This window comes from Isoptericola sp. F-RaC21 (assembly GCF_038593535.1).
Classification (GTDB): domain Bacteria; phylum Actinomycetota; class Actinomycetes; order Actinomycetales; family Cellulomonadaceae; genus Isoptericola.
Genome location: NZ_JBCFYX010000001.1, coordinates 567,021 through 793,441 on the forward strand (window position 1 = coordinate 567,021; position 226,421 = coordinate 793,441).

General features: G+C 74.9%; 209 protein-coding genes, 6 tRNA genes and 3 riboswitches (1 of these 218 only partly in view). Of the genes, 127 read left to right on the plus strand and 88 right to left on the minus strand.

The window, feature by feature from the left end; translation table 11 throughout:
- Positions 1–5: 5 nt before the first annotated feature.
- Together AAG589_RS02605 and AAG589_RS02610 are read right to left on the minus strand one after the other, a co-directional pair.
- Positions 6–365 (minus strand): hypothetical protein, encoded by a 360-nt coding sequence (locus AAG589_RS02605; RefSeq protein WP_430565681.1) that lies wholly within the window; start codon positions 363–365, stop codon positions 6–8.
- A gap of 108 nt (positions 366–473) precedes the next feature.
- Positions 474–689, minus strand: a complete 216-nt coding sequence (locus AAG589_RS02610; RefSeq protein WP_430565682.1) for a DUF7455 domain-containing protein — start codon at positions 687–689, stop codon at positions 474–476.
- Between the two features lie 136 nt (positions 690–825).
- Between AAG589_RS02610 and AAG589_RS02615 the strand changes: the two genes are divergently transcribed.
- The 4 genes from AAG589_RS02615 (at position 826) to AAG589_RS02630 (ending at position 4,480) form a co-directional block, all read left to right on the plus strand.
- Positions 826–2,952: a DNA gyrase/topoisomerase IV subunit B gene (locus AAG589_RS02615; protein WP_430565683.1), complete on the plus strand. Its 2,127-nt coding sequence runs from the start codon at positions 826–828 to the stop codon at positions 2,950–2,952.
- Positions 2,953–3,034: 82 nt separating this feature from the next.
- Positions 3,035–3,466: a DUF4430 domain-containing protein gene (locus AAG589_RS02620; protein ID WP_430565684.1), complete on the plus strand. Its 432-nt coding sequence runs from the start codon at positions 3,035–3,037 to the stop codon at positions 3,464–3,466.
- Complete coding sequence (locus AAG589_RS02625; protein WP_430565685.1) at positions 3,463–4,074, plus strand: DUF6580 family putative transport protein; 612 nt, start codon at positions 3,463–3,465, stop codon at positions 4,072–4,074. The genes AAG589_RS02620 and AAG589_RS02625 overlap by 4 nt, the downstream gene beginning before the upstream one ends.
- Before the next feature lie 43 nt (positions 4,075–4,117).
- On the plus strand, positions 4,118–4,480 hold the full coding sequence (locus AAG589_RS02630; protein WP_430565686.1) for a DUF2200 domain-containing protein: 363 nt from the start codon (positions 4,118–4,120) through the stop codon (positions 4,478–4,480).
- 9 nt (positions 4,481–4,489) lie between these two features.
- Here AAG589_RS02630 and AAG589_RS02635 read toward each other — a convergent pair whose 3' ends face one another.
- Together AAG589_RS02635 and metH are read right to left on the minus strand one after the other, a co-directional pair.
- Entirely contained in the window at positions 4,490–4,951 is a 462-nt protein-coding gene (locus AAG589_RS02635; RefSeq protein WP_430565687.1) for a hypothetical protein, read from the minus strand.
- A gap of 206 nt (positions 4,952–5,157) precedes the next feature.
- Positions 5,158–8,742: a methionine synthase gene (metH, locus tag AAG589_RS02640; protein ID WP_430565688.1), complete on the minus strand. Its 3,585-nt coding sequence runs from the start codon at positions 8,740–8,742 to the stop codon at positions 5,158–5,160.
- A 69-nt stretch (positions 8,743–8,811) separates the two neighbouring features.
- Here metH and AAG589_RS02645 point away from each other — a divergent pair, with 69 nt between their 5' ends.
- Together AAG589_RS02645 and AAG589_RS02650 are read left to right on the plus strand one after the other, a co-directional pair.
- Positions 8,812–9,936, plus strand: coding sequence for a GNAT family N-acetyltransferase (locus tag AAG589_RS02645; protein WP_430565689.1), 1,125 nt, complete (start codon positions 8,812–8,814; stop codon positions 9,934–9,936).
- A 73-nt stretch (positions 9,937–10,009) separates the two neighbouring features.
- Positions 10,010–10,714, plus strand: coding sequence for a lysoplasmalogenase (locus AAG589_RS02650; RefSeq protein WP_430565690.1), 705 nt, complete (start codon positions 10,010–10,012; stop codon positions 10,712–10,714).
- A 5-nt stretch (positions 10,715–10,719) separates the two neighbouring features.
- Here the strand turns inward: AAG589_RS02650 and AAG589_RS02655 are convergent, their stop codons facing one another.
- From AAG589_RS02655 to AAG589_RS02670, 4 genes are read right to left on the minus strand one after another with little or no spacing between them, the layout of a single operon-like run.
- Positions 10,720–11,025 (minus strand): winged helix-turn-helix domain-containing protein, encoded by a 306-nt coding sequence (locus AAG589_RS02655; protein ID WP_430565691.1) that lies wholly within the window; start codon positions 11,023–11,025, stop codon positions 10,720–10,722.
- A complete protein-coding gene (locus AAG589_RS02660; RefSeq protein ID WP_430565692.1) occupies positions 11,022–11,495 on the minus strand; it encodes a hypothetical protein in 474 nt (157 codons plus the stop codon). The genes AAG589_RS02655 and AAG589_RS02660 overlap by 4 nt, the downstream gene beginning before the upstream one ends.
- Positions 11,492–11,983, minus strand: coding sequence for a hypothetical protein (locus tag AAG589_RS02665; RefSeq protein ID WP_430565693.1), 492 nt, complete (start codon positions 11,981–11,983; stop codon positions 11,492–11,494). The genes AAG589_RS02660 and AAG589_RS02665 overlap by 4 nt, the downstream gene beginning before the upstream one ends.
- A 26-nt stretch (positions 11,984–12,009) precedes the next feature.
- Positions 12,010–12,462, minus strand: a complete 453-nt coding sequence (locus AAG589_RS02670) for a GNAT family N-acetyltransferase (RefSeq protein WP_430565694.1) — start codon at positions 12,460–12,462, stop codon at positions 12,010–12,012.
- 51 nt (positions 12,463–12,513) lie between these two features.
- Here AAG589_RS02670 and AAG589_RS02675 point away from each other — a divergent pair, with 51 nt between their 5' ends.
- Positions 12,514–13,221 carry an alpha/beta fold hydrolase gene (locus AAG589_RS02675; protein WP_430565695.1) on the plus strand — a complete coding sequence of 236 codons (708 nt, stop codon included), beginning with the start codon at positions 12,514–12,516 and terminating at the stop codon, positions 13,219–13,221.
- 9 nt (positions 13,222–13,230) lie between these two features.
- On the opposite strand, the gene AAG589_RS02680 is transcribed toward AAG589_RS02675, so the two are convergent.
- Entirely contained in the window at positions 13,231–15,714 is a 2,484-nt protein-coding gene (locus AAG589_RS02680; RefSeq protein WP_430565696.1) for a DNA gyrase/topoisomerase IV subunit A, read from the minus strand.
- A 142-nt stretch (positions 15,715–15,856) separates the two neighbouring features.
- Between AAG589_RS02680 and AAG589_RS02685 the strand changes: the two genes are divergently transcribed.
- From AAG589_RS02685 to AAG589_RS02705, 5 genes are all read left to right on the plus strand, one after another.
- Positions 15,857–18,679, plus strand: a complete 2,823-nt coding sequence (locus tag AAG589_RS02685) for a GNAT family N-acetyltransferase (protein WP_430565697.1) — start codon at positions 15,857–15,859, stop codon at positions 18,677–18,679.
- Between the two features lie 76 nt (positions 18,680–18,755).
- The gene (locus tag AAG589_RS02690; protein ID WP_430565698.1) at positions 18,756–19,355 is read left to right on the plus strand and encodes a DUF5998 family protein; all 600 of its coding nucleotides are present in this window, start codon (positions 18,756–18,758) and stop codon (positions 19,353–19,355) included.
- Positions 19,352–20,569, plus strand: a complete 1,218-nt coding sequence (locus tag AAG589_RS02695; protein ID WP_430565699.1) for an alkaline phosphatase family protein — start codon at positions 19,352–19,354, stop codon at positions 20,567–20,569. The genes AAG589_RS02690 and AAG589_RS02695 overlap by 4 nt, the downstream gene beginning before the upstream one ends.
- A gap of 61 nt (positions 20,570–20,630) precedes the next feature.
- Entirely contained in the window at positions 20,631–21,245 is a 615-nt protein-coding gene (locus AAG589_RS02700; RefSeq protein ID WP_430565700.1) for a DinB family protein, read from the plus strand.
- A 47-nt stretch (positions 21,246–21,292) separates the two neighbouring features.
- Positions 21,293–21,967: a thymidine kinase gene (locus AAG589_RS02705; protein WP_430565701.1), complete on the plus strand. Its 675-nt coding sequence runs from the start codon at positions 21,293–21,295 to the stop codon at positions 21,965–21,967.
- Positions 21,968–22,028: 61 nt separating this feature from the next.
- On the opposite strand, the gene sepH is transcribed toward AAG589_RS02705, so the two are convergent.
- A complete protein-coding gene (gene sepH, locus AAG589_RS02710; RefSeq protein WP_430565702.1) occupies positions 22,029–23,222 on the minus strand; it encodes a septation protein SepH in 1,194 nt (397 codons plus the stop codon).
- Positions 23,223–23,388: 166 nt separating this feature from the next.
- Here sepH and AAG589_RS02715 point away from each other — a divergent pair, with 166 nt between their 5' ends.
- The 3 genes from AAG589_RS02715 to AAG589_RS02725 all read left to right on the plus strand — a co-directional run bounded on the left by AAG589_RS02715 (position 23,389) and on the right by AAG589_RS02725 (position 25,493).
- Entirely contained in the window at positions 23,389–24,051 is a 663-nt protein-coding gene (locus AAG589_RS02715; protein ID WP_430565703.1) for a trimeric intracellular cation channel family protein, read from the plus strand.
- Positions 24,052–24,054: 3 nt separating this feature from the next.
- Positions 24,055–24,930: an inositol monophosphatase family protein gene (locus tag AAG589_RS02720; protein ID WP_430565704.1), complete on the plus strand. Its 876-nt coding sequence runs from the start codon at positions 24,055–24,057 to the stop codon at positions 24,928–24,930.
- Positions 24,931–25,193: 263 nt separating this feature from the next.
- Positions 25,194–25,493 carry a DUF4193 domain-containing protein gene (locus AAG589_RS02725; protein ID WP_429729811.1) on the plus strand — a complete coding sequence of 100 codons (300 nt, stop codon included), beginning with the start codon at positions 25,194–25,196 and terminating at the stop codon, positions 25,491–25,493.
- A 108-nt stretch (positions 25,494–25,601) separates the two neighbouring features.
- Here AAG589_RS02725 and AAG589_RS02730 read toward each other — a convergent pair whose 3' ends face one another.
- On the minus strand, positions 25,602–26,072 hold the full coding sequence (locus AAG589_RS02730) for a DUF3093 domain-containing protein (RefSeq protein ID WP_430565705.1): 471 nt from the start codon (positions 26,070–26,072) through the stop codon (positions 25,602–25,604).
- Between the two features lie 87 nt (positions 26,073–26,159).
- On the opposite strand from AAG589_RS02730, the gene dut reads away from it, so the two are divergent.
- The 4 genes from dut (at position 26,160) to AAG589_RS02750 (ending at position 28,792) form a co-directional block, all read left to right on the plus strand.
- On the plus strand, positions 26,160–26,642 hold the full coding sequence (gene dut, locus AAG589_RS02735) for a dUTP diphosphatase (RefSeq protein WP_430565706.1): 483 nt from the start codon (positions 26,160–26,162) through the stop codon (positions 26,640–26,642).
- A 107-nt stretch (positions 26,643–26,749) separates the two neighbouring features.
- The gene (locus AAG589_RS02740; RefSeq protein ID WP_430565707.1) at positions 26,750–27,517 is read left to right on the plus strand and encodes a DUF3710 domain-containing protein; all 768 of its coding nucleotides are present in this window, start codon (positions 26,750–26,752) and stop codon (positions 27,515–27,517) included.
- Positions 27,518–27,563: 46 nt separating this feature from the next.
- Positions 27,564–27,932, plus strand: a complete 369-nt coding sequence (locus AAG589_RS02745) for an OB-fold nucleic acid binding domain-containing protein (RefSeq protein WP_430565708.1) — start codon at positions 27,564–27,566, stop codon at positions 27,930–27,932.
- Between the two features lie 65 nt (positions 27,933–27,997).
- A complete protein-coding gene (locus AAG589_RS02750; protein WP_430565709.1) occupies positions 27,998–28,792 on the plus strand; it encodes a DUF3159 domain-containing protein in 795 nt (264 codons plus the stop codon).
- Between the two features lie 7 nt (positions 28,793–28,799).
- On the opposite strand, the gene AAG589_RS02755 is transcribed toward AAG589_RS02750, so the two are convergent.
- The gene (locus AAG589_RS02755) at positions 28,800–29,591 is read right to left on the minus strand and encodes a potassium channel family protein (protein ID WP_430565710.1); all 792 of its coding nucleotides are present in this window, start codon (positions 29,589–29,591) and stop codon (positions 28,800–28,802) included.
- Complete coding sequence (locus AAG589_RS02760; RefSeq protein WP_430566215.1) at positions 29,591–30,244, minus strand: potassium channel family protein; 654 nt, start codon at positions 30,242–30,244, stop codon at positions 29,591–29,593. The genes AAG589_RS02755 and AAG589_RS02760 overlap by 1 nt, the downstream gene beginning before the upstream one ends.
- Before the next feature lie 115 nt (positions 30,245–30,359).
- Between AAG589_RS02760 and AAG589_RS02765 the strand changes: the two genes are divergently transcribed.
- Together AAG589_RS02765 and AAG589_RS02770 are read left to right on the plus strand one after the other, a co-directional pair.
- The gene (locus AAG589_RS02765; protein ID WP_430565711.1) at positions 30,360–32,354 is read left to right on the plus strand and encodes an APC family permease; all 1,995 of its coding nucleotides are present in this window, start codon (positions 30,360–30,362) and stop codon (positions 32,352–32,354) included.
- 41 nt (positions 32,355–32,395) lie between these two features.
- A complete protein-coding gene (locus AAG589_RS02770) occupies positions 32,396–33,697 on the plus strand; it encodes a class I SAM-dependent RNA methyltransferase (protein ID WP_430565712.1) in 1,302 nt (433 codons plus the stop codon).
- 22 nt (positions 33,698–33,719) lie between these two features.
- Here the strand turns inward: AAG589_RS02770 and AAG589_RS02775 are convergent, their stop codons facing one another.
- Positions 33,720–34,391, minus strand: a complete 672-nt coding sequence (locus AAG589_RS02775; protein WP_430565713.1) for a DUF5701 family protein — start codon at positions 34,389–34,391, stop codon at positions 33,720–33,722.
- 253 nt (positions 34,392–34,644) lie between these two features.
- Here AAG589_RS02775 and acnA point away from each other — a divergent pair, with 253 nt between their 5' ends.
- Positions 34,645–37,410, plus strand: coding sequence for an aconitate hydratase AcnA (gene acnA / locus AAG589_RS02780; protein ID WP_430565714.1), 2,766 nt, complete (start codon positions 34,645–34,647; stop codon positions 37,408–37,410).
- A 76-nt stretch (positions 37,411–37,486) separates the two neighbouring features.
- Here acnA and AAG589_RS02785 read toward each other — a convergent pair whose 3' ends face one another.
- Positions 37,487–38,242, minus strand: a complete 756-nt coding sequence (locus AAG589_RS02785; RefSeq protein ID WP_430565715.1) for an SDR family oxidoreductase — start codon at positions 38,240–38,242, stop codon at positions 37,487–37,489.
- Between the two features lie 45 nt (positions 38,243–38,287).
- The gene (locus tag AAG589_RS02790) at positions 38,288–39,157 is read right to left on the minus strand and encodes an alpha/beta fold hydrolase (protein WP_430565716.1); all 870 of its coding nucleotides are present in this window, start codon (positions 39,155–39,157) and stop codon (positions 38,288–38,290) included.
- 84 nt (positions 39,158–39,241) lie between these two features.
- Between AAG589_RS02790 and AAG589_RS02795 the strand changes: the two genes are divergently transcribed.
- The gene (locus AAG589_RS02795; RefSeq protein WP_430565717.1) at positions 39,242–39,892 is read left to right on the plus strand and encodes a TetR/AcrR family transcriptional regulator; all 651 of its coding nucleotides are present in this window, start codon (positions 39,242–39,244) and stop codon (positions 39,890–39,892) included.
- Positions 39,893–39,895: 3 nt separating this feature from the next.
- On the opposite strand, the gene AAG589_RS02800 is transcribed toward AAG589_RS02795, so the two are convergent.
- From AAG589_RS02800 to guaB1, 4 genes are all read right to left on the minus strand, one after another.
- Positions 39,896–40,354, minus strand: a complete 459-nt coding sequence (locus tag AAG589_RS02800) for a DUF1801 domain-containing protein (RefSeq protein ID WP_430565718.1) — start codon at positions 40,352–40,354, stop codon at positions 39,896–39,898.
- 47 nt (positions 40,355–40,401) lie between these two features.
- Positions 40,402–41,349 carry a phosphotransferase gene (locus AAG589_RS02805; RefSeq protein ID WP_430565719.1) on the minus strand — a complete coding sequence of 316 codons (948 nt, stop codon included), beginning with the start codon at positions 41,347–41,349 and terminating at the stop codon, positions 40,402–40,404.
- Positions 41,350–41,442: 93 nt separating this feature from the next.
- Complete coding sequence (locus AAG589_RS02810) at positions 41,443–42,159, minus strand: NUDIX hydrolase (RefSeq protein ID WP_430565720.1); 717 nt, start codon at positions 42,157–42,159, stop codon at positions 41,443–41,445.
- A gap of 8 nt (positions 42,160–42,167) precedes the next feature.
- Positions 42,168–43,616: a GMP reductase gene (gene guaB1, locus AAG589_RS02815; protein ID WP_430565721.1), complete on the minus strand. Its 1,449-nt coding sequence runs from the start codon at positions 43,614–43,616 to the stop codon at positions 42,168–42,170.
- Positions 43,617–43,800: 184 nt separating this feature from the next.
- Here guaB1 and dxs point away from each other — a divergent pair, with 184 nt between their 5' ends.
- The 6 genes from dxs (at position 43,801) to AAG589_RS02845 (ending at position 51,152) form a co-directional block, all read left to right on the plus strand.
- Positions 43,801–45,693 (plus strand): 1-deoxy-D-xylulose-5-phosphate synthase, encoded by a 1,893-nt coding sequence (gene dxs, locus AAG589_RS02820; protein WP_430565722.1) that lies wholly within the window; start codon positions 43,801–43,803, stop codon positions 45,691–45,693.
- 76 nt (positions 45,694–45,769) lie between these two features.
- A complete protein-coding gene (locus tag AAG589_RS02825) occupies positions 45,770–46,588 on the plus strand; it encodes an HAD family hydrolase (RefSeq protein ID WP_430565723.1) in 819 nt (272 codons plus the stop codon).
- The gene (gene pflB, locus AAG589_RS02830) at positions 46,585–48,840 is read left to right on the plus strand and encodes a formate C-acetyltransferase (protein WP_430565724.1); all 2,256 of its coding nucleotides are present in this window, start codon (positions 46,585–46,587) and stop codon (positions 48,838–48,840) included. The genes AAG589_RS02825 and pflB overlap by 4 nt, the downstream gene beginning before the upstream one ends.
- 2 nt (positions 48,841–48,842) lie before the next feature.
- A complete protein-coding gene (pflA, locus tag AAG589_RS02835; protein ID WP_430565725.1) occupies positions 48,843–49,712 on the plus strand; it encodes a pyruvate formate-lyase-activating protein in 870 nt (289 codons plus the stop codon).
- Positions 49,713–49,773: 61 nt separating this feature from the next.
- On the plus strand, positions 49,774–50,337 hold the full coding sequence (locus AAG589_RS02840; protein WP_430565726.1) for a hypothetical protein: 564 nt from the start codon (positions 49,774–49,776) through the stop codon (positions 50,335–50,337).
- Positions 50,338–50,384: 47 nt separating this feature from the next.
- Positions 50,385–51,152, plus strand: coding sequence for a PIG-L deacetylase family protein (locus AAG589_RS02845; RefSeq protein WP_430565727.1), 768 nt, complete (start codon positions 50,385–50,387; stop codon positions 51,150–51,152).
- 30 nt (positions 51,153–51,182) lie between these two features.
- Here the strand turns inward: AAG589_RS02845 and AAG589_RS02850 are convergent, their stop codons facing one another.
- Positions 51,183–52,295, minus strand: a complete 1,113-nt coding sequence (locus AAG589_RS02850; protein ID WP_430565728.1) for a carboxylate-amine ligase — start codon at positions 52,293–52,295, stop codon at positions 51,183–51,185.
- Positions 52,296–52,421: 126 nt separating this feature from the next.
- Here AAG589_RS02850 and AAG589_RS02855 point away from each other — a divergent pair, with 126 nt between their 5' ends.
- Complete coding sequence (locus tag AAG589_RS02855) at positions 52,422–53,807, plus strand: pyridoxal phosphate-dependent decarboxylase family protein (protein WP_430565729.1); 1,386 nt, start codon at positions 52,422–52,424, stop codon at positions 53,805–53,807.
- 83 nt (positions 53,808–53,890) lie between these two features.
- Here AAG589_RS02855 and AAG589_RS02860 read toward each other — a convergent pair whose 3' ends face one another.
- From AAG589_RS02860 to AAG589_RS02875, 4 genes are all read right to left on the minus strand, one after another.
- A complete protein-coding gene (locus AAG589_RS02860) occupies positions 53,891–56,035 on the minus strand; it encodes a 3-hydroxyacyl-CoA dehydrogenase NAD-binding domain-containing protein (protein WP_430565730.1) in 2,145 nt (714 codons plus the stop codon).
- Between the two features lie 5 nt (positions 56,036–56,040).
- The gene (locus AAG589_RS02865; RefSeq protein ID WP_430565731.1) at positions 56,041–57,306 is read right to left on the minus strand and encodes a thiolase family protein; all 1,266 of its coding nucleotides are present in this window, start codon (positions 57,304–57,306) and stop codon (positions 56,041–56,043) included.
- Between the two features lie 155 nt (positions 57,307–57,461).
- The gene (locus AAG589_RS02870; protein WP_430565732.1) at positions 57,462–58,691 is read right to left on the minus strand and encodes a ribonuclease D; all 1,230 of its coding nucleotides are present in this window, start codon (positions 58,689–58,691) and stop codon (positions 57,462–57,464) included.
- Entirely contained in the window at positions 58,688–59,287 is a 600-nt protein-coding gene (locus AAG589_RS02875; protein ID WP_430565733.1) for a DUF3000 domain-containing protein, read from the minus strand. Before AAG589_RS02875 ends, AAG589_RS02870 begins: the two co-directional genes overlap by 4 nt.
- Positions 59,288–59,548: 261 nt before the next feature.
- On the opposite strand from AAG589_RS02875, the gene gndA reads away from it, so the two are divergent.
- The 4 genes from gndA to AAG589_RS02895 are packed head-to-tail and all read left to right on the plus strand — an operon-like array spanning position 59,549 to position 64,414.
- Positions 59,549–60,985: an NADP-dependent phosphogluconate dehydrogenase gene (gene gndA, locus AAG589_RS02880; protein ID WP_430565734.1), complete on the plus strand. Its 1,437-nt coding sequence runs from the start codon at positions 59,549–59,551 to the stop codon at positions 60,983–60,985.
- Positions 60,982–62,355 (plus strand): carboxylate--amine ligase, encoded by a 1,374-nt coding sequence (locus AAG589_RS02885; protein WP_430565735.1) that lies wholly within the window; start codon positions 60,982–60,984, stop codon positions 62,353–62,355. Before gndA ends, AAG589_RS02885 begins: the two co-directional genes overlap by 4 nt.
- The gene (locus AAG589_RS02890; RefSeq protein ID WP_430565736.1) at positions 62,352–63,674 is read left to right on the plus strand and encodes a carboxylate--amine ligase; all 1,323 of its coding nucleotides are present in this window, start codon (positions 62,352–62,354) and stop codon (positions 63,672–63,674) included. Before AAG589_RS02885 ends, AAG589_RS02890 begins: the two co-directional genes overlap by 4 nt.
- Complete coding sequence (locus AAG589_RS02895; protein ID WP_430565737.1) at positions 63,671–64,414, plus strand: aspartate/glutamate racemase family protein; 744 nt, start codon at positions 63,671–63,673, stop codon at positions 64,412–64,414. The genes AAG589_RS02890 and AAG589_RS02895 overlap by 4 nt, the downstream gene beginning before the upstream one ends.
- Positions 64,415–64,556: 142 nt before the next feature.
- Here AAG589_RS02895 and AAG589_RS02900 read toward each other — a convergent pair whose 3' ends face one another.
- Positions 64,557–65,054: a hypothetical protein gene (locus tag AAG589_RS02900; protein ID WP_430565738.1), complete on the minus strand. Its 498-nt coding sequence runs from the start codon at positions 65,052–65,054 to the stop codon at positions 64,557–64,559.
- Between the two features lie 98 nt (positions 65,055–65,152).
- Positions 65,153–65,953, minus strand: coding sequence for a dihydrofolate reductase family protein (locus tag AAG589_RS02905; protein ID WP_430565739.1), 801 nt, complete (start codon positions 65,951–65,953; stop codon positions 65,153–65,155).
- Between the two features lie 119 nt (positions 65,954–66,072).
- Between AAG589_RS02905 and zapE the strand changes: the two genes are divergently transcribed.
- Positions 66,073–67,098, plus strand: a complete 1,026-nt coding sequence (gene zapE, locus AAG589_RS02910; protein WP_430566216.1) for a cell division protein ZapE — start codon at positions 66,073–66,075, stop codon at positions 67,096–67,098.
- A gap of 31 nt (positions 67,099–67,129) precedes the next feature.
- On the opposite strand, the gene AAG589_RS02915 is transcribed toward zapE, so the two are convergent.
- Positions 67,130–68,653: a hypothetical protein gene (locus AAG589_RS02915; RefSeq protein WP_430565740.1), complete on the minus strand. Its 1,524-nt coding sequence runs from the start codon at positions 68,651–68,653 to the stop codon at positions 67,130–67,132.
- Positions 68,654–68,981: 328 nt separating this feature from the next.
- On the opposite strand from AAG589_RS02915, the gene AAG589_RS02920 reads away from it, so the two are divergent.
- Positions 68,982–69,215: a hypothetical protein gene (locus AAG589_RS02920; RefSeq protein ID WP_430565741.1), complete on the plus strand. Its 234-nt coding sequence runs from the start codon at positions 68,982–68,984 to the stop codon at positions 69,213–69,215.
- A gap of 17 nt (positions 69,216–69,232) precedes the next feature.
- On the opposite strand, the gene AAG589_RS02925 is transcribed toward AAG589_RS02920, so the two are convergent.
- From AAG589_RS02925 to AAG589_RS02955, 7 genes are all read right to left on the minus strand, one after another.
- Complete coding sequence (locus AAG589_RS02925) at positions 69,233–69,478, minus strand: hypothetical protein (RefSeq protein WP_430566217.1); 246 nt, start codon at positions 69,476–69,478, stop codon at positions 69,233–69,235.
- A gap of 76 nt (positions 69,479–69,554) precedes the next feature.
- Entirely contained in the window at positions 69,555–69,881 is a 327-nt protein-coding gene (locus tag AAG589_RS02930) for a DUF2277 domain-containing protein (RefSeq protein WP_430565742.1), read from the minus strand.
- Between the two features lie 110 nt (positions 69,882–69,991).
- Positions 69,992–70,066, minus strand: a tRNA-Val gene (locus tag AAG589_RS02935).
- 42 nt (positions 70,067–70,108) lie between these two features.
- Positions 70,109–70,181: transfer RNA gene (locus AAG589_RS02940), tRNA-Gly, on the minus strand.
- A gap of 203 nt (positions 70,182–70,384) precedes the next feature.
- Positions 70,385–70,459 (minus strand) — tRNA-Val (locus AAG589_RS02945).
- 8 nt (positions 70,460–70,467) lie between these two features.
- Positions 70,468–70,538, minus strand: a tRNA-Cys gene (locus AAG589_RS02950).
- A 54-nt stretch (positions 70,539–70,592) separates the two neighbouring features.
- Positions 70,593–70,665 (minus strand) — tRNA-Gly (locus AAG589_RS02955).
- A 139-nt stretch (positions 70,666–70,804) separates the two neighbouring features.
- On the opposite strand from AAG589_RS02955, the gene AAG589_RS02960 reads away from it, so the two are divergent.
- Positions 70,805–71,929, plus strand: a complete 1,125-nt coding sequence (locus AAG589_RS02960) for a chorismate-binding protein (protein ID WP_430565743.1) — start codon at positions 70,805–70,807, stop codon at positions 71,927–71,929.
- 29 nt (positions 71,930–71,958) lie between these two features.
- Positions 71,959–72,561, plus strand: coding sequence for a dihydrofolate reductase family protein (locus tag AAG589_RS02965; RefSeq protein WP_430565744.1), 603 nt, complete (start codon positions 71,959–71,961; stop codon positions 72,559–72,561).
- Between the two features lie 5 nt (positions 72,562–72,566).
- Here the strand turns inward: AAG589_RS02965 and AAG589_RS02970 are convergent, their stop codons facing one another.
- Positions 72,567–74,114 (minus strand): multicopper oxidase family protein, encoded by a 1,548-nt coding sequence (locus AAG589_RS02970; protein WP_430565745.1) that lies wholly within the window; start codon positions 74,112–74,114, stop codon positions 72,567–72,569.
- 12 nt (positions 74,115–74,126) lie between these two features.
- Entirely contained in the window at positions 74,127–74,630 is a 504-nt protein-coding gene (locus AAG589_RS02975; RefSeq protein ID WP_430565746.1) for a hypothetical protein, read from the minus strand.
- 159 nt (positions 74,631–74,789) lie between these two features.
- Between AAG589_RS02975 and AAG589_RS02980 the strand changes: the two genes are divergently transcribed.
- Both AAG589_RS02980 and AAG589_RS02985 read left to right on the plus strand, forming a co-directional pair.
- A complete protein-coding gene (locus tag AAG589_RS02980) occupies positions 74,790–75,656 on the plus strand; it encodes an aminotransferase class IV (protein WP_430565747.1) in 867 nt (288 codons plus the stop codon).
- Positions 75,657–75,715: 59 nt separating this feature from the next.
- Positions 75,716–75,787 (plus strand) — tRNA-Val (locus AAG589_RS02985).
- A gap of 455 nt (positions 75,788–76,242) precedes the next feature.
- On the opposite strand, the gene AAG589_RS02990 is transcribed toward AAG589_RS02985, so the two are convergent.
- The 3 genes from AAG589_RS02990 to AAG589_RS03000 are packed head-to-tail and all read right to left on the minus strand — an operon-like array spanning position 76,243 to position 78,541.
- Positions 76,243–77,100, minus strand: a complete 858-nt coding sequence (locus AAG589_RS02990; protein ID WP_430565748.1) for an aldo/keto reductase — start codon at positions 77,098–77,100, stop codon at positions 76,243–76,245.
- The gene (locus AAG589_RS02995) at positions 77,097–77,531 is read right to left on the minus strand and encodes a cupin domain-containing protein (protein WP_430565749.1); all 435 of its coding nucleotides are present in this window, start codon (positions 77,529–77,531) and stop codon (positions 77,097–77,099) included. Before AAG589_RS02995 ends, AAG589_RS02990 begins: the two co-directional genes overlap by 4 nt.
- 26 nt (positions 77,532–77,557) lie before the next feature.
- Positions 77,558–78,541 (minus strand): aldo/keto reductase, encoded by a 984-nt coding sequence (locus tag AAG589_RS03000; RefSeq protein ID WP_430565750.1) that lies wholly within the window; start codon positions 78,539–78,541, stop codon positions 77,558–77,560.
- Between the two features lie 329 nt (positions 78,542–78,870).
- Here AAG589_RS03000 and AAG589_RS03005 point away from each other — a divergent pair, with 329 nt between their 5' ends.
- The 3 genes from AAG589_RS03005 to AAG589_RS03015 all read left to right on the plus strand — a co-directional run bounded on the left by AAG589_RS03005 (position 78,871) and on the right by AAG589_RS03015 (position 80,394).
- A complete protein-coding gene (locus AAG589_RS03005; protein ID WP_430565751.1) occupies positions 78,871–79,035 on the plus strand; it encodes a hypothetical protein in 165 nt (54 codons plus the stop codon).
- A 7-nt stretch (positions 79,036–79,042) separates the two neighbouring features.
- Positions 79,043–79,408, plus strand: a complete 366-nt coding sequence (locus AAG589_RS03010) for a cyclophilin-like fold protein (RefSeq protein ID WP_430565752.1) — start codon at positions 79,043–79,045, stop codon at positions 79,406–79,408.
- A 248-nt stretch (positions 79,409–79,656) separates the two neighbouring features.
- Entirely contained in the window at positions 79,657–80,394 is a 738-nt protein-coding gene (locus AAG589_RS03015; RefSeq protein ID WP_430565753.1) for an SDR family NAD(P)-dependent oxidoreductase, read from the plus strand.
- 37 nt (positions 80,395–80,431) lie between these two features.
- Here AAG589_RS03015 and AAG589_RS03020 read toward each other — a convergent pair whose 3' ends face one another.
- From AAG589_RS03020 to AAG589_RS03050, 7 genes are all read right to left on the minus strand, one after another.
- On the minus strand, positions 80,432–81,709 hold the full coding sequence (locus AAG589_RS03020) for an MFS transporter (RefSeq protein WP_430565754.1): 1,278 nt from the start codon (positions 81,707–81,709) through the stop codon (positions 80,432–80,434).
- Positions 81,710–81,832: 123 nt separating this feature from the next.
- Positions 81,833–83,095: a DUF3500 domain-containing protein gene (locus AAG589_RS03025; RefSeq protein ID WP_430565755.1), complete on the minus strand. Its 1,263-nt coding sequence runs from the start codon at positions 83,093–83,095 to the stop codon at positions 81,833–81,835.
- Positions 83,085–84,680: a carboxyl transferase domain-containing protein gene (locus AAG589_RS03030; protein WP_430565756.1), complete on the minus strand. Its 1,596-nt coding sequence runs from the start codon at positions 84,678–84,680 to the stop codon at positions 83,085–83,087. The genes AAG589_RS03025 and AAG589_RS03030 overlap by 11 nt, the downstream gene beginning before the upstream one ends.
- Positions 84,677–85,984 carry a CaiB/BaiF CoA transferase family protein gene (locus AAG589_RS03035; RefSeq protein WP_430565757.1) on the minus strand — a complete coding sequence of 436 codons (1,308 nt, stop codon included), beginning with the start codon at positions 85,982–85,984 and terminating at the stop codon, positions 84,677–84,679. The genes AAG589_RS03030 and AAG589_RS03035 overlap by 4 nt, the downstream gene beginning before the upstream one ends.
- The gene (locus tag AAG589_RS03040) at positions 85,981–86,880 is read right to left on the minus strand and encodes a fumarylacetoacetate hydrolase family protein (RefSeq protein WP_430565758.1); all 900 of its coding nucleotides are present in this window, start codon (positions 86,878–86,880) and stop codon (positions 85,981–85,983) included. The genes AAG589_RS03035 and AAG589_RS03040 overlap by 4 nt, the downstream gene beginning before the upstream one ends.
- A complete protein-coding gene (locus tag AAG589_RS03045) occupies positions 86,877–88,586 on the minus strand; it encodes an FAD-dependent monooxygenase (RefSeq protein ID WP_430565759.1) in 1,710 nt (569 codons plus the stop codon). Before AAG589_RS03045 ends, AAG589_RS03040 begins: the two co-directional genes overlap by 4 nt.
- A 32-nt stretch (positions 88,587–88,618) precedes the next feature.
- Complete coding sequence (locus AAG589_RS03050; protein ID WP_430565760.1) at positions 88,619–89,944, minus strand: MFS transporter; 1,326 nt, start codon at positions 89,942–89,944, stop codon at positions 88,619–88,621.
- A 179-nt stretch (positions 89,945–90,123) separates the two neighbouring features.
- On the opposite strand from AAG589_RS03050, the gene AAG589_RS03055 reads away from it, so the two are divergent.
- Entirely contained in the window at positions 90,124–90,960 is an 837-nt protein-coding gene (locus AAG589_RS03055; protein ID WP_430565761.1) for an IclR family transcriptional regulator, read from the plus strand.
- Here AAG589_RS03055 and AAG589_RS03060 read toward each other — a convergent pair.
- Entirely contained in the window at positions 90,881–91,864 is a 984-nt protein-coding gene (locus AAG589_RS03060) for a LysR family transcriptional regulator (RefSeq protein ID WP_430565762.1), read from the minus strand. The genes AAG589_RS03055 and AAG589_RS03060 overlap by 80 nt on opposite strands.
- Before the next feature lie 166 nt (positions 91,865–92,030).
- Here AAG589_RS03060 and AAG589_RS03065 point away from each other — a divergent pair, with 166 nt between their 5' ends.
- Together AAG589_RS03065 and AAG589_RS03070 are read left to right on the plus strand one after the other, a co-directional pair.
- Positions 92,031–92,615: a quercetin 2,3-dioxygenase gene (locus tag AAG589_RS03065; RefSeq protein ID WP_430565763.1), complete on the plus strand. Its 585-nt coding sequence runs from the start codon at positions 92,031–92,033 to the stop codon at positions 92,613–92,615.
- 2 nt (positions 92,616–92,617) lie between these two features.
- Entirely contained in the window at positions 92,618–93,412 is a 795-nt protein-coding gene (locus tag AAG589_RS03070; RefSeq protein WP_430565764.1) for an alpha/beta hydrolase, read from the plus strand.
- Positions 93,413–93,468: 56 nt separating this feature from the next.
- Here AAG589_RS03070 and AAG589_RS03075 read toward each other — a convergent pair whose 3' ends face one another.
- The 4 genes from AAG589_RS03075 to zwf are packed head-to-tail and all read right to left on the minus strand — an operon-like array spanning position 93,469 to position 99,672.
- Positions 93,469–94,749 carry an NAD(P)/FAD-dependent oxidoreductase gene (locus AAG589_RS03075; protein WP_430565765.1) on the minus strand — a complete coding sequence of 427 codons (1,281 nt, stop codon included), beginning with the start codon at positions 94,747–94,749 and terminating at the stop codon, positions 93,469–93,471.
- Between the two features lie 13 nt (positions 94,750–94,762).
- The gene (locus AAG589_RS03080) at positions 94,763–96,322 is read right to left on the minus strand and encodes a GMC family oxidoreductase (protein WP_430565766.1); all 1,560 of its coding nucleotides are present in this window, start codon (positions 96,320–96,322) and stop codon (positions 94,763–94,765) included.
- Between the two features lie 30 nt (positions 96,323–96,352).
- Positions 96,353–98,215, minus strand: a complete 1,863-nt coding sequence (locus AAG589_RS03085) for a glycoside hydrolase family 15 protein (protein ID WP_430565767.1) — start codon at positions 98,213–98,215, stop codon at positions 96,353–96,355.
- Entirely contained in the window at positions 98,212–99,672 is a 1,461-nt protein-coding gene (gene zwf, locus AAG589_RS03090; RefSeq protein WP_430565768.1) for a glucose-6-phosphate dehydrogenase, read from the minus strand. Before zwf ends, AAG589_RS03085 begins: the two co-directional genes overlap by 4 nt.
- 180 nt (positions 99,673–99,852) lie before the next feature.
- Between zwf and AAG589_RS03095 the strand changes: the two genes are divergently transcribed.
- The 7 genes from AAG589_RS03095 (at position 99,853) to AAG589_RS03125 (ending at position 107,771) form a co-directional block, all read left to right on the plus strand.
- Positions 99,853–101,244, plus strand: coding sequence for a cytochrome ubiquinol oxidase subunit I (locus AAG589_RS03095; RefSeq protein ID WP_430565769.1), 1,392 nt, complete (start codon positions 99,853–99,855; stop codon positions 101,242–101,244).
- 36 nt (positions 101,245–101,280) lie between these two features.
- Positions 101,281–102,294, plus strand: a complete 1,014-nt coding sequence (gene cydB, locus AAG589_RS03100) for a cytochrome d ubiquinol oxidase subunit II (RefSeq protein WP_430565770.1) — start codon at positions 101,281–101,283, stop codon at positions 102,292–102,294.
- A 64-nt stretch (positions 102,295–102,358) separates the two neighbouring features.
- Positions 102,359–104,236: a glycoside hydrolase family 15 protein gene (locus AAG589_RS03105; protein ID WP_430565771.1), complete on the plus strand. Its 1,878-nt coding sequence runs from the start codon at positions 102,359–102,361 to the stop codon at positions 104,234–104,236.
- A 17-nt stretch (positions 104,237–104,253) separates the two neighbouring features.
- Complete coding sequence (locus tag AAG589_RS03110; RefSeq protein WP_430565772.1) at positions 104,254–105,573, plus strand: DUF2254 family protein; 1,320 nt, start codon at positions 104,254–104,256, stop codon at positions 105,571–105,573.
- A 103-nt stretch (positions 105,574–105,676) separates the two neighbouring features.
- A complete protein-coding gene (locus AAG589_RS03115) occupies positions 105,677–106,879 on the plus strand; it encodes a cation:proton antiporter (protein WP_430565773.1) in 1,203 nt (400 codons plus the stop codon).
- A gap of 125 nt (positions 106,880–107,004) precedes the next feature.
- Entirely contained in the window at positions 107,005–107,466 is a 462-nt protein-coding gene (locus tag AAG589_RS03120; RefSeq protein ID WP_430565774.1) for a DUF7144 family membrane protein, read from the plus strand.
- An 83-nt stretch (positions 107,467–107,549) separates the two neighbouring features.
- Positions 107,550–107,771 carry a hypothetical protein gene (locus tag AAG589_RS03125; protein WP_430565775.1) on the plus strand — a complete coding sequence of 74 codons (222 nt, stop codon included), beginning with the start codon at positions 107,550–107,552 and terminating at the stop codon, positions 107,769–107,771.
- On the opposite strand, the gene AAG589_RS03130 is transcribed toward AAG589_RS03125, so the two are convergent.
- Positions 107,759–110,452: a LuxR C-terminal-related transcriptional regulator gene (locus AAG589_RS03130; protein WP_430565776.1), complete on the minus strand. Its 2,694-nt coding sequence runs from the start codon at positions 110,450–110,452 to the stop codon at positions 107,759–107,761. The two genes, AAG589_RS03125 and AAG589_RS03130, sit on opposite strands and share 13 nt — an antisense overlap.
- Positions 110,453–110,707: 255 nt before the next feature.
- Here AAG589_RS03130 and AAG589_RS03135 point away from each other — a divergent pair, with 255 nt between their 5' ends.
- On the plus strand, positions 110,708–111,739 hold the full coding sequence (locus tag AAG589_RS03135) for a LacI family DNA-binding transcriptional regulator (RefSeq protein ID WP_430565777.1): 1,032 nt from the start codon (positions 110,708–110,710) through the stop codon (positions 111,737–111,739).
- Positions 111,740–111,757: 18 nt separating this feature from the next.
- Here AAG589_RS03135 and AAG589_RS03140 read toward each other — a convergent pair whose 3' ends face one another.
- A complete protein-coding gene (locus AAG589_RS03140; protein WP_430565778.1) occupies positions 111,758–112,192 on the minus strand; it encodes an MmcQ/YjbR family DNA-binding protein in 435 nt (144 codons plus the stop codon).
- A gap of 6 nt (positions 112,193–112,198) precedes the next feature.
- Positions 112,199–113,017 carry a GTP pyrophosphokinase gene (locus tag AAG589_RS03145; protein ID WP_446719667.1) on the minus strand — a complete coding sequence of 273 codons (819 nt, stop codon included), beginning with the start codon at positions 113,015–113,017 and terminating at the stop codon, positions 112,199–112,201.
- 178 nt (positions 113,018–113,195) lie between these two features.
- Positions 113,196–113,309, plus strand: a riboswitch (SAM riboswitch).
- 362 nt (positions 113,310–113,671) lie between these two features.
- On the opposite strand from AAG589_RS03145, the gene AAG589_RS03150 reads away from it, so the two are divergent.
- The 20 genes from AAG589_RS03150 to AAG589_RS03245 all read left to right on the plus strand — a co-directional run bounded on the left by AAG589_RS03150 (position 113,672) and on the right by AAG589_RS03245 (position 134,497).
- Positions 113,672–114,931, plus strand: coding sequence for an LLM class flavin-dependent oxidoreductase (locus AAG589_RS03150; protein WP_430565779.1), 1,260 nt, complete (start codon positions 113,672–113,674; stop codon positions 114,929–114,931).
- Positions 114,932–115,031: 100 nt separating this feature from the next.
- Positions 115,032–115,922, plus strand: a complete 891-nt coding sequence (locus AAG589_RS03155; RefSeq protein WP_430565780.1) for a DUF1684 domain-containing protein — start codon at positions 115,032–115,034, stop codon at positions 115,920–115,922.
- On the plus strand, positions 115,919–116,995 hold the full coding sequence (locus AAG589_RS03160) for an amino acid ABC transporter permease (RefSeq protein WP_430565781.1): 1,077 nt from the start codon (positions 115,919–115,921) through the stop codon (positions 116,993–116,995). The genes AAG589_RS03155 and AAG589_RS03160 overlap by 4 nt, the downstream gene beginning before the upstream one ends.
- A complete protein-coding gene (locus AAG589_RS03165; RefSeq protein WP_430565782.1) occupies positions 116,992–117,825 on the plus strand; it encodes an amino acid ABC transporter ATP-binding protein in 834 nt (277 codons plus the stop codon). The genes AAG589_RS03160 and AAG589_RS03165 overlap by 4 nt, the downstream gene beginning before the upstream one ends.
- A gap of 65 nt (positions 117,826–117,890) precedes the next feature.
- On the plus strand, positions 117,891–118,919 hold the full coding sequence (locus tag AAG589_RS03170) for an ABC transporter substrate-binding protein (protein ID WP_430565783.1): 1,029 nt from the start codon (positions 117,891–117,893) through the stop codon (positions 118,917–118,919).
- A 51-nt stretch (positions 118,920–118,970) separates the two neighbouring features.
- Positions 118,971–119,924 (plus strand): nitroreductase family protein, encoded by a 954-nt coding sequence (locus AAG589_RS03175; protein ID WP_430565784.1) that lies wholly within the window; start codon positions 118,971–118,973, stop codon positions 119,922–119,924.
- Between the two features lie 62 nt (positions 119,925–119,986).
- Entirely contained in the window at positions 119,987–121,183 is a 1,197-nt protein-coding gene (locus AAG589_RS03180) for an LLM class flavin-dependent oxidoreductase (protein ID WP_430565785.1), read from the plus strand.
- Positions 121,184–121,255: 72 nt separating this feature from the next.
- Complete coding sequence (locus tag AAG589_RS03185) at positions 121,256–121,660, plus strand: rhodanese-like domain-containing protein (RefSeq protein ID WP_430565786.1); 405 nt, start codon at positions 121,256–121,258, stop codon at positions 121,658–121,660.
- A 56-nt stretch (positions 121,661–121,716) separates the two neighbouring features.
- The gene (locus AAG589_RS03190; RefSeq protein ID WP_430565787.1) at positions 121,717–122,853 is read left to right on the plus strand and encodes an LLM class flavin-dependent oxidoreductase; all 1,137 of its coding nucleotides are present in this window, start codon (positions 121,717–121,719) and stop codon (positions 122,851–122,853) included.
- Positions 122,853–124,013: an LLM class flavin-dependent oxidoreductase gene (locus AAG589_RS03195; protein WP_430565788.1), complete on the plus strand. Its 1,161-nt coding sequence runs from the start codon at positions 122,853–122,855 to the stop codon at positions 124,011–124,013. The genes AAG589_RS03190 and AAG589_RS03195 overlap by 1 nt, the downstream gene beginning before the upstream one ends.
- 111 nt (positions 124,014–124,124) lie before the next feature.
- Complete coding sequence (locus AAG589_RS03200) at positions 124,125–124,562, plus strand: TlpA family protein disulfide reductase (protein WP_430565789.1); 438 nt, start codon at positions 124,125–124,127, stop codon at positions 124,560–124,562.
- A 69-nt stretch (positions 124,563–124,631) separates the two neighbouring features.
- Entirely contained in the window at positions 124,632–125,093 is a 462-nt protein-coding gene (locus AAG589_RS03205) for a DUF4395 domain-containing protein (RefSeq protein WP_430565790.1), read from the plus strand.
- Positions 125,094–125,242: 149 nt separating this feature from the next.
- Positions 125,243–125,356: riboswitch (SAM riboswitch) on the plus strand.
- A gap of 74 nt (positions 125,357–125,430) precedes the next feature.
- Entirely contained in the window at positions 125,431–127,092 is a 1,662-nt protein-coding gene (locus AAG589_RS03210) for an ABC transporter substrate-binding protein (RefSeq protein ID WP_430565791.1), read from the plus strand.
- A gap of 1 nt (position 127,093) precedes the next feature.
- Positions 127,094–128,089 (plus strand): ABC transporter permease, encoded by a 996-nt coding sequence (locus AAG589_RS03215; RefSeq protein WP_430565792.1) that lies wholly within the window; start codon positions 127,094–127,096, stop codon positions 128,087–128,089.
- Positions 128,086–128,997 (plus strand): ABC transporter permease, encoded by a 912-nt coding sequence (locus AAG589_RS03220; RefSeq protein WP_430565793.1) that lies wholly within the window; start codon positions 128,086–128,088, stop codon positions 128,995–128,997. The genes AAG589_RS03215 and AAG589_RS03220 overlap by 4 nt, the downstream gene beginning before the upstream one ends.
- Complete coding sequence (locus AAG589_RS03225) at positions 128,994–130,730, plus strand: ABC transporter ATP-binding protein (protein ID WP_430565794.1); 1,737 nt, start codon at positions 128,994–128,996, stop codon at positions 130,728–130,730. The genes AAG589_RS03220 and AAG589_RS03225 overlap by 4 nt, the downstream gene beginning before the upstream one ends.
- Complete coding sequence (locus AAG589_RS03230) at positions 130,727–132,103, plus strand: M20/M25/M40 family metallo-hydrolase (protein WP_430565795.1); 1,377 nt, start codon at positions 130,727–130,729, stop codon at positions 132,101–132,103. Before AAG589_RS03225 ends, AAG589_RS03230 begins: the two co-directional genes overlap by 4 nt.
- Positions 132,104–132,152: 49 nt before the next feature.
- Positions 132,153–132,671, plus strand: a complete 519-nt coding sequence (locus AAG589_RS03235; RefSeq protein ID WP_430565796.1) for a gamma carbonic anhydrase family protein — start codon at positions 132,153–132,155, stop codon at positions 132,669–132,671.
- Between the two features lie 42 nt (positions 132,672–132,713).
- Complete coding sequence (locus tag AAG589_RS03240) at positions 132,714–133,397, plus strand: hypothetical protein (RefSeq protein ID WP_430565797.1); 684 nt, start codon at positions 132,714–132,716, stop codon at positions 133,395–133,397.
- A gap of 95 nt (positions 133,398–133,492) precedes the next feature.
- Positions 133,493–134,497: an aldo/keto reductase gene (locus AAG589_RS03245; protein ID WP_430565798.1), complete on the plus strand. Its 1,005-nt coding sequence runs from the start codon at positions 133,493–133,495 to the stop codon at positions 134,495–134,497.
- 58 nt (positions 134,498–134,555) lie between these two features.
- Here AAG589_RS03245 and AAG589_RS03250 read toward each other — a convergent pair whose 3' ends face one another.
- From AAG589_RS03250 to AAG589_RS03305, 12 genes are all read right to left on the minus strand, one after another.
- On the minus strand, positions 134,556–135,263 hold the full coding sequence (locus AAG589_RS03250; RefSeq protein ID WP_430565799.1) for a GNAT family N-acetyltransferase: 708 nt from the start codon (positions 135,261–135,263) through the stop codon (positions 134,556–134,558).
- Positions 135,264–135,362: 99 nt separating this feature from the next.
- Positions 135,363–137,633 carry a zinc-dependent metalloprotease gene (locus AAG589_RS03255; RefSeq protein WP_430565800.1) on the minus strand — a complete coding sequence of 757 codons (2,271 nt, stop codon included), beginning with the start codon at positions 137,631–137,633 and terminating at the stop codon, positions 135,363–135,365.
- Positions 137,630–139,258 carry an ABC transporter substrate-binding protein gene (locus AAG589_RS03260; RefSeq protein ID WP_430565801.1) on the minus strand — a complete coding sequence of 543 codons (1,629 nt, stop codon included), beginning with the start codon at positions 139,256–139,258 and terminating at the stop codon, positions 137,630–137,632. The genes AAG589_RS03255 and AAG589_RS03260 overlap by 4 nt, the downstream gene beginning before the upstream one ends.
- Before the next feature lie 52 nt (positions 139,259–139,310).
- A complete protein-coding gene (locus AAG589_RS03265) occupies positions 139,311–140,339 on the minus strand; it encodes a ketopantoate reductase family protein (protein ID WP_430565802.1) in 1,029 nt (342 codons plus the stop codon).
- On the minus strand, positions 140,336–141,223 hold the full coding sequence (locus tag AAG589_RS03270; RefSeq protein WP_430565803.1) for an SDR family NAD(P)-dependent oxidoreductase: 888 nt from the start codon (positions 141,221–141,223) through the stop codon (positions 140,336–140,338). Before AAG589_RS03270 ends, AAG589_RS03265 begins: the two co-directional genes overlap by 4 nt.
- Complete coding sequence (locus tag AAG589_RS03275) at positions 141,220–142,224, minus strand: polysaccharide deacetylase family protein (RefSeq protein WP_430565804.1); 1,005 nt, start codon at positions 142,222–142,224, stop codon at positions 141,220–141,222. Before AAG589_RS03275 ends, AAG589_RS03270 begins: the two co-directional genes overlap by 4 nt.
- Positions 142,221–143,879 carry an ABC transporter substrate-binding protein gene (locus AAG589_RS03280; RefSeq protein WP_430565805.1) on the minus strand — a complete coding sequence of 553 codons (1,659 nt, stop codon included), beginning with the start codon at positions 143,877–143,879 and terminating at the stop codon, positions 142,221–142,223. The genes AAG589_RS03275 and AAG589_RS03280 overlap by 4 nt, the downstream gene beginning before the upstream one ends.
- Before the next feature lie 88 nt (positions 143,880–143,967).
- Positions 143,968–145,362: an LLM class flavin-dependent oxidoreductase gene (locus AAG589_RS03285; RefSeq protein ID WP_430565806.1), complete on the minus strand. Its 1,395-nt coding sequence runs from the start codon at positions 145,360–145,362 to the stop codon at positions 143,968–143,970.
- Between the two features lie 9 nt (positions 145,363–145,371).
- Entirely contained in the window at positions 145,372–146,541 is a 1,170-nt protein-coding gene (locus tag AAG589_RS03290) for a nitrilotriacetate monooxygenase (RefSeq protein ID WP_430565807.1), read from the minus strand.
- 17 nt (positions 146,542–146,558) lie between these two features.
- Positions 146,559–147,092, minus strand: a complete 534-nt coding sequence (locus tag AAG589_RS03295; protein WP_446719680.1) for a flavin reductase family protein — start codon at positions 147,090–147,092, stop codon at positions 146,559–146,561.
- Between the two features lie 26 nt (positions 147,093–147,118).
- Positions 147,119–147,694, minus strand: a complete 576-nt coding sequence (locus AAG589_RS03300; RefSeq protein ID WP_430565809.1) for an NADPH-dependent FMN reductase — start codon at positions 147,692–147,694, stop codon at positions 147,119–147,121.
- A gap of 55 nt (positions 147,695–147,749) precedes the next feature.
- Positions 147,750–147,850: riboswitch (SAM riboswitch) on the minus strand.
- A 172-nt stretch (positions 147,851–148,022) separates the two neighbouring features.
- Complete coding sequence (locus AAG589_RS03305; protein ID WP_430565810.1) at positions 148,023–148,568, minus strand: DoxX family membrane protein; 546 nt, start codon at positions 148,566–148,568, stop codon at positions 148,023–148,025.
- 128 nt (positions 148,569–148,696) lie between these two features.
- Between AAG589_RS03305 and AAG589_RS03310 the strand changes: the two genes are divergently transcribed.
- Together AAG589_RS03310 and AAG589_RS03315 are read left to right on the plus strand one after the other, a co-directional pair.
- Positions 148,697–149,116, plus strand: a complete 420-nt coding sequence (locus AAG589_RS03310) for a MazG nucleotide pyrophosphohydrolase domain-containing protein (protein WP_430565811.1) — start codon at positions 148,697–148,699, stop codon at positions 149,114–149,116.
- A 57-nt stretch (positions 149,117–149,173) separates the two neighbouring features.
- On the plus strand, positions 149,174–150,268 hold the full coding sequence (locus AAG589_RS03315) for a DNA polymerase IV (protein WP_430565812.1): 1,095 nt from the start codon (positions 149,174–149,176) through the stop codon (positions 150,266–150,268).
- A gap of 17 nt (positions 150,269–150,285) precedes the next feature.
- Here the strand turns inward: AAG589_RS03315 and AAG589_RS03320 are convergent, their stop codons facing one another.
- The 3 genes from AAG589_RS03320 to AAG589_RS03330 all read right to left on the minus strand — a co-directional run bounded on the left by AAG589_RS03320 (position 150,286) and on the right by AAG589_RS03330 (position 155,165).
- The gene (locus AAG589_RS03320; RefSeq protein WP_430565813.1) at positions 150,286–151,770 is read right to left on the minus strand and encodes a family 43 glycosylhydrolase; all 1,485 of its coding nucleotides are present in this window, start codon (positions 151,768–151,770) and stop codon (positions 150,286–150,288) included.
- Positions 151,771–151,917: 147 nt separating this feature from the next.
- Complete coding sequence (locus AAG589_RS03325; protein ID WP_430565814.1) at positions 151,918–152,946, minus strand: hydroxyacid dehydrogenase; 1,029 nt, start codon at positions 152,944–152,946, stop codon at positions 151,918–151,920.
- The gene (locus AAG589_RS03330; RefSeq protein ID WP_430565815.1) at positions 152,943–155,165 is read right to left on the minus strand and encodes a DUF2264 domain-containing protein; all 2,223 of its coding nucleotides are present in this window, start codon (positions 155,163–155,165) and stop codon (positions 152,943–152,945) included. The genes AAG589_RS03325 and AAG589_RS03330 overlap by 4 nt, the downstream gene beginning before the upstream one ends.
- Positions 155,166–155,282: 117 nt before the next feature.
- Here AAG589_RS03330 and AAG589_RS03335 point away from each other — a divergent pair, with 117 nt between their 5' ends.
- Positions 155,283–156,365, plus strand: a complete 1,083-nt coding sequence (locus AAG589_RS03335) for a LacI family DNA-binding transcriptional regulator (protein WP_430565816.1) — start codon at positions 155,283–155,285, stop codon at positions 156,363–156,365.
- A 73-nt stretch (positions 156,366–156,438) separates the two neighbouring features.
- Here AAG589_RS03335 and AAG589_RS03340 read toward each other — a convergent pair whose 3' ends face one another.
- Entirely contained in the window at positions 156,439–157,152 is a 714-nt protein-coding gene (locus tag AAG589_RS03340; protein ID WP_430565817.1) for a hypothetical protein, read from the minus strand.
- A 226-nt stretch (positions 157,153–157,378) separates the two neighbouring features.
- Here AAG589_RS03340 and AAG589_RS03345 point away from each other — a divergent pair, with 226 nt between their 5' ends.
- The 3 genes from AAG589_RS03345 to AAG589_RS03355 are packed head-to-tail and all read left to right on the plus strand — an operon-like array spanning position 157,379 to position 159,530.
- A complete protein-coding gene (locus AAG589_RS03345) occupies positions 157,379–157,801 on the plus strand; it encodes a DUF6325 family protein (RefSeq protein WP_430565818.1) in 423 nt (140 codons plus the stop codon).
- Between the two features lies 1 nt (position 157,802).
- Positions 157,803–158,153, plus strand: a complete 351-nt coding sequence (locus AAG589_RS03350; protein ID WP_430565819.1) for an SHOCT domain-containing protein — start codon at positions 157,803–157,805, stop codon at positions 158,151–158,153.
- 54 nt (positions 158,154–158,207) lie between these two features.
- On the plus strand, positions 158,208–159,530 hold the full coding sequence (locus AAG589_RS03355) for a chloride channel protein (protein ID WP_430565820.1): 1,323 nt from the start codon (positions 158,208–158,210) through the stop codon (positions 159,528–159,530).
- Positions 159,531–159,572: 42 nt separating this feature from the next.
- On the opposite strand, the gene AAG589_RS03360 is transcribed toward AAG589_RS03355, so the two are convergent.
- From AAG589_RS03360 to AAG589_RS03370, 3 genes are all read right to left on the minus strand, one after another.
- Positions 159,573–160,652, minus strand: a complete 1,080-nt coding sequence (locus AAG589_RS03360; protein ID WP_430565821.1) for a mycothiol transferase — start codon at positions 160,650–160,652, stop codon at positions 159,573–159,575.
- Between the two features lie 56 nt (positions 160,653–160,708).
- The gene (locus AAG589_RS03365; protein ID WP_430565822.1) at positions 160,709–161,491 is read right to left on the minus strand and encodes a uracil-DNA glycosylase; all 783 of its coding nucleotides are present in this window, start codon (positions 161,489–161,491) and stop codon (positions 160,709–160,711) included.
- Positions 161,492–161,622: 131 nt separating this feature from the next.
- Positions 161,623–162,120, minus strand: a complete 498-nt coding sequence (locus AAG589_RS03370) for an aromatic ring-opening dioxygenase LigA (RefSeq protein WP_430565823.1) — start codon at positions 162,118–162,120, stop codon at positions 161,623–161,625.
- A 268-nt stretch (positions 162,121–162,388) separates the two neighbouring features.
- Between AAG589_RS03370 and AAG589_RS03375 the strand changes: the two genes are divergently transcribed.
- The 26 genes from AAG589_RS03375 to AAG589_RS03500 all read left to right on the plus strand — a co-directional run bounded on the left by AAG589_RS03375 (position 162,389) and on the right by AAG589_RS03500 (position 189,035).
- A complete protein-coding gene (locus tag AAG589_RS03375) occupies positions 162,389–162,592 on the plus strand; it encodes an Rv0909 family putative TA system antitoxin (RefSeq protein WP_430565824.1) in 204 nt (67 codons plus the stop codon).
- A 201-nt stretch (positions 162,593–162,793) separates the two neighbouring features.
- The gene (gene thrS / locus AAG589_RS03380; protein ID WP_430566219.1) at positions 162,794–164,788 is read left to right on the plus strand and encodes a threonine--tRNA ligase; all 1,995 of its coding nucleotides are present in this window, start codon (positions 162,794–162,796) and stop codon (positions 164,786–164,788) included.
- Between the two features lie 10 nt (positions 164,789–164,798).
- Positions 164,799–165,410 carry an HIT family protein gene (locus AAG589_RS03385; RefSeq protein ID WP_430565825.1) on the plus strand — a complete coding sequence of 204 codons (612 nt, stop codon included), beginning with the start codon at positions 164,799–164,801 and terminating at the stop codon, positions 165,408–165,410.
- Complete coding sequence (gene pgsA, locus AAG589_RS03390) at positions 165,410–166,066, plus strand: phosphatidylinositol phosphate synthase (protein ID WP_430565826.1); 657 nt, start codon at positions 165,410–165,412, stop codon at positions 166,064–166,066. The genes AAG589_RS03385 and pgsA overlap by 1 nt, the downstream gene beginning before the upstream one ends.
- Complete coding sequence (locus tag AAG589_RS03395; protein ID WP_430565827.1) at positions 166,066–167,028, plus strand: phosphatidylinositol mannoside acyltransferase; 963 nt, start codon at positions 166,066–166,068, stop codon at positions 167,026–167,028. The genes pgsA and AAG589_RS03395 overlap by 1 nt, the downstream gene beginning before the upstream one ends.
- 50 nt (positions 167,029–167,078) lie before the next feature.
- Entirely contained in the window at positions 167,079–168,284 is a 1,206-nt protein-coding gene (locus AAG589_RS03400; protein WP_430566220.1) for a glycosyltransferase family 4 protein, read from the plus strand.
- Positions 168,281–168,868, plus strand: coding sequence for a hypothetical protein (locus tag AAG589_RS03405; RefSeq protein WP_430565828.1), 588 nt, complete (start codon positions 168,281–168,283; stop codon positions 168,866–168,868). The genes AAG589_RS03400 and AAG589_RS03405 overlap by 4 nt, the downstream gene beginning before the upstream one ends.
- 69 nt (positions 168,869–168,937) lie before the next feature.
- Entirely contained in the window at positions 168,938–169,858 is a 921-nt protein-coding gene (gene pdxS / locus AAG589_RS03410; protein ID WP_430565829.1) for a pyridoxal 5'-phosphate synthase lyase subunit PdxS, read from the plus strand.
- Positions 169,859–169,950: 92 nt separating this feature from the next.
- On the plus strand, positions 169,951–172,500 hold the full coding sequence (gene hrpB / locus AAG589_RS03415) for an ATP-dependent helicase HrpB (RefSeq protein WP_430565830.1): 2,550 nt from the start codon (positions 169,951–169,953) through the stop codon (positions 172,498–172,500).
- Between the two features lie 135 nt (positions 172,501–172,635).
- On the plus strand, positions 172,636–173,211 hold the full coding sequence (locus tag AAG589_RS03420; RefSeq protein WP_430565831.1) for an NUDIX hydrolase: 576 nt from the start codon (positions 172,636–172,638) through the stop codon (positions 173,209–173,211).
- A gap of 49 nt (positions 173,212–173,260) precedes the next feature.
- On the plus strand, positions 173,261–173,860 hold the full coding sequence (locus AAG589_RS03425) for an alternate-type signal peptide domain-containing protein (RefSeq protein WP_430565832.1): 600 nt from the start codon (positions 173,261–173,263) through the stop codon (positions 173,858–173,860).
- A gap of 11 nt (positions 173,861–173,871) precedes the next feature.
- Complete coding sequence (locus AAG589_RS03430) at positions 173,872–174,567, plus strand: signal peptidase I (RefSeq protein WP_430565833.1); 696 nt, start codon at positions 173,872–173,874, stop codon at positions 174,565–174,567.
- Entirely contained in the window at positions 174,564–175,265 is a 702-nt protein-coding gene (locus AAG589_RS03435; RefSeq protein ID WP_430565834.1) for a hypothetical protein, read from the plus strand. Before AAG589_RS03430 ends, AAG589_RS03435 begins: the two co-directional genes overlap by 4 nt.
- Positions 175,258–176,145, plus strand: a complete 888-nt coding sequence (locus AAG589_RS03440) for a hypothetical protein (RefSeq protein WP_430565835.1) — start codon at positions 175,258–175,260, stop codon at positions 176,143–176,145. The genes AAG589_RS03435 and AAG589_RS03440 overlap by 8 nt, the downstream gene beginning before the upstream one ends.
- A gap of 43 nt (positions 176,146–176,188) precedes the next feature.
- Positions 176,189–176,833 (plus strand): pyridoxal 5'-phosphate synthase glutaminase subunit PdxT, encoded by a 645-nt coding sequence (gene pdxT, locus AAG589_RS03445; RefSeq protein WP_430565836.1) that lies wholly within the window; start codon positions 176,189–176,191, stop codon positions 176,831–176,833.
- A 7-nt stretch (positions 176,834–176,840) separates the two neighbouring features.
- Positions 176,841–177,599, plus strand: coding sequence for a YebC/PmpR family DNA-binding transcriptional regulator (locus tag AAG589_RS03450; RefSeq protein WP_430565837.1), 759 nt, complete (start codon positions 176,841–176,843; stop codon positions 177,597–177,599).
- 123 nt (positions 177,600–177,722) lie between these two features.
- A complete protein-coding gene (gene ruvC, locus AAG589_RS03455; protein ID WP_430565838.1) occupies positions 177,723–178,313 on the plus strand; it encodes a crossover junction endodeoxyribonuclease RuvC in 591 nt (196 codons plus the stop codon).
- A 141-nt stretch (positions 178,314–178,454) separates the two neighbouring features.
- The gene (ruvA, locus tag AAG589_RS03460; protein ID WP_430566221.1) at positions 178,455–179,081 is read left to right on the plus strand and encodes a Holliday junction branch migration protein RuvA; all 627 of its coding nucleotides are present in this window, start codon (positions 178,455–178,457) and stop codon (positions 179,079–179,081) included.
- Positions 179,074–180,168 carry a Holliday junction branch migration DNA helicase RuvB gene (gene ruvB / locus AAG589_RS03465; RefSeq protein ID WP_430565839.1) on the plus strand — a complete coding sequence of 365 codons (1,095 nt, stop codon included), beginning with the start codon at positions 179,074–179,076 and terminating at the stop codon, positions 180,166–180,168. The genes ruvA and ruvB overlap by 8 nt, the downstream gene beginning before the upstream one ends.
- Positions 180,169–180,335: 167 nt before the next feature.
- Positions 180,336–180,776, plus strand: a complete 441-nt coding sequence (gene yajC / locus AAG589_RS03470) for a preprotein translocase subunit YajC (protein WP_430565840.1) — start codon at positions 180,336–180,338, stop codon at positions 180,774–180,776.
- Positions 180,777–180,916: 140 nt separating this feature from the next.
- Positions 180,917–183,043: a protein translocase subunit SecD gene (gene secD / locus AAG589_RS03475; RefSeq protein WP_430565841.1), complete on the plus strand. Its 2,127-nt coding sequence runs from the start codon at positions 180,917–180,919 to the stop codon at positions 183,041–183,043.
- On the plus strand, positions 183,043–184,140 hold the full coding sequence (gene secF, locus AAG589_RS03480; protein ID WP_430565842.1) for a protein translocase subunit SecF: 1,098 nt from the start codon (positions 183,043–183,045) through the stop codon (positions 184,138–184,140). The genes secD and secF overlap by 1 nt, the downstream gene beginning before the upstream one ends.
- 76 nt (positions 184,141–184,216) lie before the next feature.
- Complete coding sequence (locus AAG589_RS03485) at positions 184,217–184,792, plus strand: adenine phosphoribosyltransferase (protein ID WP_430566222.1); 576 nt, start codon at positions 184,217–184,219, stop codon at positions 184,790–184,792.
- A 53-nt stretch (positions 184,793–184,845) separates the two neighbouring features.
- Positions 184,846–187,197, plus strand: a complete 2,352-nt coding sequence (locus AAG589_RS03490) for a RelA/SpoT family protein (protein WP_430565843.1) — start codon at positions 184,846–184,848, stop codon at positions 187,195–187,197.
- A gap of 64 nt (positions 187,198–187,261) precedes the next feature.
- Positions 187,262–188,428 carry an ATP-dependent DNA ligase gene (locus AAG589_RS03495; RefSeq protein ID WP_430565844.1) on the plus strand — a complete coding sequence of 389 codons (1,167 nt, stop codon included), beginning with the start codon at positions 187,262–187,264 and terminating at the stop codon, positions 188,426–188,428.
- Positions 188,429–188,504: 76 nt separating this feature from the next.
- Positions 188,505–189,035 (plus strand): dihydrofolate reductase family protein, encoded by a 531-nt coding sequence (locus AAG589_RS03500; protein WP_430565845.1) that lies wholly within the window; start codon positions 188,505–188,507, stop codon positions 189,033–189,035.
- A gap of 9 nt (positions 189,036–189,044) precedes the next feature.
- Here the strand turns inward: AAG589_RS03500 and AAG589_RS03505 are convergent, their stop codons facing one another.
- Genes AAG589_RS03505 through AAG589_RS03520 form a run of 4 tightly spaced genes read right to left on the minus strand, consistent with a single transcriptional unit; the run spans position 189,045 to position 193,465 of the window.
- Entirely contained in the window at positions 189,045–190,133 is a 1,089-nt protein-coding gene (locus AAG589_RS03505) for a DNA polymerase domain-containing protein (RefSeq protein WP_430565846.1), read from the minus strand.
- A gap of 10 nt (positions 190,134–190,143) precedes the next feature.
- Positions 190,144–190,830: a hypothetical protein gene (locus AAG589_RS03510; RefSeq protein ID WP_430565847.1), complete on the minus strand. Its 687-nt coding sequence runs from the start codon at positions 190,828–190,830 to the stop codon at positions 190,144–190,146.
- 53 nt (positions 190,831–190,883) lie between these two features.
- Positions 190,884–192,683 (minus strand): DUF349 domain-containing protein, encoded by a 1,800-nt coding sequence (locus AAG589_RS03515; protein ID WP_430565848.1) that lies wholly within the window; start codon positions 192,681–192,683, stop codon positions 190,884–190,886.
- Entirely contained in the window at positions 192,680–193,465 is a 786-nt protein-coding gene (locus AAG589_RS03520) for a peptidylprolyl isomerase (RefSeq protein WP_430565849.1), read from the minus strand. The genes AAG589_RS03515 and AAG589_RS03520 overlap by 4 nt, the downstream gene beginning before the upstream one ends.
- A 140-nt stretch (positions 193,466–193,605) precedes the next feature.
- Here AAG589_RS03520 and AAG589_RS03525 point away from each other — a divergent pair, with 140 nt between their 5' ends.
- The 3 genes from AAG589_RS03525 (at position 193,606) to AAG589_RS03535 (ending at position 197,037) form a co-directional block, all read left to right on the plus strand.
- Positions 193,606–194,370, plus strand: a complete 765-nt coding sequence (locus AAG589_RS03525; protein WP_430565850.1) for an MBL fold metallo-hydrolase — start codon at positions 193,606–193,608, stop codon at positions 194,368–194,370.
- A gap of 64 nt (positions 194,371–194,434) precedes the next feature.
- The gene (gene hisS, locus AAG589_RS03530; RefSeq protein WP_430565851.1) at positions 194,435–195,871 is read left to right on the plus strand and encodes a histidine--tRNA ligase; all 1,437 of its coding nucleotides are present in this window, start codon (positions 194,435–194,437) and stop codon (positions 195,869–195,871) included.
- A 35-nt stretch (positions 195,872–195,906) separates the two neighbouring features.
- Positions 195,907–197,037 (plus strand): hypothetical protein, encoded by a 1,131-nt coding sequence (locus AAG589_RS03535; protein ID WP_430565852.1) that lies wholly within the window; start codon positions 195,907–195,909, stop codon positions 197,035–197,037.
- A 16-nt stretch (positions 197,038–197,053) separates the two neighbouring features.
- On the opposite strand, the gene AAG589_RS03540 is transcribed toward AAG589_RS03535, so the two are convergent.
- The gene (locus AAG589_RS03540; RefSeq protein WP_430565853.1) at positions 197,054–197,437 is read right to left on the minus strand and encodes a VOC family protein; all 384 of its coding nucleotides are present in this window, start codon (positions 197,435–197,437) and stop codon (positions 197,054–197,056) included.
- Positions 197,438–197,629: 192 nt separating this feature from the next.
- On the opposite strand from AAG589_RS03540, the gene AAG589_RS03545 reads away from it, so the two are divergent.
- From AAG589_RS03545 to AAG589_RS03555, 3 genes are all read left to right on the plus strand, one after another.
- A complete protein-coding gene (locus tag AAG589_RS03545) occupies positions 197,630–198,244 on the plus strand; it encodes a hypothetical protein (protein ID WP_430565854.1) in 615 nt (204 codons plus the stop codon).
- A 70-nt stretch (positions 198,245–198,314) separates the two neighbouring features.
- On the plus strand, positions 198,315–199,385 hold the full coding sequence (locus AAG589_RS03550) for a hypothetical protein (protein ID WP_430565855.1): 1,071 nt from the start codon (positions 198,315–198,317) through the stop codon (positions 199,383–199,385).
- Positions 199,386–199,432: 47 nt separating this feature from the next.
- Positions 199,433–201,607, plus strand: a complete 2,175-nt coding sequence (locus tag AAG589_RS03555) for an intein-containing Rv2578c family radical SAM protein (RefSeq protein WP_430565856.1) — start codon at positions 199,433–199,435, stop codon at positions 201,605–201,607.
- A 24-nt stretch (positions 201,608–201,631) separates the two neighbouring features.
- On the opposite strand, the gene AAG589_RS03560 is transcribed toward AAG589_RS03555, so the two are convergent.
- Complete coding sequence (locus AAG589_RS03560) at positions 201,632–201,991, minus strand: DoxX family protein (protein ID WP_430565857.1); 360 nt, start codon at positions 201,989–201,991, stop codon at positions 201,632–201,634.
- Between the two features lie 53 nt (positions 201,992–202,044).
- Positions 202,045–202,518 carry a PPOX class F420-dependent oxidoreductase gene (locus AAG589_RS03565; RefSeq protein WP_430565858.1) on the minus strand — a complete coding sequence of 158 codons (474 nt, stop codon included), beginning with the start codon at positions 202,516–202,518 and terminating at the stop codon, positions 202,045–202,047.
- Positions 202,519–202,635: 117 nt separating this feature from the next.
- On the opposite strand from AAG589_RS03565, the gene aspS reads away from it, so the two are divergent.
- Together aspS and AAG589_RS03575 are read left to right on the plus strand one after the other, a co-directional pair.
- Complete coding sequence (gene aspS / locus AAG589_RS03570) at positions 202,636–204,423, plus strand: aspartate--tRNA ligase (RefSeq protein ID WP_430565859.1); 1,788 nt, start codon at positions 202,636–202,638, stop codon at positions 204,421–204,423.
- Complete coding sequence (locus tag AAG589_RS03575) at positions 204,420–205,280, plus strand: GNAT family N-acetyltransferase (protein WP_430565860.1); 861 nt, start codon at positions 204,420–204,422, stop codon at positions 205,278–205,280. Before aspS ends, AAG589_RS03575 begins: the two co-directional genes overlap by 4 nt.
- Before the next feature lie 78 nt (positions 205,281–205,358).
- On the opposite strand, the gene AAG589_RS03580 is transcribed toward AAG589_RS03575, so the two are convergent.
- Positions 205,359–206,819 carry an FAD-dependent monooxygenase gene (locus tag AAG589_RS03580; protein WP_430565861.1) on the minus strand — a complete coding sequence of 487 codons (1,461 nt, stop codon included), beginning with the start codon at positions 206,817–206,819 and terminating at the stop codon, positions 205,359–205,361.
- A gap of 87 nt (positions 206,820–206,906) precedes the next feature.
- Between AAG589_RS03580 and AAG589_RS03585 the strand changes: the two genes are divergently transcribed.
- Positions 206,907–208,295 (plus strand): replication-associated recombination protein A, encoded by a 1,389-nt coding sequence (locus tag AAG589_RS03585; RefSeq protein ID WP_430565862.1) that lies wholly within the window; start codon positions 206,907–206,909, stop codon positions 208,293–208,295.
- Positions 208,296–208,314: 19 nt separating this feature from the next.
- Here the strand turns inward: AAG589_RS03585 and AAG589_RS03590 are convergent, their stop codons facing one another.
- Positions 208,315–208,758 carry a globin domain-containing protein gene (locus tag AAG589_RS03590; protein WP_430565863.1) on the minus strand — a complete coding sequence of 148 codons (444 nt, stop codon included), beginning with the start codon at positions 208,756–208,758 and terminating at the stop codon, positions 208,315–208,317.
- A gap of 307 nt (positions 208,759–209,065) precedes the next feature.
- On the opposite strand from AAG589_RS03590, the gene rpsD reads away from it, so the two are divergent.
- The 10 genes from rpsD to aroB all read left to right on the plus strand — a co-directional run bounded on the left by rpsD (position 209,066) and on the right by aroB (position 219,044).
- Positions 209,066–209,692 (plus strand): 30S ribosomal protein S4, encoded by a 627-nt coding sequence (gene rpsD / locus AAG589_RS03595; RefSeq protein WP_429729429.1) that lies wholly within the window; start codon positions 209,066–209,068, stop codon positions 209,690–209,692.
- Positions 209,693–209,826: 134 nt separating this feature from the next.
- Entirely contained in the window at positions 209,827–210,207 is a 381-nt protein-coding gene (locus AAG589_RS03600; RefSeq protein ID WP_430565864.1) for a DUF948 domain-containing protein, read from the plus strand.
- Positions 210,207–210,611, plus strand: a complete 405-nt coding sequence (locus AAG589_RS03605; RefSeq protein ID WP_430565865.1) for a hypothetical protein — start codon at positions 210,207–210,209, stop codon at positions 210,609–210,611. Before AAG589_RS03600 ends, AAG589_RS03605 begins: the two co-directional genes overlap by 1 nt.
- Before the next feature lie 103 nt (positions 210,612–210,714).
- Complete coding sequence (alaS, locus tag AAG589_RS03610) at positions 210,715–213,414, plus strand: alanine--tRNA ligase (RefSeq protein ID WP_430565866.1); 2,700 nt, start codon at positions 210,715–210,717, stop codon at positions 213,412–213,414.
- The gene (ruvX, locus tag AAG589_RS03615) at positions 213,411–213,971 is read left to right on the plus strand and encodes a Holliday junction resolvase RuvX (RefSeq protein ID WP_430565867.1); all 561 of its coding nucleotides are present in this window, start codon (positions 213,411–213,413) and stop codon (positions 213,969–213,971) included. The genes alaS and ruvX overlap by 4 nt, the downstream gene beginning before the upstream one ends.
- 66 nt (positions 213,972–214,037) lie before the next feature.
- Positions 214,038–215,189, plus strand: coding sequence for an endolytic transglycosylase MltG (mltG, locus tag AAG589_RS03620; RefSeq protein ID WP_430565868.1), 1,152 nt, complete (start codon positions 214,038–214,040; stop codon positions 215,187–215,189).
- Between the two features lies 1 nt (position 215,190).
- Complete coding sequence (locus AAG589_RS03625; protein WP_430565869.1) at positions 215,191–216,072, plus strand: shikimate dehydrogenase; 882 nt, start codon at positions 215,191–215,193, stop codon at positions 216,070–216,072.
- A gap of 43 nt (positions 216,073–216,115) precedes the next feature.
- Positions 216,116–217,333 (plus strand): chorismate synthase, encoded by a 1,218-nt coding sequence (gene aroC / locus AAG589_RS03630; RefSeq protein WP_430565870.1) that lies wholly within the window; start codon positions 216,116–216,118, stop codon positions 217,331–217,333.
- Positions 217,330–217,905, plus strand: a complete 576-nt coding sequence (locus AAG589_RS03635) for a shikimate kinase (protein ID WP_430565871.1) — start codon at positions 217,330–217,332, stop codon at positions 217,903–217,905. Before aroC ends, AAG589_RS03635 begins: the two co-directional genes overlap by 4 nt.
- Positions 217,902–219,044, plus strand: coding sequence for a 3-dehydroquinate synthase (aroB, locus tag AAG589_RS03640; protein WP_430565872.1), 1,143 nt, complete (start codon positions 217,902–217,904; stop codon positions 219,042–219,044). Before AAG589_RS03635 ends, aroB begins: the two co-directional genes overlap by 4 nt.
- A gap of 138 nt (positions 219,045–219,182) precedes the next feature.
- On the opposite strand, the gene AAG589_RS03645 is transcribed toward aroB, so the two are convergent.
- Positions 219,183–219,995, minus strand: coding sequence for a glycerophosphodiester phosphodiesterase family protein (locus AAG589_RS03645; RefSeq protein WP_430565873.1), 813 nt, complete (start codon positions 219,993–219,995; stop codon positions 219,183–219,185).
- Positions 219,992–221,104: an alpha/beta hydrolase gene (locus tag AAG589_RS03650; protein WP_430565874.1), complete on the minus strand. Its 1,113-nt coding sequence runs from the start codon at positions 221,102–221,104 to the stop codon at positions 219,992–219,994. Before AAG589_RS03650 ends, AAG589_RS03645 begins: the two co-directional genes overlap by 4 nt.
- A 118-nt stretch (positions 221,105–221,222) precedes the next feature.
- On the opposite strand from AAG589_RS03650, the gene AAG589_RS03655 reads away from it, so the two are divergent.
- Positions 221,223–222,644 (plus strand): MFS transporter, encoded by a 1,422-nt coding sequence (locus AAG589_RS03655; RefSeq protein ID WP_430565875.1) that lies wholly within the window; start codon positions 221,223–221,225, stop codon positions 222,642–222,644.
- On the opposite strand, the gene sigJ is transcribed toward AAG589_RS03655, so the two are convergent.
- Positions 222,577–223,662 carry an RNA polymerase sigma factor SigJ gene (sigJ, locus tag AAG589_RS03660; RefSeq protein WP_430565876.1) on the minus strand — a complete coding sequence of 362 codons (1,086 nt, stop codon included), beginning with the start codon at positions 223,660–223,662 and terminating at the stop codon, positions 222,577–222,579. The genes AAG589_RS03655 and sigJ overlap by 68 nt on opposite strands.
- An 86-nt stretch (positions 223,663–223,748) precedes the next feature.
- Here sigJ and AAG589_RS03665 point away from each other — a divergent pair, with 86 nt between their 5' ends.
- Positions 223,749–224,102 carry an iron chaperone gene (locus AAG589_RS03665; RefSeq protein WP_430565877.1) on the plus strand — a complete coding sequence of 118 codons (354 nt, stop codon included), beginning with the start codon at positions 223,749–223,751 and terminating at the stop codon, positions 224,100–224,102.
- 34 nt (positions 224,103–224,136) lie between these two features.
- Here the strand turns inward: AAG589_RS03665 and AAG589_RS03670 are convergent, their stop codons facing one another.
- Together AAG589_RS03670 and AAG589_RS03675 are read right to left on the minus strand one after the other, a co-directional pair.
- On the minus strand, positions 224,137–225,552 hold the full coding sequence (locus AAG589_RS03670; protein WP_430565878.1) for an FAD-binding oxidoreductase: 1,416 nt from the start codon (positions 225,550–225,552) through the stop codon (positions 224,137–224,139).
- A gap of 43 nt (positions 225,553–225,595) precedes the next feature.
- Positions 225,596–226,421 carry the 3' portion of an MFS transporter gene (locus tag AAG589_RS03675; RefSeq protein WP_430565879.1) on the minus strand. Its footprint extends 536 nt past the window's final position, so 826 of the gene's 1,362 nt are visible here — the last part of the coding sequence; the start codon falls outside the window, past its right edge — the gene reads right to left on this strand; it ends in the stop codon at positions 225,596–225,598.

Sequence of the window (226,421 nt, forward strand, 5' to 3'; positions counted from 1 at the left end):
GTCCGCTACGTCCCCGTGCCGAAGTCGTGGCCCGGGAACCGGGCGCCGTCGAGCGCTGCCTGGAACGCGGCGGTCCAGCGCTGCCACTGGGCGACCGGCAGCCGGCCGGAGACCTGCAGCCCGGACGGCTCGACCGACGCGACGAGCCACCCGTCGGGGTCGTCCTCCGGGCCGAACCATGCGCCCGAGCCGAGGCCGGCGTCCCCGCCCGGCAGCGCGCGGTAGATCTGGTCGAGGCGCCGCCACTGCCCGGGCGTCAGGTCGGCACGCACCGCGTAGACGCGGTCCACGTCGATCACGGTCTCGACGTCGCCGCCCGGCCACCCGGCGGGGACCTCGTCCCCGTTGTCGTAGAACTGGACCATGCCGAGGTCATCCTCCTCGTGCGCGCCTGCCGGGCGGGCGCGCTGCCGTGGACGCACGAGAGCCCCGCACCGAGGTGCGGGGCTCTCGTGTCCGTCTGTCGTCGCGGGTCAGTGCGTCCCGCTCTCCTCGCGGAGCCGGTCCGTCTCGTCCTGGATGTGGACGGCGACACCCTGGTAGGCGTCCGCGTGCGCGCGCGCGTGGTGTCCGCAGAAGAGGAGCTCTCCGACGGGCAGGACCACTCGCACGTACGCCCGGGCGCCGCAGCGGTCGCAGCGGTCGGCGGCGGTCAGCGGCTGGGTCGGTTCGGTCGTCGTGGTGCTCACGTCTCCATCCAACCAGACGGGTAGCCCGGAGCATCCCGGACCGGTGGCAGGTTCGCTCCCGGCATAGCGGCGTGGAGCACAGTCTCGGCGGCGTGGGCCGTCGGAACAGGCGTTCGAGTCGTCTACCCTCGTTCCCGTGACAGCCACCTCCGAGTCCGGGTACACCGCACGCCACCTGACGGTCCTCGAGGGCCTCGAGGCGGTGCGCAAGCGCCCCGGCATGTACATCGGGTCGACGGACTCGCGCGGCCTCATGCACTGCCTGTGGGAGATCATCGACAACTCCGTCGACGAGGCGCTGGGCGGCCACGCCACGGCGATCCGCGTCGTCCTGCACGCGGACTCGTCCGTGACGGTCGAGGACGACGGGCGCGGCATCCCGGTCGACATCGAGCCGAAGACGGGGCTGTCCGGCGTCGAGGTGGTCTTCACCAAGCTGCACGCGGGCGGGAAGTTCGGCGGCGGCTCGTACACCGCGTCGGGCGGCCTGCACGGCGTCGGCGCGTCCGTCGTCAACGCGCTCTCGGCGCGCCTCGACGTCGAGGTGGACCTCGGCGGCAAGACCCACAAGATGACGTTCCACCGCGGCGAGCCGGGCGTCTTCACCGACCCGGCGACCGGGCCGTCGCCGGAGTCGCCGTTCGAGCCGTTCGTGTCCGGGTCCGAGCTCGCCGTCGTCGGCAAGGTGAAGCGCGGGGTCAGCGGCACCCGTGTGCGGTACTGGGCCGACCGACAGGTCTTCCCGAAGACGGCGGTGTTCAGCTACGACGAGCTGGTCACCCGGGCCCGCCAGACGACGTTCCTCGTGCCGGGCCTGAAGCTCACCGTGCGCGACGAGCGCGGGCTGCCCGGCACCCCGGGCGAGGACGGGCCGCACGAGGAGGTCTTCCAGCACGACGGCGGCGCCGTGGACTTCGTCGAGTTCCTCGCGCCCGACGCCCCGGTGACCTCGACGTGGCAGCTCAAGGGCAGCGGGCAGTTCACGGAGACGGTGCCGGTGCTGGACTCGCGCGGTCACATGTCGCCGCAGGAGGTGCGGCGCGACTGCGAGGTCGACGTCGCCCTGCGGTGGGGCGGCGGCTACGACACCGAGGTCCGCAGCTTCGTCAACATCATCGCGACGCCCAAGGGCGGCTCCCACCTGTCCGGGTTCGAGCAGGGCCTGCTCAAGACCGTGCGCAAGCAGATCGAGGCGAACGCGCGGCGCCTGAAGGTCTCCACGAAGGACGCGGCGGAGCGCATCGAGAAGGACGACGTCCTCGCCGGCCTCACGGCCGTGGTCACGGTCCGCCTCGCCGAGCCGCAGTTCGAGGGGCAGACCAAGGAGGTGCTCGGCACGGCGCCGGTGCGCGCCATCGTCTCCCGCGTCGTCGAGAAGGAGCTGGGCGCCCTGCTCACCTCGTCCAAGCGCGACGAGAAGGCGCAGGCGGCGCTGCTGCTCGACAAGGTCGTCGCCGAGATGCGAGCCCGCGTCACGGCGCGCAAGCAGAAGGAGATCTCCCGGCGCAAGAACGCCCTCGAGGCGTCGTCCCTGCCGGCGAAGCTCGCGGACTGCCGCAGCGACGACGTGAACCGCAGCGAGCTGTTCATCGTCGAGGGCGACAGCGCCCTCGGCACGGCCAAGCTGGCGCGCTCGAGCGACTTCCAGGCGCTGCTGCCGATCCGCGGCAAGATCCTCAACGTCCAGAAGGCGTCGATCAGCGACATGCTCCGCAACGCGGAGTGCGCCGCCATCATCCAGGTGCTCGGCGCCGGCTCCGGGCGGTCCTTCGACCTCGACGCCGCCCGCTACGGCAAGATCGTCCTGATGACGGACGCCGACGTCGACGGCGCGCACATCCGCACCCTGCTGCTCACGCTCTTCTACCGCTACATGCGCCCGATGCTGGAGGCCGGCCGCGTCTTCGCCGCGGTGCCGCCGCTGCACCGGGTGGAGGTGCTGGGCAGCGGCCGGCGCAAGAACGAGTACCTGTACACGTACTCGGAGGCCGAGCTCGCCGCGACGCTCAAGAAGCTGGACCGCGCCGGGCGCCGGTACAAGGAGGACATCCAGCGCTACAAGGGCCTGGGGGAGATGGACGCCGACCAGCTCGCGGAGACCACCATGGACCCGCGGCACCGCACCCTGCGCCGCGTCACGGTGGAGGGCGCCGAGGCCGCGGAGCGCGTGTTCGAGCTGCTCATGGGCAGCGACGTCGCGCCCCGCAAGGAGTTCATCGTCGCCGGGGCGCACACCCTCGACCAGTCCCGCATCGACGCCTGAGCACGCCCCGGGACGCCGCCTGCTCCCGTCCGCATGGCGGCCCGAGCGGCGGGTGCCTGCCGGTGATGGGTACCCTCTGGCCGTGAAGATCCCCCGCACGGCCTCCCGCCCGGCATCGTCCCGCCTGCTCGCGCTGCTCCCGGCGACCGCCCTGGCTGCGGGCCTGCTCGCCGGGTGCTCGGACGGCGGCACACCCGACGCCGGCTCCTCGGCGTCCGCCAGCGCGTCGGTCGACCCGACGCAGCAGGTCGCGGAGAACCTCAGCGAGTTCTCCTACGCGGGCGAGGACGGCAAGACGGCGCTCGAGCTCCTCGAGCAGCACGACCCGGACGCGCAGGTGCAGGGCAAGGGCGAGAACGCCTTCGTCACCGCGATCCGCGGCCGCGAGGCCGACCCGGACACGGAGTTCTGGGGCCTGTACGTCGACGACGAGCTGGCCACGGTGGGCGCCGGATCGCTCGAGACCAAGGACGGGCAGACCATCACCTGGAAGCTCGAGGAGATCGAGAAGTGACCGCCGCGACGCCCGGCCTGGACGCCCCGTTCACCGCGCGCGAGCTCGTGCGGCACTGGTGGCGGCCGGCGCTCGCGGTGCTGCTCGTCGTCGGAGCCGTCGTCTGGCGCCTGGTGAAGGCGGACCTCGGCGCACCGCCGAACCTCGAGCTCTCGACGGCGGCGGCGTTCGCCGCGGCGGGGCTGCTGCGCCACCGGCTCGCGATGCTCGCGCCGCTGGTGGTGGTCGCGCTGAGCGACGTCCTGCTCGGCAACTCGACGGTGCTGGTCTTCACCTGGACCGCCTGGGCTGCGATCGGTGCGGGCGCCTGGTGGGCCGGTCGCGTGCGCGGCGGTGGCCGGTGGCTGAGCGCGCTCGGCTTCGGCGTCGGCTCCTCGCTGTTCTTCTACCTGTGGACCAACGCAGGCGTGTGGTGGCTGGGCCGCGGCACGTTCTACCCCGAGGGCCTCGACGGCCTGCTGGCCAGCTACGTCGCCGGCCTGCCGTTCCTGCGGCCCATGCTGCTCGGCAACCTGGTGCTGGTGCCGCTGGCGGCCGGGCTGGTGGCGCTGGTCGCCCGGCTCGAGCGTGCTGCGGTGCCGACCCCGGGCGTCGTCGCCGCGCGATAGCCTGCGACGAGCAGCCCCACCGTCACGACAGGAGGCGACCTCGATGCCTGCCGACCGGATCCGGCGCATGACCTTCGCCAGCATCTACCCGATGTACGTGCAGAAGGTGGAGCGCAAGGAGCGCAGCACGGACGACCTCGACCGCGTGCTGACCTGGCTCACCGGCTACGACGACGCCGGCCTCGAGCGGACGATCGCCGACGAGGTCGACCTGGAGACGTTCTTCGCCCAGGCGCCCGCCATGAACCCGAACGCCTCGCTCATCACCGGCGTGATCTGCGGGGTGCGGGTCGAGGAGATCGACGACCCGCTCATGCAGCAGATCCGCTGGATGGACAAGCTGGTCGACGAGGTCGCCAAGGGCAAGAAGATGACCTCGATCCTGCGCGGGAGCCAGGCTGCCTGAGGCCGGGGCTCAGTCCCACCAGAGCATGAACCACGACGACGAATCATCCTCTCCGTGCAGCCCCATCGGCGGCCGGGGGAGGATCTCGTCGGGCCGGTGCAGGAAGTCGAGGCGGAACTCGTCGCGGACGAAGGCCATCAGTGCCGCGCACTCGCACCACTCCGGGTGCTCGTACTCGTCGTCCTCGGGCGTCGGCGGGTAGAACTGGCTCGGTCCGACGGAGATCCTCATCGGCCGCGGCGGCCGGACGTAGACCGTCGAGGTCGCGGGCCAGCTGGCCGGGGAGTCCGCCTCGAGGCGTCCGAGGTCGCACCGGACTCGCTCGGGGGTGGCGGCGATCGCCTCGAGGATCGAGCCTGTGGTCGGGCCGAAGTTCCATCGGCCCGTGAGCTGCTGAGCCCCGAACCTGTCGAGCAGGGCGCGCGCTTCCGAGCGCGCTGACTCGCGTGTCGTCGGGTGCTGCTGCCGCATGGTGCCTCCGTCTGCCGGGTCGTCTCGTGGACGCCAGCATGGCCGGAACGCGGCGAGGCGGAGACGGCGCTGTGGAAGGGGTGCACGACCAGGGCGCGGCCCCGAGGTCGCGATCGCGTCATCTCGGGAGCCGGAGGCTGCCCCCAGCTCACGCCCGGACGCTCACCGACCGCGTGAGGCGCACGCGGTCGGGTCCCGGACGGCCGTTACACGCTGAAGTACTTGGCCTCGGGGTGGTGGAAGACGAAGGCGTCGGTGGACTGCTCGGGGTGCAGCTGCAGCTCGTCGGAGAGCGTGACGCCCACGCGCTCGGGGCGCAGCAGCTCGACCACCTTGCGGCGGTCCTCCATGTCGGGGCAGGCGGGGTAGCCCAGGGAGAACCGGGCACCGCGGTACTGCAGCTTGAACAGGCCCTCGACGTCGGTGGGCTCCTCGCCCGAGAAGCCGAGCTCGTCGCGCACGCGGGAGTGCCAGAACTCCGCCAGCGCCTCCGTCAGCTGGACGGAGAGTCCGTGCAGCTCCATGTACTCGCGGTAGGCGTTCGCCTCGAACAGCTTCGCGGTGTGACCCGAGACGGCGTCGCCGACGGTGACGAGCTGCACGGGCAGCACGTCGAACCGGCCGGTCTCCTGCGCGAACGAGCGCGGGCGCACGAAGTCCGCCAGGCACAGGTGCCGGTCGCGCCGCTGCCGCGGGAAGTGGAACCGCAGGCGCTCGGTGCCCGGCTCGCCGCCGGAGCCGCCGTCGGGCCCGTCGTGGTGCGCCACCACGACGTCGTCTCCGTCGGACCACACCGGGAAGTACCCGTAGACCACCGTGGGGTCCATGATCTGGTCGGTGCGGACCCGCTCGAGCCAGGCGGCCAGGCGCGGCCGGCCCTCGGTCTCGACGAGCTCTTCATAGCTGGCGCCGGCAGTGCCCTCGGTCCCGCGGCCGGGCTTGAGGCCCCACTGGCCCATGAACGTCGCGCGCTCGTCGAGGAACGCCGCGTAGTCCGCCAGCTGGATGCCCTTGACGATGCGGGTGCCCCAGAACGGCGGGGTGGGCACGGGGTTGTCGTCGGCGACGTCGGACCGCGCGGGCAGGTCCTCGGGCGCCGTCTGCGTCACGGTGACGACTCCGTGCCGGCGCTTGCGCAGCGCGGGCAGGCCCACCGACTCGGGGTCGGCGCCGCGCGCGATGGCGACGAGCGGCTCCATGAGGCGCAGCCCCTCGAAGGCGTCCTTCGCGTACCGCACGGTGCCGGGGAAGGCCGAGGCGAGGTCGTCCTCGACGTAGGTGCGGGTCAGGGCCGCGCCCCCCAGCAGCACCGGCCAGCGCTGGTCGAGGCCACGCGAGACCAGCTCCTCGAGGTTCTCCTTCATCACGACCGTCGACTTCACCAGCAGACCGGACATGCCGATGACGTCGGCGTCGTGCTGCTCGGCCGCCTCGATCATCGCGCTCACCGGCTGCTTGATGCCGATGTTGACCACCGTGTACCCGTTGTTGGTGAGGATGATGTCCACGAGGTTCTTGGCGATGTCGTGCACGTCGCCGCGCACCGTGGCCAGCACGACCGTGCCCTTGGACCGGTCGCCGTCGCCCTCGACCTTCTCCATGTGCGGCTCGAGCAGCGCCACGGCGGTCTTCATCACCTCGGCGGACTGCAGCACGAACGGCAGCTGCATCTGGCCGGAGCCGAACAGCTCGCCGACGACCTTCATGCCGCCCAGCAGGTGCGTGTTGACGATGTCGAGCGCCTTCATGCCGGCGCCGAGCGCCTCGTCGACGTCCTCCTCGAGGCCCTTGCGCGCGCCGTCGACGATGCGGCGCTCCAGGCGCTCGCCCACCGGGAGCGCGGCGAGCTCGGCGGCGCGCTGGTCGCGCAGGGCCGTGGCGTCCACGCCGGAGAACAGCTCGAGCAGGTGCGACAGCGGGTCGTGCGTGAGGTTGCCCTCGGCGTCGTACTCGCGGCGGTCCCACACCAGGTTCTCCGCGGCCTCCCACTGCTCGTCGGGGATGGCGTTGCGGGGCAGGATCTTCGCGGCGTGCACGATGGCGGAGTCCAGGCCTGCCTGCGTCGCCTCGTGCAGGAACACGGAGTTCAGCACGGTGCGGGCGGCCGGGTTGAGCCCGAACGAGACGTTGGAGACGCCGAGCGTCGTGTGCACGCCGGGGAAGCGGGTGGTGATCTCGCGGATCGCCTCGATCGTCTCGATGGCGTCGCGCCGCGTCTCCTCCTGGCCGGTGGCGATGGGGAACGTCAGGGCGTCGACGATGATGTCGTCCACCCGCATGCCCCAGTCGCCCGTGAGCTGCTCGATGAGGCGGGTGGCGATGGCGACCTTGCCGTCCTTGGTGCGCGCCTGGCCCTCCTCGTCGATGGTCAGGGCGACGACAGCCGCGCCGTGCTCCTGCACGAGCGGCATGATGCGCGCGTACCGGGAGCCCGGGCCGTCGCCGTCCTCGAAGTTCACCGAGTTCACGACGGCGCGGCCGCCGAGCAGCTCGAGCCCCGCCTGCAGCACCGCGGGCTCGGTGGAGTCGATCACCAGCGGAAGCGTCGACGCCGAGGCGAGCCGCGACACGACCTCCTTGACGTCCGCGACGCCGTCGCGCCCCACGTAGTCGACGCAGACGTCGAGCAGGTGCGCGCCGTCGCGCGTCTGGGCGCGGGCGATGTCGACGACGTCGTCCCAGCGGCCCTCGAGCATCGCCTCGCGGAACGCCTTGGACCCGTTGGCGTTGGTGCGCTCGCCGATGGCCAGGTACGAGGTGTCCTGGCGCAGGTCGGTGTGGGAGTACAGGGACGCGACGCCGTTCTCCCGCTGCGGGTTGCGGTCGGGCAGCTCCTTGCCGCGCACGGCCTCGACCACCTGGCGCAGGTGCTCGGGCGTCGTGCCGCAGCAGCCACCCACGAGCCCGAGCCCGAACTCCTGCACGAACTGCGTGTGCGCCGCGGCCAGCTCTTCCGGGGTGAGCGGGTAGACGGCGCCGTGCGGCCCCAGCTCCGGCAGGCCCGCGTTGGGCATGCAGGTGACCGGGACCTCGCTGTGCCGCGCGAGGTGGCGCAGGTGCTCGCTCATCTGGTCCGGGCCGGTGGCGCAGTTCAGGCCGATCGCGTCGACGCCGATCGCCTGCAGCGCCGTGAGCGCCGCGCCGATCTCCGAGCCCATGAGCATGGTGCCGGTGGTCTCGACCGTCACGGAGACGATCACGGGTACCGACCGGCCGACCTCACGGATCGCGTCGTGGCAGCCCGTGACCGCGGCCTTCGCCTGCAGCAGGTCCTGGCTGGTCTCCACGAGCAGCGCGTCCGCCCCGCCCTCGAGCAGCCCGGCCGCCTGCTCCGCGAACGTCGTGCGCAGGTGGGCGTACGTGGTGTGCCCGAGGCTGGGCAGCTTGGTCCCGGGGCCCATCGAGCCGAGCACCCAGCGCGGGTGGTCGGGCGACGCGAAGGCGTCGGCGCGCTCGCGGGCCAGAGCGGCGCCGGCGCGCGCGAGCTCGCGGATGCGGTCGTCGATGCCGTAGTCGGACAGGTTGGACCAGTTGGCGCCGAAGGTGTTCGTCTCGATGGCGTCGACGCCGACCTCGAGGTACTCGTCGTGCACCGCGCGGATGATGTCGGGCCGCGAGACGTTGAGGATCTCGTTGCAGCCCTCGTGCCCCTGGTAGTCCTCGAGGGTCGGGTCCGCGGCCTGGATCATCGTGCCCATGGCCCCGTCGGCCACCACGACGCGCGTGCGCAGCGCCTCGTGCAGGGCGGTGGAGCGGGCGTCGGCCGTGGCGGGATCGAGGGTGGTCGTCACCCGTGCAGCGTAGCCGCGGGGCCGGGAATTCCGGTGCGCCCGACGCACCGTGAGACCTACCGTCGGTGGGTGACCACCGTCCAGCCCACGAGGCCCCCGGCGCCGATCGCCGAGCGTGCCGCGGCGCCCGTCGTCCTGCCCGCTCTGACCGCCGGCGACCTCACCTGGCGTCCGGCGACCCGCGACGACGCCCCCGCGCTGCTCGACCTGCGCAACACGGTCGCGGAGGCGGACCACGAGCCGTACCGCGAGTCGATGGAGGAGCTGCTCGAGATCCTCGACGCGCCCTGGCGCCGGCTCGACACCGACTCGATCGTCGGCGTCGACGCCGAGGGGGCGCTGCGCGCCTACGGCTACGTGGAGACGATGCCCGGCGACACGAGCCGGGTGCGGGCCTTCCTGTGGGGCGCGGTGCACCCCGACCGCCGCGGCGAGGGCATCGGCCGGGAGCTGTTCGCCTGGCAGGAGGCGCGGGCGCGCCAGCTGCTCGCGGCGTCCGGCAAGGAGGTGCCCGCACGCCTCGCGGGCTTCCTCGAGGACGAGGCCCCGACGGCGAAGGTCCGGCTCTACGAGCGGGCGGGCTTCGCCCCGCTGCGCTTCTACGCCGACCTCGAGCGGGACCTGCGCGACCTCGAGGCCCACCCGCTGCCGGCGGTCGAGCCCGACGACGGCCTGCTGCTCCTGCCGCTGCGCGCCGAGCTCGACGAGTCCGCCCGCCTGGCCCACAACGACGCGTTCCGCGACCACTGGGGCAGCGAGCCGCAGACCCCGGAGCAGTGGCGCAGCGGGCGCAGCACGTACGCGCCCGAGTGGTCGTTCGTGGTCGTGGACCCGGCACCGGACGTCGACGCGCTCCTGGCGGACCCGCACACCGACGCCGAGACCGCTGCCGCGCTGCGGGCGGGGGAGCCGCTCGTCGTCGGCTATCACGTCGCGGCCCGGTACACGGCCGACTTCGCCGTGCGCGGCTACCCGTTCGGCTACACCGAGATCCTCGGCGTGCGCCGCGCCTACCGCGGCCGGAAGGTCGCCGTCGCCCTGCTCGCGGCGGGCATGCGGGCGTTCGCGGACGACGGGATGGCGGCGGCCGCGCTCGACGTCGACACGCAGAACCCGAGCGGCGCGCACGGCCTGTACGCGAGCCTGGGGTACGGCAAGCGGCACGGTTCGCGGCTGCTGACGATCGAGCTCTGAGGCTCGCGGCGGCCCGCGCCGACGCCGCCCGGGCGGGTTTCGACCTGCCGGTCCGGGGGCCTAGGCTGCCCGCGTGACCGACGTCGTTCATCCCGGGCTGCTCCCGGCGCCGCCGCAGCGGCTCCTGCCCACCGTCGCCTCGCGCGCGGCCGCCGTCGCGCTCGCCATGCTCGCCGTGCTGCACCTGGTGGCCCAGACGGCGGAGGCGAGCACCTGGGCACGGGTCACTCAGGTCTGCCTCATGCCGCTCCTCGCCGCGACCCTCTGGTCCGCCGCGCCCGCGCCCCGGTCGCGGTTGGTGCGCCTGGTCACGGTGGCCCTGGGGCTGTCCTGGCTCGGGGACACGGCGCCCGCGGCGTTCGAGGGCGACACCGCGTTCCTCGTCATGTTCGGCTTCTTCCTGCTCGCCCAGGTGGCGTACGTCGTCGCGTTCTGGCCGACCCGCGGCGCGAGCGTGGCGCGCCGTCCGGCGCTCCTGGCGCCCTACGCGCTCGCGGCGGTGGCGCTCGTCGTGGCCTGCGCTCCCGGCGCGCCGGGCCTGCTCCTGGCGGCCGTGGTCGTGTACGGCGTCTGCCTGGTGGCCATGGCGGTGCTCGCCACCGGCGTGCACCCCCTGGCCGGTGCGGGCGGCGTCGTCTTCCTGGCATCGGACGCGATGATCGCGCTGGGCGCCTTCACCGACTGGTTCGACCCGCCGGCATCCGGGTTCTGGGTGATGCTCACCTACGTCGCGGGCCAGGCGCTGCTGGTGGCGGGGGTGCTCGCGCGCCGCCGGTGACGCCGTCAGGAGGAGGCGCCCTCCGCGATGCGCCGCAGCGCGTCGAGGTGACGCTCGAAGGCGTCCCGGCCCGTGCGGGTGAGGCGCAGCCACGTGCGCGGCCGCCGGCCGACGGCGCCCTTGCGCACCGCCACGTACCCGGAGTCCTCCAACGTGCTGATCTGCTTGGACAGCGCGGAGTCGGTGATCTCGACGGCGTCGCGGACCGTGGCGAAATCCGCCTCGTCCACGGTGGCCAGTGCCGCCACGATGCTGAACCGCACCGGCGCGTGGATGACGGCGTCGAGCCGGTGACGGGGGTGCTCGGTCACCGGTGGGCCTCGGGTGCGCCCGCCATCCGGATCCGCCGGCCGGCCAGCACCGAGGGGAGCGCGACGACGACGCCTGCCGCCACGGCCGCTGCGGGCCCCACTCCGGGCGCGCCGCCGAGGTGGACCGCCCAGGAGATGGCCAGGAGCAGCACCCCCGAGGCCACCACGCCGAGCAGCGCCGTGCGGCGGGCGTGCCGGGGCGTCGTGCCGGTGCGGGACTCGCGCCACCCCGACACGGTGACGATCGCGGCGAGCCAGCAGACCTGGGCCGCCCACAGGACGATGCCGGACCACGGGAGGTCGTTGGCCGCGACGCCCCAGGTGAGGGCCGCCATCGCACCCTGCATCAGACCGATGCCCGCCACGGCGCGCGCGTGCACCACTCGGTCGCGGGAGCTGGTGAGAGCGAGCGACCTCGCCCGGACGACGGCGGCGGCCGCGTCGGGGCGCTGCGGGGTCGGCGTGGTCACTGCTGCCTCCCGGGCAGCCAGTCGCCCCACCAGATGCGGTGTGCTGCCGCCGCGAAGGGAAGGGCGACGGCCGCACTGAGCAGGAGCGCCGGACCGAGGGGAGCGGGACCGTCGCCGGCGAGGGCGTCGAGGACGGGGCGCCCGACGACCAGGACGCCGAAGCCCGCCCACGAGGCCACGCGCTCGGCCTTCGCCGTCCCGCGGGGGACGGCGGTGCTGTGGCGCCGGGCGAGGCCCTCGACGAGCACGACCAGACCCAGAGCGCCGAGCATCGCGGCCCCCAGGGCGAGGAGATACCACGCCTGGTGCCGCGTGAGCGACGATGCCAGCACCATCGCTGCCATCGCGAGCCCCGCTCCGAGCACGCCCAGCGTGTGCGCCCGCCGGTCGCGTCGAGCGGTCAGTGCTGGCCCGGGCGCGCGGACGAGCAGGGCACGGGCCTGTTCCGGCGCGACGGCGGGGGAGTCCGGCCCGGGAGAAGTGGCCACGTCGCGACTCTGGAAAGCACTTGCCATCATGGCAAGTGTGGCGGGGTGGGACGCCACTGCATCCACCTGTCGGGCTCGTCCACCGCGTCGAAGCCGAGGCGCAGGTAGACCCCGCGGCCGTCGTCCGAGGCCTTGAGGAGCATCCGGCGCAGGCCGAGCGGCTCGACGTCCGCGATGGCCCCGGCGACGACGGCGGTCCCGAGGCCCTTGCCGCGGTGGGCGGGGTCGACGATGACGTCGGCGAGCCAGGCGAAGGTGACCGTGTCCGTGACGAGCCGGGCGTACGCGACGAGCTCGCCGGTGGCCCGCAGGTACACGCCGTAGCTGCGCGACCCGGCGAGCGCGCGGTCCTGGACCTCGCGGGTGCGGCCCGCCGCCCAGTAGGCGTGCTCGGCGAGGAGCGCGTGCACGCGGGCCGCGTCGACGCGGGCGGGGTCGGCGGAGAACTCGTAGTCGGGGTGCAGGGTCGGTTCGGGCACGGTCGGCAGTCAAGCAGCGGGAGTGTCGGAGGTCACTCGTAATCTCGCGCCATGGACATCATCCTGGTTCCCGGGTTCTGGCTCGACGGCTCCGCGTGGGACGAGGTGGTCCCGGCGCTCGAGGCCGCCGGCCACACCGCGCACCCGATCACCCTGCCGGGCATGGAGTCGGCCGACGCCGACCGGTCCGGCATCCATCTCGCCGACCACGTGGACGCCGTCGCCGCCGCGATCGACGCCGTCCCGGGCGACGCGCCCGTCGCGCTCGTCGGGCACTCCGCGGGCGGCGGCCTCGTGTACGCGGCGTCCGACCGGCGTCCGCAGCGGGTCGCCCACGTCGTGTACGTCGACTCCGGGCCGTTCGCCGAGGGGCAGGCCGTGAACGCGGACCTCCCGGCCGACGTCGTCGACCACGACCTGCCCGCGTGGGACGAGCTCGAGGACGCCGACCTCGTCGGGCTCACCGACGAGCTGCGCACGCAGTTCCGGTCCCGGGCGGTCCCGCAGCCCGGCGGCACCGTCCGCGAGGGGCACCATCTCGGCGACGACCCGCGCCGGCTCGACATCCCCTCGACGGTGATCGCCTGCGAGATGCCGGGCAGCGTGCTGCGCGACCTCATGAGCTCCGGCCACCCGTACGTCGCGGAGCTCGCCCGGCTGCACGACTACGAGATCGTCGACCTGCCCACCGGTCACTGGCCGATGTTCACGCGGCCCGCCGACCTGGGGTCGGCGATCGTCGACGCGGTCGGTCGCTGACGGGCGGCGTCAGCCGATCGCGGCGACCGGCGCCGCGAGCGGCTGGCCGGAGCCGTCGCGGCGGTCGGTGCTCTCTGGCAGCTCGGCCGGCTGGCCGGCACCGCCGACGGCGCGCGCGGGGCCCTCGCCGACCCAGGCCAGGACGAGACCGTCCTCACCCTTGAGGAACCGGTGCGCGCGCACCCCTCCGGTGCCGCGGCCCTTGCCGGGGTACAGCTCGTAGGGCGTGACCTTCGCGGAGCCGCCGCCGGTGCCGGGGAGCGCGCCCGAGGCCCCGGCCACGGTGACGACAGTGTGCAGGTCGCGGGTCGCCGCGCGGGCCACGCCGAAGAAGACGACCTGCTGGCCCGCGCCGAGGCGGATGCCCGCCATGCCCGCCGCCGCGCGGCCCTGCGGGCGCACGGACGAGGCGTCGAAGTGCAGCAGGCTCGCGTCGGAGGCGACGAACACCAGCTCGTCGTCGTCGCCCACGGCGGCGGCGCCCACCACCCGGTCGCCGTCCTTTAGCGCGATGACGTCCCACTCGTCGCGGTTCGCGGGGACGTCGCCCGCCGCGACGCGCTTGACGACGCCGTTCGCGGTGCCGAGCGCCAGGGTCGGCGCGTCGTCCTCGAGGGAGACCACGGCGAGCGCGGTCTCGCCCGGCGACAGCGCCACCAGCTCGCTCACCGGGATCCCGCCCGACAGCGACGGCGGACCGTCCACCGGGGGCAGCGCGGGCAGGTCGAGGACCGACACGCGCAGCAGGCGGCCGGCGGACGTGACCAGGCCGACGTCGCCGCGCGTGGTCGCCGCGACGTCGCCCCGCATCGCGTCGTGGGCGTGCCGGCGGCCGGCGCGCTCCAAGGGCGCGTCCGCGGCCTCGCCCGAGGTGCGCGCCAGCAGGCCCGTGGCGGACAGCAGCGCCCGGGTGGGGGAGTCCGCGATCTCGAGGCTGATCGCGGGCGCCTTGCTGCGACCGCTCGTCGCCGCGGGCGCGGTGGCACCGCCGGCGGAGTCGAGCAGCACCGTGCGGCGCGGGGTCCCGTAGGTGGAGGCGACCTCGCCCATCTCGGCGCTCACGACCGCCCGCAGGCGGGCGTCGTCGGCCAGGATCTCCTGCAGCTCCGCGATCTCTCGCTCCAGCTCCGACTGCTCCTTCTCCAGCTCGATGCGGGAGAACTTGGTCAGCCGGCGCAGCTGGAGGTCGAGGATGTACGTCGCCTGGGGCTCCGACAGGTCGAATACGCCCATGAGCCGCTCGCGCGCCGTCGCGGCGTCGTCGGACGTGCGGATGACCTGGATGACCTCGTCGATGTCGACGATGGCGAGCAGCAGGCCCTGCACCAGGTGCAGCCGCTCCTGCCGCTTGGCGAGCCGGAAGGTCGACCGGCGGCGCACCACGTCGATGCGGTGCTGGACCCACACGCGCAAGAGCTCCAGCAGGCCGAGCGTGCGGGGCTGGCCGTCGACGAGGGCCACGTTGTTGATGCCGAACGAGTCCTCGAGCGGGGTGGTGCGGTACAGCTGCTCCAGCACGGCGTCCGGGTCGAAGCCGGTCTTCACCTCGACGACCAGGCGCAGGCCGTGGCTGCGGTCGGTGAGGTCCTGCACGTTGGTGACGCCCTGGATCTTCTTGGCCTTCACGCCGTCGGCAATCTTCTCGATCACCTTCTCCGGGCCGACGCCGTAGGGCAGCTCGGTGACGACGATGCCCTTGCGCCGCGGGGTGACGTTCTCGATCCGCGCCGTGGCGCGGGTGCGGAAGGTCCCGCGGCCCGTGCGGTACGCGTCGCGCACGCCCTCGAGCCCGACGATCTTGCCGCCGGACGGCAGGTCCGGGCCGGGCACGAAGCGCATGACGTCGTCCAGCGTCGCGTCGGGGTGGGCGATGAGGTGCTGGGCGGCGGCGACGACCTCGACGAGGTTGTGCGGCGCCATGTTCGTCGCCATGCCGACCGCGATGCCGGAGGAGCCGTTGACCAGCAGGTTGGGCACGGCGGACGGCAGCACCGACGGCTGCGTGAGCTTGTTGTCGTAGTTCGGGACGAAGTCGACGACGTCCTCGTCGAGGCCGGCGGTCATCGCCATCGACGGCGGCGCGAGGCGGGCCTCGGTGTACCGGGGAGCGGCCGGGCCGTCGTCGAGCGAGCCGAAGTTCCCGTGCCCGTCGACCAGCGGCAGGCGCATCGAGAAGTCCTGGGCGAGGCGCACGAGCGCGTCGTAGATCGCGGTGTCGCCGTGCGGGTGCAGCTTCCCCATGACCTCGCCGACCACGCGGGAGGACTTCACATGCGCGCGGTCGGGCCGCAGACCCATGTCGGACATCATGTACAGGATCCGGCGGTGCACCGGCTTGAGGCCGTCGCGGGCGTCCGGCAGCGCGCGGGAGTAGATGACGGAGTACGCGTACTCGAGGAACGACGTCTCCATCTCCGCCGCGACGTCGATGTCGACGATCTTCTCGTCGAACGGCTCGTCGGTGGCGGGTGCGCTGCTGCTCTTGCGCGCCATGCGGTGCGGCTCCTGGGCTCGGTCGGTGTCGTGCTCGTGCGGGCGTCCTCGGGGACGGCACCAGACTCTAGCCGGGGCCGCCCACAGCGCCGCGCAGGCGCGGCGACGGGACGCCGTCGGGGGGCCCGGATAGCCTGCTCGGGTGGACGTACCCGACACTCCGGACGAGCAGCCGGGCGCTGAGTACCCGGTCGCGTGGGAGGCCGACGTCGTGCTGCGCGACGGCACCACCATGCACCTGCGGCCCCTGCGCCCGGACGACGCCGACGCGATCCAGCGCTTCCAGGTGGCGCAGTCCGAGCGGTCGGCGTACTTCCGCTTCTTCGCCCCGGTGCGGCGCCTCACCGACCGGGAGCTGAACCGCCTCACGCACCTCGACCAGCGCGACCGGGTGGCCCTGGTGGCGGTGCGGCCCGGCGTCGACGACGCGGGCCGCCCGCGCGAGGACGTGCTCGGCGTCGCCCGGTACGACAAGGTCTCGCCCGCGGAGGCGGAGGTCGCGTTCAACATCGCCGACGCGATGCAGGGCAAGGGGCTGGGCTCGGTGCTCCTCGAGCACGTCGCCGCGGCGGCGCGCGAGCGCGGGGTGCGGCGCTTCACCGCCGACGTGCTGCCCCAGAACTCCTCGATGCTCGCCGTCTTCCGCGACGCCGGGTACGCCGTAAGCCAGCACCTCGACGACGGGGTGGTCACGGTCGCGTTCGACCTCGACCCGACGGAGCGCTCGCGGGAGGTGATGGCCGACCGGGAGCACCGCGCCGAGGCCCGCTCGATGCAGGCGCTGCTGTCCGCCCGCCGCGTCCTGCTCGTCGGTCCCGGCCCGGCGGGGCCCGGGGGAGCGACGCCGGAGCACCACCTCGCGCAGCGCGTCGTCGACGCCGCCGCGGCCGACCCGGGGGACACCCGGCTCGTCGTGCTCGGGGCACCCGGCCCGGTCCCGGACGCGCCGGGGCTCGCGGTCGCGGCGTCGTGGGACGACGCGCTGGGGGGCGACGTCGGTGACGACGACGCTGGTGACGACGGCGCTGGTGACGACGACGCGAATGCCGGCGCGGGCGACGAGGGCGCCGACCTCGCGCTGCTGTCGGTGCCGCCGGACGACGCCGTCGACGCGGTGCGGCGGCTGGCCGGGCGCGGCGTGCGCGGCGTGGTCGTGCTCGCCGCCGGGTACGCGGAGACGGGCCCGGACGGCCTGGCCCGCCAGCGCGAGCTGGTGCGCGCCGCCCACGCGGGCGGGATGCGGGTGGTCGGCCCGGCGTCGTTCGGCCTGCTCACCACCACCCCTGGCGCGCGGCTGCACGCGAGCCTCGCCGAGCGGCCGCCGCGCGCCGGCGTGGTCGGGATGTTCTGCCAGTCCGCGCCCGCGGCGGTCACCCTCACGCGGACGCTCGAGCGCCGCGGGCTCGGCGTCTCGGCGCTCGTGTCCGCGGGGCACCGCGCCGACGTGTCCGGCAACGACCTCATGCAGTACTGGCAGGACGACGCCCGGACGTCCGTCGTCTGCCTCTACCTCGAGTCCATCGGCAACCCTCGCAAGTTCTCGCGGATCGCACGCCGGCTCGCCGGGGTCAAGCCGGTCGTCGTGGTGGTCGCCGGCCGGTCGGGGCAGGTCGTGCCGCCGGGGCACGCGGTGCGGGCCACCCGCGCTCCGCGCCGCCTGCTCGACGAGATGCTGCGGCAGTCCGGCGTCATCCGCGCGGAGAACACGCACCAGCTCATGGACGTCGCGCAGGTGCTGGCGCACCAGCCGCTGCCGACCGGCGGCCGGGTGGGCATCCTCGCGTCGTCGGCCGCGCTGGCCGCGCTCGTGGCGGAGGCCGCCGCGGCGGCCGGGCTCGTCGTCGCCGCGTCGTCGGACTTCCTGCCGCCGGACGCCAGCGACGAGCAGATCGCCCAGGTCACCGACGCGCTCTACGCGCCGGGCGCGTGTGACGTCGTCGTGGCCGTCGACGTGCCGGTCGTCGTGCCGCGCACGGGGGCGGTGGCCCGCGCGGTCGCCGAGGCGGCCGCGCGGACCGGGCGCACCACCGTCGCGTCGATGCTCGGCCTGAGCGGCCTGCCCGACGAGCTCGCGGCCACCGGCCCCGACGGCACGCCGGTGCGGATCCCCGCGTTCTCCACGCCGGAGGACGCGGTGACGGCGCTCGGCAAGGTCGTGACATACGCGCGCTGGCGCACGGAGGACCGCGGCACCCACGTGCGGCCCGAGGGGATGGACGCGCGGCGGGCGCGGAAGCTCGTCGAGGGCTGGCTCGCCGGCGCCGAGGGCGACGGACGCGCGCTCACCCAGGACGAGACGGCGGAGCTCCTCGACTGCTACGGCGTGCGGCTGTGGCGCTCGCGGACCGTGCGCACGGCGGACGAGGCCGTCGCCGCGGCCGACGAGCTCGGCTGGCCGGTCGCCCTCAAGACCGCGTCCACGGCGCTGCGCCACCGCACGGACCTCGGCGGCGTGCGCCTGGACATCGCCGACGCGGCCGAGCTGCGGGCCGACGTCGAACGCATGCGGCAGGTCGCGCTCGACGTGCTCGGGCTGGACGAGCCGGTCATGGAGGTGCAGGCGATGGCGCCCGTGGGGGTGCCGTGCGTCATCCGCTCCGGCGAGGACCCGCTGTTCGGCCCGAAGGTGTCGTTCGGGCTCGCCGGCGACGCGACCGACCTCCTCGACGACGTCGCCTACGGCATCCCGCCGCTGACGGACGTCGACGTGGCCGCCATGGTGCGCACCGTGCGCGCGGCGCCGCGGCTGTTCGGGTACGGCGGAGCGCCCGAGGCGGACATCGACGCGCTCGAGGACGTGTTCGCGCGCGTGTCCGTGCTGGCGGACGACCTCCCCGAGCTCGCCTCGCTGGAGCTGTACCCCGTCGTCGCGGGCTCCGTGGGTGTGAGCGTGCTGCACGCCGTCGTCCGGCTGCGGTCCGCGGCGCAGCGCGCCGACGCGCCGCGGCGCGCCCTGCCGGGCTGACGTGCCGGAGGGCCGCAACGGTACGGGCCGGCGACGGCGGTGGTCAGGCCGGTCGGCGCGGTGGGAGAATGCCCGGGTGCCGCATGCCACTGCCCGAGAGAACCTCCGTGCCGACCTGTCCGCCCACGTGCGCCGGGCCGGGTACTACCCGGACCTCGTGGAGGACGTCCTCGACGTCGCGCTCGCCGACGAGGACGTGCTCGCGCACCTCGTCCAGGCGGAGACCACCTTCGACGACGCCGTCCGCCGCCACCTCACCGTGCTGGCGCTCACGCCCACCCGTCTCGTCACGGCGCACGTCGACGACCACGAGGGCGACGCCGCCCACCCGTCGTCGGCGGCCGCGACCACCGAGGCCGTGCCGCTGAGCGAGGTCCGTTCCGTCGCGCTGACCCACATCGTCGCCGAGCCCGCCGAGCACCGCCCGGGCGACAGCGCGTCGGAGCTCACGCTCGCGATCGGCTGGGGCGCCGTGTCCCGCATCGACCTCGAGCCGGCCCAGTGCCCCGACCCGAACTGCGAGGCCGACCACGGGCTCACCGGACAGCTCACCCCGGACGACGTCGTCGTGCGGGTCAGCGGCGCGGCCGAGGGGCGCGACGCCCTACGGCGGGCGATCGCGTTCTCGCGCGCCCTGTCGGCGGCGACGGGGACGGGCGGGCGCGCGGTCCGATGACGGCGACCCTCGCGCTGCCCGAGGGGCTGCTCGCGCCCTCGTACGGGGCGGGTTCGCTCGCCGCCGTGCTGCCCGCCGTGGCGGGCGCCCTGGGGGCGGACGTCACCACGGCCACCGGGCTGCGGTCCGACGAGTGCCGCGAGGCGCTCGGGCTGCCGGCCGACGTGCGCCGGGCGGTCGTCGTGCTCGTGGACGGGCTCGGCCTGGGCAACCTGGCCGAGCGCGGCGGGCACGCCCCCTTCCTGCGCTCGCTGGCAGCCGAGGGCCGGTCGGTCCTGTCCAGCTTCCCCTCGACGACCGCGGCCGCGCTCGCGACGTTCGGCACCGGCACGGCCCCGGGCCGCACCGGGCTGCTGGGCTACACCCAGCGCAACCCCGCCACCGGCGGCCTGGCCACCACCGTGTCCTGGACCGAGCAGTCCGACCCGTACCGCCGGACCAAGCTCTCGGGCCCGATGCGCGCCGAGCCGGAGGACGTGCAGCGCGAGCCCACCGTGCTCGAGACGCTGGTCGCCCGCGGCGTGCGCGTCGCCTCGCCCGGCCCGGCCAGGTTCGCAGGCTCCGGGATGACCCGCGCGGCGCTGCGCGGGCCGCGCTACGTGCCGGCCGACGGCCTGGACGTCCAGGTGGGCGCGGCGGTGCGGGAGCTGCGCGAGCCCGGCCTGGTGTACCTGTACCACGGCGCCGTCGACAAGGCCGGGCACCAGCACGGACCGCAGTCGTGGCAGTGGGGCGACGCACTCGAGGAGACCGACGCCGAGCTCCGCCGCCTGGTGCGCTCCGTGCCGCGCGGCACGCTCGTCGTCGTCACCGCCGACCACGGGATGGTGACGGCCGACCTGTCCCGTCAGCACGACGTCGCCGCGCACCCCGGGCTCGCGCGCGACGTCGCCCTGCTCGGCGGCGAGCCGCGCGCCGGCCACGTGTACGTCACGCCGGGCGCCGACCCGCGGGACGTCGCGGACCGCTGGGCCGCGGTGCTCGGCGACGACGCGCTCGTCGCGCTGCGCGACGACGCGGTCGCGGCCGGCTGGCTGGGCCCGGTGGCCGACCACGTGCTCCCCGCCGTGGGCGACGTGCTGGTGGCGGCGCGCGGCGGGGCGACCGTCGTGGACTCGCGGCTGCACCCGTCCGGGGCCCGCGAGATGCCGGGCGTGCACGGGTCGCTCACGCCGGCGGAGATGGTCGTGCCGCTGCTCGTCGCGCAGGCGTAGGAGGGGCGTCACGGCGCCGAAAGCCGTGGCGGGCCGGCCGCACGGGTGCCACGATGCCGGGATGGAGCAGCGCACGCCCGCCGGCGAGCAGGAACCCGCGTCCCGCTGGACGCGGGCCACCGTCTACCCGGACATGTGGGTCGACCCGGACGACGACCCGCGCGAGAGCGCCGTGGAGCTGGTCGACGAGCGGGCGATCCTGCTCGACTCGCTGCGCTCGTACCGGCTGACCGTCGAGATGAAGTGCGCCGACCTGGACGCCGAGCAGCTCGCCCGCCGGTCCGTGCCGCCGTCGACGATGTCGCTGCTGGGCCTGGTGCGCCACCTCACGGAGGACGAGCGGCACGTGCGTCGCATCATGACCGGCGAGGACGCGCCGTGGCTGTACCGCAGCGAGGCGCACCGCGACGGCGACTGGGACGGGGCGGTGCCCGACGCCGCGGTCGTGGAGGAGGCGTTCCGGCGCTGGCGCGAGGAGATGGCGGCCACGGACCGGATGGTGGACGGCATCGACGACCTCGGGACGACCAACGCGGGGTTCTCGGACCTGGGCGCCGAGCCGGGCGGGGAGATCTCCCTGCGCGAGCTGCTGCTCAGCCACGTCGAGGAGTACGCGCGGCACTGCGGCCACGCGGACCTGCTGCGCGAGTGCGTCGACGGGCGCGTCGGGCAGTGACGAGCCGGTGACCGGTCGGGCCGCCCGCGTCTGACAGGATCGGGCGCATGGCCGAGCTCGTCTTCTTCTCCGGGACCATGGACAGCGGCAAGTCGACGCTGGCGCTGCAGACCGACCACAACCACGCGGCGCGCGGACGGACCGGGCTGATCTTCACCCGCGACGACCGCGCCGGCACGTCCCGGCTGTCCTCCCGGCTCGGGCTCGAGGTCGACGCCCGCGAGGTCACCGACCACACCGACTTCTGGGACGTCGTCGCCGCCGAGCGGCAGGCGGGACGGGTCGTGGACTACCTCGTGTGCGACGAGGCGCAGTTCTACTCCCCGGCGCAGGTGGAGCAGCTCGCCCGCCTCGTCGACGAGGTGGAGCTGGATGTCTTCGCGTTCGGCATCACCACCGACTTCCGCACCCGCCTCTTCCCCGGCGCCGCCCGCCTCATCGAGCTCGCCGACCGGGTCGAGGAGCTGCAGGTGCGCTCTCTGTGCTGGTGCGGCGCCCGGGCCACGCACAACGCGCGCACCGTGGGCGGCGCCATGGTCGTCGAGGGGGACCAGGTGGTGGTCGGGGACGTCGCGGGTGCGCCCGACGGCGGCCCCGTCTCCTACGAGGTGCTGTGCCGGCGCCACCACATGCGCCGCATGACGCAGGCGGACGCCCGCCGGCGGGCGGCGGTCACGGACCAGCTGGACCTCGGCGACGGCGCCACCCCCGACCACCGGTGATCGAGCCTGCCGAGATCCAGCGACCGGGTTTCGACAGGCTCAACCAGCGGCGGGGCCGGGGTCAGGAGGAGGGGCGGCCGCCGCCGAAGACGATCTCGTCCCAGCTCGGCACCTGCGCGCGGCCCTTGCGCCCGGAGCGTCGCGACCCGGCGGGCTTGTCGCTGCGTGGCGCCGGGGCGGCCGGCTGCGGCCCCGCGGCGCCCTGGGCGGGCGGGCCGCTCGGGGCGGGCGCGTCGTCCACGACGTCGGGCCGGCCGGCGGGCGAGCCGTCGCCGGGGTCGTCCCCGCCGTCCGGCTCGGGGGGCAGGACGCCCGGGACCGGCCGTCGCGACCCGGAGGGGTGGGTCGACCGGTCCGGCGGCGCGGCGCGCAGGCCCGCGCGCCGCGACCCGAGGTCGACGACGCTCGCGCCCGCCGGGACCTCGTCCGCCTCGGGCGCGGGCGGCTCGCCGGCGGTGCTGGCGCGCTCGGCCGCGGGGGCGCTGACGTGGCCCACGGGGATGGGCGTGGGGGAGGGCTCGACGTCGTCCGTCGTGCGGGCGGGCGACCGCCGCCGGTCGCCGGGGCGCTGCCCGCGCCGGCCCGCGAGGTCGTCCAGGAGCAGCGCCGTCGTGTCGTCCTCGACGTGCCGGCGGGGCGTGGCCGTCCGGCCGCCCGTGGACGGCACGCCCAGCACGTCGGGGGAGACCGGGTCGTCGGGCTGGCCGAGCCAGCGCGCCTCGTCGTCCAGCGGCGTCACGACGCGTCCCTTGGGGTCGAACGTCCAGCGGGCCGAGCGGTCGCGATCGCCGGCGGAGAACCGCACCTCGACCACCCAGGGGGCCGTGCCGTCGCGGCGGGCGGACCAGCGCGCCTCGTCGGTCGTGACGCCCCGTGCCGCCAGGCGCGTGTCGGCGACCTCGCCGAGCGTCGTCGTCTCGTCGTCCCCGGGCAGCCGGTGGGCGCGGACCTGGCCGATGGCGTGGTTGCGCTCGGCGGCCACCGGCCACTCGTAGCGCTGCACGTGCTCGGCGGGGAGCCCGGACTCCTCGGCCAGCTCTTCGACCGACGCGCCGGCGCGCAGGCGCGCCTGCAGGTCGCGCGGGCGCAGCGTCGTGGCCGCCTGGGCGCGCAGCGCCTCCGTGCGCGGCCGGTCGCGTCGCACCGCGGCGCGCAGCGCCTCCGTGATGGGCAGGGTGCTCTCGGTGCCGTCGGGGCCGCGCAGGACCAGGCGCTCACCGTCCTCGTGCAGCCTCACGAGCTCGAGCTCGGCCATGCTTCCTCCCTCACAGGTCGCCCTCGGGTCAGTCCGTCGGGGCGGGTCCGCCGGTTCGAGGGTGCCACCGGCGCGCGGCACCGACGCGCAGGCGCGTCGGTGTGCCGTCGATTGACGGGTGCCATCGGCGCGCTGTGCGGTCGTGCGCCTGGGAGGATGACGTCCCGTGGACGCGTTCACCTCCGGCCCGGTCTCCTACCTGGAGCTCGTCGCGGTCTTCGTCGCGGCGGTCTCGGGCGGTCTCGCCGCCGTGCGCCGACGGTTCGACGCGTTCGGCGTCCTCGTGCTGGCGTGGGTGACAGGGCTGGGCGGCGGGATCCTGCGCGACGTCCTCATCGGCGACACGCCGCCGGTCGGCATCTCGAGCTGGCGGCTCGTGCTGGCGGCCCTCGCCGCGGGCGTGATCATCTTCTTCTTCCACCCGGGGCTGGAGCGCATGCGGCGCTCCGTCCTCGTGCTCGACGCCGCCGCGCTCTCGCTGTTCGTGCTGCAGGGCACCACGAAGTCGCTCGACCTCGACGCGGGCGCGCTCGCCTCCGTGGTCGTCGGGGTGCTCACCGCCGTGGGCGGCGGGATCCTGCGGGACGTCCTCGTGGGCGAGGTGCCGCTCGTGTTCGCCGACCGTCAGCTCTACGCGGTGCCCGCGCTCGTCGGCGCCGGCCTCACCGCGGTCCTGTGGCACGAGGGCGTGCTGCAGCCCTGGACCGCGCTCGGGGTGGTGGTCCTCGTCTTCGGGTTCCGCATCGCATCGCTCGCGCGGGGGTGGACCGTGCCGCACCCGGGCCCCGGCTGGACCGCCCGGTGGGGGCGTCGGTCGGGCAAGATGTAGGCCGTGGACGAACCGACGGCGACCCGTGACCTGCCCGACGGCCTCGACGGCGACATCGACGTCGAGGCGCTGCGGGCGCTGGCCCGCAGCCTCGCGTGCGAGGCGGGCGCACTGGTGCGCGACGGCCGCCCCGAGCGGGTCGAGGTCGCCGCGACCAAGTCGAGCGCCGTCGACCCGGTCACGGCGATGGACCGTGCCTCCGAGGAGCTGCTGCGCGCGCGCCTGGCCGCCGAGCGGCCCGACGACGCGATCCTGGGCGAGGAGGGCGACGACGTCCCCGGCACCTCCGGGCTCACGTGGGTGCTCGACCCGATCGACGGCACGGTCAACTACCTGTACGGCGTCGCGTCGTACGCCGTGTCCGTGGCGGTCGTCGCGGGGCCGCCCGACCCGGAGCGGTGGACGGCGCTCGCGGGCTGCGTGCACTCGGTGGTCGACGGGCGCACCTGGACGGCCGCCCGTGGCGGCGGGGCCGAGCGCGGCGGCCGCGCGCTGCGGGTGAGCGCGCCGGCGTCGCTCGCCCAGTCCCTCGTGGGCACCGGGTTCGGGTACGCGGCCGAGCGCCGCGCGCGCCAGGCGGAGGTCCTCGCGGACGTGCTGCCGCGCGTGCGCGACATCCGCCGGCTCGGGGCGGCCGCGATCGACCTGTGCCTGGTGGCGGAGGGCGCGCTCGACCTCTACTACGAGCGCGGCATCAACTCCTGGGACATGGCGGCCGGCGGGCTCGTGGCCGCGGAGGCCGGCGCCTGGGTGGGCGGCCTGCGCGGCCGGGGGCCGAGCAGCGCCATGACGGTCGCCGGGCCGGCGCCGGTCGTGACCGAGCTCGTCCGGTTGCTCGAGGACGCCGACGCCGACCGTCCCGAGGGCCTGAGCGACTGACGAGGTTCGGGCGTTCCGCGGCCTCCCGCGGAGGTGAAAAATCGCGTCAGAGCGTCGGTCATGCCCTGGGCGAACACTCCGCCGCCCGGGTGCGTCGTCGCAGGTCAGGGCCCGATGACGCGGCTGTGACACGAGGAACAGCGCGCGGTGTCGCGCGCCCGCCCGAAATGGTGCACAATCCGTGGGCCGACCGGGAACAAAACCCGGTCACCGAGCATTATCAGCGCGTACCGATCCCGACACCACGGAGCGTGACCACACAGATGGCAACCGACTACGACGCCCCCCGCAAGAACGACGAGGACGTGGAGCAGGACTCGATCCAGGAGCTCCAGGCGCGTCGTTCCGACAAGTCGTCGGGTGTCGTCGACGAGGACGAGACGGAGGCTGCGGAAGGCTTCGAGCTTCCGGGCGCCGACCTGTCCGGCGAGGAGCTCGCGGTCCGCGTCCTGCCCCGCCAGGCCGACGAGTTCACCTGCACGAGCTGCTTCCTCGTCCACCACCGCAGCCAGCTGGCCTACGAGAAGAACGGTCAGATGATCTGCACGGAGTGCGCCGCCTGACCCCTTGCCGGTCGGGGCACCAGCACCACGGACGACACGGGCCGTCACGTCGAGACGTGACGGCCTTCGTCGTCCCCGGGGGCGGGCGGTCCCGTGCGTCGGAGGAGGTCAGCGCGCGAGCGCCGCGGCCAGCTCCTGCGGCCGCCGCGTCGACAGCAGCCAGTACGGGGTGGGGTCGAGCGGGTCCTCCAGCTCCACGCGCACGCCGGTGCGCGCCCACGCGCGCAGGCACACGAACGCGCGCGCGTCGAGGGCGGGGCCCAGCGCGGTGCGCATCTCGTCGGCGTCGTCCATCGTGGTGACCGCGCCGAGGAGCCCGACGTCGACCTGCGCCCTGCCGGCGCGCAGCCGCCCGTCCGCGACCTCGATGACCGGGGCGGACGCGAAGAGCGCCACCAGGGTGCCGGCCGCCACGAGCACGCCGACCACGGCGGCGACCGCGTGCGCGAGCGGCCAGAGCGTCACCCCGACGATCACGCCCAGCCCGACGGCGCCGCACCAGGCGGCCGGCCCGGGCGAGAGGCGCTCCCGGTAGGCCGGGCCGGTGACGGGGGACGGGTGGGGCGCGTGCTCGCTCATGGGCTCATCATCCCAGCACCGCGCCGAGGGTCCGTCCGTGGCCGGGCGCCGCCGGTGCACGGCCCGACGGTCGGCTACGCTTCCCGGGTGCCTGAGACTGCCAGCCATGCGAGCACCGACCGGAGCACGGTGGACGTGCTCGTGACGCTGCTCGACGACGTGCCGACCCCCGCCTACGCGCACCCGGGCGACGCCGGCGCGGACCTCGTGACCACCGTCGACGTCGAGATCCCGCCGCAGGGCCGCGTCGTCGTGCCCACGGGGGTCGCGATCGCGCTGCCCGAGGGGTACGCGGCGTTCGTGCACCCGCGCTCCGGGCTGGCCGCCAAGCACGGGGTCACGGTGGTCAACGCGCCCGGCACCATCGACGCGGGCTACCGCGGCGAGATCAAGGTGATCCTGCTCAACACGGACCTCGCCGAGCCCGTGCGGCTGCGCCGCGGCGACCGGGTGGCGCAGCTCGTGGTGCAGCGGGTGGAGCACGCGCGCTTCCTCGTCGCGACGACGCTGCCGGGGTCCCACCGGGGCGAGGGCGGGTTCGGCTCGAGCGGCGGTTTCGCCGGCGGCTGACGGCCCCCGGACACGGACCGGAGGCACGCGCGAACCGGTCTACTGTGGGAGATGGGTAGGGCTCGCCCGGCCGCCGGGCGAGCAGGACGACGAGAAGGAGATCCTCCGTGGGGCTGTTCCGGCGCAACGCGTCGAAGAAGGGGACCGACGAGACCCGGGAGCCCGCGACCGCGGAGGCCGCGGAGCCCGGCACCGTCGCCGGCCCGGACACCGGCGACGCCGCCGAGCGTCCCGAGCGCGGCCCGTTCGACTCCACCCAGGTGACGGGCATGGGCCCGCGCGTGGACCTCGGCGCCGTCTGGCTGCCCGTCCTGCCCGGCCTCGAGCTGCGCATGGAGGTCGACAAGAAGACCCAGAAGGTCACCGGCGTGTCCGCGACCCTCAACGGCTCGGGCCTGCAGGTGCAGGCGTTCGCGGCGCCCCGCACGGAGGGCATCTGGGACGAGGTGCGCGCCGAGATCGGGGCGTCCATCACGCGCCAGGGCGGCACCGTGGACGACGTGCCCGGCACGTTCGGGCGCGAGCTCATCGCGCGCATCCCGGCCACCGGCCCCGACGGCCAGCCCGCCGTGCGCCCCGCCCGTTTCGTGGGCGTGGACGGTCCGCGCTGGTTCCTGCGGGGCGTGCTCTCGGGCCGCGCCGCGGTGGACGCCGAGGCGGCGAAGCAGCTCGAGTCCGTGTTCGCCAACGTCGTCGTCGTGCGGGACGGCAACCCGCGGCCGCCGCGCGACCTCCTCACGCTGACCCTGCCCAAGAGCGCGCGGCCGGGCGGCGCCCCGGCCGAGGACGCCGCCGACGGTCCCGACGGCGCCACGCCGCAGACCCCGTCGTTCGACCCGCTGACCCGCGGGCCGGAGATCACCGAGATCCGGTGAGCGGCCCGGCCGCGAGGCCGCCCCGCCCACCAGCCTGGAGCTGTTGATGTCCCTGCGAACCGCCGTCCGGCACGCGCTCGCCTCGGCCGACGAGGTCGCCGCCGACGAGGAGCGGCACGAGGCCGCGGCGCACCGCGGCTGCACCCCCGTGTCCGACCTGGGCGACCGCCGGCGGGCGAGCGCGGCCGGCGTGCTGCGCTCGGTCGTGCTGCGCCCGCGCGAGGGCGTGCCGACCGTCGAGGCCGAGCTGTACGACGGGTCGGGCTCCCTCGACCTCGTGTGGCTGGGCCGCCGCGCCATCGCGGGCATCGACCCCGGGCGCCGGATCCGCGTCGAGGGGCTGGTCTGCGACATCGAGGGGCGGCGCACGATGTTCAACCCCCGCTACGAGCTGCGCGCGCGGGCCGGCGAGTGAGCGACGGGTACCCCGCAGCGGGGAAGCCGACCGACCCCCGCGCGGCGGCCCCGGACGGGCGTGGCGTGCGGGCCGTGACGGGCGACTCGTTCTCGTTCGGACAGGCCGTCGGCGGCGTGCGCGGCGTGGTCGAGGCCGTGCTGCCCGGTCTCCTCTTCGTGGTCATCTACGTGGTCGCGTCGATGGGGGGCGACGAGCGGGCCGCCCTGACGTGGGCGCTCGTCGCGTCCGTGGGCGCGGCGCTCGTCGCCGTCGTGGCCCGGCTGGCGCAGCGCACCCCGATCACGCAGGCGCTGGGCGGGCTGCTCGGCATCGGCGTCGGCGTCTTCTGGGCCTGGCGCTCGGGCGAGGCCCAGAACTTCTACGTGTGGGGGCTGTGGACCAACGCGGCCTACCTCGCGGCCATCCTCGTGTCCCTGGCGGTGCGATGGCCGGTGGTCGGGCTCGTGGTGGAGGCGGTGCGCGGCGGGTTCGCCGACGTCGCCGCCGAGCGTGCCCGGGGCGGCGAGACCGAGGCGTCGGCCGGCGCCGACGCGCCCGACACCGACGAATCCGACACCCACGCACCTGGCGCCGACGGCGCCGCGCCGAGCCCGCTCGCCGCGCTGGTGGCGTGGCGCAAGGACCCGGAGCTGCTGCGGCGGTACACGCTCGCCACCTGGTTCTGGGCGGGCCTGTTCGCGCTGCGGCTGGCGGTCAAGGTGCCGCTGTACTTCGCGGACAGCGTCGGCTGGCTCGGCACCGCGCACCTGGTGCTCGGCGTCCCGCTGTGGGGCCTGGTGCTCTGGCTCACCTGGGTCGTCGTGCGCGGCGCGCACGACGGGCGGACGACAGGGCCCGCGAGCGAGCCGGCGGCGTAGCCCCCGCCTACGCCGGCCGCTCGCCGTCGGGCTCGGGCCCGGTCTCGGCGTCCGGCCCCGTCGGGGCGGTGCCGTCCGTGGTCACGTGCTCGGGCGCCACGAGCGGCTCGCCCGCCGCGATGGCGGCGACGTCCGGGCTGCCGTGGGCGAGCAGGTGCTGCAGCGACTCCTCGTCGGCCTGGCTGCCCATCACGAGGACCAGCTCGTCGCCCGTCTCGAGGGTGTCGTCCACCGTCGGGGCCAGCGGCTGCGCCCCGCGCACGATGCACGCGAGGACCGTGTCCGTGGGCCAGACGACCGAGCCGACGCGGGCCCCCACCAGCGGGGAGTCGTCGGGCAGCGTCACCTCGACGATGTCCGCGCCGGACTGGTGGAACGTGAAGATCCGGACCAGGTCCCCGACCGCCACGGCCTCCTCGACCATGGCCGTCATGATGCGCGGCGTGGACACGGCGACGTCGACGCCCCACGAGCCGTCGAACATCCACTCGTTCTTCGGGTTGTTGACCCGCGCCACGGTGCGCGGCACCCCGAACTCGGTCTTGCACAGCAGGGAGAAGACGAGGTTGGCCTTGTCGTCCCCGGTGGCGCCGACCACGACGTCCGCCCCGGTGACGTCCGCCGCCTCGAGGGAGGACAGCTCGCACGCGTCGGCGAGCAGCCAGTCGGCCTCGGGCACCTGGGCGACCCGCATCGCGGCGGGGTTCCTGTCGATGAGCACGACCTCGTGGTCGTGCGAGAGCAGTTCGCGGGCGATCGACCGGCCGACCGACCCTGCCCCGGCGACGACGACGCGCATCAGCTGTCCTCCTGCCGCGGCTCGTGGGTGAGCACCCGCTCGACGGCGGCCGCGTCGTCTGCGCGCATGAGGACGTGCAGCACGTCGTTCTCCTGCAGCACCGACGCGGGGTTCGGCAGGATGCCGTCGGTGTAGCGCGACAGGAACGCGACCCGCGCCCCGGTGGCCTCCTCGATGCGGTGCACCGTCGTCCCGGCCCAGCCCGGGTGGTAGTCGACCTGCGCGAGGCGCACCTGGCCGGACGGGTCGCGGTACTCGTCGGTGGCGCCCAGGGGGAGCATGCGGCGCAGCACCTGGTCGGCCGTCCAGCGCACGGTCGCGACGGTCGGGATGCCGAGCCGCTGGTAGATCTCCGCGCGCTGGGGGTCGTAGATGCGCGCCACGACGTTCTCGACGCCGTACGTCTCGCGCGCGACGCGCGCGGCGAGCACGTTGGAGTTGTCGCCGTCGGACACGGCGGCGAAGGCGTACGTGTCCTCGATGCCGGCCTGGACCAGCGTGTCCCGGTCGAAGCCGACGCCGGTCACCTTCTGCCCGGAGAACCCGGCCGGCAGGCGGCGGAACGCGTCGGGGTTCTGGTCGACGACGGCCACGGAATGGCCTCGGGACTCGATCGTCTGCGCGAGCGTCGACCCGACGCGACCGCAGCCCATGATCACGAAGTGCACGGGCGAAACGCTATACCTCGCGGGGGCCCCGGTCATCGCGACGGACACCGCGTCGGGACGCGCGCGCTCGCGGGGCCCGGCGGGCATAGCATTGCTCGACGTGTCGGACATCGCGGACGCTGCCAAACGGCTCCTCATCGGGCGCCCCATGCGCAGCGAGAACCTGGGGCACACGCTGCTGCCCAAGCGCGTCGCGCTGCCCGTGTTCGCGTCGGACGCGCTCTCGTCCGTGGCGTACGCGCCGGACGAGATCCTCCTGACCCTCGCCGTCGCCGGCATCGCCGCGACGACGATCTCCCCGTGGGTGGGCCTCGGCGTCGTCGTCGTGCTGCTCGTGGTGGTGTCCTCCTACCGCCAGAACGTGCGGGCGTACCCGTCCGGGGGCGGCGACTACGAGGTCGCGACGACGAACCTCGGGCCCTCGGCCGGCATCGGCGTCGCCTCGGCCCTCCTCGTGGACTACGTCCTCACCGTGGCGGTCTCGATCTCGTCGGGCGCGCAGTACGCGGCGTCCGCCCTGCCGTTCCTGCGCGGGCACGAGGCGCTGTTCGCCGTCGCGGTCGTCGTGATCCTCACCGTGATGAACCTGCGCGGCGTGCGCGAGTCGGGCACGGTCTTCGCCATCCCGACCTACTGCTTCATGGCCCTCGTCGGGCTCCTGGCGGTGGTCGGGGCGATCCGGTTCTTCGCGGGCGACCTGCCGCTGGCGGAGAGCGCCGGCTTCGAGATGACGCCCGAGGCGGGCTTCGACCAGGGGCTCACGGGCCTCGCGGGCGCGTTCCTCCTGGCCCGTGCGTTCGCCTCCGGCTGTGCCGCCCTCACCGGCGTGGAGGCCATCAGCAACGGCGTCCCGGCGTTCCGCAAGCCCAAGTCCCGCAACGCGGCCACGACCCTGGCCCTGCTGGGCGGCATCTCGGCCACGATGATGATCTCGATCCTGCTCCTGGCGCAGGCCACCGGCGTGAAGTACGTCGAGAACGCGCACGAGCAGCTCACCGCGGGCGGCCAGCCGCTGCCGGCCGACTACAACCAGCACCCGGTGCTCAGCCAGCTCGCGGAGGCCGTGTTCCAGGGCTTCACGCCCGCGTTCGTGGCGATCTCGATCGTCACCGGCCTGATCCTGGTGCTCGCCGCCAACACGGCGTTCAACGGCTTCCCGGTGCTCGGCTCGATCCTCGCCAAGGACGGCTTCCTGCCGCGACAGCTGCACACCCGCGGCGACCGGCTCGCGTTCTCGAACGGCATCATCACCCTCGCCGTCGCCGCGATCGTCCTCATCGTGGCGTTCGACGCGCAGGTCACCCGCCTCATCCAGCTGTACATCGTGGGCGTGTTCGTGTCGTTCACGCTCTCGCAGCTCGGCATGGTCCGGCACTGGACGCGGGCGCTGCGCAAGGAGCCGGACCCCAAGGAGCGCGCGCGCATGCAGCGCTCCCGCCTCGTCAACGGCGTCGGCTTCGTGATGACGGCCACGGTGCTGGTCATCGTGCTGGCCACGAAGTTCACGCACGGGGCGTGGATCACCCTCCTGGCGATGGGCGTCCTGTTCGTCCTCATGAAGGCGATCCGCGCGCACTACGGGCGGGTGCGCGACGAGCTGGAGCTCGACGACGTCGCGGGCGCGCGCGCCCTGCCCAGCCGCGTGCACGCGATCGTGCTGGTCTCCAAGATCCACAAGCCGACGATGCGCGCCGTGGCGTACGCGCGGGCGTCGCGCCCGTCGGTGCTCGAGGCCGTGACCGTGGGCGTGGACGCGGAGGAGATCGCCGAGCTGCGGGCCCGGTGGGAGGCGCTCGACCTGCCGGTGCCGCTGCGCGTCCTCGACTCGCCCTTCCGCGAGATCACGCGGCCGGTGCTGAAGTACGTGCGCTCCGTGCGCCGGGACTCGCCGCGCGACCTCGTCGTCGTCTACATCCCCGAGTACGTGGTCGGGCACTGGTGGGAGCAGCTGCTGCACAACCAGTCGGCCCTGCGGCTCAAGGGCCGGCTGCTGTTCACGCCCGGCGTCGTGGTGGCGTCGGTGCCGTGGCAGCTGTCGTCGTCGGCCGGCCAGACCGGCCTCGAGGGCACGTCCCCGCGCGGCCCGCGCTTCTGACCCGTTCGGACCGCGGCGCGGGCCGGGGGAGAATGGTCCCCATGCCCCGACCTCGCCGTTCCGCGCCGCGCCCCCGACCCACCGCCCCGGACCCCGAGGTGGGGCGCGAGGTCGAGCTCGAGATCGGCCCCGTCGCGCACGGCGGTCACTGCGTCGCGCGCCTCGACGGCCGTGTCGTCTTCGTCCGGCACACCCTGCCCGGGGAGCGCGTGCGCGCCCGCGTGACCGAGACGGGATCGCGCTTCTGGCGCGCCGACGCGATCGAGGTGCTCGAGGCGTCGCCCGACCGCGTCCCCTCCGCGTGGCCCGAGGCGGGCCCCGGCGGCGTCGGCGGCGGCGAGCTGGCGCACGTGTCCCTGCCCGCCCAGCGCCGCTGGAAGGCGGCCGTGGTCGCGGAGCAGCTGGCGCGGCTGGCGCACCTCGACCGCGAGGTCGAGGTGGAGGAGGCGCCGGGCGACGACGAGCGCGACGGCCTCGGCTACCGCACCCGCATCGACCTCGTGGCCGACGCCGACGGGCGCGCGGGCATGCGGCGGTTCCGCTCCCACGACGTCGTGCCGCTCGACGGGATGCCGCTCGCGACCGAGGCCGTCGCGGCGCTCGCGGAGGCCGAGGGCGTGTGGACCCGGCGCTGGCACCCCGGCGCCCGCCTCGAGCTGGTGGCGCCGGCGGACGGCGCGGACCCCGTGCTCCTCGTGGACGACGTGCCGTGGCGCCGCGGGCGCGCGGACACCCGCCCCAACGCGCGACGGGCCGTGACCGAGACGGTGCGGGCGGGCGGCGCGGAGCACCGCTACCGCGTCGCGGCCGACGGTTTCTGGCAGGTGCACCGGGCGGCGCCCGACCTGCTCGCCGGCGCCGTGCTGGCCGCGGCGGGCGACCTCGACGGCGCCACCGTGCTGGACCTGTACGCCGGCGCCGGCCTCTTCACGGTGCCGCTCGCGCACGCCGTCGGCGCCTCGGGACGGGTCGTCGCCGTCGAGGGCGACGCGCGCGCGGTGAAGGACTCGCGGCGCAACGCGCACGACCTGCCCCAGGTCGAGCTGCACCTCGGGGCCGTCGACCAGGTGCTCACCGGTGGCGACGCCGGCGGGGCGACGGTGGGCGAGGGGACGGACGTGGTCGTCCTCGACCCCCCGCGCGTGGGTGCCGGCCGCGCCGTCGTGGACGCGATCGCCGCGCGCGGCCCGCGCCGCGTCGTGTACGTGGCGTGCGACCCGGCGGCCCTCGCACGCGACATCGCCTACCTGGCGGCGCACGGGTACGAGCTGTCGGGGCTGCGCGCGTTCGACCTCTTCCCGATGACCCACCACGTGGAGTGCGTCGCGGTCCTCGAACGGTGACGTGCGGACGCCGCCGGGGGCGTCAGGCGTGGCGACCGGCGGCGGACGCGAACCCGAGCCAGGTGTGCCGGTTGCGCCACCAGCACCAGCCGACCTTGGGTGCACCGCGACGCTCGGCCCCGTCGCGGCCGGTGCCGTTCGAGATCCAGACGGCGGGCGTACGCGCGTCGTAGGTGCCGTCCGGCCGCCGCAGCCGGGAACCGATGGTCATGAAGCAGAGGTTCCGGGCGAGCACGTCGGGGGACTGCAGCACCCAGTGGATCCCCTCGGCGAGGGTGAGCGGGCTGGCGCCCCGCGCGGCGATCGCCGGCTCGGCCTCCTCGGGCGACCAGTTCGCCATCGCGTCGCCGCGGTCGGGGGCGGCGACGGCGTAGACGTCGGCGTCCGGCACGTCGACCCCGGGCACGGGCGCGAAGTCGTCCACGTCGCGCATGTCGACGACGACGAACCCCGAGCGTTCCACGGCGCCACCGCGAACGGTCGCCGTGCGGCGCAGGTGTCCGGCCAGGGCGGACGGCGGCAGCACGCGCGGGTGCACCACCAGCAGCGACCCGGCCGGGGCGGTGCGCTCCAGCGCCGTGGCGGCGTCGCGCAGCGCGGCGGGGGAGAGCGCCTGGGTCGGCACGACGCCACGGTCGACGAGCAGCTCGGCCTGGGCGGTGAGCGGCGGCAGCGGGGGCATGGGAGGGGGCATGGGAGTCCTTCCGGTCGGGAGCAGCAGCACAACGCGCGGGCCGCGGCCGCTGTTCCCGTGCGCCGTACGGGAAATTCCCGCCGCGTGCGGCGCCGGGACCTGACGCCGAGATATCTTGACGTCAAGATATATGGGCTATGCTGACCAGGTGCCCGGCGTACGCTGGGCGGAGCCCCCAGAACCACGGCGTCGGACCCGGCGCGCCGCAGCGCGCACGGTGCCGCCGCCGGCCAGCCCCGCAGAAGGAGCCGCAGTGAGCAGCGTGGACACGTTCGGATCGAAGGGAACGCTGGAGGTCGGCGGGAAGGCCTACGAGATCTTCCGCCTCTCCGCCGTCGAGGGCGCCGAGCGCCTCCCGTACTCCCTGAAGATCCTCGCCGAGAACCTCCTGCGCACCGAGGACGGCGCCAACATCACCGCCGACCACGTGCGCGCCCTCGCGTCCTGGGACCCGGACGCCCAGCCCGACACGGAGATCCAGTTCACGCCGGCGCGCGTGATCATGCAGGACTTCACCGGCGTGCCCTGCGTCGTCGACCTCGCCACCATGCGCGAGGCCGTCGCGGAACTCGGCGGCGACCCGAAGCGGATCAACCCGCTCGCCCCCGCCGAGATGGTCATCGACCACTCCGTGCAGATCGACGTCGCCGGCCGCGCGGACGCCTTCGCCCGCAACGTCGAGTTCGAGTACGAGCGCAACCACGAGCGCTACCAGTTCCTGCGCTGGGGCCAGACGGCGTTCGACGACTTCAAGGTCGTCCCCCCGGGCACCGGCATCGTGCACCAGGTCAACATCGAGTACCTGGCCCGGACGATCATGACCCGCGAGGTGGACGTCGACGGGCAGAAGGTGCTGCGCGCCTACCCCGACACCTGCGTCGGCACCGACTCGCACACGACGATGGTCAACGGCCTCGGCGTCCTGGGCTGGGGCGTCGGCGGCATCGAGGCCGAGGCGGCCATGCTGGGCCAGCCGGTGTCGATGCTCATCCCGCGCGTCGTCGGCTTCAAGCTGTCGGGCTCCATCCCGGCCGGCGTCACCGCGACCGACGTCGTGCTCACGATCACCCAGATGCTGCGCCAGCACGGCGTGGTCGGGAAGTTCGTCGAGTTCTACGGCGCGGGCGTCGCCCAGGTGCCGCTGGCGAACCGCGCCACCATCGGCAACATGTCGCCGGAGTTCGGCTCCACCGCCGCGATCTTCCCGATCGACGACGTGACCCTCGACTACCTGCGCCTCACCGGCCGCAGCGACGAGCAGCTCGCGCTCGTCGAGGCGTACGCCAAGGAGCAGGGCCTGTGGCTCGACCCGAGCTCGGAGTCCTACGTCGAGCCGAAGTTCTCGGAGTACCTCGAGCTGGACCTCGGCACCGTGGTGCCGTCGATCGCCGGCCCGAAGCGCCCGCAGGACCGCATCGAGCTGTCGAACGCCAAGTCGGCGTTCGCTCGCGACCTGCCGGCCTACGCCCCTGAGGTCATCGACTCCGTGGACGAGGCCGAGAAGGAGTCGTTCCCGGCTTCCGACTCGCCGTCCACGCACGCCCAGGTGCGGCGCACCGTTCCGGTGACGGACAGCGAGGGCAAGCAGTTCGACCTGTTCCACGGCGCGGTCGCGATCGCGTCGATCACGTCGTGCACCAACACCTCGAACCCGTCGGTCATGCTCGCCGCGGCGCTCCTGGCCAAGAAGGCCGTCGAGAAGGGGCTCACGGCCAAGCCGTGGGTCAAGACGTCGATGGCGCCGGGCTCGCAGGTCGTGACGAACTACTACGAGAAGTCGGGCCTCTGGCCCTACCTCGAGAAGCTCGGCTTCCACCTGGTCGGCTACGGCTGCGCCACCTGCATCGGCAACTCGGGCCCGCTCGACGAGAAGATCTCCGAGGCGGTCAACGAGCACGACCTGTCGGTCGTCTCGGTCCTGTCGGGCAACCGCAACTTCGAGGGTCGCATCAACCCCGACGTGAAGATGAACTACCTGGCGTCCCCGCCGCTGGTGATCGCCTACGCGCTCGCGGGCACGATGGAGTTCGACTTCGAGTCCGACCCGCTGGGCCGCGACGAGGCCGGCAACCCGGTGTTCCTCAAGGACATCTGGCCCTCGCCGGAGGAGGTCCAGGCCACGATCGACTCGTCGATCGACCGCGACATGTTCACCAAGGACTACGCGGACGTCTTCACCGGCGACGACCGGTGGCGCGCGCTGGAGACCCCGGAGGGCGACACGTTCTCCTGGGACGGCGAGTCCACCTACGTGCGCAAGCCCCCGTACTTCGAGGGCATGGGCGCCGAGCCCGCGCCGGTGGCCGACATCTCAGGCGCCCGTGTGCTGGCGAAGCTGGGCGACTCGGTCACGACCGACCACATCTCTCCCGCCGGCTCCATCAAGGCGGACAGCCCGGCCGGCAAGTACCTGGCCGAGCACGGCGTGGGTCGCCGCGACTTCAACAGCTACGGCTCGCGCCGCGGCAACCACGAGGTCATGATCCGCGGCACGTTCGCGAACATCCGCCTCAAGAACCAGCTCCTGGACGGCGTCGAGGGCGGCTACACGTTCAACTTCGTGAAGAACGCCCAGGACACCATCTACGACGCGGCGCAGGACTACGCGGCGCAGGGCACCCCGCTGGTCGTGCTCGGCGGCAAGGAGTACGGCTCCGGCTCGTCGCGCGACTGGGCGGCCAAGGGCACCGCGCTCCTGGGCGTCAAGGCGGTCATCACCGAGTCGTTCGAGCGCATCCACCGCTCCAACCTCATCGGCATGGGCGTGCTGCCGCTGCAGTTCCCGGCCGGCGAGAACGCCGAGTCACTGGGCCTCGACGGCACGGAGACGTTCGACATCGCGGGCATCACCGTGCTGAACGACGGCTCGACGCCGGAGACGGTCAAGGTCACCGCGGCCAAGGCCGACGGCTCGACGGTCGAGTTCGACGCCGTGGTCCGCATCGACACGCCCGGTGAGGCGGACTACTACCGCAACGGCGGCATCCTGCAGTACGTGCTGCGCTCGCTCGTCGCCTGACGAGCCACTGCACGACGACGGCGCCCCGTCCCTCCCGCGTGGAGGGGCGGGGCGCCGTCGTGCGTCGCGCGCCGGGTCAGCGGGCCGTGAGCCAGTCGGCGTGGCGCACGACGCCGAGCCGGGCGCCCGGCCCGGGCAGGAGCTCGTCGCCGGCGACCGTGGCGCCGAAGTAGGTCGCGGCGGGGTCGGGGACGACGGGACGTGGGTCGCCCGCCGCCGTCAGCCCCGCGGCCACGAAGCCCGGGAGACGCATCTGCTCGGGCCCCGCGAGCTCGAGGGTCGCGCCGGCGGGTCCCTCGTCGAGGACGCGCAGCAGCTCGGCCGCGACGTCGTCCTCCGCGACGGGCTGGTCGGGGACGTCGGGCAGCCGCACCTCGGGGCCGCCGGGGCCGACCTGCGTGGCGGCGTCCGCGATGCCCGCGGCGAAGCCGAAGAACTGCGTGGCCGCCAGGACGGTGTGCGGGCGCCCGGACCCGGCGACCAGGTCCTCCTGGGCGACCTTGGCCTGCAGGAAGCCCGCGCCGCGCAGGAGCCGGGCGCCGACGACCGACAGCAGCACGTGGTGCGCGACCCCCGCGCGCTCGCCGGCGTCGAGCAGCGTGCGCGTGCCAGTCGTGAAGAACTCCCGCGCGTCGGCGGGGGCCATGGAGGGGGAGCGGGAGACGTCGACGACCGCGTCCGCCCCCGCGAGGGCGGGCTCCAGGCCCGCCCCGGTCACGACGTCGACCCCCGTGCGCCTCGACGCGGCCAGCACCTCGTCCCCGCGCGCCCGCAGCAGCGCGACGAGCCGCGCCCCGATCCGCCCCGTCCCGCCGACGACGACCACCCGCACCGTGCACCTCCCGGTTCGTCGCGGGCCTGTCCCAGCCCGCCCCGCTCACCGTCTCACGGCCGCCGGCCGGCTCGCGGTGACGTGGGCGACGACGGCCGCCACGACGGCGGGGTCGTCGAGCACCCGGTTGTGCCCGAGCCCTCGGGTCGTCACGAGGTCGCTGCCCGGTACCGCCGCGTGCAGGAGCGGCGCTCCCGCGGGCGACGACATCCGGTCGTCGTCGTCCTGGACGAACAGCGTCGCGACCCGTGGCGGGACGGGGTGCGCGAGCAGGTCGATGCGGGCGCGGACGTCGCGCTCCCCGCCCGGGAACGTGCGCTCCACGTGGTCGCAGAACCGCTCGTGCAGCCGGTCGGGCATCCCTGCGAGCCGCAGGAAGGACGCGGCGACCGCGTCGAAGCCCGTCATCGCCGCCACGGAGACGAAGCGGCCTGTGGGCAGGCCGTCGGCCAGCGCGAGCCCGGCCGCCAGCGCGCCCAGGGAGTGCCCGACGACGGCGGCGAACGGCCCCTCGGCGTCGTGCACGGCGCGGATCGCCGCCATCTGGTCGAGGGCCGACATCCGGCGCCCGGTCGACCCGCCGTGCCCGAGGCCGTCGAACGCGACCACGGCGAGACCGGCCTCCTCGAGCGCGGTGACGAGGGGTGCGAAGCCTGACGCCCGGCTGCGCCACCCGTGCACCAGCAGGACGGCCGGGGCGTCGGGGGAGCCCCATCGGTAGGTGACGACGCGCTCGCCGTCGACGGCGACGGCGCCGCGCCGGGCGCGCTCGTGCACGGCGCGGTCCGCGGGGCGCACGGAAGCGGGCGGGCCGAGCCGCCAGAAGGTGCGGGCGGCGAGGCGGACGGCGAGCGGGGGAGCGACGGCGGACAGCGCACGGAAGCCGGTGCTGACGACGGCGGGGACGTAGGGCACGGCGGCCTCCGGACGAGATGGGATGGAAGAAACTGTACGATCGTTCGCACAGTAACACTGAACGAACGGTCGTACACTCACTGGGTGACCACCGAGACCCCCCTCCCGGCCGACGGCCGCCGCCTGCGTGGCGACCGGTCGCGCCGCGCCGTCCTCGACCTCGCCGTCCAGGACGCCTCCGTCCGCGGACTCGAGGCCCTCACGCTCGGCTCGCTCGCCGCGCGGCTGCCGGTCAACAAGAGCGGCATCGCGGGGCTGTTCGGCGGCAAGGAGGGGCTGCAGCTCGCGGCCGTCGAGCACGCCCGGGCGATCTTCGTCGAGGCCGTCGTGCTGCCCGCCCGGGAGGCGGCGCCGGGTCTGGCCCGGCTGTGGGCGCTCGTGCGGCGCTGGACGGACTACTCCCGCCGCCGGGTCTTCGCGGGCGGCTGCTTCTTCCGGACCGTGGAGGTCGAGTTCGACACCCAGGACGGTGCCGTGCGCGACGCGGTCGTGGCCGCCCACCGCGACTGGACGTCGTACCTGCGCCGGCACGCGGGGCTCGCGGTGGAGGCCGGGGAGCTCGCGGCCGGCACCGACGTCGACCAGCTCGCCTTCGAGATCACCGCGATGCTGAACGCCGCGAACGACGGCTCGCTGCTGCTCGGCGACGACGGCGTGTACGCCCGCGCGCTGGCGGCCGTGCGCGGCACGCTCGAGGCGCGCGGTGCGGACCCGGCGGTGCTCGCCGCCCGCTGACGGTCAGCGCGTCAGGTCGCCGCCGTCGCGCGCCCGCAGCCCGTACGGGCCCGCGGTGAGCGCGGCGTAGGACGCGGCGACGATCTCCTCCATGACGCCGAGGTCCACCTGCGCGACGTCTCTGAGGTAGAGGCACCCCACGCCGGTCGTGTGCGGGCCGAGCCGCGCCAGCGCGTCGGCGTGCGGCGCCACGCCGTCGGAGAGGTAGACGACGTTCGCGGCCGCCCGCGGGGAGAACCCGGCGGCCGCGGCGTGGCCCGTCCGGCCGCTCGGGTACGCGTACCGGTACTCCCCGAACCCCACGATCGACGCGCCGAACATCCGCGGTGGCTGCCCGGTGGCCCGCTCCATCAGGGCGAGCAGGGCTTCGGCGTCCCGCCGCCGCGCCGGCCGCGGGACGGCGGCGACGAACGCGCGCGGGTCGGCGTCGGTCCAGGTGGTCTTCTGCCCGTCGCGGGCCATGGCCCGAGTCCGGCTTGGTCCCGTCCTGCGGACGCCCTGTCCCGCGCTCATGCCGCCTCGTCGAGCAGCGCGGCGAGGGCGTGCCGGCCGATCGGCAGCATCCTCGGGTGCAGGTCGGCGTGGGCGAGCATGTTCGTCGCGTAGAGCAGCGCCCAGCCGGCGGCCCGCAGCCAGGTGGCGTCGTCCCAGCCGTGACCGCCATTCGCGCTCGCCTGGACGGCGGCACGGCAGTCGGCGCGACCACGGGCGTCGAAGCACAGCCAGACCTCGCCGAGGTCGGAGGCGGGGTCGCCCGACGTCACGTCGCCCCAGTCGACGACGGCGGCCAGGCGGTCGGGCCGGGCGCCCCCGCCGGGTGCGGCCACGAGGTTGGCGGGGTGCGGGTCGCCGTGCAGCCACACGGACGGCCCGTCGTGGGCGGGGGCCTCCACGGCCCGATCCCACAGTCGTCGCGCGACGTCGCGCAGGTCGGGAGGTACGTGGCCCAGTCGCTCGTCGAGCGCCGCCGGGTCGCGCGCCTCGACGCGCCGGGCCAGCGGGACGCCACGCACGGGGTTGGGCGGGGCGTCCGCCGGCGCGGGCACGTGCAGGGCGGCGAGCAGGCGGCCGTACGTCCCTGCCCAGGCCGTGCGGGCCGCCACCGGGGTCGCCTCCGCGCTCACCCCGTCCGCCCACGGCACCACCGTCCACGACCAGGGATAGCCGAGGGCTGAGCTCGGTCCGCCCACGCGGACCGGGACCGGGACGACGACGTCGGGCACGGCGTCGCGCAGGCGGTCGGCGAGAGCGGGCAGGGCGGCGGCCTCGTGCTCGACGAGGGGAGCGGCGAGCGCGCGCCGCGGCAGCCGGACGGCGAGGTCGTCGCCGAGCCGCACCATGACGTTGTCCCAGCCGTGCGCCACGATCTCCAGGGGGAGCCCGGCCAGGTCGGGGTGCTGCTCGGCGAGCAGTGCCCGGGTCAGGGGGACGTCGACGTCGATCTCGGCGGCAGGCACCGGGACATCATCCCGCCCCGGACGTGGTGTGCGCGAGATCGGGGACGATCCGGCGGCGGATCGTCCCCGATCTCGCGCTCACCGCCCGTTCGTTCAGAGCTCGCGCTCGCGGGCGTGGTCCCAGGGCTCCGTCCAGCCGAGGCGGTCGAACGCGGCGTCGAGGATGCCCGCCGTGAACCCCCACACCAGGTGCGGCGCGCCGTCGGCGTCGACCAGCTCGAACCCGGGGCCGCGCCACGCGCGGCCGCCGCGCCGCAGCACGGTCGTGATGCGGTGGCCGGGGTCGAGGAGGTCGGCCACGGGGGCGCGGAAGACGTGCGAGGACTCGGCCACGTCCACCACGCCCACGGGGGTGGGGCGCGCCCACCAGCCGAGCACGGGCGTGACGAGGTGGTTGCTCACGGGCATGGGGAGCTCGGCGAGCGTCCCCAGCACCTCGACGCCCGCGGCGTCGAGCCCGGTCTCCTCGACGGCCTCGCGCAGGGCGGCGTCCACCGGGGTCTCGCCCTCCTCGGCCCGCCCGCCGGGGAACGCGACCTGGCCGGCGTGCGAGCGCAGCGTGGCGGCCCGCTCCAGCAGCAGCACGTCGAGGTCCTGGGCGACGGCGAGGGCCTGCGCGTCGTGGTCCGCCGCCAGGTCGTCGAGCACGCCGAACAGCACCAGGACGGCCGCGGGGCGCACGGCGGCGGCGTCCAGCTCCCCGCGCGCCAGTCCCCAGTCGGACAGGAACGCGCCGTCCGAGGCCAGCTCGGCGAGCTGGGCCCGGGCGGCGCGCTCGGCCGGCCCGGTCCCGCTCGTCCCCGTGCTCATCGGGAGGCTCACCAGCTCGTGGCGACCGGCATGCCCTCGGCGTAGCCGGCGGCGGACTGCACGCCCACCAGCGCACGCTCGTGGAACTCCGCGAGCGTGCGGGCCCCGGCGTAGGTGCAGCTGGAGCGCAGCCCGGAGGTGATCTCGTCGAGCAGGTCCTCGACGCCCGGACGCAGGGGGTCGAGGTACATCTTCCCGGTGGAGATGCCCTCCTCGTACAGGGCCTTGCGCGCGCGGCCGAAGGCGGAGCCCGCGCCGGCCGTGCGGGCGGCGACGGCCCGCGCGGACGCCATGCCGAACGAGTCCTTGTACAGGCGGCCCGTGCCGTCGTCGTGCAGGTCGCCGGGCGACTCGTATGTGCCGGCGAACCAGGAGCCGATCATCACCTGCGACGCGCCGGCGGCCAGCGCCAGGGCGACGTCGCGCGGGTGGCGCACGCCGCCGTCGGCCCACACGTGCTTGCCGAGCTCGCGTGCGGCGGCAGCGCACTCGAGGACGGCGGAGAACTGCGGGCGGCCCACGGCGGTCTGCATGCGCGTGGTGCACATCGCGCCCGGCCCCACGCCCACCTTGAGGATGTCCGCGCCGGCGGCGACGAGGTCGCGCACGCCGGCCGCGGTCACGACGTTGCCGGCCACGACCGGCACGTCCGGGGAGACCGAGCGCACGGCCTCGAGGGCCTGCAGCATCTTGGTCTGGTGGCCGTGCGCGGTGTCGACGACGAGCACGTCCACGCCCGCGTCCAGCAGCTCGCGCGTCTTGGCGGCGACGTCGCCGTTGATGCCGACGGCCGCGCCGATCCGCAGGCGGCCGGCGGCGTCGAGGGCCGGGCGGTACACCGACGAGCGCACCGCGCCCTTGCGCGTGAGGACGCCCGCCAGGACGCCGTCGCGCACCACGGGCGCGAGGTGGATCTTCGCGGCGTGCATGCGCTCGAAGGTGGCCTCGAGGCCCTCCGCGTCGATCGTCGCGGCGTCGAGCAGGACGACGTCGTCCGACATGACCTGGTGCACCTGCGCGAACCGGTCGACGGCGGCGCAGTCGCCCTCGGTGACGACGCCGACGGGCTTGCCGTCGGCCACCACGACCGCCGCACCGTGCGCGCGCTTGCCGAGCAGCGTCAGCACCGTGGAGACGGTGTCGGTGGGCGCCACCACGACCGGCGTCTCGATGACCGGGTCCTTGGACTTCACGCCGGCGACGACGTCGGCGACGACGTCCACCGGGATGTCCTGCGGGATGATCGCGATCCCGCCGCGGCGGGCGACGGTCTCGGACATCCGGCGGCCCGCGACGGCCGTCATGTTCGCGACCACGACCGGGATCGTCGTGCCGGTGCCGTCGTCGGACGCGAGGTCGACGTCGAAGCGGCTGGTCACGTCCGAGCGGGACGGGACCATGAAGACGTCGCCGTAGGTGAGGTCGGTGGTGGGCTGCTGCCCGTCGAGAAAGCGCACAGGTGTCCCCTGAGAGATGTGTCGGAAGAGGACGAGCTGCCTGTGTCGTCCCTCTGCCGAACGCTCGCCGGCGGTCACGTGTTCCCGTCGGCATGGTCGAAACTACCGTGTCTGCCGGGTCCCGGTGGGCGAGCAGGGTCCGCGGAGCGCCTATTGTGGGGTGGCTATGAACGGGGAGGAACGCATGAGCCTGCTGAGCACCATCGGCTCGCCCGAGGACGTCCGCCGGCTCTCGCCGGAGCAGACGACGCAGCTCGCGGCGGAGATCCGGGCCTTCCTGGTCGACCAGGTGTCGCGCACCGGCGGGCACCTGGGGCCCAACCTGGGCGTCGTCGAGCTGACGATCGCGCTGCACCGCGTGTTCGCGTCCCCGCGCGACACCCTCGTGTTCGACACGGGTCACCAGGCCTACGTGCACAAGCTCCTCACGGGGCGGCAGGACTTCTCCGCGCTGCGCAAGGCGGGCGGCATGTCCGGCTACCCCTCGCGCGCCGAGTCCGAGCACGACGTCGTCGAGAACTCGCACGCCTCCACGGCCCTGTCGTGGGCCGACGGCGTCGCCAAGGCGAACGCCGTGCAGGGGCACCCGGAGAAGCACGTGGCCGCCGTCATCGGCGACGGCGCGCTCACCGGCGGCATGGCCTGGGAGGCGCTCAACAACATCGCCGCGTCGCAGGACCGGCGCCTCGTCATCGTCGTCAACGACAACGGGCGCTCCTACTCGCCGACCATCGGCGGCGTCGCGAACCACCTCGACACGCTGCGCACCACCCAGGGGTACGAGGCCTTCCTGTCGTGGGGCAAGCGCACCCTGCACCGCACGGGCGCGCCCGGGCGCTTCGCGTACGACTGGCTGCACGGGCTGAAGAAGGGCCTCAAGGACGTCGTCGCGCCGCAGGGCATGTTCGAGGACCTGGGCCTCAAGTACGTGGGCCCGGTCGACGGGCACGACGTCGCCGCGATGGAGCACGCGCTGCGCCGCGCCAAGGCGTACGGCGGCCCGGTGATCGTGCACGCCATCACCGAGAAGGGGCGCGGCTACACCCCGGCCGAGCAGGACGTCGCCGACCGCTTCCACGCGGTCGGGCAGATCCACCCCGAGACCGGCCTCCCGGTCGCCCCGTCCCGCTTCGGCTGGACCAAGGTCTTCGCGGACGAGATCGTGCAGATCGGCCGCGCCCGGCCCGACGTCGTCGCCGTCACCGCGGCCATGCTGCACCCGGTGGGGCTGGCCCCGTTCGCGCAGGAGTTCCCGGACCGCACCTTCGACGTCGGCATCGCCGAGCAGCACGCCGCCACCTCGGCGGCGGGCATGGCCTTTGCCGGGCTGCACCCGGTGGTCGCCGTCTACGCGACGTTCCTCAACCGTGCGTTCGACCAGGTGCTCATGGACGCGGCGCTGCACCGGGCCGGAGTGACGTTCGTGCTGGACCGGGCCGGCATCACGGGCGACGACGGCGCCAGCCACAACGGCATGTGGGACATGGCGATGCTGCGCATCGTCCCGGGCCTGCGGCTCGCCGCGCCGCGCGACGAGCCCACCCTGCGCGCCGCCCTGCGCGCGGCCGTGGACGTCGACGACGCGCCGACCGTGGTGCGCTACCCCAAGGGCGCCGTCGTCGACCCGATCCCCGCCGTCGAGGAGCTCGACGGCGTGGACGTCGTGGCCCGGCACGTGCCGGGCGCGGGCAGCGCCGCGGACGGGCGCAAGGTCCTCGTCGTGGGCGTCGGGTCGATGGCGGGCACGGCGCTCGCGGCGGGCGAGTCGCTGGCCGCGCACGGCCTCGCGGTCGACGTGGTCGCCCCCACCTGGGTGCTGCCCGTGCCGGAGGCGCTGGTGAAGCTCGCCGGCGAGCACGACCTCGTCCTGACGATCGAGGACGGCGTCGTCGACGGCGGCGTAGGCGCGATGACGGCCCAGCGGGCGGGGGAGCAGGGCGTGCGCACGCCGTTCGTGCACGTCGGCCTGCCGGTGGCGTTCCTCGACCACGCCAGCCGCGACCAGATCCTCACGCAGCAGCGGATGCGGGCGGAGGACGCCGTCCGCGACGCCCTGGCCGCCCTGGCCCGCGGCTGAGCCGCCCAGGTCGCCGGCGGGCCCGCGCGCCGAGACGACGTCTCGCACCGGCCGGCGACCTCGGTACTGTCGGCCGATGATCTGGCTCTTCGACCTGGACAACACGCTGGTGGGCCGCGCGGAGGCGTTCGAGGCGTGGGCGTCCGGCGCCGTGGCCGCAGCGGGCGCGTCCGCGGACGACCTGGCGACGATCCTCGAGGTCGACGAGGGCGGTCACGGCTCCAAGGAGGCCCTCGCCCGCGCGCTGATCGACCGTCTCGGCTGGGACGCCGACGTGCCCGCCGCGATCCGGCGGTTCCGCGAGGGCATCCTCGACCGCGTGCGCCCGTACGACGGCGTCGTCGGCATGCTCGACGCGCTGCGCGGCGCGGGCCACCGGGTCGCGGTCGTCACCAACGGAACCTCGGCCCAGCAGCGGGGCAAGATCGCGCGCTGCGGCCTCGGGGACCACGTCGACGCGGTCGTGGTGTCCGAGGAGGAGGGCGTCGCGAAGCCGGACCCGCGACTGCTCGAGATCGCCCTGGACCGGCTGGGCGCGACGGACGTCGACCGGCGGCAGGTCTGGATGGTCGGAGACGCCGGGCACGCCGACGTCGCCGCCGGCGAGCCGCGGGGACGCGGACGGCGTGGGTCTCCCACGGCCTTCCGTGGGACGGCCCGGACCGTCCCGACGTCGTCGCGCCCACCACGCGCGAGGCGATCGCGCTCGCGGCCTCCGCGTCCGGCGTCGTCCTGGCCTGACGTCGAGCACGCGATCTGTCGCGGGAACCGGACGCTACCCGCGACAGATCGCGTGCTCGAAGGGTGTCTGCGACGTCACAGTCCCCTGGGATCGCTTGTGAAGGCTTTCACGAATAGGCTGTGGTCAGACCTCAGAAGGAGGGGGCTCCTATGACCACCGACGCGGCACCGACCACCACCACCGCCTGGCAGGGCTTCACCCCTGGACCGTGGTGCGACAGCATCGACGTGCGCGACTTCATCCAGCGCAACTACACCCCGTACACGGGCGACGACTCGTTCCTCGCGGGCCCCACGGACCGCACCACCGCGGTGTGGGGGAAGCTCTCGGCGATGTTCCCGGCCGAGCGCGAGAAGGGGATCTACGACGTCGACCCGCACACCCCGGCCGGCATCACCGCGCACGGTCCCGGCTACATCGACCGCGACGCCGAGCTCATCGTCGGCCTGCAGACGGACGCCCCGCTGAAGCGCGCGATCATGCCGAACGGCGGCTGGCGCATGGTCGAGGGCGCGCTGAAGACCTACGGCTACCCGGTCGACGAGGACCTCCGGACGGTCTTCACCGAGTACCGCAAGACCCACAACCAGGGCGTCTTCGACGTCTACCCGCCGAACGTGCGCGCCGCCCGCAGCTCGCACGTCATCACCGGCCTGCCCGACGCGTACGGCCGCGGCCGCATCATCGGCGACTACCGCCGCGTGGCCCTGTACGGCGTCGACCAGCTGGTCGCGGCGAAGAAGGTCGACAAGCTCGGCCTTGACGTGCAGCCGTTCAGCGAGTCCGTGGTGCGCGAGCGCGAGGAGCACGCGGAGCAGATCCGCGCCCTCGGCGAGCTCAAGGAGATGGCCGCGTCGTACGGGTACGACGTCTCGGGCCCGGCGACCACGGCCCGCGAGGCCGTGCAGTGGCTCTACTTCGGCTACCTCGCCGCGGTGAAGGAGCAGAACGGCGCCGCGATGTCCTTGGGCCGCACGTCGACGTTCCTCGACGTGTACCTCGAGCGCGACCTGGCCGCGGGGCGCCTCACCGAGGCCGAGGCGCAGGAGATCGTCGACGACTTCGTCATCAAGCTGCGCATCGTCCGCTTCCTGCGCACCCCCGAGTACGACGCCCTGTTCTCCGGCGACCCGACCTGGGTCACCGAGACGATCGGCGGCATGGGGGAGGACGGGCGCCCGCTCGTCACCAAGAACTCGTTCCGCTTCCTGCAGACCCTGTACAACCTGGGCCCGGCCCCCGAGCCCAACATGACCGTCTTCTGGAGCCCGCGCCTGCCGCAGGGGTTCAAGGACTTCTGCGCCAAGGTGTCGATCGACACCTCCGCCGTGCAGTACGAGTCGGACGAGCAGATCCGCCCCGCCTGGGGCGACGACGCGGCCATCGCCTGCTGCGTCTCGCCGATGGCGGTCGGCAAGCAGATGCAGTTCTTCGGCGCCCGCGTGAACCTCGCCAAGGCGCTGCTCTACGCGATCAACGGCGGCAAGGACGAGGTGACGGGCAAGCAGGTCTCGCCGGCGTTCCCCGCGGTCGCGCCCGGGCTGCCGCTCGACTACGACGACGTGCGCGCCCGCTTCGACCGCACCATGGACTGGCTCGCCGAGACGTACGTCGAGGCGCTGAACTGCATCCACTGGTCGCACGACAAGTACGCCTACGAGCGGCTCGAGATGGCCCTGCACGACAGGGACGTGCTGCGCACGATGGCCTGCGGCATCGCCGGCCTGTCGGTCGCGGCGGACTCCCTGTCGGCCATCCGGTACGCCACCGTCATCCCGGTGACGGACGAGCGCGGCATCGTCGTCGACTACGAGACCGAGGGCGACTGGCCGGCCTACGGCAACGACGACGACCGCGTCGACGCCATCGCCGTCGAGCTGGTCGAGTCGTTCATGGCCAAGATCCGCAGCCACCCGATGTACCGCGACGCCGTGCCCACCCAGTCGGTGCTGACGATCACGTCCAACGTGGTCTACGGCAAGGCCACGGGCAACACCCCGGACGGCCGCCGGGCCGGCGAGCCGTTCTCGCCCGGCGCCAACCCGATGAACGGTCGGGACACGCACGGCATGCTCGCGTCGGCACTGTCGGTCGCGAAGCTGCCGTACGAGCAGGCGCAGGACGGGATCTCGCTGACCAACACCGTCGTGCCGTCGGGCCTGGGCCGCACCCGCGACGAGCAGGTGGCGAACCTCGCCGGCCTCCTGGACGCCTCGGTGGGCAGCGACGGCTACCACATGAACGTCAACGTCCTCGTGCGCGAGACGCTCGAGGACGCGATGGAGCACCCGGAGAACTACCCGCAGCTCACGATCCGCGTCTCCGGCTACGCGGTGAACTTCGTGCGGCTGACCCGCGAGCAGCAGCTGGACGTGCTGTCGCGGACCTTCCACGGGGGGCTCTGACCATGACTGCCGGCCCGGCGTTGCTGGACGCCCCCTCCCGGCGCCGGGCCGGCGCCGGCCTGCGGGGGATCGAGACCGTCGACACCCAGGAGGTGGGCCGCTCCGACCGCCTGGCGCTGATGCGCTCGGGCGAGCTCGGCTCGGTGCACTCGTGGGAGCTCGTGACGGCCGTCGACGGCCCGGGGACGCGGCTGACCGTGTTCCTCAGCGGCTGCCCGCTGCGGTGCCTGTACTGCCACAACCCCGACACCCTCGCGATGAAGGACGGCGAGCCCGTGCTCGCCGAGGACCTGCTGGCCCGGGTGGCGCGGTACCGCGGCATCTTCTCCGCGACGGGCGGCGGCCTCACGCTGTCGGGCGGCGAGGTGCTCATGCAGCCGGCGTTCGCCGCGCGCGTCCTGCGCGGCGCGAAGGAGCTCGGGGTGCACACCACGCTCGACACGTCGGGGTTCCTCGGGGCCAACGCGACCGACGCGATGCTCGACGACACGGACCTCGTGCTCCTCGACATCAAGTCCGGCGACGAGGACACCTACTGCCGCGTCACCGGGCGCTCGCTGGCGCCGACGCTGCGGTTCGGCCGCCGGCTCGCCGAGCGCGGCGTCACGGTCTGGGTGCGCTTCGTGCTGGTGCCCGGGCTCACCGACGACCCGGAGAACGTCGCGGCCGTCGCCCGGCACGCGGCGGACATCGAGGCGGTCCGCCCCGGCACGGTCGAGCGCGTCGAGGTCCTCCCGTTCCACCAGATGGCCCGCGACAAGTGGGCCGAGCTGGGGCGCACCTACGAGCTCGACGACACCGAGCCCCCGACGCCGGAGGCGACCCAGGCCGTGCGCGAGGTGTTCCGCGCCCACGGGCTGACCACCTACTGAGCGCTACTGAGCGGCCGGCGACGGGCCCCTGCGCGCGGGCGCGCCGGGATACGGTCGGGGCGTGTTCACCCCCGAGCAGGTCCGTGATCTCGTCGAGGGCCGACCCGTCGTCGACGACTTCGCCTACGGGAGGTCGGACGAGGCGGCCGTGCGCGCGCTGCACCGGACCGTGTGCCGCGAGGTCGAACGGCGGACGGGGACGCGGTCGCGGATCGCGTGGGACCACTACGGCTCGGGATACGCGTCCTTCGTCGACGCGTGGTTCTTCCGGGACGAGCCCGGGTGGGCCGGCCGGAAGGCCGGCGGAGACCGGTCGTGGCAGGGGCTCACGGTGCTCCTCAGCCGCCTCTCGCCGTACGTCGTGTTCCTGGAAGGGAACAGGTCGTGGGGCGAGCGCACCGGCTCCGCGGACATGCCGACCTTCGCCGGAGTCGATCGGCTGACCACCCCGGCGGTCGCGGAGATCGCCCCCCAGGTCCAGGCGGTCGTGGAACGGCACGGTCTCGTGCGGCTGCACGCCTCGGACCTCGGCACGCCGCTCGCCCCCGACGTCCAGGTACCCACGCTCCTGTCCGACCCCGGCTCGTATCGCGAGTTCGACGCGCTCTTCCACTGGGAGGACTGACGTCACGCTCCGGCGCTCGGCAGCCCTCCGCGCTCTAGCATGGCGGGATGACGACGACGTCCGAGCACGCGGCCGACGACCTCCCCCTGCAGCCGCTCGACGAGGGCTGGACGACGGCGCTCGCGGTGGTGGCGCACCCCGACGACATGGAGTTCGGCGCGGCCGCGGCCGTCGCGCGCTGGACGGGGCAGGGCAAGCGGGTCGTCTACGTCATGGTGACCAGCGGCGAGGCCGGGATCGACGGCATGCACCCCGACGAGGCGCGCCGCGTGCGGGAGGCCGAGCAGGTCGCCTCCGCCCGGGCGGTCGGCGTCGACGACGTGGAGTTCCTCGGCTTCGCCGACGGCGTGATCGAATACGGCCTGCCGCTGCGGCGGGCGATCGCGGGGGCCGTCCGGCGGCACCGCCCGGAGGTCGTCATCACCGGGAACTACCGCGAGACGTTCCCCGGCGGCATGCTCAATCAGGCCGATCACGTCGCGACCGGCCGCGCCGTCGTCGACGCCGTGCGCGACGCCGGGAACCGCTGGGTCTTCACCGACCAGCTGGAGGACGAGGGGCTCGAACCGTGGGGCGGCGTCCGGCAGGTGTGGGTCGCGGGCTCGCCCGACGCGGGGCACGCGGTCGACGTCAGCGCCACGTTCGACGCCGGGGTCGCCTCGTTGCGGGCGCATGCCGCCTACCTCGACGGGCTCGGGTGGGAGCACTTCGACCCGGCGGAGTTCCTCGCCGGGATGACGTCGGCCACCGGCCCGCGGCTCGGCGTCGCGCACGCGACACCCTTCGAGGTGCTGCGGATGGGCTGGGACGACTGACCGACCGTCCGGCGGCCCCGGTCGGGCCGATCAGGCGTGTGTCGCGGCCACGGCGCGCTCGACGACGACGCGGAGGTCGCCGTCACCGGCCGCGTGCCAGGCGCGCTGGCGCGCCGCGCCGTCGCCGGACGCCCAGAGCCGGCCGAGCAGGTCGGTGACGGCGTCCAGGTCGCCGGCGTCGACGAGCGCGTCGCGGACGTGCGCCACGAGCTGCCCGACGACGTCGTGCGCGCCCGCGGGCCGCCACGTGAGCGGGGACAGGAGCTCCTCCGAGAGGCCGGAGCGCCCCGCGCGCCAGGCGGCCGTGCGGAGCAGCTCGGTGCGCAGGACCGGCGCGGGCTGGCCGTCCGCCACCTCCCGCGCGGCCGTCTCGACCAGGCCCCGGGCCAGCGCGCCCACGAGGGTTGCGGTGTCCGCGTCGAGGCAGACGTCAGCGATGCGGACCTCGACCGTCGGGTAGCGCGACGAGAGACGGGCGTCGAAGTAGACCATGTTCTGGTCGAGGATCGTGCCCGTGGCGACCAGGGCGTCGACGGCCTCGTGGTACGACTCGGGGCTGCCGAAGGTCCGGGCCGGCCCCGACGTGGGCCAGCGCGCCCACACCTGCGAGCGATAGCTCGCGAACCCCGAGTCCTCGCCCTGCCAGAACGGCGAGTTGGCGCTCAGTGCCAGCAGCACGGACAGCCAGGGGCCGATGCGGTCGAGCACGGCCACGCCCTCGGCGTCGTCCTCGACCGCGACGTGCACGTGGCAGCCGCTGGTGAGCTGCTCGCGGGCCGTCAGCCCGAACTTCGCGCGCGCCTCGAGGTAGCGCAGGCGCGCGACGGTGGTGCCCTCGAAGGGCCAGGGCGACGTCGCGAGGGCCGCCACGCGCGCGTCCACCCGGTCCGCGGCGGCCTGGGCGCGCCGGCGCCCGGCCCGGATCTCGGCGGCCAGGTCGGCGAGCTCGCGGCGGGGATGGGTCGCCGTCTCGAGCTGCTCCTCCATGAACTCTGTCTCGAGCGCGCCGCCCCCGGTCTGCTCGGACGGCGGGGGTGTGTCGTCGTCCTCGGCGGCGTCCAGCGCCTCGGACGCCCGCGCCACCGGCCTGCCGTCCGCCCCGACCAGGAGGAACTCCTCCTCGACCCCGATGGTCCGCTTCATCGGGGAAGTGTCACACGTACGCGCCGTCGCCGGAAGTTCGCCCGGTCTCAGGGACGCGGGCCGGCGCGACGCCGGCGGCGCCTCGGTACGCTGGAGAACCCGAGCCGGCCGCGAAGGAGCACCCGGATGACGGTGCGAGGCAAGGACTTCGACGGCGCGCTGGACCGTGCCGCCCACCACGCGCGGGCCTGGCTCGCGGACGTCGGAGAACGCCCCGTGCCGCCGCGGGCCGACGCCGACGCGGTCGGGCGGACGCTCGCCGGGCCACTGCCCGCCCGGGGGCTCGCGCCCGACGAGGTGGTGGACGAGCTGGCCGCCCGGGTGGAGCCGGGCCTCATGGCGATCGGGTCGGGACGGTTCTTCGGCTGGGTCATGGGCGGCACGCTCCCCGCCGCCCTCGGCGCCGACTGGCTCGTGAGCGCGTGGGACCAGAACGCCGGCATGCGGTTCTCGACGCCGGGCGTGGTCGCGGTGGAGGAGGCGGCCGGGCGCTGGGTGCTCGACGCCCTGGGCCTGCCCGCGGGCGCCGACGTCGGGTTCGTGACCGGCGCGACGACGGCGAACCTCACCGGCCTCGGCGCGGCGCGCGCATCCGTGCTCGCCCGCGCCGGGTGGGACGTGCACGAGCGCGGCCTGGCCGGCGGGCCACCCGTGCGGGTGCTGGTCGGCGCCGAGCGCCACGACTCGGTGGACCTCGCCCTGCGCTATCTCGGCCTCGGGCGGCCGACCACGGTCGAGGCCGACGACCAGGGCCGGATCCGCGCCGACGCCCTGGCGTCCGCGCTCGGCGAGGCGCCGCCGGGGACGCCGACGATCGTCGTGCTGCAGGCCGGCAACGTGCACTCCGGCTCGTTCGACCCCTTCGCCCAGACCGTCCCGCTCGCGCACGAGCACGGCGCCTGGGTGCACGTCGACGGGGCCTTCGGCCTCTGGGCGGCCGCCGTGCCCGGGCTCGCGCACCTGGTGCGGGGGATGGCGGCCGCCGACTCGTGGGCCACGGACGCGCACAAGACGCTCAACGTGCCCTACGACTGCGGCATCGCGGTCGTCGCCGACCCGGCGCCGGTGCGCGCCGCGTTCGGGGTGCACACGGCGTATCTGGTGGACGCCCCCGGGCCCGGCAACCCGTACGACAAGGCACCCGAGCTCTCGCGGCGCGCCCGGGGCGTGCCGACGTGGGCCGCGCTGCGCTCGCTGGGCCGCGACGGCCTGGTCGAGCTCGTCGCGGGGCTGGCGCGTCGCGCCCGCGCCATCGGCGAGGGCGCGGCGCGCATCGACGGCGTCCGGGTCGTCAACGACGTCGTCTACACGCAGGTGTGCCTGGCGCTCGAGGACGACGCCCGGACGCGGGCCGTCGGCGAGCGTCTCGTCGCCGACGGCGAGACGTGGATCTCCGGGTCCCGGTGGCGGGACCGGGCCGTGCTGCGCGTCTCGGTGAGCAACTGGTCGACGGACGACGACGACGTCGCGCGGACCGTCGCGGCGATCCGGCGCGCCGTCGAGCGCACGTGAGGCGCCCGCGGCCGGTCCCCGAGGTCGGGACGGGCCGCGGGCGCCTCATGAGCCGTGCGGCTCGGGGCCCCGAGGAGGGCGTGTCAGGCGACGGCCTCGGGGACGTTCGCGACGCCGTCGGGCAGGATCCGGCGGCCCAGGACCTTCTCGGAGTACCCGGCGCGGTCCAGGTACGGCGTGATGCCGCCGGTGTGGAAGCCCCACCCGGCGCCGAGGATCATGCACAGGTCGATCTGCTGCGGCCCGGCGACCACGCCCTCGTCGAGCATGTGCCCGACCTCGACCGTGAGCGCCGTGAGGACGGAGTCGAGGACGCCGTCGGCGTCGAGCACCGGGGTGCCCTGGCGGCCCGTGGCACCGGCGGGCAGGGCCTCGCCGAACACGGCCTGGATCGCCGGGTCGACCGGCTTGGGCAGCCCGGGCGCCGGGCGGTCCAGGACGACCTTCGTGCCGTCGGCCACGAGCTTCTCCAGGCCGGGCGACGTCGGGAAGCGGTCGCCCAGGTCCTCGCGCAGCGAGGTGAGCACGTGCAGGCCGACCGCCGGGCCGACCAGGTCGAAGAGCTCGAACGTCGGCATCGGGAAGCCGAGCGGCGCGAGGGCCGTGTCCGCGACCTCGACGGACGTGCCGTTCTCGATCGCCTCGACGACCTTGCCCATGACGAGCACGAGCAGCCTGTTGACGACGAAGCCCGGCCGGTCGGCGACGAGCACGGCCGTCTTGCGCAGCTTCTTGGTGATCGCGAACGCCGTGGCGAGCGCCTCGTCGGAGGTCTTCTCGGCCTGCACCACCTCGACCAGCGGCATCTGGGCCACCGGGTTGAAGAAGTGGATGCCCACCACGCGCTCGGGGTGCTGGAGGTCGGCCGCCATCTCGGTGACCGACAGCGCCGAGGTGTTCGTCGCGAGGACCGTGTCCTCGCCGACGATGCCCTCGAGCTCGGCGAAGACCTTCTTCTTCAGGCCCATGACCTCGGTGACGGCCTCGATCACGACGTCGCAGGTGGCGAAGTCGCCGATCTCGGCGGTGCCGGTGACGCTCGCGACGATGCGGGCCGCCGCCTCGGGCGTCATCCGGCCGCGGCCGACGAGCTTCTCGACCGTGGACCGGACGAAGCCGAGGCCCTTGTCGACCCGCTCCTGGTCGAGGTCGCGCATGACCACGGGCACGCCGAGGCGCTGCGCGACGAGCAGCGCGATCTGCGCGGCCATGAGGCCGGCGCCGACGATGCCGACGCGCGTGACCGGGCGGGCGAGGCTCTTGTCCGGCGCGCCGACGGGCTTCTTGCCGCCCGAGACGAGCTGGAACGCGTAGACGCTCGCGCGCATCTCGTCGGACATGATGAGGTCGGCCAGCGCCCGGTCCTCGGCGGCGAACGCCTCCTCGCGGGTCGCGGTGCGGGCCGCGGCGAGCAGGTCGAGGGCGCGGTAGGGCGCGGGGCGCGAGCCGGCGACGACGGCGTCGAGCCGCTGGCGCGTGGCGGCCACGACGGCGTCCCACACGGGCTGCGGGTCGAGCTCCCGGCGCGGCACCTCGACCTCGCCGCGCAGCACGCGGGAGGCCCACAGGATCGACTGCTCGAGGAAGTCGGCGGCCTCGAAGAGCTGGTCGACCAGGCCGATCTGCGCCGCCTCGGCCGCCTTGAACGGCTTCTGCGCGGCGGGGCGGGTGAGGATGACGTCGACGGCCTTCTCGATGCCGACCAGGCGCGGCACGAGGTAGGCGCCGCCCCAGCCCGGGACGAGGCCGAGGCCGGTCTCGGGCAGGCCCAGCGCGGGGGCGTCGGACGACACGGTGCGGTAGTCGCAGTTGAGCGCGACCTCGAGCCCGCCGCCGAGCGCGAGCCCGTTGACGAACGCGAACGTCGGCACGCCCATGGTGTGCAGCAGCTCGTAGGCGGCGTGCCCGGAGCGGCCGAGCTCGAGCGCCTGCTCGTGGGACGTGACGCTGGAGACCTGCAGCAGGTCCGCGCCGGCGGCGAGGAAGTACGGCTTGCCGGTGACGGCGACGGCGGCGATCTCGCCGCGGCCCGCCCGCTCCTGCAGCGCGGTGAGCGCCGCCGTGAGCTCGGCCATGCCCTCCGGGCCCAGGGTGTTGGGCTTGGTGTGGTCGAGGCCGTTGTCGAGCGTGACGAGCGCGAGGGTGCCCGCGCCGCCCGGCAGCTCGACGTCCCGGACGAGGGAGTGCGTGACGCGCTCGGCGCGGACGCCGGAGGTGTTCTCGGTCATCGGTGTCAGTTCTCCTCGTCCGTCGCGGTGCTGGTCTGCTCGGCGGTGTGGCCGGAGTAGTCGGCGTGGTGCGGGTTCTCCCAGATCACGGTGCCGCCCTGGCCCAGGCCCACGCACATGGTGGTGATGCCGTACCGGACCTCGGGGTGCTTCGCGAACTGGTGCGCGAGCTGCGTCATGAGCCGCACGCCCGAGCTGGCCAGCGGGTGGCCCATGGCGATGGCGCCGCCGTACGGGTTGACGCGCTCGTCGTCGTCGGCGATGCCGTAGTGGTCGAGGAAGCTCAGCACCTGCACGGCGAAGGCCTCGTTGATCTCGAACAGGCCGATGTCGTCGATGGTCAGCCCGGCCTGGGCGAGCGCCTTGTCGGTGGCCGGGACCGGGCCGTAGCCCATGATCGACGGGTCGACGCCGGCGAACGCGGACGAGACCAGGCGCATCGCGACCGGCAGGCCCAGCTCGGCGGCGGTGTCGCCGGAGGCGAGCAGCGCGGCGGTGGCGCCGTCGGTCAGCGGGGACGCGTTGCCCGCGGTGACGCGGCCGCCCGGGCGGAACGGCGTCTTGAGGTTCGCGATGCCCTCGACGGTGGTGCCCGGTCGGGGCAGCTCGTCGGCGGTGGCGAGGCCCCAGCCCTGCTCGGCGGAGCGGACGGCGACGGGGACGAGCTCGGGCCCGACGTCGCCGTTGGCCACGGCCTTGGCGTACTTGGCCTGGCTGTTCACGGCGTAGGCGTCCGCGCGCTCCTTGGTGAGGTGCGGGAACTTGTCGTGCAGGTTCTCGGCCGTGACGCCCATGTTCAGGGCCTCGGGGTCGACGAGCCGCTCCGACAGGAAGCGCGGGTTGGGGTCGGCGTCGAAGCCCATCGGGTGGCGGCCCATGTGCTCCACTCCGCCCGCGATCACGACGTCGGCGCTGCCGGTCGCGATGCCGGCGGCGGTGGTGGTGACGGCGGTCATCGCGCCGGCGCACATGCGGTCGATGGCGAAGCCGGGGACGGTCTGGGGGAGGCCGGCGAGCATCCCGACGGTGCGGCCGAGCGTCAGGCCCTGGTCGCCCTGCTGGGTGGTGGCGGCGATCGCCACCTCGTCCACGCGCTCGCCCGGCAGCTCGGGGTGGCGGCGCAGCAGCTCGCGCACGGCCTTGACGACGAGGTCGTCGGCACGCGTCTCGGCGTACAGGCCGTCGGGCCGGGCCTTGCCGAACGGCGTGCGCACGCCCTCGACGAAGACGACGTCGCGCAGCGCGCGGCGGGCCGGGTTCCGTGTGGTCATGGAAGCTCCATCCGCAGGCGGGGGTCGGGACTTCGGCGTCCGACGAGCGACGCCGCTCTCGGGCGACGACCCGGTGGGGCCGGCGCCGAGGTACACGCTACCGCGAGTACCGGGAATCAGGATAGACCACTCTGAGACCCCGTCTCACCGACCTGTCAGGAGACGGCGGCGAAGGCACCCTCGAGGGGCGAGGCGACCAGCTCGATCTGCCACGGCCGGGCCGAGCGCCCGCGGAGGAAGTCCGCGATCTCGGGCGCGCTCGTCGGCTCCGGCGGGGTCCAGCACAGCCGGCGCAGGGCGTCCGGCTGCAGGAGGTTCTCCACCGGCACGTGCAGCTCCTCGGACAGCCCGGCGAGGACCTCGCGCGCCGCCGTGAGCCGGCGGGCTGCGACGGGGTCTCGGTCGGCCCAGGTGCGCGGCTGCGGCGGACCGTCGGAGCGCGGGCCGCGCTGGCTCGGGAGGCGGTCGTCGGGCAGGGCGAGGGCCTCGTCGATGGCGCGCTGCCACGCGGGCGCGCGGCGTCGCGTGGCCTTGCCGGCGAACTCCGGCAGGGCGGTCAGCTGCGGCACCGTGCGCGGCAGCGCGCGGGCGGCGGCCACGATGGCGCGGTCGGGCAGCACCCGGCCGGGGGAGACGTCGCGGGCGCGGGCGCTCGCGTCGCGCGCCTGCCACAGGCTGCGGACGACGGCGAGCTGGCGCCGGTCGCGCAGCGTGTGCGTGCCCGACGTGCGCCGCCACGGGTCGACCCGCGGGGCCGGGGGCGGCGCGGTGCGCACGGCCTCGAACTCCTGGGCCGCCCACTCCGTCTTGCCGTCCGCGTCGAGCCGCTCGGCCAGGCGGTCGCGCAGCTCCACCAGCACCTCCACGTCGAGCGCGGCGTACCGCAGCCAGTCCTCGGGCAGGGGCCGCGTGGACCAGTCGACGGCGGAGTGCTCCTTGGCCAGGCCGAGCCCGAGCAGCTCGGCGACCACGGCCGCGAGGCCCACCCGCTCCAGGCCCAGCAGGCGCGCAGCGAGCTCCGTGTCGAAGACTCGCGCGGGGCGCAGCCCGTGCTCGGCGAGCCCCGGCAGGTCCTGCGAGGCGGCGTGCAGCACCCACTCCGCGTCGCCCACGGCGTCGCCGATCGCCGACAGGTCCGGTAGGGCGACCGGGTCGAGCAGCGCCGTGCCGGAGCCCTCGCGCCGCAGCTGGACCAGGTAGGTGGCCTGGCCGTAGCGGTAGCCCGAGGCGCGCTCCGCGTCGGCGGCGACGGGCCCGGTGCCGGCCGCGAAGCGCTCGACGACGCGGTCGAGGCCGGCCGGGGTGTCGACGACGCGGCCGACGCCGTCCGCGGGCTCGGTGAGCGGGACGACGTCGGTGGCGGTCGGGGGGACTGCTGAGCTCATGGCCCCACGGTATGCGGTCGTGACCCGGGCCGGGGGTGCCCGCGGCCGCCGGAGCGGGCAGCGAGGGAGGCGACGCCGTCGGGCAGCGGCGGCAGGCCGCCGGCGGTCGCCATGAGGTCGCCCCACACGGCGAGGTGCACCCCGAGGTCCGTGTCGGTCGGCGTCCAGGACGCGCGGATCTCGAGGTCCACGGCGTCGGGCGTGGCGTCCAGGGCGCCGAAGCTCTGGGAGAGCACGCGCGTCACGGTGCCCCCGACGGCCAACGTCTCGACGCCCGCGGCCGCGAGCGACTCCGTCACCCAGGTCCATGCGACGTCGGCCAGGAGCGGGTCGGCCGCGAGCTCGGGCTCGAGGACGGCGCGCACGAGCGTGACCACCCGGAACGTGCCCTGCCACGTCTCCTGGCCGTCGGGGTCGTGCAGCACGACGAACCGGCCGGTGGCGACCTCCTCGCCGCCGGGCTCGACGACCTCGCCCTCGAGGGCCACCGAGTAGGGGGCCACGCGCGTGGGGCCGGGGATCTCCGCGAGGTGCACCTCGCCGCGCAGCCGCCGCTCGCGCAGGGACGCCAGCGCGGCCGCGAACGGGGCGGGCACCTGCCTGGGATCCTTCCTGGGATCCGTCGTGGAGTCACCCGTGCGATCGCCGGTCACGCCAGCCACCGTACGGGGCGCCGCGCCCGGTGGGGCGAAACGACGCGGCGAGGCGCCGGTCGTGTCCGGATCGTGATGGTCCGTACACCTCGGCCGCCGGGCCCGACTACGCTGGTCCCGGCTCCCGGGCGGGGGCGCGCGTGCCTCAGTCGCCGCCACCCGACCGCCCGACCCGTACCGAGAACCGACGGAAGCAGGGAAACGATGACAGCTCGTGCCCAGATCGGCGTGACCGGCCTTGCGGTGATGGGCCGCAACCTCGCCCGCAACTTCGCGCGGCACGGCTACACGGTGGCGGTGCACAACCGGTCGTACGCCAAGACGCAGTCGCTCATCGCCGACGCCGGGCACGAGGGCGACTTCGTCCCGTCCGAGTCGATGGCCGACTTCGTCGCGTCGCTGGAGCGGCCTCGCAAGGTCGTCATCATGGTCAAGGCCGGCGCGGCCACGGACGCCGTCATCGACGAGCTGGTGCCGCTGCTGGAGTCCGGCGACATCGTCGTCGACGCCGGCAACGCCCACTTCCCGGACACCATCCGCCGGGAGAAGGCGCTGAGCGCGAAGGGCCTGCACTTCGTCGGCACCGGCGTGTCCGGCGGCGAGGAGGGTGCCCTCAACGGGCCCTCGATCATGCCCGGCGGCACGCGCGAGTCGTACGCGAGCCTCGGCCCGATTTTCGAGGACATCTCGGCCAAGGTCGACGGCACGCCGTGCTGCACCTACGTCGGCCCCGACGGCGCGGGCCACTTCGTCAAGATGGTGCACAACGGCATCGAGTACGCCGACATGCAGCTCATCGCCGAGGCCTACGACCTGCTCAAGCAGGGGCTGGGCGCGTCCGCCGCCGAGATCGGCCAGATCTTCGCCGAGTGGAACACGGGCGACCTCGAGTCGTTCCTCATCGAGATCACGGCCGACGTGCTGCAGCACGTCGACGCGGCCACCGGCAGCGCGTTCGTCGACATCGTGCTCGACCAGGCCGAGCAGAAGGGCACCGGCCGCTGGACGGTGCAGAACGGCCTCGATCTCGGCGTCCCGATCACCGGCATCGCCGAGGCGACGTTCGCCCGCGCGCTGTCCGGCTCCGTGCCCCAGCGCGAGGCGGGTCGCGCCGCCCTGCCCGCCGACGCCGGCACGTGGGAGATCGCGGACCGCGACGCGTTCATCGAGGACGTGCGCCTCGCCCTGTACGCGTCGAAGGTGGTCGCGTACTCCCAGGGCTTCGACCAGATCGCCGCCGCCTCGGCCGAGTACGGCTGGGACGTCGACCGTGGCGCCATGGCCCGCATCTGGCGCGGCGGCTGCATCATCCGTGCCCGCTTCCTCAACCGGATCACCGAGGCGTACGAGCGCGACGCGCAGCTGCCCCTGCTGCTCGCGGACGAGTACTTCACCGACGCCGTGGCGAACGGCCTCGGCGCCTGGCGCCGCGTCGTCGCGCAGGCCGCCCTCAACGGGGTGCCCACGCCGGCGTTCTCGTCGTCCCTCGCCTACTACGACGGCGTGCGCGCCGAGCGGCTGCCCGCCGCGCTCATCCAGGCGCAGCGCGACTTCTTCGGCGCGCACACCTACCGCCGCACCGACCGCGAGGGCACCTTCCACACCGAGTGGTCGGCCGACCGCTCCGAGCAGGAGGCATGACCGCACCCGTGAGCACCACCAGCACCAGGGGCACCGCCGAGGGCGCACGTCCCGAGGCGGGCCCCGGGTTCCAGCCCGTCATCGTCGGGTCCGACATCGGCGTGTACGCGCTCGCCCGCTCGTTCCACGAGCGGTACGGCGTGCGGACCACCGTCGTCGCGTTCGCCGAGCCGGGCCCGATCGCGCACTCCCAGATCATCGACACCGAGCTGTCGGGCACCGCGCCCGAGCAGATCGTCGCGGCGCTCCAGGACGTCGCGGGCCGGCTGGCGACGCCCGGCCGCGCCCTCGTGCTCCTCACCAACATGGACTGGGTGGTGCGCGTGCTCGTGCACCACCGCGAGGAGCTCGAGGCCGCCGGGTACGTCGTGCCGTTCGCGGACGCCGCGCTGATCGACCGGATCTCCGACAAGGCGGAGTTCCAGGAGGTGTGCGCCGAGCTCGGGATCCCGACGCCGGCCACGGTGATCCAGGACTTCGCCCGGGCCACCGAGCCGGGCTGGGAGCCGCTGCCCGTGGCCTTCGACTTCCCGGTCATCGCGAAGCCCGCGAGCAGCGCCGACTACCACGACGTGCAGTTCGCCGGGAAGAAGAAGATCTACGAGATCGCGACGCCGGCCGAGCTGGACCGGCTCATGATCGCGCTGCGCGAGGCGGGCTTCCGTGGCCGGTTCCTGGTGCAGGAGAACATCCCGGGCGACGACACGCGCATGCGGTCGGTCACGGCCTACGCCGACTCGAGCGGGCGGGTCACGCTGCGCTCCTCGGCGCAGGTGCTCCTCGAGGAGCGCACGCCCGCGGCCCGCGGCAACCCGTCGGCGATGATCGTCGAGCCGATCGACGAGATCCTCGACGCCGCGCAGCGGATCCTCGAGCACACCGGGTGGCGCGGGTTCGCGAACTTCGACGTCAAGCTGGACCCGCGCGACGGCGTGTTCAAGTTCTTCGAGCAGAACCCGCGCATCGGCCGGAACAACTACTACCTCACCGCGGGCGGGCAGAACCCGACCGAGGCCCTGGTGGACGACGTCGTGCACGGCGTGCGGCGCGAGCCGGTGACCGCGGACCGCGAGGTGCTGTACTCCGTCGTGCCCAAGCGCCTGCTGCGCTCGTACGTGCTGGACCCTCAGCTGCACGCCCGCGTCGTGCGGCTGCAGCGCTCGGGGCGCACCGTGCACCCCCTGCGCTACCGGGCCGACGCGTCTCCGCGCCGCCGGCTCTACGTGCTGACGGCGATGCTCAACCACGTCCGCAAGTACCGGCAGTTCTACCCGCTCGAGGCGCTGCGCCGGAACTACGCGGCCAACACCGCCGCGGGCGGCGGCGCGGCCGGCGCGTCGGCGGCGAGCGGCGCCAAGGAGGCATCGTGACGCAGACCCCGCAGCGACGGCTGCAGCCCGTCGTCCTGGGCGGCGACATCGGCGCGTACAGCCTGGCCCGGGCGTTCCACGAGGCGTACGGCGTGCGCTCGGTCGTGGTGTCCGGCGCGTCCACGGGCCTGGTGCGGCACTCGCGCATCCTGCAGCACGTGGCCGAGCCGCGGATCGACGAGCCGGAGGCGATCGTGGCGCGCCTGCGCCGGATCGCGGACCAGCACCCCGACGCCGACCTGGTCGCCGTCGGCTCCGCCGACTGGCTCGTGCGGATGCTCGTGCAGCACCGCGCGCAGCTCGAGGACCGCTACCTGATCCCCTACGTGGGCGAGGACCTGCTGCTGCGCCTCACCGACAAGGAGGAGTTCGGGGCCCTGTGCGCCGAGCTCGGCCTGGCGCACCCCACCACGGTGGTGCACGACGTCGCGTCACCCGCCGAGCCGGACACCAGCGGCCTGACGTTCCCGGTGATCGCGAAGGCGGCCAGCACGGCGGCCTACCACGACGTCGAGTTCGCGGGGAAGAAGAAGGTCTTCCTCGTGGACACGCGTGCCGAGCTGCTCGATCTGCTCGCCCGGGTGCGCGACGCCGGGTACGTCGGCACGTTCGTCGTGCAGGACTACATCCCCGGCGACGACTCCGGCATGCGGATCCTCACCTGCTACAGCGACGCGCAGGGCAAGGTGCGGTTCTCGTCGTTCGGGCACGTGCTGCTCGAGGAGCACGCCCCGGGCGCGCTCGGCAACCCCGCGGCGATCGTCACGGGCACGCAGCACGAGGTCGTCGAGCAGGCGCGCCGCCTGCTCGAGCACGTCGGGTGGACCGGCGTCGCGAACTTCGACCTCAAGTACGACCCGCGCGACGGGCGCTACGTGTTCTTCGAGCTCAACCCGCGACTGGGCCGCTCGAACTACTACGTGACCGCGACGGGCGCCAACCCGGTGAAGTTCTACGTGCACGAGCACCTGCGCGGCCTGGACCCCGACCCGCGGGCGGTGCTCGGGCCCCACGTCCCGCTCTCGGGCGACGGCGAGGTCACCACCGAGCACCTGTACACGGTGCTGCCGGGGGCGCTGCTGCGCCGGTACGTCGCGGACCCGGCGACCCGGTCCGTCACGCGGCGCCTGCAGCTGACCCGGCGGGCGTCCAACCCGCTGTGGTACCGCAAGGAGTGGGACCCGCGCCGGGTGGCCTACCTGCTCGTGGCGCAGCTCAACCAGTTCCGCAAGTACGCGCGCCACTACCCGGTGGCGCAGTCGCGGGCGCTGGCCTGGACCGGGCCCGCCGCGCCGCAGGGCGCCCGGGAGGGCGCATGACCCCGGGGGTCGAGGGCGCCGACGGGACGGTCGAGGACCGGCCCGTCGGCGTCATCGGCGGGGTCGGCCCGCTGGCCACCGCGTACTTCCTGCAGCGCGTGGTGCAGCGCACCGTGGCCGACCGGGACCAGGACCACGTGGACCTCGTCGTGCTCAACCACGCGACCATCCCGGACCGCACGGAGTTCGTGCTCGGCCGGTCGCCCGCCGACCCCGGGCCCGTCCTCGCGCGCGACGCCCGCCGCCTGCAGGACTTCGGCGTGCAGTTCCTGGTGATGCCGTGCAACACGGCGCACTACTTCACGCAGCAGGTGCTCGACGCGATCACCGTGCCGTTCGTCTCGATCGTCGACGTGACGGTCGCGGCGGCACGCACGCGGGTCCCGGGGCTCGAGCGGGTCGGGCTCCTCGCCACGGCGGGCACCGTCGCGTCGAAGGTGTACGACGACGCCTTCGCCGCGTACGGGGTCGACGTCGTCGTCCCCGACGCGGCCGACCAGGACGTCGTCAACGCGGTCATCTACGACCAGGTCAAGGCCGGCCTGCCGGCGGACCCCGACGCGCTGCGCGGCGTCGCGTCGCGGCTCGTGGAGCGCGGGGCGTCGGTCGTGGTGCTCGGGTGCACCGAGCTGTCCGTCGCGGCCGTCGACCACCACCTGCTCGACGAGGAGCCGTTCCTGGACTCCATGGACGAGCTGGTGCGGGCGACGATCGAGCACGCGGGGCACCGCGTGCGCTGAGCGCACCCACCGCTGGTTGAGCCTGTCGAAATCTCGCCCGTCGCTGGTTGAGCCTGTCGAAACCCGGTGACTGGGTTTCGACAGGCTCAACCAGCGGTGGCGGGGTCTCGACAGGCTCGACCACCGGAGGTGTGGAGCGCGGTCAGTCGCCGATCGCGCTGGTCCCGGCGTACAGGTGCAGCACGGGCACCTGCAGGTGCTCGCGGGCGCGCGAGGCCCAGTCGTTGCGGAACGTGTCCTCGACCACGTGCGGGTAGGTGACGACGACGACGTCCTGGACGCCGTCGGGCCCGCCCTGCGCGGCGACGGCCGAGGCGAGCGCGGGCAGCGGGTCCTCGTCCGTGACCGCCCCGTCGGCAGCGGCGCCCGCGGCGCGCAGCCCGGCGAGCGACTGCTCGAGGCGCTGGGCCGCGGTCTGCTTCGCCTGCTCGGGCGTGGGCTCCTTGCCCACGATGTCCTGGCCGGCCTCGCGCAGCTCGCCCACCCACAGGTGGTCGATGATCGCGGCGACCACGTTGCGGTCGGTGTCCGAGGGGACGAGCACGTGGTAGCGCTCGGCCTGCTCGTCGTGCAGGGACAGGATGTGCGCCACGTCGGCGTCGGTGAGGGCGTCCTCGGTGAGGACGACGGTCGTCGGCATGCCAGCACCGTAGCCACCCGGGGGCCCGGATGCGAGGCCAGCGGTCCGTTCGGGGGCGGACGTGACGCGCGCCTCGCCTCGTCGTCCCGGGGGTGTGCTCAGCGCAGCAGCCACCGCGCCAGGAGCGTCCCGGACCCCGGCGCGTGCAGCAGGTGGGCCAGGCGGGCGGGCGTGGGCGGCGACGCCGGGATCCCGGCCGGCCGTGGCTCCTCGCCGGGGGCACCGGCGGGGGAGGCCGCGACGATGCGCGACGGGCCGGGCCCGACCAGGCAGGGGCTGGTGGTGACGCACAGCTCGTCGACCAGGTCGTCCGCGAGCATGGCGGCGAGCAGCGTCGGGCCGCCCTCGCACAGCACCCCCGGCAGGCCGCGTTCGGCGAGGGCGGCGAGACCGGCGCGCAGGTCCACCTCGTCGGGATCGTGCGCCGACGCCACCGCGACCACCCGATCGGCGGGGACCATCCGGCGCGCCGTCGCCGCGCCCGCCTCGCCGGTGAGGACCAGCGGAGGCCGGTCGCCGTCGGCGAGCTGCTGTGGCACCCGGCCCGAGCGCGTGACGAGCGCGAGCTCGAGCGGCCGGTCGGCGCCGGGGAGGTCCCGGGGGCGGTCGAGCGCCGTGTAGCCCTCGTGGCGGGCGGTGCCCGCGCCCACGAGGACGACGTCGGCCGCGGCCCGCAGCACGCGGAACACCCGCCAGTCGGCGTCGTCTCCGATCGACCCCGAGCGATGGTCGGGACCCCACGCGCCGCCGTCGACCGTGCTGACGAAGTTCGCCCGCACGGACGGGCCGTCGCCGGGGCTCGCGGCGTAGAGCTCCGCCAGCCGCCGCTCGGCGGGGTCGAGGGGCAGGTGCTCGGGCCCGGGGACGAGCAGGTCCAGCGGTGTCGTGGCAGATCTCACAGCGGCCAGCGTACTGACGCGGCGTAGCCTTGACGGTCGTGACGCTCACGCAGGACGAAGACCGGGACCAGGAGACGGACGAGGCCGCGACGCCCCCGGGGCCCCTCCCGGACGGGCCGGTGCCGTCGCTGTCGGCGGTCCGTCCGACCGTCTCCCCGGACCGGCTCCTCGCGGACCTGGTGCCCCCGCGGCACTTCGCGCAGGCCCGCTTCTCGACCTACCGCGCCGACCCCGCGCACCCGAGCCAGACGTCGGTGCCGGCCCGGCTGCAGGAGGTCGCGCGCGAGATCGTGGCGCCGCGCTCGTCCGGGCTGAAGGCCCTGTTCGGCCGCCGTCGGGCCGCGCCCGCCGTCTACATGGACGGCGGCTTCGGCGTCGGCAAGACGCACCTGCTCACGTCGCTGGCGCACGAGGTGACCGCGGGGCTGGGCGAGGGGTCCGTCGCGTACGGCACCTTCGTCGAGTACACCAACCTCGTGGGCGCGCTGGGCTTCCTCCCGACGGTGGAGGCGCTCGCCACGCGGCGCCTGGTCTGCATCGACGAGTTCGAGCTCGACGACCCCGGCGACACGGTGCTGATGTCGCGCCTGCTGCGCGAGCTCGCCGACCGCGACGTCGCCCTCGCCGCGACGTCGAACACGCTGCCGGAGGCGCTGGGCGAGGGCCGGTTCGCGGCCGAGGACTTCCTGCGCGAGATCCAGGCGCTGTCCTCGCGCTTCGAGGTGCTGCGCGTCGACGGCGAGGACTACCGCCACCGCGCCGTCGTGACCGAGGCGGCCCCGCTCGCGGCCGACGTCGTGGCGCGGACCGCGGCCGGCCACCCGGGCGCCGTCCTCGACGACTTCGACGACCTGCTCGCGCACCTCGCGACCGTGCACCCGAGCCGCTACGGCGCGCTGCTCGACGGCGTGCAGCTGGTGGCGCTCACCGGCGTGCGGCCCGTGCAGCGCCAGGAGGTGGCGCTGCGGCTCGTCGTCCTGGTGGACCGGCTCTACGACCGCGACGTGCCGGTGCTCCTCGCCGGCGACGCCGGGCAGCACCTGTTCTCCGAGGAGATGCTGCGCGGCGGCTACCGCAAGAAGTACTTCCGGGCGCTGTCGCGCCTGGGCGCCCTCGCGGAGGAGGGGCGCGGGCTGGCCGACTGACCGTTCGCACGGTTCGCCGCGGACCGCGGCGTCAGCCGCCGGGCGACCGGTCGACGGGGCCGGCGTGCAGCACGGCGGGCGACCGGGGCGGGATCCGCAGAACGCCGCCGGCGAGGGTCGTCCCCGCCGGGTCCCAGGCGGCCACGAGCTGTGTGTCGGCCGGGAGCGACGAGACGTCGACCTCCGCCGGCTCCGCGCCGGTGGCCAGCGCGACGGCGGTGCGCCCGCGGCTGCCCAGGAGCGCCGTGCCGTCGGTCCGCACGTCCACGGGCAGGTCCCGGTCCGCCGACGCCGTCGGCCGGAGCGACACCAGCGTGCGGGTCCAGTCGACGAGCCGGCGGGCCGGCTCGTCGCGCGCGGGCACGGGCACGTGCTCGGTGTCGAGCACCGGCGGCGTCCCGGCGAGGATCGCGAACGTCAGCAGGCAGGCCCGGTCGTCGTCGGTGACGCCCTCGACGCCCCCGCAGGAGCCGTCCGCGTCGGGCGTCCACGGGACGGAACGGTTCGCCGCGGGCAGCCGCGTGAGGTCCCGCACCAGGACGGAGGCGGCGCGCTGCGTGGCCCGGTGCGCGCGCCGCAGGCTCGGGGGGCGCCACGGGGACGTGGTCGGCCCGAACACCTCGTGCGCCAGCCGCCGCAGGTCCTGGACGGGGTCGGCGTCGCCGGGCGCGGCGAGGATGTGGTGCACGATGGTGGTGAGCCGGTCGCTGCGCCCGGGCCCGTCGACGAGGAGGTGCAGACGGCGGCCGAGCCGCTCCGCGAGGCGGTGGACGTCCTCGGCGAGCTCCCCGAGGAACGGGACGGCCGAGCGGTCGACGAGCGCCTCGACGTCGAGCAGCAGGCCGTCCACGTGGAAGTCCCGCAGCCACCGCTCGGCGTCGGCCACGAGGAAGTCGCGCGGGCCGCGGCTCCCGCTGCCGTCGAGGTTGATCCGCGGGCTGTCGGAGCCGGGCGGCCCGGGCCTGGCGCCGGTGCGCGGGCCGATGCGCGACCCCGTCGCGTAGGGGCCGAACGCGTGCAGGCCGAGGTCGTCGGCGACGGCCCACCGGTGGGGGGCGTCCAGGACGACGGCCAGGCCGCACCCGTGGGCGCGGTCCACGAACCGCTGCAGGGCGCGCGGGCCGCCCAGCGGCTCGTGCACGGCGAACAGGCGGACCCCGGCGGCGGGGCCGCGATCGGGGTCGTACGCGGCGACGGGGGAGAGCTCTACCCCGACGACGCCCGTCGCGGCGACGTCGGGGAGGAGGTCGCCGGCGGCGTCGAGGGTGCCGGCGGGGGTGAAGGTGGGCAGGTCGACGCGCAGCAGGGCGCCGGAGCCGAGGTCCGCGCCGCGCCAGTCCTCGTCCGTCCAGCCGAACTCCTGGTCGAGCACCCGGGAGGGGCCGTGCACGCCGTGCGGCAGCCAGGCGCTGCAGGGGTCCGGCGCGGGCGGTCCGCCGTCGACCGAGAAGAGGTAGTCGGTGCCGGGCGCGAGCTCGTCGTCCGCGCGCCAGTAGCCGGGCTCGTGCGCCCCGACGAGGCGGAGGGGGAGGCGGGAGCCGCTGTCCGGCAGCACGACCTCGACCGTGTGCGCCCGTGGCGCCCACAGGAGCGGCCGGGGCCCCGGCCAGCGGTCCCGTGTGCGGGGGAGCGGGGGCGGGGGTCCAGGTGCCGCCCTGTCGGCGAGGCCTGCATCGGCAGCGGTCACGGCGGACACTCTAGCCACCGGCGGCGACCTTCGCGGCTCCGCGTCCAGGTGACGGATGCCGCGGTCGACGGCGGTTCGCAGCGGTCGTTCGGGCGGCGTCCGGGGTTCGCGCAGCCGCGGTCGGGCCTCCGACTGGCGAAACAAATAGTGTGCCAAGCGCGGGCGGTCGAGCCCGCCGGCTGCTAGACCTTGGCCCATGAGCACGGATGGCACAGGCGCCCGACCCACGGCGCCGGTGGACAAGCTGGACGAGTCGATCGCCTCGCAGGCCAGGCTGGCACCCCGGCGGCGCCCGCTGGACGATCGGTACCGGGACGCCAGGTCCGGGGGAGACGCGGCAAAGGCGCCCGCGTCGCTCTCCGCGGCGGAGCTCGGTCCCATCGAGGGCGCCTCGAGCGGAGTCTCCTGGGACGACCCCGACGAGCTCTGAGCGACGCGGCCCGCGGGTCAGCGCGGGAGGCGGTCTGCGCCGACGGGGACCAGCCGCGGCATCCCCGCGGGGGCGACGCGGCTCAGCGCGACGTAGCGCGCCTCGGCCCGGTGCAGGCGGATGTGCTCGTCGAGGGACCAGTCCGGCCCGTTGGTGAGGACCATCCCGCAGGAGCAGTCGATCTCCACAGCGCCACCCTGGCCGTGCCGCACCTGGCCCACGGTGACGTGCGACGCCCGGGCGTGCGCCTTGGCGCGGTGCATCGTCGCGGAGACCGGGTCGGGCGCGACGGACGGCTCGTCGAACGGGGCGGGGGAGGGCTGGTCCACGCGGGCGAGCCTAATGGGTGTGGGCGATCCCGAGCTCGTGCATCCGCTCGTGCTCCTCGCGCGCGGCCTGGCGCGCGGCGATGCGCGCCTGCACCTCCTCGCGGCGCAGCGGCGGCACGGTCTTCGGGGGCTGCCGGCGCTCGGGGAGATCGCCGAGCAGGCGGGTGACGATCTCCGCGATCTCCGCGGTGGCCTGCTCGCACGGCTCGCGGGTGGCGGCGCTCGCCGAGCGCTGGACTCCGGTCACCTTCCGGACGAACTGCTCCGCAGCGGCCCGGATCTCCTCGTCGGTGGCGGGCGGCTCGAGCCCCCGCAGGGTCGTGATGTTGCGGCACATGCTCTCGACGCTACGCCGCGGGGGTGACGGCGGCGACACCCGGCGACGGGAGGGGAGTCGAGGGAAGGAACGCGAAAGGCCGCCCCGGGTGCACCGGGACGGCCTCGTTCTGGTGGGCGATACTGGGATCGAACCAGTGACCTCTTCCGTGTCAGGGAAGCGCGCTACCGCTGCGCCAATCGCCCGGGCGGCTGCTGCGCTCCCCGTGAGGGAAATGCAGAGCTCGGAGCGGATGACGGGACTCGAACCCGCGACCCTCACCTTGGCAAGGTGATGCTCTACCAACTGAGCCACATCCGCACGGCCGGGTCGTTCAGGGCTGCTGCCCTGGCCTCCCGGCGCCTGAGGAACATTACTCGACCGGTGGCTCGCTGGTCCAATCGCGGGCGTGTGACCTGCGACGCTGCGGTCGTTGCGGCGATCGACCGGTCGACGGTGAACGGCGTCGTGGTCCAGGAACGACGAAGCCCCCGACCGGTTCCCGGTCGGGGGCTTCGTGATGCTGGTGGGCGATACTGGGATCGAACCAGTGACCTCTTCCGTGTCAGGGAAGCGCGCTACCGCTGCGCCAATCGCCCGTGCTGCGAGGTGGGTACGGGATTCGAACCCGTGTATACGGCTTTGCAGGCCGCTGCCTCGCCTCTCGGCCAACCCACCTTGAGACGTGCTCTCCCGACGCTCGTGGTGAGTCGATCAGAGAGTGGGCCTCCGAGCGGATGACGGGACTCGAACCCGCGACCCTCACCTTGGCAAGGTGATGCTCTACCAACTGAGCCACATCCGCGCGACCAGGAACCAGGACACCCTGCGGTGCCCGCCGTTCTGGCGCGCCCCAAACATTAGTGGACCCCTGGCAGTCCGTCCAATCGCCCACCGCCCGGTGTCCGCCGAGTGTTCGCTCCGTACCCGCTAGCGTGCTCGGTGTGCACGAGCCGACCTCCTGGGCCACGTTCGCCGGCCGCCGCGCGACACGCGCGGTCGAGTGCGTCGACCTCACCGAGCAGCCGGAGCGGCTCGACGAGGGCCTGTGGTTTGTCGTCGTCGACTTCGAGGCCGACCTGGGGCGCGACGGCGTCTCCCGACCGGGCGGACGGGCGCGGGCGTGGCGGTTCGCCGAGGTGGGCCCGGCTGCGGGGCCGACGGACGACGCCGACGGGTGGCGCGGCCCGGCGCCGTCGTTCTGGACGAGCTCGCTCGATCGTGACGCCTACGTGCGTGCGGTCGCGACCGTCCGCGAGCGGGTGCGGCGCGGCGACGTCTACCAGGTGAACGTGTGCCGGGTGCTCTGCGCCCCGCTGTCCGGGTCGGACGGCGCCGGGGGCGTCGTCGAGCCCGACGCCGCCGGCCTCGCAGCGCGGCTGGCCGCCGGCAACCCCGCCCCGTACGCGGCCGCGGTGCACGTCCCGCGCGCGAGCGGGCTCGACCCGGTGTGGGTGGTGAGCGCCTCGCCCGAGCTGTACCTCTCCCTCGAGGGGGTTCGCGGCGGCGCCGGGTCGATCGCCTCGGGCCCCATCAAGGGCACGGCGCGCACGCCGTCGGGCCTCACGGCGAAGGACCGCGCCGAGAACGTGATGATCACCGACCTCGTGCGCAACGACCTGCAGCGCGTCTGCCGCGCCGGCACGGTGGAGGTGGCCGACCTGCTCGCCGTCGAGGAGCACCCGGGCCTGGCCCACCTCGTCTCGCGCGTGCGCGGGGAGCTGCTCGACGACGGCGCCGGCCGCTGGGCGCGCGTGCTGGGGGCGACGTTCCCGCCGGGGTCGGTGTCGGGGGCGCCCAAGTCGTCGGCGCTGCGGCTGATCGCCGAGCTCGAGCCCACCGCCCGTGGCCCGTACTGCGGTGCCGTGGGCTGGGTGGACGGCGACGCCGGGCGGGCCGAGCTCGCCGTCGGGATCCGCACCTTCTGGTGGGAGGACGAGCCCGGCGGCGGCGTCCTGCGGTTCGGCACCGGCGCCGGGATCACGTGGGGGAGCGACCCCGAGCGGGAGTGGGACGAGACGGAGCTCAAGGCGGACCGGCTGGTGGGGCTCGCCTCGTCGGACCGATGAGTCCGGGGACGCCGGCACGTCTCCCGTGCATGACACACGTGACGTGCGACCTCGGCATCTCCCTCGACGGCATCACGGCAGGGGTGAACCAGTCCCTCGACCAGCCGTTCGGCGACGGCGTCGGCGACGGCGAACGGATCATGCACGCGTGGATGTTCGACAACCCGGACGACCACCGGGCGGAGCTCGACGCGATCACCGACGCGGGCGCGTTCGTCATGGGCCGCAACATGTTCACCCCGGGACGCGGGGAGTGGGACCTCGCGTGGCGGGGCTGGTGGGGCGAGGACCCGCCGTACCACGCGCCGGTCTTCGTGCTCACGCACCACGAGCGGGAGCCGATCGAGATGCAGGGTGGCACCACCTTCCATTTCGTGACCGGCGGGCCGCAGGAGGCCCTGGACCGCGCCCGCGAGGCGGCCGGCGACCGGACCGTCTCCGTCGCCGGCGGGGCCACGACGGTCAACCAGTTCCTCGCCGCCGACCTCATCGACGAGCTGCGGCTGCACGTCGCGCCCGTGGTGCTCGACGTCGAGGGCGTGCGCCTGTTCGACGGGGTGGGGTCGCACGACCTGCGCATCGTGTCCGCGCGGGTCACGCCGGAGGTGACGCACCTCGTGCTGCGGCGCTGAGCGGGTCACTCGGGCACGTTGCCGCTGGCGTGCCCCAGCAGGTACGGCGTCGTGACGCCCGTGTACATGAGGTGTGCCACCAGCCCCTGGGTCGCGTGCGGCAGGTTGTGGCAGTGGTCCATCCAGATCCCTGGGTTGTCGGCGACGAACGCGACGTCGTAGACCTCGCCGTCGGCCACCTCGAGCGAGTCGGTCCACCACGGGCTCCCGCTCGCCGTGACGCCGTCGCGGGACAGGACGACCACGTGGTGGCCGTGCAGGTGCATCGGGTGCGGCGCCCCGCTGCGGTTGTCGATCCGCATGCGCACGACGTCGCCCTCCGCGACCTCGAACATCGGCACGTCCGGGTAGGTGTGCCCGTTCACGGTCCAGTGCATGCCGGGCTTCCCGTCGAGGAACCCTGGCGCGCGGCCGATGACGTAGTCGAACGAGCGGTCGGCGGCGGCCGGGTCCAGGCCGAGCGGGGCCGGGGTTCCGTACGAGATCAGGTCGAGTGTCGCCCTGGGACGCCGGGTCGGGGACGACGTCGCGCCGTCGGGGCCCACGACGACGGCGGAGGCGCCGCCCAGCTCGACGCGCGCCGCCGTGCCGTCCGTGGGCGCGACGACGAGCAGGTCCGCACGCCCGCCGGCCGGGACCACCACGGCCTGGTCCCGCACCTCCGGCGGGCCGTGCACGTCCGTGCCGTCGACCGCGAGGAGCCGGAACGGCACGCCACCCACCCAGACGGGAAGCACGCCGCCGTCGGTGTTGATCACCCGGACCCGCGCCGCGTGCCCGGGCCGCACGTCGACGGCCAGGTCGGCGGTCGTCCCCTGCACGGTGCGCCGGGACCCGTACCGGTGCACGACCGCCGGGACGTCGACGGCGTCGTCGAGCAGGCGGCCGACCTCCCGCCCTCCGGCCGGGTGGGCGTCCCGAGCCGGGGCCACGACCACCGCCCCGAGCAGGCCTTGGCGCACCTGCTCGTGCGAGACCTGGTGCGAGTGGTACCAGTACGTGCCCGCGTCGGAGGCGACGAAACGGTACGTGTGCGCCCCGCCGACGGGCACCGCGTCCTGGGTGACCCCCGCGACGCCGTCCGCCGCGTTCGGCACGTCGACGCCGTGCCAGTGCAGGGTCGCGCCGTCCGGCACGCTCTCGTTGACGAACGTGACCTCGACCAGGTCGCCCTGCGTCGCGTGCACGGTCGGGCCCGGGGTGGTGCCGTTCACGGTGTACGCGTCGATCGTCGTGCCCGGTGCGAACTCGACGCGCTCCGCTCGCGCGGTGAGGGTCATGGCGACGTCGGGAGGCCCCGGCGGCGCCACCAGCGCGTCGACGCTCACAGCGGCCGCGTCGTGGTCGTCCGTGGGGCCGCCCGTGTGGTCGGGATGTCCGTCGAGGGTCGTCACGCGGGGCCCGCTGCCCCGTTCGAAGGCCCCCGCCTCGGTCACCGAGAACTGCCCGGGGACCCGGCTGGTCTGCCAGAGCAGCACGACCGGGACGAGGACGGCCGCCGCCACGACCCCCGCGACGACGCGTCGCAGCACCGAGGAGCGGTGGGCCGCCATCGTGGTGGCGGCTCAGGACGGGACGCCGCCGGCGGCGGGCATGCCGCCGGGCGCGGCGACCACAGGGGCCGCGTGCACGGACCGGCCGCGCGCCGTGACCCGCCAGCCGGTGTACATCGCGACGCCGAACAGCAGCAGCGCGTTGACCCCGTGCAGCGCCCCCAGGAACGGGACGCTGTGCCCCGCGAGGCCCAGCGTGACCTGGAGCGCCACCAGGAGGAGGATCCCGAGCCCCCACCGCCACGCGCCGCGCACCCCGGCGAAGAGCGACGCGACGAACGTCAGCAGGGCGAGGGCCGGCAGCACGATCGTGCCGTTCATGCCGTGGAGCAGCAGCCCGACGTCCTCCGGGAACAGCGGCTCCCCGGACATCGACTGGTCCATCGCGGCCTGGTCCAGGACGCCGCCCTCGTCGATGAAGAGGCCGAGGCCTGCGACCGCGTAGACCATCACGGCGGCCTGGACCACGACGCCGGCGGCGACGACGTACGCGAGGACGCGGAAGACCTGCCTCATGCGATCACCTCGAGGAAGCGGGGGCCGCGCTGTCGCGACCCGTTCTCTGATGGTGAGACGGGCACCGCGCCGCCGCTACGAGCGGCCGGGGTGAAGCGGGGGTGAACTCGAACGCCCCGGGCGACGCCGTCCGGGCGTGAAGTCGGGCACACTGGCCACATGAGTCTGGTGATCTGGGCGGAGGGCCGCCTCGTCGGGCCGGGGGAGGCCGCGCTGAGCGCCGTCGATCACGGCATCACCGTCGGTGACGGCGTCTTCGAGACGTGCACCGTGCTCGACGGGCGGGCGTTCGCGCTGACGCGGCACCTGCGCCGCCTCGCCCGCTCCGCCACCGGCCTCGGCCTCGCCACGCCCGACGAGCAGAAGGTGCGCGACGGCGTCGCGGCCGCCCTGGCCGAGGCCGTCCGCCTCGACGGCGCGTTCGACGGCCGGCTGCGCATCACCGTGACGGCCGGCGTCGGCCCGCTCGGGTCCGGTCGTGTCGACGCCCCGCAGACCGTGGTGGTCGCCGCCCAGCAGTCGGCCATGGCCCCGACCTCGCGATCCGCACGCTCGCCCTGGCCGCGGAACGAGCGGTCCGCCGTCGCCGGCCTGAAGACGACGTCCTACGCCGAGAACGTGGTGGCGCTCGCGGACGCCGTGGGCAAGGGCGGAGACGAGTCGATCCTGCCCAACACCGTCGGCGACCTGTGCGAGGGCACCGGTTCCAACGTCTTCGTGGAGCGGGACGGCGAGCTGATCACCCCGACCCTCGAGTCCGGGTGCCTGGCCGGGATCACCCGTGCCCTGACGCTCGAGTGGGCCGCCGAGGAGGGGCTCCCCGTGCGCGAGGCGAAAGACGGCGAGCTGCCGTTCGCCGTGCTCGACGAGGTGACACAGGGGCGCGCGCAGCTCGTGCTGACGTCGTCGGGGCGCAACGTGCAGCCCGTGGTCTGGCTCGACGGCGCCGACGTCGAGGTCGGGGACGTGACGCGCGCGGCCCGCGAGCTGTTCGAGCGGTACTGCCGCGAGCGCCTCGACCCCTGACGCGCCCTGGTGCCGGTTTGGTCCGCCGCCCGATCTGTGGCTAATATCGTCCACGCACCGGGCGATTGGCGCAGTGGTAGCGCGCTTCGTTCACACCGAAGAGGTCACTGGTTCGAACCCAGTATCGCCCACACGTGAGCAAAGGCCCCCTGACCAGCGGAAACGCTGAGCAGGGGGCCTTCGTCGTGAGGGCTGTGGGCCAATCGGCAACGGGCTGACCTGCGGCGACGGTCGGTCCACAGAACGGGTGTCCATCGTGCGCCGGTCGGCTGGAGACCGCAGTCAGTCGCCTGACCAACCGACGGGATGCAGCAGTGACTGCTCGATCCCGCCGTTCGCCGAGGGCGGGCACGTGGAGATGGACCAGATGCGCGTGCGTGGTCGGGGCGTCCTGCCGTCGGCGCGGAGAGGCGCGACGTGGAGTTCATCGGTCGCTGCGATGGTCTGCAGCTGGTCCGGTGCCCACGTGCTCATGCGAGAAGTCCTTTCGTAGACATCCAGGTGCGGGCGGCGGCTGCGTCCCGAGCGCGGGCGGATGGCCCGTGCTCGAAACGCAGCCAGGGGGCGGGGCGGGACCCCGGCTCTTCTACTTGCCGCTGTAGACGGGGAAGGCGCTGTGCTCGCCGTAATCCTGCGCGTGCAGCTCGCGAAGCGCGGTCATGTCCGTGCCGGAGATCTCGAAGTCGACCTCGGCGTTGGAGCGCATGTGGTCCGGGCTCGCCGTCTTGGGCAGGGACACCGTGCCCAGCTGCAGGGTGTAACGGATGCACAGCTGCGGCACCGTCACCCCGTACTTCTCCGCCATGGCGGCGACGTCGGCGTTCTTCAGGATCTCGCCGTGGGCGATCGGCGAGTACGCCTCCACGCGGATGCCGTTGCTCTCGCAGTAGGCGATGAGCTCGGACGGCGTGTTGCCCGCGTGCACGAGCAGCTGGTTCACGTGCGGTACGACGGTGCCGCCGGCGATGATGTTCTCGACGTCCTGCTGCTGGAAGTTGGAGACTCCGATCGAGCGCAGCTTGCCCGCCCGGTGCGCCTCCTCGAGGGCCCGCCATGCTGCACGGTTGCCCTCGGCGTAGTCGCCGCCGCGGAAGTCGTCCCACGGCTGGGGTGCGTGGATGAGCATCAGGTCGACGTAGTCCAGGCCCAGCGTCCGCAGGGAGCCGTCGATCGCGGCGACCGCGGCGTCGTAGTCCTTGATCTCCGCCGCGAGCTTCGTGGACACGAACAGCTCGTCGCGGGGGACTCCCGCGGTGCGGACACCCTCGCCGACGCCGCGCTCGTTGCCGTAGGCCTGCGCGGTGTCGATGTTGCGGTACCCGATCTCGACGGCCGCGCGGACGGCGTCGGCGGCCTTGTCGTCGTCGATGAACCAGGTGCCGAGCCCCAGCCTCGGGATCTCGACGCCGTTCGTCAGGGTGTAGGTCTCGTTCAGGATGCTCATGCGTGCTCTCCGTTCTGCGGCAGTCGGCCGTACACCTCGTCGGTGACGGGCTCGAGCCACTCGTTGCTGACGTCCTCGCCCGGGGTGATGAAGGCGACGTGGGAGAACCACGAGTCGGCCTTCGCACCGTGCCAGTGCTTGGTGCCCGCCGGCACTTGGATCGTGGCGCCGGGCTCCATGCTGATCGGGTCCTCGCCCTCCGCCTGGTACCAGCCGCTGCCCGCGGTGCACAGCAGGACCTGGTCACCTCCGCCGGCGGTGCCGTGGTGGATGTGCCAGTTGTTGCGGCAGCCCGGCTCGAAGGACACGTTGCTGACCGGCACGCTGCCATCGGTCAGGGGGGCCAGGTAGCTCTGGCCGATGAAGTACTGCGCGAAGGCGTCGTTCGACTCCCCGAGCGGGAAGATCTGGTCGAATCCGGTGTCAGTCATGGTGCCCTTTCTGCTCGTTCGGTATGTCACCAGGCGTAGGACTGCGGCGCGACGCCGGGACCGGGCCAGATCCGGTCCAGCTCCGCCAGAGTCGCGGCATCGAGGTCGATGGTGAGCGTGTCGACGGCGACCTCGAGCTGCTCCTTCGTCCGCGATCCCGCGATGAGCGTGGACACGGCCGGCTGGTGCAGCAGCCAGGCCTGCGCGACCTCGGCGGGCGAGTGCCCCAGCTCGGCGCACAGGCGCTCGTAGTCGGCGATCTGGTCGGAGAACCGGCGCAGCTGTTCCTGCACCTCGGGGGCACGACGACGCACCGCGGCCCCGTCCTGGGGCACGCCTGCGAGGAGCCCGCTCGCCAGCGGCGCATACGGGATCAGGCCGACGCCGAAGTGCCGCAGCGCCGGGACGAGCTCCTGCTCGATCGCCCGGTTGGCGAGGTTGTAGATGCTCTGTTCGGAGACGAGCCCGAGGAAGTGCCGGGACCGGGCGGTCAGCTGTGCGGTGGCGATGTCCCAGCCGGCATGGTTGCTCGACCCGACGTAGGTGATCTTGCCCTCGGCCACCAGCTGTTCCATCGCCTGCCAGATCTCCTCGAACGGGGTGGCCCGGTCGACGTGGTGCATCTGGTAGAGGTCGATGTGATCGGTCTGCAGCCGGCGCAGACTCGCCTCGCAGGCCCGCTTGAGGTGGTACGCGGAGAGGCGACGGTCGTTCGGCCTCAGGCCCATGGGCTGGTAGGCCTTCGTCGCCAGGATGATCTCGTCGCGCCGGCCCGACGTCTTCAGCCAGTTCCCGATGATCTCCTCGGAGGTGCCGTAGCCCTTCTCCATGTCCGGGGACTGCGGGCCGCCGTACACGTCGGCGGAGTCGAAGAAGTTCACGCCGAGCTCGATCGCGGTATCCATGACGCCGAACGCGTCTGCCTCGTCCGTCGCGTCGCCGAAGTTCATCGTGCCCAGCCCGACGCGGCTGACGAGCAGGCCGGAGCGACCGAGGTGTGCATATTCCATGGGTGGTGTTCTCCTATCGGCCCACGTAGGCCATGCGCTGTGCGTGGTGCCGGTCCCCGCGCCCGAGTGTTCTGGTGCGCATGGCTACGTCTCCCGGATCGTGGTCGGCCGCTCGCCCGCGGGCGAGTCAGCGTTGGGGCATGGCGGCGAGGCTGGCCAGGTGCCTCAGTCGGTCCGTGCTTCGTTCCTGATGTCCGTGACTTCGACGCTAGGTCGTTCAGAGCGGCGGAGGGAGGCTCCGTCGGTACACCCCTCACCGGAGACTCCCTGCGCCGAGGAATGCGCGTTGTCATCGACATGTCGATGGTCGACGAGCGAGAGGAACGATCATGGTTGAGAGCACGAACAACGGCTGGACCGGTGGCCAGAACGCCTTCGGCGACTTCGCCCCCGGACTGGTGCACTACACGGACAAGGTCCTGTTCGACGAGGTCTGGGAGCGTGAGGGCCTGTCCAAGGGTGGCCGCACGACCAGCCAGATCTTTCGCTCATGAAAGGCGCATGATGGACATCCGGATCGTCACCGACACCGCGCCTCTGGCCGCCACGCTCAACGACAGCCCTGCCGCCCGCGGCCTCGCCGCCATGCTCCCCCTGACCCTCACACTGTCGGACTTCCACTCCACCGAGAAGATCGCGGACCTGCCCGCCACGCTCGACACGACCGGCTCGCCTGCCGGAGCGGCAGCCGAGCCCGGCGACATCGCCTATTTCGCTCCCTGGGGCAACCTCGCGATCTTCTACCGGGGTTTCCCCCGTTCCGCCGGCCTCGTCATCCTCGGCCGCATCGCGGGCCCCCTCGATGCGCTCACCCGCGGTGACGGGGAGCAGACCGTGACGATCGCGGCAACGGATGCGCGAGGCTGACCCAGCGGGCGCTGACCGAGGCGGCCGCGCACGGCCCGCCCCGTCGAGGTGGCGGCGACCTGGCGGCAGGAATGCATCCTGGCCGACCTGTCGGTGCTGGACCGGGCTCCGCGAACGGCGGCATCTCGCCTGACCCGGGCGATGAGAGGCGGGAAGACGCAGGACCCGCTCGTCGGGCGTCTGGGCACCCGCTCGACGGTGCGGGGGACAGGACCGATCGAGACACGATCGAGAAGGAGGGGAGCACCATGGCGCGGATCCTGGTGACGGGGTCGACCGAGGGCGTGGGCCGGGCGACGGCGTCGGCCCTCCTCGACGCCGGTCACGAGGTCGTCGTGCACGCCCGCACGACGGCGCGGGTGCCGGCCGTCGAGGACCTGACGGACCGCGGTGCCGGGGTGGTGGTCGGCGACCTCGCACGCCTCGACGAGGTGCGCGACCTCGTCCGGCAGGCGAACGACCTCGGGCGGTTCGACGCCGTGATCCACAACGCCGGCACCATGGACGGCCCGGCGGTCCTGCCGGTGAACGTCGTCGCCCCCTACGCGCTGACGGCGGGGATGATGCGCCCGGGGCGGCTGGTCTTTCTCAGCAGCGGCATGCATCGCGGAGGACGGGCCGACCTGTCCGGGGCCGACTGGGCGGGCTCGCGCACCACGCGCTCCTACTCCGACAGCAAGCTGTTCGTCACGACCCTCATGGCCGCCGTCGCCCGGCGGTGGCCGGACACGTGGTCGCACGCCGTCGACCCCGGGTGGGTGCCGACCAGGATGGGCGGGCCCGGCGCGAGCGACGACCTCGACCTGGCCCACGTCACGCAGGCCTGGCTCGCCACGACCGACGACGACGCGGCGCGACGAAGCGGCCGGTACTGGTTCCACGGGCACACCGAGGACCCGCACCCCGCCGTGCACGACGAGGCGTTCCAGGACGAGCTGCTGGCGTCCCTGGCGGCGTGCGTCGGGGTACAGCTGCCTCGGGGATGAGGCGCCGGGCCTGCCCTGGCGGGTGGGCCCGGCGCACCTAGCGGGTGCCGCGGATCGGGAGGATGAGCAGGGCGCCGAGGAGCGCCGCGGCGGCGCCGGCGAGGAAGAGCGCGGGGAAGTTCTGGGCCCCGGCGGCCCCCGCCCCGATCGCCAGCAGCGCGGGCGCGACGGCGGGGACGATGGAGTTCGGCAGCGAGCTGGCCAGCCACATGATGCCCATGTCCTTGGCGATGTCGTTCTGGTCCGGGAGGACCTCGCTGACCAGGGCGAGGTCGACGGCCATGTAGACGCCCTGGCCGACGCCCACGACCGCCATCGCGCCGAGGAACGCGGGGAACGTCTCCGCGGCGGTGACGAGCACGAGGCCGACGGCGAAGATGACCGCGGCGGCCACGACGAACGGCTTGCGGCGGCCGACCCGGTCCGAGACCCGTCCGAAGAGCGCGGCGAAGGCGAGCGCCATGACGGTCATCACCAGCGTCGAGGCGAAGACGGCACCGGAGACGTCGAGCGTGCTGTACCCCATCTCCCGGATCAGGTAGAACGCCTGGTACGCCTGGACCGACGCCACCCCGAAGAACAGCAGGAGCCGGCTCGCCCAGGCGAAGCCGAAGGAGGGGTGGCGGACCGGGTTGACCCAGAACGTGCCGAAGAAGTCGCGGGCACCGCGGTGGGGGACCTCGGCGCGGTCGATCACGCGGTCGTCGAGCCGGAGCGTCAGCAGGATCGCGGCGGCGCTCGCCACCAGGGCGGGCACGAGGAACTGGGCCAGGAGCGAGGCCGAGACCAGCTGGGCGAGGAAGAGCCCGACCACCGCGCCCACCGGGAGGCCGAGGCCGACCAGCGCGGACGCCGGCCCACGCCGCTCGGGCGGGTACTGGTCGGCCAGGACGGCGGTGCACGCGACGGTGACGGCCGAGACGCCGACCATCGTGACGATCGTCCCGGCCGTGAGGACGGCGACGTCAGGCGCCGCGTACATGATCGGGGCGCCGACGAGGTAGAGGACCGCGCCGAGCACCAGCAGCGGGCGACGGCGTCCCGTCCGCCAGGTGATGCGGTCGCTGAGCCGCCCGAAGACGGGCGCCGCGACGAGGGCGAAGACGGCGCCGACGCCCACGGCGATGGACAGGATCGTGGTCTCGCGGTCCGGGTCCAGCTGGGCGGCCTTGAGCGAGAGCGTCAGGACGGCGGGGACGAGCTGCGCCATGCCGCCGCCGATCGCCGCGAACGCGAGGAAGAAGAGGAACGCGCCGCGCGGGTCGGGCCAGGGGTGCGCGGCCGCGTCGTCGACGGCCGGAGCGGGAGTCGTCATGTCGTGGCTTCCTTGCCATGAGGTCCGGCACCGTCGCCGGAGTGCTGAGCGGTACGCCTGGGGGGTCGCGCCGACCCTCTGGCACGAAGCCTGGCCGAGGGGCGAGGGGCGGGGAAGACGAGGTCAATGATGGAGCGCATCAGCGTGGCTGATGTGCGAGGCCTGGAGAGCGAGAGCGCGCCCGTAGTCGTTGCCGTGCGGGGTGCGCAGCACGGTGTGGACGTGGAACGGCTTCGGGGTGTCGTAGTCGAGGAACACCCCGCAGTGGTGGTCGAGCTCGGCGACGAGCACGGGGGACTGGAGGCGGTAGTAGAAGACGTCTCCGGCCTGGTGGCCGCCGATCCAGGAGAACCAGGTCTCGTCGAGGTGCGACGTGATCTCGCGCATCCTGGCCGTCCTCGGCCCCGCGGGAAGCAGGCCGACGAACGCCGCCGCCACGGCCAGCGCCTCGCGTCGTGCCTCCGGGGCCAGGTCTCGCACCCGCACGCCCTCGAACGGGATGACGCGGTTGTCCTGGAAGGCGCCGGCGAGGTGCCGTTCGTCGCCGGGGTGCACCCGGCCGGGCGGCATCGCAGGGTCGACCATCTGCTCGTACGTCGTCGCGGCCGCGCGCTGCTGCGGGGTCATCGCCGCCATGAGCGCCAGGCCGTGGTCGATCCGGTCCTGGAAGGGCGCGGTGACCCGGGCGGAGCCGGTGTCGATCTCGTCCGGTTCGGCGCCGAGGAACACCGGGCTGAGCACCATGCGCCCCGCGACGACGAGGCAGTTCAGCGCGCAGTGGTGACCGAACAGCTGCCAGCCCCACGGGCGCTCCCGGTCGGGCTCGCCGTACAGGGCGACGTTGTAGCTCCACTCGTTGAGCACGGACCTCAGGTCGGTGACCTCGCCGAGGAACCCGTTGATCCGCATCATCGCGTGCGCGAGCTCGAACCCCTCGGGGCTCAGGGAGGCGCGCACGAGGTCGAGCGCCCGCGCGCGGACCTCCGGCGGCTGGTGCTCCAGCCGCAGTCCCGTGTCGAACTGCATGAACTCCGGGTTCGCCCACGTCTGCCACTCGGGCGCGGTCACGTCGTGCACGAGGCGGTCGCGACCGGCGTCGTCCAGGGCTGCGAGGAGCGCGTCGGCAGCCGCCACCATGTCCGCCACGGGCGCCTCCTCGTCCGGGCCCGGCGGCGTGAGCGGGTAGAGGTCCGTCCGCAGCGTCCCGTCCTCGGTCACCCCGCGGAACGGCTCCTTGTACAGCGGCGTCCACCCGGCGACGAGGCCGCCGGTGAACGTGCCCGGGGTCCGCGCCGCCTCGCGGTACGCGTACGCGTCCAGGCCACGCACCTCGGCCAGCCGCGGGTGGTCGTGAGGGTAGAGGTACTGGCGGAACTCACCGGACATGGTGCTGCCTCTCGGGAATCTGGTCTGCGGGATCGTGGCGCGCGAGGTTCCGGCCTGCGGGCCTCTCGGCGGAGGTCTGGCGACGCAGGGCGTCGACGACGGCATCGACGACGGCGCGGCAGAGGGCGTCGGGCGGCTCCGTGGGATCGGCGGGCTCGGGGACGACGACGTCCACGAAGCCGGCGGCCTCGAGGTCCCGCGCCCGGACGTGCTGGGCGCGGGCGAGCTCGGCGGCGCGGTCCCCGGTGCCGTGGAGGATGACGCTCGCGCCCTGGGGCGGGAGCGGCGCGAGCCAGGCGTGCTCGGCGGCGACGACCTGTCGGGCGCCGAGGAGGGCCAGCGCCCCGCCGCCCGTCCCCTGGCCGAGCAGCACCGCCACGGTCGGCACCGGCAGGGCGGTGAGCTCCGCGATGCAGCCCGCGATCTCCGCGGCGAGCCCGCCGTCCTCCGCCTCGCGCGACAGCTCGGCGCCGGGGGTGTCGACCACCGTCACGACCGGCAGGGCCAGCGACTGCGCGGTGGCGAACGCCCGGCGGACCCGTCTCAGGGCTGCGGGGCCCCATGGTGCGCCCTGGCGGGCGGCCACCCGGTCCTGCCCGACGACGACGCACACCCGCCCGCCCAGGTCGGCGAGCGCGACGACGAGGGCGTCCCGCCCGGGCACGCCCGGGCCGTGCACGTCCCGGACGGCCGTGTGACGACCGTGCAGCCACACCACCTCGCGAGCCCGGTCGAGGAGGTCGCGCACGCCGGGGCGGTCCTCGCGGGAGGTGCGGCGGATGCTGTCCCACGCGTCCGCGTGGCGCACGGGGTTGGCGCCGACGCGGGGTGAGCGGGCGACCGGCCCGGTCTCGCCGACGTCGTGGGCCGTGGCCCCGTCCGTCGCGTCGAGCAGGGTGAGCGTCCTGCCGACGACGTCGTGGAGCTCGTCGAGGGGGACGACGTCGTCGACGATCCCGCGGGCCGCCAGGTTCTCCGCGAGCTGCACGCCGTCCGGGAACGGGTGGCCCTCGAGCGCGGCGAACACCTGCGGCCCGAGGAACCCGATCAGCGCCCCCGGCTCGGCGAACGTCACGTGGGCGCGCGACGCCCAGGACGCGAGCACGCCGCCCGTGGTCGGGTGGCGCAGGTGCACGAGGTAGGGCAGGCCCGCGGCCTTGTGCTCCTCGACCGCGCGGGTGAGGCCGATCATCTCGACGAAGGCCGGGGTGCCCTCCTGCATGCGCGTCCCGCCCGACGCCGGCAGGGCGAGGAGCGGCAGGCGTTCGCGGGTGGCACGGCGGACGGCGGCCAGGGTGCGACGGGCGGCCGCGACCCCGACGGAGCCGCCGAGGAAGGCGAACTCGCTCACGACCAGGGCGACGGCCCGGCCGCCGACCCGCGCGCGCCCGGTGACGACCGCCTCGTCCGTCCCGGCGCGCTGTGCGGCGCGTGCGAGCTGGGCCGCGTAGTCGTCGTGGCCCGGCCCGGCGCCTCGCTCGAGAGGCTCGTCCCAGGAGGTGTACGACCCGGGGTCCACCAGCGCGGCGACGACCCGGGCGGCGCGGGGCACGGCGGCGCGGGGCCGCTCAACGACGGCCGTCATCGGGCTGCCGCCCCGACGGCCTCGGGCGCGGAGGCGGGGCGGGCGTCGTCCCGGTGCGGGGAGTCTCCGCGGGCCCAGGCACGGACGGCGTCGCCGTGCTGGTCGAGCGTGGGCGGGGCGTCGTGCGCCGTGCGGGTGCGCTCGCCCCCGTCGGCACCGAAGAAGCGCAGCGGGGGGCCGGGAAGCGTGACGACGCCGAGGGTCGCGTGGTCGACGTCGAGGAGCAGGCCCTGGCTGGCGGTCTGGTCCCACGCGTACACCTCGTCGACGCTCCGGATCTTGCCGCACGGCACACCGAGCTCGGTGAGCCGTGCGAGCAGGTCGGCGGCGTCCGTGTCGGCGAAGCGCTCCTCGACGTGCGCGACGAGGGCCTCGCGCGCCTCCACCCGCAGGGGGTTGGTGGCGAAGCGCGGGTCGTCGGCGTCGAGCCCGAAGCCGTCGCAGAACCGGCGCCACAGGGTCTCGCTGCCCACCGCGATCTGCACCGCGCCGTCGCGGCAGCGGAACAGCCCGTACGGCGCGATGGACGCGTGGTGGTTGCCCGCGGCCCGCCCGACCTGGCCGGCGACGGTCCAGCGGGTGCCCTGGAACGCGTGCACGCCGACGCCGGCGGCGAGGAGCGACGTGCGCACGACCTGCCCCACGCCCGTGCGCTCCCGCTCGAGCAGCGCCGCGACGACGCCGTACGCCCCGTACATGCCGGCGAGCAGGTCGCAGATCGGGGTGCCGAACTTCTGGGGGTCGTCGGGGCCGGAACCGGTGAGCGACATGAGACCGGCCTCGCCCTGCGCGATCTGGTCGTAGCCGGCGCGCCCGCCCTCCGGGCCGTCGTGCCCGAAGCCGGTGATCGACAGCACGACGAGCCGCGGGTTGAGCGCGAGCATCGCCTCGACGCCGAGCCCGAGACGCTCCAGCACCCCGGTGCGGAAGTTCTCGACGACGACGTCGGCGCGGGCGACGAGGTCGCGCAGCACGGCGAGGTCGTCCGGGTGCTTGAGGTCGAGGACGACGGACTCCTTGTTGCGGTTCGCGCTGAGGAAGTACGTCGACTCGCCGTCCTGCGGCCCGGGGCGGGTCGTGGTCGCGCCGAACCCGGCGGCCGGCGTGCCGGGGCGTCGCGCCGCCACGAACGGCGGGCCCCAGCCTCGGGTGTCGTCGCCGGCGGGCGACTCGATCTTGACGACGCGGGCGCCCAGGTCGCCGAGCATCATCGTGGCGTGCGGGCCGGCGAGCGCGCGGGAGAGGTCGACGACGAGCGTCCCGGCGAGCGACCCGGGGCCGCCGGCCGTCGTGGCGGCACTCATCGGGTCGCCTCCGCGGACGTGGCGGGGACGTCGTCGTGGGCGTGGCCGTGGGCGTGGCGGGCCTCGTTGCCCACGACGGGCGTGCGCAGCACCCCGAGCCGTTCGACGTCGACCTCGACGACGTCGCCCGGCGTCAGCAGCCACGGCGGGGTGCGCGAGTACCCCACGCCCGACGGCGTGCCGGTCGCGAGCAGGTCGCCGGGCCGCAGCGTCATCGTGCGCGAGACCAGGGAGAGGGTCTCGCCGACCGTGTAGACCATCTGGTCGGTGCGGCCGTCCTGGACGGTCTCGCCGTTGACGCGGGTGGTGACGCGCAGGCCGTCGCGCAGGTCGCCGACCTCCGACGCCGGGACGAGGGGACCGAGCGGGCCGGACCGGTCGCCGTTCTTGCCGAGGATCCACTGGGAGGTGAGCTTCTGCGCCGTGCGCGACGTCAGGTCGTTGAAGACCGAGTAGCCGACGACGGCGTCCAGCGCCTCGTCGGGGCCGGCGTCGACGAGGGTGCGGCCGACGTAGGCGACGATCTCGCCCTCCCAGTCGACGCCGGGCTCGTTCGCCGGCACGGGGACGGTGGCGCCGTCCACGGAGAGGCTGCTCGTCCAGCGGGCGAACAGCGTGGGGAACGGCGGGACCCCGTCGGCGGAGTAGCTGCCCTCCTCGACGTGCTTGAGGTAGTTCAGGCCGATGCACAGCACCTTCGCGCCCGGGAGCACGGGCGGCACCTGCTCGACGTCGTCGAGCAGGACGACGGCGGTGGCCGTCGCCTCGGGGGCGAGGTGGGCCTGCGGGTCGGCCCAGAAGCGCTCGAGCGGCGCGAGCAGCTCGGCCGAGCCAGGGCCGGCGAGGCGTGCGACGTGGACCGAGCCGTCGTCGAGACGGACGCCGATGATCTTCATGAGGAGCTCCTGGTCGTTCGGGCGGTGCAGGGGGCGGTCAGGTCGTCCGGTGCGCCGGCGGCGCGGCCGACGGCCCGGCGCAGCGCCCCGACGAGTCCGGCGAGGCTCGAGCCGCGCCAGGCGACGTGCTGGTCGGGGCGCACGAGCAGCCACGGGTCGGGCCAGGCCGCGGACTCCGGCGACCAGGGCACGGTGCGGACCGTGACCGGGACGCCGAGCCCGGCGTCGACCAGGCCCGTCTCGACATAGGCCGTGTCGTCGTGGGTCACGGCCCCGGGCGCCGCACGCAGCAGCACGGTGAAGTCGGCGCCCAGGACGTCGTAGAGGGAGGTGGAGGCGTCGATCCAGTGGTGGGGGAGCAGGCAGCCGGGGGCGGTGCTCGGCTCGTACCGGACGGGGTCCTCGAGTGGCGCGTCCGCGAGCTCGTCCGCGACGATCGGAGAACCCGCGTAGTGGTAGCCCAGCACGAGGCCGAGCGAGTGGAACTCCGACTCCTTGACGGCGAGCGCCTGCGCCGCGCGGGCGCGGGCGGCGTCCCCCGCCGCGCCGGGCCGGTCGAGGTCGTCGTCCATGAGGTCGTCGGCGAGGACCTCGCCGTTGCGCTGCGCCTCGGCGATGGTCCGCCGCGCGACGGGGCGTCGCTCGGGCTCGTAGCTGTCGAGCAGACCCGGCCCGGCCCAGCCGTGCACGACGCCCGCGAGCTTCCAGGCGAGGTTGGCGGCGTCGCCGACGCAGGTGTTGAAGCCGTGCCCGCCCCACGGCGGGTTCGCGTGGGCCGCGTCGCCGGCGAGGAGCACGTTGCCGACACGGTAGGTGGGGGCCAGCAGCATGCGCGCCGTCCACGGGTCCTCGGCGAGGAGCTCGACGTCGACGTCCGCGCCGACGAGCGAGCGCAGGACCTCCTGGGGCCCGACTCCCGCGAACTGCGGTGCCGCCGGGTCGTACCCCTGCACGATCGCCCACCACAGGCCGTCGAGGTCCATCGGGCCGACCATGCCCGCGTACTCGCGACCGACCACCCAGTACTGCACGGCCGGGTCGAGCGCGACCGACTCCGCGAGCCGCGCGGACCGGAACAGCAGGCCGAGGTTCGACTTCGCGGCCGAACCGCCCTCCAGACGCACCCCCAGGCCGCGGCGCACCGTCGAACCCACGCCGTCGGCACCGACGAGGAACCGGGACCGGATCCGGTGCTCGGTGCCGTCCGCGTCGACGGCGACGGTCTCCACCCCGTCGGCCCCGAGGTCCGTCGAGCGGTCGAGGCGCACGCCGAGGGCCAGGTGGGCGGCATCCGACGCCTCGAGCCCAGCGCGCAGCACCTGCTCGACGACGGGTTGGGCGACCTGCTGCCCGCACTCGGGCTGGGGCCCGTAGCGGCCGGCGTCGAGCTGGAACGCGTGCCGGAACCGGGTGAGCTCGCGGCCCACCAGCGACGTGCAGAAGGCGACGTGATCGGACCACTGCGGAGTCAGGGGTGCCGCCTCCCGCAGGGCGTCGGCCAGGCCGAGACGCCGCAGGTGCGTCATCGTGCGGGCGTTCGTCGTCTTCGCCCGGGGGTGGAGCCAGTCCAGCTCCTCGCGGGGCTCGAGGACGACGCAGGACACGCCCCGGTGCGACAGCTCGGTCGCGAGGAACAGGCCGGTCGGGCCGCCCCCGGCGACGACGACGTCGACCTGGGTCGGGAAGGGTGGGGGCTGGGCGCTCACGGTGCGAGCTCCTCTCGGTGGTGCGGGTGCTGTCAGGCCGGGCGGACGGCGCTCGCGGCCGGGTCCGCGTCCGGGGCGCTCGTCGCGGCCCGGGCCTCGACCGCCTTCGGGACGAGGAGCATCACGAGCCCGCCCAGGGCAGCCGTGGCCGCGAACGCGAGGCTGGTCGCCGTCAGCGGGGCGCTCTGCGTGATGACCCAGGCCCCGAAGGTGGGCCCGACGATGCCGCCGAGCCGACCCACGCCGAGCGCCCAGCCGAGACCGGTGGCGCGGACGGCCGGCGGGTAGAAGCGGGCGATGAAGTCGTTGAGGATGTTCTGCGTCCCGAAACCGCCGAAGCCGGCCACGAGGACGAGGACGAGCAGCACCGCGCTCGGGGGCCGCAGCGCGATGAGCAGCAGCGCGGCGACGGCGCACGCGTACCCGACGACCACGAGCGGCTTGGGGCCGACCCGGTCGGCGAGCCGGCCCGCGACGACCGTGCCGAGCACGGCGCCCACGCAGTAGACGAGCAGGAACCGGATCGACGAGCCGAGTCCGTAGCCGGCCTGGGTCATGACCTGGGGCAGCCAGGTGGTGATGCCGAACACCGTCAGGAGGCTGAAGAACGTCGTCGCCCAGATGAGCAGGGTCGCCCCGAGCATGCCGGGTGTCAGCAGGGTGCGGACCGTCGTCCTCGCGGTGGGGGTCGCCGGGGGTGCCGGGGTCTCGAGCCCGTGCACGACGGCGACTTCCGCGGCCTCCGTGGCACGGCCCCTGGCGAGCAGGTAGGCGGGCGACTCCGGCAGGCGCAGCCAGAGCACGGGGAGCAGCAGCAGGAAGGCGCCGGCGAGCGCGTAGACCGGGCGTGCGCCGTGGGTGGGCACGAGCCAGGCCGCGGCGGCCGCGGCGAGCACCATGCCCGTGGGCGGTCCGGTGAGCACCAGGGCCAGGGTGCGCGACCGCGTGCGGGGGGACGCGAACTCCGTGGCGAGGGCCACGGCGGTCGGCAGCAGCCCGCCGACCCCGAAGCACGTCAGGATCCGAGCCGCGAGGAAGGTGTCGGGCGTGGAGGCGAAGGACGTCAGCAGCATGCCGAGCGAGAAGATCGCGACGCTGGAGATGAAGATGCGGCGGCGGCCCACACGGTCGGTCAGGGTGCCTGCGACGAGAGATCCCACGAGCATCCCCACCAGGGCGAGGCTGCCGATGTGACCGGCCTCGACGGGAGTCAGGGCGAGCGGTGGGCGGCCGATGAGGCCCGGCAGGGTGGCGCCGTACGACATGAGGTCGTAGCCGTCGGCCAGCAGGCACAGCCAGCACAGGACGAAGATGAGAGGTCGGGACCTTCCCGAGGTGGTGGGCGGAGCAGAGGGCATCGTCGGCCTCCCGGTTCGGCAGCGAACATGACGGCTGCGATGCTGGGCCGCTGCCCGGGCCGCGCGGAAGCCCGCCTGCCGCTCAATGGAAGGGTGACGGACGTCATGCGCAGACCTGCCATTGAGCGGCAAGCGGATGACCCGTGTCACACTGTGCGCCGCGACAACGGGAGGGCGCCATGGGCACGTCGGGACCGCCGCAGGACGGCACGTCTGAGGGCGGCGGCCGCGGCCGCCGCCCTCCGCACGGCGAGCCGGTCGTGGACCGGGCGCTGTCGCTGCTCGACTGCTTCAGCGCCGACCGCCCGTACCTGTCGCTCTCGGAGCTGTCGCGCGCGAGCGGCGTCCCCGCCAGCAGCGCGCTGCGCCTCGCGACGCGCCTCGCCGCGTGGGGTGCGCTGGAGAGGCTGCCCGACGGCCGGTACAGCGTCGGGGTGCACCTGTACGAGGTGGGTTGCCTGGCCCCGCGCGGTCGGCAGCTCCGTGACATCGCCCTGCCGTACATGGGCGACCTCGCGGACGCGACCGGCCAGCACGTGCTGCTCGCCGTGCGGCAGGGCGAGCACGCGCTGCTCATCGAACGGCTCTCGGGCGAGCACGCCGTCGACACGCTGTACCAGGTCGGCGAACGGCTCCCGCTCCACTCGACGGGGGTCGGCCGGGTGCTGCTGGCCTACGCCGACGAGCACTTCCGCGTGGAGTACCTCGCGCGGCCGCTCGTGGCCGAGCCCGAGCACGTCCCGGTCGACGTCGCCGCGCTCGGCGAGGAGCTGCGCGAGATCGTCGACCGACGTGCCGAGGTGTTCCAGCGCGCCGTCCCGCGCGACGTGGTCTCCGTGGCCGTCCCGGTGTTCGGGCGCGGCGAGGGGGTGATCGCCGCGCTCTCGGTGCTGGTCCCGCAGACGCGGCCGGGGGCACGCATCCTCCTGCCCGCGATCAGGACCGCGGCCCGGTCGATCTCCCGGGGCGCCGGCTCCCAGGCGGCCGCCCTCGCTCCGCCTCGTCGGCGCCGGTAACCCGGTCGGTGCGGGCGGTCCGGTCGGAGAGCGCGAGGGCCGTCCGCACGAAGTCGGGTGTCGCGGGGTGCCGCGGCCGGGTCGCCCAGCACACGAGGACCTCCGCCGGGTCGACGTCGTCGATCGGGACGTAGGCCAGCCCCGGACGTCCGAAGCTGGTGGCGACGGATCGCGTCGCGATGTTGACGCCGATCCCCGCGGCGCAGAGCTCCATGAGTCCCTCGACGTCGTCGGCCACCGTGACCACGCGGGGCCGGCTCCCGTCCGGGCGGGGATCGGCCGTCCACCAGGCGCGTGCCTCGTCGGGTGCGCCGCTCGGGACGACGAGGCCGAGGTCGTTCGTCTCGTCGACGTGCACCGACGCACGACCGGCGAGCGGGTGGTCCGCGCGCAGCACGAGGACCCGCGGCTCGTCCAGGAGGTGCGCGGACCGCAGCCCGCGCGCCGGCGGCAGCGGCCCGAGCGTCAGCGCGACGTCGACCCGCCCCGTCGTGACGGCCTCCGTCGCGTCGAAGAAGCCGAGGCGGACGATCTGCACGGTCAGCCGCGGGTCCCGGCCGACCGCGGCGGTGAGGATCGTGCTGGTGAGCTCGCCCGCGCCCGAGGCGACCAGGCCGATCCGTAGGGGCGCCGGGCGGGACCGTCCGACGCGGGCCCACGCGTGCACCGCCTCGTGCGCCTCGACCGCCTCGCGGGCGAGGGGGAGCAGCTCCTCGCCCGCCGTCGTCAGGGAGACGGCCCGCGGCGAGCGCTCGAACAGGCGGCACCCGAGGATCTTCTCCAGTCGGGAGATCTGCTGGCTGAGCGACGGTGAGGTGATCTGCAGGCGGTCCGCCGCGTGGCCGAAGTGCAGCTCCTGCGCGAGGACCAGGAAGTACCGCAACGCCGCTGTCGAGACGTCCACCCCGCGATGCTAGACGACGTGAGGCGTTGCCTCACGTCCGGTCGGGAGGTCCAACTGGACCGCGGGCGCCGCCGCGCGCAGGATCGACGCCGTCGGCCACGCACGACGGCCCGCAGCTGCACCACGCCGGCACACGCCGGCACCACGCAACGAGGAGGTTGCCCCGATGACCCAGGCAGACCCGACGACCCAGGCAGTCCCGACGACCCAGGCAGCGCCGACCGGCACGGACGCGACGGCGAGCCGGCTCCCCGCCGGACCGAGCCCGTACTTCCTCGGCGAGGCGGAGGGGGACAAGCTGGTGCTGTTCGACCAGCTCTTCACCCTGCTGACGACGTCGCCGCAGACGAGCGGGCAGTTCGACGCCTTCGTCACCGAGGGCAGGCCCGGCCAGGCCGTGCCCGCGCACTTCCACCGCACGACGCACGAGACGTTCTTCGTGCTCTCCGGCGCGATCCGGCTGTGGGTCGACGACCAGGCCGGCGGGCGCGAGACCCGCATCCTCGAGGAGGGCGGCTTCGGCTACGTGCCCCGCGACACGATCCACTCGTACCGCATCGAGCGCACCGGAAAGATCTTCGGCGTCACCAGCGCGGGCTTCACCGACTTCTTCCGGGCCGTCGCGCGCCCCACCGACAAGGCCGGCATCCCCGAGCCGGCGGAGTTCCACATCCCGTCGTTCGACGAGATGGCGCGTCAGGGCGCCGCGCACGACGTGAACTTCGTGGCCGGCTACGAGCTGTTCGACTGACGGTGGGCCCCCGCGTCCTCCGGGACATCGTCTACGCCACGCGGCCCGGCTTCCGCCCGCTGTCCCTCGACCTGCACCTGCCCGCCGACCCCCACCCGCCCGTCGTCGTCTTCGTGCACGGCGGCGGGTGGCGTCAGGGGAGCCGGCGGGTCTTCTGCCCGGGGCGCGGCGACGACGAGACGTTCGGGCGGATCACCGGCCGCGGGTGGGCCGTCGTCGCGGCCGACTACCGGCTGAGCGGTGAGGCCGTCTTCCCCGCCGCGCTCGACGACGTCCGTGCCGCCGTGCGCTGGGTCCGGGAGACGGGCGCGGCCGAGCACGGGCTCGACGCCGACCGGACGGTCCTGTGGGGAGAGTCCGCCGGTGGGCATCTCGCCGCGCTGGCCGCGCTCGTCCCGTCCGACGGCGGGCCGGCGGTGCGCGCCGTCGTCGACTGGTACGGGCCGAGCGACCTGACGACCCTCCCGCAGGGTCCCGAGCCGGACGGCGGGCCGACCCGCGAGGCGGCGCTCCTCGGCGGCCCGGTCGGGGCCGACCGCGAGCGCGCGCTGGCCGCCAGCCCCGCCCATCACGTCCACGCCGGTGCGCCACCGTTCCTGCTCGCGCACGGTGTCGCGGACTCGGCGGTCCCGTTCGCGCAGAGCGAGGCCTTCGCGGCGCGGCTGCGCGCGGCGGGCGTCGACGTCGAGCTGCACGCGGTGCCCGGGGCCGGGCACCTGTGGCGCGGGGTCGACGACCTGGGCACCGTCGTCGACCCCGCGCTGCGGTTCATCGAGGACCGCGTGGCCGGGCCCTGACGGGTCCACGGGCTGAGCCGGTGCGCTCCCTGCAGGGCGTGCCGCCCGGGCAGCGGTCAGCGGGGCCCGAGGTCGGGCCGGTCGGCGTCGTCGTCGGCCCAGGCGATCCGGCCGACGGAGTCCTCGAGCTCGAGGTCGGCGGCGCGCGCGTGGTGGAGGTAGTCGTCGGCCCAGTTCATGACCGCGTCCACGCGGTCGTGGAAGCCCGACATGAGGACGCCGTGCAGCCCGAGCCAGGCGGCGAAGGCGAACGGTCCCTCCAGCTGGTGGCGGTGGGGACCCACCTCGGCGACGGCCGTGTTGCGCCCGATCATCGCCATGATGCCCTTGTCGTGGTAGTGGAAGGGGGCGAGCGCGGCCCCGTCCCGCTGGGCCCGGACGTTCTTGCCCGCCCAGGCTCCGCTCTGCTGGGCGACGGAGCCGAGCTGGGGGAGCGTCCCGCCGGCGGCGTCGGGCACGTTCGCGACGTCGCCGACGGCGAACACGCCGGGGTGGCCGGGGACCGTCAGGTCCCGGGCGACGTCGATGCGCCCTCCACGCCCGGCCGGGATGCCCGTCAGGTCCACGAGCGACGCGCCCGAGATCCCGCCCGCCCAGATCACGGTGTCGGTCACGACCGACGACCCGTCCGACAGGGTCGCCGAGCCGGCGTCCACGGAGGTCACCGCGACGCCGAACGTCACCTCGACACCCATCGCGGTGAGCTTGTCGAGCGCATAGCGGTGCGAGCGATCGGTGAACGGCGCGAGCAGGGCGTGACCGAGGTCGACCAGCCGCACGGACGCAGGCGCCGCGAGCCGCCCCTCGTCCCGGAGCGCCTGCAGGAGCTCGGCGAGCGCCCCGGAGATCTCGACACCGGTGGCGCCGCCGCCGCACACGACGATCGTCAGGGCACCGCCCCCCTCCGGTGAGCCCAGCCCCCGCAGCCGGTCGCGGAGGTGGCGGCGAAGGCGCTCGGCGTCGCGCACGGAGTAGAGGGGGATGGCGTGCTCGGCCGCCCCGGGCACCCCGAAGAAGTTCGGCCGCGCCCCCGCCGCGATCACCAGCTGGTCGGCGGGGCCGACGGTGCCGGCGTCGGTCGTGACGGTCTTCGCCTCGACGTCGACCGCGACGACCTCCCCGGTGACGACGGTCACCTCGGACCGGTCGCGGAACATGGTCCGCAGCGGTCGGGCGATGTCCTCCGCCGGCAGCTGTGAGCTCGCGACCTGGTACAGCAGCGGCTGGAACTGGCTGTAGTCGTGCCGGTCGACGAGGGTCACCTCGATGCCGTGGCCCGCCAGCGCCGAGGCGCAGGCCGCCCCGGCCATCCCTCCGCCGACGACGACGACGCTCATGTCGTCCCCTCCCTCACCGGAGCCGGTCGAGCAGGTGGTCGCCCACGCGCAGGGCGTTGGCCATCGCGGTGAGCGCGGGGTTCACCGCCCCGATGCTCGGGAAGAAGCTCGTGTCGACCACGTACAGGTTGTCCACCTCGTGCGCTCGGCAGTACGGGTCCAGCACCGACGTCGCCGGATCGGTGCCGAACCGCACGGTGCCGGCCTGGTGGGCGCACCCCGCGACCGGGATGTCGTTCTTCATGTACGCGGCGCGCGGGATCAGGTGATGGGGGTGCATGCCCAGGTGGCTGAGGTGGCCCTTCACCCGGCGGTACAGCTGCTCGAGGGGCTCCCGGTTGTTCGGCGTGTAGCTCAGGACGACGTTCCCGTCCTTGCCCAGGGTCACCCGGTTGTCGGGGTCGGGGAGGTCCTCGGCCGAGAGCCAGAAGTCGACCGCGTGCTCGGCCAGCTCGTCGAGGGCGAACAGGGGCGCGAGCTTCGCGATGTGCTGCTCGCCCCGATACATCGGCGGCGACGACTTGCCGACCATCTGCACGTTGCCCATGGGGTAGTCGAAGTCGGCGTCCCCGAGGTACCAGTCGTTGAGGCCGAGGGTCTTCTGGAAGCGGGTCTCGTTCTTCTCCAGCGAGACCGCCAGGAAGGCCCGGCTGTTGTGGAAGACGTAGTTGCGCCCGACCTGGTCGGACCCGTTGGCGAGCCCGTTCGGATGGGCGTCGTTCGCGCTGGCGAGGAGGATCTTCGCGGAGTTCGCGGCCCCGGCCGAGAGCACGACGACCGCGCCGGTGAACCTCTGCTCGGCGCCCTCGACGTCCGCGACGACCGACGTGACCGTGCGCCCCGAGGAGTCGGTCTCGAGGCGTCTCACGTGCGCGTCGCGGATCAGGGTGACGTTGTCGTGCGTGATCGCCGGGCGGACGGCGACCACCTCGGCGTCCGCCTTCGCGTGCAGCAGGCAGGGGAACCCGTCGCACGTGGCGGAGCGGATGCAGGCGCTGAAGGCCGGGTTCGCCTCGTCGAGCATGATGCCGTTGGGCGAGTGGAAGGGGTGCAGGCCGACCCTGCCCAGGTCGTCGAACAGCTCCTGGATCCGCGGCTCGTGCGACACCGGCGGGAAGGGGTACGGCCCGCCGGGCGGGTCGGTCGGGTCCTCGCCGCGGACGCCGTGCACCTGGTAGAGCTCCTCGGCCTGCGCGTAGTAGGGCTCGAGGTCGCCGTAGTCGATCGGCCACGCGGGGGACGTCCCGCCGTGGTGCTTCAGCTCGCCGAAGTCCGCCTCCCGCAGCCGGTACAGCGCCGCGCCGTAGAACTTCGTCGCCCCGCCCACGAAGTAGTGGACCTGCGGCTGGAAGGGCTTCCCGGACCCGTCGTACCAGGTGTCCTCCGAGACGTACCGGTCGTCGACGAAGACGGCCGCGGCGTCCCAGTTCTCTGCCTCCCGCGGCAGCCAGTCGCCGCGCTCGAGGATCAGCACCCGGGTGCCCGACGGCGCCAGCCGGTGGGCGAGGGTGCCTCCGCCCGCCCCGGATCCGACGATGATGACGTCGTAGTCGTCGGCCGTCTCGTCAGGCATGGTGTCTCCTCAGGGCTCGATGCGTCGGCGTCACAGCGACATCTCCTCGATCCGGTCGGCGAGGATGATGCGGGCCGCGGCCTCGATGAGCGCCAGGTGGGAGAAGGCCTGCGGGAAGTTCCCCAGGTGCCGCGACCGGGCGACCTCGAACTCCTCCGCGTACAGACCGAGCGGCGACGCGATCCGCAGCAGCCGCTCCAGCAGGTCCCTGGCCGCGTCCCGTTCCCCGACGATGGAGAGCGCCGAGACGAGCCAGAACGAGCAGATCAGGAAGGTCCCCTCCTTCCCGGACAGGCCGTCGTCGGTCTCGCCGGTGACGTACCGCAGCACGAAGCCGTGCTCCGTGAGGTCCGTCGAGATCGCGTCGACCGTGTTCTTCATCCGGTCGTCGCTGCCGGGCAGGAAGCCGAAGATCGCCGCGAGCAGGGTCGAGGCGTCCAAGGCGTCCGTGTCGTAGTGCTGGCGCAGCACCCCGCGGTCGCTCACCCCCCGCTCGAGGATGTCGGCGCGGACCTCCTCGGCGGCCTCGCCCCAGGTCTTCTCGAGCGCCCCGTCGCCGCGGATCGCCGCGATCTTGGCGGCGCGGTCCAGCGCCACCCAGCCCATGAGCTTCGACGACACGTAGTGCTGCGGTGCGCCGCGGGCCTCCCAGATGCCCTGGTCGGGCTCGCGCCAGGTCGCCAGGGCGCGCTCGGCCTGCGACGTGACGAGGGGCCACAGCCGCCGGGGCAGGCGCTCGCTGCGCCGGGTGTGCAGCAGCAGGGAGTCGAGCACGGCGCCGTAGACGTCGTTCTGGCGCTGGTCGTAGGCCCCGTTGCCGATCCGGACCGGCCGGGCCCCCTCGTAGCCGGAGAGGTCCTCCCGGGTCGACTCGGCCAGGTCGCGTCGTCCGTCGATGCCGTACATGATCTGCAGGCCGCCGTCCGGGTTCGGTTCCAGGTCGGCGACGAACTGCATGAACTCGTCGGCCTCCCAGTCCAGGTTCAGGAAGTGCAGGGCCTGCAGGGTGAACGTGGTGTCGCGCATCCACGTGTACCGGTAGTCCCAGTTGCGCTCCCCGCCCGGCGTCTCGGGCAAGGACGTCGTCAGCGCCGCCACCGTCGCCCCGGTCGGCATGTACGTGAGCCCCTTGATCGTCAGGGCCGAGCGCTGCAGGTGGTAGCGCAGCGGGTGGTCGGGGATCCGCGCCCGCGCCAGCCACCGCCGCCAGTACGCCACGGTGCGCCCGACCCGCTCCGCGGCGTCGCCGGCGTCGGTCGGCGCCGGGAGCGCCTCGTCCCAGGACAGCGAGCAGTACGCCTTCTCTCCCGCCGACAGCGTGTGCCGCGCCCGTGCCGAGCTTCCCTCCACCCCGAGCGCCATGTCGGTGGTGAGGCGGAACGTCTGACCTGCGCCGGTGGCGACGGCCGCGTGCTCGTCGCCGTCCGCCAGCGTCCAGGCGGCCGGCTCCCGCCCGTAGTCGAACGCGGGCTCGCACACCAGCTCGACCTCGACCGTCCCCTCGAGGCACTCGACCAGCCGCACGAGGACGTGCTCGGCGTCGTCGTCGGCCGGCGGTCTCGTGTGCGGGGTGACGTGGTCGGGGCCCGTCCGAGGCCCCATCGTCAGGGCGTCCTGCACCAGCAGCCACCCGCCCGGCGTGTGCCAGGTCGTGGCCAGCACGTTGGTGCCCGGCACGTACGAGCGCTGGGTGGGCACGTTGATGCCGAACGGGCCGAGCCGGAACGAGCCCGCCCCCCGGTCGATGAGGTTGCCGAACGCGCTCGGGGAGTCGAAGGCGGGCAGGCACAGCCAGTCGACCGACCCGTCCGGGGCGATGAGAGCTCCGGTGTGGCAGTCGGAGAGGAACGCGTAGTCGGCGATGGGCGGGAACGGCGAGGTCGAGGCGCTCATCGTCCGGCTCCGTCCGGCTCCACGATCCAGGGGCCCTGCCACCCGCCGTGCTCCGCGACGAGGCTCGACGCGATCGCAGGCCCCCAGGTCCCGGGGACGTACGGATGCACGGGGGGCGGGTCGTCGATCAGCGGCTGCACGATGCGCCAGCTCTCCTCGACCACGTCCTGGCGCTTGAACCGGCCGGAGTCGCCGACGATCGCGGCGTGCAGCAGCACCTCGTACGGGGTGGCGCCCTCGCCGCCCTCCTCGGAGAGCTCGGCGTCGAGGGTGATCGCCTGCGGTCCCTGCCCGTCGGCCCGGCGGGCGTCGACGATCAGCCTGGCACCGGTGGACGGGTCGAGCTTCACGACGAACTCGTCGCGCACCGGGCGTCGGTCCCCGCCCGCGCCCAGCCCGAGGTCCACCGGCGGCGGCGCGCGGAAGACGACGCGCATCTCGGTCTGGGTGGCGGGGAGCCGCTTGCCCGTGCGGATGTAGAACGGCACCCCCGCCCACCGCCAGTTGTCGATCTCGAGCCGCAGCGCCGCGTAGGTCTCGGTCGTCGAGCCGTCGGCGACCCCGTCGATGTCCTGGTAGCCGTCGTACTGCCCCCGCACGTAGTGCGCGGGATCGGCGGTCTTCACGGCACGGAACAGGGTGACGACCGCGTCGCGGAGGGCGTCCGGCCCGCGGCCGGACGGGGGCTCCATCGCGGCCGCCGCCAGCACCTGCATGAGGTGGTTGACCACGACGTCCCGCAGCGCGCCGACGGGGTCGTAGAAGTGCCCCCGGTCGTCCACGCCGAAGTCCTCGGCCATCGTGATCTGGACGCATTCCACGTAGCTGCGGTTCCAGAGCGGTTCGAGCACCGTGTTGGCGAAGCGGAGGTAGAGGATCTCCTCGTATCCCATCTTCCCGAGATAGTGGTCGATCCGGTACAGCTGCGCCTCGTCCAGGTAGCGGTGCAGCTCGGCCGCCAGCGCCTTCGCGGACTCGAGATCGTGCCCGAACGGCTTCTCCACCACGACGCGGGCCTCGGTCGTGAGACCCGCCTCGGCCAACCCCCGCGCGACCCTGCCGAACAGGAACGGCGGGATCTCCAGGTAGAACACCGGGTGCTTCGTCCCGCTGATCGCCTCGCCCACCCGGGCGTAGGTGGCCGGCTCGTCGAAGTCGCCCTGGACGTAGGCCAGCCGCCCGGCCAGCCGCCCGAAGGCGTCCTCGTCCAGGGTCTCGCCCGTCGCGACGACGGAGTCGCGCGCGTGCTGCACCAGGCGTTCCAGGGTCCAGTCGTCGCCGGCGACGCCCACGACCGGGCAGTCGAGCAGCCCGCGCAGCTCCAGGCGGTACAGCGAGCGGAAGGTCATGACCCGGGCGAGGTCGCCCGTGATCCCGAAGACCACCAGGACGTCGGCGACCGACGACCACGGGTCGGGGACGGGCGGCGTCGCTGGCGTCGCGGGGTCGGTCGTCATCGCTGGCTCCCTGTCATCGCTGGCTCCCTGCTGGGGTGGCACTCGGCGATGCCCAGTCAATCCGGCGGCCTCCCGGCCCGCGTCACCCGCCACGGGTGAGACGGCGGCGGGAGCGGTCGTGGTCGAATCGCATCGGAGCGGATCCTGGACAGGGTCGACATCCGACGAAGGGCTGATCGCATGGACGCGACGGATCTCGCCCGACTGCAGTTCGCCTCGACGAGCATCTATCACTTCTTCTTCGTCCCGGTGACCATCGGCCTGGCGTTCCTCCTGGCCGTGCTCCACACCCGATGGCACCGGACCCAGGACGGCCGGGACGAACGACTGACGCGCTTCTTCGGCACGCTGCTGCTGATCAACGTCGCCGTCGGCGTCGTGACCGGCCTCGTCCAGGAGTTCCAGTTCGGCATGAACTGGTCCGCCTACTCGCTGTTCGTCGGTGACGTGTTCGGCGCGCCCCTGGCGATGGAGGGCCTGGCCGCGTTCTTCCTGGAGTCGACGTTCCTCGGCCTGTGGGTGTTCGGCTGGAAGGTGCTGCCGCGCCGCGTCCATCTGCTGTCCGCGTGGCTCGTGGCCGCGGGGGCGATGCTGTCGGCAGCGTTCATCATGGCCGCGAACTCGTGGATGCAGCACCCGGTCGGGTACACGACGGACCCCGGGACGGGTCGGCCCGAGCTCTCCTCGATGGGCGACCTGTTCACCAACCCGGTGTTCGTGTGGGGGTACGTCCACGTGATCCTCGCGTCGCTCGTCACGGGCGCGGCCGTGATGCTCGCGGTGTCGGCGTGGCAGCTGCGACGCGGGCGCCGGGCGTTCACGACCTCCGCGATCGTGTCGCTCGTCGTGCTGCTGCCCTCGTCGGCGCTGGCGCTCGGCGTCGGCAGCCACCTCGGGGTGATCGAGGCGACCTACCAGCCGATGAAGATCTCCGCGGCCGAGGGCCAGTGGGAGACCTGTCAGCCGTGCTCCTTCTCGCTGTTCCAGATCGGCGGGTTCGCGAGCTCCGAGGAGGAGCCCACCAAGATCCTGGAGGTGCCGCACCTGCTGTCGCTGCTCGCGACGGGCACGTGGGACGGCGAGGTCACCGGGCTGAACGAGCTGCAGGCGCAGGACGAGGCCCGGTACGGCCCGGGGGACTACGTGCCCGACGTCGGCGTGCAGTACTGGTCGATGCGGGTGATGGCCTATCTCGGCTCGGCGTTCTTCCTCCTCGCGCTGTGGGGCGTGTGGCTGGCGGCCCGCAGGAGGCTGCCGACGTCCCGGGTGTTCCTGCTCCTCGCGACGTGGGCCGTGCCCCTGGTCCTCGTCATGAACACCGCCGGTTGGCTGCTGACCGAGAGCGGCCGCCAGCCGTGGATCGTCCAGGGGCTCATGAAGACCGCGGACGGGGTCTCGGCGACCGTCTCGTCCACGGAGATCGTCGTCAGCCTCGCGGCGTTCTTCGCCGTCTACCTGTTCCTGATCGTGCTCGACGTCGTCCTCATGCTCCGGTTCGCCCGCCGCGATCCCGACGCGCCCGAGAGGTCCGGCGCCGACGACGAGCTGGACACCTCGGTCCTGAGCTACTGACGTGACGACGCCGAGACGACTCGCTGAGGAGGAACCGTGACCCTCGCCGACGTGTGGTTCGTCGTCATCGCCGTCTTCTGGACGGGCTTCTTCGTGCTCGAGGGCTTCGACTTCGGCGTCGGTGCGCTGCATGCGGCGATCGGACGGTCCGAGGCCGAGCGCCGGACCGCGGTCGAGACGATCGCCCCGTTCTGGGACGGGAACGAGGTGTGGCTCGTGGTGGGTGCGGCCGGGATCTTCGCCGCCTTCCCCGCCTGGTACGCCACGTGGCTGTCCGCGCTCTACCTCGGCGTCGTGCTCCTGCTCCTCGCGCTCATCGCGCGCGGTGTGGCGGTGGAGTGGCGCGGCAGGGCCCGTGGCAGGTCCTGGCGTCGTGGGTGGGGCGCCGGGCTCTGCGTCGGCAGCGTCGTCGCCCCGCTCGTGCTGGGGATCGCGCTCGGGGCGCTGCTGGCGGGCCTCCCCGTGGACGCCGACGGGGCGTTCACCGGCGGGGTCCGGGACATCGTCACGGGACTCGGCGTCTGGACCGGGCTGACCCTCGTCTCCCTGTGCCTGTTCCACGGGGCCACGTACCTCGCGATCCGCACGACCGGCGACCTCCGGGCGCGCGCCACCCGCTGGGCCGGGACGCTGGGCGTCGTGGCGCTGGTCATGGTCGCGGGGTTCGCGGTCTGGACCGTCCGGGTCGCCCGGCCGGGCTGGCCGTCGTACGTGCTCCTGGCGATCGCGCTGCTCGGCATCGTCGCGGCCCTCTGGGCGGCGCGTCGAGGCGGCGAGAAGCGCGCCTTCGTGGCGACGGCGACCGCGATCGCCGCCACCGTCGGGTCGCTCTTCGCGAGCCTCTTCCCCGACGTGCTCGTCTCGAGCACCGAGGCCGCGTACAGCCTGACCGTGTCGGGCAGCGCCTCGAGCGAGTACGCCCTGACGGTCATGACGATCGTGGCGGCGGTCTTCTTCCCCGTCGTGCTGCTCTACCAGGGCTACACCTACGTGGTGCTGCGTCGGCGGGTGGGGGGCGGGCCCGAGGCGCCGATCACCCGGACGGGGTGAGGACCGCGGCCCGCGCCGGATGGTTCGCTCGCACGAGACACGTCCGGCGAGGGGAGCGCGCCGCATGAACGCCGAGAACCAGAGCGCGGCGGCGCCGTCGCCGTTCCCGCCCATCGCGGACTACGCCTTCCTGTCCGACTGCCACACCGGGGCGCTGGTCGCGCCCGACGGCGCCGTCGACTGGCTCTGCGTCCCCCGGTTCGACGCGCCGAGCATCTTCGGCACGCTCCTCGACCGGGAGGCCGGGTACTTCAGGCTCGGACCCTTCGGGATCAACCACCCGACGGCGCGGGCGTACGAGCCCGGGTCGAACGTCCTGACGACGACGTGGAAGACGCCGTCCAGCTGGGTCGAGGTCCGCGACGGGCTGACGATGGGCCCGCGGGCGACCGAGGACACGGTCACGCCTCACACCAGGCCGCCCGCCGACGACGACGCCGACCACCTGCTCGTGCGCACCGTCCGCTGCCTCGAGGGCGCCGTCGAGCTCGAGCTCGTGTGCGAGCCGGGCTTCGACTACGGCCGGACGCCGGCCGAGTGGACGCTGGTCGGAGGCAGCCGGCACACCGCCGACGCGACCGGCGCGGGAGTGACCGTGCGGCTGCAGACCGACCTCGCGCTCGGCATCGAGGGCAACCGCGCCCGCGCCCGGCACGTCCTGTCCGCCGGCGAGGAGTGCTACTGCGTCCTGTCGTGGGGCGAAGGGCTGGCCGCCCCGTCCGACGTCGGGGAGGCGGGCCGCCTGCTCGACGCCACGACGGGGTTCTGGCGCCGGTGGCTCGGCCGGGCGCGGATCCCGGACCACCGCTGGCGCGACCCGCTCCAGCGTTCGGCGCTCGCCATCAAGGGGCTCACCTACATGCCGACCGGGGCGACGGTGGCGGCGCTGACGACGTCCTTGCCCGAGACGCCCGGCGGCGAGCGCAACTGGGACTACCGGTACACGTGGATGCGGGACACCACGTTCACCCTGCAGGCCCTGCACTTCCTGAACCTGGACTGGGAGGCCGACGAGTTCATGCAGTTCGTCGCCGACCTCGAGCCGACCGAGTCCGGCGCGCTGCAGATCATGTACGGCATCGACGGTCGCCGCGAGCTCACGGAGTCGACGCGCGACGACCTGACCGGCTACGCGGGCGCCCGGCCGGTGCGGATCGGCAACGGGGCCTACGACCAGCGCCAGAACGACGTGTTCGGCTCCGTCCTGGACTCCGTCCTGCTGCACACCCGGCGCAGCGAGCGCCTGCCGCGGCGGCTGTGGCCGATCGTCCAGTCGCAGGCGGAGTGCGCCGCCCGCCGGTGGCGCGACCCCGACCAGGGCATCTGGGAGGCGCGCGGCGAGCCGCAGCACTACGTGTCGTCGAAGCTCATGGGGTGGGTCGCCCTGGACCGCGCGTCGCGGCTGGCCGAGCTGCGCGCCGACCGCGAGCTGGCGGCCGGCTGGCGGGCGATCGCGGACGAGATCAAGGACGACATCCTGGCCCACGGGCTGGACGCGCGGGGGGTGCTCCGGCAGCACTACGACACGGACGCCCTGGACGCCTCGACGCTGCTGGCGGCGATCTTCGGGTTCCTGCCGCACGACGACGAGCGCCTTCGCGCGAGCGTGCTCGCCGTCGCCGACGAGCTGACCGAGCACGGCTTCGTCCTGCGCTACCGGACCGAGGAGACCGACGACGGCCTGTCCGGCGCGGAGGGGACGTTCCTCATCTGCTCGTTCTGGCTGGTGTCCGCGCTGTCGATCATCGGCGAGGAGCAGCGCGCGCGGGACCTCATGGAGCGGCTCCTGCGGGTGGCCTCCCCGCTCGGGCTGTTCGCCGAGGAGTTCGACGTCGACACCGGCCGCCACCTCGGGAACTTCCCGCAGGCGTTCTCCCACCTGGCCCTCATCGAGGCCGCGGGCCGGATCATCGCCGCCGAGCAGGCCCAGGAGTTCTCCTGACGAACCGAGGAGGGCGGATGCTGTCCTGGGCGGCGGCCTTCCGGCTGCGGCAGCACTTCCGGCAGAGCCTGTGGGCGGTGCCGCTGCTCGGGGCCGTCGTCGGCGGCGCGCTGGCCGTCGCCGACCTGCGCGTCGAGGACCACCTCGCGCTCCCGCGCGAGTGGTCGTACTCGGCGTCCACCGCGAGCAGCGTGCTCACGACCGTCTCCGGCGCGATGATCGGGCTGCTCGGCCTGGTGGTGACCGTCGGCGTCCTCGTCGTGCAGATGGCCACCGGCACGCTGTCGCCGCGGTTCATGCGGCTCTGGTACCGGGACCGGCTGCAGAAGCTGGTCCTCGCGGCGTTCGCCGCGACCTTCGCCTTCTCCTTCGCGCTGCTCCGCGAGGTCGGCCCCGGGTCGGTGCCGCATCTCGGCGTCACCGTGGCCGGCGTCGCCGTCTCCGTCGACCTGGTCCTGCTCCTGCTGTACCTGGACCGCTTCGTGCACGCGCTGCGTCCGGTCGCCGTGGCGGCCGCAGTGGCGCGGTCGGGCCTCGCGGTCCTGGCCGACGGGGCCGACGAGGTCGTGCCGCCGGCCCGCCGTCGGGGCGCCGTCGTCGGTCGGGCCCGCGGGCGCGCGACCCCCCTGCTCTCGACGCGGGCCGGCGCGATCCAGGCCTTCGACGCGCAGGGGATCGTCGCCCTCGCGACCCGGCGGGACCTGACGTGCGTCCTGCGGTGCACCGTCGGCGACTTCGTCACCGCCGGCGGCGTGATGATGGACGTGCACGGCGGGCCCAGCCCCCGCGACCTGCGCCGCCTGCGCGGCATGGTCGCCCTCGGGCACGAGAGGACGATCGACCAGGACCCGGCCTTCGCGGTGCGCATCATCGTCGACATCGCGATCCGGGCGCTCTCGCCCGCGGTCAACGACCCGACGACCGCCACCCAGATGATCAACCACCTGGGCGCCCTGCTCGAGGGCGTGGGGTCGCGGGCGCAGAGCGAGCGCGGAACCGTGGTCGACGCCGACGGCTACCTCAGGCTCGCCGCCCCGACGCGCAGCTGGGACGACTACCTGGACCTCGGCGTCTCCGAGATCCGCCAGTACGGGCGCGGGTCCCCGCAGACGTGCCGTCGCCTGCGCGCCATGCTGACCGACCTCGACGGCGTCGTGCTCCCGGCGCGGCGGCCCGCCGTGCGACGGCACCTCGCGGCCCTGGACGAGGTGGTCCGGCTCAGCTTCGGCGACGGGGACGAGCGGCGGTTCGCGCTGATGGCCGACCGGCAGGGAGTCGGCGGGCCGTCGAGGCCGTCCAGGCCCCCGGCGGCCGAGCGCGCCCCCGGCCGGGAGTAGGGCACCTCGCGGCCTCTCATCCCCGGGGGGTGACGCGCGGCGGCGGCCCGACCCGCGACGATCCGGCGAGGACGACCCGACGGCGACCGACGGAGGACCTGGGGTGGACGTGCAGACGGCACTGGTGACGCTGCTCGTGGTGGCGGTCGTCTCCGCGCTGGCGCCGTTCGTCGTGGCGATGTCCGGCCGCCTCCGGGTGCCGCAGGTCGTCGTGCTGATCGTGGGCGGCGTCCTCATCGGGCCCGAGGTGCTGGGCTGGGCCGACCCGGGCAGCGTCACGCTGCTCGCCGACGTGGGCCTGGGCTTCCTCTTCCTCATGGCGGGCTACGAGCTGGAGCTGGGCCTGTTCGCGCGGCACGTCGGACGGCGCGCGATCCTCGCGTGGGTCGTGACGGCCTGCATCGCGGTCGCGGTGACCGGGGCGCTCGCGGCCCTGGGCTTCGTGCACGCCTTCGTGCCGGTGGCCCTGGGCCTCACGACGACCGCCTTCGGCGCCCTGCTGCCGATCCTGCGCGACAACGACATGCTCGGCGGGCGGTTCGCGTCGTTCGTCCTGCCCGCCGGGGCGGTGGGCGAGTTCCTGCCGATCGTGGGGATCGCCATCTTCCTGAGCGCGAACGGCAAGTTCCTGGGCCTCGCCTCGCTGCTCGCCATGTTCCTGGTCGCGGTGCTGTTCACCGTGCTGCCCCGGCTCACGTTCCTGGCCCGGTTCTCGTCGACGTTCCGGCAGGGGGAGCACGCGACGTCCCAGACGACGCTCCGCCTGACGGTGGCACTGCTGTTCGTGCTCCTGGTCGTGGCGTCCGAGTTCGGCCTCGACGTCGTGCTCGGGGCGTTCCTCGCGGGGGTGGTGCTCAAGCGGTGGGCCCCGGGGGACGTCCACTCCCTGGAGACCAAGCTCGACGCGGTCGGGTACGGGTTCTTCATCCCAGTCTTCTTCGTGGCGTCGGGGATGAACCTCGACCTCGCGTCGATCGCCGAGGCGCCGCTCCGGCTCGTCGTCTTCTTCGTGCTGCTCCTGGTGGTACGCGGGCTGCCCGCGATGTTCCTGTACCGCAGGGACCTGGACCGCAGCCAGCGATGGCAGATGACGTTCCTGACGGCGACCGCGCTCCCGCTGCTCGTGGCCCTGGCGGAGGTCGGCCTGCGGACCGGTCACATGCTGCCGGAGAACGCCGCGGCCCTGGTGGGGGCCGGCGTGCTCTCGATGATGATCTTCCCCGGCCTGGCGGTCGCGCTCCACAGGCGCGCGACACCCGGCCGGGACGCTCTGCGCGAGGGCGAGGACCTGCGGGGGCAGGCCTAGCCGCGCCACGCTCACCCGTGCAGGGGGAGGCGCGCGTCGGTCGGCGACCCGATCCTGGGAACGGACGTCTCCCCGGACGCGGACATCCGCGGCGGACGTGGGCAGACGTGGACCAAGGAGCCGACATGACCGATCCTCGCTCGACAGCCGCCTACGGCTCGCCCGGCCAGTACGCCCCCGGCCAGTTCACGCAGACCCCCGAGACCTCGGGGTGGGCGGGCTGGGTGGTCTTCGCCGGGACCCTGATGATCATGCTCGGGGTGTTCCACGCGATCCAGGGCGTGGTCGCGCTGTTCAACGACCAGTACTACCTCGTCGGGGCCAGCGGCCTCACCCTGCAGCTGGATTACAGCGCGTGGGGGTGGGTGCACCTGATCGGCGGGGTCGTCGTCCTCCTCGCCGGGTTCGGGCTGCTGGCCGGCCAGACCTGGGCCCGGGTCGTCGGCGTCCTGCTGGCGATCCTCAGCGCCGTCGCCAACTTCGCGTTCGTCGCGGCCTATCCCGTGTGGAGCATCGTGATGATCGCGCTGGACGTCCTCATCATCTTCGCCCTGACGGCGCACGGCCAGGAGCTCCGCAAGCGCTGACCCGCACGTGCGGGCTCGTGCCCGGAGCCCGGGCGATCCGCGACGACGAAGGAGCCGGCCGCACGGCCGGCCGAGGTGACGTCATGATCTACGAGATCCGCGTCGACGGCCCGGTCGACCCGGCACGCCTGGCGGACTATGCCACCGTCACCGCGCGGCACCAGGACGCCGGCACGGTGCTGACCTGCGCGATCGCCGACGCGTCCGCGCTGACCGGCATGATCGCGCTGATCGCCGACCTGGGCCTGACCGTGCGCGACGTCCATCAGGTGGCCGCCGGCCACGACGGTCCTCAGAGGGCGTGACGTTCGGTGGCGATGCGGACGGCGTCCCGCCGGCCGGCGGCGCCGAGCTTGCGGTAGATGGCGCGCAGGTGCGTCTTGACGGTGTTGGACGAGACGAACAGCGCCTGCGCGATCTCGGTCGTCGTCATCGGGGACCGGAGGTAGGTCAGGACGGTGTGCTCCCGGTCCGTGAGCTCCCAGTAGGACCGCCTGCGGTGGGCGTCCTCGCGCGGCTGCATCCGGGCGACGAGGTCGGCCACCAGCCCGACGTGCTCGGTGCCCCAGGCGTGATGGGCGTCGAGCAGGCCGCGAAGGTCCCGCCCGCGCTCGACGAAGGGACGACGGATCCTGGAGGGGCCCGCCGCCGCCAGCGCGAGCTCGAGGCGGCGGTGGGCCTCCCCGGCCCTCCCGCGGTCGAGCTCCAGCAGGGCCTCGGTCAACGTGACGGCCACGTCGACGGGCGGCACGCGCCGGTCCGCGGGCACCCGGGCGAGCGCCGCCGCCGCGCCGGCGACGTCGCCGGCCCGCCGGGAGAGCTCGGCCTCCCAGAGCCGGACGACGGGGTGCTGCTCGCTCTCGGCCAGGCCGTTCAGCTCCGCGAGGGCGTGGTCGTCGCTGCCGCCCGCCTCGGCCGCGACGGCGTCGACCAGCCGGGCGAGGCCGTCGAGGTACGGCGACGAGGCCCCGGCCGCGCCGGCCGCGAGCGCACGAGCGCGCTCCAGGGCGGGGGCGTCGTCGCTCGCGACCGCGATCAGCGCGAGGACCACCGCCGCGTGCAGCCGGTAGCCCGCCTGCCGCGGCGTGGCCAGCCGGACCACCTGGTCGAGGCTGCGCCGGGCCGACGCGAGCTCGTCCCGCCAGAAGTCCGCGAGACCGCAGGTCAGGTACGCGGGGACGACGATGCCGGCCCAGTGCCGCCCCGACCTGCGGGCCCGGCCGATCGAGTCGCGGGCGAGCGAGTCGCCCTCGTCGAACCGCCCGCTCAGGAAGAGGGGGACGGACGTCGCGGCCCGGCACGCGAAGCCGATCGCCGGCAGCTGGTGCCGGGCGGCGAGGTCCGCGCCCCGGGTCAGGTCCTCGAGCGCGGCCGCGGGGTCGTGCCCGAGCTGCGCCGCCGCCTCGCCGACGAGGAGGTGGCCGAGCGCGCAGGCGACCGGCGCGTAGGTCGGGTCCCGGAGCGCCGCCCGCCCCCGGAGGACGGCCTCCTGGGTGCCGGGCCGCCCCGGGGCGAGGAAGTCCGACACGAGCTGGTCGATGAGCTCGAACCGGTGCCGACGCCGGGGCGGCAGCCGGCCGGCGGCGGCGCGGGCCTGTCGCGTCGTGCCGTCGGCGGGCCGGTCGTCGAGGAGGTGCCCCACGGCGCGCAGCTGGAGGACCTCGGCGTCCTGCGACCGGGGCACGGGGACCCGGTCGCACAGGTGGGCGAGGCTGCCGGGGTCGTCGCGGACGAGGAGCTCGGGCCAGCGCTCCGTGAGCACGTCGGCGGCGAGGTCCGGGTCGCCGGCCGCGAGGGCGGCGGTCACGGCCTCGACGGCGTCGCGGGTGCGCCAGTGGTTCGCGACGACGCGCTGCAGCTCACGCACGGTGGCGGGCGACGTCCGGCGCAGGATGGCGCGGCACTGGGACGCGAACACCGGGTGCCAGCGGTACGACACGTCGCCGTCCGCCTCCGACTGCGGCGCCAGGAAGACGCCCCTGCGCGCCGCCTCCGCGAGCAGCTGTGCACCCCCGGCGCCGTCGTGCAGCGCCTCCGCGAGGGCGGCGTCGATGCGGTCGCCGACGGTGGCGCGCAGGATGAACCGTGCCAGCTCGGGCGGCAGCGCCCCGAGCACCTCCTCCGTCAGGTACTCGGTGAGCGAGAGGTCGACCTCCTGCAGGCCGGCCAGCCGGTAGGCGGGCGCGGCCTCGTCCTCGACCGCCAGCAGCGCCATGCGCACGGCGGCCGGCCAGCCCCGGGTGAGCTCGCTGAGCGAGCCGATGACCTCGGGCGCGAGCGAGGGCCCGGAGAGGGACGCGAGCTCGCCGATCTCCTCGGCGGAGAAGGCGAGCTCGCGCTCGCGCACCTCGCCGAGGTCGTCGGCCAGCCGCAGGCGGTGCAACGGCAGCCCCGGGTCGGACCGGCTGGACAGCACCAGGTGGAACCCGCCGGGGGCGAGCCGGATCAGCCGCGAGAGGACTTCCCGCGCCCGGGCGCCCGCGATCAGGTGGAGGTCGTCGACGACCAGGACCATCGGCTCGACGAGCGCCTCGATCGCGCGCACCAGCTCGTCGTGAAGATCGGGCCAGCCGGCGCCCTGCGGCCGCCGCCCCATCGGGTCGCGGCCGGCGATCTCCAGCAGCGGTCCCGCGTCGGACCGGTCCCGCCCGTGCGCCGCGACCTGCAGCGCGGCGACCACGTGCCGGAAGAGGCGCCGCGGGTCGCCGTCGAACTCGTCGACCGTGAGCCAGCCGACGGTGGCCCCGGTGTGGCGGCACCACTGGGACAGGACCGAGGTCTTGCCGAAGCCGGCGGGTGCGGCGACGAGCGTCACCGGGCGGTGGACGACGAGCTCGTCGAGGAGCGACATCAGCCGGGCGCGCGGGATGATCTGGGCGCCGAGCGCAGGCACCGTCACCGGGGTGGCCGGCGTCGCCGGCCCGGGACGGCCGGGCTCCGCGGCGGGCGACGACGCCACGCGCGAGCGTTCGTCGGTGCTGCTCATCTGGGACCCGTGGCTCTCTGCCGCCACCGTGCACGGCCGGCACGTTGTCAGCGTCCGGTTCGGCGAGACGTTCGGACGGACGCGTCCCGTCGAGTCTAGGAACATCCCGGGCGGCCACGCCCGGCCCGGGGGCGCCGACGCGACGAGTTCACCCGGCCGCGGCGCGCGCGTGACGTAGCCTTCCCTCGACGCGCGGCGCTCGCTCGCCGCGTGCCCCCCCGTCCCCGATCCCCAGCCCGAGGAGCGACGACCCCGGTGAGACGTTCGTCCCCCAGCATCTCGGACGTCGCGCGCGCGGCCGGCGTGTCCATGGGCACGGTGTCGAACGTCCTCAACGGCACGGTGCGCGTCACGCCGGCCACCCGGTCCCGGGTGGAGGCGGCGATCCGGGAGCTGGGGTTCGTCCGCAACGGTGTCGCGCGTTCCCTGGCCGCCGGCCGGAGCTCGACGCTGGGCTTCGTGATCATCGACCTCGCGAACTCGTACTTCCTCGACATCGCGCGGGGCGCCGAGGCGGAGGCGGGCCGAGCGGGCCTGAACCTGCTGCTGGCGAACTCCGACATGTCGGAGGAGAAGCAGCGCACGTACGTCGACCTGTTCGTGGAGGACCGGGTGGCGGGCATCCTCGTGGCGGCGAACCACGGGTCGACGCAGGACCTGCGCCGGTCGGCCCCGGGCGTGCCGCTCGTCGTCGTCGACGCCCCCGGCGACCACGCGGACGTCTGCTCCGTCGTGCCGGACAACGAGCTCGGCGGCTACCTCGCCGCGTCGCACCTCATCGAGCACGGCCGGCGCCGGCTCCTGTTCGCCGGCACGACCGAGCTCGTGCCGGTCCGCGACCGCCTGCTGGGCGTCGAGCGCGCCGTCGCCGAGCACCCGGGCGTGCTCCTCGAGGTCGAGCAGACGGGCAACGTCCAGGTGGAGGACGGCCGGCGCGTGGGGGACGACCTCGTGCTGCGCGACCCGCGCGAGCGGCCCGACGCCGTCGTCGCCGCGGCCGACCTCCTGGCCCTGGGCGTGCTCCAGTCGCTGCTGCTGTCGTCGTCGCTGCGCGTGCCCGACGACGTGGCGATCATCGGCTACGACGACAACCGTGCCGCGTGGGACTCCGCCGTCCCGCTGTCCACGGTGCGCCAGCCGGGGGAGGCCGTCGGCCGGGAGGCGGTGCGGCTCCTGCTGGAGGAGCTGGCGACCGGCCCGGAGCGGCACCCGCACCGGCTCGTCACGTGCGAGCCGCGGCTCGTGGTGCGCGCGAGCACGGTGGGCGGCGCCTCGGCGGGCGCCTGACCGCAGCGGCGTCTCCGCTCAGGTGCCCGGTCGAGCCGTGGGGCCGCCGTCCAGCACGTCGCGGACGCCCGTGCGCAGGCGCTCGGTGTCGTCGAGGTCCACCGGGCGCAGCCGCCGGGGGAGGGACGCGACGACCAGCGCGTAAGCGTCCAGGACCAGCTCCTCGACGAGCTCCGGCGTGATGCCGGGGCCGGCGGCCACCGAGATCCAGTGCCGCTTGTTCATGTGGTAGCCGGCGGTGACGTGCGCGTGCTCCTGGCGCAGTGCCTCGGCGTCGTCGGGCGCGCACTTCAGCGTGACCAGGGGCGTCCCGGTGGCGTCGGTGGTCATGCAGAACACCTTGCCCTGCACCTTGAAGACGTCGTGCTCGGGCCCGAACGGCCACGTGCGGGTGGTGCCGGGCAGCGCGAGCGCCACCTCGGCGGCGAGGTCCTGGTGCTGCGTGGGGCCCACGGCGGGTCAGTCCTGCCGCGACGCGCGCAGGGCGTCGCCCTCGACCTCCGCGGCGCTCCAGAAGTTGCGCAGCATCTCCTCGGGGGTGAGCAGCGCGTCGCGGTGCTCCGCCGGCTCCTCGGCGCCGGCGATGGCCTTCACCTCGTCGTGGATCCGCTCCATGGAGCTGTCGAGGGAGGAGGCGACGTCGGCGGCGAGCTTCAGCGAGTCCGTGAGATGGCGCGGCACGTCGCGCGCGTACTTGTAGTAGATCTTGTGCTCCAGGCTGGCCCAGAAGTCCATGGCGATGGTGCGCAGCTGGATCTCCACGACGACGTCCTCGACCCGGTCGGACAGGTACACGGGGACCTGCACGATGAGGTGCAGCGACTTGTACCCGTTCGGCTTCGGGTGGGCGATGTAGTCGCGCTCCTCCAGGACCGTGAGGTCGGCCTGGTTCATGAGCATGTCCCGCACCTTGTAGATGTCGGAGACGAAGCTGCAGGTGACGCGGACGCCGGCGACGTCGAACATGTGCTCGCGGACGCCCTCGGGCGTCAGCGGGATGCCCTTGCGGCGGCACTTGGCGACGATCGACTCGAGCGACTTCAGGCGCGAGCTGACGTGCTCCACCGGGTTGTAGTTCTGCATGTGCCGGAACTCGTCGCGCAGGATCGAGATCTTGGTCATGACCTCGTCGATCCCGAACTTGTACGTCAGCACGAGGCGACGCAGCCGGTCGACGAGCGCCCGGATCTCGGCCGCGTCGGGGGAGTGGTGCTGCGCGTCCGGTGCGGGATCCTGCCGGGGGTCCTGAGGTGCGTCCTGCCCTGCGTCCTGGCTCACGGCACCACGGTAGACGGGATCGGGCGGGGCCGAGTATCCGATAAAGCCGGTCGGAACTGTTCGGTATGCGAGACGGTCCGGGGAATTCGTTGACACCCCCCTTCCGGGCACCTACGTTCCTGCGCACCGGGTCGGACGACCGCGGCGCCGCGAGGCGGCGCGGCCGCACGCCCCGGGTGGTCATGAGCTCCGACGCGAAGCCCCGGCTCGTCGGACGGCAACCCCCAGCGCGGGTGGGTGCCCCGGGTGAGGACCAGGCCCGCCGTCGCCGACGGCACGGCAACACGCGACCCCCGCCCCGGCGGGAGCAGGAGAGGACGAGCATGCACCGCGACGCCACCACCGTGCGCCCCCTGTCGTCCCGGCCCCGGCAGATGCCGAGCACGTCCGGCGCGCCCACCTCGGCGACGCCCGCCCCGGTGGCGCCGGCGCCGGCGTGGTGTCGACGCCGCTGATCGCGGCCTGAGCGTCCGCCGCCCCCGCGGCCGGACCTCGTCACGGCCCGGCGCTCGCCGGGCCGGGCCCGCAGACGCCCCGCCCGCCATTCCCCGGCGGGCCATCCCCTCCTGCCCCCTTTCCGGCGGCGGTACGCACCCGTGGGTCCACGACCCGCGCCCGAGTGCGCCCGCCCGCCGCGCCTCGATCGGAGCCGACGTGCCGTACTCCCCGTCCACGACCTCGTCCACCAGCTCGTCCGCCGCCTCGTCCGCCGCCTCGTCCCCCCTCGTCCTCGGTGTCGACCTCACGGCCGCCGGCGCCCGCCCGGGAGTCCACCGGGCGCGCGGCATCGTGCAGCCGCGGTCGTTCGACGGCGAGCGGTTCGTGCAGCTCGTGCGCACCGCCGACGCCGGCGGCCTCGACCTCGTCACCCTCGACGAGGGCTTCCTGCTGCACCCCGGCCGGCGGCAGGTGACCGGCCGCCTCGACGCCGCCGTCGCCGCCGCCCGGGTGGCGCCGCACACGAGGCGGGCGGGGCTCGTCGCCGCCGTCGACACCGCGCACGTGGACCCGGCGCACGTCGCCCAGGCGATCGCGCGGGTGGACCAGGCCAGCGCCGGCCGGGCCGGGTGGCAGGTCGGCCTCCCGGCCGGCGCCGTCGTGCAGGACGACGCCTGGGCCGCGCAGGCCCTGGGCGCCGCGGCGCAGGTGGTGCGGCACTGGGACGGGCAGGCGGCCGGGGCCACGGGCGACACCGCCGGCGGCGTCGCCGTCGACGACGACGGACGCTTCCGGGTGGACCACGACGGCATCCGGTTCGCGGTGCGCCGCCACCGCCCGGCCGAGGGCGAGGGGCCCGCCGGCCACCGGGACGCCGCCCCGCGGCAGGGCCGCCCGCCCGTCGTCGTCTCCGTCCGCAGCGAGGCGGCGCTCCACCTCGCCGCCCGGACGGCGGACGTCGTGCGCGTCGCGGCCACCGCGCCCGCGCGCGCGGTCCGGCTGCGCTCCCAGGTGCGCGACGCGGCCGAGGCGGCCGGCCGCGACCCCGACACGCTGCGCGTGCTCACCGAGGCGTACGTGGTCCTGGCCGAGGACCGCGCCAGCGCGCAGGCGCGGCTGGAGCTCGTGGAGGCCCTCGAGGGCCCCGAGATCTCCGGCGGGCTGCTGGTGGTGGCGGGGACCCCCGACGACCTCGCCGAGACGATCGTCGACTGGCGGGACGCCGGGGCCTCCGACGGGTTCCTGCTGCGGCCGTCGTCGCTCGGCCCCGACCTGGACGCCCTCGTCGACGGCGTCCTGCCGCGGCTCGTGCGCGACGGCGTGCGGGCGGTGGCGTCCCCGGCGCCGCGCACCCTCCGCGCGACCCTCGGGCTCCCCGACGACGGCGCGGCAGGTCCTCGGCCCGCCGGCGCCCCGGCCGCCGCGCGCACCCGGCCTCGCGGTCGCACCGCCGACTCCCGGCTGGTGCGCGCGTGACCGCCCGACCCGGCGCCCGCAGGCCCGCCGCCGCTCCCCGTCCTGCTGTCCGACCCGCTGCACACCGCGACGCTGCCCGCCCCTCGACCGGAGGCCCCCGATGACCGTCACCGACGCACCGCGTGTCCGCCCCGCCGACCCTGCCGCCGACCCCGCCGCCGACAGTCGCGCCCGCCGGCGCGCCGCCCGCGAGCGGGAGCTCGCCCTGCCGCACGGCTGGTTGAGCCTGGCGGGCTTCCACTGGCTGCCGTCCCGGCCGGAGCCGCTGCCGGGGGTGCCCGGACTCTGGCTCGCGGACGAGGCCGGTGCCCACCTGCGCCCGGCCGAGGCGGACGGGCCGCTGGTCCAGGGGCCCGACGTCGTCGCCGGCGCCTACGACGGCGACGTGCCCGAGGGCGGCAGCGTCCAGGTGGGGACGTTCCTGCCGGTCGGTCGCGAGCCCCTCGACCGGGCCGGCGACCCGACGACCGGCGAGACGGCCGCGGTGGCGATCGAGCTCGTGCGACGCACGGGGCGCCTCGCGATCCGGCTGCGCGACCCGCACGCCCGCGCCCGCCTCGACTTCGCCGGCGTGCCCGCCTTCGACCACGACCCGTCGTGGGACCTCGAGGCGCCCGTCCGCCTGTACGAGGCGCCGCGCGACGTCGTCGTCGGGGCCGCCCGGCCCGGCCTGGTGCACCGGCTGCAGGCGGTCGGCGAGGTCGACCTGACGCGCGGCGACCGGACCGTCACGCTCCTGCTGACCGGCGCCCCCGGCGCGGCCCCGACGCTGCTCTTCAGCGACGAGGCGCCGGGGGTGGCGCCCTGGCGGACGGCGCGCCCCGAGCTCCCCGAGGGCCTGGCCCCGGGTGCCACGGGCGTCGCGCGCCTCGACCTCAACGACGCCCTCAACCTGCCGTACGCGTTCAGCGACCACGGCACGTGCCCCGCCCCGCCGCCCGGCAACCATGTCCCGTTCGCCGTCACGGCGGGGGAGAGGTCGCCCCGATGACCGCCGTCACGACCCCGGGCGCCCGGACCCCCGCGCCCCCGGCGCCCGCGCAGGACGCCGCCGCCACCCCCTACTCCCACCTGCGCATCGTCCCCGCCCGCCACCCCGGGCGGTGGGTCGCGACCGCCGGCGTCGCGGTGCTGCTGGCGATGGTCGTCAGCTCGCTGCTCACCAACGACCGCTGGGAGTGGGACGTCGTCGCGCAGTACCTCACGTGGCCCTCGATCCTGTCCGGGGCGTGGGCGACGATCCGGCTCACCGCGGCGGCGTCGGTCGTGGGCTTCGCGCTGGGCACCGTCCTGGCGCTCATGCGGCTGTCGCGCTCCCCGCTGCTGGTCGGCGTGTCGTGGGCGTACACGTGGGTGTTCCGCTCCGTGCCGCTGCTGCTGCAGCTGCTGCTCTGGTACAACCTCGCCTACCTGTACCCGCACCTGAGCCTCGGCATCCCCTTCGGCCCCGAGTTCCTCTGGTTCGACACCCTCGGCGTGGTCGACAAGTTCGGCGCCGCCATCCTCGGCCTGGGGCTCTCGCAGGCCGCGTACTCGGCCGAGATCGTGCGCGCCGGCATCCTCAGCGTCGACCAGGGGCAGCAGGAGGCCGCCGCGTCCCTGGGCATCCCGCGCCGCCGCCAGGTGACCCGCATCGTGCTGCCCCAGGCGATGCGCTCGATCGTGCCGACGGCCGTCAACGAGGTGATCGGCCTGCTCAAGGGCACGTCGATCGTCTACGTGCTGGCGTACGGCGAGCTGTTCTACATCGCGTCCGTCATCTACGGCCGCAACGGCAAGGTGGTCCCCCTGCTGATCGTCGCGGCCATCTGGTACCTGGTGCTCACCACGCTCATCACGATCGTCCAGTACTACGTCGAGCGGCACTACGCGAAGGGCGCCGTGCGGACCCTGCCGCCCACGCCGTGGCAGCGGCTGCGCTGGTCGTCGGCCGTCGCCCTGGCCCGCCTGACCGGCCGCCCCGTGCCCGCGCACGTGCCGCCGGCCTTCGCCGCCCGCGCCCGGGTCGGCGTCCTCACCCGCACCGCCCGCACCGCGACCACCCGGCACGGAGGCCCCGCATGACCGCCACGACGACCCGCAACCCGCCCGCCCCGGCGCCGGGAGGCGCCGCCGGCCGCGTCGAGGTGCACGGCCTGCGCAAGAGCTTCGGCACCCTCGAGGTGCTCCGGGACGTCGACCTGACGGTCGAGCCCGGCACCGTGACCGTCGTCCTCGGGCCGTCCGGCTCGGGCAAGTCCACCCTGCTGCGCGCCATCAACCACCTCGAGAAGGTGGACGCCGGCTTCGTCACGGTGGACGGCGACCTCGTGGGCTACCGGCGCCGGCACACCCGCCGCGGCGGCCGCAGGGTCGAGGTGCTGCAGGAGCTCAAGGAGCGGGAGATCCTCGGGCAGCGCACGCGGATCGGGTTCGTCTTCCAGAACTTCAACCTCTTCCCGCACCTGACCGTGCTGGAGAACGTCATCGAGGCGCCGCTGTCCGCGCAGGGACGCCCGCGCGGCGAGGTGGAGCCCGAGGCCCGCGAGCTGCTCGCCCGCGTCGGGCTCGCCGACAAGGCGGACGCGAGGCCCCGCCAGCTCTCCGGCGGGCAGCAGCAGCGCGTCGCGATCGCCCGCGCCCTGGCGCTGCGGCCCCGCGTGCTGCTCTTCGACGAGCCCACCTCCGCGCTCGACCCCGAGCTGGTCGGCGAGGTGCTGGAGGTCATCAAGGACGTCGCGAGCACCGGCACCACGCTCGTCGTCGTCACGCACGAGATCGGCTTCGCCCGCGAGGTCGCCGACGACGTCGTCTTCATGGACGGCGGCGTGGTCGTGGAGCAGGGGCCGCCCTCCCAGGTGCTCGACCACCCGCGCCACGAGCGGACGCGCGCCTTCCTCGACAAGGTCCTCTGACCGCCGGCGACCCCGGCACCCCCACCGCCGCCCCCCCCGATCGCACCCATCCCCAGGAGCACCCCGTGACCGCACCGACCCGCCGAGCCCGCGCGCTCGCCCTGCTCGCCACCGTCCCCCTGCTCGCCCTCACCGCCTGCGGCAGCGTGAGCACCTCCGCGCCCGAGGCCGCCGGCACCGGCGGGGACGCCCCCGCCGGCACCGCCTCCGAGGGCGCGGCCGCCGCCGGCCTCGAGGTCAGCACCAGCCCCGACCAGGACCGGATCCGGTCCACCGAGTCGGCCGAGGCCGTCGGCCTGCTGCCGGACGCCTTCGCCGACAAGGACGACTTCGTCGTCGCCGTGAGCGCCGGCGCCGCCCCGCCGCTCGGCTTCTTCGCCGACGACGACTCCACGCCGATCGGCAACGAGACCGACATCGCGCAGCTCGTCGCCGACGGCCTCGGCAAGGACCTGCGCCTCGAGGTCAAGGCCTGGGCCGACTGGCCCCTGGCCCTCCAGTCGGGCGACGTCGACGCCGTCATCTCCAACGTCACCGTCACCGAGGAGCGCAAGGAGACGATCGACTTCTCCTCCTACCGCAACGACGAGCTGGGCTGGCTCACCAAGGCCGGGTCCGACGTCGGCGAGATCTCGAAGCGCGAGGACATCGCCGGGCTGCGCGTCGGGGTCGGCTCGGGCACCAACCAGGAGAAGATCCTGCTCGAGTGGAACGACCAGAACGTCGCCGAGGGCCTCGAGCCCATCGCCGACGGGCAGCCGGAGTACTACGAGCAGCTCTCCGACGTGATCCTCGCGCTGAAGTCCGGCCGCCTCGACGTCTACGTCGGCCCGAACGCCTCGCTCGCCTACCAGGCCAAGATCGCGCCCGACGAGCTCGCCGTCGTCGGCACGCTCAACGGCGGCTGGCCCGACACCGCGCAGATCGCCGTCGCGACCAAGAAGGGCAACGACCTGGCCCCGGCGGTCACGGCAGCCCTGCAGCAGGCCTTCGACGACGGCACCTACCAGCAGGTGCTCGAGCGCTGGGGGCTGGAGAACGAGGCCGTCGAGAAGCCCGAGACCAACCCGCCGGGCCTGCCCGCGACCGAGTGACGGCCGGTCCCCGACGACCCCGACCACCCCGACCGACCCCGAGGAGCGATCGTGACCGAACACGCCACGCCGGCGACCGTCGCCGCGCCACGACCCACCGCCCGGCCACGCCCCGCCCGCGCGACGGCGGTGGGCGTGGCGGCGGACCTGCGGACCCTGCAGGCCGGTGCACGGGTCGCCGCCCGCTACGGCGTGCGACCGGAGGACGCGGAGGAGGTCGCCCCCGGCGTCGCCGCGTCGCTCGCCGGCCTGCCCGGCGGGGCTTCCGTCCTCGACGTGCAGCTGCGGCACCGCTCCGTGCGGTCCTTCCTGCCCGGGACGCTGGAGCCGTGGGTGCTGCCCACGCTCGTGGCCGCGGCGCAGTCCGCGCCGTCGTCGTCGAACCTGCAGCTGTGGAGCGTCGTCGCGGTCACGGACCGCGACCGGCTCGCCCGCGTCGCGGCGCTCGCCGGGCACCAGGAGCACGTGCGGGACGCGCCGCTGCTGCTCGTGTGGGTGGCCGACGTGGCGCGGGCCCGGGCGCTCGCGGCGGCCGAGGGCGTGGACCTCGAGGCCGCCGGCTACCTCGAGACGACGGTCGTGGCGTTCCTCGACGCCGCGCTCGCCGCGCAGAACGCCGTCGTGGCGGCGGAGTCGCTCGGCCTCGGCACCGTGTACGTCGGCGCGGTGCGCAACCACCCCGAGGACCTCGCGGCCGAGCTCGGCCTGCCCGCCGGCGCCGTCGCCGTGGTCGGTCTCGCCGTCGGGCGGCCCGACCCCGACGACACGTCGCGCGTCAAACCGCGGCTGCCGCAGGACGCGGTGCTGCACCGCGAGACCTACGACCCGCGCCGCGTCGCGCACGTCGCCGACTACGCGCCGCGCATCGACGCCTTCTACCGCGACGAGCGGCTCGACGGCTCGTGGTCGCGGCGGGTGGTGGACCGCCTGCGCGGCGGCGGCTCGCTGCGGGGCCGCGAGCGCCTCCGCGAGGCGCTGACGGCGCTCGGCCTGCCCTCCCGCTGACGGGCCACCCACGATCCCGCGCACGACCGCGCACGACGTGCACCATCCGACTGGAGACCACCATGACCGACCCGACCCGGGTGCCCCTGTCCGTCCTCGACCTCGCCGTGGTGCCCGACGGCGGCACGGGAGCGCAGGCGGTGCGCGACGCCGTCGACCTCGCGGTCGACCTGGACCGGCTCGGCTACCGCCGCGTCTGGTACGCCGAGCACCACCTGTCGCCGGGCGTCGGCTCCGCGTCGCCGGCGGTGCTGGCCGCCGCCGTCGCAGCCCGCACCGAGCGCATCCGCGTCGGCTCGGGCGCGGTGCTGCTGAGCACCACCAGCCCGCTGATCGCCGCGGAGCAGTTCGGCACGATCGCCGCCCTGCACCCCGGCCGCGTGGACCTCGGTCTCGGCCGGGCGTTCGCCCCGCCGAAGGGCGGCGCCCCGCGGCCCGTCCCGGCGGCGGAGGCCCCGGGGTCGAAGGGTCGCCCGGGCCCGCGGGTCGTCGACGGCCTGTACGTGCCGGCGGCCCCGGCGGTGCTGGGCGACTCCGCGCTGCGGGAACGCCACCTGGCGCAGACGGCGGTGGTCGGCGCCTCGCGGACGCCCGCGAGCTTCCGCGCCGAGCTGGACCTCGTGCTCGGCCTGCGGGCCGGCACGTACGCCGACGAGGGCGGGCGCCGGTACGTGTCGCCGCCCGTGCAGGACGCCGCGTTCGACCTGTGGGTGCTGGCGTCCTCCGGCGGCGAGAGCGCGCGCGTGGCCGGCGAGCTGGGCCTGCCGCTGGCCGCGAACTTCCACGTCAGCCCGTCGAACACCCTCGACACGGTGGCCGCGTACCGGGCGGCGTTCCGGCCGGGCGTGCTCGCGGAGCCGTACGTCGTCGTCTCCGCCGACGTGCTCGTGGCGGACACGACGGAGCGGGCCCGGGAGCTCGCCGCCCCGTTCGCGGACTGGGTGCTGTCCATCCGCCGCGGCGCCGACGGCGCGATCGCCTACCCGCGCCCCGCCGACGCCACGCCGTGGGCCGAGCGGGACGAGGACGAGCGGGCCGTGGTGGCCGACCGCGTCGACACCCGCGTCGTCGGCGACCCGGCGACCGCCGTCGAGCGGCTGGAGACGCTCGTCCGCGTCACCGGCGCGGACGAGCTGCTCGTGACCACCGCCACCCATGACCCCGCCGACCGGCAGCGATCGTTCGCCCTGCTCGCGCAGGCGTGGGGCTCGCCCGAGGGGGAGCACGCCCGCGTGCCCGCCCTCGCCGCGTCGCGCTGACCGCGCGGCCGTCCGGCCGATCGTCTGGCCGCTTGTCTGACCGTCCCGCCCGAACTCGACCCAGGAGACCTCATGACCACCACGCCCGAGACCAGCACCTCCGAGACGACCGCTCCCGAGACCCCCGCCGCCGCGCCGGCGCCCCAGGACGCGCGCGAGGCCGGCGCCCGGGTCGAGCGCGGCGCGCTGCTCGTCGACGTGCGCTCCGCCCGCGGGCGCGCCGCCACCGGGGAGATCCCCGGCGCCACGCTCGCCGACCGCGACGACCTCGACGCCCTCTTCGGGCCGGCCGACGCCCCCGCCGTGTCCCTCGACACGCCCGTCGTCGTCGTGTGCGGGTCGGTGAACGGCTCCGGCCCGGTCGCCGCGGCGCTCGCGGCCCGCGGCTACACCGACGTCACGCACGTGGACGGCGGCTTCCCCGCCTGGCGCGACGCCGGGCTGCCGGCCACGCCGCCGACCGAGGCGGAGGCCTGAGCCTCACCACACCACCGGCTGCCCGAGACCGCCCGAAGCACACCAAGGAGACCACCATGCCCGTCGAGTTCCTCGGCATCGCCACCACGAACGACGCCTCCGAGACGTCGGCCCGCACCACGGCCGCGTTCGACCCCGCCTACCTGGAGCGCATCGTGCGCGCCCACGAGGACAACGGGTGGACGCGGGTGCTGTTCGCCTACGGCTCGTCCGGCCCCGAGCCGGCCGCCCTCGCCGCGTACACCGCGGCGCGGCTGGAGAGCATCGAGCTGCTGCTCGCCCACCGCCCGAACGTCTCCTACCCGACGTACGCGGCGAAGACGTTCGCCACGCTCGACCAGCTCTCCGGCGGGCGTCTGTCCGTGCACTTCATCACGGGCGGCAACGACCACGAGCAGGGGCGCGAGGGCGACACGCTCACCAAGGACGAGCGGTACGCCCGCACCCACGAGTACATCCGCATCGTCAAGCAGGCGTGGACCAGCCCGGAGGCCTTCGACCACCACGGCGAGTTCTACGACTTCTCCGACTTCGTGCTGGACGCGAAGCCGTTCGAGGGCCACGTGCCGACGATCTCGTTCGGCGGGTCGTCCGACGCCGCGTTCCGGGTCGGCGCGGCCGAGGCCGACATCTACGCCGTCTGGGGCGAGCCGCTGGCCCGCACGCAGGAGCAGATCGACCGCGTGCACGCCGAGGCGGCGGCCGCGGGCCGCGCCACGCCGCCGCGCATCCACGCCGCGTTCCGGCCGATCGTCGCGCCCACCGAGGAGCTGGCCTGGGAGAAGGCGCACCGCGTGCTGGACCGCATCGAGGCCCGCAAGGCCGCGCTGGGCGGGCAGCTCTCGCGCCGGCACCCGATCGACAAGCCCGAGAACGCGGGCTCGCAGCGGCTGCTCGAGATCGCCGCGGCCGGCGACCGGTACGACACGGCCCTGTGGACCGCGACGGCGAAGGCCACCGGCGGGGCGGGCAACTCCAACGCGCTGGTCGGCACGCCCGAGCAGGTCGCCGAGGCGCTGCTGGCGTACTACGACCTGGGCGTGCGCGTCATCTCCGCGCGCGGGTACGACCTGCTCGACGACGCGATCGACTTCGGCCGGTACGTCATCCCGCTCGTGCGCGAGGGCGTGGCCGCGCGCGACCGGGCCGCCGGCGAGGCGGCGACGGGCGGGGCCGAGGAGCGCGTGGCCTGATGCGCTTCCAGCTCCTCGACATCGTCTTCAACCCGCCGCACCCGGTCACCGGGGAGGCGGTGCCGCCCGCGGACCGGCTCGCGCGCGTCATCGAGCACGCCGTGCTGGCCGAGGAGCTCGGCTTCGACTCGTTCGCGGTGGGGGAGCGGCACGCCGGCGACGTGCTGTCGTCGGCGCCGACCGTGATCCTCGGCGCGGTGGCGGCGCGGACGCGGCGCATCCTGCTCTCCACGGGCGTCACGGTCCTGTCGCTGCTCGACCCGATCCGGGTGGCCGAGGACCTCGCCACCGTGGACCAGCTCTCCCGGGGTCGGCTGGAGATCGTCATCGGCAAGGGCAACGAGGAGCTGCAGTACCCGCTGCTCGGCCTCGACATCGCCAGGCAGTACGAGTACCTCGAGGAGAACTACGAGCTGCTGCGGCTCCTGCTCTCCTCCGAGGACGTCAGCTGGTCGGGCCGGCACCGGCACGCCCTCGAGCACGCGACCACGCTGCCGCGCCCGTACGCCGGGGCGTTCCGCATCTGGCACGGGTCCGCGACGAGCGAGTTCGCCGTCGACCTGGCCGCCCGGTGGGGCGACCCGATCGTGAGCGCCAACGCGCTGCAGCCGCGGGAGAGCTACGGGCGGCTCATCGACCGGTACCGCGAGCGGTACGCGGCCGCGGGTCACGACCCGGCCTACGGGTTCGTCGGCGCGGGGTCGGGCGGGCTGTTCCTCGCGGACACCACGGAGCAGGCGATCGAGCAGTACCGGCCGCTGTACGAGGGGCAGGTCGCGCGGCTGCGGGCGCGCGGCTACGACCCGGCCACGCACGTCGGCAAGGCGCAGGCCTTCGAGACGATCGAGGACGCCGTCGAGCGCGGACCCGCGCTGGTCGGGTCGCCCGAGCGGGTGGCGGAGAAGATCCTCGACTACCACGGCACCTTCGGGCACGTGCTGCAGTCGGTCTCGGTGAACCACCTGCTGGACCCGTCCCACCAGGAGGACGTGCTGCGGAGGTTCGCCGCCGAGGTCGCGCCCCTCGTGCGCGCCGAGGTCACGACGACGCTCTGGGGCCCGGACGACGCGCGCCGGGCGGCGGGGTTCACGGCGGGGGAGCAGCCCGGGGCGTCGGCCGGTGCGCCGCCCGGCGACCGCGCCGCTGCCCTGCCCGTCTGACCGGACGACGGGGTGTCCGACATCCGGGCACCCTGTCGACCGGATGGTGGGCGGCGGGGAGAATGTCCGCGACGTCGACGGCGTGAGGAGACGACGCGTGCGGAGGACACCATGACCGTGCAGCCGACCCAGCTCGTGATGCTGGGCGCCCTGGTCCTGGCGACCGTCGTCCTCGGCGCGCTGTGGAAGGCCCGCCAGGGGCGCGTGCGCACGGCCCCCGCGCGACGTGACGCCGCCGTGGACTGGGCGGCCCGCGGGATCCGGCTGGGGGAGCGCGCGACGTTCGTGCAGCTGTCCGCCGAGGTGTGCGCCCCCTGCCGCGCCACCGCCCGGGTGCTGCGCGGCCTCGCCGAGCGCGAGCCCGGGGTCGTGCACCACGAGCTGGACGTCGAGGACCACCTGGACCTCGTGCGCGAGCTGGGCGCGTTCGCCACGCCCACGGTCCTGGTGCTCGACGCGAGCGGGGTGCAGGCCGCCCGCAGCAGCGGCGGCATGTCGCCCGCCCAGGCGCGCCAGGCCCTCGACGCCGTCGTCCCCGCCGCCGGTTGAGCCTGTCGAAACCCCCGTCCCACCACCGCTGGTTGAGCCTGTCGAAACCCCGTCACCGAGGAGCAGCCCATGACCCGCGAGACCACCCGCACGCAGGCCCCCGCCGGCATCGACCCCCGCGGCCCGCGCGTGGGCGCCGGCATCACGGCGCTGCTGCTCGCCGTCGTCGTGCTCCTCGGGGCGACGACGGCCGGCCTCGTGCTGCTGGCCGTCGTCGCCGCGGGCTTCCTGCTGGGCGTCGTGCGCGGGGCGCAGGGCACCGTGCAGGGCTGGCTCTTCAAGGCCCTCGTGCGACCCCGGCTCGCGCCGCCCGCCGAGCTCGAGGACCCGCGCCCGCCGCGGTTCGCGCAGCTCGTCGGTCTCGTCGTGACGGGTGTCGGCGTCGTCCTCGGCCTGGCGGGCGTGCTCGCCGCCGTGCCGTGGGCGGCTGGGCTCGCGTTCGTCGCGGCCGCGCTGAACGCCGTCGTGGGCCTGTGCCTCGGCTGCGAGCTGTACCTGCTCGGCGCGCGCCTGCGGCACCCGGCCCGCTGAGGCGAGCCAGCGCCACCGCACCCACGAAGGCCCCGCCGTCACCGACGGCGGGGCCTTCGGCGTCCGCGGCCTCCTCGTCCGCGTCCGTGATGTGAGACGTGCCGCCCGACCCTTGACTCGCGGGGCCGCGGCGGCTTCCCTGCCGCCCAGGTGACGAGCGCCAGCACCCAGGCCCGGCTCGCTGGCCAGCAACCCTTCGACGTGACGGGGTGCTCCGGGAACGACCTGACCCCGCCGTGCCCGCGGCGGGGTAAGCACGGCTCCGGCCGTCCACGACCGCGCCCGGCCCTGCCGGGCGTGGGGGACGACCCGCCACGACCACGAGGAACGCCACGCGATGACCACCACACCGCGCACACCGCGCCGCCCGCGCCCCCTGCGCACCCCGCGCCGCCACGCCGTCGGGATCGCGGCGGCCGTCTCGGCCGCCGCCCTGCTGCTGAGCGCGTGCTCCGGCGGCGCCGACGCCGCAGACCCGGCCGCCTCGGACGACGCCGAGCCCGTCGCCGGCGGCGACCTGTCGTTCGCCATCACGGTCGACTCGCACTGCATCGACCCGCAGCAGGTCGGCAACAACGACGCGATCGCCGCCGCGCGCCAGACCGTCGCGTCCCTCACGGCGCAGGACCCGGAGTCCGGCGAGATCCTGCCCTGGCTCGCGGAGAGCTGGGAGGTGAACGACGACGCCTCGAGCTACACCTTCCACCTGCGCGACGACGCCACCTTCGCCGACGGCACCCCGATCGACGCGGCGGCGGTGAAGACCAACTTCGACGCCATCGTCGACCTCGGCGCGGTCGCGTCCCTCGGGTCGCAGTACCTCGTCGGGTACGCGGGGACCACCGTGGTGGACGAGGACACCGTGCGGGTGGACTTCGACGAGCCCAGCGCGCAGTTCCTGCAGGCGACGTCGACCTTCTCGCTGGGGCTGCTGTCGCCGGACTCGGCGAAGCTGTCCGCCGAGCAGCGCTGCGCCGGCGAGTACGTCGGCTCCGGGCCGTTCGCGGTGAAGTCGTACACCCAGGACCAGGAGATTGTGCTGGAGAAGGTCAAGGGCTACGCCTGGGGCTCGGCGGCCAACGCCCACACGGGCGAGGCGTACCTCGACACCGTCACCTTCACGGTCATCCCCGAGGCGAGCGTGCGCACCGGATCGCTGCAGTCCGGGCAGATCGACGCCACCGCCGCGCTCAACGCCGTCGACGTGCCGCAGTTCGACGGCAACGGGTTCTGGCTGTCCTACCGCGCCAACCCGGGCGTCGTGTTCAACCTTTTCCCGAACGAGTCCAGCCCGCTCGCGTCCGACGAGGCCGTGCGGACCGCGATCAGCAAGGGCATCGACCGCCAGCAGATCGTGGACACGGTGCTGACGCCGCAGGACCAGCCGGCCACCGGCGTCCTGTCGCACTCCACGCCCCTGTTCGAGGGCGCCGACGACCTGCTCGCCTACGACCCGGACGGCGCCGAGAAGATCCTCGACGACGCGGGCTGGGTCCCCGGCAGCGACGGCATCCGCGAGAAGGACGGGCGCAGGCTCAGCACGACCGTGACGTTCTGGCAGGTGCCCGAGCCGCTCGAGCTGGTCCAGCAGCAGCTGCGCCAGATCGGCGTGGACCTGCAGCTCAAGCACGTCACCGTGGCGGAGTCGGAGGCCGCGAAGGAGTCCGGCGACTTCGACTTCGACTACTACAACCTCACCCGGTCCGACGCCGACGTGCTGCGCACGATCTTCTCCGCGAACGCCCGCAACATCAACCAGCGCGACCCGGAGGAGGTGGACCGGCTCCTCGACGACTCGGCCGCCGCCACGGACCCGAAGCAGCGTCAGAAGCTCGTCACCGAGGCGTCGCGCCTCCTGCTCGAGCGCGGCCACGCCATCCCCGTCTACGAGCTGTCCACCACCATCGCCGCCGCCGACCGCGTCCACGGCCTCGGGTTCGAGGCGAGCTCGCGCCTGGACTTCTACGACGCGTGGGTGACCGACGGCGCGGGGGCCTGAGATGACCCGCTACCTCCTGCGGCGCGTCGGCCAGGGGATCTTCGTCCTGTGGGCGGCGTTCACGATCGCCTTCTTCGTCCTCTACCTGCTGCCGAGCGACCCGGCCGCCCTGATCGCCTCCGGCGGCGGCGAGGTGAGCCAGGTCGACCCGGCGCAGCTCGCCGCGCTGCGCGCCGAGTACGGCCTCGACCGGCCCCTCCTCGTGCAGTACGGCGACGCGCTGCTCGCGGCGCTCACCGGCGACCTCGGCACCTCCTACGTGAGCGGGGCGTCCGCCACCTCGATGGTCGCGCAGGCGTTGCCCGAGACCCTCAAGCTCACCGGCGCGGCGCTCGTGCTCGCCGTCGTGGGCGGCACGGCGGTCGCCGTGGCCAGCGTGTTCCCGCGGGCACGGTTCCTCCGGCAGGCGCTGTCGGCCCTCCCGCCCCTCGGCGTGGCGCTGCCGACGTTCTTCGTCGGCCTGGTGCTGCTGCAGTGGTTCTCGTTCCGGGTGCCGGTGTTCCCGGCGATCGGCAACGAGGGAGCGGTCAGCCTGGTGCTGCCGACGATCACCCTGGCCGTCCCGGCCGGGGCGCAGCTCGCCCAGATCCTGTCGCGCTCCCTGCGCGGCACGCTCGGCGAGCCGTACGTGGAGACGGCCTGGGCCAAGGGCGCGAGCCGCACCCGGGTGCACCTCGCCCACGCGCTGCGCAACGCCGCCATCCCGGCGTTCACGGTGCTCGGGGTGATGGTGGGCGGCCTGCTCGGTGGCGCCGTCGTCACCGAGACGGTGTTCTCCCGCGTCGGGCTCGGCCGGCTCACCGTGCAGTCGGTCAACCAGCAGGACGTGCCCGTGGTGCTGGCGGTCGTCGTGCTGTCGGCGCTCGTGTTCGTCGTCGTGACGCTCGTGGTCGACCTCGTCTACCCCCTGCTCGATCCGCGGATCCAGCTGCGGGCGGAGCGTCGTTCCCCGTCGCCCCGCACCGCAACCCTCCGACCCGACGAGGTGACCGCATGACGCTGCAGACCCTCACCCGCCCAGACACCGACGCCGCGGGGACGTCCGCCGCGGCCGCGCACCCGCGCACGCCCGCGGCGCGCCGTGGCCTGCGCGCCGCGCGCCACGTGCTGCGCCGCCCCGGGCTGCTCGTCGCGGTGGCCGTGCTGCTCCTCGTCGCGGCCTGGGCCGTGGTGCCGCAGGCGTTCACCGCCCAGGACCCGCTCGTCGGGGTGCCCGCGGACCGGCTCCAGGCACCGTCGGGCGCGCACTGGTTCGGCACCGACCACCTGGGCCGGGACGTCTACGCCCGCGTGGTGCACGGCGCCTCGCTGACGCTGCGCACGACGGCGCTCGCGGTGGTCGTCGGGCTCGTCGTCGGCTCCCTGCTGGGCCTGCTCGCGGGCTTCCTGCGCGGCTGGGTGGACGACGTGATCGGCCGCCTGGTCGACGTGCTGCTCGCGATCCCGAGCATCCTGCTGTCCCTCGCGATCATCACGGCGCTCGGCTTCGGGCCGGTCAAGGTGGCGATCGCGGTGGGCATCGGCTCGGTGGCGACGTTCGCCCGCGTGATGCGCGCCGAGGTGCTGCGCGTCTCGACGTCGGTCTACGTGGAGGCGGCCCGGGCGTCGGGGCTGCGGTGGCCCGCCGTGCTGGGCCGGCACGTGCTGCCGAACTCGTCCGGCCCGGTGATCGCGCTGGTCGCGCTCGACTTCGGCACCGCGGTGCTGGCCGTCTCCGCCCTGAGCTTCCTCGGCTACGGCACGCCACCGCCCGCGCCCGAGTGGGGTGCCCTCGTCTCCGGCGGCCGCGACTACCTCGCCACCGCCTGGTGGCTCACCACCCTGCCCGGCCTCGTCATCGTGGCCGTGGTGCTCGCCGCGAACCGCGTGTCGCGGGCCCTGGAGAAGACGGGAGAGGACCAGTGACGGACACGCCGAGCGAGCCCGCCAGCGCCCCGGTGCTGAGCATCGAGGGCCTCGAGGTGGCCTACCGGACCGCGGACGGCGGCACGCGCCCCGCCGTACGCGGCGTGGACCTGCAGGTCGGGGCGGGCGAGGTCGTGGCCCTCGTCGGCGAGTCCGGGTCGGGCAAGAGCACGACGGCGCACGCCGCCCTCCACCTGCTGCCCCGCGGCGGCGAGGTCACCGCCGGCCGCCTCCGGCTCGACGGGCGGGACCTCTCGGACCTCACGGCGAAGGAGTGGCAGGCCGTGCGCGGCCGCCACGTGGGGCTCGTGCCCCAGGACCCGACGGTCTCCCTCAACCCCGTGGTCCGCGTGGGCGACCAGGTCGCCGAGGTGCTCGTCATCCACGGGCTGGCCCGGCGGGCGGACGCCCGCGTGCGCGCCGTCGAGCTGCTGCGCCAGGCCGGCGTCGACGACCCCGCGGCACGCGCCCGCCAGTACCCGCACCAGCTGTCGGGCGGGCTGCGCCAACGGGTGCTCATCGCGATCGCCATCGCGGCGGGCCCGCGGCTGATCGTCGCGGACGAGCCCACCAGCGCGCTGGACGTCACCGTGCAGCGGCGCATCCTGGACCACCTCGACTCCCTCGTGCGCGACACCGGCACCGCGGTGCTGCTCATCACCCATGACCTGGGGGTGGCCGCCGACCGGGCGGACCGCATCGTCGTCCTCGAGCAGGGTCGCGTCGTCGAGGAGGGCCCCGCAGCCCGGCTGCTGGCCGACCCGCGGCACCCGTACACCCGCCGGCTCATCGCGGCGGCGCCGAGCCTGGCCGGCTCGCGGCTCGTCGTGAGCGACGCGGCCGCCCAGGGCGGCGGGCGCGACGCCGGCGACCGACCGTCGAGCGCGGAGCCGCCGGCGTCCTCGGCCGACCCGGTGGCGGCGCCGGTCCTCGCGCTGGACGGCGTCCGCAAGGAGTTCGCGCTGCCGCGCGGGGCCGGGGCCGACCGCGGGCGGCGCACCCTCGTGGCCGTCGACGACGTGAGCCTCGCCGTCGGGCGTGGACGGACCTACGCCCTGGTCGGGGAGTCCGGCTCGGGCAAGAGCACCACCGCGCGCCTGGCCCTGCGGCTGGAGCGCCCGTCGGCCGGCCGGGTCGTCTTCCGCGGCCAGGACATCACCACGGCGCGCGGCGGCGAGCTGCGCGCGCTGCGGCGCGGGTTCCAGGTCGTCTACCAGAGCCCGTACGCGTCGCTCGACCCGCGGTTCACCGTGGAGCAGATCGTCGCGGAGCCGCTGCGCGCCTACGGCGTCGGCGACCGGGCGGAGCGCGCCGACCGTGCGCGTGCACTGATCGACGACGTGGCGCTGCCCGCCGACGTGCTGCGCCGCGGTCCGCGGGAGCTGTCGGGCGGGCAGCGCCAGCGCGTCGCCATCGCCCGCGCGCTCGCGCTGCAGCCGGACCTCGTGGTGCTCGACGAGCCGGTGTCCGCGCTGGACGTCTCCGTGCAGGCGCAGATCCTGGAGCTGCTCGTGCGGCTGCAGGCGACCCGCGGGCTGGCGTACCTGTTCATCTCGCACGACCTCGCCGTCGTGCGGCAGGTCGCCGACCAGGTCGGCGTGATGAGTCGCGGCCGGCTCGTGGAGTCGGGCGCGGCCGACCAGATCCTCCTGGACCCGCAGGAGGAGTACACCCGCGAGCTCGTCGCGGCGATCCCCGGCCGCCGGGCCGTGCAGAGGCTGGAGACGGTATGACCACGACCACGACCACGACGACCACGACCGGGCCGCGGCCGCTCACCACCGAGGAACGGCTCGCCGGCCAGACCGTGGAGCTGCTGCAGGCGCTGATCCGCAACGCCTGCGTCAACGACGGCACGGTGGGTTCGGGACAGGAGGTCCGCAACGCGGAGACCATCGCCGACTTCCTCGACGGCGCCGGGCTCGAGCTGGAACGGGTGGAGCCGCGACCGGGCCGCACGTCGCTCGTCACCCGCGTGCACGGCAGCGACCCGGCGGCGCCGAGCCTCGGGCTGGTCGGGCACACCGACGTCGTCCCCGTGGAGCCGGACGGCTGGACCCGCGACCCGTTCGGCGGCGAGCTCGTCGACGGCTGGGTGTGGGGACGCGGAGCGATCGACATGCTGGGCCTCACCGCGGCGTACGCGGTCGTGACCCGCGAGCTCGCGACGTCGGGCCGCCCGCCGCGCGGCGACCTGCTGCTGGCCGCCGTCGCGGACGAGGAGCACGGCAGCGTGTGGGGTGTGGACTGGCTCACCACCCACCGGTGGGACCTGGTGCGGGCCGACCACGTGCTCACCGAGTCCGGCGGCGTGCCCGTCGGACCGCGCGGGTCGCGCACCCTGGCGGTGGGGGAGAAGGGCGGCGCGGGGCGGCTGCTGCGCATGCACGGGCGTCCCGGTCACGGGTCCGGCCCCTGGGGGAGCCGCAACGCGATCGTCCTCGCGGCCGAGGTGGTGCGGCGCGTCGCCGCGGCCCGCGGCCCCGTCGTCGTGGGCGACCTGTGGCGCCGCTACGTCGACGCGCTCGCGCCCGAGCCCGACCTGCGCGCGGCCCTGCTCGACCCGGAGCGCCTCGACGACGCCCTGCCGCGCCTCGGCGACCTGGGTGCGGTCGCGCACGCCACGACCCACACCACGCTCGCGCCGACCGTCGTCGGCGGCGGTTCCAAGCCGAACGTCATCCCGGGCCTGGCCGAGATCACGCTCGACATCCGCATCCTGCCGGGCACCCGCCCGGGCGACGTGGAGGCCCTCCTGGCCGACACGCTCGGCGACCTGGCGGAGCACGTCGAGATCGTGGGCGACCGGTTCGGCGAGCCGTCGCTGTCGCCGACGGACACCGACCTCTACCGGGTCATCGAGCGCACGGTGACGGCGCGCACGGGCGGCGCGCCGGTGGTGCCCACCCTCGGCACGGGCGGCACCGACGGCCGCTTCTACCGGCGCCGCGGCGTGCCGGCCTACGGGTTCGGCCTGCTCAGTGCGGGCTGGGACCCGGGCACGTGGCGGGGCCTGTTCCACGGCAACGACGAGCGCGTCGACGTCGCGTCCCTGGAGCTCACCACCGCCGCCCTGCGCGACGTCGTCACAACGTTCTTGGGCTGAGGTCGTGCCTGGCGCCGGCACACCGGGAGCGGACGATAGGGTCGCCGCCATGGCGACGGTGCTCCCCTTCGACGGTCACACACCCGACATCGACCCCACGGCGTGGATCGCCCCGACGGCGACGATCGTGGGGAACGTGCGCATCGGCGCGCGGGCCAGCGTCTTCTACGGCGCGGTGCTGCGCGGCGACATGGACGCGATCGTGCTCGGCGAGGGCTCGAACATCCAGGACAACTGCGTGGTGCACACGGACACCGGCGTGCCCGCGACCATCGGCGCCGGCGTGGGCGTCGGGCACGGGGCGATCATCCACGGCGCCACCGTGGGCGACGGCAGCCTCGTCGGCATGGGGGCGACGCTGCTCAACGACGCCGTCGTGGGCGAGGGCGCGTTCGTCGCCGCGGGCGCCCTGGTGCGCGAGGGTCAGGAGATCCCCGCCGGGCACCTCGCCGTGGGGGTCCCGGCCAAGGACCGCGGCCCGCTCGACGCCGAGGGCGCCGAGCGCGTGCGCCGCAACGCGATCGAGTACCAGGAGCTGGCCGAGCGGCACCGCCGCTCGGTGGGCTGAGCCCCGCCCGCCGCCCGGCGTCGGCTGGCTAGGGTGTGCGGCATGCCCATCTCTGCTGCCCAGGCTGCACTTCTCACGACGGACCGGTGGTCGTGGCTCACGACCGTGCTCGACCGGTGGTACGCCGCTCCGCTCGAGGCCGAGCACGGTGCCACCGACGCGGAGCTCGAGGCGCTGGCGGAACGGCTCGGCACCCAGCTCCCGGCCGAGGTGCGCGAGTGGTTCGCGCTGGTGGCGCACCGGCTCGAGGAGGTGCAGGACCTCCCGGCCAGCCTCGCCACGATCGACGGCGACTCCGAGGGGGTGTCGGTCTGGGTCGAGAACCAGGCCGGCTGGTCGCTCGTCGCCGGGTTCGACGGCCGGACGGAGGTCGACGACGCGGACCTCGACCTCACCCCGTCGCCGACCGCGGAGACCCTCCACGGCATGACGCTGAGCGACACCCTGGTCGGCGCGTGGTCCGGGCAGGGCAGGGGACCGCTGGGCGAGCTCGCGCCCGGGGTGCGTGCCGGCGTGGTGGAGGACGACGCCCCTGCCGCGCTGCACGACGCCTACGCCCCCCTCGGCCTGCCGGGCCCGCCCTGGGCGGACCCGGTGCACGGGGACGCGGGGACGGTCCTGCGGGGCGGCCAGGAGAACGACCAGATCGAGTGGATGACCGCCTGCCCCGAGGACCACGACCGCCTGGCGGGTGCGTTCCCCGCGATCGCCGAGGACGAGTCCTAGCGGGTCCTCGAGGGGAGCGGCCGCGCGCCGTCCAGGATCCGAGAGGCGCGCTCGCCGACCTTGCGTCCTCGCGGCGGCGGTGGTCGGCTGCGGTCATGACGACACCTGCTGCGGGCGCGCTGCCCACCCGCACCCTCGGATCCGGGGACCACGCCCTCACCGTCTCCGCGCTCGGCTTCGGCGGCATGTCCGTCGCCGACTCCTACGGCCCGGCCGACGCCGCCGAGGCGGAGGCGGTGCTGCGGCGCACCCTCGAGCTCGGGGTGACGCTGATCGACACGGCAGACGTCTACGGCGACGGCCGGAACGAGGAGCTCATCGGGCGGGTGCTCGGCCCGCAGCGCGACCGGATCGTCCTGGCCTCCAAGGCCGGGCTGGGGAAGCATCGGGACGGTCGCCCCGTGGACGGGCGCCCCGAGTACCTGCGCGCGGCGATCGACCGCTCTCTGGCCCGCCTGGGCACCGACCGCCTCGACCTGTACTACCTGCACCGCGTCGACCCCCAGGTGCCGATCGAGGATTCGGTGGGGGCGCTCGCGGAGCTCGTCGCGGCGGGCAAGGTCCGCGCGATCGGGCTGTCGGAGGCCGGCGCGGACACCGTGCGCCGGGCGCACGCCGTGCACCCGGTCACCGCCGTGCAGAGCGAGTACTCGCTGTGGACCCGCGATCCCGAGGACGCCGTCCTGCCCGCACTGCGCGAGCTCGGCGTCGGCTTCGTGCCGTTCTCCCCGCTGGGACGCGGCATCCTCACCGGCACGGTCGACGCCGTGACGGACCTCGCCGCCGACGACGTGCGGCGCCGGCACGCCCGGTACGCCGGCGAGGCGTTCGAGCACAACCGCGCCCTGGTCCGGGCGCTCGAACGGCTCGCCGCCGAGCGCGACGTGACGACCGCGCAGCTGGCGCTGGCATGGCTGCTCGCCCAGGGCGACGACGTCGTGCCGATCCCGGGCACCAAGCGGTTGCGCTACCTGGAGCAGAACGTCGCCGCCGCGGCGATCACCCTGACGCCGGACGACCTGGCCGCGATCGCGGCCGCCGTCCCGCGCGAGGCCGTGCAGGGCGTGCGGCACCCGCAGCCCGACCTGCTGGAGGCGTGAGCGGGACGACGACGGCCCGCGTCCCCGGTCGGGGGCGCGGGCCGCGGTACGCCGGCGGCTACGCGAGCGGGGTGCGCACCGCGCCGAACGCGGTGCGGGCGCGCAGCCGGAACCCGAGGTGCTCGTACAGCCGGATCGCGTTCGTGTTGTTCCCGGCGGCGTGCAGCATGGGGCGGGCGCCGCGCTCGCGCACGTGGTGGGCCACGTCCAGCACGAGACGGGTGGCGAGGCCCTGGCCGCGGTGGTCCGGGTCGGTGGTGACGGCGCTGATCTCCGTCCAGCCCTCCGGCTGCAGGCGCTCGCCGGCCATCGCGACGAGGCGCCCCTCCCGCCGGATCCCGACGTACCGCCCCATGAGGTACGTGCGGGGCAGGAACGGGCCGGGTCGCGACCGCTCGACGAGGGCGAGCATGTCGGGCACGTCCGCGGCGCCCAGCACCACGGCCTCGTCGTCCGCCCGGGTCACGAGGCGTTCCGTCTCGACGAGCTGGACGCCCTCGTGCTGGGAGACGAGCTCCCAGCCTGCGGGCAGCGCGACGTCCGCCGGCGGGCCGGGGAACTCGGCGCCGTGGCCCGCGACGTCGACGATCGCGTCCCACACGTCGGGGTCCTCCCAGGACCGGACGCCGGCGAACGGCGACACGTCGGCGGGGTAGCGCAGCACCAGCTCGTTGCCCTCCGCCAGGTGCGCGTGCGCGCCGGTGAGGGACGACCAGCGCGGGTTGTCGAGGACGGCCGCGACGGACAGGTCAGGGATGGTGCTCACGAAGCCTCCAGAGGTGCTGTCGCGTGCGCGGTCGTCGCGCACCGACCGGTGCAGGGAACAGACGGGGCGGCGCGGTGATTCCGGCGGTGCACGGCGGACTCACAGCGGGATCCCGAGCGGGACGTCCGGCGGCTCGTCGACGTCGCCGGGGGCGGTGAGCGCCGCGGCCGCGGCCGCCCCCTGCGGACCGCGGGAGCGCAGGCGCGTCGCCGCCTCGTCGGCCGCGGCCCCGACCTCGGCCGCGACCCACGGGTGCAGCCCGCCCTCGCGGCGGGTGCGTGCGAGCACCTGGACCGCCGCCCAGCCGACGGCGGCGCGCGTCACGCCTCCGGGCGCGGCGCCCCGGTCGTCGCCCAGGGCCCACGCCGCGTCGACCGTGCGCCGCACCACCTCCGCCGGGCCCGGCACGGCCGGGTCGGCGTCGTGCTGCCAGGCGAGCCGGTTGAGGCGCGCCGGATCGAGGAGCTCGCCCAGCACCACGGTGGCGGCCACCGCGGCGGCCTGGGCGGGGTCGAAGAGGAGCCCACGGCGCGGAGCGATGTACCCGACCCCGCGTTCGTACCGGATGGCGGGGGGCACCACGAGGTGCACCACGTGGCGCGGCACCGTCACGACGTCGTCGGCCAGCAGGGCGAGCAGGGCGCTCAGCGCAGCTTCCTGCCGGTCGCCCGGAACGACGGTGACCCCCGGGGCCTCGCCGGCCAGCGCGTACCCGTAGCGCTGGCCGCCCAGCAGGCGGGCGGCGGCGACCGTCTCGAACCTGTGCAGCAGGTGCAGCACCACGAACCGTTCCTCCAGCTCGCCGGCCTGTCGGCCCGGCGGCAGTGCGCCCGGCCCGAAGACCGCGACGGCGTGCCGGCGGACGGCGAGCACGTCGGCCAGGGCGGCCAGCGGGTCGGTGCTGCGCTGCACCCACGGCACCGCGTCCGGGGACGCGGCGTGAGGGTCGTGCCCGTCGGCGTCGGTGAGGTAGGGCAGGACGTCGAAGCCGGGACCCGCGGCGGTCTCCCGGCGCAGCAGGCCGAGCCCCGCATCGTCGGCCGGCTCCGGGCCGTAGGCGTGCCGGACGGCGAGCACGTCCCACGGGCCCAGCCCGACGGCGTAGGCCTGGGCCAGGTCGATCTCGCCCTCGGCGTCGAGGCGCAGCCGGGGGTGCGGGTAGTCCATGACCGACGGGTGCGGGTGCCGGTGCGACGCGTAGTTGTGCATGAAGCCGAGGGCGTGACCCACCTCGTGCGCGGCGAGCTGGCGGACGCGCGCCAGGACGAGCTCGCGGACGGCGTCCAGCCGCTCCGCCTCGTCGGGGCGCCCGTACGGCGTCAGCAGCGCCTCGGCGAACAGCGTGAGCTGGTGCACGCGCTGCGACCCGAGCCGCACCTGGCCCCGCACGATCTCGCCGGTGCGCGGGTCGGTCAGTGCGGAGCCCTGGGACCAGCCGCGCCGCGTGCGATGCACCCACCAGACGTGGGAGGTTCGCGCGCCGAACGGGTCGACGTCGTCGGGCCGCACGCGCACGTCGAAGGCGTCGCGGAGGCCGGCCGCCTCGAAGCCCTCCTTCCACCAGGAGGCTCCCTCGACGACCGCGTCCCGCACGGGCCCGGGGATGCCGGGGTCGACCCAGAACACGACGGGCCGCTCGACGGTGCCGTCGTCGCCGGGCTCCAGGCGGAACCGCGGCTGGTGGCGCACCTCGACGCTCTCGCCGAGTTCCGCGGCGTGGTCCGCGTAGCCCTTGCCGTATCCGCCGGCCGCCGGGTGGAAGGCCCGAGGGGCGAATCCCTCGGGCGCGGGCAGCAGGCTGGTGCGCTGCGTCACCGTCAGGGTCCCCGGGTCGGGCACGACCTCGGCCAGGAGCTCGCCGGTCACCTCGCCGGCGAGGGTGAGCAGGGCCGTGAGCTCGACGCCGTCCGCCGTGGCACGGCTCTCGGCGGGCAGCAGGCGGCTACGGCCGGCGTCGAGCCGCAGGTCGCCCTGCTCGGCGGTGCGCAGCCGTCGGCCCACGCCGAGCAGGTCGAGGGCGGCCAGGTCGGTGACGTCCACGCTCAGGGAGCCGTCCGGCGCCTCGTCCGCGGCTGCGCTCCACAGCACGGAGGTGGCGAACGAGTCGGCACCCGCCGCGCGACCTGCCGGCCCGGGTCCCGACGCGCCGTGATGCTTGTTGTCCTGCACGAGCAGCAGGTCGGGCCCGACGAGCCGCACGTGCACCAGGCGGGCGTCGCCGGGCTGGCCGCGGTCCAGGCCCAGGCCGCTGGCCCCGACCCCGCGCACCACGGTGGTCAGGAGCAGCAGCGGTTCGTCGGGCCGCAGCCCCGAGAGCCGGGCGCGGCCGGAGACGGGGTCGAGCTCCAGCTCGAGGGCGCTCGCGCTCATCCCTGCTCCTGCTCGATCCAGATGTCGTAGAAGACCGGCTTGGACGAGGCTTCCCAGCCGATGCCGTGCACCCCGGGTGCGGCGCCGACCACCGCGACGCTCTCGACGATCGGCAGGGCGAACCCGTCCGCGAGGATGCGCTCCTGGGCGGTGGCGACGAGCGGCCAGCGTACGTCCGGGTCGGTCGTGGTCCGCTGCTCGTCCAGCACGCGGGCCAGGTCCTCGTCGTCGCCGCCGTGCCGGTTCGTCGGGTTGTCGGGGGAGAACAGGCCCCACAGGACGTCCGGGTCGGGGCGCACCTGCGAGTTGTAGAAGAGGTCGTAGTCGCGGGTGCTCAGCACGTCGGCGAGCTCGGTCGGGGTGATGCGGCGCAGGGTGAGGTCGACGCCGACCTCCCGCAGCTGCTGCTGGACGAGCTCGAGCGTCTGTTCGGCCGTGCCGATCGCGGGGTTCCAGGCGGCGGTCAGGGTGAGTCGCCGGCCGTCCTTCTCCCGCACGCCGTCGCCGCCGGGGACCCAGCCCGCCGCGTCGAGCGCCGCGGCCGCGGCGTCGGGGTCGTAGGCGAGCGCGCCGGACTGGTCCGCCCAGCCCGGGGTGGCGTCCGACAGCACGGACGTGGCGGGCTCGACGACGCCGAAGAACAGCGTGTCGGCGATGGTCCGGCGGTTGATCGACCGCTGCAGCGCGGCGCGCACCGCCGGGTCGTCGAGGCCGGGCCGGGTGGCGTTGACGAGCAGCCCGCCGGAGTTGCCGGGGTTCGGGCGCGTGGCGGCCGTGAAGCCCTGGGACTCCAGCTGCTCGACGTCGTGCGGGGGCACGTCGCCGATCGCGTCGACCTGGCCGGACTGGAGGGAGCCGGTCCGCACCGACGCCTCGGGCACCACGGAGAACTCGATCCGGTCCAGGTAGGCCTCGCCCGTGTGCTCGGCCCGGGCGGGCGCCCAGTCGTATCCCTCGCGCCGGGTGACCACGGCGGACGAGCCGGGCGTGAACGACTCCAGGACGAACGGGCCGGACGCGGCGTAGTCGCCCGCGCACAGCTCCTCGGGCGACTTCTCCAGGCTGGCGCTGGAGAGCAGCCCGAGGGACATGCTCGAGCTGGCCTGGAGGAACTGCGAGTTGGGGGCGGAGAACACCACGGTGGCGGTGTGCTCGTCCACCACCCTCGTCTCTTCATACCCGGTGAGGTACTGCGCGGGCAGCCCCGCCTGCGCGCCGAGCGCGACCGTGCTGTCCAGGTTGGCGCGCACCAGCTCGGCCGTGAGCGGTTCGCCGTCCGAGAAGGTCACGTCGTCGCGCAGGTGGTACGTGAACTCGGTGGCGTCGTCGTTCACCTCCCACGACTCGGCCAGCCACGGCTGGATCTCGCCCGTGTCCGGGTCCTGATCGACGAGGGAGTCCACCACGGACCGGGTGACGACGAGGCTGACCGTGAGGCCGCCCTGGCGGGGGTCGATGCACTGCGGGTCGGCCTGGAGGGCGTAGCGCAGCGTGCCTCCGCGGACGGGCTCAGGCGCGTCGTCGCCCGCGGCCCCCGGGCTGCCGGAGGTCGCCGCGGAACAGGCGGACAGGGCGAGCAGGGCGGTGGCGGCGAGGGCGGCGGGGCGGATCGGTCGAGGGGTCACGAGGGTCCTTCCGGACGGCGGGTCCGTACGGACCCGAGCGGGGTGGGGGGCGTCAGGCCGGGGCGAGCAGGGCGCGCAGCTCGTCGACGTTCGACCAGCCGAACTCGCGACGGCCGGCGGCGAGGTCGTCCAGGGACGACCCGAGGGCGGCCAGCAGCGGCGTCGGCACGTCGTCGCCGGGGCCGGCGCGGCCCGGGCCGTGCTCGCGCTCGCGCCCGCGCACCGCGATGTCGCGGAAGACGCCGGACCGGTCCTTGGGCTGCCCGCGCAGCCAGCGCACCAGCCGGTTCAGGGCGCGGTCGCGCACGACCTCGTCGGCGGCGGACGAGAACGCGTAGGGCTCGTAGGCGTCGAAGGCCTCCAGGACGACCCCGGCCCGGAGCGCCTGCTCGGTCGCCTCGTGAGCCACCGCCCAGACGACGTCGCGCCGGGCGTCGACGACCTCGGCGATGGGGGCGTCCACGAGGGTGGTGACGCCGAGGACGGCGCCGAACCCCGCCTTGGCCCAGCGATAGCCCTCGAGGTTCGCCGTGACGCTGACCGGCCCGTAGGCCCGCAGGTCCTCCGCCACCGACAGGACGCGGGAGTCCGGGGTCCCGCGGCCTGGGAGGCCGACGGCGAGGGCGCCGCGGCCGCCGTCGCGCACGACCCCGGGCTCGAGCCAGTCGGCGAAGATGTTGACGAAGGCGCCGAGCACCCGGTCGCTGCCGACGTGCTCGGCCAGCACCGGCTCGTTGTGGCCGTTCTGCGCGGACAGCACGAACCCGTCCGGGGCGAGGCGTGGCGCCACCCACGCGGCGGCGTCCGCGGTGTGCTGCGACTTGGTGGCGACGATCACGCGCCCGAGGGTGGAGTCGGCCGGGAGGTCGTCGGGGGTGTGCGCGGCGGCGACGCGGGCGACGTCGTCGCGCCCGTCCGGCCGCCGGATGCGCAGCCCGTCGGCGCGGATCGCGGCGACGTGCGCGGCGTCGGTGTCGACCACGGTCACCTGGTGGCCGGCCTGCGTGAGCGCGTGGGCGAGGGTGCCCCCGATCGCGCCGGCTCCGACGACCCAGTACGGGGCGGGCGTGCGGGTGGTCATCGGACCTCCTGAGGTGCGGGGCGGGGCGGGTCCTGCGGCGTGGGCGGGGAAGGGCGGGGCGACGGCGTCTGGACGCCGGTGACGCCCCGCCAGTGCTGCGGGAGCGCCCGGGTGCCGGCCGAGGCACCGCCGTCGACGGCGAGCGTGGTCCCGGTGACCCAGCCGGCGTCGTCGGACAGGAGCAGCCGCACCGCGGAGGCGACGTGGTCCGGCCGGGCGGGCCCGGGCAGCAGGCTGCGCCGCACGGCGTCCGCGTACTCGGTCGTGACGGGGTTGACGTCGGAGGCCACGTCGACGAAGTCCGGGGCGACGGCGTTGACCCGGATGCCGAGGGGCCCGAGCTCGACGGCGCTCGCCTGCGTGAGGAGGGTGAGCGCCGCCTTCGACGTGGAGTAGGGCGCGGTCCCCGGGCGGGCGGAGCGCGCGGCGCCGGAGGTGATGTTGACGACCGCGGGAGCGCGCCCGGCCGCGGACGACAGCCGGCCGAGCTCCTGGACCGCGAGGAAGGGGGCCCGCACGTTGACGTGCTGCACGCGGTCCCACTGTTCCGCCGTGAGCTCGAAGAACGGCACCGCGGGGTAGATGCCCGCAGCGTTGACGAGCGCGTCCAGGGGGCGGTGCGCCCACGCGTCGCGCACCGCGGCCGCGGGCACCTCGGCGTCGGCGAGGTCGCCGACGGCGGGGCGCAGCGGGGCGCCGGTGCGTTCGCGCACCTCGTGGAGCGCCCGGGTCAGGGCGTCCTCGCGGACGTCGACGCCGGTCACCTCCCAGCCGTGCGCGGCCAGGTCGGCGACGATCGCGGCGCCGATCCCGGACGCCGCGCCCGTGACGAGGGCGTGCCCGGTCGCGCCGGGAGACGAGGGGGGTGGTGCGGTGGCGGTCATGACGTCTCCTGAGGCGTGTCCGGCGGTGCGGTGGTCGGGGTGGCGCTACGGGCGGGATCGGCGAGCGGGCGGCCGGCGAGGTCGGGCGCCACGTGTCGCGCGATCTGCTCGTGCGTGGCGAACCACACGGGCCCCGACGCGGCCGCCTCCGCGAGGAGCCGGTCGAGCACCGGTACGCGGGACCGGTGGCCGAGGATCGAGGGATGGACGGTGAGCTGGAAGACCCCGCCCTCGGCGATCGCTCCGTGCAGCTCGGCCCGCCAGATGCCGAGGACGTCGTCGGGCGTCGTGTGCGGGCGCAGGGCCGCGTAGCGCGCCATGGCGAAGTAGGGGGCGTCGTCGCGGATCCACTCGACGGGGACCTCCACCACGCCCGTGGGCTCGCCGTCCTCGACGAGCTCGTAGGGATCGTCGTCGGCCATCAGGGAGCTGTCGTAGAGCAGGCCGGCCTCGCGGACCACCGACAGCGTGTGCGGCGAAAAGTCCCACGACGGGGTCCGGATCCCGACCGGCCGCCTGCCGGCCAGCCGTTCGAGCACGTCGATCGCGCGCAGCGTGAGGTCGCGCTCGTCGGCGCGCTCCAGGAGCGCGTTGCGCTCGTGGATCCAGCCGTGGACCGCGACCTCGTGCCCGGCGGCGGCGACGTCGCGCACGTCGTCGGGATGCAGCAGGGCGGACACGGCAGGCACGAAGAACGACGCAGGCACGGCGTGCCGGTCGAGGACCCGCAGCAGCCGGCGCAGCGCGACGCGGGAGCCGTACTCGCCGGCGGCGAGCACTCCGGGCGAGGTGTTGCCGTCTCGCAGGGCCGGGGTCTCCTGGTCGGCGTCCACGGAGATCGCCACGGCGACCCGCGCGCCACCCGGCCACACCGTGGGGACCAGGCGTCGCCCGGCGGGCACGTGCTCGACGACGGGCCGCCACACCTCTTCCTCCCACCGCCACGGCTCGGTGGACGTCGTGACCGCGAGCGCGGCGCGGTACCTCTCGGCGGCGCTCACTCGCCGTCCACCCAGGTGTCGTAGAAGCTGAGGCGCGAGGACGCCTCGAACCGCACGTCGTGCACGTGCGGGGCGGTCGCGACGACGGTGCTGAACTCGAGCACGGGGATCGACAGGTGCCGCTCCAGGAGCTCGCGCTGGATGCCGTCGAGCAGCTCCTGGCGGGCGTCGCGGTCGGGTTCGGCGCCCTGGGCCGCCAGCTCGTCCAGCAGCGGGTCGTCGTCCGGCAGCGGAAGGGTGGCGGGCGAGCCGTAGACCGTGCGCAGGACGTCGCCGTCGGCCCGCGTCAGGGAGTTCCAGCTGAAGTCCGCGTCGCCGTCCTCGCGGGCCTGGGCGTACTCCGCCAGCTGCACCTCCTGGAGCACCAGCTCGATGCCGATGGCGCGCAGCTGCTGCTGCACGAGCTCGAGCGCCGGCTCGCTGCCCGCGAAGTTGGTGATGTAGATGACCGTGGCGCTGAGGCGGGTGCCGTCCTTGGCCCGGATCCCGTCGTCTCCCACCGTCCAGCCCGCCTGGTCGAGGGTGCGAGCGGCGCCTTCGACGTCTACCTGGAGCAGGTCCGACAGGTCGGTGTACGCCGGGTTGGAGCTGGTGAGCGGCCCCGTCGCGCGGCGGTAGCTCGGCGTCAGGACGGTGTCCACGACCAGGTCGCGGTCGATCGCGGCGGAGATCGCCGCGCGCACGGCGTCGTCCCCCGCCACGGGGCGGTCCAGGTTGGGCACGAGGGCGAACGAGATGCCCGGGTTGGCGCGCGCCGAGACGGTGATTCCCGCGCCGGCCAGCTGCGCCTCGTCCGCGGGCAGCACGTTCATGAAGGCGTCGAGCTGGCCGGAGACGATCGACCCCGTCCGTACGGACGCCTCCGGCACCACCGTGAAGTCGATGCCGTCGAGGTGGGCCGGGCCCTCGTGGTCGGCGTTCGCGGACGGCCAGGCGTAGTCGTCGCGACGGTCCACCGTGGCGGACTGCGCCGGCGTCCAGCCGGTGAGCACGAACGGGCCGGAACCGACGAACTCCCCGGCGCAGCGCTCCTCGACGGACAGCGCCGTGCTTTCGGTGGAGATCAGGCCGAGGGTCATCGTCGAGGTCGCCTGCAGGAACTGCGCGCTGGGGCGGTCGAACACGACCCGTGCCGTGCGGGGGTCCTCGACGACAGTCTCGGCGTACCCGGACAGGTAGCTCGCGCCGAGCGTCGACTGGGCGCCCAGGGCGGCGATACCGTCGAGGTTGGCCTGGACGGCCTCGGCGTCGACCGGGGTGCCGTCCGCGAAGGTCGCGTCGTCGCGCAGGGTGAAGGTGAACTCGGTGGCGTCGGGGGAGACCTCCCAGGAGGTGGCGAGCCACGGAACGATCTCGCCGGTGTCGGGGTCCTGGTCGGTGAGGGAGTCGACCAGCTGGCGCCCGATGTTGAGCGAGTCGTTGCCGCCCGCCTGCTGCGGGTCGAGGCAGGCCGGGTCGTAGCCCAGGCCGAACGACAGCCGGCCGCCGGGGTTCGGTGCGCCGTCGGGGGAGCCGGCAGGGCCGGGCGTCGTCCCCGCGCCGTCGGAGCAGGCGCCGAGCGGCGCGACGAGCAGGGCGGCGGCGAGGGCGGCGGCCGCGGTGCGTCGACCGGTGCGCCGACCAGGTCGGCGCACCGCGGTGGGGGTGGGGGTCACGGTGGTCCTCGTTCTCGGTGGGGGACGGCGTGCGGGCGCGCTCGAGCGACCGACGGCGGGCCGTCCGTCGGTGGGGGCGTGGGCGTGGCTACGGCGCGCCGACGAGCGCGCGCCGGGTGAGCGGCGCACGCAGGCCCAGGTGCTCGCGCAGCGTGGTGCCCTCGTAGGCCTCCGGGTAGGCGCCGCGCTCCTGGAGCGCGGGCACGACCTTCTCCACGACGTCGTCCAGACCGGACGGCACGATCCACGGGCTGAGGTTGAAGCCGTCGACCGCTCCGGTGCGCACCCAGCGGGTGAGCTCGTCGGCCACGGCGCCGGGCGTGCCGGTGAAGCCGCGCTCGCCCGCGTTGCGGATGACGAGCTCCCGGATGGACAGGTGCTCGGCCTCGGCGAGGGCCCGCCACTGCCGGGCGATCTCGTGCGTGCGTGCGCCGGTGGTCGCGGAGCCGCGCTCGCCGCCCAGCTCGGCCACCACCGGGTCGTGCGCCGGCAGCGGGCCGTCCGGGTCGTACGACGAGAGGTCCTCGCCCCAGACGTTGCCGACGATCGACAGCGCGGTGGCGGGCGTGACCTGCGCCCGCCGCACCCAGCGCGCCTTCTCCTCGGCCTCGGCGGGCGTGTCCCCGACGACGATCGCGGTGCCCGGGAAGATCTTCACGTCGTCCTCCGGGCGCCCCGCGGCGACGACGCGACGCCGGACGTCGGCGGCGAACTCCAGCGCGTCGGCGAGCACGGCGCCGTGCCGGGAGAAGATCACGTCGGCGTGCGCCGCGGCGAAGTCCCGTCCCTGCGGGGAGTCGCCGGCCTGGAAGATCACCGGGTGGCCCTGCGGGCTGCGGGGCGTGGTCACGTCGAGCACCAGGTCGCGGGGCGTGCGCAGGTCCGCCGCGGGGACGGTCACGCGCGCGACCTCGCCGGGGCCGTCCCCGAACGCGTCCCAGACCCCGCGGGCGACGGCGAGGACGGCGGCGGCGCGCTCGTAGCGGTCGGCGTGGTCGAGGTAGCCGCCCCGGCGGAAGTTCTCGCCGGTCCACGCGTTGTCCGTCGTCACGACGTTCCATGCCGCCCGCCCGCCGGACAGCACGTCGAGGCTCGCGAGGCGCCGGGCCAGGTCGGCCGGGTCGTGGTACGTCGTGTTCTGCGTCGCGACGAGGCCGATGCGGTCGGTGATCGCCGCGAGCGCCGCGAGCTGGGTGATCGTGTCGGGGCGGCCCACGACGTCCAGGTCGTGGATCCGGCCGCGCGTCTCGCGCAGGCGCAGGCCCTCGCCGAGGAAGAACGCGTCGAACAGGCCGCGCTCCGCGGTGCGGACCACGCGCTCGAACGAGGCGAAGTCCGTCTGCGACCCGGACTCCGGGTCGGACCAGATGGTGGTGTGGTTGACGCCCTGGAAGAAGACGCCGAAGTGCACCTGCGCGCGGGGGCGGGTGATCGGGGCGTCGGGGGCGTGCGGTGGTGTGGTTGGTGAAGTCGGTGCAGGCATCGGGGTTCCTCAGGCGGTCGCGGTCGTGGGCAGCGTGTGGCGGCCGCCGGCGCGGGGTCGGGTGTCGTAGCGGTTGGCGGGGCGCGGCAGCCCGAGCGTGTCGCGCAGCGTGGCGCCCGCGCGGGGCGCCGCCGTGAGCCGGGCGGCGCGCAGGGCGGGCAGCACGTCGGAGACGAGCGCGGGCAGGTCAGCGTCCAGCAGCGCGGGCAGCAGGCGCACGCCCGCGACGTCGCCCGACGCCGCGAGCTCGGCGAGGAGGCCGGCCAGCCCCGCGGCGTCGCCGGAGTACCGCAGCGGGCCCCCGCCCCAGCCGGTGCGAGCGCCGGCGGGCGTCGCCGCGTCGAGCTCGCGGAGCCGGGTGGCCGCGGTCCGGCCGTCCGCGTCGAGCACCACCTCGAGGTCGACGACGGCCAGGGCGGCGCCGTCGGGGCCTGCCCCGGTCGCGCCGCGCGCCGCCGTGCGGGCGGACGCGACGTCGTCGCCGCCGACGAGCGCGACGTCCACCAGCCGCTCGTCGCGCGCCGAGGGAGCGACCTCCCCCGAGGCGGCGAGCACCACGAGCTGGCCCTGCGGCGGGCGCGGGGTGATGAGCGGCCCCTTGACGGAGAACGCCTCGCCGACGAAGTCGACGTGGTGCAGCCGGTCGCGGTCGACGTACCGGCCCGTGGCGACGTCGCGGATGACGGCGTCGTCCTCCCACGAGTCCCACAGGTCGCGCACGACCTGCACGACGTCACGGGCCTCGCGGCCGAGGTCGGGGACCGGGTCGCGGCCGTAGGCGGAGGCGGTCTCGGGCGTCGTGGTCGTGGCGGCGAGCCAGCCGCCGCGGCCGGTGGCGGCGATGTCGAGGGACGCGAGCTGGGCCGCGACGTGGAACGGCTCGGGGTAGGTGGTCGCCACCTGGGGCACGAGGCCGATCGCGGTGGTGGTGCGGGCGACGAACGCGGCACGGGTCACGGCGTCGAGCCGCGCCGAGGCGGGGGAGCCGGCGACCGCGGGCAGCAGGGCGTCGGCGAACGTGGCGAAGGTGACGCCGGCGTTCTCGGCCTGGCGGACCGTGCGGGCGAGGCGGGCCGCGCCGACCAGGTCGGCGGGGGACAGGCCGGCGACGGTCGCAGCCGCCGGGTGGGAGCCCGCGCCGTCGACGTCGAGCCCGACGATCAGGGGAGTGTGGGTCATGGTTCGGGTCTCCGTGCTCAGATCGCGGACTCGTCGCCGAGCCGGTGGTAGGTGCGGTCGAGGTAGACGAGCGGCGAGGTGCCGTCCGACCCGGCCTGGAGGGCGCGCAGGGAGACGAGGTAGCTGTCGCCCACGGGGGTGCGCTGCAGCACGCGGGCGCGCACCCAGGAGTGGGCGCCGTCGATGACGGGCTCGCCCGTGGCCAGCGGCGTCCACCCGCCCGCGGCGAAGCGGTCGATGCCGCTGGTGGCGAAGCGCGCGGAGACGTCGTCCTGGTGGTCGGCGAGGAAGCTGATCGTGAGCGTGTCGGCCGCCGAGACCGCCGGCCACGACGACGACGTAGACGCCAGCGAGAACGCCAGGAGGGGCGGCGCCGCCGACACGGAGATGACGGACGTGGCGGTGAACCCGACGGGCCGGCCCTCGTGGGCGAGCGCCACCACGGCGACGCCCGCGGGGTGCTGGCGAAACACCGTCTTGAACTCGTCGGGCGACAGCTGGGGCTCGTCCTGCTGGTTCAGGAGCTCCTCGATCCCGGAGAGCGCGGACAGGTCGGTGGTCTCGGTGTGCTCGGTGGTCACAGGACGGCTCCCGTCAGCTCGGTCGTGGTGGAGGTGCTGCCGGCGGCCCGGCGCAGCGGCGTCGCCCAGCGGGCGAACCAGGGGTCGAGGGCCTCGCCGAGGTCCGGCAGCTGCGCCTCGGTGAGCGCGAGGGTCCGGGTGGGCACGATGGCGCCCAGCTCCACGAGGACGGGGCGCAGGTGTGCCTCGCCCGCGAGCGCGTGCGCCGGGTTGCCGGAGACGACGACCGGCACCACCACGACGGCGGCGAGCCCGTCGGGGCCGTAGAGGTCGAGGAACGCCTTGAGCAGGCCCGTGTACGAGGCCTTGTAGACGGGGGTCGCGACGACGGCGACCGTCGCGCGGGCGAGCCGCTCCTTCGCCGCGTCGGCGGCCGGGTGCACGGCCGTGAGGATCTCGCCCGCGAACGACGCGAGCTCGATCGTCGTCAGGTCCGTGGTGCCGAGCAGCTCGGCGACGCGCCGGCCGGCGGCCTCCGCCGCCGCCAGGGTGCGCGAGCCCTCGCGCGGGTTGCCGGAGAGCACCACCACCGAGGGGGCGGGCTGGTCGGGTCCGGTCGTGGGTTGAGTCATCGGTGTTCCCTCGCTGTCCGTCGATCACGCTTGCCGCGCGGCGTCTCGGCCCGCGAGCGCGGGCCGGCCGGCGGCCAGGTCATCTCCCGGAGCACCCCGCCGTGACGTGGGGGTTGCTGCCCAGCCAGCCGGGGCTTCGCGCTGGGGCTCGTGACCTGGGCGGAGGTATAGCAGCGGATCCGGCGAACGCCAGGCCCGTCCGGGGACTTCTCACCATCCGGACGCAGGGGCGGGCGACGGACGCACCGGAGCCTCCGGCCGGGGGGGGGCCGTAGGCTCCGGGGGTGGCGCGGGACAGGGAAGGACGGGGAGGGGCGATGGTGCGGGGTCAGGCCTCGTGGCGCAGCCGCGCACCCAGGGCGACGGCGGCGACGACGGCCGCCCCGGCGACCAGGACGACGTCCTTGAGCACGTACTGCCCGAGCAGCGTCACGCCGTGACCGAACAGCTCGTCGCCGAAGAGGGCGACGGGCGACAGGATGCCGACCATGGCGACGGCGAGCACCGCGAGACCGGCCCGCAGCAGGCGCCCGGTCAGGAGCGTGAGGCCGATGAAGGTCTCCGTCACCGCTACGAGGACCACGGCGGTGGTGCTCGGGACGAGACCGAGGGTGAGCGTCTCGACGGTCCTGCCGGCGATCTCCTCGGCGGGGCTCGCGCCGGGGAAGAACTTCAGGACGCCGAAGCCGAGGAACACGAGCCCGAGCGCGACGCGCAGCGCCGGGACGGACCACCGGGTGAGGAACCGGGCGAGGGCGGTGACGGCGACGTCGAGCCGCAGCGCCACCTGCTCGGCGAGCCCGTGCGGGAGGCGACGGGCGGGACGCGGCGCGGGCTGCGGTGCGGGGCGGCGCACGGGGGCGGAGACGGACATGGCGGTGCTCTCTTCCAGGACGGGGAGCGACCCGGGTGGTCGCCCTGGGAGAGAGGGCGCCGGCGCGCCGCCGGATGCGCGGCGGCGGGGTTTTCGCCCGCTCCTCACCCGCCGCTAGGTTCTCGGGCATGGATCACGAGCCGATGCGGCGGGTCGCCGAGTTCCGCCGGCTGTTCGACCTGGACGTGGACGCCGCACGCCCCGAGCTGGCCCGGCACCGCCGGGCGCTGCTGGCCGAGGAGGCCGGCGAGGCGGCGGAGGCGCTGACCGACCTGGCGGCCGCCCTGGCGTCCGGCGACGACCCGGCCGCCGCGTACCGCGCGGTGGCGAAGGAGCTGGCCGACGTCCTCTACGTCACCTACGGGGCGGCCGACGCCCTGGGGATCGACCTGCCCGCGGTCTTCGCCGAGGTGCACCGGTCGAACCTGAGCAAGGTGGACGAGGACGGGCGGGTCCTGCGTCGGGCCGACGGCAAGGTGCTCAAGGGGCCCGGGTACCGTCCGCCCGTCCTCGACGACATCGTCGGCTGGCCGCCGGCCGGGGACTGAGCGGGCCGCTCGCCCCGTGGCCGGGCCCGCTCGTCGCGGGTGGCGGACACTCGAGCCATGGGCTCGCGCGCCTTTCGTTGGGTGCTGCACGTCGACCTCGACCAGTTCCTGGCCGCGGTCGAGCTGCTGCGGCGCCCGGAGCTGGCGGGAAGGCCGGTGATCGTCGGCGGTCGCGGCGACCCGAGCGAGCGTGCCGTGGTCTCGACCGCGTCGTACGAGGCGCGCGCGTACGGCGTCGGGTCGGGGACGCCGCTGCGCGTCGCGGCCCGCAAGGTGCCGGACGCGGTGTTCCTCCCGGTGGACCGCCAGGCGTACGACGACGCCTCCGCGCACGTGATGGAGACGCTGCGCGGGCTGGGCACGGTGGTGGAGGTGCTCGGCTGGGACGAGGCGTTCCTCGGGTACGACGGCGAGGACCCGGAGGCGTTCGCCCGCCGGGTGCAGCGGGCGGTGCTCGACGCGACCGCGCTGCACTGCTCGGTCGGCGTCGGGGACACCAGGGTCCGCGCGAAGATCGCGACGGGGTTCGGCAAGCCGGCGGGCGTGTACCGGCTCACCGCGGACACCTGGTTCGAGGTCATGGGGCAGCGGCCCACCGCCGACCTGTGGGGCGTGGGCCCGAAGGTTTCGAAGCGCCTGGCGGCGCACGACATCCGCACGGTCGCCCAGCTCGCCGCTGCGGACGACGCCGTCCTCGTCGACGAGTTCGGGCCGCGCCTGGGCGCCTGGTACGGGCAGCTGGGCCGCGGGCAGGGCGCCGCCGTCGTCGACGACACGCCGTGGGTGGCCCGCGGGCACGGCCGCGAGACCACCTTCCAGCGCAACCTCACGACGACCGAGCAGGTCGTGGCGGCGCTGCGGGAGCTGGCCGCGCAGGCGCACGCGGACACCGAGGCCGAGGGGCGGGCGGTGTTCCGGGTGGGGCTCAAGGTGCGCTACGCGCCGTTCTTCACCCGCACGCTCTCGCGGAAGCTGGCCGCGCCGACCCGCTCGCTCGAGGAGGTGACCGCCGCGGTGCTCGACCTCGCGGCCGGGATCGAGCCCGGCCGCGAGGTGCGCCTGCTCGGCGTGCGTGCCGAGATGGTGCTGCCCGACGCCGGCGCGGACGGCGGTCCGGGGAGCCGGGGCGCGCCCGCGCGGGGGCGGGCCTGAGCGGTCGTGGTGCGGCGCTACTCGCCGGACGGCGGGGCGAGCGCCTCGCCGCTGGGCACGGGGGCGCCGAGGCTCGGGGTGCCGTCGTCGTTCCAGCCCACCTTCTGCACGCGCGTCTGACGGGTGTCCCCGCAGCCCTGCGTGGCCGACGTGTTGCCGTGGTAGACGATCCAGTCCTCGGTGCCGTCGGGCGAGGTGAAGAACCCGTTGTGCCCCGGCCCGAAGACGCCGTTGCCCCGCTGGAGCAGCGGGTCGGGAGACTTGGTCCACGCGCCAGGGTCCAGCGGGTCGGCACCGGTGAGCTCCAGCAGCCCGAGCGCGTAGTCGGGCGTGTTGCACGACGACGCGGAGAACGTGACGAACGTGCGGCCGTCGCGCTGCAGCACGGCCGGAGCCTCGTTGACCCGTCCGCCCTGGGTCTCCCAGGCGTGCTCAGGTCTCGCGACGGTCGACTGCGGCCCGGTGACCGTCCAGGGGTTCGTCATGCGGGCGACCCGGACGGACTGGTCCTCGCCCACCCACTCGGACCACAGGAGGTAGAGCTCGCCGTCGACCTCGAGGTACGTGCCGTCGATGTTCCACTGGTCCGGCAGCGGCGTCCCCATGAACTCGTACGGGCCCATCGGGGTGTCGCCGGTGGAGCGCAGCACGCGGAGCTTCTGGCCGTCGAGGTCCGTCTGCGAGCTCCCCGACGTGTACATGAGGTACCAGGTGCCGTCGATCTCGTGGAACTCCGGGGCCCAGTGGCTGCAGCAGCGGGAGTCGGTGCCGGCGTCGTCCCACACGACCGTGTCCGGGGCGGTCGCGAGGCCCGCGAGCGTCGTCGAGCGGCGCATGGTCACGGTGGAGTCCCAGGTCGTCGTCGACATGTAGTACGCGCCGTCGGAGTACTGGATCCACGGGTCGGCCCCGTTGGAGCGCAGGGGGTTGGCGAGCCCGGCGTCCGCGACGGGGTCGAGCTCCCAGCGCTGGGCGTCCAGGCCGTTGTCGCCGAACTGCCCGACCGGCGCGCCCGGGGCGACGGACCCGTCGAGCAGGTCGAGCATCTTGCCCGAGTGGACGTTGCGGAAGCTCGTCGTGCCGTCCGACCGCTCGACCGGCACCCACCGCTGGTTGGCGCCGTCGTGGTCGGGCCACTGGATGACGGCGGCACCGTCCTCCTCGGAGAAGTCGAGGACGTCCAGCACCTGCCCGGACAGGCGCGACTGGATCCGGTAGGAGCCGTCGGCGGACTCGAGGAAGCGGAACTGCTGGCTCCGGGCGCCCGTGCGGGCCTCCTGCACGAGGTCCGCGTGCGGCTCGACGGTCTCGCCCTCGACCTGCAGCGCCAGGCCGGAGTGCGCGCTCGTGATGACGAACCACCGGTCCAGGGCGACGGCCGCGCGGGCGGTCGGTGCCGGCGCCGCGGCCAGGCACAGCGCGAGCACGAGGAGGGCGAGGACGCCGACCGCCGCTCTCGTCGTGCTCGGGGACGTGGTGGCGCGGAGCGGGGGTCTCGTCATCGAGCTCTCCTTCGGGGCCGGCGGTCGTCCTCGGCCGGCGGTCGTCGGTTTCCGTGCGTGCCCGCGGCGTCGTCGCCCCGGGCTCTTTCTCGGCTACATCGTTGTAGAACGTAGGGAGGGGTAGAGGTCGTGTCAAGATCGCCGCCCTCAGGCGGTCGTGCCCAGCTGCTCGGGCAGCACCTCGTGCTCCAGCGGCGCGCCGTCGGCGAGGCGCTCCACCTCGCCGACGGCGAGGTCGCCGAGGCGGCGCAGCTCGTTGCCGAGCGACCCGGCGACGTGCGGGGTCAGCAGCGCCCCGGGCGCGTCCCAGAGGGGGTGGTCGGCGGGTAGCGGCTCGGGGTCGGTCACGTCGAGGACGGCGCGCAGGCGCCCCGACAGCACCTCGCGCGTGAGCGCCGGGGTGTCGACGAGCCGCCCCCGCGCGGTGTTCACGAGCGTCGCCGCGGGCGGCATGAGCGCGAGCCGGCGCGCGTCGATCATGCGGTACGTCTCCGGCAGGTCCGGGGCGTGCACGGTGACGACGTCGGAGGCCCGGGCGAGGTCGTCGAGGGACACGGCCGTGGCGCCGAGGGCGCGCGCCCCGTCGTCGTCGACCCACGGGTCGTGCAGCAGCACCTCGACGTCGAACGGCGCCAGCAGCCGCATCACCTGCCGGCCGATCCGCGACGCCCCGACGACGCCGACCGTGAGGCCGTGGTTGCCCAGCGGCTCGGGCAGCGACCAGCCGTCGAAACGACGATGGGCGGCGAAGGCGTCGGAGGCCTCGAGCACGCGCTTGCCCGCCAGCAGCACCGTCGCCAGCGTGTACTCGGCGACCGGGCGCGCGTTCGCGGCCGCGGCGCTGGACACCCGCACGCCGCGCTCCCACAGCGCCGGGGTGACGAGCGGCTTCACCGACCCTGCCGCGTGCACGACGGAGCGCAGTCGCGGCGCGCGTCGCAGCAGCGCGTCGTCCAGCCGGGGCGCGCCCCAGCCGGTGAGGAGCACGTCGACGCCGCCCAGGACCTCGCCGGCGCGCCCGTGCCCCAGGTCGCCGGCGCCGGCGAGAACGTCCGGGGTGAGCACGCCGTCGGCGACGTCGGCCACCGCGCGGAGCCGGGCGAGCGCGGCGTCGTCGAACAGGTCGGGCACCAGGTCGGCGTCGCGCATCGCGAACGCGGCGCGGAGCCGCGTCACGCCGTCGCGCCCGTCGGTACGGTGTCGACGCGGCCGTCCGGCCACCGGACCTCGACGGCGGATGGCGGGCCGGCCGGTGCGCCGCGGCGCACCCGCACGGCGGGTACCGGACGGCGCCGGGAGCCGCCCTCGCCCGTGAGGACGACGAGGGCGGCGACCACCTCGCCCGCGGCGACGGGCGCCGACGTGCGCAGCCAGGGCACGGCGGAGGCCGCGCCGAACGGGTCCGACCCGGTCCGGCGCGCCGCGCCGGCGGTGTCGAGGGCGGTGTCGAGGGCGGTGTCGAGGGGGGTATCGACGGCGGAGACGGGCAGGGCGAGCGGCGCGTCGTCGTCCTCGACGGACACCGGCACCGCGCGCACGTGGGACGACGTCCCGTCGTCGCGGACGACCCGCACGAGCGCCCCGGAGGCGTCGGTGCTGCGCTCCACGTGCAGCGACCCGTCGCGTGCCGCGGCGAGCGGCCACCCGCCCACGTGCAGCCGCCAGGGCCCGGAGTCGGCCGGCCAGGCGGCGTCCCGGTCGAGGTCGGCCGTCGTGGTGCCGGGGCGCGGTGCCCGGCCGGGCACCGCCGACGCGGCGGGCGTCCACCACGCGAGGCGCACCTCGTCCGGGCCGCGCACCACCGACGCGGTCGTGAGCACCGGGCCGAGCCGGAGCCCGGCCCACCCGGCGTCGTCGCCCGCGGCGCCGTGCCCCGCTCCCGGCCGGCCCTCGCCGTCCGGCCCCTCGCCGGGGACGTCGAGCCAGCAGACCCGGGAACGGGACACGGCCACGGCGTCGTCCAGGTGCACGCGCTCGACCGCGTCCCGGTGCGACGGCACGCCGCGGGAGTCCAGGAGCGCGGTGTGCGAGTCGAGCGGCGCCGCGACGTCGCCCGCCGCCAGCTGGGGCGACGTCGCCCCGGAGTAGGCGAGGCGGCGGTAGAACGGGTCGTCCGCGCGGGGGGCGAGCGGGTGCTCGATCGCGCGGTCCGAGCCGTGGTTGAGCAGCCGCACGATGCCGTCGGCGGGCGTCGCGGCGACCAGCCAGCCGGGCGCGCGGAGCGCGACGGCGTGCGGCTCCCGCCAGGCCTCGGGCAGCTCCGGCTGCGCCGTCCAGACGGGATGGTCGGCGCCGAGCAGCAGGCCGAGGAAGCCCTTGCTCGCCCAGTACGGCGACGACCCGCCGGTGTAGAGCTGGCGCACGCGGTCGTACCGGCGGTGCCAGCCGACCGGCAGGAGCCCGCGCTCGTCGACGGCGCCCGCCGCGTCGAAGCGCTCGGCCACGGCGGCGGTGAGGGCGCGGGTCTCGCCGGGGGCGAGCGGCGTCGCGTCGGCGATCGCGCCCGCCCAGAACGGGGCGAGCACCGCGTGCCGGTAGGTGACCGAGCGGCCCTGCAGCATCGGCGCACCGTGCGCCCCCACCAGGTGGCGCGCCTGGTCGAGGTAGGCGCGCAGGCGTTCGGCGTGCACGGGGTCGATCGGACGTCCCTGGATGCGGGCGTGCAGCACCGGATAGACGTGCCAGGCCCAGCCCGCGTAGTGGTCGAAGTTCTGCCGGCGCCCGTCGCGGCCGCGGCCGTCCGAGTACCAGCCGTCGCCCGTGTACAGGGCCTCGGCGGTCTCGGCGTTGTGGTCCAGGTCGGCCTGCTCCCACGGGCCCCCGACGCTCGCCAGGAACGCCTCGATCACGTTCTGGAACCACAGCCAGTTGTTCGTGTACCCGCGGGTGCCGACCACTCCTGCCAGCCAGTCGACGGTCCGCTGCCGGGTGCCGTCGTCGAGCCGGTCCCAGAGCCAGGGCCGCGTCTCCGACAGCCCGACCGCCACGGACGCGGCCTCGACGACCGCCTGCCGCCGCTCGTCGACCCGCGGCCAGCGCTCGTCGCCCGCCGGGTCGGTGCCGTGCCGCAGCCCGTCGGCGTACCGCTCGAGCAGGCCGCGCGGGTCACGACCGTCCTCGCCCCGCAGCCGGAACGCCGCGAGCAGGAACGTCCGCGCGTACCCCTCGAGCCCGTCGCTCCACACGCCCGACCCGCTGACGGGCCCGGGCAGCGTGATCAGCGCGCCGCCCGGCGAGGCGTACGGGCGGACGGCGTCCAGCAGGCCGTCGGCGGTCGCGAGCCACCGCTCCCGGGGCCAGCGCCGCGCGGGGGCGAGGCGAGGGTCGGACGCCGGCGGTCCCGCCGCGCGGGTCGGGCTCGAGGTGCGGGGCGGCGTCGGTGCAGCGGGTGTCACCCCGGCATCCTCGCCCGCCGCACGCTCGTCCGGGAAGGTCCGAACATTTCCGATCATCCCCGGACATGGTCCGCTACGGTGCTGCTCGACCGACCCGCTCGAGGAGACGGAGGACCGATGCACCTGCCCCGGGCCCGGCACGAGTACCTGCTGCGGGAGGTGGAGCTGCGGGGGAGCGTGCGCTCGGCCGAGGCCGCCGCCGCGCTCGGCGTCGCCGAGGTGACGATCCGACGCGACATCGTCGAGCTGGACCGCACCGGCAGGCTGGCGCGGGTGCACGGCGGCGCGGTGGCGCTGCGCTCGGCCCGCGAGCCGCAGGCCGCCCGTGTGCTGGTCGGCGTCGTCGTGCCGAGCGCCACGGTGCACTTCCCGCCGCTGGTGCGCGGCATGGAGGCGATGGCCCCCAGCCTCCGCGTCCGGCTCGTGCTGGGTGTGTCGCACTACCGTCCCGAGGTGGAGGCCGCCCAGGTGGACCGCCTGGTGGGCCTGGGGGCGCAGGGGATCGTCGTCGCGCCCACCACCCGGGACCGGTCGCCGGAGGACCTCGCGGCCTGGTTGCGGTCGGTGCCCGTGCCGGTGGTGGTCGTCGAGCGGCGCGTCGACGGGCTGACCGCGCTGAGCGAGCTCGACCAGGTGCGCTCCGACCACGCGCACGGGGCGGTGCTCGCGGTGGAGCACCTCGCCGGGCTCGGGCACCGCCGGGTCGGCCTGGCGGTCTACGACCGGACCCCGACCGCCCCGCACGTGCGCGAGGGGTTCGCGACGGCGGTCGCCCGGCTCGGCGTCGAGCCGGGGCCGGACGTGTCGCTGCCGAAGGGCGAGGGCGACCCCGCCGGGCTCGGGCGCGAGCTGTCCGCGTTCCTCGACCGCTGCCGCGAGACGGGCACCCGCGCGGTCGTGGTGCACACCGACGACCACGCCGCCCGGCTCGTGGAGGCGGCCCTCGACCGGGGCCTGCGGGTGCCGGAGGACCTCGCCGTGGTCGCGTACGACGACGAGAACGCCGAGCTCGCCGTCGTGCCGCTGACGACGGTCACCCCGCCCCGACGCGAGCTCGGGCGCGAGGCGCTGCGCGTGCTCGTCGGGCGGATCGTCGGGGACGAGGGCGGCGAGGTGCCCGGGGCGCAGGGCTCCCCGCGGCACGTCGCGCTGCTGCCCCGCCTCACGGTGCGGCGCTCGTGCGGCGCGGTCGCGCCGTGAACGCCCTCGCGGTGAACGCCCTCGCCGCGAACGGCCTCGCCCCCGGTGAGGCGGTCCCCGCGCCGCGAGGGCCTCAGATCTCCTTCGGGAAGGTCAGCACGACCACCGTCGAGACGACGAACAGCACCACCGCGACGCCGAGCAGCCCGCGGCGGGCGGTGCGGTGCACCAGCTTGGTGCTCAGCGCCGCGAACAGCGCGACCGACGCGAACAGGATCGACGTCAGCACGTAGTTGTCGCCCGTCTGGTTGGCCTGCCGCGCCGTGGCCGACAGGTCCTCAGCCCGGTCCAGCTCGGCGTCCGCGCGCGCCTGCGCGGCGAGCCGGTACTCCGGCATGAGGAAGGGCGTGCGCGGCGCGTCGTCGTCGTGCAGGGGGTCGGTGGCGAGCCAGGCGTCGAAGGCGGGCACCATCTCCGGCCGGAACCGGGTGTACAGGAACTCCGACTCGGTGCCGTCGACCGGGGCGTACGACCCGTCGTCGCCGAGCCCGGAGTCCTTGCCGGCGCGCGTCTCGGCCGCGACGGCGTCGATCCAGGACGCGAACGCGGTCACGTCCATCACGGTCAGCTGGCCCGCCTGCGTCGAGGCGCGCGTCGACTCGGCCCGCGCCGCCCCCGCGGCGGCATAGCTGTTCGCCTGCACGCCGGACCACTTGGTGCTCTGGAACGCCGACCACGCCGTCACGACAGTCGCCAGGGCGAGCAGCACGGTGGCGACGATCTCGACCCGGCGGCTCACCGTCCCCACGCCCTGCTCGCCGGCGTCCCGCCCGTCGTCTCGCGTCATCGCGTCACCCTCCGCCCCCTGCGCCGTCCGTGCGCGGACCGGCGCTCCGGTCATCGCACATCGTGTCGGATGACCTGCGACTTCGCTCCTCGAGCGGGCCGGAGGGTGACATCGCCCGCACGGCATGCGGACCGGGCCGAGCGGTGCCAGAGTGTGCCGCAGGACCGGCTCGGGCGGCGTCCGCGCGCCGTCCGTCCCCGCCGGACGGCCGACCGAGAGGCAGGACATGCGACCCACAGGACCCGTGGAGCTCGTGCTCATCGAGTTCCCCCGGAGCGACTTCAAGGGCGAGATCGTCGCCGAGCTCGGGCGGCTCGTCGACGCCGGCACGATCGACGTGCTCGACGCTCTGCTCATCCTCAAGGCGGACGACGGGACCGTCGAGTGGCTCGAGGCCACGGAGGGCGGCGACGACGAGCTGGCGCGCATCGTCGGAGAGCCCGCGGGCCTGCTCGCGGCCGAGGACGTCGACGACATCTCGGCCGATCTCGCCCCCGGCGCGGCCGTCGGCATGCTCGTGTTCGAGCACGTGTGGGCGCGCGGCCTCACCGGAGCCGTGCGCGGAGCGGGCGGTCAGGTGCTCGACTGGACCCAGGTGCCGCCGGCGGCGCTCGAGGCGCTCGCGGCCGAGATCGAGGAGGAGAACTGAGATGCCCCCCATGCGACGGATGGGCCGCCCCGGCCTCATCGGCACGATGGCCCGCACGGCCGTGATCACCGGCACCGCCCAGGCGACCAGCCGGGCGATGAACCGCCGGGCCGCCTCGCGCGAGCAGCAGCAGTACGAGGCCCAGCAGTACCAGGCGCAGCAGGAGCAGCAGGCGTACGCCCAGCAGCAGGCGCAGCTGCAGGCCCAGCAGCAGGCACAGGTCGCGGCGGCCCCCGCGGCGCCGTCGGGCGACGACCTCATCGCGAAGCTCACGCAGCTCGGCGACCTCAAGGCGGCCGGCGTCCTGTCCGACGCCGAGTTCGCCGCGGCCAAGGCCAAGTTGCTCGGCTGAGCGCCGGATCAGCGCGTCACGGACCGGCCCGACACCACTGGACGAGGGAGCGACGTGACGACGGCGGAGGCGCAGGACACCATCGACTGGCGGCCGTACGCCAGGCTGCTCGGCATCTCCGCCCTGATCGGCATCCCCGTCTCGCTGGCGGCGTTCGCGTTCCTCGCCCTGCTGCACGAGCTGACCCACCTGGTGTGGGACGACCTGCCGGCGGCGTGGGGGATGGACACCCCGCCGTGGTGGTGGCCGCTGCCGTGGCTCGCCGTGGCCGGCGTCGTGGTCGGGGTCGCCATCCGGTATCTCCCGGGGCAGGGCGGCCACGTCCCCGTCCACGGGCTGAGCATGGGGCCGGTCCCCGCGTCGCACGTGCCCGGCATCCTGCTGGCCGCGCTCGCCGGGCTTCCCCTCGGCGTCGTCCTCGGCCCCGAGGCGCCCCTGCTCGGCATCGGCGCGGCCCTCGCGCTCATCCTGGTGCGGCCGTGGGACGCGGCGTTCGGTGACCCCGCGCGGCAGGTGCTGTCCGTCGCGGGGTCGGCCGCCGCGCTGTCGGCGATCTTCGGCAGCCCGCTCGTGGGCGCGGTCTTCGTCGTCGAGGCCGCCGCGCTGGGCGGCCTCGCCGGGGCGAAGCTCACCCGCGTCGTGCTCCCGTGCCTCCTGACCTCGGGCGTCGGAGCCCTCGTGTTCACCGGCATGGGGAGCTGGACCGGGCTGGAGATCGCCTCGCTCACGCTGCCGGGCATCGACGGGCCCGCGCGGCCCGACCTCGGCGACGTGCTCTGGACCCTGCCGGTCGCGGTGCTGATCGCCGTCGGGGTGCGGCTCGTGCACCGGCTGGGCGGGGTCGTCGCGCGCGTCGCCGAGCCGAAGCCGCTGCGCTGGGCGGTGATCGGCGCGCTCGTCGTCGGCGTGTGCGCCGCGGCCTACGGGCTGACCACCGGCCGCTCGCCGGAGGAGGTCGCGCTCTCGGGCCAGGCGCTGCTCCCCACGCTGGCGTCCGACCCCGCGGCGTGGGGGACCGGGGCGCTGGTCGCGCTGCTGGCGTTCAAGGGGATCGCGTACGCCGTGTCGCTCGGCACCCTGCGGGGCGGCCCCATCTTCCCCGCCGTCCTCCTCGGCGCGGCCGCCGGGGTGGCGGTCTCGGGGCTGCCGGGCTACGGCGCGGTCCCGGCGCTCGCCGCAGGCATGGCGGCGGCGACCGCGGCGACCCTGCCGTTCCCCGTGTCCTCGTCCGTGCTGGTGGTGATGCTCCTCGGACCCTCGGCGCCGGCGATGGCCCCCATCGTGCTGCTCGCGGCCGTCGTGGGCTTCGTCACCGAGCAGTACCTGCTGCGCCCGCGCCGCGAGGCGCGGGAGCGGGCGGCCGCCGCCGGCGGCTGAGCCCGTCGACGACCCGGCCCGGGCACGCCCCGCCGGCGCGGGTCACTCGCCGGTCGCGCCGTCCACGGCCTCGCGCAGCAGGTCCGCGTGCCCGTTGTGCCGGGCGTACTCCTCGATCATGTGCACGAGGATCCAGCGCAGGCTGAACGCCCCCTCGTCCCCGTGCCGGGACTCCCGGACGGACGTGCCGTCGAGGCCTCCCGCCGCGAGGGCCGCGTCGATGCGCCGGTCGGAGTCGGCGACCGCGGCGTCGAAGATCCGGCGCAGCTCCTCGGGGGAGTCGTCGGCCGCCGAGTGGAACTCCCAGTCCGGGTCGGCGTCCCAGTCCGCCGTGTCGAACGGTGCGATGGCGGTGTCGCCGTCCAGCTTCACCGCGAACCAGTCCGTCTCGACCAGGGCGAGGTGCTTGACCAGGCCGCCGAGCGTCAGGGAGCTCGGCGGGTGCGGGGTGCGCAGCTGCACGGCCGTGAGGCCCGCCGTCTTCCAGCGCAGCGTGTCCCGGTGGTAGTCGAGGAACGCCCGGAGCGTGGTGACCTCGTCCGCGCGCAGCGGCGGCTCGGCGCGGTCGAGCTCCGGGAGCCCACCAGCACGCAGCGACAGACGGAAGGCACCGCCCTCGAGCGCCTCGCGCACCGCCGCGGCCGTGGCGGCCGGGTCCTCGCCGCCGGTGTCGCGGGCGTGCGCCTCGAGGTCGCCCAGGTCGGCGAAGGCCGCGTGCATGCTGCGCACGGCGGCCGGGTCGCGCAGCTCGGCGTCCGCGCGGCCGGCGGCGCGCGCGAGCGTCACCTCGAGGTCCGGTCGCAGGACGACGTACGCGAGGTCCCAGCCCTCGCGCGCGGCCGCCGCCCGGAACGGCGCGAGGAACCACGGCCCGACGACGCCGTCGAGCACGACGTCGTAACCACCCCGGGCGTACTCGGTCGTCGCGCCGACGATCGCGTCGGCGACGACGGCGTTCTGGCGCTCCGAGCCCGCGAGGTACGGCGGCACGAAGCCCGTCACGACCGACCGGTAGAACGTGTCGGTGGTGAGGTTCACCGTGGGCCGCGAGCTGTCCGCGGACAGGAGGGCGGCGACGGTGGTCTTCCCGGCGCCCGGGGGCCCGGTGAGGATGGTGATCACCCGTGGACCCTAGCGGGGCGGGGTCGCGCGGGCCCGCCGATCTCGACCCCGAGGTCTCACGCCTGCGCGAGCTCGCGGGCCCGGAGCAGGACGGCGTCGAGCATGGCCGGGGTGAGGCGCCCCGTGAACGTGTTCTGCTGCGAGACGTGGAAGCAGCCGAGCACGGTGAGCTTGCCGCCCTCGGGACGGCCGGGCGTGCGGTCCAGCGTCACCTCGGTGCCGTGCGCGAACCGCGGCCGCGGGCGGGGCACCTCCCAGCCCTGCTCGGCGAGCGTCGTGAGCAGCGCCTGCCAGCCGATGGCGCCCAGGGCCACGGCGACGCGCACGCCCGCACCCACCAGCTCCAGCTCGCGTGCCAGGTACGGCGCGCACCGGCGCCGCTCCTCGGGGGTGGGCTTGTTCGCGGGTGGCGCGCAGCGCACGGGCGCGGTGACGCGGATGTCACGCAGCTCCAGCCCGTCGTCGGCCGAGACCGACGTGGCCTGGTTGGCGAACCCGGTGCGGTGCATGGCGGCGAACAGGAAGTCGCCGCTGCGGTCGCCGGTGAACATGCGCCCCGTGCGGTTCGCGCCGTGCGCGGCGGGGGCGAGGCCCACGACGACGACGCGCGCGGCCGGGTCCCCGAACCCCGGGACCGGCCGCCCCCAGTACTCCTCGTCGCGGAAGGCCGCCCGGCGCTCGCGGGCGACGTCCTCGCGCCAGGCGACGAGACGCGGGCAGGCATGGCACTCCACGAGGTGCGCGTCGAGGGCCGCGAGCGTCGGCGCGGTGCGCGCGGCGGCGGGGTAGCCGGGGGAGTCGGGAGGGTCGGCGTGGGGCGGCGGAGGAACGGCGGGCACGCTCCCCAGGGTGCCGGTCGAGGCCGACGGCCACAACGGCGCGGGCCCCCGACGACGCCGAACAGGTGGTTGCGCACGTTCTGACGGCTCAGAGCGTGCGCAACCACCTGTTCGGCGGGGCGACAGGGCGGTCAGACCGCCGGGTTGAGCCGGCCGCGGGCCGGCGTCGCGGTGGCGGCCGGGACGGTCGCGGTCGCGACGGCGGGCTCGACGGCGAGGCGGCGCAGCGACCAGCCCATGAGGCCGAACAGGACGCCGAGGCCCATGACCAGGGCGCTCACGCCGTAGGCGACGACCGAGGTGAACAGCGAGGCACGCAGGAACGAGGCGTTCATCGCGGTGGCGCGCAGCGGGTCGTCCTGCTCGAGCTGGGCGTAGGTCTGGCCGCCCGTGGCCTCGAGCGCGTGCTTGTCGATGACCTGGGCCTGCGCGTACGCGGTGAGGGGGCCGTCCACCGTGGCGCCGCCGAGGAACGCGGCGTCCTCGGAGACGGCGATGTCCTGGGCGGCGAGCTGGGTGCTGACGGTGGCCCAGGTGGCGGCTCCGGCACCGATCATCAGGATGCCGGCGATCAGCGCGACGAGGCCGACGATGCGAACCGGTCGCTGGGTGGTGCGGGTGGTGGTCATGGTCCCCTCCGGGTCCGGGTCGCAGGGTGTGCGGCCGGTCTGGATGGCTCCGGGTTCGGCGCCGTCTCTATGGTAAGACCACAGCGCCTCACCTGGGCGGACGAGTCTTGTGAAGTCCTTCACAATGTTCTTGGAGCCGATGGCGCGCGCCGGCCTGCGCCGCTCTCACGGGCCGCTCCCGATAGCGCCAACGGCGGCGCGCGGCGATCCTGGTGGCGGTCGGCCGGCACCGGGCCGGGGGAACGACCGTGAGTCGAGGGGGAGCAGCATGGGCGAGAGCTCGGGCCTGGGGGGCCTGTTCGACAAGGCGAAGGACGCGCTCAAGGACGTCGCGACCGACGAGAACATCGACAAGGCCGCGGAGCAGGTCAAGAAGGTGACGCCCGACACCGTGGACGGCTACGTCGACAAGGCGGCCCAGGAGGCCAAGAAGCGCAACGACGACGGACCCGCGGGCCGGCCGGGCGCCTGAGCGAGGTCGCCCGAGCCCCCGGCGGCGCGGGACGCCGTCCGAGGTCGCCCGGATGAGTACGATCGTGGGGCGTCACCGATGGTGGCGCCCCACGACCGTGCCCGGCGCCCTCGCGCCGGGCGGTCCCGACCGACCGCTGCCGTGCACGACGCAGCGCTCACGACCCGCAAGGAGCAGCACGTGTCCGACGTCGCCTCGCCGATGCCACCGAACCCCGCCGATGCCAGCCAGGACACGGTGACGGTGCAGACGCCGACGACGGGAACGGACCTCTTCGCGGACCGCAAGGACGTCGTCGTGATGCGGGTGGACGGTGAGCTGCTGGACCTCTCGCGCGACCTCGCGCCCGGCACCGTCGTCGAGCCGGTGGCGATCGGCTCGCCCGACGGCCTCGCCGTGCTGCGCCACAGCGCCGCGCACGTGCTGGCCCAGGCCGTGCAGCAGGTCAACCCCGACGCGAAGCTGGGCATCGGCCCGCCCGTGACCGACGGCTTCTACTACGACTTCGACGTCGCCACGCCCTTCACGCCGGAGGACCTCAAGGCCCTCGACAAGGCGATGGCGCGCATCATCCGCGAGGGGCAGACCTTCCGCCGCCGCGTCGTGACGGAGGACGAGGCCCGCGCGGAGCTGGCCGACGAGCCCTACAAGCTGGAGCTCGTCGGCCTCAAGGGCGGCTCGTCGGACGACGACGGCAGCTCGGTCGAGGTGGGCGCCGGCGAGCTGACCATCTACGACAACGTCCGCGGCGCGGGGCGCGAGAGCGAGGCCGTGGTCTGGAAGGACCTGTGCCGCGGGCCGCACCTGCCGAGCACCAAGCTGATCGGCAACGGGGTGCAGCTCATGCGCAACGCGGCCGCGTACTGGCGCGGCAGCGAGAAGAACCCGATGCTGCAGCGCATCTACGGCACCGCGTGGCCCAGCAAGGACGAGCTCAAGGCGTACCTGGAGCGCCTGGCCGAGGCCGAGCGCCGCGACCACCGCCGCATCGGCGCCGAGATGGACCTGTTCTCGTTCCACGACGAGGTCGGCTCCGGCCTGCCGCTGTTCCACCCCAAGGGTGGCGTGATCAAGCGGGTGATGGAGGACTACGTCCGGCAGCGCCACATCGAGGAGGGCTTCTCCTACGTCGGCACGCCGCACATCACCAAGGAAGAGCTGTTCTACACGTCGGGCCACCTGCCGTACTACGGCGACACGATGTTCCCGCCGCTGGACCTCGAGGACGTCGGCGACCACGGCCGCTACCGCCTCAAGGCGATGAACTGCCCGATGCACAACCTCATCTTCTCCAGCCGGGGCCGCTCCTACCGCGAGCTGCCGATCCGCCTCTTCGAGTTCGGCTCGGTGTACCGGTACGAGAAGTCCGGGGTGGTGCAGGGCCTGACGCGCGTGCGCGGCCTGACCCAGGACGACTCGCACTCCTACGTCACCCCCGAGCAGGCGCCCGCCGAGGTCAAGCACCTGCTGGACTTCATGCTGTCCGTGCTGCGCGACTTCGGTCTCGACGACTTCTACCTCGAGCTCTCGACCCGCGACGACTCCAAGCCGGACAAGTTCGTCGGCTCCGACGAGGACTGGGCCAAGGCCACCGCGGTCCTGGAGGAGGTCGCCGTCGCCTCCGGCCTCGAGCTGGTCGCCGACCCGGGCGGCGCTGCCTTCTACGGCCCCAAGATCTCCGTCCAGGCGAAGGACGCCATCGGGCGCACGTGGCAGATGGGCACCGTGCAGTACGACTTCAACCAGCCCCAGGGCTTCGGCCTGGAGTACACCGCGGCGGACGGCACCAAGCAGCAGCCGGTGATGATCCACTCGGCCAAGTTCGGCTCGATCGAGCGGTTCATGGGCGTGCTCATCGAGCACTACGCGGGGCTCTTCCCGGCCTGGCTGGCGCCCGTCCAGGTGCTCGCCGTGCCGGTCGCCGAGGCGTTCGACGACTACCTCAAGGACGTCGTCGGCCAGCTGACGGCGCGCGGCATCCGCGCCGAGATCGACCTGTCGGACGACCGGTTCGGCAAGAAGATCCGCAACGCGTCCAAGGAGAAGGTGCCGTTCGTCCTCATCGCGGGCGGCGAGGACGTCGAGGCAGGGGCGGTGTCGTTCCGGTTCCGCGACGGCACCCAGGAGAACGGGGTGCCCGTCGCCGACGCGATCGAGCGCATCGTCGCGGCGGTGCGCGACCGCGCCCAGGTCTGAGCGGGCGCGCATGACCGGCCACGACGACGCGCCCGATGCCGAGCACGGATCGACGACCGTCCCGGCGGGCGACTTCGGCCCGCCCGAGGACGGCCTGCAGCGGCTGTGGACGCCGCACCGCATGGTCTACATCGGCGGGCAGGACAAGCCCGCCGACGGCTCGGTGGCGCAGTGCCCGTTCTGCCGCATCCCGGCGGGCGACGACGAGGACGGCCTCGTCGTCGCCCGCGGGGCGGAGTGCTACGCGGTGCTGAACCTGTACCCGTACAACTCCGGGCACCTCATGGTGCTGCCGTACCGGCACGTGTCCGGCTACGTGGAGCTCACGCGGTCCGAGACCGCCGAGCTGGCGGAGATGACCCAGACGGCGATCCGCACCCTCACCGCGGTCTACGGCCCGGCCGGCTACAACATCGGCATGAACCAGGGCGAGGTCGCGGGCGCCGGCATCGCGGCCCACCTGCACCAGCACGTCGTGCCGCGCTGGCTCGGCGACGCGAACTTCCTGCCCGTCGTCGGTCAGACCAAGGCGCTGCCCGAGCTCCTCGCCGACACGCGCGCCCGCCTGGCCGCCGCGTGGCCGCGGGCCGACCACGATGCCGACCCCGGCGGGGGGCGCTGATGCTCGGAGGGCTGCGGGCCACGATGCAGCGCCTGTTCACCCCGCCCGCGCGACTGCTCCTGAGGCTCGGGGTGACGCCGGACGCCGTGACGATCGCGGGCACGGTGGTCGTCGTCGTCCTGGCACTCACGCTGCTGCCCACGGGGAACGTCCTGCTCGGGGGCGTGCTCATCGGCCTGTTCGCGCTGGCGGACTCGATGGACGGCGTCATGGCGCGCCTGTCGGGGCGCACCGGCCCGTGGGGCGCGTTCCTCGACTCCACGCTCGACCGGGTGTCCGACGGCGCCGTCTTCGCGGGCATCACCCTCTGGTTCGTGCTGCACCCCGACCTGCCGTACGTCACCTGGGGGATCGTCGCGTCGCTCGCGTGCCTGGTGCTCGGGTCGGTCGTCCCGTACGCGCGCGCCCGTGCCGAGAGCGTCGGCGCCACGGCGGCCGTCGGCATCGCGGAGCGCACCGACCGGCTCGTGGTGGCGCTGGTGGCGGTCGCGTTCACGCAGGTCGGCCTGCCGGTGGTCGTGACCGAGGTCGCGCTCACGCTGCTGGCCGTCGCCAGCCTCGTGACCGTCGTGCAGCGCGTGGCCACCGTGCGCAGGCAGCTCTCGCCGGCGGGTCCCGTCCCGCACCGTCCCGACAGCACCGACCCGGAGGCCTGATGCGGTTCGACGTCGCCCGCCTGTACACGTTCGCGTGGCGCCACGCGCCGAAGATCCCGGAGCCGGTGCTGCGCGCGGCGTTCACCGCCGTGGCGGACGTCACCTGGCTGCGGCGCACCGAGGGGGTGCGCCGGCTCGAGGCGAACTACGCGCGGGTGCGGCCCGACCTCGACGGCCCCGAGCTGCGCCGCCTGAGCCGGGCGGGCATGCGCTCGTACATGCGGTACTTCCGCGAGGCGTTCACGATGCAGGGCTCGACGCCCGAGCAGATCGCCGCGCGGGTGCGCCTGGACGGGTACGAGCACGTCGCGGGCCCGGTCGCCGACGGGCAGGGCGTCTCGCTCGCGCTGGCGCACCTGGGCAACTGGGACCTCGCGGGCGCCTACGCGACCCCGCACATCGCGCCGGTGCTCACCGTCGCCGAGCGGCTCAAGCCCGAGGAGCTCTTCGTCGAGTTCGTCGAGTTCCGGCGCTCGATCGGGATCGAGGTGCTGCCGCTCGGCGACGCCGACGTCTTCCGCAACCTGGTGCGCGGGGCGGTGCGCGGCGGCTCGATCATCCCGCTCCTCGCGGACCGCGACCTCACGTCCTCCGGCGTCGAGGTGGACCTGTGCGGGCACCGGGCGCGGGTCGCCGCGGGGCCGGCCGCCCTCGCCCTGGTCGCCAAGGTGCCGCTGATCCCGGTGGGGATCACCTACGAGCGGCTCACCGGCGAGCGTCGCCGCGCCGCGGGCACGCCCTGGGGCATCGTGATCCGGTTCTACCCGGCGGTGCCGGTGCCCGACGACTCGGGGCTGCACCGCAAGGAGCGCGTCGCGCGGATGACGCAGGGCTGGGTCGACGCCGTCGCGCGGACGCTGCAGGAGTCCACCGAGGACTGGCACATGCTGCAGCGCGTCTTCGTCGACGACCTCGACGCCGAGCGGTACGCCCGCACGAAGGCCGAGGCGGGCGAGGGATGAGCGACGTGCCCCACGGCGTGCCCGCCGGCGTGCCCGCGCCGTCCCGTCCGCTGCGCGTCGGGATCGTGTGCCCCTACTCGTTCGACGCGCCCGGCGGCGTGCAGTTCCACGTGCGCGACCTCGCCGGCGCGCTCCAGCGTGCCGGGCACGAGGTCTCCGTGCTGGCCCCCGCCGACGACGACACCCCGGTGCCCGACGTCGTCACCTCCGCGGGGCGCGCGATCCCTGTGCGCTACAACGGGTCCGTCGCGCGCCTGACGTTCGGCCCGCGCACCGCCGCGCGGGTGCGGCGCTGGCTCGAGGCGGGGGAGTTCGACGTCCTGCACCTGCACGAGCCGATGGTGCCCAGCCTGTCGATGCTCGCCCTGTGGCTGGCGGAGGGGCCGGTCGTGGCGACGTTCCACACCTCCCAGGAGCGCTCCCGGGCGCTGCAGGTCGCGTACCCGCTGCTGCGCCAGTCGCTCGAGAAGATCGCGGCACGCATCGCCGTCTCGGAGGACGCCCGCCGCACCCTCATCGACCACGTGGGCGGCGACGCCGTCGTCATCCCCAACGGCGTCTACGTCGACACGTTCGCCCAGGCGCCGGCGTCGGACCGCTGGCGCGGCACGCCCGAGGCGCCGACGATCGCGTTCCTCGGCCGCCTCGACGAGCCGCGCAAGGGGCTGGCGGTGCTCGCCGCCGCGGCCCCGCGGGTGCTCGAGCAGGTCCCGGGGGCGCGCTTCCTCGTGGCCGGCAAGGGCGACGACGGGCGGGACGCGGCCCTCGAGGCGCTCGGCCCGCACGCCGGGTCGTTCGAGTTCCTCGGCGGGGTCAGCGACGAGGACAAGGCGTCGCTGCTCGCCTCGGCCGACCTGTACGTCGCGCCGCAGACCGGCGGCGAGAGCTTCGGCATCGTCCTCGTCGAGGCGATGAGCGGCGGCACCGCCGTCGTGGCCAGCGACCTCGGCGCGTTCCGGCGCGTGCTCGACGACGGCGCCGCGGGCCGGCTGTTCCGCACCGGCGAGCCGGAGGACCTGGCGCGCGCGATCCTCGAGGCGCTGGGCGACGCGGCCGGCACCCGGGCGCGGCGCGAGCGGGCCACGGCGTTCGTGCGCCGGTTCGACTGGTCCGCCGTGACCTCGCAGGTGCTCGCCGTCTACGAGATGGCCCTCGCTGCGGGGGAGGCGCTGGGCACCCCGGTCGCCCCGTCCCGGACGGAGAGCGCGGTCGGCTGGCTGCGCACCCGGCGCGCCGCCGGGGGTGAGGGCGCATGACCTGGTCCGAGCTCGCCCTCCTGGTCCTGGTCGTCGCGGCGGTCGCGGTCTGGCTCGCCTGGATCTCGGCGTCGCGCCTCGACCGCCTGCACCGCAAGGTGGTCGCGTCGCGGATCGCCCTGCAGGCCCAGCTCGCCCGCCGCGCGGGCGCCGCCATCGACCTGGCCTCCTCGGGCCTGCTCGACCCGGCCGGGGCCGTGCTGGTCGCGGACGCGGCGTTCGCCGCCGTCGAGGACGCCGGGCCGCCCCCGTCGCCCGGCGCCGAGCTCGCCCTCGACGGCCTGGGCCCCGACCGCGAGCGCACCGAGAGCGAGCTGTCCGCGACGCTCCGCTCGGCGCTCGGCGACGACGAGGCGCTGCGGGAGCTGCGGTCGACCCCCGCGGGCGCCGACCTCGTCGGCCAGCTCGGCGCGGCCTGGTACCGCGCGCAGCTCGCCCGCCGGTTCCACAACGAGGCCGTCGCCCAGGCGCGCCGCGCGCGGCGCACCTGGTACGTCCGGCTGCTGCGGCTGTCCGGGCACGCGGCGCTCCCGCGCACGGTCGAGCTGGACGACCAGATGCCGGAGGGGCTCACCGGGGCCTGACGCGCGGAACTAGGATGGAGGGTGCGTGACAGCGGTCACGCGTCCACTCCGACACGAGCGAGGCCACAGTTGAGCGAGACCAGCGGCAGCGACGGCCGGATCACCGCGGGCGAGGTGGGCACCGCCCGCGTCAAGCGCGGCATGGCCGAGATGCTCAAGGGCGGCGTCATCATGGACGTCGTCACGCCCGAGCAGGCGAAGATCGCCGAGGACGCCGGCGCCGTGGCCGTCATGGCCCTCGAGCGGGTCCCCGCGGACATCCGCGCGCAGGGCGGCGTCGCCCGCATGAGCGACCCCGACATGATCGACGGCATCATCGACGCCGTCTCGATCCCCGTGATGGCGAAGGCGCGCATCGGGCACTTCGTCGAGGCCCAGGTGCTGCAGTCCCTGGGCGTCGACTACGTCGACGAGTCGGAGGTGCTGACTCCCGCCGACTACGCCAACCACATCGACAAGTGGCAGTTCACCGTGCCGTTCGTGTGCGGGGCGACCAACCTCGGCGAGGCGCTGCGCCGCATCACCGAGGGCGCGGCGATGATCCGCTCCAAGGGCGAGGCCGGCACCGGCGACGTCTCGAACGCCACCACGCACATGCGGCAGATCCGCGGCGAGATCCGCCGGCTGACCTCGCTCCCGGAGGACGAGCTGTTCGTCGCCGCCAAGGAGCTGCAGGCGCCGTACGAGCTCGTCGCCGAGGTGGCGCGCGCGGGCAAGCTGCCGGTCGTGCTGTTCACCGCGGGCGGCATCGCCACCCCGGCGGACGCCGCGATGATGATGCAGCTGGGCGCCGAGGGCGTGTTCGTCGGCTCGGGCATCTTCAAGTCCGGCGACCCCGTCGCGCGGGCCAAGGCGATCGTGCAGGCCACCACGTTCCACGACGACCCCGACGTGCTCGCCAAGGTCTCCCGCGGGCTGGGCGAGGCCATGGTCGGCATCAACGTCGAGGCGGAGCCTGCGCCTGTGCGGTTGGCCGAGCGAGGCTGGTAGGCCACAGGCGGCTCCCGGGCTTCGGCGGCTGGGGGAGCTCGCTCGCGGGTGGGCGAGAGGGTTGTCTGGTCCCGGTCGACTAGGGTCGGGGCGTGCTGCTGCCTGAACCGTCGGTGCCGGGTGCGGACCTGCCGGTCCGGGCGGTCCTGCCCGCCACGGTCGATGCGGTGCGGTCGCGCGGTACCGCGGTGCTCGTCGCGCCACCGGGGTCGGGGAAGACCTCGTTGTTGCCGCTTGCTCTGAGTGACGCGCTCGGGGGCACGATCATCGTCGCCGAGCCGCGACGGATGGCGACCCGCGCGGCCGCGGCCCGGCTGGCGATGCTGGTCGGCGAGCCGCTCGGGCAGCGCATCGGCTACGCGATGCGCGGCGAGCGGGCCGGCGGCAAAGGCCTTCGCGTCGAGGTGGTGACGACGGGGCTCCTCGTGCGACGTCTGCAGCGGGACCCGGAGCTGCCCGGTGTCACGGCGATCGTGATCGACGAGTGCCACGAGCGGCACCTGGACGCCGACCTGCTGCTCGCGCTCTGCGTCGACGTCCGGGCGAACCTCCGGGACGACCTGGCCGTCGTCGCGACCTCGGCCACGGCGGACACGGTCAGCCTGAGCCGCGCGCTCGGCGGGGACGAACCCGCCCCCGTGATCACCGCGTCTGCCGCGCTGTTCGACGTGGCGACCGAGTGGGTACCAGCACCGTTGCCCACGCCGCTGCTCCCCGGTGGTCGGGTCGACCCGCGCCTGCTGGACCACGTCGCGACCGTCGTCCGGCGCGCGATGACCGAGAACGACGGTGACATCCTCGTGTTCGTCCCGGGGGAGGCCGAGATCAGCGGCGTGACTCGCCGGCTTGCAGGTCAGAACGTGCTGCCGTTGTACGGTCGCCAGTCGAGGGCTGAGCAGGAGCGCGCGTTGGTGCCGTCCCCCGTGCGCCGGATCGTGGTGACGACCTCCGTCGCGGAGAGCTCGCTGACCGTGCCCGGGGTCCGGGTCGTGGTCGACGCGGGTCTTGCCCGGGAGCCGCGGACCGATCATTCCCGGGGTCTCGGGACGTTGGTCACCTGCCGGGTCTCGAGGTCCTCGGCGGACCAACGCGCAGGTCGCGCCGGACGGGAGGCCCCTGGCCGGGTCTATCGGTGCTGGTCCGCCACCGACCACGCGCGGCTCGACGATCATCCGGCGCCCGAGATCGCGATCGCCGATCTGGCGGCCTTCGCCCTCGACCTCGCGGCATGGGGTGCGCCTGCTGGCGCCGGTCTGAGTCTGCTCGAGGCGCCGCCCGTCGCGGCCATGACCGCGGCCACCGAGCTGCTGCGCCGCATCGATGCCCTCGACGACGGTGGCCGGATCACGGAGCGGGGCCGGCGGATGAGGGCGATCGGGGCGCATCCTCGCCTTGCTCGTGCGCTGCTGGACGGGGCGCCGAGGGTCGGCGCCGACCGGGCACGCGAGATCGTCGCGATGCTCTCGGAGGACTCGGGCCGCGGCTCCGGCGATGATCTTCCGGCCCGCTGGCGAGCCCTCCGTCGTGGTGAGGACCCCGGAGCGACGGCCCGCTGGCGCGAGGAGGTGAAGCGCCTCGGCCGAGGCGCGACGACCGGCCACCCGCCGGGCGGGCGCGCCGGGCGGGGGACGCACGGAGGGCCACACGGAGCACCGCACGGGGTGTCGGACGATCTGGCCGTGGGGATCGTGGCGGGACTGGCGTACCCGGACCGGATCGCGCGGGCCCGGGGGATCGGCTCGGCGACCTATCAGATGTCGGGTGGTACGGGTGCCGCGCTGGACCCGCAGTCGCCGCTGCGGAACACGACCTGGCTGGCGATCGCGGTCGCCGACCGGTCACCGGGTCGCCCCGACGCCCGGATTCGTTCCGCGGCGCCGATCGACGAGCAGACCGCGCGGGACGTCGCGGGCGACCTCGTCTCGACCACCGACCAGATCCGCTGGGACGACGGCCGGATCGTGACGCGGCGTGTCGAGGCGCTCGGCGCGATCGCGCTGAACGACGTCCCGCTGGCGAAGCCCGACCCGGTGCTCGTCCAGGCGGCCGTCCGCGACGGCATCCGGCGCGACGGTCTGTCCGTGCTGCGCTGGTCGGAGGCCGCGCGTGCCCTGCGCGAACGGCTCGCGTTCTGCCACGCGCATCTCGGAGCCCCGTGGCCTGCGGTCGACGACGAGTCGCTGCTCGCCGGTCTTGACGACTGGCTGGGTGCCGAGCTCGCCTCGGTGCGGGCCTCGCGCGACCTTGCCCGCATCGACGTGGCCGCGGCGCTCCGGCGTCTCCTGCCGTGGCCCGCGGCGGCCCGGTTCGACGAGCTGGCACCGGAGCGGCTCCAGGTCCCGTCGGGCTCCGCGGCCCGGCTCGCGTACGACGGCGTCGAGCCGCCGGTCCTCGCGGTGAAGCTGCAGGAGGTGTTCGGCTGGACTGCGACTCCGGCCGTCGCGGACGGTCGTGTGCCGGTCGTGCTGCACCTGCTGTCGCCGGCACGACGTCCGGTCGCGATCACGAGTGATCTCGCCTCCTTCTGGAGGCAGGGCTATCCCCGGGTCCGCGCCGACCTGCGAGGCCGCTATCCACGCCATCCGTGGCCGGAGGATCCCCTCGCCGCGCTCCCGACCAGGCACGTGAGGCCTCGCCGGTGAGCGCCGGGATCGAATCGTCGAGGTCGTGCTCGTGGCTACCATGGGCGCCATGCACGCACGTTCCCTGTCAGTCGTGAACCACGGCTTCGGCGTCGAGGCCGAGCCGGCGCCCGAGCGCCCGGCGGGGCGGGGCTGGTGACCCCCGCGCTCGGGGACGACTGGGCGGTCGGACCGGACGGGCTGCGGCAGCGGCGCGCGGCGCGCGTCATCGTGCTGGACGACGCGGACCGGGTGCTCCTGGTCCGCGGCCACGACGCAGACCAGCCCGAGCGGTCGTGGTGGTTCACCGTCGGCGGCGGCATCGACGCGGGCGAGACCGAGGTCGACGCCGCGCTGCGCGAGCTGCGCGAGGAGGCCGGGCTCGCCCTCGAACCGGGCGACCTCGTCGGCCCGGTCCTGACCCGGGACGCCTACTTCCACTTCTTCGCCGAGACGTGCCGCCAGCAGGAGGTCTTCTTCCTGGCGCGGGTCGACGGCGGCCACCGGCCCACCGACGACGGGTGGACCCCGGAGGAGCGCGACGTCCTGGACGAGATGCGCTGGCTCACCACCGCCGAGCTGCGCGCCGAGACGCGCGAGGTCTTCCCGACCACGCTGCCCGACGTCGTCGACGCCCTCGCCCGCGGGTGGGACGGCACCGTGCGCCACCTCGGCGTCCAGCACGACGACGAGCCGTCCGACCCCGAGGAGCTCGGCTCCTCGACCGGCTGACCGGCTCCCGCACGACGCGCGCCCGGGGCACCTGTTCGTTACCGTCGTCGTGAGGCACGTCACGCACATCGGGGTGCGTGGGTGCGCGGACGGCAACGACGGGGGCGTCGACGTGAACCGACTGACGAAGGCCGCGATCGCCGTGGGGGGTGCCGCCGTCCTGCTCGTCGGCGGCGCGCAGACGATCGCCTACTGGACGGCGCAGGGGACCGCCACGGGGTCCGACGTCACGGCGGGCACGCTGACCATGACGGACGGCGACTGCGGTGACTGGACCCTCGACGGGGGCGGCGCCGTGACGGACGGCATCGTGCCCGGCGACACGGTGACGTCCACCTGCACCCTGGCCCTCGGGGGTACGGGGGACCACCTGGCGCTCGGCGACATCACGGTCTCGGCACCGACGTGGGCCGAGGAGAACGCCCTCACCGGGGCGCTCGACCTGAGCCTCGCCTCGGCCACGCTGGGCGGCGAGACGCTGACCCTCCCGCTGGCCGACCCCGTCCCCGTGGGGGAGAGCGACTCGCTCGTGGTCAACCTGGAGGCGGTCTTCGACACGGCCGCCGCGAACGACACCCAGGGGCTGACCGCCGCGCTCGAGGACGTCACAGTCCAGGTCACGCAGGCGCACGTCTCCCCGACGCCCTGAGCGGGGGCGTCGTGGGCACGGCACGCCGGCGCGCGGGCGGCTCCGTGCTGCGCGCTCTCGGGCGTGCCCTCGCCTGGGTCGTCCTGCTCGCCGGCGGCGCGGCGCTGCTGCTCGTCGTGGTGGTGCCGCGGCTCGGGGGAGCGACACCGTACGGCGTGGCGACGGGCTCGATGCGCCCCGCGTTCGACGTCGGCACGCTCGTCGTGGTGCGTCCCGTCGACGTCACGGAGATCACGACCGGGCAGGTGGTCACCTACCAGCTGCGCTCCGGGGACCCCACCGTCGTGACGCACCGCGTCGTGGGCCTGGGCTCGACGGCCGACGGCGAGCGGACTCTCGTGACCCGGGGCGACGCGAACGAGGTCGCCGACCCCCGGCCCGTGCGGGCCGTGCAGGTGCGCGGGGTGCTCTGGTACGCGGTGCCCCAGCTGGGGCGGGTGATGGGTCTCGGCACGCCGGACCAGCGGCGGCTCCTGACCACCGGTGCGGCGGTCGTCCTCCTGGGGTACGCGGCCTGGCTGGTCGCGGGCGAGGTGCGCGACCGGCGCGCAGCGCGGCCGGCCGGCCCGGGCCGGGAGGGCCCTTCCGCCGGCACGACCGGCGACGAGACACCACCCTCGGCCGGGCTGGCGACGTGGTGGCCCGACGACCGGACGCCCGCCGCGGGCGCCGCTCCGCCCGACGCAGCGCGCGGAGCCGGGCCGTGACGCGCGCAGGTCGGGCTGCGGTGGAGCGGCGGAGCGACCGCGGCGGCACCGCGGGGGCGGCGCGAGGCGCGGGGCTGCTCGCCGCCACGCTCCTGCTCGCGTCGGCGGCTCCGGCGGTCGCGGAGCCGGGGGACGACGACGCCCGCGCCGTCGCGCTGAGCGTGGACGGCCGGAGCTGGTCGAGCGACCTCGACGTACCCCTGTTCCCGACCGGCGCGTGGGTGCCGGGCGAGACGCGACGGTCCGCGCTCCTGGTCCGCAACGACGGGCCGGGTCCCGCGCGCGGCGAGCTGGCGGTGGCCGTCGGCGTCGGCGCGAGCGACGCGACCGCGCTCGCTGACGCTGTCCACGTCCGCGTGCGCCCCGCCGGCGCCCCGTGGTCGTCGGGGGGCGGGGCACCGGTGAGCCTCGCCGAGTCCGAGGTGCTTCCGGTGGCGCTCGAGGTGACGCTGTCGGCGTCCGCCGGGAACGAGACGCGGGGCGCCCGGGTGCCCGTCGCCGTGGTGGTCACCCTCGCGGGGGACGCGCGTGGTCCGGGCCGGCCCGCGGAGCGGACGGGTGCCGAGGCCCGACCGGTCGGCGACCTTCCGCGGACCGGCGGCGTCTCGTTCGCGGCGGTGCTCGCCGCGGTCGGTGCCGTCGTCGTGGGCGCGATGCTGCGCGCCGTGCGGCCCCGGGGAGGGGCGCGACGTGGCTGAGGCGACCCGGGGGCGAGGGGTCCGCCGGGTCGCGGCGCTGGTCGTGGTGGCCATGGCCTGCGTGCTGACCGGGAGCGGGGCGGCCTGGGCATGGTGGCGCGCGACCGCTACCGCCGAGGCCCCCTCGAACCGGCTCGCGGCCGGGACCGTCGACGTGCAGGTCGCCGGCCTCGGGAGCGAGCTGGTGGGCCGCGGGGGCACGGTGAGCCTCCCGGCCCTGGCCCTCACGGGCGCGATGCCGGGTGCCGGCGACTCCGAGCTCGTCACGGTGCGCAACGCCGGGTCGCGGCCCGCCACCGTGACCGCGACGACGGCCCGGACGGGGACGCTCGGCACGAGCTTCGCTGCGACGGCGTCGTTCGGTGCCACGGACACCGGCAACGGCTGCAGCACGGGCGCCGGAGGCACGGCGACCGTCCCCGCGCGCGGCTCGGTGTCGCTGTGCGTCGCGGTGTCGCTGGCGACGAACGCCCCCTCGACCACCCAGGGGCAGTCGGGTGGCGTGTCCGTGGCGCTGCGGGCAGCGCTGCCCGGCACGTCGTGGGACGACACGGGGACGATGCTCAGCGGGGCGGTGGGCGCCGCGACGGTGCCCGCACCCACCCTGACGTGCGGCCTGCTCGGCATCGCCTCGGTGACCTTCAACTGGACCGCGGTGCCGTCGGCCACGCGCTACCGGTTCGGCTACGGACCCGGCGGGAACACGCCGGTGGAGGTCGCCGCCGGCACGACCATGTACCAGGTGACCGGCCAGGCGACGAACGCGACCGCCCGGGTCCGCGCCGAACGCGTCTTCTCCACCGGGACCGCGTGGAACTCGGCGTGGTCGAACACCCGGCGGTACACGATCACGCTGGGCCTGCTCGGCACCTGCTCCTGAGCCGCCAGGCGGCTCCTGTTGCTGGTCGCCCTACACTGCCTCGGTGACCACGACGATCGGTGTCCTCGCCCTGCAGGGGGACGTGCGCGAGCACGCCCACGCCCTCGAGCAGGCGGGGGCGCGTGCCGTGAGCGTGCGTCGTCCGACCGAGCTGGAGGCCGTCGAAGGGCTCGTGCTGCCCGGGGGCGAGTCGACGACGATCGACAAGCTGCTGCGGCTCTTCGAGCTGGCCGACCCGCTGCGGCGGCTGATCGGCGAGGGGCTGCCCGTGTTCGGCTCGTGCGCGGGCATGATCCTGCTGGCGGACCGTATCGAGGACGGCACGGCCGACCAGCGCACGCTGGGCGGGATGGACGTCGTGGTGCGGCGCAACGCCTTCGGCCGTCAGGTGGACTCGTTCGAGGCGGACCTGCAGGTCGCGGGCGTCTCCGACGTGCCCGGCGGGCGTCCGGTGCGCACCGCCTTCATCCGCGCGCCGTGGGTCGAGGAGGCGGGGCCGGAGGTCGAGGTGCTCGCCCGGATCCCGGACCGCTGGGCGGACGGCTCTGCGGTGGGGCCTGCCGCCGGTAAGATCGTCGCAGCACGTCAGGGACGGCTGCTCGCGACCGCGTTCCACCCGGAGATCACGGGGGACGCGCGCGTGCACGGGTTGTTCGTCCGGATCGTTCACGCATCGCGAAGGAGTTAGTTAGCGCATGTCAGGTCACTCCAAGTGGGCCACGACCAAGCACAAGAAGGCCGCGATCGACGCCAAGCGTGGCAAGCTCTTCGCGAAGCTGATCAAGAACATCGAGGTCGCGGCGCGCACGGGCGGCGGTGACCCCGCGGGCAACCCGACCCTGTTCGACGCCATCCAGAAGGCGAAGAAGTCGTCGGTCCCGAACGACAACATCGACCGTGCCCTCAAGCGCGGCTCCGGCGAGGGCGCCGACGCCGTCGACTACCAGACGATCATGTACGAGGGCTACGGCGCGAACGGCATCGCCGTCCTCGTCGAGTGCCTCACGGACAACAAGAACCGCGCCGCCTCCGAGGTGCGCCTCGCGTTCACGCGCAACGGCGGCAACCTGGCGGACCCGGGCTCGGTGTCCTACCTGTTCTCCCGCAAGGGCCTCGTCGTCGTGCCGAAGGCGGACGGCGTCACCGAGGACGACGTCATGCTCGCGGCGCTCGACGCCGGCGCCGAAGAGGTCAGCGACGAGGGCGACGTCATCGAGGTGCTCTCCGAGGCCACGGACCTGGTCGCGGTGCGCACCGCCATCCAGGAGGCGGGCATCGAGTACGACTCCGCCGACTCGATCTGGCACCCGTCCATGGAGGTCGAGGTCGACGTCGAGGGCGCGCGCAAGATCATGCGCCTCATCGACGCGCTCGAGGACAGCGACGACGTGCAGAACGTGTACGCGAACTTCGACGCCTCCGACGAGGTCATGGCGGCCCTCGACGAGGAGTGACCCTGGCACCGCTGGTCGAGCCTGTCGCGACCTCCGCGCGGTAGTGCGAACTACCTCGCGGGATCTGGAACTACCTCGGCGAATCTCGGACTACCTCGGCCCACCCCGTGAGAGGGTGACGACGTGCGCGTGCTGGGGGTGGACCCGGGGCTGACCCGGTGCGGTGTCGGGGTCGTCGACTCGTTGCCGGGTCGTCGCGCGCGGCTCGTCGACGTGGGCGTGGTGGGCAGCGACCCCGCCGAGAGCATCGACCTGCGGCTCCTGCACATCGCCACCGGGCTCGACGAGTGGCTGGACCGGCACGTGCCCGACGTCGTCGCCGTCGAACGGGTCTTCGCGCAGCACAACCTGGGCACCGTCATGGGCACGGCCCAGGTGGCCGGGCTGGCCATGGTCGCGGCCGCGCGCCGCGGCGTCCCGGTCGCGATGCACACGCCGAGCGAGGTGAAGGCCGCCGTGACGGGCTCGGGCCGGGCGGGCAAGGACCAGGTGCAGCGCATGATCGCCCGCATCCTCGGTCTGGACGACCTGCCCCGCCCCGCCGACGCCGCGGACGCGCTCGCCCTGGCGGTCACGCACCTGTGGCGCCCGGCGGGGGCCCTGCAGGGCGGTGAGCGGAACGAGCTCACGCCCGCGCAGCGCGCGTGGGCGGCGGCCGAGCAGAACGCGCGCCGGGGCAAGCACCGGGGGGCACCGTCGCGGACCGCGCGCTGAGCCCGCTCGACCGGGCGGCGCAGAGGCGGACGACGACGGCGAGCTGTCGCCCGTGTCGCGCCCGGCGGCGTCGGCGCCGGTTGTTACAGTGACGCCTCGTACGGGTGTTCGACGGACGCCCCGGCCGACGAAAGGACCATGGTGATCGCCTCCCTGACCGGCACGGTCACGCACGTGACGCTGGAGCGGGCCGTGCTCGACGTCGGAGGGGTCGGCTACCTCGTGCACGCCACCCCCGGCACGCTCGCCGGGCTGCGGGTGGGCGAGCGGGCGCAGCTGCACACCACGCTCGTCGTCCGCGAGGACTCGATGACCGTCTTCGGCTTCGCCGAAGCCGACGAGCGCGAGGTCTTCGAGACCGCCCAGTCCGTGTCCGGCGTCGGCCCCCGCATCGCCCTGGCGATGCTCGCCGTGCTGACCCCCGACGCGCTGCGCCGCGCCGTCGCGACCGAGGACCTGGCCGCGCTGCGCCGCGTGCCCGGCGTCGGGCCCAAGAGCGCGCAGCGCCTGGTGCTCGAGCTGAGCGGCAAGCTGGGCGCGCCCGCGGCGCCAGGCGCCGACGAGGCCGCCCCGGCGGCGCCGGCCGGGGCCGGCGACCCGGCGCGCGACCAGGTGGTCGAGGCGCTCGTCGGCCTGGGCTGGGCCTCGAAGGTCGCGCAGGACACGGTCGAGCGGGTGCTCGCGGACCGGTCCGACGACGACGGCCCCGTCGACGTGGCCGCCACCCTGCGGGCGGCCCTGAGATCGCTCGGCGGCCGCCGTGGCTGAGCCGCTGGACCCGGAGTACGGGGGAGAGCGCCTCGTGACCTCGTCCGCCGACGACGTCGAGCGCGCGGCCGAGGCGGCGCTGCGGCCCAAGAAGCTGGACGAGTTCGTCGGTCAGCGCGTGGTGCGCGACCAGCTCTCGCTCGTGCTCCAGGCGGCGCTGGCACGGGACGCGTCGCCCGACCACGTGCTGCTGTCCGGCCCGCCCGGGCTCGGGAAGACTACGCTCGCCATGATCATCGCGGCCGAGCTCGGCACGTCGCTGCGGGTCACGAGCGGCCCGGCGATCCAGCACGCGGGCGACCTGGCGGCGGTGCTCTCCTCGCTCGAGGAGGGCGAGGTGCTGTTCATCGACGAGATCCACCGGCTGGCCCGCCCGGCGGAGGAGCTGCTGTACGTCGCGATGGAGGACTTCCGCGTCGACGTCGTCGTCGGCAAGGGGGCGGGTGCGAGCGCGATCCCGCTGGCGCTGCCGCCGTTCACGGTCGTGGGCGCGACGACGCGGTCCGGGCTGCTGCCCGCCCCGCTGCGCGACCGCTTCGGGTTCACCGGGCACCTCGACTTCTACGACGCCGCCGAGCTGGAGCGCGTCATCACCCGGTCCGCAGGGCTGCTCGGGGTCGACATCCAGCACGCGGCCGCGCACGAGATCGCCGGCCGCTCGCGCGGCACCCCGCGCATCGCCAACCGCCTGCTGCGCCGCGTGCGCGACTGGGCGCAGGTGCGCGGCGACGGCCGGCTCGACCTCAAGGCGGCCCGCGCCGCGCTGGAGGTGTACGAGGTCGACCCGATCGGCCTCGACCGGTTGGACCGGGCCGTGCTCGACGCGGTGTGCCGCCGGTTCGGCGGTGGCCCGGTGGGCCTGAGCACGCTCGCGATGACCGTGGGCGAGGAGCCGGACACCGTCGAGACGGTGGCGGAGCCCTACCTCGTGCGCGAGGGGCTGCTGGGCCGCACGCCGCGCGGCCGGGTCGCGACGCAGGCCGCGTGGGAGCACCTCGGGCTCGAGCCGCCGGCCGGGGCGTGGGGCGCCCCGCTCACCGGGACGCTGTTCGACGGCGCCGACGGCGACGGCGGCACACCCCAGTAGACTGGGACCGCCCCCGGCCGCCGACGGCCCCGGGCCGGAACTCGACGGGTGCCGTGCTCGTTGGGGCCCGTATGCGCAGGACCCTGCGCCCGGCGCGCCGACCGGCGCGCCCCCGACGCCCGGCTGTCGGTCGACGACCGTCGGGCAGCGACAGACAAGGACGCTCCGTGGAACTCATCATCCTCTTCGTGGTCCTCGCCGGCCTCATGTTCTTCATGAGCCAGCGGACGCGCAAGCAGCAGAAGCAGCAGGCCGAGTTCCGGTCGCAGCTGGCGCCGGGCCAGGAGGTCATGACCGGTTCGGGCCTGTTCGGCACGGTCGTGGAGGTCGACGAGGCGAACGACACCGTCACCATCGAGTCGACCCCCGGGTCGCAGACCCGCTGGCTGCGCGCCGCCATCGCCAAGCGCGTCGACACGCCGGTCGAGGAGGCCGCTGACGCGACCGACGAGACCGACGTCACAACCGACTCCGCCGCGACCGGTACGATCACCTCCGGCGACGGTCACATCGACGTCCCCGACGACCTGTCGAGCCTGGACACCGCGCAGCGGGAGTACCGGGAGCAGCAGCGTCGCGACGAGGGCGAGGCCGGCACCACGAAGTGACAGCAACGCAGTGACAGCACCAGCGACATGGGACGGCGGGCGCTCGCGCCCGTCGGCCTGACGACGCGCCGGTCGGGGAGCCCGACCGGCGCCATCACGCGTCGGCCCCGAGGCGGCGCGCAGACGGGAAGAGACAGAAGTTGGCGAACTCACGCACGAAGCGGTCGCGTCCGGCGCGCACCCTCGTGGTCTTCACGATCCTGACGATCGTCCTGCCGTTCCTCGCCCTCGGCGCCGGCGTCTTCTGGGACGCCAAGTCGGACAGCAACCCGGACGGCGCGAGCTTCGCCCCGGGGCTGGCGCTCGACCTCCAGGGCGGCACGCAGCTGATCCTGAAGGCGGACACCACCGACGGGTCGCAGGTCACGTCGGAGACGATCGACGAGTCGATCAACGTCATCCGTCAGCGCATCGACTCCTCGGGCGTCTCCGAGGCCGAGATCACCGCGCAGGGCGCCAAGAACATCGTCGTCGGCATCCCCGGCGAGGTGTCGCAGGAGACCATCGACCTCATCTCGCAGCCCGCGCAGATGCGCTTCCGCCCCGTGCTGACGTACGCCGCGGGCACGCCGACCCCCGCGCCCTCCGCCTCGCCGAGCGCCGACGCCGGTGACGGCGCGTCCGACGGTGCGGCCGCGGACGACTCGGCCAAGGGCGACGCGAAGGCCGACGACGCCGCGGGCGACACCCCGAGCGGCAAGGGCGCGGGCGCGCCGCTGTCCGTCCCGGCCGACGTCGACCCGTCCGCCACGCCGACCGCCACCGCGACCTCCGGCGACGGCACCCAACCGTCGCCGTCGCCGTCGCCGTCGGCGACGCCGAAGGGCGACGAGGCCGCGGCGTCCGACCCGAGCGACCTCGCGCAGATCACGCCGGAGATCCAGAAGCAGTTCGAGGAGCTCGACTGCACCGACCCCGCCAACCTCAAGGGCGGCGGCGGGGACGACCCGGACAAGCCGCTCGTCACGTGCGGCGAGCAGGACGGGATGAAGTACATCCTCGGCCCGATGGAGGTCGACGGCGTCCACATCGCGTCGGCGAGCTCCGGCCTGGTCCCGGGCGCGAACGGCACCACCACCAACGAGTGGGGCGTGTTCCTCAACTTCGACTCGGTGGGCACCAAGGAGTTCCGCGAGACGACGACGCGCCTGCAGGGCCTCGAGTCGCCCCGCAACCAGTTCGCCATCGTCCTGGACGGGCTGGTCGTCTCGGCGCCGTCGCTGAGCCCGGGCACCATCATCTCCAACGGCCAGGCGACGATCTCCGGGTCGTTCACGCGGGACTCCGCGGCCACGCTGGCCAACCAGCTGAGCTTCGGCGCGCTGCCGGTGCAGTACACGGTCGAGAGCCAGGAGGTCATCTCCGCGACCCTCGGCTCCGAGCAGCTGCGCAACGGCATGATCGCCGGCCTGATCGGCCTCGCCCTCGTCGTCGTGTACTCGCTGCTGCAGTACCGCACGCTGGGCCTGCTGACCGTCGCGTCGCTCGTCGCCGCGGGCGTGATCACATACCTGGCGATCACGTTGCTGTCGTGGGGGATGGGGTACCGGCTCTCCCTCGCGGGAGTCGCGGGCCTCATCGTCGCGATCGGCTTCACCGCGGACTCGTTCATCGTGTACTTCGAACGCATCCGCGACGAGCTGCGCGACGGGAGAACCCTGGCCTACGCCGTGGAGCGCGGCTGGGCGCGCGCCCGGCGCACGGTCCTGGCGGCCAAGGCCGTCAACCTGATCTCCGCGATCATCCTGTACTTCCTCGCCGTCGGCGGCGTCCAGGGCTTCGCGTTCACCCTCGGCCTCACGACGATCATCGACGTCGCCGTCGTCTTCTGGTTCACGCACCCGATGATGGAGGTCATCACCAAGATCCCGTTCTTCCGGGACGGCCACCTGTGGTCGGGCCTGTCGCCCGAGCGGCTGCGCGCCAGCTCGGGGCCGCGGTACGCGGGCGCCGGGCGGGTCCGGATGGCGCAGCCCGCCGTGGCGGGCCCCGCGGACGGTGCCGTCACGGAGGACGCCTGCACGGACGACGCCGCTGCCCCGGCCGGGCGTCCGGCCCCCGAGCCCGTGCACAGCGGGGCGCGACCGGCGCCCGCCGCCCCGACGACCGACGCCTCCGGGCGACGGCTCACGATCGCCGAGCGGCGCGCGGCCGAGCGCCGGGCCGCCGCGGAGCAGGCCGACACGGGGCCGGGCGCAGGACCGGACGACGGTTCGCCCTCGGCGACCGGTGAGGACCAGTCCGGCACGAACGAGGAGAGCCGCTGATGGCCGGCATGCACTTCGCCCAGTGGGGCAACGACCTGTACACGGGGCGGCGGTCCTACCCGATCGTGCAGCGCCGCAAGCGCTGGTTCACGGTGGCGGGGATCCTCGCGGTCGCGTCGATCGCGGTCATCCTGATCAAGGGGCTCACGCTCGGCATCGACTTCCGCGGGGGCACGGAGTTCACCGTCAACGACGTGATCTCCACCGAGCAGCAGCTGGCGATCGACGCGGTGCACGAGGTGCTCCCGAGCGAGGAGCCCCGCGTCGCGATCGTGGGCGGTTCGGCGGTCCGCGTGCAGACCGAGACGGTCGAGCCGGACCAGGAGGCCGCCCTGGTCACCGGCCTCGCGACCGCGTACGACGTCGACGAGTCCGCCGTGACGACGTCGTTCGTCGGCCCGACCTGGGGTGCGGGCGTCTCGTCCCGCGCGGCGTGGGGCACCGTGGTGTTCGTCCTCGCGGCCGCGCTCTTCATGGCCGTGTACTTCCGTGCCTGGCGGATGTCCGTCGCGGCGATCGTGGCGATGCTCGGCGACCTGCTCATCTCGGCCGGCGTGTACGCGGCGATCGGCTGGGAGGTCACGCCGTCCACGATCATCGGCTTCCTGACGATCCTCGGCTTCTCGCTCTACGACAAGATGGTCGTGTTCGACAAGGTCCGCGAGAACACCGCCGACGTGCTCACGCAGACGCGCAGCACGTACGCCGAGCGGGCCAACCTCGCGGTGAACCAGACCCTGGTGCGCTCGATCAACACGTCGGTCGTCGCGCTCCTGCCGGTGGCGAGCATCCTCTTCGTGGGCGCGTTCCTGCTGGGCGCGGGCACGCTGCGCGACCTGTCGCTCTCGCTGTTCGTCGGCATCGCGGTCGGCGCGGCCTCGTCGCTCTTCCTCGCGACGCCGCTCGACGTCGCGCTGCGGGAGCGGGAGCCGAAGATCGCCGCGCACACGAAGGCGGTCCTCGCCGAGCGTGCGGGCCTGGTCGCCGAGGGCGGCCACGACGCCGAGGTCGCCGCCTACACCACGGGCTCCGCACAGCTGATCCCGGGGCAGCACCAGGGCAGCCGTGCCCAGCCGCGCCGCAAGCGCGGTCGCTGAGCCGGGGGTGAGCGTGACGGACGAGACGGCGGGCCTGGGCCCGACGAACGACGGTGCGGAGACGATCCCCGGCGAGATCGTGGACGACATCGTCGTCGACGGGCTGCGGGGCCTCGGCGCCGCACGCGCGGCGGAGGTGCGCGCGCTGATCCGGGACGTGCCGGACTACCCGCACCCCCCGGTCGTGTTCCGCGACATCACCCCGCTGCTCGCGGACGGCTCGGCGCTGGCGGACGTCGTGGAGGCGTTCGCCCGGCTGGTCGACGCGGACGGCGGCGTGGACGTCGTCGCCGGCATGGAGGCGCGCGGCTTCCTCCTGGGGGCGCCGCTCGCGACGCGGCTGGGCGTGGGCTTCCTGCCGCTGCGCAAGGCGGGCAAGCTGCCGCCCCCCGTCGAGCGGGTGTCCTACGACCTCGAGTACGGGTCCGCGGCGATCGAGCTGCGCACGGGAACACTCGAGGCGGGGTCGCGTGTTCTCCTGGTCGACGACGTGCTCGCGACCGGCGGCACGGCGTGCGCGGCGGCCGAGCTGGTGGAGCGGTCGGGCGGCCAGGTGGTCGCCCTGGCGTTCCTGCTCGAGCTCGCCGGCCTGGGCGGACGCGACCGGCTGACGGGCCGGACGGTCGAGGCTCTGCTGCGCGTGGAGTCGTAGACTTGCCGTCCCGGCCGACGGCGACCCCGCGGTGGTTGCGGAAGGAGGCGCAGATGAGCGACGAGACGAAGGTCGCGCGCGCCGCCGCCGCGCCCCAGGGATCGACCCCGTCGGGCCGCTCCGGCTCCGGCCGCAGCGTGCGCAACCGGCTCGTGCGGCTCGGGGTGCGCGGCGCGCCGCCCACGACGCCGGCGCTGGAGCCGGTGCTGCAGGCGGTGCGCACCAACCACCCGAAGTCGGACCTGTCCGTGCTCGAGCGCGCCTACGCGACGGCCGAGCGATGTCACCGGGGCCAGGAGCGCAAGTCCGGCGACCCGTACATCACGCACCCGGTCGCGGTGGCGACCATCCTCGCGGAGCTGGGCTTCGACGGCGCGACCCTCGCGGCCGCGCTGCTGCACGACACCGTGGAGGACACGGACTACGGGCTCGACGAGCTCACCCGGGAGTACGGCGAGGAGATCGCCATGCTCGTGGACGGCGTCACCAAGCTGGACAAGGTGACGTACGGCGACGCCGCCCAGGCGGAGACCGTGCGCAAGATGGTCGTGGCGATGGCCAAGGACATCCGCGTGCTGGTCATCAAGCTGGCCGACCGGCTGCACAACGCCCGCACCTGGAAGTACGTCTCGGGCTCGTCGGCGCAGCGCAAGGCGCGCGAGACGCTCGAGATCTACGCCCCGCTGGCGCACCGGCTCGGCATGAACACGATCAAGTGGGAGCTGGAGGACCTGTCCTTCCAGACCCTGTACCCCAAGGTGTACGACGAGATCGTGCACCTCGTGGCGGAGCGCGCGCCCGCCCGCGAGGAGTACCTGTCGGTGGTGCGCGAGCAGATCTCCGCCGACCTGCGCAGCGCCAAGATCAAGGCGACGGTCACCGGGCGGCCGAAGCACTACTACTCGATCTACCAGAAGATGATCGTGCGCGGGCACGACTTCGCGGAGATCTACGACCTCGTCGGCACGCGCGTCCTCGTGGACACGGTGCGGGACTGCTACGCGGTGCTCGGCGCGCTGCACGCGCGCTGGAACCCGGTCCCGGGCCGGTTCAAGGACTACATCGCGATGCCGAAGTTCAACATGTACCAGTCGCTGCACACGACGGTCGTGGGCCCGGGCGGCAAGCCGGTCGAGATCCAGATCCGCACGCACGACATGCACCGCCGCGCGGAGTACGGCGTCGCCGCGCACTGGAAGTACAAGCAGATGGCGCCCGCCGGGAAGACGGCGTCCGACGACCCGCGCGCCAACGACATGGCGTGGCTGCGCCAGCTCGTGGACTGGCAGCGCGAGACGGCCGACCCGAGCGAGTTCCTCGACTCCCTGCGCTACGAGATCGGCGGGGCGGAGGTCTACGTCTTCACGCCGAAGGGCGAGGTGATGGCGCTGCCCGCCGGGGCGACGCCGGTCGACTTCGCGTACTCGGTGCACACCGAGGTGGGCCACCGGACGATGGGGGCCCGCGTCAACGGGCGCCTCGTCCCGCTGGACTCGACGCTGCAGAACGGCGACACGATCGACATCCTCACCTCCAAGGCGGAGTCCGCGGGCCCCTCGCGCGACTGGCTCGCGTTCGTGAAGTCGGCGCGCGCCCGCAACAAGATCCGCCAGTGGTTCACCAAGGAGCGGCGCGAGGAGGCGATCGAGCAGGGCAAGGACGCCATCACCAAGGCGATGCGCAAGCAGAACCTGCCGATCCAGCGCCTGCTGAGCCACGAGGCGCTCGTCGGGCTGGCGAACGACATGCGGTACGCCGACGTCTCCGCGCTGTACGCGGCGGTCGGCGAGGGCCACGCGTCGGCGCCGCACGTCGTCGACCTGCTGGTCAAGTCGCTGGGGGGCGAGGAGGGCACCGAGGAGGACGCGGCGGAGGTCGCGGCCCCCGGCCGGCCCTCGCGGCGCGGCCGGACCGGCGACCCGGGCGTGGTGGTCAAGGGCGTGGACGACATCTGGGTGAAGCTCGCCAAGTGCTGCACCCCGGTGCCCGGCGACTCGATCGTCGGCTTCGTGACCCGCGGCGCGGGCGTGAGCGTGCACCGCGCGGACTGCGCCAACGCCGAGCAGCTGGCCAAGGCCCAGCCCGAGCGCATGGTCGACGTGTCCTGGACGACCGGCGCCAACACGATGTTCCTGGTGCAGATCCAGGTCGAGGCGCTCGACCGGTCGCGGCTGCTGTCCGACGTGACGAAGGTCCTGTCGGACTACCACGTCAACATCCTGTCGGCGTCGGTCTCGACGTCGACGGACCGCATCGCCCTGTCGAAGTTCGTCTTCGAGATGGCCGAGCCCGGCCACCTCCAGCAGGTGCTCACCGCGGTGCGCAAGGTCGACGGCGTCTTCGACGTCTACCGCATCACCGGGACGAAGGCCGCCGACGTGCACCAGGAGTCGGCCGGGGTCTGAGCCCCGCAGCGGGCACCGACGGCACCGGCGGCGCTGCCGGTGCGCCGGGAGTAGGTTCGCCAGCATGACGTTGCCGCTGGAGCCGCCGGTGCTGCCCATGCTCGCGAAGTCCGTGCCGGAGGTGCCCGACCAGGCCGACGGCGAGGGCTGGGTCTACGAACCGAAGTGGGACGGCTTCCGTGCCCTGGTGTTCCGCGACGGCGACGACGTGCGGATCGACTCCCGCAACGCGCGGCCGATGCAGCGCTACTTCCCCGACGTCGTGGACGCGGTGCTCGCGGCTCTGCCGGAGCGCTGCGTGGTCGACGGGGAGATCGTGGTCGCACGGCCGGGGGACGGCGTGGCCGGGACGGCGGCGCACCTGGACTTCGACGCGCTGGGCCAGCGGATCCACCCCGCGGAGTCGCGAGTGCGCCTCCTGGCGTCCGAGACGCCGGCCAGCCTCGTCGTGTTCGACGTCCTCGCCCTCGGCGACGACGACCTGTCCGGGCGCCCGCTGCGCGACCGGCTCGCCGCGCTCGACGGGCTCGGGCTGGACGGTCCGCAGGTGCACGCGACGCCGCGCACGCAGGACGCGGAGGTCGCCCGCGACTGGTTCCGGGCGTTCGAGGGCGCGGGGCTCGACGGCGTCGTCGCGAAGCGGCTCGACGACGCGTACCAGCCGAACAAGCGCGCGCTGCTGAAGATCAAGCACGCCCGCACGGCCGACGTCGTCCTGGCGGGCTTCCGGCTGCACAAGACGTCGACGCCCGAGAAGCCGCTCATCGGCTCGCTGCTGCTGGGGCTGTACGACGGCGACGGGGCGGGCGACGGGGACCCGGGCCGTCTGCAGTTCGTCGGCGTCGCCGCCTCGTTCCCCGCGGCGAGGCGGGCGGCCCTGCACGCCGAGCTGGCACCGCTCGTCGTCGAGCCGGGCAGCGAGGCCGCGGCCGCCCACCCGTGGGCCGACTGGCAGGACCCGGCGGTCGCGGACGGCGGCGCGGGGGAGCGGCGCCCGGGCGCGCAGTCGCGGTGGAGCGCCGGCAAGGACCTGTCGTTCACGCCGCTGCGCGTCGAGCGCGTGCTGGAGGTCGGGTACGACCACATGGAGGGATCCCGCTTCCGGCACACCGCGCAGTTCAAGCGCTGGCGGCCGGACCGCGAGCCGTCGTCCTGCACCTACGCCCAGCTCGAGGAGCCGGTCGGCTACGACCTCGCCTCGCTGCTGCCGGGGGCGCCGGGCACGGCGTGACGTCCGCCGCCCGGCGCCGATGAGCCAGGCCTCCGGAGACGGTCTGCACGGCATGGGAACCCTCAGGTACGGACTGATGAGCTGTTCGCTGGACGGCTACGTGGCCGACGCGTCGGGCGACTTCGACTGGGGCGCGCCGTCGCAGGCCACGCACGCGTTCATCAACGACGAGGTGCGTGACGTGCGGGCGTTCGTCGTCGGCCGGCGGATGTTCGAGACGATGCGCGTGTGGGACGACTGGCCGCCGGGCCAGGGCGAGGCGGAGGACGAGTTCGCCGAGATCTGGACGGGGATCGACAAGATCGTCTGCTCCGACAGCCTCGACGCCGTCGACGCGCCGCGCACCACGCTCGAGCCACGGCTGACGCCGGAGCGTGTCGCCGAGATCGTGGCGGCGACCGACGGGGTCGTGGAGGTGTCCGGGCCGACGACGGCGGCCGGGGCGCTGCGCGCGGGGATCGTCGACGAGATCACCGTGCGGGTGCTGCCGTGCGTCGTCGGGGGCGGGCTGCGCCTGCTGCCGGACGGGATGCGGGTCGACCTCGTGCGCGCGGACTGCGTGCCGCTCGACGACGGCTCGGTCTTCCTGCGGTACACCCGCCGCTGAGGGCGGTGGTCAGGACCGCTTGCGGTCGGTGTCCCGGCTGGGCTGGACGCGCTTCGGCTCGCCCGGCATCTTGGGGTACTCCGGCGGGTAGGGCAGGTCGCCCAGGCCGTGCTCCTCCTCGTCGCGCCGGGCCAGGTCGAGCGCGGCGTCGAGCGAGCAGTCCAGCGCCGGGTCGCGGTCGGCGCGCAGCGCGGCGAACAGGTCGCCGCGCTCGGCGAACCGGGCGGGCACCGTGGTGACGTCGAAGTCGTCGGGGTGCACCTCGCCGACCTCGTCCCACTCCAGCGGGGTGGAGACGGTGGCGCGCTTGTTGGCGCGCACGGAGTACGCGGACGCGATGGTGCGGTCGCGCGCCATCTGGTTGTAGTCGACGAAGATCTTGACGCCGCGCTCCTCCTTCCACCACTTCGTCGTGACGCGGTCGGGGAGCCGACGCTCCAGCTCGCGCCCGATCGCGATCGTGGCCCGGCGCCCCTGCTGGAACGACCAGCGCGGCGCGAGCGGCACGAACACGTGCAGCCCCCGCCCGCCCGACGTCTTGGGATAGCCGGTGAGCCCGAGCTCCGCGAGCAGGTCGCGCAGGTGGGGCGCCACGGCCGCCGCGTCGTCGAACGTCGTGCCGGGCTGCGGGTCGAGGTCGATGCGCAGCTGGTCCACGGCCTCGACGTCGTCGCGGCGCACGGGCCACGGGTGGAACGTCAGGGTGCCGAGGTTGGCGGCCCAGGCGACGACGGCGAGCTCGGTGGGCGCGACCTCGTCGGCGGTGCGGCCGCTCGGGAAGGCGATGGTCGCGGTCTCGACCCAGTCGGGGGCGCCCTTGGGCAGCCGCTTCTGGTAGAACGCGTCGCCGCGGTTGTCGGCACGCGTCGCCATCACCGCCTCGGGCCACCAGCCCTTCGGCCAGCGCTCGAGCGTCGTGGGGCGGTGCAGGAGCGCGCCGAGGATCCCGTCGCCCACCGACAGGAAGTACTCGACGACCTGGCGCTTGGTGAGCCCCGGGCGGTCGGGTAGCTCGGGGAAGACGACGCGGTCGGGGCTGGAGACGCGCACGGCGCGGCCAGCGGCGTCGAGCTCGACGGCGGGTGCGGCGGAGGCCATGCGGCTCAACCTAGGCCAGCGCGGCGGGCGCCGCACGGAGGGCGGCGGCCCGGTCCAGCACGCGCCGGGCCCGCGGACGCCCGACGACGCGCGCCCGGCGCTCCAGGAGCGCGGCCGCGTCGCCGAGGGCCAGCCCGCAGGCGTCCGCGACGGCCCGGGCGAGCCGGGCCGCGTCCTCGTCGCCGGGCACGTGGACCGCGACGTCGACGACGGTCCGCAGCGGAGCGGTGACGCGCACCCCGGCCAGCTCGACGGTGTCGCCGCGCAGGAGCGGCGCCTGCCACACGAGCCCGGTGCCCCAGAGCTCGGGACGGTGCCCGCCGGCGGGGTAGGTGACGTCGAGGTGGTCTCCCGAGGCCGCGCCCGCCGCCCGCCCGGCGTGCACCCAGGCGGCGGTCCGCCCGGCGGCCACGGCACCCCCTGGCAGCGTCCCGGCGAGCAGCGCGGCCCGGAGCACGGGCGTCACCGTGGTGCCCGCGACGACCGCCGCCCCGTCTCGCAGCACCTCGAGCGCGCCGTCGCGCACGAGGACGTCCCAGGCGGCCCGGCCGCCCACGTCCGCCGGGCGCACCACGGGCCCGGCCGGCCGGGCGGGAGCCGCGAGCAGGTCACCGAGTCGCCGCGGCGCTTCCCGGGCGTCGGCGCGCAGCCCGACGGGCGGGGCGGACCGCGCGGGGAGGACGGCGAAGGGGCTCACGACGAGGAAACTATCCGGTCGTGAGCCCCTGCGGTCACCGCCTGTGGATGGCGTCAGCCGCGGGTGTCCTCCGCGGCCCGGACGACCTGCTCGAGCCAGGCACGCCGCGCGGCGAGCGCCGTCTCGGCCTCCTCGACCCGGCGTGCGTCGCCCGACTCGCGCGCCTCGGCGAGGTCGCGCTCGAGGCCCTCGATGGCCGCCTCGAGCTGGGCCGCGGCGCCCTCGGCCCGCGCCCGGGTCTCGGGGTTGGTGCGGTCCCACCGGGCCTGCTCCGCGTTGCGGACGGCCGTCTCGACGGCGCGCATGCGCCCCTCGACGCGCTGGATGTCGGCGCGCGGCACCTTGCCGGCCGCCTCCCAGCGGTCCTGGAGGTCGCGCAGCTTCTCCTTGGCGGCGGCGAGGTCCTTGACGGGCAGGAGGGCCTCCGCCTCGACGAGCAGCGCCTCCTTGACCTCGAGGTTCTTGCCGTACTCCGCGTCGATCGCCGCGTTCTCGGCGTCGCGGGCGCCGAAGAACGCGTCCTGCGCGGCCCGGAACCGGGCCCACAGGGCGTCGTCGTCCTTGCGGCTGGCGCGCCCGGCGGCCTTCCACTGCGTCATGAGGTCGCGGTAGGCGGCGGCGGTCGCGCCCCAGTCGGTGCTGGTCTGCAGGGCCTCCGCCTCGGCGACCAGCTGCTCCTTGGCCGCCTTCGCGGCGGAGTTGCGCTGCTCGAGGTCGGCGAAGAAGTGCCGCCGCTCGCGGTCGAACGCGGTGCGCGCGTGGCTGAACCGCTTCCAGAGGCCCTCCTCGGTGGGCCGGTCGATGCGCGGCCCGTTGCGCTGGGCGTCCTTCCACCGGTCCAGGAGGGCGCGCAGCTCCTCGCCGGCCGGCCGCCACTGCATCTTGGCGGGGTCGGTGGCGGCGATCTTCTCCGCCGCCTCGACGATCGCGGTGCGGGCGGCGACGGCCTCGGCCTTGGCGGCCGCGCGCTCCTGCTCGAGCGCGGCACGGCGCCCCGCCGCCCGGGCCTTGAGCCCTTCGACGCGGGCGCGCAGGGCGTCGAGGTCGCCGACGGCCGCGGGCTCGCCGGTCTCCTCGGCGAGCTTCGCGAGGGTCTGGTCGATCTCGCGCACCGAGAGGTCGGCGCTGTCCAGCCGGGTCTCGAACAGCGCGACCTTGGCGTCGAGGTCCAGGTAGCGCCGCACGTAGAGGCTCATCGCCTCCGTCGCGGAGACCCCGGGGAACTGCCCTGCCTGGCGCTCGCCGGCGGCCTCCCGCACGTACACGGTGCCGTCGTCGTCCACGCGCCCGAACGCCTGCGCCGCCGCCTCCGCGGCGGCGTCCAGGGCCGGGGGCACGGGGGCGACCGGGGTGGTGGGCTCCGCGGGCGGGACGTCCGCCGGCGTGGGGGCGGCCGGACGGCGCAGCGCCGACGGCTTGGGCGCGCCGGGGCGCGGCGGCTTCGGCACGGCCGAGGGCTTCGGTGGCGCCGCCGACGTGGCCGGGGCGGGAGCGGGTGTCGGGGTCGGCTCGACCGGGGCCGCGTCGGGGGCCTCCGGCTCCGGCGTGGTCCCGGTCGTCCCCGCCGGCTCGGCCGCCGGGGCGTCCGGGGTCTCCGGCTCGGAGGCCGCCGCGGGCTCCGGGGCGGCATCGGGCTCCGGAGCGTCGGGCGCCTCGGTCGCGGGAGCCGGCTCCGCCGTCTCGGGCTCGACGGCCGGCTCCGTCGTCTCGGCGGCTGCCGGCGCGGTGGGCTGCGGGTCCGCCGCGGGCGGGGTCGCCTCGTCCTGGGTCGGCTGCGATGGAGTCTCGGCCGTCTCCTCGGTGCCGGCCGGGTTCTCCTCGGGGCCGGTCGAGCCGGGGGTGCTCTCGCTCACTGGGTCTCCACTCCTTCGATGATGACGGGGGTCTTGGGGGAGCCGTCGCCGGCCCCTCCGTCGACGCCCTCGTCAGCGACTGCCTGGACGGCGTCCAGGCCGGACGTGACGGTGCCGAGCACCGTGTACCCGCCCGCGGTGTCGGACGGGATGGTCGAATCCTGGTACACGACGAAGAACTGCGAGCCCATCGACTCGCCGTTGTTGCTCTGGCGGGCCATCGCGATGGTGCCCGCGGGGTACACGTCGTCCTTCGGTGCGTTCTCGATCGGGCCGTACGCGTAGCCGGGGTCACCGGTCCCGGTCCCCGTGGGGTCGCCGCACTGCAGCACGTAGATGCCCTGGGTGGTGAGGCGGTGGCAGGAGGTGTCGTCGTAGTACCCCCGCTGGGCCAGGGACACGAAGCTCGCCACGGCCTGGGGGGCGGCGACGCCGTCCAGCTCCAGGACGAGCTCGGACTCCTCGCCGCCGGCGCACAGGTCGACGGTGGCGGTCCACGTGCGGTCCTCGGCGGCCGACGGGTCGGGCAGGTCACCGCCGGAGCGTGCGCCCGTCTTCGCGGCGGGGCAGTCGCCCGCCGCCTGCGGCGTGGAGGAGGCCGCGGGGCCCGCGCCGCCGCCGAGGTTCGCGAAGACGAACCCGCCTCCGACCAGCGCGAGGACCGCCACGATCGCCACGATCGCGTACGTCCGCTGCCGCCGGGCGCGCGCCTGCGCCTGCCGCTGCTCCCACTTCTCCTGCCGCTTGCGGGCGTACTCCCGCTCGCGCTTGGTGGCCGCCAACGCGCGGTCCTCCTCGCCTCGTCCCCGACACCGCACGGGAACCCCCGCGCGCGGGGGACAGTCTAGATGCCGGGACGCAGGTCACATCCGCAGGAAGCCCCCGGCCGCGGGGCCGGACCCGCGGCCGCTAGCGTGGCGCCGTGCAGATCCTCCTCGTCGTCGCCCCCGTCTTCGCCACCAACTGCTGCGTCGTGGTCGCCGGCTCGAGCGGTCGCGACGCCGACTGCGTGGTCGTGGACGCGGGCGCCGGCGTCGCCCCCGACGTCGAGCGGCTGGTCGCCGAGCGCGGTCTGGTCCCGCGCGCCGTCGTCGCCACCCACGGGCACGTGGACCACACCTGGGACGCCGCGGCGCTGTGCGAGCGCTACGACGTCCCGCTGCGCATCCACCCCGCGGACGGCTATCGCCTCGCGGACCCGTTCGGGACGCTCGGCCTGTCCGGCGGGCCCGACGCCGGCGTCAGCAGCGCCCTCGCGCAGGCGCTCGCGGGCACGGGCCGGCGGCCCGAGGACTACCGCGCGCCCGCCGTCGTGCGTGACCTCGACGACGGCGACGGTGCGCTCGTGGCGGGCGCGGTGCGGCTGCGGACGCTGCACGCGCCGGGGCACACGGAGGGCTCGACCCTTCTCGTCGCCGACTCCGACGCCGACGCCGACGCCGACGCCGACGCCGACACAGGCGCGGCGGGCCGGGCCGGAGTCGTGCTCGCGGGCGACGTGCTGTTCGCGGGCGGGATCGGGCGCACCGACCTGCCCGGCGGCGACCCCGCGACGATGGCGCACACCCTGCGCGAGGTGGTGGGAACGCTCGACCCGGGCCTCGGCGTCGTGCCCGGGCACGGACCGACCACGACGGTCGGCCACGAGCTGGCGACGAACCCCTACCTGCGCCCGCACCTGCCCTGATCCCGTGCCGCCGACCGCGGGACGGGTGGCCGCGGCGGTCCCGTCTTCTGGGAAGATGGGGCCCATGGCACGCCCCACCCCGCTCTCCGGCTTCCCCGAATGGCTCCCCGACGGTCGCGTCGTGGAGCAGCACGTCCTGGACACGCTGCGGCGCACGTTCGAGCTGCACGGGTTCGCGGGCATCGAGACGCGGGCGGTCGAGCCGCTCGACCAGCTGCTGCGCAAGGGCGAGACCTCCAAGGAGGTCTACGTGCTGCGCCGGCTCCAGGAGGAGGGCGACGCCCCGGGCGCCTCGGACCGGTCGGAGAAGCAGCTGGGCCTGCACTTCGACCTCACCGTCCCGTTCGCGCGCTACGTGCTCGAGAACGCCGGCCGGCTCGCCTTCCCGTTCAAGCGCTACCAGATCCAGAAGGTGTGGCGCGGCGAGCGCCCCCAGGACGGCCGCTTCCGCGAGTTCGTGCAGGCCGACATCGACGTCGTCGGCGCGGGCGAGCTCCCGTACCACTACGAGGTCGAGCTCCCGCTGGTCATGGCCGAGGCGCTCGGCGCCCTGCGCGACGTCGGCGTGCCCGAGGTCCGCATCCTCGTGAACAACCGCAAGGTCGCCGAGGGGTTCTACCGCGGGCTCGGGCTCGACGACGTCGAGGGCGTGCTGCGCCAGGTCGACAAGCTCGACAAGATCGGGCCGGAGGCCGTCGCGGAGCTGCTGCAGGCCGAGCAGGGCGCCACGCCCGAGCAGGCGAAGGGCTGCCTCGAGCTCGCCGCGATCTCCGGCGAGGACGTCGGCGTGATCGATCGGGTCCGGGCGCTCGCGGCGTCCTACGACGCGGCCACGGAGCTGCTCGAGACCGGCCTGGGCGAGCTCGCCGCGCTGATCGAGGCGGCGGCCCGCCGCGCGCCCGGCGTCGTCGTCGCCGACCTGAAGATCGCGCGCGGGCTCGACTACTACACCGGATCCGTCTACGAGACGGTGCTGGTGGGGCACGAGCAGCTCGGCTCGATCTGCTCGGGCGGGCGCTACGACACCCTCGCCTCGGACGGCAAGAACACGTACCCGGGCGTCGGCCTGTCGATCGGCGTCTCCCGCCTGGTCTCGCGGCTGCTGTCCGCGGGGCTGGTCGCCGCGACCCGCGGCGTGCCCACGGCCGTGCTGGTCGCGGTCACGGACGAGGCGCACCGCGACCGGTCCGACGCCGTCGCGGCCGCGCTCCGCTCCCGCGGGGTCCCCGCCGACGTCGCCCCGACCGCGGCGAAGTTCGGCAAGCAGATCAAGGTCGCCGACCGGCGCGGCATCCCGTTCGTCTGGTTCCCGGCGCAGCCGGGCGAGGACGGCGCGGAGCCCGACGCCGAGCCCGACGTCGAGCCCGACGTCGGGCACGGCGTGCTGGTCGGCCAGGTGAAGGACATCCGCTCGGGCGAGCAGGTGGACGCCGACGCCGCGACCTGGGCGCCGCCGGCCGACGACCTGTTCCCGCGGGTCGTCCCGGCCGCCGCGGAGTGACCGGGGGCACCAGGGTCCGCACGGGCGCCGGCGGGATGCTGACGTTCGACCCCTGGATCCACGCGCGCCCGGGCCTCCAGGCGGCCGCCCGGCGCGGCGACTGGCCCGGCGTGCGTGCCGCCCTGGCGGGGGCGGACCTGGGCGAGCTCTCGTGGTCCCTCGCGCGCGTCGCGGACCTCCCCGGCGCCGAGAAGTGGCTGCGTCGGGCGGTCCAGGCCGACCCGTCCGACGCGCTCGCCGGCACGACCCTCGCGGCCCGCGAGACCGTCCTCGCCTGGCAGGCGCGCGGCTCGGGCATGGGCGACGACCTGTCCCGGCGCCGGGTGCGGGCGCTCCGGCGGCTGCTGCTCCGGGCCGAGGACCGGCTCGGGACCGTGCTCGAGCGCGACCCCGGGTTCGTGCCGGCGTGGGAGGTGTCGTTGCGGACGGCGCTCGGGCTCGAGCTGGACGCGGACGAGGCGCGCCGCCGCTACGACCAGGTGGCGAGCCGCGCGCCCGACCACTACCCGGCGCAGCTCGAGTACCTCGAGCACCTGCTGCCGAAGTGGGGCGGCAGCTGGCGGGCGGCGGAGGACTTCGCGACGGAGTGCGCCGCCGCGGCTCCCGCCGGCTCGACCGGACGGGCGCTGCTCGCGGCCGTGGTGATCGAGCGGTTCGTCGAGGAGAGGCGCCCCGACCCGGTCGTCGCGGCCGTCCCGGCGCTGCGGCGTGCGGCGGAGGGCTCGGTGCTGCACCCGTCGCACGTGCCGGGCGCGTGGGACGCCGTCGTGCACTCCCAGCTGGCGTTCCTGTTCTCGATGGCCGGGGAGCACGCGCTCGCCGCACCCCACTTCCGCGCGCTCGGCGACCGGCCTGCGGCCGCCGGCTGGCTGCACCTCCACGACGCGGAGCGGTGGTACCTCTACGAGCGCGGCCTCGCGCTGGGCGGCCGGGCCGGGCGCCCGCCCGGGAGGATGCCCTGGGAGCCGCGCCGGTGGGGCGTCGGCGCCGTCGCGGCGGTGGTGGTGTGCGCCGTCCTGACGCTCGCCGGGGTGGTCGGCATGGCCTGGGGCGTGCGCACCGCGGTCGCCGGCGACCTGAGCACCGGTGTCGGCGTCGCGATCGTCGCCGTCGGCCCGTTCGGGATCGGGGTGCGCGGCCTGCGCACGGCGTTCGGCACGGGCTGACGGCTCGCCCCTCGGTTCAGCCTTCGATCAGGGCGACGACGTTGCGCGCCGGGTCGCGGAACCAGCCGATCGTCGGGCCCTGACGCGGGTCGTCGCTGCGGACCACTCCGTCGGCGTCCTGCGCGAAGCCGGGGTAGCGGACCAGCTCGACGCCCGCGGCGTGCAGGTCGGCCGCCGCGACCGCGACGTCGGGCACGACGAGGTTGAGCACCGTGTGGCTCGCGGGCTCGTGGGCGTCGCCCTTCGGGTAGACGAAGACGTGGGAGCCGCCGGTGACGTCGAGCTCGAGCCCCATGGTCGTGCGCCTCACCCCGAGGCCGACGACGTCGCGGTAGAACGACTCGACGGTGTCGAGGTCGTCGACGGAGAAGCTGCTGAAGCCGCGCTGGACCGTGATCACGGGGACTCCTCGGGTCGGGTGCGGCCCGGCGGGACCCGGGCGCTGAGGGGTGGACCGCGCGGGCCCGGGGAACTGAGCGGGGGACATCCCGCGGGGGCTGTCCCCCGAGCACCCTGAGGCGCCCCTGAGATTCACCCTGATCTCGCGCCTGACCTGGCCGGACGGCGCCTCGAGGACGGTACGGTGACGGCCGTGAGCATCTACGTGGTCCTGTCCCGCAGCAGCACCGTCCTGTCCCGGACGATCCGCCTCGCGACGCGGGACGAGTACACGCACGCGGCCCTGGCGCTCGACGCCGACCTCGAGCTCATGTTCAGCTTCGGGCGCCGTCGCGCCTCCAACCCGTTCGTCGGCTGCTTCAAGCGCGAGCGGCTCGACGACGACCTGTACCGGGGGATGGACCGGCTGCCCGGCGTCGTCCTCGAGGTCCCCGTGACGGCCCGGCAGCGGGACGCCGTGGGGGCGCGGGTCGCGGAGTTCCTGCTCGACAGCCACACCTACGCCTACAACGCGCCAGGCCTCGTGACCGGCCTGCTCGGTCGCGGCTCCGAGGACGACCGACGGTTCTTCTGCTCCGAGTTCGTCTACCACGTGCTGCGCGACGCGGGGGTGTGCGACCTGGGCGTCCCGCGCTGGAAGGTGCGACCGCAGACGCTGCTGGCCGTGCCCGGCGCCGTCGTCTACCGCGGCGACCTCAAGCGCTATCGCCCGGCGGACCTCGCCGCGGCGCCGGTCCCGGCGCTCACGCTCCAGGGCGCGAGCCGCCTGTTCGCGACGTCGCGGTCCGGGGTCTCGCTGGCGCTGTGACCGCAGGCGGCCCGGGCGCGACCGCACCCCGTCGAGGAACCGCCCAGGGCGTCGTGCGACGCTGGGGCCCATGCCGAGCCGAGTCTTCCTGCACGTGGGCGCGCCCAAGTCCGGCACGACCTACCTGCAGTCGCGTCTCCACACCAACCGCCGCGAGCTGCGCCGCCACGGGGTGCTGTACCCCAGCGGTCCGCTGGGCGAGCCGCGCGTGCACTACTGGGCCGCGCTGGACGTCACGGGCGCGCGCCACGGCATCGACCCCCGGCGCCTGCACGGCGCGTGGGACCGCCTGCTGCGCCAGGTGCGGCGGGCGCGGGGCGACGTCGTCGTCAGCCACGAGCTGCTGGCGAGGGCGGCACCGGACCAGGCGGCCCGGGTGCTCGCGGACCTGGCCGCCACGGGCGCCGAGGTCCACGTGGTGCTCACCCTTCGCGACCTCGCGCGCGAGCTCGCGAGCGGATGGCAGGAGACGCTCAAGTTCGGCGCGAGGACGACGCTGCGCGCCTACCTCGACCGCGTCCGGGCCGGCCGGTCCGCGTTCCGGGAATCCCTGGACCCGACCCGTGTGCTGACCGTGTGGGCCGCGGGGCTCCCGGCCCCACGGGTCCACGTCGTGACAGCCCCGCCCGCGGGTGGTGCCAGGGACGCGCTCTGGCTCCGGTTCCTGGACGCGATCGAGGTCGACCCCGCGTGGGCGCCGCGGGACGCCGAGCGCGCGAACACCTCGGTCGGGGTGCCCGAGGCGCAGGTGCTGCGCGGGCTCAACCGCCGGCTCGGCGCCGAGGTGCGACGGGGCGGTGACCTCTCGCCGTTCGTCGACGGCGTCGTCGCGGGGGACGCGCTCGCCCCGCGACCGTCCACCCCGATCTCCCTGGGGCCCGACGACCACCCGTGGGTGGCGGACCTCAGCGAGACCTGGGTCGCCTGGCTGCGCGACCGGGACGTCACCGTGCACGGCGACCTGGACGACCTGTTGCCCGTCCCGCCCGTCGACGACTGGGTCGATCCCGACAAGGCCCGGCCGCGCGAGGTGACAGACGCCGCCCTGGACACGGTCGCGGTGCTCCTCGCGGAGGTGGCCGGGCGCCGGTTGCCCTGGACGGAGCGGGGTCGCAGGGTGCTCGCGCGGCTCCGCCGCTGACGCCGTTCGGCCTGGACAACGAGTCGAACATCTGTTCGAATGTGAGCGTGAGATGGGAAGGCCAGGCGCTCGGCGCCGACGACGGTGCGCTCCCCGGGCTCGACCGCCCGGCCCTGGCGCGGCTCGGGCTGGTGCGCACCGTCCGGACGCCGGAGTTCGCGGGCGTGACGTTCCACGAGGTGCTGGCGAAGAGCGCGCTGTCCAAGGTGCCCGCCGCGTCGCGGATGCCGTTCGGATGGACGGTGAACCCGTACCGCGGATGCAGCCATGCCTGCCGCTACTGCACCAGCCCGGAGACGCTCGTGCTGATGGCAGACGGGCGTCAGAAGCCCATCCGCGACGTCCGGGTGGGCGACCCGATCGTGGGCACGCTCGGGGATGGCACGTATCGGCGCTACGTCGAGACGTCGGTACTTGCCGTGTGGCGCACGGTGAAGCGGGCGCACCGCGTGACGTTGGCCGACGGGACCGAGATCGTCGCGAGCGGCGATCACCGCTTCCTTACGCGGGATCGCGGATGGAAGTACGTCGCTCGGCCGGGACGGGGCACGCCGCAGCGGCCGTACCTGACGACGAACAACAGTCTGATGGGGTTCGGCCTGGGCGCGCCGGCGCTCGCGCGCTCTGCACCGGGGACGACTCGTGAGTACCGCCACGGCTACCTCACGGGCATGATCCGCGGTGACGGGATGCTCTTCGAGAAGGCGTATCGAAGCGGCAGGCGAACCCACCATGCGACACACTTCCGGCTCGCGCTGACAGATGCGGAGGCCCTCACGCGTTCGGCCGAGTACCTCGCGCTCGAGGCGGTCGAGCTCAAGAGGCGGCCGTTCAGCCCGGCGACGCCGACCAGGCGGGCCCTGGACTGCATCTACTCCGGACGTCGCGCGGACTTCGAGACGATCACCCGCCTCATCAGCTGGCCCGACGAGCCGGCCGAGGAGTGGAAGAGGGGCTTTCTCGCGGGGATCTTCGACGCGGAGGGCTCGTGCTCCCACGGCGTGCTGCGCATCGCGAACAACGACGAGGAGATGCTGTCCCGCACGAGCGCCTACCTGGACCACTTCGGTGTCCCGAACCTCCGAGAGCGCGCGCGGGCGAACGGCGTCGCGACAGTGAGGGTCACCGGTGGGCTTGCGGCACGTCGGCGCTTCTTCCACCTCGTCGGCCCAGCGATCACGCGCAAGCTCACGATCCTCGGCGATGCGGTCAAGACCTCCAGCGACCTGAGAGTCATCAGCGTCGAGGACCTGGGCGTCGAGCAGGAGATGATCGACATCACCACGGGCACGGGTGACTTCGTCGCGAACGGCGTCGTCTCGCACAACTGCTTCGCCCGCCCCACGCACGAGTACCTCGACCTCGATGCCGGCCGAGACTTCGACTCCCAGGTCGTCGTCAAGACGAACGTGGACGCGGTGCTGCGCGCGGAGCTGGCGCGGCCGTCGTGGAAGCGGGAGCCGGTGGCGCTCGGCACGAACACCGACCCGTACCAGCGGGCCGAGGGCCGGTACCGCCTCATGCCCGGCGTCATCGGGGCGCTCGCGGACTCGGGCACGCCGTTCTCGATCCTCACGAAGGGCACCCTGCTGCGCCGCGACCTGCCCCTGATCGCCGAGGCGGCCCAGCGCGTCGAGGTGGGGCTCGGCGTCTCGCTCGGGTTCGCCGACTCGCCCGCCGACGAGGAGCTGCAGCAGTCGGTCGAGCCCGGCACGCCGACGCCGCGCGCCCGGCTCGACCTGATCCGCGCGGTGCGGGCGGCGGGGCTGCCCTGCGGGGTCATGGTCGCCCCGGTGCTGCCCTGGCTGACCGACTCCCGCGACCACCTGCGCCGCCTCCTGGACGCGGTCGCCGAGGCGGGCGCCACCGGCGTCACCGTGGTGCCGCTGCACCTCAAGCCCGGCACCCGCGAGTGGTATCTCCAGTGGCTGGAGCACGAGCACCCGCGCGCCGTCGCCGGGTACGGGCGGGTGTACGCCCGCGGCACCTACGCGCTCGAGGCCTACCGCCAGTGGTTGTGGGACCGGGTCGAGCCGCTCCTCACCGAGCGCGGGTTCCGCTCGTCGGGGCACCGCTCGCGCTCGGGCGCGACGGGGCGGTTCCCGGACGACCTGACGCCGCACGACGAGGGCGACTACCCGGCCGGGGCGCTGGCGGGCATGCCGCGCGATGGCGGCGGGCTCGAGGTGGCCGGCTCGGGCGTCGAGCAGGTGCTCTTCTGAGCGCCCCGCAGTGCCCGCCGGGGCTCAGTGCAGGAACGAGAACCACAGCACGAACACGCACAGCAGGAACATGCCCGTGGCGTTGACGAAGAAGTTGCGGCCGAAGTCCCTCGCCCGCACGTGGAACGACAGCGCGAGCACGAAGTACAGGACCAGGCAGGCGGACGTCACGAGCCCGAGGTAGGGGATCCAGATCCCCGCGACGAGCCCTGCCGCGGCGGCCGCCTTGATCCACGGCATCACCCACCACCAACGCTCGGGGAACCGCACGTCGCGGAAGCACTGCGCGATGAACGCCACCGGCTTCACGCACAGGAGCGCGTCCCCCGCGGAGACGAACGCGAGCACGAGCACGGGCCAGACGGGATCGGGCAACGTCGCCATGGGACCGACGCTACGGCCCGACCGGCCGTCGTGCGGCGGGTGTGACCGAGTTCTCAGGCGCCCTCGACGAGGCGGGCGGGGAACCCGCCGGTCGCGACGGGGCCCCACCGCTCGATCGTGATCCGCACGACGCTCTTGCCCTGGCGCAGCATCGCCTCCCGGTACTCGTCCCAGTCGGGGTGCTCCTTGCCGGCGGCGGCCCGGTAGTACTCGACCAGCGGCTCCACCGAGTCCGGCGCGTCGATCACCTCGGCCGACCCGTCCACCTGCACCCACGGGTCGTCGAAGTCGTCGCCGAGCGCGAGGAACGACGCGCGCGGGTCCCGCCGCAGGTTCACCGCCTTGGCGCGGTCGGGGTACGTGGACACCACGACCCTGCCCGCGCCGTCCACGCCGAAGGTCACCGGGCTCAGCTGCGGCGACCCGTCGCGCCGGGTCGTGACGAGTACGCCGTGCCGACGGGCTCGCAGCACCTCCAGGAGCCCGTCGCGGTCGACGGCGGTCGTGGTGGCGATGCGTGGTGCCATGACAATCTCCTCGCTGAAGGGGGCCGGCCACCGACTAGACTCGCACGGGCGCGAACGCGCGCCCGGACGTCGCCACCGGCGACGCCGTCCCCACACCCCGTTCGAAAGGAACACTCCGTGCTCCGCACCCACACGGCCGGCTCACTGCGGGCCGAGCACATCGGTCAGACCGTCACCCTCACGGGGTGGGTCGATCGGCGCCGGGATCACGGGGGAGTGGCCTTCATCGACCTGCGCGACGCCTCGGGGATCTCGCAGGTCGTGATCCGCGACGAGGCCGTGGCGCACCCGCTGCGGGCCGAGTTCGTCCTGCAGGTCACCGGCGAGGTCGGACGGCGGCCGGAGGGCAACGCCAACGCGAACCTCGCCACGGGCGAGATCGAGGTCGTGGCCAAGGACGTCGTCGTGCTCAACGAGTCGGCGCCCCTGCCGTTCCAGGTCTCGACGGCGCTCGCGGACACGGAGGTGATCGGCGAGGAGGCGCGCCTCAAGCACCGCTACCTCGACATCCGGCGCCCCGCGCAGGCGCACGCCCTGCGCCTGCGGTCGCGGGCGAACCAGGCGGCCCGCCGGGTGCTCGACGAGCACGACTTCGTCGAGGTCGAGACACCCACGCTCACCCGCTCGACGCCGGAGGGCGCGCGCGACTTCCTCGTCCCGGCCCGCCTGGCGCCCGGCTCCTGGTACGCCCTGCCGCAGAGCCCGCAGCTGTTCAAGCAGCTCCTCATGGTGGGCGGGCTGGAGCGCTACTACCAGATCGCCCGCTGCTACCGCGACGAGGACTTCCGCGCCGACCGGCAGCCCGAGTTCACCCAGCTGGACGTCGAGCTGAGCTTCGTCGACCAGGACGACGTCATCGCGCTCGCCGAGCAGGTCCTCGTCGCCCTGTGGAAGCTGATCGACGTCGAGATCCCGACGCCGATCGCCCGCATGACCTACGCCGAGGCCATGCGCCTGTACGGCACGGACAAGCCCGACCTGCGCTTCGGCAACCCGCTCGTGGAGCTCACCGACTACTTCGCGGAGACGCCGTTCCGCGTCTTCCAGGCCGAGTACGTGGGCGCCGTCGTGATGACCGGTGGCGCCTCGCAGCCGCGCCGCCAGTTCGACGCGTGGCAGGAGTGGGCCAAGCAGCGCGGTGCCAAGGGCCTCGCGTACGTCACCTACGGCGAGGACGGCACGCTGGGCGGCCCCGTCGCCAAGAACCTGTCCGACACCGAGCGCGAGGGCCTCGCCGCCGCCACCGGCGCGCAGCCCGGCGACGCCGTGTTCTTCGCGGCCGGCAAGACCGCCGAGGCCCGGGCGCTGCTCGGCGCCGCCCGCCTCGAGATCGCGCACCGCACCGGTCAGGTCGACGAGGACGCCTGGGCGTTCGTGTGGGTCGTGGACGCGCCGCTGTTCAAGCCCACCGGTGAGGACGACGACGTCGATCTCGGCCACTCGGCCTGGACCGCCGTGCACCACGCGTTCACCTCGCCCAAGCCCGAGTGGATCGACAGCTTCGAGTCCGACCCGGGCAACGCCCTGGCGTACGCCTACGACATCGTCTGCAACGGCAACGAGATCGGCGGCGGGTCGATCCGTATCCACCGCCGCGACGTGCAGGAGCGCGTGTTCGACGTCATGGGCATCGGCCCCGAGGAGGCGCAGGAGAAGTTCGGCTTCCTCCTGGACGCCTTCAAGTTCGGCGCCCCGCCGCACGGCGGCATCGCCTTCGGCTGGGACCGCATCGTCGCCCTGCTGACGAATTCGGCGTCGATCCGCGACGTCATCGCGTTCCCGAAGTCGGGCGGCGGCTACGACCCGCTCACCGAGGCCCCGGCGCCGATCACGCCGGAGCAGCGCAAGGAGGCCGGCGTCGACGTCGTCCCGCAGGACGAGGCCGCCTCGGCCGCGGGGGCGTGACGCTCGCTCTCGACGGGCACGCGCTCGCCCCGGTCACGGACGTGGCCGGGGCGAGCCTGCCCGACCGGTGGGCCCACCACCCGGTGGTGGTCGCCGAGGCCGCCCACGGAGGGTGGGACGCGACCCACGCCTGGTCCGACGACGACGCGTTCCTGGTGCGGCTGCGCTGGCGCGAGCGCATCGACGGGGGCCGGCCGCTCGCCGTCGACCACGATGCTGCCGGCGTGAGTCTCCTGGCCGTCGGCAGCCCGGCGGGCGCGGCGCGGCTGCTGCTCGCGGCCGACGCGGAGCTGCGCCCCGGTGGGGTGGGCCCGGTGGTGCGCGCGTCGATGCCGCGCGGCACGTTCTCGGAGCTGTCGGTCTCCGCACGGCCCGACGGCCTCGCCGTGCCCGCACCGTTCGACCACGCGCCGATCGACGCCTGGGACTGGTACGCGGCCACGACGCCGCCGGCCGCCGTGTCCGGCGAGGAGCGGGTCGACGAGCTGCTGGGCGACGCCGGGCGCGCCGCGGCGGCGGCCTGCCTCGCCGTCGCGAACCCGGACGGCGAGCTGCCGGTCTCCGAGCCGCGGTCGCGGTGGTGGGGCTGGCGCGACGACGGCGGCGCCGTGCGCGCCGTGGCGGGCGCGTCGCGCCGCGTCCCCGGGCGGCCGTGGGCCCTCGGCTCGATCGGCACCGACCCCGCGTGGCGGGGCCGGGGGATCGCGGCCGCGGTGACGGCCGTCGCCGCCCGCGCCGGGCTGGCGGAGGCGCCGATGGTCACCCTGGGCGTCTACGCCCACAACGAGGCCGCGCGGCGCGTCTACCGGAGGCTCGGCTTCGCCCTGGGCCAGGAGTTCGAGAGCTCGCGCCCCTGACGCCGACCGCGTCGGGAACTACCTCGCGGGGTTCTGAACTACCTCGCCGACTTCTGAACTACCTCGCCGACTTCTGGACTACCTCGCCGACTTCTGGACTACCTCGGCGTTCCCGGGGACGGCGTCGGCGAGGTAGCCGTCCGGCCGCACCAGCAGCGTCGCGCCGTGGCCGTCGGCGCGGCGCACGACGATCCGTTCGCCGGCGTCGAGCTCGCCGGGAGCGGCCGGCAGGTTCGCCGGCGCCCCGGTCGCCGGCGCGACGAGGACGAAGCGCCCCGCGCGCAGCGCCTCCGCGAGCCGCCGGCCCGCGTTCCCGGGCACGAGGGGGAGGTCGGGCACGCGGCGCCCGGCCGCCGGGTGCGCGCCGGGCGGGGCGGGGTACCGCACGCCGAGGGCCGAGACGGTCGCGGCGGCCCGCCGTCGCGCGGGCGCGGCCCGCGCCAGCAGCGTGGCCAGGACGGCCCGCGCGGCGGCCGCGGCGCGGCCGGGCCGCGTGGCGAGCCGCAGGATCGTGCCGCTCGTGCGGAGCACCTGGGCCCCGACCGGGTGGCGCTCCGCCGAGTACCCGTCCAGCAGCGCGTCGTCGGCGCCGCGCACCACCGCCGCGAGGCGCCACGAGAGGTTCGCCGCGTCCTGCAGCCCGGTGTTCATGCCGAGCCCGCCCGCCGGGCTGTGCACGTGCGCGGCGTCGCCCGCGAGCAGCACGCGTCCCGCCCGGTAGCGCGGCGCCTGGCGCTCGTCGGCCGCGAACCGGGTGGCGAAGCGCAGCTCGTGCATGCCGTGGTCGTCGCCGAGCGTGGCCCGCGCGACGGCCCGGACCTCGTCGAGGTCCACCGGCCCGTCGTCGCCGGGGTCGAGCGCCTCGTCCCACCCGATGAACCGGTACCAGTCACCGCCGAACGGCGCCAGGAAGCCCAGCGCGCCTCCGGACGACGCGACGGTGAGCGCGTCCTCGGGCGGGCGCGCCAGGCGCACGTCCGCCAGCACCATCGCGCGGATCACCGTCTCGCCGGGGAACGGGAGGCCCGCCGCCCGCCGCACCGTCGAGCGCACGCCGTCCGTACCGACCACCCACGGCGCACGAAGCCGTGCCGACGTGCCCGCCGCGCCGTCGCCCCCGTCGTCGACCGCCACCACCGTGGCCCCGTCGCCGTCCTGGGTCACGTCGGTGACGCGCAGCCCGTGCCGGAACACCGCGCCCGCGTCCTCCGCCCGCCGGCGCAGCAGCCGCTCCACCTCGTACTGCGGCGTGACGAGGACGAACGGGAAGCGCCCGGGCAGCGCGTCGAGGCGCAGGTCGACGCGGCCGAACACCCGGACGCGCCGCACCCGGCGCCCGGTGGTGAGGAGCTCGTCGGCGAGCCCGCGCGCGTCGAGCGCCTCGAGGGTGCGGGCGTGCACGGCGAAGGCGCGGGTCAGGTTGCTCAGGCCGGGCGGCCGCTTCTCCACGACCATGACCCGCACGCCCGCGCGGGCCAGGTCCCCGGCCAGGAGGAGGCCCGTGGGCCCGGCCCCGACGACCACGACGTCGGCGTCCATGCCCCCAGCCTAGGGCGAGCGACGTCACAGCACGGGGGCGTGCCCCGGCGCACGGTCGCGTGGGTGGCGCTCCGTAGGCTGGGCCGCATGGACCTGTTCGACGCCGCGCTCACCGGCACCCGCGGCACTCCGGCCACCGGCCGCACCGGGCCGAGCGCCCCCCTCGCCGTGCGCATGCGCCCCGCCGCGCTCGACGAGGTCGCAGGCCAGGCGCACCTGCTCGTGCCCGGATCGCCGCTGCGTCGGCTGGTGGAGCCCGACGACGAGTCCGCCCGTCGCGCGGCGCCGGGGTCAGTGATCCTGTGGGGGCCGCCGGGCGTGGGCAAGACCACGCTGGCGTACCTGGTCGCGACGGTCTCCGGCCGGCGGTTCGTCGAGCTCTCCGCGGTGACGGCCGGGGTGAAGGAGGTGCGCCAGGTCGTCGAGGACGCCCGCCGGCGCCTCGCCACCGGCGGCGAGGAGACCGTGCTGTTCATCGACGAGGTGCACCGCTTCTCCAAGACGCAGCAGGACGCCCTGCTCCCGAGCGTCGAGAACCGGTGGGTCACGCTCGTGGCCGCCACCACCGAGAACCCGTCGTTCTCGGTCAACTCCCCGCTGCTGAGCCGGTCTCTGCTGCTCACGCTCAAGCCGCTCACCGCCGACGACGTCCGCGCCCTCGTGCGCCGCGCCGTCGCGGACGAGCGCGGCCTGGACGGCGCCGTCGAGCTCGCCGACGACGCCGAGGACCAGCTCGTGCGGATGGCGGGCGGCGACGCGCGCAAGGCCCTGACCATCCTCGAGGCGGCCGCGGGCGCGGCCCTCGCCGACGCCGACCCCGGCCGCGCCGCCGACGCCGCGGTGCCCGTCGACCTCGACACCGTGGAGCGCGCCGTCGACGTCGCCGCCGTGCGGTACGACCGCGACGGCGACCAGCACTACGACGTGGTCTCCGCGTTCATCAAGTCGATCCGCGGCTCGGACGTGGACGCCGCCCTGCACTACCTGGCCCGCATGGTGGCGGCGGGCGAGGACCCGCGCTTCATCGCGCGCCGGCTGGTGATCTCGGCGGCGGAGGACATCGGGATGGCCGACCCGTCGGCCCTGCAGACCGCCGTGGCGGCGGCGCAGGCCGTCCAGCTCATCGGGATGCCCGAGGGGCGGATCGTCCTGGCCGAGGCGGTCGTGCACCTCGCGACGGCACCGAAGTCCAACCGGGCGTACCAGGGGATCGACGCGGCCCTGGCGGACGTCCGCGCGGGGAAGGTCGGGGTCGTCCCGCCGCACCTGCGCGACGCGCACTACGCGGGAGCCGAGGGCCTCGGCCACGGCAAGGGCTACCGGTATGCGCACGACGCGCCGCACGCGATCGCGGCGCAGCAGTACCTCCCCGACGAGCTCGCCGGGCGTCGCTACTACGACCCGAGCGACCGCGGCTTCGAGCACCAGGTCACCGACCGGCTGGCGCGGATCCGGCAGATCCTCGACGGCGCCTGACCGGCCGGCGACCCGCGCCTCACGCGGCCTCGAGCTCGACCAGCGTGCTCGCCATCGTCCGGTAGACCTCGTCCCAGGCGGCCGCGACCTCGGGCGTCACGGCGTCGCCCAGCACCGCGACGATCGCCGCGAACAGGTGCTGGTGCACCAGCTCGTACTGGCCCGGTTCGACGCCGACCGCGCGGTGCCGGCGGGCGACGGGCGCGAGCACCTCCCGGGGGTCGGCGTCCTCGTCGACCGCGAGCATCGCGGCGCAGGACGTGATCGCGGTGGCGAGCGCCCGCTGCTGCGTGCCGTCGGCGATGCGCTCGGGGGAGAACATCGAGCCGAGGAGGCCGGGGTGCTCGTCCAGGAGGGTCCGGTAGAAGATCGTGGTGATGTCGTCGATCGAGTCCTCCACCACGGGCAGGGTGGAGCGGACCACCTCGGCGGAGCGGGGCGAGAGCGTGACGGGGGAGGGCATCCTGGCGACTCCTTCGGGCCATCGCCGGCGCCGTGCCGGCGGTGCACAGTCAACCGCCCGGGCGACGCCGGCGACAAGACCTCGCCGAACGAGGCACGGGTGGATCCTCGAAGGGCCGGGGCGGCCCGCGGGATGCGATAAGATGCTGCGGTCGCCGTTTCCGGCGACCGCCTGGGACCTCGGCCCCGTGAGCACCCCGCCATCGCGTGCAGGGCGTTTCCATCGGCTGGTCCCGCACCCGACACCCTCCCTCCGGGATCGTCGTCGGGTGTGACCTCATCCATCACCACAGGACAGGAAGCAACCAGTGACCGCTGTCACCAAGTCGCGCCGCCAGGTCCGCCTGAGCCGCAAGCTCGGCCTCGCGCTGACCCCGAAGGCCGTCCGCCACTTCGAGAAGCGCCCGTACCCCCCGGGTGAGCACGGCCGCGCCCGCCGCCGCACCGAGTCGGACTACGCGGTCCGCCTCCGCGAGAAGCAGCGTCTGCGCGCCCAGTACGCGCTGCGCGAGAAGCAGCTGCTCAAGGTCTACGAGAACGCCCGCAAGCACCCGGGCCTGACCGGTGAGGTCATGGTCGAGGACCTCGAGACGCGCCTCGACGCGCTCGTGCTGCGCGCCGGCTTCGGCCGCACCATCCTGCAGGCCCGCCAGGCCGTGACGCACCGTCACATCCTCGTGGACGGCAAGATCGTCGACCGTCCGTCGTTCCGCGTGAAGCCGGGCCAGACCATCCAGGTCAAGCCGAAGTCGCAGACCACGACGCCGTTCCAGGTCGCCGCCGCCGGCGCGCACCGCGACGTCCTGCCGGCCGTGCCGGGCTACCTCGACGTGAACCTCGAGAAGCTGTCGGCCACGCTGACCCGCAAGCCGAAGCGCGCCGAGGTCCCCGTGACCTGCGAGGTGCAGCTCGTGGTCGAGTTCTACGCGCGCTGACCCTGCCGTCGCCGCGGAGCACCCCGGACGCCCCGTCACCCGCCACCGCGGGGGGCGGGGCGTCCGCCGTTCGAGGTGGTCACCCGGGATAGGGTGACGACCGACCGTCTGACGCCTGTGCGAGGAGAGATCTGATGTCGATGGGTGACGTGGCCGGGCTCATCGCGGCCGTCGCGTTCGTGCTGCTGGTGGGCCTGCTCGCGATCCCGCTCGTGAAGCTGGGCCGCGTGCTCGACGAGGCGACGCGCTCCATCCGCGAGGTCACGGAGCACTCGGTGCCGATCCTCGACGAGGCGGCCACCACGGTGGCCTCCACGAACGACCAGCTGGTCAAGGTCGACACGATCACGACCTCGGCCGCGCAGGTGAGCGAGAACGTGTCGGCGCTGGCCGGCCTGTACGCCTCGACGCTCGGGCGCCCCCTGGTGAAGGTGGCGGCGTTCTCCTACGGCGTGCGGCAGGCGTTCGCGCGGGCCTCCCGCTCGAGCCGCGACGACGCGAAGGCGGCGCGCTGATGCGCCGGTTGTTCTGGGTCGGCGTGGGCGTCGTGGTGACGGTCGTCGTCGTCCAGCGGGGCCGCAAGATCGTGGCGCAGTACGCGCCCGAGGCCGTGGTCGACCGTGCCGAGCGCGCGGCGCAGGACGCCGGACGGCGGGCGGAGACGTTCGTCGCCACGTTCCGGCGCGAGTTCACGCAGGCGCGCGGCGCCCGGGAGGCCGAGCTCACGGCGGCGCTGCTGGCCGAGGGCCAGCCGGACCCGGACGACGTGCGCGCCAGCGGGCTGCGGCCCGGCGACCTGCGCGGCGGGCCCGGGCGGGCCCGGCACGCGGCGTCGGCCCCGGACCGGCAGCCCGGCCAGCATCCCGACGCAGAGGCCGAGATCGCCGCCGACGAGGCCGATCTCGGCTACTCGTTCTGAGAAATCCCGTTCCGACCATCCCCCGGCGGGCGCGAGAATAGGGGACGGCCGCCGCCACGGCGGGTGGCCGTCACGCCCGTCACCAGACACATCGAAGGACACCATGCGCACCGCCGAGATCCGCAAGCGTTGGCTCGACTACTTCGAGTCGAAGGACCACGCGATCGTGCCCAGCGCGCCGCTGGTCTCGCCGGACCCGTCGATCCTGTTCACGATCGCCGGCATGGTGCCCTTCATCCCGTACATCCTCGGCACGGAGCAGGCGCCGTGGCCGCGTGCGGCGAGCGTGCAGAAGTGCATCCGCACCAACGACATCGAGAACGTGGGCCGCACCACGCGGCACGGCACGTTCTTCCAGATGAACGGCAACTTCTCGTTCGGCGACTACTTCAAGCGCGAGGCGATCGACTTCGCGTGGGAGCTCCTCACGGGCGACCAGGGCCAGGGCGGCTACGGGCTCGACGGCGACCGGCTGTGGGTGACCATCTGGGAGCAGGACGCCGAGGCGTACGAGGCGCTGACGAAGGGCGTCGGGCTCGACCCGAAGCACGTCGTGCGCCTGCCGCGCGAGGAGAACTTCTGGGACACCGGTCAGCCCGGCCCCGCGGGCCCCTGCGCCGAGTGGCACTACGACCGCGGCCCCGCCTACGGTCCGGACGCCGTCGGCGGCACCGTCGACCCGGGAGGCGACCGCTACCTGGAGATCTGGAACCTGGTCTTCGACGAGTTCGTGCGCGGCGAGGGGCAGGGCAAGAACTACCCGCTGCTGGGCGAGCTCGAGCACAAGAGCATCGACACGGGCGCGGGCCTGGAGCGCATCGCCTACCTGCTGCAGGGCAAGGAGAACCTCTACGAGATCGACGAGGTCTTCCCCGTCATCGCGCGCGTGGAGGAGCTCACGGGCAAGCGCTACGGCGCCGACGCCGAGGACGACGTGCGCATGCGCGTGGTCGCGGACCACGTCCGCTCGTCCCTGATGGTCATCGGCGACGGCGTGCGCCCGTCGAACGAGGGCCGGGGCTACGTGCTGCGCCGTCTCATCCGTCGCGCCGTGCGCGCGGTGCGCCTGCTGGGCGTGGACGCGGTCGCGATGCCGGAGCTCCTGCCGGTCTCCAAGGACGCGATGAAGGCCTCGTACCCGGAGCTGGAGGCCGAGTTCGGCCGCATCAGCGACGTCGCGTACGCGGAGGAGGACGCCTTCCGCCGCACGCTGGCGCAGGGGACGACGATCCTGGACACGGCCGTGGGCCGGGCCAAGAAGGCGGCCGACGGCGCTGCGCCGGTGCTCGGCGGCGCGGAGGCGTTCCAGCTGCACGACACGTACGGCTTCCCGATCGACCTCACCCTCGAGATGGCGGCCGAGCAGGGCGTCCAGGTCGACGAGAAGGCCTTCCGCGACCTCATGGCGGAGCAGAAGCAGCGCGCCCGGGCCGACGCCCTCGCGAAGAAGACGGGTCACGCGGACCTGCGGTCCTACGAGACGCTGAACAAGGAGCTCACGGCGCCGGTCGAGTTCCTCGGGTACACGGACACCGAGGCCTCGGTGACCGTCGCCGGCCTGCTCGTCGACGGGGTGCCCGCGCCCGCCGCGTCCGCCCCCGCCGACGTCGAGGTCGTCCTCGACCGCACGCCGTTCTACGCCGAGGCCGGCGGCCAGCTCGCCGACCAGGGCGCCATCGTGCTCGACGGCGGCGCCACCATCGAGGTCGACGACGTGCAGCGTCCCGTCAAGGGCCTGTCCGTGCACCGCGGCCGCCTGGTCGAGGGCACGGTCGCCCTGGGCGACCCGGGCCTCGCGACGATCGACGTGGCGCGCCGCGTCGCGATCAGCCGCGCCCACTCGGCCACGCACATGATCCACAAGGCGCTGCACGAGATGGTCGGCCCGGACCGCACGCAGGCCGGCTCCGAGAACGCCCCGAGCCGCGTGCGCTTCGACTTCCGGTCCCCGACCCCGGTGCCCTCGGACGCACTGGGCGAGATCGAGGAGCGCGTGAACTCGCGCCTCACGGAGAACCTCGAGGTGACCGACGCGACGATGCCGCTCGCCCGGGCCCGCGAGCTGGGCGCGATGGCGCTGTTCGGTGAGAAGTACGGCGACACGGTGCGCGTCGTGTCGATCGGCGGCGACTGGTCGCGCGAGCTGTGCGGCGGCACGCACGTCAAGGCCACCGGCGAGGTGGGCCGCGTCGCGCTGCTCGGCGAGGCCTCGATCGGCTCGGGCGTGCGTCGTGTGGACGCGCTCGTGGGCGACGGTGCGTACGGCTTCCAGGCCAAGGAGCACGCCCTGGTGGGGCAGCTGACCGGCCTGCTGGGCGCGCGGCCGGACGAGCTGGCGGATCGCGTGGGCTCGCTGCTCACGCGCCTCAAGGACACGGAGAAGGAGCTCGCCGGGATGCGCCAGGAGCGCATCCTCGCGGCCGCGGGCACGCTCGCCGCGCAGGCCCCGCGGGTCGGGGACGTCCGCCTCGTCACGCACGACGCCGGCGAGGTCGCCTCGGCGGACGACCTGCGCGCCCTGGCCCTGGACGTGCGCGGACGCCTCGGCGACGCCGAGCCGGCGCTCGTCGCCGTCGGCGGGGTCGCGGGCGGCCGCCCGCTGGTGGTCGTGGCGACGAACGCGGGCGCCCGCGACGCCGGCCTGCGGGCGGGCGACTTCGTCAAGGCCGCCGCGAAGACGCTCGGCGGCGGGGGCGGCGGCAAGCCGGACCTGGCCCAGGGCGGCGGCACGGACGCGTCCGCCCTGCCGGGCGCGCTCGACGGCGTGGCCGAGGGCGTGCGCGCGGCCCGGGCGGGCGCGTGACCGCTGCGTCGCACGGGCCGGGCCCCGGGGGTGCGGAGGCGCCCCGCGGCCTGCCGCGGGGCGCGCGCCTCGGGGTCGACGTCGGCAAGGCGCGCATCGGGCTCGCGGGCAGCGACCCGGACGGCCTCGTGGCGACGCCGGTCGAGACGGTGCCCCGCGTCCTCGACGTCCCCGCCGGCGCCGACGGCTCGCCCGCGGTGACGGCCGACGTCGCCCGCATCGTCGCCGAGGCGCAGGAGCGGTTCGCCGCCGTCGTCTACGTGGGGCTGCCGCGCCACCTGTCCGGCGCGGAGGGGGCGGCGACCGCCGACGCCCGCGCTTTCGCGCTCCGTCTGGCCGCCGCCGTCGCGCCCGCCGAGGTGCGGCTCGTGGACGAGCGGATGACGACCGTCACCGCGCACGCGCAGCTGCGCTCGGCCGGGCGACGCACCAAGACACACCGGTCTGTCGTCGACCAGGCCGCAGCCGTTATCATTCTGCAATCTGCACTCGACGTGGAGCGGTCGGCGGGGGAGCGCGCCGGCGAGCTCGTCGAGCAGCGGCCACCGGGCGCCTGACCTGCCCGGACAGCAGCACCCGACCATCGTGCCCACCCCAGGCCCTGTCAGAAGGAAGAACCCGGCGTGACGGACCTCTTCGAGCATCCCGCCCTCCAGGAGGCGCCGGCGGCACCCTCGCGGCGCCGCTCGGCCGCCAGCCGGCGGGCCGCCGCCAAGCGCAAGCGCCGCCGTCGGCAGCGCACCGCGGTGGTGCTCGTCGTGGTCCTCGGGTTCGTGGGCGCGGGCGCCTACCTGCTGTGGGACCGCATGGACTCGCTCGTGGGCGACCTGCCGTTCATCGGGTCGCAGAACGAGGACTACCCGGGGCCGGGCGGCGAGCCGGTGGAGGTGGTCATCCCCGAGGGGGCGACGGGCGGCCAGATGGCGTCGGTGCTGCACGACGCGGGGGTCGTCGCCAGCGTCGGCGCGTTCACGGACGCGTTCGGCCAGAACCCGGCCGCGGCGGGCATCCAGCCGGGCACGTACCAGCTCCAGGCCGAGATGAAGGCGTCGGACGCCGTCGCCGCGCTGGTGAAGAACGAGAAGCTGCAGACCAACGTGACGATCCCCGAGGGCTACACGGTCGACCAGATCGTGGAGAAGATCGCCTCGGTGACCACCATCAAGCCCAAGGAGCTCCAGGCGGCGCTGAAGGACCCGGACTCCTTCGGCCTGCCGAAGCAGGCGGACGGCAACGCCGAGGGGTGGCTGTTCCCGAAGACGTACACCGTCCAGCCGGGCGACGACGCCACGACGCTCCTCACGGCGATGGTCGACCAGACCACGAAGGAGCTCGAGCAGGCGGGCGTCGACCAGTCCGACTGGGAGGACACGCTCATCAAGGCGTCGCTCGTCGAGCGCGAGGCGAAGCACGACGAGGACCGCCCGAAGATGGCGCGCGCGATCGAGAACCGGATCGACCAGGGCATGCCGCTGCAGATCGACGCGACCAGCGCGTACGGCCTGAAGAAGTCGGGCACCCAGCTGACGTACGACGACATCCACGACGCCGACGACCCGTACTCGACGTACGCGCACGTCGGCCTGCCGCCGACGCCGATCTCGAACCCGGGCGCCGCCTCGATCGAGGCCGTGGGTCATCCCGCCGACGGGGACTGGCTGTTCTGGGTCACCGTGAACCTCGACACCGGCGAGACGAAGTTCTCCTCGACGAACGCGGAGCACGAGAAGTACCGGGCCGAGCTCAAGAAGTGGCAAGAGGAGAACGCCCGCTGACATGACCGTCTCCCGACGTGCGGCGGTGCTGGGCCACCCCGTCGCGCACTCCCTTTCGCCCGTCCTGCACACCGCCGCCTACGACGCCCTCGGCCTGGAGGGCTGGGCGTACTCGGCGATCGACACCACGGTCGACGACCTGCCGGCGCTGGTGCGCGGGCTGGACCTCGCCTGGGCCGGCCTGAGCGTCACGATGCCGCTCAAGCAGGCGATCATCGACCTGGTGGACCACGTCGACCCGCTGGCGGTCGCCGTCGGCGCCGTGAACACGGTGCTGGTCGGGCCGGCCCGCTGCGGCGTGACCCTCACGGGCACGAACACGGACGTGTACGGCCTGGTCACCGCACTGCGCGAGGGCCTCGCCGCGCGGGGCCGTGGTGCCGGGGCGGCGAGCGCCGTCGTCCTCGGCGGCGGCGCCACCGCCGCGTCGACCCTGGCCGCGCTGGGCGAGCTCGGCTGCACCTCCCCGCGCGTCCTGGTGCGCTCGCTCGCCCGCGCGGTGGGGCTGCAGGAGGCCGCGGCGCGGATGGGCGTGAGCCCCCGCTTCGAGGTGCTGGACGCGTCGGCGTCCCTCGGCGCGCTGCGCGACGCGGACGTCGTCGTGTCCACGATGCCCGCCTACGCCGCCGACCCGGTGGCGGCCGCGCTCGCCGCCCACGGCGGCACGCCGGGCGGCGTGCTGCTCGACGTGGTCTACGACCCGCGCCCCACGGCGCTGTCGTCCGCCTGGGCCGCCGCGGGCGGCACCGTCGTCGGCGGCGAGCGGATGCTGCTGCACCAGGCGGCGGAGCAGGTGCGCCTCATGACGGGCCGCCCGGCGCCGGTCGCGGCCATGGACGCGGCGCTCGGGCGGGCCCTGGGGTCCCCGGCGTCCGCACGCTGACCACCGGACGGACCTGCGGCGCGGTCGTGGAAGAATCGCAGGCATGCTGCGCTGGATGACGTCGGGGGAGTCGCACGGTCCGTCACTCGTGGGGGTCATGGAGGGCCTGCCCGCCGGCGTCGAGGTCGTGACCGCGGACATCCAGGCCGCGCTCGCGCGCCGGCGGCTCGGGTACGGCCGCGGCGCCCGCATGAAGTTCGAGCAGGACGCGGTGCGCGTGCTCGGCGGCCTGCGCCACGGCGTCACGCAGGGCGGCCCGCTGGCCTTCGAGATCGGCAACACCGAGTGGCCCAAGTGGACCGACGTCATGTCGCCGGACCCCGTCGACCGCGCGGCGCTCCTGGTCGACGCCGGCACCGGCGACGAGCGCGAGATCGCGCGCAACCGCCCGCTCACCCGGCCCCGCCCGGGGCACGCGGACCTGGTCGGGATGCGCAAGTACGGCTTCGACGACGCCCGGCCGGTGCTGGAGCGCGCGTCGGCCCGCGAGACGGCGACGCGCGTCGCGCTGGGCCTGGTCGCGGCGAAGTTCCTCGAGCAGGCCGTCGGCGTGCGCCTGGTCTCCCACGTCGTCGCGATCGGCCCGGTCGAGGTCCCCGAGGGGGCGGACCTGCCCGCGCCCGACGACGTCGCCGCGCTGGACGCCGACCCGGTGCGCTGCTTCGACGCCGCGACGAGCGCGGCGATGGTCGCCGAGATCGACGAGTGCAAGAAGGACGGCGACACGCTGGGCGGCGTCGTCGAGGTGCTCGCCTACGACGTGCCCTCGGGCCTCGGCAGCTACGTGCAGGGCGACCGGCGCCTCGACGCCCGCCTGGCGGGCGCGCTCATGGGCATCCAGGCGATCAAGGGCGTCGAGGTCGGCGACGGCTTCCGCACCGCCCGGCGCCGCGGCTCGGCCGCGCACGACGAGATCGAGCGCGCCGACGACGGCCGCATCCAGCGCCGCTCCAACCGGGCCGGCGGCATCGAGGGCGGCATGTCCAACGGAGAGGTCCTGCGGGTGCGCGCGGCCATGAAGCCCATCTCGACCGTGCCGCGGGCCCTGGCCACCGTCGACGTCGCCACGGGCGAGGACGTCACGGCCCACCACCAGCGCTCGGACGTGTGCGCGGTGCCGCCCGCGGCCGTCGTCGCCGAGGCGATGGTGGCGCTCGAGCTGGCCCAGGCGGTCGTGGAGAAGTTCGGCGGGGACTCGGTGGCCGAGGTGCGGCGCAACGCCGAGGCGTACCTCGCGTCGATCCCCGAGCTGCTGCGATGACGGCGGGCGTCCCCCGGGCGGTGCTCATCGGCCCGCCGGGCAGCGGCAAGACGACGGTCGGGCGGCTGCTCGCCCAGCGGCTCGGCGTCGCGTTCCGGGACACGGACGCGGACGTCGAGGAGACCGCGGGCAAGGCCGTCGCCGAGATCTTCGTCGACGACGGCGAGCCGCGCTTCCGCGAGCTCGAGCGCGAGGCCGTCACCACGGCCCTGGCGTGCCACCCCGGCGTCCTCGCGCTGGGCGGCGGCGCGGTCATGGACGAGCACACCCAGCGGGCGCTCGAGGGCTATGTCGCGGGCGGCGGCGCCGTCGTCTTCCTCGACGTCTCCCTCGCCCACGCCGCGCCGCGCGTCGGCTTCAACCAGTCCCGCCCGCTGCTCGTGGGCAACCCCCGGGCGCGGTGGGTCGAGCTGATGCAGGCGCGCCGACCGACCTACGAGCGGCTCGCGACGGTGCACGTCGTCTCCGACGAGCGCCCGCCCCAGGAGATCGCCGCACAGGTGCACGCCGGCGTCGTCGGCGTCCCGGCGGCGGGCGGCACAGACACACCAGCACAGGAGGTCCAGTCATGACGGTCCGGGTGACCGTGAACGGCGCGCAGCCGTACGACGTCGTCGTCGGGCGACACCTGCTCGGCGAGCTGTCGAGCCTGCTCGGCGACGGGGTGCGCAGGGTGCTGGTCATGCACCCCGCGTCGCTGCAGGCCACCGGCGAGGCGGTGCGCGAGGACCTCGTGGCCCAGGGCTACGAGGCGTTCGCCGTCGAGCTGCCCGACGCCGAGGAGCAGAAGACGGCGCAGGTGGCGGCGTTCTGCTGGCAGGTGCTGGGCCAGGCCGACTTCACGCGGTCCGACGCGATCGTGTCCGTGGGCGGCGGGGCGACGACGGACCTCGCCGGCTTCGTCGCAGCCACCTGGCTGCGGGGCATCAAGGTCGTGCACCTGCCGACCACGCTGCTGGCGATGGTGGACGCGGCCGTGGGCGGCAAGACGGGCATCAACACGGCCGAGGGCAAGAACCTCGTGGGCGCCTTCCACCCGCCGGCCGGGGTGCTGTGCGACCTGGCGGCCCTCGAGTCGCTCGACCGGTGGGACCTGGTCGCCGGCATGGCGGAGGTCGTCAAGACCGGCTTCATCGCCGACCCGCGCATCCTCGAGCTGGTCGAGGCGCACGCCGACGAGCTGCGCGAGTGGAAGGGCGCGGACACCACGCCCGAGACCTGGGCCGTGCTGACCGAGCTCATCGAGCGGTCGGTGCGGGTCAAGGCCCGCGTCGTGGGGGAGGACCTCACGGAGCAGGGGCTGCGGGAGATCCTCAACTACGGGCACACCCTGGGCCACGCGATCGAGCTCACCGAGCGCTACCAGCTGCGGCACGGCGCCGCGGTCGCGGTCGGGATGGTCTTCGCGGCCGAGCTCGCCCGCCTCGGCGGCAAGCTCGACGACGCCGTCGTGGACCGGCACCGGGCGATCCTGGACTCCCTCGGCCTGCCGACCACCTACCGCGGGGACCGCTGGGACAAGCTGCTCGCGGCCATGCAGCGCGACAAGAAGACGCGCGGCAACCTGCTGCGCTTCGTCGTCCTGGACGACGTCGCGAAGCCCACGCGCCTGGAGGGGCCGGACCCGACGCTGCTCGCGGCCGCGTACGCGGAGGTCTCCAAGGAGCCGCCGGCCGGGCGGCCCGGCGTCACGGTCCAGCTCGGCCTCTAGCCCGACGTCCGCACCGGGGGCTTCGACGTGGACGACGGCGCGCGCCCCGGCGTGACGCGGTCGGGGTCCGGCCGCGGCTGACACCGCCGCTCGCTGGTTGAGCCTGTCGAAACCCTCGTGGACGGGGTCTCGACAGGCTCAACCAGCGGACCAGAGCCCGCGCGCGACGAGCACGTCCCGCAGCAGGTCGGCGCGGTCGGTGACGATCCCGTCGACGCCGAGGTCGAGGAGGCGCCCCATCTGGCCGGGGGCGTTGATGGTCCACACGTGCACCTGCCGCCCGGCGCGGTGCGCGGCCGCCACGGTGGCCGCGTCGACCACCCGCAGGCGGCCCTCGGCGACGGGGACCTGGAGGGCGTCCACGTCGCGCAGCGCCCGCCGAGCGAGGGCGTCGGCCCTCAGGCGGGCACCGGCGAGGAAGCCGGCCACCTCGCGGCGCGCGGCCGACGTCGCGACGGGGGCCGTCAGGCGGCTCAGGGTCGCGCGGCGGCGCCGCGCGTCGAACGACGTGACGCACACGCGGTCGTGCGCGTTCGTGCGCTCGATGGCCGCGGCCGTGGGCCCGATCCCCGAGTCCTCCTTGACGTCGATGTTGACGCGCAGGTCGGGCCAGGTGCCGAGCACGTCGTCGAGGCGCGGCACCGGCTCGCTGCCGCCGATGCGCGCGTGCCGCACGACCGACCACGGCAGGTCGGCCACCCGTCCGGTCGCGTCGGTGGTGCGGTCGAGGGACGCGTCGTGCAGGGCGACGGCGACGCCGTCGGCGGTGCCGTGGGCGTCGGTCTCCACGTAGCGGAAGCCGAGGTCGACCGCGGCGGCGAACGCGGCCAGGGAGTTCTCGAGGTTCTCCCGGCCGTGGGAGAAGCCGCGGTGCGCGAGCGCCAGCACGGGCAACGCGGCGCCGTCGGCGCCGCGCGGGTCCAGGTACGGGTGCGCGGGTGCGGGTCTCACGGCGTCGGCTCCTCGTCACGGGCATCGTCGCGGGGATCGTCGCGGGGATCGTCGTCGGGCAGGCGGGCGTCGAGCCAGGCCAGGACGCCGTCGAGGTAGGCCGCCCGGGGGACGGCGGCCGACAGGGCGAGGTCGTGCACGCCTCCGGGCACGACGAGCGACGTGACGTCGCGCCCGACCCGGGGCGCCAGGGCCGCGATCCGGCCGACGTCGAGCACGGTGTCCTGGGCGTCGAGGCGCGGGTTGTCGGGCCGGTCGGGGCCGGAGGCGTCGCTGCGCGCCACGAGCACCGGGCCGGGCACGGCGAGGCCCCGGGCCAGGCGTGCCTGCGCCCGGGTCACGGTCCGCAGCCAGCCGGCGCGCGCGGGCAGCCCGTCGGGGCGCTTCAGCGCGGTGTCGAAGTCCCACCGGCCGCCGGAGGAGACGTGCTGGTGGGTGGCGTAGACCGACGGGTTGGCGCTGACGACGACGAGCGGCCGGCGCCGCCCGAGCACCTCGAGCACGGCGGAGCGTCCCGCGTCGTACAGCCGTGACCCGCTGAGGGAGAAGAACGGGGAGTTCAGCACGAGCAGGTCGGGCCGGTGATCCGGGTCGGCGCGGGCGCCGTGCGCCCACAGCGCGGCGGTCAGGCCGCCCGTGGAGTGCGCGTGCACCGCCAGCGGCAGGCCGGGCTCCAGGGACCGGACGGCGTGCGCCGCGGCGGAGAGGTCGGCGCCCGCCTCGCGCAGGCTCGCCACGTAGTGCGGGGGCAGCGGGTCGCCGGCGTCCGGGCGGTCGTCGTCGCGGTCGTCGTCGCGGTCGTCGTCGGGGCCGCCGAGCAGGGAGCGGCCCGCCCGGCGCAGGTCGAGGGCGTAGAAGGCGTGGCCGGCGGCCACGAACGCCTGGGCCAGGTGGGCCTGGAAGAAGTAGTCGTTGTACCCGTGCACGTGCAGCACCGCGGCACGCGGCCGCTCCGGCCGTTCGACGGCGCGCACCAGGGTGGCGGGGCCGAGCGCCCGCTCCTCGAACCGCGTGCCCAGGAGCCGGTCGGTCCGCCAGCCGGCCCCGACGCCGGCCCGGCCCTCGGCGGTGCCCTTCGCCGACGACGGGTCCGGGGCAGAGGCGTGCACAGCCGCGATCGTATCCGGGGCGCCGGGGCCGGGCGCGTCGTGCCGCGGACCGGGCTCGCCCTGAGAGCTCGCCCCGCCTCTCGCCTCCGGACACCTGCGTCCGGCAGACTGCACGCCCATGAGCGACCACGACGCCGCACCGGGCTCCGCGCGCCCCGCCACCCCGCCCGCAGGGCTCGCCGCGCCGGGCGCCCCGGCCGCCGTCCCGCGCCGCCAGGTGGTCTCGTGGGCGATGTGGGACTGGGCGACACAGCCGTTCAACACCGTGATCGTCACGTTCGTCTTCACGGCCCTGTACCTCACGAGCGACGCGTTCCTGGCGCCGGAGGTGGCGGCGCTGCCCGCGGACGACCCGGCGCACGAGCGCGCGCTGGCGGGGCTCACGAGCGGCCTGGGCCTGTGGATCACGATCGGCGGCCTCCTGGTCGCGCTGCTCGCGCCCGTGCTGGGGCGCCGCGCCGACGTCGAGGGCCGCCGCAAGGCCTGGGTCGGCGGCGCGACCATCGTCATGGTGGCGTCCATGGCGGCCCTGTTCGCGGTCCGCGCCGACCCGGTGTGGTTCGTGCTGGGCGCCGCGCTCGTGTCCCTCGGCAGCGTCGCGAGCGAGATCGCCGGCGTGAACTACAACGCCATGCTCGTGCAGGTGTCCACCCGCGCGACCGTCGGCAAGGTCTCCGGGCTCGGGTGGGGGCTCGGCTACCTCGGGGGGATCGTCGCGCTCGTGGTCGTCGTCGTCGCGACGACGTTCGACTGGTGGGGGATGCCCACCGACGACGGCCTCGCCTACCGGGTCATCGCCGTCGGCTGCGCCGTGTGGGCCGTGGCGTTCGCGTGGCCCCTGTTCCGCTACGTGCCCGAGGCCCCGGCCGCCGCCGACCGCCCCCGCGTGGGCTTCTTCCGCGGCTACGTCGTGCTGGTGCGCGACGTGGTCGCCCTGTACCGGCACGAGCGGCCCACGTTCTGGTTCCTGCTCGCGAGCGCCGTCTACCGCGACGGGCTGTCCGCCGTCTTCACCTTCGGCGCGGTCATCGCCGCGGTCTCGTTCCGCTTCGGGGACGACGCCGTGGTGTTCTTCGGCATCGCCGCCAACCTGCTCGCCGGCGTGAGCACGATCCTCGCCGGCCGGCTCGACGACCGGTTCGGGCCGCGCGCCGTGATCATCGGCTCGCTCAGCGGGCTCGTGGCGTGCGGCCTGCTCGTCGTCGTGCTGCACCCCCTCGGGCCCGTGGTGTTCTGGGTGGCCGGGCTCGCCCTGACCTGCTTCGTCGGCCCCGCGCAGGCGGCGTCCCGCTCGCTGCTGGCGAGGGTCGCGCCCGCCGGGCGCGAGTCGGAGATCTTCGGCCTCTACGCCACGACGGGTCGAGCGGTGTCGTTCCTCGCCCCGTCGATGTGGACCCTGCTGATCGCGCTCACGGGAGCCACCATCTGGGGCACCCTCGGGATCGTCGCGGTGATCCTCGTGGGCCTGGTGCTCATGCTCCGGGTGACGGTGGGGCGTCGGGAGCCCGCGGAGGCCGACGGCGCGGGCCCGCGGCCCTGATCACGGCCGCCACGGCGTCGAGGTCCGCGAGCGGGGCCAGGTGCTGCAGCTTCTCCGGGTTGATCACTCCGTGGATCTGCGTGACGAGCCCGCCGGTCACCTGCAACGAGTAGGCGCCGATGACGCCCCCGCCCACCGCGTCGTCGGCGTAGGCGATCATCCCCGGGCCGCCGTTCACCACGGCCGCCTCCAGGCGGGCCGGCGCGCCGCGCCGCGCGAACCCGGACAGCAGCCGGGCGACCGCCACGTTCCCCGACACCGGGCGCGACACCGCCAGCCCGACGGGCACCTTCCCGCCCCCGTCGCCGGTCAGCGAGACGTCGTCGGCCAGGAGCTCGACCAGCGCCTCGACGTCGCCCTCCTCCGTCGCCGCGATGAACCGGCGCACCAGCTCGGCGGCGTGCGGGTCCGGGCGCCCGGCACGCTCGTCGGGGGTCTCGTGCCGCCGGGCGGCCACCCGGCGCCGCGCCCGCGACGCGAGCTGGCGGGCCGCCAGCTCCGTCGTCCCGATCACCTGGGCCGACTCCCGGTGCGGGTAGCCGAACACGTCGTGCAGCAGGAAGGCCGCCCGCTCGGCCGGCGTCAGCTCCTCCAGGAGCACCAGGAACGCCGTCGACAGGTCGTCCGCCAGCTCCGCGTGCGCGGCGCCCTCCCTGCCCGCCGAGCCGGCCGCGACGACGTCGCCCACGAGCGGCTCGGGCACCCACTCGCCCACGTACGACTCGCGCCGCACCCGCGCGGAGCGCAGCACGTCCAGCGCGATCCGCGTCGCCACCGTCGTCGTGTACGCGGCCGGGTTCAGCACCGCGGCGTCGACCACCCCCACGGGGGCGACGCGCACCATCGCCTCCTGGGCGACGTCCTCCGCCTCGGTGACGCTGCCGAGCATCCGGTACGCGGCGCCGAACGCGACGCGCCGCAGGTCCTCGAGGTCGGTGTCGGTGGCGGTGGCGGGAGCCGTGCGGTCGGTGCGGCCGGCGTGGCCCCTGCGTCGTCGCGACGTGTCCGTGCGTGGCATGCTGCGCATCCTTCCCCCGTGCGGTCCGTGAGCCCTGCACTGCCGACGGCGTGGCGAACCGCGACGTGACACCGCACGATGGGCCCGTGGGAGACGTCGAGGACTACCTGACCACCCTGTCCGGACCCGAGCACGACGCCGTGGCGCGCGTGTACGCCCGTGCCCGCGCGCTCGTGCCCGACGCCGACGAGGGCCGCAGCTACGGCATGCCGGCCCTGCGCTACCGCGGCAGCCCGCTGGTGAGCGCCATGGTGACGCGCACGCACGTCGGCCTCTACCCGTTCAGCCCCGACGTGGTCGCGGCGCTCGCGGGCGACCTGGCGGAGTTCCGCACCACCAAGGGGTCCGTCTCCTTCCAGCCGGACGCGCCGCTGCCGGACGACGTCGTCGACCGGCTCGTGCTCGCCCGGCGCGACGAGATCGACGCGCGGTCGCGCTGACCTGCTCGGTCGCCGGCGGCCCACCTGGCGTCTGCTACGCCGGCGGCACGTTGACGTTGCCGCGGAACACGTTCTGGGGGTCGTAGCGGCGCTTGACGTCGAGCAGGCGGTCCCAGGTCGCGCCGGGGTAGGCCGCGCGCGCGACGTCGAGCCCGCCGTCGACGCTGAAGTTCACGTACGCGCCGTCCGCGCCGCGCAGGCGGGCGGCGAGCGCGTCCACCCAGGGCGTGTACCCGGCGGCGGTGGCAGCGTCGGGGGCGACCGCCGCGACGTTGCCGATCACCCGCGCCGCGCGGTGGGCGTACGCCGTGGCGTCCGCGGGGACGTCGGCCACCGCGCCCCCGAGCACGCGCAGCTGCGCCGCGCGCATCATCGCGTCGGAGCCCTCCAGCTGCTCCAGCAGGTGCGTCGCCGCGGCCTCGTCGAGCCCGTCCGCGAAGAACGTGCGGCCCGTGGCGACGACCGGCCCGCCCTGGGGACCGCCTTCCAGCAGGCTGGGGTACGGCGCGGTCCGCAGGCCGTCGAGCAGCGCGCCGCCCGCACGGGCGGCGACGTCGCGCAAGGGTGCGAGGGCGGCGTCCGCCTCGTCGAGAGGGCCCGACCAGCAGGCGTTCGCCATCACGACGAGGCGACCGTGCCAGTCCGCCGGGATCATCGGCATCGGCGGCGCCGGCATGACCATGACGACCATCGTGAGGCCCGGGGGCGCCGCGTCCGCCGCCGCGACCACCCCGGCGACCGCCTCGGGCGTCGCGGGCATCAGCAGCACCCCGCCGACCACCTGCGACACCTCGTGCAGGGCGAACCGGAACCGGGTCACGACGCCGAAGTTGCCGCCGCCGCCGCGCAGCGCCCAGAACAGGTCGGGCTCGTGGTCGGCGTCGGCGCGCACCACCTCGCCGTCGGCCGTGACGACCTCGGCGCCGAGCAGGCTGTCGATGGTCATGCCGAGGGACCGGGACAGCAGCCCGACGCCCCCGCCCAGCGTGATGCCGCCGACGCCCACCGTGCCGGTGTCGCCGAACGGCGTCGCGAGTCCGTGCTCGCCGGCGGCGCGCGAGTACGCGCCCGCGGTGATCCCGCCGCCGGCCCACGCGGTCCGGCCGCCGACGTCGATCTCGACGCCGTCCAGGCCGCGCAGGTCGAGCGTCAGCGCGCCGTCGGCGGAGCCGAGCCCGAACACCGAGTGCCCGCCCGAGCGGACGGAGACCTCGGCGCCGGCGTCGCGCGCGAGGCGCACGGCACGGGCGACCGCGTCGGTGTCGGCGGGGCGGACGACGGCCGCCGGCCGCTGCTCGACGCCGCCGGGCTCGATCGCCCGGGCCGCGCCGTAGTCGTCGTCATCGGGGGCGACGACGGGCGTGGTGGCGCCGAGAGCCGCCCTGAGTGCGGCCGCGGAGAGCGCAGGCGTCGGGGCAGGGGTGGTGGGGGGATTCGTGGGGTGGGACATCGGGGCTCCTCGTCGGGGGACGACCGTGCGGGGTGGGGTGCACTCAGGAGGACCGTGCGGGGGCCGCGTCCTCATCGGCAGCATCCCGTACACCCGACGGGAAGTCGACGGAATTCGTGACACCGACGGCCCCCCGGGCCGCGCCGGCGATGCCGGTGCGGCGCGGGCGCGTGCGGCCCGCGAGCACCGTCGCAACCAGAGCGAGCGCCGCCGCCAGGCCGAGGCACACCGCGTACGCGGCCGCCCCCACCCGGTCGTGCAGCGCCCACAGCAGAGCGCCGGTGCCCGCGAGCGCCAGTGCGGAGGCGACGGCGTCGGCCACCTGGAGCGCCGACATCGAGACCCCCTGCGCCGACGGCGGCGCGAGGTCCAGCACGAGGAGGTTGAGCGTGGGGTACGACAGGCCCATGCCGAGCCCGCTGAGCACCCAGGGGGCGGCGGCCGCCGCCAAGGGCACCCCCGGCGCCGCGAGGAGCGCGACACCCGCCGTGCCCAGCACGAGCGACGCGCCCCCGACGCGCAGGTAGCCGGCGTGCGACAGCCCGCGCACACCGCGTCCCCGCACCCACGACCCGGCCGACCAGCCGAGGACGCTCAGGGTGAGGACGGCGCCGGCGAAGGCCGGGGGCAGGCCGCGCTCCCGGGTGAGGGCCAGCGGGAGCAGCACCTCCGCGCCGACGAACGCCGCCGCCACCAGCGCACGGACCAGCACGACCGTGCCCAGCCCGCGCGACCCGCGCAGCACCGCCCGCGCGACGGGACGCCAGGCCGCGCCCGGGCCCGACCCCGCACCGCGATCCGGCGCGACCTCGCCGGCCGAGGCGCGTGCGCCCCGGGCCGCGGCCAGGCCCGGGCGGAGCGCGAGCAGC

Excerpts from the sequence above, each read along its gene's own strand:
- AAG589_RS02605 (WP_430565681.1), bottom strand. The coding sequence starts at position 365 with ATGGTCCAGTTCTACGACAACGGGGACGAGGTCCCCGCCGGGTGGCCG.
- AAG589_RS02630 (WP_430565686.1), top strand. The coding sequence starts at position 4,118 with ATGCCTGCCGACCGGATCCGGCGCATGACCTTCGCCAGCATCTACCCG.
- AAG589_RS02635 (WP_430565687.1), bottom strand. The coding sequence starts at position 4,951 with ATGCGGCAGCAGCACCCGACGACACGCGAGTCAGCGCGCTCGGAAGCG.
- AAG589_RS02675 (WP_430565695.1), top strand. The coding sequence starts at position 12,514 with ATGGACATCATCCTGGTTCCCGGGTTCTGGCTCGACGGCTCCGCGTGG.
- AAG589_RS02680 (WP_430565696.1), bottom strand. The coding sequence starts at position 15,714 with ATGGCGCGCAAGAGCAGCAGCGCACCCGCCACCGACGAGCCGTTCGAC.
- AAG589_RS02695 (WP_430565699.1), top strand. The coding sequence starts at position 19,352 with ATGACGGCGACCCTCGCGCTGCCCGAGGGGCTGCTCGCGCCCTCGTAC.
- AAG589_RS02700 (WP_430565700.1), top strand. The coding sequence starts at position 20,631 with ATGGAGCAGCGCACGCCCGCCGGCGAGCAGGAACCCGCGTCCCGCTGG.
- AAG589_RS02705 (WP_430565701.1), top strand. The coding sequence starts at position 21,293 with ATGGCCGAGCTCGTCTTCTTCTCCGGGACCATGGACAGCGGCAAGTCG.
- sepH (WP_430565702.1), bottom strand. The coding sequence starts at position 23,222 with ATGGCCGAGCTCGAGCTCGTGAGGCTGCACGAGGACGGTGAGCGCCTG.
- AAG589_RS02725 (WP_429729811.1), top strand. The coding sequence starts at position 25,194 with ATGGCAACCGACTACGACGCCCCCCGCAAGAACGACGAGGACGTGGAG.
- AAG589_RS02730 (WP_430565705.1), bottom strand. The coding sequence starts at position 26,072 with ATGAGCGAGCACGCGCCCCACCCGTCCCCCGTCACCGGCCCGGCCTAC.
- AAG589_RS02745 (WP_430565708.1), top strand. The coding sequence starts at position 27,564 with ATGTCCCTGCGAACCGCCGTCCGGCACGCGCTCGCCTCGGCCGACGAG.
- AAG589_RS02755 (WP_430565710.1), bottom strand. The coding sequence starts at position 29,591 with ATGCGCGTCGTCGTCGCCGGGGCAGGGTCGGTCGGCCGGTCGATCGCC.
- AAG589_RS02760 (WP_430566215.1), bottom strand. The coding sequence starts at position 30,244 with ATGGGCTGCGGTCGCGTCGGGTCGACGCTCGCGCAGACGATCGAGTCC.
- AAG589_RS02770 (WP_430565712.1), top strand. The coding sequence starts at position 32,396 with ATGCCCCGACCTCGCCGTTCCGCGCCGCGCCCCCGACCCACCGCCCCG.
- AAG589_RS02775 (WP_430565713.1), bottom strand. The coding sequence starts at position 34,391 with ATGCCCCCTCCCATGCCCCCGCTGCCGCCGCTCACCGCCCAGGCCGAG.
- AAG589_RS02800 (WP_430565718.1), bottom strand. The coding sequence starts at position 40,354 with ATGGCCCGCGACGGGCAGAAGACCACCTGGACCGACGCCGACCCGCGC.
- AAG589_RS02810 (WP_430565720.1), bottom strand. The coding sequence starts at position 42,159 with ATGAGCACGGGGACGAGCGGGACCGGGCCGGCCGAGCGCGCCGCCCGG.
- dxs (WP_430565722.1), top strand. The coding sequence starts at position 43,801 with ATGAGCCTGCTGAGCACCATCGGCTCGCCCGAGGACGTCCGCCGGCTC.
- AAG589_RS02825 (WP_430565723.1), top strand. The coding sequence starts at position 45,770 with ATGATCTGGCTCTTCGACCTGGACAACACGCTGGTGGGCCGCGCGGAG.
- pflB (WP_430565724.1), top strand. The coding sequence starts at position 46,585 with ATGACCACCGACGCGGCACCGACCACCACCACCGCCTGGCAGGGCTTC.
- pflA (WP_430565725.1), top strand. The coding sequence starts at position 48,843 with ATGACTGCCGGCCCGGCGTTGCTGGACGCCCCCTCCCGGCGCCGGGCC.
- AAG589_RS02845 (WP_430565727.1), top strand. The coding sequence starts at position 50,385 with ATGACGACGACGTCCGAGCACGCGGCCGACGACCTCCCCCTGCAGCCG.
- AAG589_RS02850 (WP_430565728.1), bottom strand. The coding sequence starts at position 52,295 with ATGAAGCGGACCATCGGGGTCGAGGAGGAGTTCCTCCTGGTCGGGGCG.
- AAG589_RS02855 (WP_430565729.1), top strand. The coding sequence starts at position 52,422 with ATGACGGTGCGAGGCAAGGACTTCGACGGCGCGCTGGACCGTGCCGCC.
- AAG589_RS02860 (WP_430565730.1), bottom strand. The coding sequence starts at position 56,035 with ATGACCGAGAACACCTCCGGCGTCCGCGCCGAGCGCGTCACGCACTCC.
- AAG589_RS02865 (WP_430565731.1), bottom strand. The coding sequence starts at position 57,306 with ATGACCACACGGAACCCGGCCCGCCGCGCGCTGCGCGACGTCGTCTTC.
- AAG589_RS02870 (WP_430565732.1), bottom strand. The coding sequence starts at position 58,691 with ATGAGCTCAGCAGTCCCCCCGACCGCCACCGACGTCGTCCCGCTCACC.
- gndA (WP_430565734.1), top strand. The coding sequence starts at position 59,549 with ATGACAGCTCGTGCCCAGATCGGCGTGACCGGCCTTGCGGTGATGGGC.
- AAG589_RS02885 (WP_430565735.1), top strand. The coding sequence starts at position 60,982 with ATGACCGCACCCGTGAGCACCACCAGCACCAGGGGCACCGCCGAGGGC.
- AAG589_RS02895 (WP_430565737.1), top strand. The coding sequence starts at position 63,671 with ATGACCCCGGGGGTCGAGGGCGCCGACGGGACGGTCGAGGACCGGCCC.
- AAG589_RS02900 (WP_430565738.1), bottom strand. The coding sequence starts at position 65,054 with ATGCCGACGACCGTCGTCCTCACCGAGGACGCCCTCACCGACGCCGAC.
- AAG589_RS02920 (WP_430565741.1), top strand. The coding sequence starts at position 68,982 with ATGAGCACGGATGGCACAGGCGCCCGACCCACGGCGCCGGTGGACAAG.
- AAG589_RS02925 (WP_430566217.1), bottom strand. The coding sequence starts at position 69,478 with ATGCACCGCGCCAAGGCGCACGCCCGGGCGTCGCACGTCACCGTGGGC.
- AAG589_RS02930 (WP_430565742.1), bottom strand. The coding sequence starts at position 69,881 with ATGTGCCGCAACATCACGACCCTGCGGGGGCTCGAGCCGCCCGCCACC.
- AAG589_RS02965 (WP_430565744.1), top strand. The coding sequence starts at position 71,959 with ATGACACACGTGACGTGCGACCTCGGCATCTCCCTCGACGGCATCACG.
- AAG589_RS02970 (WP_430565745.1), bottom strand. The coding sequence starts at position 74,114 with ATGGCGGCCCACCGCTCCTCGGTGCTGCGACGCGTCGTCGCGGGGGTC.
- AAG589_RS02975 (WP_430565746.1), bottom strand. The coding sequence starts at position 74,630 with ATGAGGCAGGTCTTCCGCGTCCTCGCGTACGTCGTCGCCGCCGGCGTC.
- AAG589_RS02980 (WP_430565747.1), top strand. The coding sequence starts at position 74,790 with ATGAGTCTGGTGATCTGGGCGGAGGGCCGCCTCGTCGGGCCGGGGGAG.
- AAG589_RS02990 (WP_430565748.1), bottom strand. The coding sequence starts at position 77,100 with ATGAGCATCCTGAACGAGACCTACACCCTGACGAACGGCGTCGAGATC.
- AAG589_RS02995 (WP_430565749.1), bottom strand. The coding sequence starts at position 77,531 with ATGACTGACACCGGATTCGACCAGATCTTCCCGCTCGGGGAGTCGAAC.
- AAG589_RS03000 (WP_430565750.1), bottom strand. The coding sequence starts at position 78,541 with ATGGAATATGCACACCTCGGTCGCTCCGGCCTGCTCGTCAGCCGCGTC.
- AAG589_RS03005 (WP_430565751.1), top strand. The coding sequence starts at position 78,871 with ATGGTTGAGAGCACGAACAACGGCTGGACCGGTGGCCAGAACGCCTTC.
- AAG589_RS03010 (WP_430565752.1), top strand. The coding sequence starts at position 79,043 with ATGATGGACATCCGGATCGTCACCGACACCGCGCCTCTGGCCGCCACG.
- AAG589_RS03015 (WP_430565753.1), top strand. The coding sequence starts at position 79,657 with ATGGCGCGGATCCTGGTGACGGGGTCGACCGAGGGCGTGGGCCGGGCG.
- AAG589_RS03020 (WP_430565754.1), bottom strand. The coding sequence starts at position 81,709 with ATGACGACTCCCGCTCCGGCCGTCGACGACGCGGCCGCGCACCCCTGG.
- AAG589_RS03025 (WP_430565755.1), bottom strand. The coding sequence starts at position 83,095 with ATGTCCGGTGAGTTCCGCCAGTACCTCTACCCTCACGACCACCCGCGG.
- AAG589_RS03030 (WP_430565756.1), bottom strand. The coding sequence starts at position 84,680 with ATGACGGCCGTCGTTGAGCGGCCCCGCGCCGCCGTGCCCCGCGCCGCC.
- AAG589_RS03035 (WP_430565757.1), bottom strand. The coding sequence starts at position 85,984 with ATGAGTGCCGCCACGACGGCCGGCGGCCCCGGGTCGCTCGCCGGGACG.
- AAG589_RS03040 (WP_430565758.1), bottom strand. The coding sequence starts at position 86,880 with ATGAAGATCATCGGCGTCCGTCTCGACGACGGCTCGGTCCACGTCGCA.
- AAG589_RS03050 (WP_430565760.1), bottom strand. The coding sequence starts at position 89,944 with ATGCCCTCTGCTCCGCCCACCACCTCGGGAAGGTCCCGACCTCTCATC.
- AAG589_RS03055 (WP_430565761.1), top strand. The coding sequence starts at position 90,124 with ATGGGCACGTCGGGACCGCCGCAGGACGGCACGTCTGAGGGCGGCGGC.
- AAG589_RS03065 (WP_430565763.1), top strand. The coding sequence starts at position 92,031 with ATGACCCAGGCAGACCCGACGACCCAGGCAGTCCCGACGACCCAGGCA.
- AAG589_RS03075 (WP_430565765.1), bottom strand. The coding sequence starts at position 94,749 with ATGAGCGTCGTCGTCGTCGGCGGAGGGATGGCCGGGGCGGCCTGCGCC.
- AAG589_RS03080 (WP_430565766.1), bottom strand. The coding sequence starts at position 96,322 with ATGCCTGACGAGACGGCCGACGACTACGACGTCATCATCGTCGGATCC.
- AAG589_RS03085 (WP_430565767.1), bottom strand. The coding sequence starts at position 98,215 with ATGAGCGCCTCGACCTCGCCGTTCCCGCCCATCGCCGACTACGCGTTC.
- zwf (WP_430565768.1), bottom strand. The coding sequence starts at position 99,672 with ATGACGACCGACCCCGCGACGCCAGCGACGCCGCCCGTCCCCGACCCG.
- AAG589_RS03095 (WP_430565769.1), top strand. The coding sequence starts at position 99,853 with ATGGACGCGACGGATCTCGCCCGACTGCAGTTCGCCTCGACGAGCATC.
- AAG589_RS03105 (WP_430565771.1), top strand. The coding sequence starts at position 102,359 with ATGAACGCCGAGAACCAGAGCGCGGCGGCGCCGTCGCCGTTCCCGCCC.
- AAG589_RS03110 (WP_430565772.1), top strand. The coding sequence starts at position 104,254 with ATGCTGTCCTGGGCGGCGGCCTTCCGGCTGCGGCAGCACTTCCGGCAG.
- AAG589_RS03120 (WP_430565774.1), top strand. The coding sequence starts at position 107,005 with ATGACCGATCCTCGCTCGACAGCCGCCTACGGCTCGCCCGGCCAGTAC.
- AAG589_RS03125 (WP_430565775.1), top strand. The coding sequence starts at position 107,550 with ATGATCTACGAGATCCGCGTCGACGGCCCGGTCGACCCGGCACGCCTG.
- AAG589_RS03130 (WP_430565776.1), bottom strand. The coding sequence starts at position 110,452 with ATGAGCAGCACCGACGAACGCTCGCGCGTGGCGTCGTCGCCCGCCGCG.
- AAG589_RS03155 (WP_430565780.1), top strand. The coding sequence starts at position 115,032 with ATGACCGTCACCGACGCACCGCGTGTCCGCCCCGCCGACCCTGCCGCC.
- AAG589_RS03160 (WP_430565781.1), top strand. The coding sequence starts at position 115,919 with ATGACCGCCGTCACGACCCCGGGCGCCCGGACCCCCGCGCCCCCGGCG.
- AAG589_RS03165 (WP_430565782.1), top strand. The coding sequence starts at position 116,992 with ATGACCGCCACGACGACCCGCAACCCGCCCGCCCCGGCGCCGGGAGGC.
- AAG589_RS03180 (WP_430565785.1), top strand. The coding sequence starts at position 119,987 with ATGACCGACCCGACCCGGGTGCCCCTGTCCGTCCTCGACCTCGCCGTG.
- AAG589_RS03185 (WP_430565786.1), top strand. The coding sequence starts at position 121,256 with ATGACCACCACGCCCGAGACCAGCACCTCCGAGACGACCGCTCCCGAG.
- AAG589_RS03190 (WP_430565787.1), top strand. The coding sequence starts at position 121,717 with ATGCCCGTCGAGTTCCTCGGCATCGCCACCACGAACGACGCCTCCGAG.
- AAG589_RS03195 (WP_430565788.1), top strand. The coding sequence starts at position 122,853 with ATGCGCTTCCAGCTCCTCGACATCGTCTTCAACCCGCCGCACCCGGTC.
- AAG589_RS03200 (WP_430565789.1), top strand. The coding sequence starts at position 124,125 with ATGACCGTGCAGCCGACCCAGCTCGTGATGCTGGGCGCCCTGGTCCTG.
- AAG589_RS03205 (WP_430565790.1), top strand. The coding sequence starts at position 124,632 with ATGACCCGCGAGACCACCCGCACGCAGGCCCCCGCCGGCATCGACCCC.
- AAG589_RS03210 (WP_430565791.1), top strand. The coding sequence starts at position 125,431 with ATGACCACCACACCGCGCACACCGCGCCGCCCGCGCCCCCTGCGCACC.
- AAG589_RS03215 (WP_430565792.1), top strand. The coding sequence starts at position 127,094 with ATGACCCGCTACCTCCTGCGGCGCGTCGGCCAGGGGATCTTCGTCCTG.
- AAG589_RS03220 (WP_430565793.1), top strand. The coding sequence starts at position 128,086 with ATGACGCTGCAGACCCTCACCCGCCCAGACACCGACGCCGCGGGGACG.
- AAG589_RS03230 (WP_430565795.1), top strand. The coding sequence starts at position 130,727 with ATGACCACGACCACGACCACGACGACCACGACCGGGCCGCGGCCGCTC.
- AAG589_RS03235 (WP_430565796.1), top strand. The coding sequence starts at position 132,153 with ATGGCGACGGTGCTCCCCTTCGACGGTCACACACCCGACATCGACCCC.
- AAG589_RS03240 (WP_430565797.1), top strand. The coding sequence starts at position 132,714 with ATGCCCATCTCTGCTGCCCAGGCTGCACTTCTCACGACGGACCGGTGG.
- AAG589_RS03245 (WP_430565798.1), top strand. The coding sequence starts at position 133,493 with ATGACGACACCTGCTGCGGGCGCGCTGCCCACCCGCACCCTCGGATCC.
- AAG589_RS03255 (WP_430565800.1), bottom strand. The coding sequence starts at position 137,633 with ATGAGCGCGAGCGCCCTCGAGCTGGAGCTCGACCCCGTCTCCGGCCGC.
- AAG589_RS03265 (WP_430565802.1), bottom strand. The coding sequence starts at position 140,339 with ATGACCACCCGCACGCCCGCCCCGTACTGGGTCGTCGGAGCCGGCGCG.
- AAG589_RS03270 (WP_430565803.1), bottom strand. The coding sequence starts at position 141,223 with ATGACCGCCACCGCACCACCCCCCTCGTCTCCCGGCGCGACCGGGCAC.
- AAG589_RS03285 (WP_430565806.1), bottom strand. The coding sequence starts at position 145,362 with ATGCCTGCACCGACTTCACCAACCACACCACCGCACGCCCCCGACGCC.
- AAG589_RS03290 (WP_430565807.1), bottom strand. The coding sequence starts at position 146,541 with ATGACCCACACTCCCCTGATCGTCGGGCTCGACGTCGACGGCGCGGGC.
- AAG589_RS03300 (WP_430565809.1), bottom strand. The coding sequence starts at position 147,694 with ATGACTCAACCCACGACCGGACCCGACCAGCCCGCCCCCTCGGTGGTG.
- AAG589_RS03305 (WP_430565810.1), bottom strand. The coding sequence starts at position 148,568 with ATGTCCGTCTCCGCCCCCGTGCGCCGCCCCGCACCGCAGCCCGCGCCG.
- AAG589_RS03310 (WP_430565811.1), top strand. The coding sequence starts at position 148,697 with ATGGATCACGAGCCGATGCGGCGGGTCGCCGAGTTCCGCCGGCTGTTC.
- AAG589_RS03315 (WP_430565812.1), top strand. The coding sequence starts at position 149,174 with ATGGGCTCGCGCGCCTTTCGTTGGGTGCTGCACGTCGACCTCGACCAG.
- AAG589_RS03320 (WP_430565813.1), bottom strand. The coding sequence starts at position 151,770 with ATGACGAGACCCCCGCTCCGCGCCACCACGTCCCCGAGCACGACGAGA.
- AAG589_RS03335 (WP_430565816.1), top strand. The coding sequence starts at position 155,283 with ATGCACCTGCCCCGGGCCCGGCACGAGTACCTGCTGCGGGAGGTGGAG.
- AAG589_RS03340 (WP_430565817.1), bottom strand. The coding sequence starts at position 157,152 with ATGACGCGAGACGACGGGCGGGACGCCGGCGAGCAGGGCGTGGGGACG.
- AAG589_RS03345 (WP_430565818.1), top strand. The coding sequence starts at position 157,379 with ATGCGACCCACAGGACCCGTGGAGCTCGTGCTCATCGAGTTCCCCCGG.
- AAG589_RS03350 (WP_430565819.1), top strand. The coding sequence starts at position 157,803 with ATGCCCCCCATGCGACGGATGGGCCGCCCCGGCCTCATCGGCACGATG.
- AAG589_RS03370 (WP_430565823.1), bottom strand. The coding sequence starts at position 162,120 with ATGACCACCACCCGCACCACCCAGCGACCGGTTCGCATCGTCGGCCTC.
- AAG589_RS03375 (WP_430565824.1), top strand. The coding sequence starts at position 162,389 with ATGGGCGAGAGCTCGGGCCTGGGGGGCCTGTTCGACAAGGCGAAGGAC.
- thrS (WP_430566219.1), top strand. The coding sequence starts at position 162,794 with ATGCCACCGAACCCCGCCGATGCCAGCCAGGACACGGTGACGGTGCAG.
- AAG589_RS03385 (WP_430565825.1), top strand. The coding sequence starts at position 164,799 with ATGACCGGCCACGACGACGCGCCCGATGCCGAGCACGGATCGACGACC.
- pgsA (WP_430565826.1), top strand. The coding sequence starts at position 165,410 with ATGCTCGGAGGGCTGCGGGCCACGATGCAGCGCCTGTTCACCCCGCCC.
- AAG589_RS03395 (WP_430565827.1), top strand. The coding sequence starts at position 166,066 with ATGCGGTTCGACGTCGCCCGCCTGTACACGTTCGCGTGGCGCCACGCG.
- AAG589_RS03405 (WP_430565828.1), top strand. The coding sequence starts at position 168,281 with ATGACCTGGTCCGAGCTCGCCCTCCTGGTCCTGGTCGTCGCGGCGGTC.
- AAG589_RS03450 (WP_430565837.1), top strand. The coding sequence starts at position 176,841 with ATGTCAGGTCACTCCAAGTGGGCCACGACCAAGCACAAGAAGGCCGCG.
- secF (WP_430565842.1), top strand. The coding sequence starts at position 183,043 with ATGGCCGGCATGCACTTCGCCCAGTGGGGCAACGACCTGTACACGGGG.
- AAG589_RS03490 (WP_430565843.1), top strand. The coding sequence starts at position 184,846 with ATGAGCGACGAGACGAAGGTCGCGCGCGCCGCCGCCGCGCCCCAGGGA.
- AAG589_RS03495 (WP_430565844.1), top strand. The coding sequence starts at position 187,262 with ATGACGTTGCCGCTGGAGCCGCCGGTGCTGCCCATGCTCGCGAAGTCC.
- AAG589_RS03500 (WP_430565845.1), top strand. The coding sequence starts at position 188,505 with ATGAGCTGTTCGCTGGACGGCTACGTGGCCGACGCGTCGGGCGACTTC.
- AAG589_RS03505 (WP_430565846.1), bottom strand. The coding sequence starts at position 190,133 with ATGGCCTCCGCCGCACCCGCCGTCGAGCTCGACGCCGCTGGCCGCGCC.
- hisS (WP_430565851.1), top strand. The coding sequence starts at position 194,435 with ATGGCACGCCCCACCCCGCTCTCCGGCTTCCCCGAATGGCTCCCCGAC.
- AAG589_RS03535 (WP_430565852.1), top strand. The coding sequence starts at position 195,907 with ATGCTGACGTTCGACCCCTGGATCCACGCGCGCCCGGGCCTCCAGGCG.
- AAG589_RS03550 (WP_430565855.1), top strand. The coding sequence starts at position 198,315 with ATGCCGAGCCGAGTCTTCCTGCACGTGGGCGCGCCCAAGTCCGGCACG.
- AAG589_RS03560 (WP_430565857.1), bottom strand. The coding sequence starts at position 201,991 with ATGGCGACGTTGCCCGATCCCGTCTGGCCCGTGCTCGTGCTCGCGTTC.
- AAG589_RS03565 (WP_430565858.1), bottom strand. The coding sequence starts at position 202,518 with ATGGCACCACGCATCGCCACCACGACCGCCGTCGACCGCGACGGGCTC.
- AAG589_RS03580 (WP_430565861.1), bottom strand. The coding sequence starts at position 206,819 with ATGGACGCCGACGTCGTGGTCGTCGGGGCCGGGCCCACGGGCCTCCTC.
- AAG589_RS03585 (WP_430565862.1), top strand. The coding sequence starts at position 206,907 with ATGGACCTGTTCGACGCCGCGCTCACCGGCACCCGCGGCACTCCGGCC.
- AAG589_RS03590 (WP_430565863.1), bottom strand. The coding sequence starts at position 208,758 with ATGCCCTCCCCCGTCACGCTCTCGCCCCGCTCCGCCGAGGTGGTCCGC.
- AAG589_RS03600 (WP_430565864.1), top strand. The coding sequence starts at position 209,827 with ATGTCGATGGGTGACGTGGCCGGGCTCATCGCGGCCGTCGCGTTCGTG.
- AAG589_RS03605 (WP_430565865.1), top strand. The coding sequence starts at position 210,207 with ATGCGCCGGTTGTTCTGGGTCGGCGTGGGCGTCGTGGTGACGGTCGTC.
- alaS (WP_430565866.1), top strand. The coding sequence starts at position 210,715 with ATGCGCACCGCCGAGATCCGCAAGCGTTGGCTCGACTACTTCGAGTCG.
- AAG589_RS03625 (WP_430565869.1), top strand. The coding sequence starts at position 215,191 with ATGACCGTCTCCCGACGTGCGGCGGTGCTGGGCCACCCCGTCGCGCAC.
- aroC (WP_430565870.1), top strand. The coding sequence starts at position 216,116 with ATGCTGCGCTGGATGACGTCGGGGGAGTCGCACGGTCCGTCACTCGTG.
- AAG589_RS03635 (WP_430565871.1), top strand. The coding sequence starts at position 217,330 with ATGACGGCGGGCGTCCCCCGGGCGGTGCTCATCGGCCCGCCGGGCAGC.
- aroB (WP_430565872.1), top strand. The coding sequence starts at position 217,902 with ATGACGGTCCGGGTGACCGTGAACGGCGCGCAGCCGTACGACGTCGTC.
- AAG589_RS03655 (WP_430565875.1), top strand. The coding sequence starts at position 221,223 with ATGAGCGACCACGACGCCGCACCGGGCTCCGCGCGCCCCGCCACCCCG.
- sigJ (WP_430565876.1), bottom strand. The coding sequence starts at position 223,662 with ATGCCACGCACGGACACGTCGCGACGACGCAGGGGCCACGCCGGCCGC.
- AAG589_RS03670 (WP_430565878.1), bottom strand. The coding sequence starts at position 225,552 with ATGTCCCACCCCACGAATCCCCCCACCACCCCTGCCCCGACGCCTGCG.